Consider the following 227,333-nt stretch of genomic DNA (forward strand, 5'->3'; position numbering starts at 1 on the left):
GATGTTCCAGCAGCTTCCGACCAACGGGCTGCCGTACCACATGAACGACTGGGCCCAGCTTGAGCGGTTCGCCTCGCAACTGGAGGGGGTGGGGCTGATCCAGAACCCGTCCGAGATCCGCTGGGACGTGCGTCCGTCGTCGTGGGGCACCGTCGAGAACCGCACGATGGACTCGGTGCCGACCTCGTTCGAGGTGGGCGCGCTCGCGGCTTTCAGCCAGTGCATCGTCGAGTGGATGTCGCGGGTGCTCGCCCGCGGGGACGAGATCGACGCGCTCCCACACTGGTTCCTCAGGGAGAACAAGTGGCGCGCCGCCCGCTACGGGCTTGCCGCCGACGTCATCACCCCGCGCAAGGAGGAGTACCTCATCCACGTCGACGACGGGATCCGGATGTGGGCTGACATCGTCGCGCCGATCGCCGATGAACTGGGCTGCGCCGAGGAGCTCGGCCACGTCCTGGAGCTTGTCGATCGGGGCCCGAGCTACCGTCGGCAGCGCCGCATCGTCTCGGCGGGCGGCAGTACCCACGACGTCGCCCGTGCGTTGGTCGACGAACTGCGTTCCGGCGTTCCGCGGTTCCAGGAGGCAAGGAAGTGAAGCCGTTCCTGCTGCTCAGCACCCGCCCCGAGGACGAGGCCGTCGTGGGAGAGCGCGAGGCCATCCTGCGGTTCTCCCGGCTGGCGGAGGAGGACCTGGTGCAGTACCGGGTCGAGAGGGAGCCGCTGCCGCCGATCGATCTGGAGGACTACAGCGGGATCCTGCTGGGCGGGGGCCCGTTCAACTCCAGCGACCGGGCCAAGTCCGACCTGCAGCTGCGCGTCGAGGCCGACCTCGCCCGGGTGGTCGCCGACGTCGTGGCGCGCGACTTCCCGTTCCTCGGGCTCTGTTACGGCATCGGCGCGCTGACGGCCAACCTCGGTGGCCAGGTTGACCGCACCTTCGGCGAGGCCGTCGGAGTCGTGGACGTGACGCTGACCGACGAGGGGCGCGCCGACGCCCTGTTCGACGGCGTGCCGGGTGTGGTGCGCGCCTTCGTCGGGCACAAGGAGGCCTGCACCGTGCTGCCGCCGGGCGCGGTGCTACTCGCCAGGGGGGACGACTGTCCGGTGCAGGCCTTCAGGGTCGGGCGCAACATCTACGCGACGCAGTTCCACCCCGACCTCGACGGACCGGGGCTGGCCCGACGCATCGACATCTACCAGGAGGCCGGCTACTTCCCGCCCGCGGAGACCGACGAGCTGATGCGGATGGCCCTGGCGGCCCCGCTCAGCCCCGAGGTCCACCTCCTGGTGCGCAACTTCGTCGAGCGCGCCGCGAGCTGACGGGTCAGCCGACCGTCTCCGGCAGGTATGGATCGGCGTCGAACTGCGAGCGGCCCAGCCAGTTGCGGGTGGTCTCCCCGAGGTCCGCGGGGTGGAGTTCGACGCCGGTCCGCGGGAGCTGGCCCGCCGCCTCCGCCGCGGTGGAGGCCCCCTGGCCGGAGGCCACCATGTCAACGACCAGGGCGAGCGAGAGCAGCGCCCCGACCAGCATGGAGATGAGTGTCGTTGCCCGTCGCATCGGTGCGTCCTTATCGTCGGAAACACACGCGGCCACCCCGGTCCGGGGTGGCCGCGGCGATGCCCTCAGGCTCAGTCGAGGTAGTCGCGCAGGACCTGCGAGCGCGATGGGTGGCGCAGCTTCGACATCGTCTTGGACTCGATCTGGCGGATGCGCTCGCGCGTGACGCCGTAGACCTTCCCGATCTCGTCGAGCGTCTTCGGCTGCCCGTCGGTCAGGCCGAAGCGCATCGACACGACGCCGGCCTCGCGCTCGCTGAGTGTGTCGAGCACGTCGTTCAGCTGCTCCTGCAGGAGCGTGAAGTTGACGGCATCCGCCGGGACCACGGCCTCGGAGTCTTCGATCAGGTCGCCGAACTCGGAGTCGCCGTCCTCGCCGAGCGGGGTGTGCAGCGAGATGGGCTCGCGACCGTACTTCTGGACCTCCACGACCTTCTCGGGAGTCATGTCCAGCTCGACGGCCAGCTCCTCCGGCGTGGGTTCCCGGCCGAGGTCCTGCAGCATCTGGCGCTGGACGCGGGCGAGCTTGTTGATGACCTCGACCATGTGGACGGGGATGCGGATGGTGCGCGCCTGATCGGCCATGGCGCGGGTGATGGCCTGCTTGATCCACCAGGTGGCATAGGTCGAGAACTTGTAGCCCTTGGTGTAGTCGAACTTCTCCACGGCGCGGATGAGGCCGAGGTTGCCCTCCTGAATCAGATCGAGGAAGAGCATGCCGCGGCCGGTGTAGCGCTTGGCGAGCGAGACGACGAGGCGCAGGTTCGCCTCGAGGAGGTGGTTCTTGGCGCGTCGGCCGTCCTCGGAGATCCACTCGAGGTCGTCCAGGTCCTCGGCCGCGACGGGCCTGTCGGTGTCCGTCAGCCGCTCCTCGGCGAACAGGCCGGCCTCGATGCGCTTGGCGAGCTCGACCTCCTCGACGGCGTTCAGCAGCGCGACCTTGCCGATCTGCTTCAGATAGTCCTTGACGGGGTCCGCGGTGGCCCCCGCAGAGACGACCTGTTGCTCCGGCTCATCGGCGTCGTCGGAGTCCGAGAGTGCGAAGCCCTCCTCCTCGCTGGTCAGCTCCTTGGCCAGCGGCGTCTCGGCGGCCTCGTTGAACTGCGACTCGTCCACCTCGTCGAGAGAGCGCTTCTTCTCCTCGACGGACTTCTTCTTGCCGCCGACGGTGAGAACCACGTCGTCGCCCTCACGCTTGAACTCCACCTCGACCTCGCCCGTGGCGGCGTGCGCGATGGTTGGCTCGGCCTTCGGCTTGCGGGCCCGCGTCGCCCTCGGCGCGGCCTTGCTCGCTGTGCTCCTGGCTCGGGTGGCGGGCTTCTTCGGCTGCTCGTCGGTGGAGGTCGCGCTGGCGGTCCGGCGGGTGCGGGGGGCCTTACCGGTTCCTTCGGCGTTCTCAGTCACTGTCGTCCTCTCGAGGCCTACTTATTTTTGCGCGCGCAGTGTCCCGTGGTAGTCAAGAGCGACGCGCCGTCCATTCTGGCACGGGGTGTGCGAGGACTCAAACGCCGACCTAAGGGAGAACCCTGACTCTGGGTCGATGCGCACGCCGCCGGGTACAACCCAGGGATGATTTCGCCGAGAGAGTGCGTCTCGTCGGAACCTCTTGGCCTGCCCGTGCGTTGTGCTTGGTGACGACTGCGAAAGGTTCTGCATCATGAACAGTACTGCGCGTGCTCGGAGCACCGAAGGAATCAACGGCAAGGACGCGGTGGGGCTCTACCTCGACGCGATCGCCAAGACGCCACTGCTCACCGCCGTCGAGGAAGTGGAGCTCGCCCGCCGCATCGAGGCTGGCCTGTACGCATCGAGGATCATTTCCGGCGAGGAGTCCACTGCGCTGGACGCCACCGACGAGGAACTTGCCGAGGTCGCGGCGGACGGGGAGCGGGCCATGCAGCGCTTCATCCAGGCAAACCTGCGGCTGGTCGTCTCCGTGGCCCGCAAGTACGGCCGCGCGCAGATGCCGCTGCTCGACCTGGTTCAGGAGGGCAACACGGGCCTCATCCGCGCCGTGGAGAAGTTCGACTACGCCAAGGGCTTCAAGTTCTCGACCTACGCCACCTGGTGGGTCCGTCAGGCCATCTCGCGCGGCATCGCGCAGCAGGGTCGCATCGTGCGCCTCCCGGTGCACGTCGCCGAGCAGGTCAACCAGGTCTCGGCGGTGCGGCGCAACCTGGAGCGCCAGCTGGGCCGCGAACCCGAGCTGATCGAGATCGCGGACGAGCTGGGCCTCGAGGAGAGCAGGGTCGTCGACCTGCTCCGTTACGCACGCGAGCATGTCTCCCTCGACGCCCCCGTCGAGGCGGACGGCGACACCGCGCTGGGTGATCTGATCGCCCGCGAGACGGCTCCCGGCCCGGACGAGATGGTACTGGACGCCGAGGAGCGCGGCCGCCTCGAGGAGATGCTCTCCAACCTGGACGAGCGGTCCCAGGACGTCGTGCGCCGCCGATACGGCCTGCTCGACGGTCGCCAGGCCAAGCTCGCCGACATCGGAACGCACTGGGGCATCACCGCAGAGCGCGTCCGGCAGATCGAGCGGCAGGCGCTCGCGACGATGCGCGCAGCGCAGGGGGTCGCCGCCTGAGCCAAGGCGATTCCACCAGGGACTCCGGGTCCCGCCCCAGGTGCGAGGGGGCGGGGCCCGGTTCTGGTTCTCAGGCGGGCGTCGTCGGGAGCACGCGGATCAGGCCCTCCTGCGCACAGGAGGCCACGGCGTGGCCACCCTGGAACAGCCGGCCCATGGCGAACCCGCGGGCGCTGGAGGCCGACGGCGAGATCATGTCGTAGAGCAGCCACTCGTCGACGCGGACCGGACGGTGGAACCACATCGCGTGGTCGATGGAGGCCATCTGCATCGACGGCGACAGGAACTCCACCTCGTGCGGGATCGTCGTGACGCTCAGCAGCGTCATGTCGCTCAGGTAGGCCAGCACGGCAGCGTGCCGCACCGGGTCGTCCGGCATCGGCTCACGCGTGCGCACCCAGGCGCGCATGTTGCCGCCGTTGCGTCCCGCATCCGGAGGCGAGGCCAACCGGACGTCGAGCGACTCCCACTCCTGCAGCAGCGTTAGCCGGGCGCCGAAGCGCCCCTCGAGGATCTCCCGCAGCGACGGGCATTCCTCGGGCGGGGAGACCCCGTCGGTCGGCGGCACCGCCGAGTGGTCGAGGCCGGGTTCGGGTGCCTGGAACGAGGCGGTCATGTGGAAGATCTCGCGCCCGCCCTGGCAGGTGACCACGCGGCGCGCGCTGAACGTGTTGCCGTCGCGCAGCTCCTCGACCTCGAAGTCGAGGGGAAGGTCGTTGTGGCCGGGCCGCAGGAAGTAGGCGTTGAGCGAATGGATGTGTCTGGCCCTCGGAACGGTGTGGGCCGCCGCGACCAGCGTCTGGCCGAGCACCTGCCCGCCGAAGAGCCGCTGCAGCAGCGTGCGGGGCTGCGGGCCGCGGAAGCTCAGGTCCCCCGTCTGCGTGAGATCGAACAGAGCGAGCAGTTCAACGACGTCCTTGGGCACCCGGCCATCCTGCCACGGCCCCGCCGCACGAGCCATCAGGATGCGGCGCGGACCGCCTGCCTGATGCGCTTGGCCGAGACGGGCACCGAGGTGCGGAGCTGCTGCGCGAACAGCGAGACGCGGAACTCCTCGATCAGGAATGCGATCTCCTCGACCGCTGGGGAGAGAGGGCCGGGAGGCTGGGCGTCGGTCAAAGCCGCGTACAGGTCCTCCATCTCGTCGACCTGGGCCTGCAGCTGCGCGTCGCGGGCGGGGTTCGACGCGGCCGCCTCCAGGCGGGCGACCGCCGCGGCCGCGTAGCGTGGCAGGTGCTCGAACCACGGGTCGGGTGTGGCGGTGATGAACCGGGCGAAGAACAGGTTGTCCAGCTGGCCCGCGACGTCCCTGGACGCGGCGGCCTGCGGCCGGTCGGCGATGAGCAGCCGGGCGCGGGTGACGTCGGCCAGCGCGTGCGCGGCCGTGTTCACGACGTCCAGCGTCCGGCCGGGGCACTCCTGGCGTACGGCGAGCGCCACCTTCGCGTAGGCCGCCTCGCCGCGGACCGTGACGGGGTCCCCCTCCGCGGCGGCGAGCTGCTCGCCCGCCTTGAGCCAGGCGTCGGCCAGGAGGTCCGGCACCGACGGGTAGGCCGAGTCGGCCAACGAGAGCTTCTCCATGCGGCCGAGGTGGGACACGACCCACCTCGTCGGATCGGGGTTGGTGCAGGTCAGGAGCCGGCGCAGGCCGGCGACGTGCGAGCGGTCGGCCTTGTCCCGGGTGTCGAAGACGCGCACCCCGACGGTCGTCCCCTCGTCGACGAGCGCCGGGTACCCGACGACTCCCCTGCCCAGCCTGGTCTCGGTCGGGACGTCGCCGAAGGTCCACGACGTGGCGCCGGTCGAGGTGATGTTGGACGCGGACCTGGTCAGCTTCGCCGCGACCTTGGGCGCAAGCCGCTGCTGCAGCTCGGCGAGGTCGGCTCCGCGCGCGACCTCGCGGCCGCGGTCGACGACGACGAAGGTGGGCCGCAGATGCGGGTCGAGGGTCTCGGGGCGCCACTGGCCGGGTTCCACGATGGTGCCGGTCAGGGCCGTGAGCGCCCGGCCGAGGGCCTCCGGGAAGCTCCCCTCGCCGGTCTCGCCGCGCTCGTCGAGCCAGTCGAGCGCGCGGGAGGCGAAGTCGGGGGCGGGCACGAAGCTGGTGCGCACGGCCTTGGGCAGGGAGCGGATGAGCTCGGTGGCCAGCTCGCGGCGCAGTCCTGGCACCTGCCAGGTGAAAGGGTCCCCGTCGAGCTGGGCGAGGGCCTCGAGCCGGACGGTGAGGGTCACGCCGTCGCCGCCGGCCCCGGGGTCGAAGACGTAGCTGACGGGCAGCCGCTGCCCGGAGACCTCCCAGCGGTCGGGGAAGTCGGAGGCGCGCAGCTGCCGGGGGTCCGTGACGGCGTCGTCGAACGTGAGTGCAGGCCACCGCTCCTTCGGCAGGCCGCGCAGCCACTTCTCGAACGTCGAGCCGGACACCACCGTCGCCGGGACGCGCCCGTCGTAGAACGAGTAGAGCTCGTCGTCGGAGATGAGCAGGTCGGGCCGGCGCATCCGGTCGGTGAGCTTCTCCGCCTCCTCGAGCACGGCGCGGTTGGCGGAGACGAGCTTGCCGCGCGTCTCCCACTGGCCCTCCACCAGGCCGCTGCGGAGGAAGATCTCGCGTGCCTCGGCGGGGTGATCGGCCGCATAGTTGGTGCGCCTGCCCGCGACGATCGGCACGCCGAACAGCGTGAGCCGCTCGCTGGCGCTGACGGTGGCCGTGCGCGGCGAGAATGACGGCTCGGACAGGGTCCGGGTGAGAACGTGGCCGGCCACCTGCTCGACCCACTCGGGGCGCACCTGCGCGACGGTGCGGGCCCACAGCCGGGACGTCTCCACCAGCTCGAAGGCCATCACCAGGGAGGGCGTGGACTTCGCGAGCGAGGAGCCGGGCTGGATGGCGAACCGGGTGCCGCGGGCGCCCAGGTACTCGGTCAGGGGCCGCCGCTTCCCGGCCTCGCGCCGGCCGGGCTCCTGCACCAGGCCGACGTTCGACAGCAGGCCGGTGAGGATGCTGGTCAGCGCGTCGGGCATGGTGCCCTTCGGGCGGGTGTCCAGGTGGAGCTCCTTCGCCACCTCGCGGAGCTGGCTGACGAGGTCCTCCCACTCCCGGAAACGGACGAAGTGCAGGTACTCCTCGCGGCACATGCGGCGGAAGGCGTTACCGCTGAGCTCGCGACGCCGCCTCCTCAGGTAGTGCCAGATGTTCAGCAGCACCTCGAAGTCGCCGCCCTCGAGCGACTGCTTCGGTGCGTCCTGGTTGCGGGTGCCGGTGTGGGCCGTGTGCCGCTTCGGCTCGCCGGACTCCTTCGGCTCCGCCGGCGCCGGCCGCGACGGGTCCCCGCCCCAGAACCTGCGGTGCAGCTCCTCCGCGCGGGCCTGGGCCTCGCTCGGGCGCTCCCGCACGTCGGGGACGGTGAGCCCGGCGACCAGCACGAGCACGGTGCCGAGGCAGTCGCGCTTCGACGCCTCGATCATCATGCGCCCGAGCCGTGGGTCCACCGGCATCCGGGCGAGCGTGCGGCCCGTGGCGGTCAGCCGCAGCTCCTCATGCCGGCCGCGCGGGTGGATGGCGCCGAGCTCCTGCAGCACGCGGACGCCGTCGTTGATCTGCGAGATGACGGGCGCTTCGACGAACGGGAAGCGTTCGACGTCGCCGAGCCCCGCCTGCGCCATCAGCAGGATGACGGTGGCCAGGTTGGTGCGCAGGATCTCGGGATCGGAGAACTCGGGGCGGGACCCGAAGTCCTCCTCGGAGTAGAGCCGGATGGCGACGCCGGGGCCGACGCGGCCGCAGCGGCCGGCCCGCTGGTTGGCAGAGGCCTGCGAGACGGGCTCGATGGGCAGCCGCTGCACCTTGGTGCGCGCGGAGTAGCGGGAGATGCGGGCCGTGCCTGTGTCGACGACGTAGCGGATCCGCGGGACGGTGATGGAGGTCTCCGCGACGTTGGTGGCCAGCACGACGCGGCGCCTGGCGCCCGGCTGGAACACCTTCTGCTGATCCGCGGCGGACAGCCGGGCGAACAGCGGGAGCACCTCGAGGCCGGTGTCGAGGGCCTCGACGGCCTCGGCGGCGTCACGGATCTCCCGCTCGCCGCTTAGGAAGACGAGGATGTCGCCGGAGCCGGACTCGGTGACGATCTCCTCGACGGCGCCGGCCACCCCGTCGATCTCGTCCTGACCCTCCTCCAGCGGCTGGTAGCGCGTCTCGACGGGGAACGTGCGGCCCGAGACCTCGACGACGGGGGCGTTGTCGAAGTGGGCCGAGAAGCGGGCGGTGTCGATGGTCGCGGAGGTGACGATGACGCGCAGCTCGGGGCGCTGCGGGAGCAGCTGCTTGAGATAGCCGAGCAGGAAGTCGATGTTGAGGCTGCGCTCGTGCGCCTCGTCGATGATGATCGTGTCGTACTTCCGCAGCATCTCGTCGTGCGTCAGCTCGGCGAGCAGGATGCCGTCGGTCATGACCTTGATGCGCGTGGCGGCGCTGGTCTGGCGCGTGAAGCGGACCTGGTAGCCGACGAAGTCGCCGAGCTCGACGCCACACTCCACGGCGATGCGCTGCGCGACGGTGCGGGCGGCGATGCGGCGGGGCTGCGTGTGGGCGATGCGCTGCCTGCCTGCGAGCAGGCAGATCTTGGGCAGCTGCGTGGTCTTGCCGGATCCGGTCTCGCCGGCGACGACCACAACCTGGTTTTCGCGCACCAGGTGCGCGATGCGCCCGGCCTCCGCCGCGATGGGGAGGCCGGGCTCTACGGTGATGTCGGGTGGTGAGTCGCCTGGGGTCATCCGCGGCTGATGTACAGCGGGCACAGCGCGTGGGCCATCAGGCCGCGCATGAGCCCGCCGAGGCTGATGCCGGGGATCGACGACTCGCCGACGCCCAGCACGAGCATGTCGTAGTTGGCGCTGCGGCTGACGAGGTAGTTGATCGGGCTGTCGATCGCGACGTGAACGCTGTACTCGACGCCGGGGTGGCGCTCGGCGACGCCGGCCGCGAGGGCCTCGATGCCGCCCTGGGCGAAGCGGACCTGCTCGTCGAGCTGGGCCGGGGTCAGCTTGCGCGCGAAGATCCCGACCGGGGGCTGTACCGCGTGCACGATCTCCAGCTTGTCCGTGAAACGCTCGCACTGCTCGAACGCGGCCTCGAGGGTCGCCTCGGAGCCGGGGTCGGTCTGCAGGCCGACCCCGATAATGCCCTTCTGGCCGACGGGGTCAGGGTGCGCGGCCGCGGAGATGACGACGACGGGGCACGAGGCGTTGGCGACGACCGCGACCGACGTGGAGCCGACGAACATGCGCTCGAGGCCGGAGGCGGCGCGGCGACCCACGATGATGAGGTCGGCGACCTCGGACAGGCGTGCCATGACGCCGCCCGGAGAACCCATCACCACCTCGGTGCGGATGCGGTCGGCGGGCAGGCCTGCCTCCAGAGCGATGCCCTTGGCCTGCTCGTTGGCGGTGACGCCGGCGGCCTGCAGCACCTCCGGGTCGTACACGACGCCCCAGGCGCCGGCCATCAGCGTGTCGTCCACCGCGTTGACGAGCAGCAGCTCGCCGTCGCGGCGCAGCGCCGCCCCGGTGCCGAACCTGACGGCACGCAGGCCGTCGTCGCTGCCGTCGACGCCGACGACGATCAGAGGTTGGGTCTTCTCAGTCATGGTGGGGCTCCTCACTCCTCACGGTCCCGGACAGGACACGTCCATCGATGCTGGTCGCCGTCACGGCGATCCCGACGGTGCGGTCGTCGGCCAGCCAGCTCACGCTGTCCGCCTCGACCGGCCCCGTGGTGCCGCGCACGAGCACCGACCAGCCCACAGCCGTCTCCTCGTCGATCTGATCGACCTGGAACGCCACGTCCGTCGGCTGCGTCAACGACGCGAGCACGGTGCCGGGTGCGGTGTGGAAGACGATCTGTCGCCCATCGGAGAGGAAGTTGACGGGAACCACGGTGAGGCCGTCCACCGCCGCCCAAGCGAGCCGCCCGACGCGCACGTCGGCCAGCAGCGACCAGCACTCGTCGCCATCGAGCCGGGAGAAGTACGTCACAGGTTCCTGCATGCCTCAACCCTAGCGCTACCGGTCCGCTTGTCAGGAGACCTGGAACGTGGTGCGTCCGCCCAGCTTGCTGGCCAGCGCGTCGTCGATGCCGTCGGCGATGCGGCTGAGCACCCGCAACGCCTGCTGCAGGTGGGCCGGGACGAAGGGCTGGGTCGGCACGGACAGCTGGACGAACACGCGGTCGCGGTGCAGGGCGAAGCGGCCGTAGCGCGACTCGACATTCAGGTCGTTGAGGACCTCGCACGCCCGGGATCTCCCGACGACGTCGTGCACGATCGCGGAGAAGAGCAGCAGTTCCTGCGCGTCGGGGGTCGTCCGGAGGAAGACCATGGTCGAGCCGACGCGGATCGCGATGTCCCCCTGCTCGTTGCGCAGCGGCGGATGCTTGAACAGGCGGCGCAGCTCGACCTCGACGAACTGGTCGAGCTCCGCCTTGCTGCCCGGCTTGAGCGGCTTCTCGGCCTTGGTCAGAGAGCGGGGCTCCAGCGGCGTCCAGTGCGTCTGCACCTGCAGGATCTCGGCGAGCTGGTCGGGCTCGAGGAAGACGGGGTGAAGCACGTCGAACACGTCGGCGAGCGTCGCGCGGGCCAGCTCCGCCAGCGCCGCGGAGTCCGCCTGGTCCGCCTCAGTGTGGAACGAGGGGATCTCGGCGGTCGGCGCCGCCCAGCCGAGGGCCTCGAGCTTGGCGGCCTGGGCCGGGCCCGCGCCGGAGGCGTCGACGGGGCGCGTCACGAAGGCGCTCACCACGCCGGGCCGCCGCACGGAGAACCGGATGCCCGGCCTGAGGCCGGGCACCGTCGAGGCGACGGAGATCGTGAGGTCGGCCGTGGAGTCCATCACGGAGAGGACCTCGTCCAGGCGGCGCGCGAACTCGTCCCACGCCTCCCGCTGCGTGTCGTCGAAGTCGAAGTCGAAGTCCATGTTGTCTGTCACCCGCCACCTCCACACTCAACCTAACGCACCCGGGGCGGCTTCACCGGCGTCGTCTGCCCGCGGCAGCACCGGCCCGGCTCCCGGCCGGGGAACGACACGACGTAGTATCCAACGCATGGACAGCTCCGCAGTCGAGACCCCCGCCGCGCCCGGATACCCCTTCGGCCACCCCGGCGGGCACCCCGGCGGGCACCCGGGCGGGCACCCCCACACCGCCCGCAAGGGCGTCGTCCGGACGCTGCACCACGATCCGGGCGAGCGCCCGCACGTGCTGGTCTGGGAGGTCACCCGGGCCTGCCAGCTCGCCTGCCGCCACTGTCGCGCCGACGCGTTCACCAAGGCGGACCCGCGTCAGCTCACCACCGCGGAGGGCAAGGCACTGCTCGACGACTTCGCCTCCTACGGGACGCCGCGGCCCATCGTGATCCTGTCCGGCGGCGACGCGTTCGAACGCGACGACCTGGAGGAGCTCATCTCCTACGGCACCTCGATCGGCCTGCCGATGGCGCTGTCGCCGTCGGTCACCCCCCTGCTGACCGACGAGCGCCTCGCCTCGGTCCGCGAGGCCGGCGTCAAGGCATTCTCCATCTCGCTCGACGGCGCGACCGCCGAGACCCACGACTCCTTCCGCGGCATCGACGGCACCTTCGCCGACTCGCTCGAGGCCGCGAAGCTCGTCGTCAAGCACGGCTTCCGATTCCAGGTGAACACCACGATCTGCCGCAACAACGTCCACGAGCTCCCGCAGATCCTGAAGACGGTCATGGAGATGGGCGCCCACATGTGGTACCTGCTCTTCCTCGTCCCGATGGGCCGCGGATCGAACCTCGAGCCGCTGAGCCCCGAGGAGATGGAGGACGTGCTGCACTGGCTGCACGACGTCTCCGACCGCATCGCCGTGAAGGTGACCGAGGCCCCCAACTACCGCCGCGTCGCCATCCAGCGCGACGACGCGCGCGCCGCCGGGAAGCCGATGCCACCCACGGGCGAGCTCCACGCACGACTGGAGGCCGAGACCGAGGCGCTGCTGGGCGAGGTGCTGGAGCGCCGTCCCCCGCGCCCGCCGATCGGCGTGAACTCGGGCCGCGGCTTCGCATTCGTCGACCACATCGGCGACGTTTACCCGTCGGGGTTCCTGTCCTACAACTGCGGCTCCGTGAAGGAGCGCCCGTTCCACGAGATCTACGCCACCGCGCCGATGATGAAGGCGCTGCGCGACCCGTCCGGGTACTCCGGCAAGTGCGGCGTGTGCGAGTTCAACTGGATCTGCGGCGGGTCCCGCGCCCGCGCCAACGCCATGCTCGGGGACCCGCTGGCCAGCGACCCGACCTGCATCTGGCAGCCGGAGGCCTGGCGCCCGCAGACTCAGGAGGCCTGAGCCAACCTCGCGTCGCACAGCAGGCCGGCCGCGGCCTCCAGGCCCTCGACGGCCTCGTCGGGAGACACGCGCGTGAGGGCGAAGGCCGAGACCACCAGCCCCGTGACGGCGTCGGACAGACGACCGCGCCGGGCCGGGGGCAGCCCCGGGAGATACGCGTCGACCCCGCGGCCGAGCGCGCCGCGCAGCTCGGCGCGGTACGCGGTCACGACCCGGGCGACGGACGCGTCGTCGCCGAGCGACCCCGTCGCGGAGTTGATCAGGAGACAGCCGCTCGCCGAGACGGGTGACCGGCGCAGCGCGTCGGCGAGCCCCGAGAGGTAGTCCAGGATCGCGTCGGGCGCGACCCTCTCCCTCGTCAGCGGCACCAGCCGGGGCCGGACGATCTCGTCGAGGTAGCTCTCGACCGCCGCGTCGTAGAGGCCGCGCTTGGAGCCGAAGGCGTGGTAGAGGCTGGACCTGGCCAGCCCGGTGGCCTCCTCGAGCTCCGGCAGCGACGCGCCCTCGTAGCCCGTGCGCCAGAACACGCCGCGTGCCGCGCGGACCACCTCGCCCCGGTCGTATGTCGGCGTCCTGCCCATGGCCGCCTCCTCGCTACTTTTTGTGGATCGACCGGTTCAGTATATATAGTGGATCGAGCAGTCCACAATCGTGTCCACGCAAGGAGAGCCATCGTGATCGTCCTCGGCCTCGTGCTCGCCGCCCTGGCGGCGGCCCTGCACGTCTTCATCTTCTATCTCGAGTCTCTCGCCTGGACCACCGGCCGGGCCCGCGCCGTGTTCGGCACCTCCGAGGAGGAGGCCACCGCGACGCGCGAGCTCGCCTTCAATCAGGGCTTCTACAACCTCTTCCTCGCGGTGGTGGCCGGCATCGGCATCGTCGCCTGGGCGGCGGGCAGCGCCGTCGTCGGAGCCTCCCTCACGCTCGCCGGCGTGGGCTCCATGGCGGCCGCCGCGCTCGTCCTGTTCCTCTCCAGCCCCGACAAGCGGCCCGCCGCGGTGAAGCAGGGCACGCTGCCCCTGCTCGCGGTGGTCGTGCTGGTCCTCGCATTCGCCCTCTGACCCCAGGAGTTCCTTTCATGAGCACCGCACCAAGCACCCAGATCCATCTCGTCTCCCGTCCCGAGGGGTGGCCGACGCCGGAGAACTTCCAGACCGTCCGCGTGACCCTGCCGGAGCTGGCCCCCGGCCAGGTCCGCGTCGCCAACGCCTTCGTCTCCGTCGACCCGTACATGCGCGGCCGCATGAACGAGGGCCGCAGCTACGTCGCGCCGTATGCGCTGGGCGCCACCATCACCGGCGGCGCGGTCGGCCGCGTCATCGAGTCCGCCGCCGACGGTGTCGACGTCGGCGCCGTCGTGCTGCACCAGCACGGCTGGTCCGACGTCGTGCAGGACGACGCCGCCACGTTCCAGGTCATCCCGGAGCTGCCGGGCGTGCCGCTGTCGCTGCGGCTGCACATCCTCGGCATGACCGGACTGACCGCCTACGTCGGCCTGACCCGGATCGCCTCGCTGCAGCCCGGCGAGACCGTCTTCGTCTCGGGCGCCGCGGGCGCGGTCGGCTCCGCCGTCGGGCAGCTCGCCCGCCTGCTGGGCGCCTCCCGGGTGATCGGCTCGGCCGGGTCCGCCGCCAAGGTCGCCCTGCTGCACGAGAAGTACGGCTTCGACGCGGCCTTCAACTACCACGACGGCGAAGTGCGGGAACTGCTCGCCCAGGCGGCCCCCGACGGCATCGACGTCTACTTCGACAACGTCGGCGGGGACCACCTCACCGCAGCCCTCGACGCCTTCAACGACGGCGGCCGCGCCGCGCTGTGCGGCGCTATCTCCACCTACAACGCCGATGGTCCCGTCCCCGGCCCGGACAACATGTCCAACATCGTCACGCGCGGCCTGACGCTGCGCGGATTCACGCTCGGCAACCACCTCGACCTGGCGGGCGAGTTCCAGCAGCGGATGGCCGGCTGGTTCTCCGAGGGCCGGATCGCCTACGACGAGACCATCGTCGACGGCATCGACAACACGGTCGAGGCGTTCCTCGCCATGATGCGCGGCGCGAACGTCGGCAAGATGCTGGTGCGCGTCGGCTGACGCGGCAGGATGGGGTCCATGATCCTGATCCTCGGCGGCACGGTCGAGGGGCGGCTCCTCGCCGAGGCCCTCGCCGGCCTCGGCGCACCCCACCTGCTGTCGCTGGCCGGCCGGACAGCCTCGACCCCGGCCGCCGGCCCGGTCCGGGTCGGCGGCTTCGGCGGGGTCGACGGGCTGACGGACTTCCTCCGGGGGAACGCCGTCGCCGTGGTGGTGGATGCCACCCACCCGTTCGCCACGACCATGAGCCGGAACGCGGCCGACGCCTGCCGGGCCGCGGGCGTCCCGCTGATCCGCGTCGAGCGCCCCGGCTGGGGGACCCACGAGTCGGCCGGGGCCTGGGCCTGGGTGGACGACCACCCCGCGGCCGCGGCCGCCGTGCTGGACCTGGGCGCGAGGCGCCCGCTGCTGACGGTCGGCCGGCTGCACACGCTCGACTACTCCCCGGCCCTCGATGCCCTGCCCGTGCTGGCCCGCGTCACCGAGCCCCCCGACCGCGACCTGCCCCAGGCCTGGCGCCTGCTCGTGTCCCGCGGCCCGTTCACTGCGGCAGACGAGTCCCTCCTTTTCACCCGCGAGGGCATCGACTGCCTTGTCACGAAGGACTCGGGCGGCGGCTCGACGGCCCCGAAGCTCGACGCGGCCGCCCGGGCCGGGGCCCGGGTCGTGATCGTGCGCCGCTCCCCCGGGCCCGCCGGGGTGGAGACTGTCGGCTCCGTCGCGGATTGTCTGCGGACGCTGGAAAGATTCACGAGCGCGTAACACGAGCGACGCCGTCGGCTTTGTAGTGTTCGACGCATGCTCGAAGCCGTCGACCCCTTCATCGGCACCGCGGGCGTCTCGCTGCCCGCGCCGACCGGCCTGGCCGCCTCCTGGTGGTGGCCGAAGCCCCAGGTCGGCAACACCCACCCCGGCGCCACCTACCCGTTCGGCATGGTGTCCGCCTGCTCCTACTCCGGCGGGTACCCGACCGGCTACGGCCCATACGAGCTCGGCACCGAGGGGCGGCCCGTCCCGATGATGGCCGACCTGCGCGCCTCGGGGTTCACGCACTTCCAGCAGTCCGGCACCGGGGCGATCCGCAAGTACTACAACTACTTCCGCGTGACGCCCATGGTGCTGAGCCTCGACGAGCTCGGCCGCTCCTGGGAGATCGTCGAGGAGGAGGCATCCCCCGGCTACTACCGCGCCGTCCTGTCGTCGGGCATCACGGCGGAGATCACCGTCGGCCCGAAGTCCGCCGTGCACCGCTACACGTTCCCGCGCGCGCAGGACGCCCGCGTCGTCGTCGACCTGTCGCACGGCGGGCTGGCCATCCCCTACGGCTCCACGGTGCCGCTGCGCGCGTCGCTGGAGCTGCTCGCCCCGGGGGTCGCGTGCGGGGAGATCGTCGTCGAGGGCGCGCCCCTGGCGGTGTATCTGGAGATCGACAATCCGGCGATGCGGCAGCTGCTCTGGTACGACCGGCGCCTGATGCCCGGAGGCTCGCGGATCGACTTCTCCGACATCAGGCCGACGACGCTGCGGCCGTTCGGGCTGCTGTTCACCGGGCCGGCGGATGCCGGCCAGACCGTGGAGCTCAGGATGGGCTTCTCGCTGCGCGGCACCCAGCGGGCCCGGGAGAACCTGCTCGCCGACTGCGGGGACCACGCACCGTCGTTCGAACGCCGCCACTCGACGACGTCGGCCGAGTGGGCCCGCCACGTCGACGCGGTGCGGGTCGACACGCCGTCCGACGAGCGGCGTACCGTGATGGCCACCGCCGTCTACCACTCCCTGATCAAGCCGTGCTCGGCCCCGGACGAGTCGCCGTTCTGGCCCAACGACGGCCCCTTCATGTACGACATCTCGACGATGTGGGACATGTACCGCACGCAGTTCCCGCTCGTGACGACGCTGCGCCCCGACATCTCGGTCGGCCTGGCCAACGCGCTGCTGCGGGTCTGCGAGGAGGAGGGCAACTTCCCCGTCGGCTACCGCATGGCCCGCGGCGCCGACCGCTTCTCCCGGCAGGCCAGCGCGCTCGCCCACACGCTGCTCGCCGACCTGTGCGCGCTGGGCGCCACCGGCATCGACTGGAACTGGGCGCTGGTGCACATGGTCGCCGACCTGCGCCGCACCTACGGCGAGGAGTACATCCTGGGAGGCATCACGCACCCGATCACGCACGTGCTCGACCTGGCCTTCGGGTACTGGTGCACCGCGCTGGTGGCCCGGCGCCAGCGCGACGGGAAGCTGGCCGACGAGCTGGCGGCCCTGTCGAACGGGTGGCCCGCCGCTTTCGATCCCGCGACCGGGCTGCTGCGCTCCTCCACGTTCTACGAGGGGACGACGTGGAACTACTCGTTCAGGCTGCTGCACGACATGGAGAAGCGGATCGCCGACGTCGGCGGGGACGACGCCTTCGTCGCGCTGCTCGACCGGTTCTTCGGCTTCGGCGCCGACCCCGTGACCCAGCCCGGGCAGCGGCCGGGCAGGGCCGAGCTGGAGGCCGGCTACGCGCTGGGCCGCTTCGAGGGCCTCAACAACGAGCCCGACATGGACGCCCCCTGGGCCTACACCTACGCGGGGCGGCCGGACCGGACCGCGGAGGTCGTGCACGCCGGCGTGCACCAGATGTTCGGCACCGGGCGCGGCGGGCTGCCCGGCAACGACGACTCGGGCGGCCTGTCGTCCTGGTACGTGTGGGCCTCGCTCGGCCTGTTCCCCGTCGCCGGCCAGAACCTCGTCCTGCTCAACGCGCCGTCCTGGCGCGACGCGGAGATCGACGTGCCGGGCGGGACGTTCGCGATCCACACCCGCGACTTCCGGGAGCCGACGCCCGACGGGCCCGTACAGTACGTGCAGTCCATGACGCTGGACGGCAGGCCGCTGGACCGCGCGTGGCTCACCATGGATCGGCTCCACCGGGGCGGCGAGCTCGTCGTCACCCTGGGCGACCGGCCCGGCGCATGGGCGACCGGGTCGCGTCCTCCGTCCAGACCCCTGCCCGTGCCGCCGGCCTCCGTGCTCGGCGCCCCCTCCACCGCCCCCCTCGACGCCCCGGGAGAACCCACATGGCCGAAGTGAACCTCTACCGCTACCGCCGCCTCGTGATCGTGGTGCGCGCCGACCCGGTCATCTGCGGACACTCCGTCGAGGCCCGGAACCTGGCGGAGGCCGCGCTCCTGCGCGGCTTCGAGGACGTGCGCATCGTCACGTGGCCCATCGACCGGCTGGAGGCCTCCGGTCTGCCCCTGAAGCCGCTCGAGCACCTCCTGCCGTACAGCCCCGGCATCACCGTGGAGCGGCCCGGGCCCGTCGGCGACTACCGCGTCGTCGACGGCCGCTACACCGGCGGCGTCGTGGGCCGGCTCGTCGAGCTGTTCACCGACGGGGTCCCCACCGTGTGCCTGTCGCTGTACCTCACGCCCCACACCATCGCGGTGCAGGAGGCCGTCACGGCGGCGCGTCGGACTGGGCTGCCGGTCGACGTGCTGACCATCGCGGAGGCCGTCGGCTCCGACATCACCAACGTCGTGCGGACGGCCGTGACCGAGCACCGCTACGGCGCCGCGGCCCATGTGCTGGCCACCTACCTGGCCAGCGACTGCTGCCTCGCAGTGTCGCACTACACCAAGGAGGTCATCGTCGCCGCGGCCGAGGAGGTCGACGCCGGGCTGGGGACCTCGTTCGCCGCGCAGTGCGCCGAGCGGGTCGGCATCTCCTACCCTGCCCTCGACGTCGCCAGCTACCTGGGCCACGACCCGCTGGAGGGCCGCGAGGTCCTGACCAGGCGGGGGCTGCCCGGCGGGCCGTACGTGCTGTTCCTGTCCCGCCTGACCGACGCGAAGGGGGTGCCGGACCTCGTCGCGGGCTACGAGCGAAGCGGCATCGCGGGCAGGGCCCGCCTCGTGATAGCCGGGCGCGGCCCCCAGGAGGAGCGGATCAAGGAGCTGGCGGCCGCGTCGCCGCTGGCCGACCACATCTCGGTGCTCACCGACGTCGACGACGAGGAGAAGCCGTTCCTGATGGCGGGGGCGCTCGCGTTCTGCCTTCCGACGCTGCCGCGGCCGGAGTTCATCGAGACGTTCGGCATCGCGCTCGTGGAGAAGATGCTCGCCGGCGGCGGCCCGGTGATCACGACGACGACCGGCGGAGTGCCCGAGGCCGTCGGCGACACGGCCATGATCGTGCCCGTGCAGGACCCCGACGCCATCGCGGAGGCGCTGCGGCGGGCGGTCGACATGAGCGACGATGAGCGCTCGGCCTGGGAGGACCGGGCGCGGGGCTATGCGCTGCAGTTCGACCGCGCCGTCGTGCTCGACCGGATGCTGGAGCAGGCGCTCAGTCCAGCCCCAGCTTCGCCACGTCGCCGATGATGGCGATGGCCGGCGGCTGGACGTCGTTGGCCCGCGCCACGTCGCCGATCGAGGCAAGCGTGCTGACCCACGCGGCCTGACGCTCGGTCGAGCCCTCCTGCACGATGGCCGCCGGCGTGTCGGCGGGCATGCCCGCATCCTGCAGGCGGGTCGCGATGGCTCCGAGGTTCTTGACGGCCATCAGCAGCACGAGCGTCGTGCGGCCCTTCGCCAGCGCGTCCCACGCGATGGTGGAGCGCGGGTCGTCGGGCGGCACGTGGCCGCTGACGACGGTGAATCCCTGCGACAGCGAGCGGTGCGTGACCGGGATGCCCGCGAGCGCGGGAACCGACACCGCGGAGGTGACGCCGGGGATGACCCGCACGGGCACGCCGGCCTCGACGCAGGCCTGCCACTCCTCGCCGCCGCGGCCGAACACGAAGGAGTCGCCGCCCTTGAGGCGGACCACCTTCAGGCCCTTGCGGGCCCGCTCGATGAGGATCTCGTTGATCCGCTCCTGGGGCGTGAACGCGCCGCGTGGGATCTTGCCCACGTTGACCCGCTCCGCGCCGTCGGGGGCCTGGTCGAGGACCTCGAGCGGCCCGAGGCGGTCGTGCACGAGGACGTCGGCCTGCTGTACGGCCCGCAGTCCGGCGACCGTGAGCAGGTCGGGGTCGCCGGGACCGCCGCCGACCAGTACGACCTCGCCGGGGATCAGTTCTCGTTGCATGCGTCTTCCTTGATGTCGAGCAGGGCGGCAATCAGCCCCGCGTGGGTGTGTGGGTCCCGTGCGGCCAACCGTAGCCAGGTCGGCCCGAGCCCGGGGAAGGTCTCCCCGCGCCTGACTGCGAAGCCGCGGCTCGCCAGCGGCTCCCGCAGCGATCCGGCAGCTATCGCGGCCGTGTCGACGAGCACGAAGGGCGCCTGGCCGGGCACGGGGTGCAGGCCGACCTCCGTCAGGCGGGCGACCAGGTCGGCGCGGGCGGCGGCCCCCTCGCGGGCCAGGCGGTCAGCGTCGAGCCGGCGTCCGTCGGCCAGGCAGGCGACGGTCGCGGCGACCGCGGGGGTGGAGACGGACCAGGGGGCCTGCTGGGCCGCGAGCCGGGCGATGAGCGTCGGGTCGCCGACGACGTAGCCGACGCGCAGCCCCGCGAGCGCCCAGGTCTTGGTGAGCGAGCGGAGCACGAGGCGTCCGGCCATGTGGGGCGCGATGAGCGTCTCGGGCTCTCCGGGGATCGTGTCGCCGAAGGCCTCGTCGACGACGAGGATGCCGGAGTCGAGCGCGAGCAGGTCCTCGGCGCGGTGCAGCACGCCGGTCGGGTTGGTGGGGTTGCCGACGACGATCAGGTCGGCGGCGGGCACGCGGGCGGGGTCGAGGCGGAACCCGTCGGCCGCGGCCAGCACGTGGCGGGTGGGGGTCCGCCCGGCGGCGAGCAGCGCGGCCTCCGGCTCGGTGAACTGGGGGTGCACGACGAGGGAGGTGCCCTCCAGCGCGCGGGCGACGAGCGTGAACGCCTCGGCGGCCCCCGCGACGGGCAGCACCATGGCCTCGTCGACGCCGTGGTGCCGGGCGATCGCGGCCCGGGCCGGGGCGGGGTCGGGGTAGGCGGCCCAGTCGGCGTCGCGGACGATGGCCTCGACGAGCCAGGCGGGAGTGGCGGGCTGGCGGACGTTGACGGCGAGGTCCACCAGGCCCGGGGCGATGTCGCGGTCGCCGTGGTGAAGCAGGTCGGGCGCCGCCGGACGGACGGCGAAGGCGTGCACTGCGTCGGCGAAGCGCTGCGCGAGCTGCGGGTGCCCCGCCCAGTGCACGTGCAGGTAGGAGGCGTGCAGCGTCGTCGACGCGACCCCGTCGGGGCGGCCGTCGAGCAGCCAGGCCGGCGGGTCGCCCGCTTCGCAGTGGGTGCGGTGGAACTCGTGGCCCGTCACCGTCTCGCCGACCCGCCCGAGCAGCGTGTCGCGCCCGGTCGTGGCCGAGCGGTAGCCCATGGTCAGCCGTGCGGTCATGGCGGAGGTGTGCGGGAGCGCCCCGACCATCGGGTGGCCGTCGAGCTGCCGGCAGAGGTACAGCAGGCCGGCGCACTCGGCGACGGTCGGCATCCCGTCGGCGACAGCTTCGCGCACCGCCTCGCGCAGCGAGGCGTTGCCGGCCAGGTCGGTGGCGTGCATCTCGGGGAATCCGCCGCCGATCCACAGGCCGGCGGTGCCCTCGGGCAGCGCGGTGTCGGTCATGGGGTCGAAGGTGACGGGGAGGCAGCCGGCGGCCCGGAGGAGTTCGTCGGTCTCGGGATAGCGGAACGTGAAGGCGCGACCACCGGCGACGGCCACGACCGGGCGGAGGTCGGAGGGAGGGGTCACGACGGCGGCGGGATCCCAGGGCGTCGCCGCCAGCGGGCCGGCCATCCCGGCGATCCGTCGCAGTTCGTCGAGGTCGAGGTGCTCGGCGACGACGGCCCCCATCGCCTGGATGCCTGCATCGTCGCGCTCGGCGGCGGGCACGAGGCCGAGGTGGCGCGAGGGTGCCTCGATGTCGAGGTTGCGGGGCAGGACCCCGAGGACGGGGACGCCGAGCGGGACCAGCGAGTCGCGGATCTCGGCCTCATGGCGCGGGCTGCCGACCTGGTTCAGCACCACGCCGGCGATGCGGATCGCGGGGTCGAAGGAAGCCATGCCGAGGACGAGTGCCCCGACGCTGCGGGACGTGTGACGGGCGTCGACCACCAGCAGGACGGGCGCGTCGATGAGGCGGGCGACGTGGGCGGTGCTGGCGAACCCGCCGGTCCCGAGCTGCCCGTCGAACAGCCCCATCACGCCCTCGACGATCGCGATGTCGGCGTCCGCGGAGCCGTGTTCGAACAGGGGCGCGATGAGCTCCTCGCCGCAGAGGAACGGGTCGAGGTTGCGGCCGGGGCGGCCGGCGGCGAGCGTGTGGTAGCCGGGGTCGATGTAGTCGGGCCCGACCTTGAATGGTGCGACGCGGGTGCCGCGCGACGCGAGCGCTGCCATCACGCCGGTCGCGACGGTGGTCTTGCCGTGGCCGGAGGCCGGCGCGGCGATGACGACGCGGGGGATGCTCACCATTCGATCCCCGCCTGCCCGCGCTGCCCGTTGTCGAAGGGGTGCCTGATCTTGCGCATCTCGGTGACGAGGTCGGCGACGTCGACGATGGCCTGCGGGCAGCGCCTGCCGGTGAGCACGACGTGCTGCGTGCCCGGCCTGGCCCGGAGCGCCTCGGCCACCTCGCCGGCGTCGATCCAGCCCCAGTCCATCGGGTACGTGAACTCGTCGAGGATCCAGAGGCGGTGGCGCTGCTCCGCGAGACCGGCGCGGATGTGCTCCCAGCCCTCGACCGCGGCCTCGCGCGCCTCCAGTTGCTGCCCCTCGCCCCGACGGGTCCAGGACCAGCCGGTGCCCATCTGCTCCCATGTGACGGCGCCGGAGAGCTCGCCGAGCCGGGTCAGCGCGTCGCGCTCCCCCGTGCGCCAGCTGGCGGACTTCACGAACTGGTAGACGCCCACGTCCCAGCCCTGGGCCCAGCCGCGGAGTGCCACGCCCATGGCGGCCGAGGTCTTGCCCTTGCCGTCGCCGGTGTTGACGAGCACGACGGGTCGGCGGCGGCGCTCGGCGGTCGTGAGCCCGTCGTCGGGCGCGACGGGGGTCGCTCCTCTGGTCATCGGTCCTCCCTGGTTAGGATCGCGTCGTGATCATCGACCGCGACCAGGCCCTGTTCGGCTCCGCCCCCGGGCTGCCCGACGCCGCTTTCGCCCACGACGGGCTCATCACCAAGCGCGTGGTGCGCGCCAGCGCCCTCGCCCACCTGCGCCCCCTGCCGGGCCAGCTGCTGTGGGACGTCGGCACCGGCGCCGGTTCGATCAGCGTCGAATGGTGCCGGGGTGCCGACGGCGCGCGAGCGATCGGGATCGAGCGACGCGCCGAGCGGGCCGAACGCGCGCTGGCCAATGCCGACCGCCTGACCGTGCCCGGCGCGTTCACGCTGGCCGAGGGGGACGCCGAGGAGATGCTGCGCGAGCTGCCCGCCCCGCACGCGGTTTTCGTCGGCGGGGGCGGCTCCATGACGGTGCTGGAGATCGCGCACGCCGCCCTCCCCGAGGGCGGTCGCCTGGTGCTGCACGGCGTGACGATCGAGGCGGAGATGCTGGCCGTGGCCGCGCAGGAGCGTTGGGGCGGCGAGCTCTGCCGCATCCAGGTCGAGACCGCGGCGCCGCTCGGCGGCCTCCGTGGCTGGACCCCGGCCCGCACCGTCATCCAGTGGGCGCTGGTCAAGGAGTAGCACCCCTCACCTCCCTCACGGACGCGACGATGTCGTCCACCGTGCGGGGCAGCGGCGACGTCGGTAGCCCGAGGCGCCGGCACAGCTCGAGTTGCCACGGGCTGCGCAGGCGCGCGGCGGCGAGCAGCTTTTCGTCGCCGAGCAGGAGCGGCGGCCCCTGGCGGACGGTGTGGTCGTGCACGACCGCGACCTCGTCGGCCCAGCTGAGGGCGAGGTCGACGTCGTGCGTCGCCAGCACCACCGTGGCGCTGAGCCCGGCGAGGGTCGCCATCAGCTCCTCCACGCCCGCCGGGTCGAGGCCGGCGGTCGGCTCGTCGAGCAGCAGCACGCGGGGCCGCATCGCGACCGCCCCCGCGATCGCGACCCGCTTGCGTTCGCCGTAGCTGAGCTGGTGGGTGGGACGCTCGGCCAGGTGCGTGACCGACAGCAGATCCAGCGCCTCCTCGACGCGGGCAGCTGCCTCGTTATCGCTGAGCCCGAGGTTGAGCGGCCCGAAGGAGACGTCCTGGCGCACATCGGCGGAGAACAGCTGATCGTCGGGGTCCTGCAGCACCAGCTGGCAGAAGCGCCGGTGCAGGCGCAGGTCCTCGCGTCGCTGGCCGACGGGGCGGCCGTCGGCGCAGATCTCGCCCGCTCGCGGCTTGAGAGCCCCCGACAGGGACCTGAGCAGGGTGGTCTTCCCGGACCCGTTGGCGCCGAGCAGCGCGACACGGCGCCCCTCGTGGATCTCGACGGTCGCGCCGTCGAGCACCGGGGGTCGGCCGTGGAAGCCGGCGACGAGTGCCGTGGCGCTGAGCAGGGCTGTCATGGCGCCACCCACGTGGCGACCCACACGACCGAGACCGCGGCCAGAGTCATGACGATGAAGGGCCAGGAGCGCTCACGACGCGGACTGAGCGTGACGAGCGCGTCCTCGAAGCCACGACCCTCGAGCCCCTCCTGCAGACGGACCGCCCGCTGCCAGCTCCGCAGCATGATGCTGCCCGTCGTGCCGGCCGCCGTGTGCATGCGGCGCCCCCAGGAGGCGTCGTCGCCCAGCCTGGCCCGCTGGGCCTGGTGGACTGCCCAGGTGGTGCCGAGCAGCACGAACAGCATGCGGTAGGTCAGCGAGGCGATCTCCAGCAGGGTGTCCGGCACGTGGAGCGTGCGCATCCAGGTGAGCAGGTCGACCATGGGCGTGGTCGTGGCCAGCACCATGACCGCGAGCGTGCCGGCGATGCCGTGCGCCAGCAGGCCCAGCGCCGTCGCCAGGCCGGTGGCGCTGACCCTGAGCGGCCCGATCCCCCAGCCGTCGGCCCCGATGTGCACGGCGACCGGCAGCGCCCCGACGAGCAGAAATGCGACCGGCGCGGCCATCACGGTGACGAGCAGCGTCGGGCGGATCCGGGCGGAGCCGAGGATGAGGATCAGGGAGATGACAGCGACCAGTGCGCATCCCGGCCACGGGTCGGTCAGAAGTGCGGTCAGGATGAGCGCGACGCTGAGGGTGACCTTCTCGCCGACGCGACGACGCCGCCACGGGCTGGCCCAGGCGGCATCGTCGATCGCTGACTCGTGATTGCTACTCATCACCCGCGGGGGCAGCCTCGGGCTGGGGTGCCTCCTCCAGCTCCTTCGCCTTGACGGCGCGGCCGCGGAAGTTGCCCAGCACGAAGCCGACGATGCCGGCGCCGAGGGCGGCCTGGATGGCGAAGAGGCCGGACTCGATCTCACCGGAGCCGGGCTCCCAGATCGGGTTGAACCACGGCTCGACGCCGTGCTCCTCCAGCACCTCGGTGACGATGGAGTCGGTTCCTACGAAGCTCTCGTCCCCCTCGGACGGCTGGGGAGCCATCGCGAAGCTGAAGATGAAGATGACGACGATCACGGCCAGCAGGGCCAGGCCGACGAACCAGTCCTTGCGCTTAAACATGTGCGGCCGCCTTCTCGGTCTGGGGCATGACGCCCAGGCGGATCATCTGGTCGGGCGCGACGCGCGCGAAGAACCCGAACAGCAGGATGCCGAGGACACCCTCGGCGATGGCCAGCGGGATCTGCGTGACGGCGAAGATGCCGAGGAACTTGGCTGCGGCGCCCAGCAGGCCGGTGACCTCATCCGGGTACGCGATGGCCAGCTGGAAGCTGGTCACGACGTACGTCACCAGGTCGGCGAAGAAGAAGGCGAGGAAGACGCCGAGCCACATGGGACCGCCGAACTTCTTCACGAGCTTCCAGCACGCGTAGCCCGCCCACGGGCCGGCGATCGCCATGGAGAACACGTTGGCGCCCAGCGTGGTGATGCCGCCGTGCGCCAGCAGCAGCGCCTGGAAGAGCAGGACGATGGTGCCGAGGAAGGCCATCACAGGCGGTCCGAAGAGCACGGCTCCGGCGCCGGTGCCCGTCGGGTGCGACGACGAGCCGGTCACGGACGGCAGCTTGATGGCGGACAGGACGAAGGTGAAGGCGCCGGCGGCCGCGAGCAGCAGCTTGTTCTCCGGCGATTCCTTGGCCTTGCGGATCACGGCGCGGGCGCCGTGGATGACGAAGGGTGCACTGGCGGCATACCACACGGCACACTCGAGGGGAGGGAGAAATCCCTCAGCGATATGCATCGCCGAACTCCTTTGTCCGGGATTGCGCGTCCCGGGGTCAAGGCTCGGATGAGACCAGTTCCTGACTTCCGCCCCGCAGGGCGGCTCACAGTGGCGCGACCGTCCCGGATGAGTCCCCGGGTTCCTGGCAGCTCGTCCGAGCATTTCTATGATTGTGAAACCAACTACAGCACGTCGTAATCCGGCCCGTAAGGCGGGGTGGGTTAAGGGTGATCTAGGGTGACGAGCGTGTCGAACCCCTACCTGCGCACCGGCTCCGAGATCTACGAGGAGTCCTTCCGGATCATCCGCGCCGAGACCGATCTGACCCGTTTCCCCGCGGACGTGAGCCGCGCCGTCGTCCGCATGGTGCACGCCGCGGGCGACCCGTCCATCGCCGACGACGTCGCCTTCACCCCCGGTGTCGTCGCGGCGGCCAACGCCGCCCTGCGTGCCGGGGCCCCGATCCTGTGCGACTCGTCGATGGTGGCCACCGGCATCATCTCGTCGCGGCTGCCCGCCCGCAACGACGTCGTGTGTCACATCAAGGACGAGGCCATCGCGCGCGACGCCGCCTATCGCGGCATCACCAAGACCATGGCCGCCGTCGACGCGTGGGCCCCGCGGCTCGACGGCGCGGTCGTGGCCATCGGCAACGCCCCGACGGCACTGTTCCGGCTGCTCGAGGTCGTCGCCGAGACGGGCGCCCGGCCGGCCGCGGTGATCGGCATCCCCGTCGGCTTCGTGGGCGCCGCCGAGTCGAAGGAGGCCCTGATCGAGTCTCCGCTGGGCCTGGAGTACCTCGTGGTGCGCGGCCGCCGGGGCGGCAGCGCCATGACGGTGGCGGCCGTCAACGCCATCGCCAGCACCGACGAGCTGACCAACACCTCCCGACAGGACTGAGAGGCGGCGCGGGCCCGGGTACGCGAAGTACCCGGGCCCGCGTGTCTCGTCAGTTGCGCCGGAACGGCTCCGCGATCGCCTGACGCACGTCTTCGGAGCCGACGATGGCCTCCAGCACGTGGCGGGAACGCCGCGGGTTGCGGTCGCCGACGACCGCCACCGTCAGGTGCCCGACACCCCGCGACGCGGCCGTGTACGCGGTGCCCTGTACGGCGTCGTCGGCGCGCACGCAGAAGGTGTGGCGGCGCTCGGCCTCTGCCACCACACGGGCGTTGACGCCGGGGTCGTCGGTGTCGGCCAGCACGTACCAGGCGCCCTCGAGGTCGCCCTCCGCGAACTCCCGGCGCTCCCATGCCACATCCCCGGCTGCCGCGAGGGCCTGCAGCGCCCCGGTGGCCGTCGGGGAGACGAGCGTGACGCGGGCACCCGCCGCTATCAGCTTCGGCACGCGGCGGGTGGAGACGACTCCCCCGCCGACCACGACGACGCGGCGGCCGGTCAGCAGCAGCCCGGCCACGTAGGCGGGTGACCCCTCAGCGGCGGCCTCGGGCATCGCCTCGCGGTACCGGTCGATCACGACGGCCGCGAGCTCGTCGCAGTCGCCGATGACCTCGGCGACGCGGACCCGCGCGTCGGGGTGCGCCGCGGCCCAGGCCTCGGCCTGCTGGAACGTCCACGAACGGAGCCGGCCGGGGAAGATCCAGTGGCCCATTACCACGAGCTGGCGGTGGCCGGCGGCGTAGGCGCGGTCGAGGCCCTCGGGAAGGCTGGGTCGGGTGACCTGGATGAAGCACTCCTGCACGTCGGCCCAGCCGCCCGCCTCGTAGTGCATGCGGGCCAGCCGCACGTGATCGGCGTTCGCGTCCGCCACGACGGCGCCGCGTCCGACGAAGACCAGGCACGTCTCGTCGCGCCGCCAGTCCCCCATGGCGGCGTCGATGCGCTGGTTGACGGCGTCCACAAGGCGGGGGTCCGCGCCGAGGTGTGGCGCGTAGTCGATGCGGGCGCCGGGAACCTCCTCGAGCGCCTCGGCGATGAAGCCGGGGATGTCGCGGCGGACGTGGGCGCCGGTACCCAGCATCAGCGGGACGACGACCGCCCGGCGGGTCTCCTCGCCGTCGACGATGTCGGTGAGCGCCTGGGGGATGCCGGGCTGGTTCAGTTCGACGAAGCCGAGGCCGACCTTCACATCGGGCAGCGCGCGCGCGACGCGCTCGACGAACCGGCGGCAGGTCTGCTCTCCGTCGGCGTCGCGGGTGCCGTGGGCGGCGATGATCAGGGGGGTGCTCATCTGGTCTTCTCCTCGGAGTCGGTCTGGGCGGTGTGCGGCATCCACTGGTAGTCGCGGGGCGTCACCATGCGCTGCTCGCCGCCGCCGGAGGTGACGTACCGGGTGGTGCTGGAGCCGACGATGACGATGGAGTTCATGTCGACCCATTCGGGGCGGAACTCGCCCAGCGTGCTCATGATGACCTTCTGGCGGGGCCGGCAGGCCTGTTGCACGACGGCGATCGGCGTCGACGGCTGCCGGTGGGAGCCGAGGATCTCCAGCGCCCGCGGCAGGTGCGCGGTCCGCTTCTTGCTGCGCGGGTTGTAGAGCGCGACGACGAAGTCGCCGACCGCCGCGCCGTGCAGGCGGCGCTCGATGCTGTCCCAGGGGGTGTGCAGGTCGGACAGCGAGATGGTCGCGTTGTCGTGGCCGAGCGCCGCGCCGAGGATGGCGGAGGCCGCCAGGCTCGCGGTGACGCCCGGCACGATGTCGACGTCGATGCCGTCGGTGCCCTGCTCCAGGACCGGGCTGGCCATCGCGTAGATGGCCGGGTCCCCGCCGCAGACCAGCGACACGTTCTCGCCGGCGCGGGCCGCGTCGATCGCCCTGGCCGTCCGTTCCTCCTCTGTGCCCATCTTGGACGCGAAGACCGTGGTGCCGGGGCGTGCGAGGTCGCGGATCTGCTTGACGTAGGGGCCGTAGCCGACGATCAGAGTGGAGGAGCGCAGCGCCTCGACGGCGCGGGGCGTCAGCAGGTCGCGGGCGCCGGGGCCGAGACCCACGACGCTCAGCTTCCCGCGAGCCGGGATGCGCCCGACGGCGCAGGTGGCGTCCGCGTTCTTCTGCTTGGTGACGATCAGGTCGGCTCCGCGGGCCAGCACGGAGGCCTCCGCGACCGACGGCGTGCCGACGGCCTTCAGCGGGGCGTCGCTGGGCGTGGGCACCTCGAAGGTCGCGAGCTCGGCCGCGTCGTAGTCCTTGAGCGGCACGCCGAGCCGGTTGGCGAGCTGGATCAGGCCGATCTCCCCGGCCTTCGCGTCGACGGTCGTGATCGCCGCGACCGACTCGACCGCGAGATCGTTCGCCTCGAGGGTCTCGGTGAGCAGCGCGTGCAGCACGTCCACGCCGGTGCCGCGGTTGCAGCCCATGCCCACCACGAGGCTCTTCGGGTGCAGCACGACGGTCGGCAGCGGCGAGCCCGGCACCGAGACGGTGTCCGTCACGACGATGCGGGCCATCGGGTTCTCGGCGCCGACCGCCACATTGGCGGGTAGCGGGGGCAGCGGCCAGCCATGGGCCTTCTCGACCGCGACGGGTTCGCCGTCGATCAGGGCGCGGGTCACGCCGGCCACGTCCCCCGAGTAGGCCCAGCCGAGCGTGTCGAGAGCCGGCAGGTTCAGCGCGTCGGTCGCGGTGGTCAGGACCGGGGTGGCGCCGAGGCCGTCGGCGATGCGGCGGGCCAGGTCGTTGGCGCCGCCGGCGTGGCCGCCGACCAGCGGAACCGCGAAGCGGCCGGCCTCGTCGACCACGACGACGCCCGGGTCTGTCTTCTTGTGCTTCAGCAGCGGCGCGACGAGCCGGGTGGTGGCGCCGAGCGCGAGGTGGCTGACGATCAGGTCGCAGTCCTGCCACGCCCTCGGCAGCGAGACCTTCGCAGGACCGTCGTAGCGGCGGGACGTCACGCCGAGCGCCTTGTCGATCGCGTCCGCGTGCCGCCGGGCGGCCGGCGAGTTGGTGAGCTGCCCGACCACGGGCGTGTGTGGGCCCTCCCCCGTCGCCTCGCCCGAGATGAGCGCGGTGTCGTCCGGGGTGCCGTCGAGGATGAGGACCACGTTAGGCTCCTCGACGTCCGCGACGGCCTTGGCCTCCTGCTCGGTGAAGACGCGGACCCGCTGGTCGGCCTCGCCGAGGCGCTCGGCCAGCACGTAGTGCCTGCCCAGCCCGGCCAGCGCGGCGGCGAGCTCGCGGATCCCGGCGTGCGGGGAGGTCAGGACGCCGACCTTCGGGTGCTGCGAGGCGGCCTCGACCGCCGCGTCGAGGGGCTTGCCGTGCGCGGAGACGACGATGGCGTCGTCCCAGGGCAGCGCGACGGCGGCGAAGGCCGCGGAGACCGAGCTGACGGCGGGCGCCACGGTGACCGGCAGCCCGGCCAGCCGCAGCCGACGCAGGATGCCGTGGAAGCCGGGGTCGCCGCTGGCGATGACGAGGGCGTCCTCATCCGCGCCGAGGGCCGCGAGGCGCTCGATGGCCGGGGTCAGCGCCCCGAGCACGACCTGCCGTTCGGGCTCGACGCCGAGGTCGGCGAGGTGGCGGCGGCCACCGACGACCAGCGCCGAGCTGGCGGCCAGCGCGCGCGTCTCGGCGCTGAGGCCGCCGAGGTAGCCGTGGACGTGGATCATCAGTTCTCCTTGGAGAGATCGACGGCGCCGGCGCCGTGCGCGCGGAGCTCCTGCTGGGCCTCGGGCTCGGCGGCGCGGTACTCGTGCCGGAAGCCGGGGTGGTACAGGTGTGAGCGGGTACCGCTGTGGCCCTCGGCCAGCGCGGGGCCGACCATCACGATGGTGTGCTTCCACAGCTTGTGCTCGCGCATCCGCTCGGACAGCTCGTCTAGGCGGCAGCGGATCATCATCTCGTCGGGCCAGCTGACCCGGTAGCCGATGATGCAGGGCGTCGCCGGGTCGTAACCGCCGGCCAACAGTTCCTCCTGCAGCACCTTGTTGCGGGCCGCGGACAGGTACAGGGCCATGGTGGCGCCGTGGGCGGCGAACGACCTCACGGTCTCCTTCGGCGGCATGGGCGTGCGGCCGCCCTCCAACCGGGTGAGGATGAACGACTGGGAGACCTCGGGAATGGTGATCTCGGCGTTCATCCGGGCGGCTGTGGCGGAGTAGGCGGAGACGCCGGGGATGGTCTCGTAGTCCAGGCCGAGCTGGCGGCACATCTCGTACTGCTCGCCGGTGGCGCCGTAGATGGACGGGTCGCCGGTGTGCACCCGGGCGACGGTCAGGCCCTCCTCGGCTGCGCGCCGGTAGTGGATGGCGGTGTCCTCCAGCGCCTCGCTGGCGGAGTCGACGACCAGCGCGTCGGGCCGGGCACCGGCGACGATGCCGGGGTGGACGAGGCTGGACGCCCAGATCACGATGTCCGCCTCGGCGATGGCCCGTGACCCGCGCATCGTGATGAGGTCGTCGGCGCCGGGGCCGGCTCCCACGAAGATGACCTTGCCGCGCTTCACAGCCTGCCTCCTGTCTCCTGACCGTCCCGCCTCGCGGGGATGATCACCGTGCTGAAATATCCGACCTTGCGGTCGGCCTCGAGCCTGTCGAGGCCGAACAGCTCCTGCCGTTCGAGGCCGACGTTGACGCCGACGACGGCGTCGCGGCCTCGCTCCCTGAGCTGTCCAGCGACCTCCGGCATCCGACGGCCCCCCTTGTAGGCGACGACGGTGTCGACGGTGTCGAGGACGCGGCCCAGCACGTCGAGGCCTGCGGTCACCGGAACCAGCGCCAGCGTCTCGGTGCCCTCGACCAGCGGCGTGCGCGACTCGGCGGCCAGCGCCTGCATGGCGGTGATGCCGGGCACGACCTCGATCTCGAGGTCCGCAACCCGGTCGGCGACGTAGGCGGCCAGGTACGAGAAGGTCGAGTAGACGCTCGGGTCGCCGACGGTGGCGAACGCGACGGTCCGCGCGCCGCGGGCGTAGGCGGCGAGCGCCGCGTCGGCGGAGGTCTGCCAGGCCTCCCGACGGCGGTCGGTGACCCCGCTGCGGTCGGCCATGGAGAAGGGGACGCGCACGATGGCGTGCGCCACCTCCGGGGCCGCGGCCACCACGATCTGCTCCGCGCGGCCGGGGCCGTCTCCCGAGGCCTCCGTGGCGGGCACGAGGATGGCGTCGGCGGCGCACAGCGCGGAGAGCGCCTTGACTGTGATGAGGTCGGGGTCGCCGGGGCCGACGCCGATGCCGATGAGGCGCGGGCGCATGTGAGTGAGCGGCATGTATGCCAGCCTTCCTGGGTCTCTCGCCCTCAGTGATGGCGCATGCGGGCGAGTTCCTGACTCCCGCGCTCACGCGCGGTCACAGTGGCGGGACCGTCCCGGACTGACACCGGGTTCCTCGGCACCTCATGCTGGTGTGTAACCAGTCTGGCACTGGCCCGGGCGTCGTGCCCAGCCGGGGTCCGTCAACGCGCCAGCCCCAGGAGTGCGTCCACGTCGATGCGGTGCTCGATGGCGTCGGCGGTTGTGTCGATCATCCTCTCGCGCAGCGCGGCGAAGCCGACGCTCTTCCCACTCGGCTCCCAGTCCCGACCCGCCTCGCGAGCGGCGTCGACCAGCCAGGCGCGGCGGAAGTCGTCGCACTCGAACGCGCCGTGCCACATGGTTCCCCAGACGACACCCTCGTGCACCCCGCCGAGGAAGTCCTCGTGGCCGGGGTCGATCACGGGCCGCCCGTGGTGGATGGTGTACCCGTCGACCGGGATGCCTCGCCAGGCGCCACGCGGGGTACCGAGCACCTTGTCAGCGTGGAAGACCACGTCGACGGGCAGCGCTCCCAGGCCGTCAGCGATGCCGTCGCCCTCAACGGGATCGTCGATGGTGCGGGCGAGCATCTGGAATCCCCCGCAGATACCCAGCACCGGCCGCCCGGTTGCGACGCGGGCCGCGATGACGTCGGCGATGCCGGTGGACCGCAGCCAGGCGAGGTCGCCCAGCGTGGAGCGGGAGCCCGGCAGCACCACGATGTCGGCGCGCTCGACCTCGCGAGGGTCGACGGTGACGACCACGTCGACGCCCGGCTCCTGCGCCAGGGCGTCGACGTCGGTGGCGTTGGAGATGCGCGGCAGCCGGACGGCGGCCACGCTCAGGTCGTCCGGGGACGTCGACGCGGCGTCGTGGCGCCAGCGGCCGACCTCGAGGGCGTCCTCGCCGTCGATCCAGACCCCCTCCAGCCAGGGCAGCGTGCCGAAGTCGGCCAGCCCCGTGCGGCGGGTGATCTCCTCGAGGCCGGGCGCGAGAATGGACTCGTCGCCGCGGAACTTGTTGATGATGAAGCCGGCGAGCAGCGCGCGGTCATCATCGTCGAGGAGACCCCAGGTGCCGAAGATGGAGGCCAGCACTCCCCCGCGGTCGATGTCGCCGATGAGCGCGACGGGAAGGTCGAACTGCCTGGCCAGGCCCATGTTGGTGTAGTCGCCGACCCTGAGGTTGATCTCCGCGGGCGACCCGGCGCCTTCGCAGATGACCAGCTCGTGCTCGCGGGCCAGTTCCTCGTACGCCGCGAACGCGGCCTCGGCCAGGTGTCGACGGCCGGTGGTGTACTCCCCGGCCTCGAGCATCCCGTGCGGCTGGCCGCGGAGCACGACGAAGGATCTCCGGTCGGTGCCCGGCTTCAGCAGCACCGGGTTGAGGATGGAGGTCGGCGTGACGCCGGCGGCCAGCGCCTGCAGGTACTGCGCCCGGCCGATCTCGGAACCGTCGGGGCAGACCATCGAGTTGTTGCTCATGTTCTGCGCCTTGAACGGCGCGACGTCGATGCCGCGGCGGCGGGCGACGCGGCAAAGGCCGGTCACGAACAGCGACTTGCCGGCGTCCGAGGACGTGCCGGCGATGAGCAGACCGGTCATCTGCGGGCCTTTCCGATGGCGATGAGTGAGGTGGCGACGGCGGCGGTCACGGCGCCCGTGACGAGGGTGACGAGCCGGGATGCCTTCCTCAGCTCGGCCGACCGGGGGCGCGGTCCGTCGCCGAGCAGGGGGCGGCTCTCCTCGCGGCTGAAGTAGACGTTGACGCCGCCGAGCTGCACGCCCAGCGCGCCGGCCCACGCCGACTCGCACCAGCCGCCGTTGGGCGAGGGGTGCCGGTGGGCGTCGCGGCGCATGACGCGCCACGCCTCCCGCGTCGACCCGCCGACAACCGGCGCCAGCAGGCAGGCCGTGGCTCCCGTGACGCGGGCGGGGACGAGGTCGGCGGCGTCGTCGAGGCGGGCCGCAACGGTGCCGAAGTGCCGGTACCGGTCGTTGCGGTAGCCGATCATCGCGTCGAGGGTGTTGAGGCAGCGGTGCACGACCATGCCCGGGATGCCGGCGACGGCCCCCCAGAGCAGCGAGGCGACGGCCGCGTCGGCGGTGTTCTCCGCCATCGACTCGCAGGCAGCGCGGGCGACGCCCTCCTCGTCGAGCTTGGAGGGGTCGCGCGAGCAGAGGTTGTTCACCCGCGCCCGGGCCCCGTCGAGGTCGCCCGCGTCGAGGCTGTCGGCCATCGCCTCGCCCTCGCGGGCCAGGCTGGTGGCGCCGATCACCGCCCAGGTGACCAGCGCGGTCGAGGCCGCGTGCGCGACCGGGTGCCGGCGGGTGGCCCGTTCCAGGACGACGGCCACCGCGGCGACCGGAGCGACGACGGCGGCGACGTGCACCGCGCCCGCAGCCGTCGAGTCGCGGTAGGTGCGCTCCTCGACCTTCGCCGCCCAGGTGCCGAACCAGGCGACGGGGTGATGCCGCTTCGGGTCGCCGAGGATCCGGTCCGCCAGCACGCCGAGTGCGATGCCCAGGCCCCGCGAGATCAGCATGGCCGCGACGCTAGCACAGCGCTGCGCGGCGCCCACGCCAGCCCCTGCTGCCCCACCCCGGGGCGTAGCGTCGCCCCATCACCTGTCTATCCGGGGGGCGGACATCTCTCCCTAGGCGACACCATGCATGGGACGGGGTACTCCGTGCAGGTGGTCAGCGTCAAGGCGAACCGGCACTCGGGCACCGCCATCCCGGCCGTGAACTTCGGCGCCGGCACCTGCCGGAATGAGACCGGCTGGTCTCAATAGACCTGCCACCCATTAGGTTTCTATCAGGGGGGCCATGGGGGACCCCTGTTCTCTGGGGGGATTTCTCGACATGCACACCGCTCCGCGCCCGAAACGCCGCCTCGCGACCGGCCTGATCGTCGCCCTGATCGTCGGCCTGCTGCCGATGCTCGCGCCGACCACCGCCGCCGCTGCCACCGTCTCCGAGACGGAACCGAACGCCACCCGCGCCACGGCCGACGCGTTCGCCCTGACCGACACCATGAGTGCCTCGTCGCTGAGCACCTCGTCACAGGACATCGACTATTTCGCCGTCGACCTGCCGTCGGCGGGCCGCGTTGCGCTTGACCTCCGGTTTCCGTCCGGCCTCGGCGGCGACGCCTACGAGGTCCAGGTCGCCACCTCCGACGGCCACATCCTCTACGACTTCCCCGTGTCCGGGTTGCGCAACGACGGCAGCTGGCTACGCTCGAAGGCCACCTACGCTCCCGCGGGCCGCCTCTACGTCCGCGTGAACGGAAAGAACACCTGGGAGACGTGGGGCAGGCCGTACACGCTGGCGGTGGGCTTCACCGCCGGCAACGTCGAGACCGAGCCCAACGCCACCAGGAACACCCCCGACGTCCTGGCCCTCGGCCAGGCGACCGCCGGGTCCTCGCTGTCGAGATACAACTACGACGACGACTACTACGCCGTCGACGTGCCGTCTCCGTCTCGCGTGACGCTCGACCTCAGATTCCCGGCGGGTCTCGGCGGGGACGCGTACGAGGTCACGGTCTACAACTCGTCCGGCAGCTACCTCTACGCGTTCAACGTGACGGCCCTGCGGAGCGACGGCAGCTGGCTGCGCGCCAAGGCGACCTACGCCCCGGCCGGGCGACTCTTCCTGCGCATCCGCGGGAACGAATCCTGGGAGACCTGGGGCCAGCGCTACACCATCCGGGCCGACGTCACGCCCGGCAACGTCGAGACCGAGTCCAACGCCAACTTCTCCACGCCCGACGTCCTGACGCTCGGCAAGCCGACCTCCGCGTCGTCGCTGTCCATCTACAACTACGACTACGACTACTTCGCCGTCGATCTGGACACCGCCGCGCGCGTGTCGCTGAAGCTCACGTTCCCGTCCGGGCTCGGTGCGGGAGATGTGTACGAGGTCGACGTGTACGGCCCGTCGAAGGCCCGGATCCACTCGTTCGCCCTGACCGGAAGCAGATCCAGCGGCACCTGGCTGGCCAGCCAGAGCGTCTCGCTGCCCGCGGGCCGCTCCTACGTGCGCGTGTACGGGTCGGAGTCCTGGCCGAGCTGGGGTCGCTCCTACCAGCTGAGCGTCACCCGCGCTCTGACGAAGACGCCCACCCCGTCGATCAGCGGGACCGCGCGGATCGGGAAGACGTTGAAGGCCAAGCCCGGCACCTGGGGACCCGGCACCGTTACGCTGAAGTACCAGTGGCTCCGCGGAGGCAAGGCCATCTCCGGCGCCACGAAGTCCAGCTACAAGCTCACGTCGAAGGACAAGGGCGCCAAGATCAGCGTCAAGGTCACCGGATCCCGCAGCGGCTACGCGACCGTGTCGAAGACCAGCACGTCGGTCACCGCGCTCTACTCCTTCACCAGGACCCCGAAGCCCACCATCAGCGGCACCGCGAAGGTCGGGAAGAAGGTCACGGCCAAGGCAGGAATCTGGAGCCCGAAAGCGACGCTCACCTACCGCTGGCTCCGCAACGGGACGGCGATCTCCGGCGCCACCAAGAAGACCTACACCCTCACCTCCAAGGACAAGGGAAAGAAGATCTCCGTCAAGGTCACGGCCAAGAAGAAGTACTACGCCACCGTCGCCAAGACCAGCGCAACCAAGAAGATCAGCTGAGCTTGAACGTCTCGACGTGGCCGTTCGGCCACGTCGGGTACGCCTCGAAGTCGACGTCGCGGTGGGATCCGCCGCGGAGCACGGCCGCGAGGACGCGCAGGGCGTCGCCGTGGCTGACGAGCGCGAGCTGTGCCTCGGGAGGATAGACGGCGCTCAGCAGGGTGACCAGGTCGCGCATCCGCACGGCCACGTCGGCCAGCGACTCCCCGTGGCCCCACCGCACCTCGGAGATGTGCGTCCCCTCGGGGATGGCCTGGGGCTCGAGCTCGTCGTAGTGGCGCCCCTCGAGGTCGCCGAGGGCCTGCTCGCGCAGCAGCGGCGTCGGCAGAGGGACCAGGCGGTGCGGCTGCGCGACGATGTCGGCGGTCTGCGCGGCGCGGGTCTGGTCGCTGGTCAGGACGGCCATGAGCGGGACGCTCCGCAGCGTCTCCCGCGCCAGGTCGGCCTGCTCACGGCCAAGTTCGGTCAGCGGCGGGTGCATGGTCTGCCCCTGGACGCGGTGTTCGACGTTCCAGGTGGACTGGCCGTGTCTCACGAGGTGCAGGATCACGGCAACGATCCTAGTGGCCCGGGTATTCCGCGTTCTGCCGGTTGAGATCGGCCTTGGGCCGGCGGGGTCGGGCCCCCTACGGTGACCCTCATGGACACCACCGGACTGATCGTCGTCGCCGTCGTGCTGCTCGTCGCCGCGGCCCTCGGGCTGTGGCGTCGCGCGACCGACGGGCGCGTCCGCGCCGTCAGCGGTGGCCCCGCCGGCACGGAGATCCCCGGGGATGTCGCCGGCGACCTGCCGCTCGTCGTCCAGTTCTCCTCCGAGGTGTGCGCACCGTGTCGCGGAGTCCGGCGCGTCGTAGCCGAGGTGGTCGATGCCCGCGACGACATCCGCGCCGTCGACCTCGACGTGGCCGAGCATCCCGGCCTCGCCGAGCGGTTCAACGTGATGCGCACCCCGACGGTGCTCGTGCTCGACGCCGACCGCACCCCACGCTTCCGGGCCTCCGGCCCGCTGACCCGCGCCGACCTCTCCGATGCCGTCGCCCGGGTCTCACTCATCCCACAGGAGCAGAAGTGACCGACCAGCCCCGCCTCATCGACCCGCGCGGCCCCCGCTTCGGGGCCGTCATCACCACAGTCCTCCTGGCGCTGGCCATCGCGCTCGGCCCCCGCTGGGGAGCGCTGCCCTTGGTCATCACGCTCGCCGCCTTCGCGATGGGCGCCTTCGGCGGGCTCGCACTCCAACCCTGGGGCATCATCTTCCGCGCCTGGGTCCGGCCCCGGCTCGGCGCGCCGGCGGAACTGGAGGACGAGCGCCCGCCACGGTTCGCGCAGCTCGTGGGCTTCCTGTTCGCCGTCGTCGCACTGCTGGGCGTGCTGCTGCACGTCGCTCCGCTGTTCTACGCCGCGGCCGGCCTGGCGCTGCTGGCCGCTGCGCTGAACGCGGTCTTCGACTTCTGCCTCGGCTGCGAGATCTGGACGCTGTGGCAGCGGGCGCGCCACCGCGTGACGACCGGCTGAGCACGTCCCACTAAGCTCTACGGCATGCCCAACATGCCCCTGTGGACCGTATCCATCGCGCTCATCCTGATCGTGATCCTCTCGTGGCTGCTGGGTCGGTTCGCCCGCTTCCTCCTGAAGCGCAGGGCCAAGCTCTCCGCCGCGGCCTCCCAGGTCATGTCGATCGTCGGGTCCGCTGCCGGGTTCCTGGTGGCCTGGCTGATCCATCCGACGGCCAGCGTCTGGCAGCCCCTGTCGCTGCTGCTGGCGCTCGCCGGGTCGGTCGTGGCCGTCGCCACCTACGCGGCGGTCGCAGCCCACTTCCAGACACCCGTGCGGAAGGGGATCGCCGAGCTGGTCGCGGGCGGCGAGTCCGACCGGGTCGAGTTCAAGTCGACGGCCCGCGTCAACACTCACACGGGCGCGAAGGATGACCGGATGGAGCTGGTGATCGCCAAGACCATCTCCGCCTTCCTCAACGCCGACGGCGGCACGCTGATCGTCGGCGTGGACGACGAGGGGACCCCGCTGGGCCTCGACCGCGACCTCGGCACCATGAAGGCGCCGGATCACGACCGCTTCGAACTGTGGCTGCGTGACCTGCTGAGCACCACCCTCGGCCCCAACGCGGCGGCCTCCGTCCGGGTGGCGTTCCACGAGCTGCCCGACGGCGAGGGCGTGCCGCGGGCAGTGTGCCAGATCACCGCCGAGGCGTCGCCGCGGCCGGTCTACCTGAAGCCGAACAAGAACTCCGCTCCCGAGCTGTGGGTCCGCATCGGCAACTCCACCCGACAGCTCGCCGTCGACTCGGCGACCGAGTACGTGATGCACCGCTGGCCGCTCTCGGTGGGCTCCGGGTTGGCCGCCCAGTTCCGCGCGGCGGTGCGCTTCCCCGAGGCGAGCTGAGCCTGACTCCCGGGGCCCGGGCTTGCTAAAGTTAGCCTGACCTAATCGAGGAGCGCGAAGTGTTCGACCCCACCACCTGGGAGGCGCCGTATGCCGTCGTCCTCGCGGCGCTCTTCGTGATCGTCTTCTGCCGCACGAACGCCACCTACTGGGTCGGCAGGGCCATGGCCTCCGGGGCCGAGCACACCCGCGCGCGGCGCATCCTGTCGTCGCCGGCCTACCGCCGGGGCGCGGGCTGGCTGAACCGCTGGGGGGCACCCGCGATCTCGGTGTCGTTCCTCACCGTCGGCTTCCAGACCATGATCAACCTGGCGGCCGGGGTCACCCGCATGCCGCTGCGCCGCTACATCCCCGCGACGATCGTCGGGTCGATCATGTGGGCCTTCGTCTACGGCACCGTCGGCTTCGTCAGCTTCGTCGCGCTGCAGCGGCTGTGGAGCCTCTCTCCCGTCGCGGTCGTCGCGATCGGTCTCGTCGTCGTGGCGGGCGCCGCCTGGCTGCTGCTCAGTCGGGACGCCGCCGCCCTCCCCGCCGAGGCGGAGGCGGGCGTCGAGGCCTGATTCAGATCCCCTCGGGGAGCTTGCGCGCGGCGCCCTTGTCGGCGGACTGCGCAAGCATGCCGAAGATCCTCAGCGCCGGCGAGACCGCGCGCTCGCGCTGCTTCGGGGCCCACCCCTGGGCGTCGCGCGCGGCGCGACGGGCGGCCAGGGTCTCGTCATCCACGTCCAGCTGGATGAGCCGCTGCGGGATGGAGATGGTGATCTGGTCGCCGTCCTCGACGAGCCCGATCGTTCCGCCGGAGGCCGCCTCGGGAGAGACGTGCCCGATCGACAGGCCGGACGAGCCGCCGGAGAAGCGGCCGTCGGTGATCAGCGCGCACTTCGGGCCGAGCCCGACGCCCTTCAGGTAGCTGGTCGGGTACAGCATCTCCTGCATGCCGGGGCCGCCCTTGGGGCCCTCGTAGCGGACGATCACGACGTCGCCGGGCTGCACCAACTTGCCCAGGATGGCGTCAACGGCCTCCTCCTGGGACTCGGTCACGATGGCCCGGCCGGTGAACTCCCACTGGTCCTCCGGAACGCCGGCGGTCTTGACGATGGCGCCGTCGGGAGACAGGTTGCCCTTCAGCACGGCGAGGCCGCCGTCCTGCGTGTAGGGGTGCTCGGTCGAGCGGATGCAGCCGTCCTCGGCGTCCGTGTCGAGGCTGGCCCAGCGGTTGGTGGAGCTGAAGGCCTCGGTCGTGCGGACGCCGCCGGGGGCCGCGTGGAACAGCTCGATGGCCTCGGGGATGGTGGAGCCGCTGCGGATGTCCCAGTCGGCCAGCCACTGCGCCAGCGAGTCCGAGTGCACCGAGTGGACGGTCTCGTCGAGCTTGCCGCCGCGGGCCAGCTCGCCCAGGATGGCGGGGATGCCGCCGGCCCGGTGCACGTCCTCCATGTAGTAGCGGTGGGAGTTCGGCGCGACCTTTGCCAGGCACGGCGTGACGCGGCTGATCGCGTCGATGTCGTCGAGGCCGAAGTCGACGCCACCCTCCTGCGCCGCGGCCAGCAGGTGCAGCACGGTGTTGGTGGACCCGCCCATCGCCACGTCGAGGCGCATGGCGTTGGAGAACGCCTCCCTTGTGGCGATCGACCTCGGCAGCACCGAGTCGTCGTCCCCGTCGTAGTAGCGGCGGCACAGCTCGACGACGAGCCGGCCGGCCTCCTCGAACAGGCCCTTGCGCGCGGCGGCGGTGGCCAGCGTCGATCCGTTACCGGGCAGCGCGAGGCCGATGGCCTCCATGAGGCAGTTCATCGAGTTCGCGGTGAACATGCCGGAGCACGAGCCGCAGGTGGGGCACGCGTTGGCCTCGATGCGACCGAGTTCCTCGTCGCTGACGGACTCGTCGACGGACTTCACCATGGCGTCGATCAGGTCGAGCGACGTCTCCGCCTCCCCGTCCTTGATGATGGCCTTGCCGGCCTCCATCGGGCCGCCGGAGACGAAGACGGTCGGGATGTTGAGGCGCAGCGCGGCGAGGAACATGCCCGGCGTGATCTTGTCGCAGTTGGAGATGCACACCAGCGCGTCGGCGCAGTGCGCGTTGACCATGTACTCCACCGAGTCGGCGATCACCTCGCGGCTTGGCAGCGAGTAGAGCATGCCGCCGTGGCCCATGGCGATGCCGTCGTCGACCGCGATGGTGTTGAACTCGCGGCCGATGCCGCCGGCCTCCTTGATCGCATCCGAGACCAGCGCGCCCATGTTGCGCAGGTGCACGTGGCCCGGCACGAACTGCGTGAAGGAGTTCGCCACGGCGACGATCGGCTTGCCGAAATCTGAGTCCGTTACCCCGGTGGCGCGCCAGAGGGCGCGCGCGCCCGCCATGTTGCGACCGTGGGTGGTGGTGCGGGACCGAAGCGCCGGCATGGATGGCTCCTCTGCAGTGGTGCGGATAACCCTGCAAGCCTACGCCGCAGCCCCAGGAAGTCCTCCTCGAATACGCTGTCGGCCGAGGAGTGGACGGATCAGTCGCCCGTCGCGGCCGGCCGGTCGGTTGCCGCGTACTGCGACCAGCTGCCCGGGAACAGCCGCTTCGCGCCGAGACCGGCGTACTCCATCGCGATGAGGTTGTGGCAGGCGGTGACCCCGGAGCCGCAGTAGGAGATGACGTCGGTGTCCGCGTCGATCTCGGCGAACCGGTCGCGCAGCTCGTCGGGGCTGAGGAACCGCCCGTCGGTGCCGAGGTTCCCGCCGAGCGGGAAGCTGCGGGCGCCGGGGATGTGCCCGGCGCGCGGGTCCATGGGCTCGCTGTCCCCACGGAAGCGCTCGGGGGCGCGGGCGTCGATCACGAAGCTGCCGGTGGCGGCCTCGTCGATGGTCGCCAGCGCCTCGTCCGGCCAGGGGCCCGGGGTGAACGTCGCGGGCTCCGGCGTGGGGGTCGCGGAGCTCAGCTCGCCCTCCCAGGTCCGCAGGCCGCCGTCGAGAAGCGCGGCGTCGTGGCCGAGCATGCGCAGCAGCCACACGACGCGGCCGGCCATCGCTCCCCCGGCGTCGTCGTAGGCCACGACGGTCGCATCGTCGCCGACGCCGAGCGCGGACATCCCGGCGGCGAATCGCCCGGGGTCCGGGAGCGGATGGCGGCCACGCTCGGGGCTTCCAGGGTCCGCGAGCACCTCGTCCATGTCGACCCGGACCGCGCCGGGCAGGTGGCCCTGCGCGTAGGCGTCGGCCGCCGAGCGTCCGTCGAGGTAGTAGCGGGCGTCCAGGATCACGACGTCCGGGTGGGCGGCGAGCCAGTCGGCATCGATAACGGGAGGGATCATGTGCCAAGACTAGGCGCCCGGACGGGCGACGGCGCCCGACCTCGGGAGGTCGGGCGCCGTCCGGGTCGGGCCAGGATCAGCTGCAGCCGGAGGTCGAGCCGCAGCCTTCGCAGACATAGCAGGAGCCGGAGGGGCGCATCTTGGTGCCGCAGGTCATGCACAGCGGGGCGTCGACCTCGGCCACGCCCATGGCCTCCATCAGCTCGGCCGTGGTGTGCGCGTCGAGCAGGGAGGGCTGGCGGGCGCCGTCGACGTTGAAGTCGTCGCCGGCGTCGTTGCGGAGCTGCTCCGCCTCGGGCAGCTCGGCCTCGTCCTCCTCCGAGAGGTAGGACCCGGTCTCGACGTAGCGGGCGCGCTCGGCGGCCGTGTAGATGCCGAGCTCGGCCCGGTCATCGAAGCTCAGGTAGTCGAGGGCCAGGCGACGGAAGATGTAGTCCATGAAGGACTGCGCGATGCGGATGTCGGGATCGTCGGTCATGCCGGCGGGCTCGAACTTCAGGTTCGTGAACTTCTGCACGAAGGACTCGAGCGGCACGCCGTACTGCAGGCCGATCGACACCGCGATGGAGAAGGCGTCCATAACGCCGGCGAGCGTGGAGCCCTGCTTGCCGAGCTTGAGGAACACCTCGCCGAGGCGGCCGTCGGCGTACGCGCCCGACGTCATGTAACCCTCGGCCCCGCTGACGGAGAAGCTGGTCGTGCGGCCGGAGCGGGACTTCGGGAGACGCTCACGCTTGGGGCGGTAAACGATCTTCTCGACGATCTTCTCCACGACCTCGGCCTCGCCCTTGCCGTCGGTCTTCTTCTTGCCGTCGGACAGCGGCTGGCCGACCTTGCAGTTGTCGCGGTAGACGGCAAGCGCCTTGAGGCCGAGCTTCCAGCCCTCGAGGTAGACGTTCTCGATGTCCTCGACGGTGGCGTTCTCCGGCAGGTTGACCGTCTTCGAGATGGCGCCGGAGAGGAACGGCTGCACGGCGGCCATCATGCGCACGTGGCCCATCGGGCGGATGGCCCGCTGGCCCATGGCGGTGTCGAAGACCTCGTAGTGCTCCGCGGCCAGGCCGGGAGCACCGACGACGTGCCCGTGCTCCGAGATGAACTCGACGATGGCGTCGACGTCCTCGGACTTGTAGCCGAGGCGCTTGAGCGCCCGCGGGATGGTCTGGTTGACGATCTGCATCGACCCGCCGCCGACGAGCTTCTTGAACTTGACCAGCGAGAAGTCCGGCTCGATGCCGGTGGTGTCGCAGTCCATCATGAATCCGATGGTGCCGGTGGGGGCGAGCACGGATGCCTGGGCGTTGCGGAAGCCGCTCTTCGCCCCGAGGGTGACCACCTTGTCCCACTCGCGGGTGGCGACCGCGTGCAGGGTGCGGTCGTCGGCCAGGACGCGCAGGTCGTCGTTGGCGGCCTGATGCTTGCGCATCACGCGCTGGTGCCCCTCCGCGTTGGCGGCGTAGCCGTTGTAGGGGCCCACGACGTCGGCGAGCTCGGCGCTGCGGCGGTACGAGGCGCCGGTCATGATCGAGGTGATCGCGGCGGCCGTCGAACGGCCCCCCTCGGAGTCGTATCCCTTGCCCATCGCCATCAGCAGGGCGCCGAGGTTGGCGTAGCCGATGCCGAGCTGGCGGAAGTTACGCGTGGTCTCGCCGATCGACTCGGTCGGGAAGTCCGCGAAGCAGATCGAGATGTCCATCGCGGTGATGATGAGCTCGACGGCCTTGACGAACAGCTCGGCGTCGAACGCGCCGTCGTCGCCCAGGAACTTCAGCAGGTTCAGGGACGCGAGGTTGCACGACGAGTTATCGAGGCTCATGTACTCGGAGCAGGGGTTCGATGCCGTGATCCGGCCGGTGGCGGGGTTGGTGTGCCACGCGTTGATGGTGTCGTCGTACTGGATGCCGGGGTCGGCGCACTCCCAGGCGGCCTTAGCGATCTTGTGGAAGAGGTTGCGCGCGTCCACCTCCTCGATGACGGAGCCGTCCATGCGGGAGCGCAGGCCGAACCCGGCGCCGTCGACGACTGCGTTCATGAACTCGTCGCTGACCCGCACCGAGTTGTTGGCGTTCTGGTACTGGACGCTCGTGATGTCGCGGCCGCCGAGATCCATGTCGAAGCCGGCGTCACGCAGCGCGCGGATCTTGTCCTCCTCGCGCGCCTTGGTCTCGACGAACTCCTCGATGTCGGGGTGGTCGACGTCCAGGACGACCATCTTCGCGGCGCGGCGCGTGGCGCCGCCGGACTTGATGGTGCCGGCCGAGGCGTCGGCGCCCCGCATGAAGGAGACGGGCCCGGACGCGTTGCCGCCCGAGCTCAGCAGCTCCTTGGACGAGCGGATCCGCGACAGGTTCAGGCCGGCGCCGGAGCCGCCCTTGAAGATGAAGCCCTCCTCCTTGTACCAGTTGAGGATGGAGTCCATTGAGTCGTCGACCGACAGGATGAAGCAGGCGCTCACCTGCTGCGGGGCGGGCGTGCCGACGTTGAACCAGACCGGGGAGTTGAACGAGAAGTACTGGTTGAGCAGCATCCACGTGAGCTCGTGCTCGAAGATCTCCGCGTCTGCGTCGGTGCCGAAGTACCCGTACTCGACGCCCGCCTTCGTGTAGGTCTGCACGACGCGGTCGATCAGCGTCTTCAGCGAGTCCTCGCGCTGCTCGGTGCCCAGCGCACCGCGGAAGTACTTGGTCGTGACTATCGTGGAGGCGTTGACGCTCCAGAAGGACGGGAACTCCACGCCCTTCTGCTCGAAGACCGTCTCACCGGTCTTCCAGTTCGTCTGCACCACGTCGCGGCGCTCCCACTCCACCTCGTCGTAGGGGTGCACCCCCTTCGTGGTGAAGACGCGCGAGATCGTGAGCCCCGTGGACCCGTTGTCGGACTTGCGGCGGTTGGAGCGCGCTGCGGTCGCGGTCATGATGTACCCCTTGGTGTCGAAACTCGTTGATCTGTTGCTGGTTGGGCAGGCGCTCAGCTGATGAGCGGGTCCTGCGCGAGCGCGGGAGGCGTGGCCTCCCGCCGCGGCTGGGCCTCGTCCTGGCCGAGCCGGATGGCGTCGATCTCGCGCTGGAAGTCGTCGACCGACTCGTAGTTGCGGTAGACGCTGGCGAAGCGGAGATAGGCGACGGCATCGAGTTCCTCGAGCGGACCGAGGATGGCCACCCCGATGCTCTCGGCCGGGATCTCGGCCTGCCCGGAGGCCCTCAGCGACTCCTCCACCCGCTGCGCGAGAGAGGCGAGCTGGGCCGCCGACACCGGCCTGCCCTTGCACGCCTTCGACACGCCGCCGATGACCTTGTCCCTGCTGAACGGCTCGACGACCCCCGACCGCTTGACGACCGTCAGCACGATCTGCTCGACCGTGGTGAACTTACGCTCGCACGCGGGGCACATCCGCCGCCGACGGATGGCCGAGCCATCCTCGGTGGCACGGGAGTCCGACACCTTGGTGTCGGCGTGCCGGCAGAACGGGCAGTGCATGTGCGGTCCAGTCGTCGTAGGTCACGGGCGAGCACACTTGACGAAATAACACAAGTTATGGTGTCAAAGCGCGTCACAGCCACTAGATGTTGTGATCCTACGCCGACGCGGGCGCCGGGACAACCGCCGACACGCCGCGCGCACCCTCGGTCAAGGCTGCGTGACGTGCGCCCAGGCGGGGTCTCCGGCGACGTACCCGGTGACCGGATCAGACTGGGCCATGGCGATGAACGAGGACGCCGAGGCGGCCACGCCGGCAATGGCCAGCACGCCGACGGCGGCCACCTTGATCTTCAGCCACAGGGTCGACGGGACGGGCACCTCGACACGGGCCGCAACACAGGAGGACACGGAGCCGACGCGACCGGGGGCGATGGGGCGCGGCGCGTGGGCGCGGGGCAGGCGGAGGTCGGGCCGGCCGGCAGGGGTGACGACGCGGCGACGGTCACCGGTGCCGACAACCGTGAACGAGGTGGTGGTCGAAGCGGTCATGGGACCTCTCCCTTCGTGAAGCCTAGAACGTTTGTTCGAATCACACTATAGCCCGCCGAAGGCCACATTGGAACAGTCGTTCGAAGTTTCTTCTCCGGCGTGTCGCGGGTGCGACACGGATCACTCAAACAGGGCCGACCGACAGTTTCTGATCCGACGACACGGCGCGTCTTATCGAACACCTGTTCCGAGCGGCGCTAGCATCTGTACATGGCTGACACGAACCCCCGCCGAGGACGCCCGACCAACGCCCAGCTGAGGACGCAGCTCGGAGACATCTCCGAGCTCCCAGACGGCCCGGAGAACCGACACGGGCTGACCATGCGCCAGGTCGCGATCCTGCGCGTCATCCGCGAATCCATCGAGGCCGTCGGCTACCCGCCGAGCATCCGCGAGATCGCCAAGCGCGCGGGCATGGCGTCGACCTCGTCCGTCAGCCACCAGCTGAAGGTCCTCGAGGACAAGGGCTTCCTGCGTCGCGACCCCAACCGCCCCCGCGCGATGGTGGTGAAGCTGCCCGACGACGAGGCAGGCGTCGAGGCGCCCGGCCCGGGGCTGGGAGCGGCCCTGACGCCGGAGCAGTCCTACGACTCGACGGCCCCGTCGGTCCCCACGCCGCTGGTCGGCCGCATCGCCGCCGGCGGGCCGATCCTCGCCGAGCAGGAGATCGAGGATGTCTTCGCGCTGCCGAAGCAGCTGGTCGGTGAGGGCACGATCTTCATGCTCGAGGTGCGGGGCGACTCGATGATCGACGCCGCGATCTGCGACGGGGACTGGGTCGTGGTGCGCCAGCAGAGCGATGCGGTCAACGGCGACATCGTCGCGGCCCTTCTCGACGACGAGGCCACCGTCAAGACGTTCCAGCGCAAAGACGGGCACGTGTGGCTGCTGCCGCACAACCCCGACTACTCCCCCATCGACGGCACGCACGCCAGCATCATGGGCAAGGTCGTCGCCGTCATGCGCCGACTCTGAGCGCTACTCCTCGCCGCGGAGCCTGCGCAGAGCCTGGACGGCGACGTCGCCGTCGGTGGTCAGCCAGAAGTCGGGCAGGGACGACTTCAGAAACGACCCGTAGCGCTTGGTGACCAGCCGCGGATCCAACACCGCGACGACGCCCCGGTCTGTCGAGCGTCGGATCAGGCGGCCTGCGCCCTGCGCGAGCAGCAGGGCGGCGTGCGTCGCGGCGACCGACATGAAGCCGTTGCCGCCCGCGTCGTCGACCGCCCTCTTCCTGGCCTGCATCAGCGGGTCGTCGGGGCGAGGGAACGGGATCTTGTCGATGATGACGAGCTGGCAGGTCTCCCCCGGCACGTCGACCCCCTGCCACAGGGACATGGTGCCGAACAGGCTCGTGTCCTGCTCCGCCGCGAAGCGCGCGGTCAGCTCCGAGAGCTGCGCGTCGCCCTGGCACAGGATCGTCAGGTCCGGCAGCTCAAGGCGGCACCACTCGGCGGCCTGCTCGGCCGCACGCCGCGACGCGAACAGCCCGAGCGTGCGCCCGCCGGCGGCCCACATGAGCTGGGCGATCTCCCGCAGCGTCTCCTCCCGCAGCCCGTCGCGGCCGGGCTCGGGGCCCTTCTTCGCGACGTACAGGATGCCCTGGCGCCGGTAGTCGAACGGCGAGCCGACGTCCAGACCCCGCCAGGCGAGCGGGTCGGGCGCCTCGGCCCCGGCCGCCACGCGGTCCGCGGCCCTCAGTCCGACGCTCGCGGCAGCGGGCTCGAAGGACCCGCCCAGCGACAGGGTGGCGGACGTCAGCACCGTCGGCGTCTCGGCGAACACCTGCTCACGCAGGAGCCCGGCGACGTTCAGCGGCGCGACATACGCGGCGGCCCCCACGATCTCGGAGTGGGAGACCCACACGACGTCCACGTCGGCCAGCTTGGCGATGCGTTCGGCGACGTCGAAGACCTCCTGGGCTGCGGAGGCGGCCTGCTGCCGGTCGGGGTCGGGGGCACTCTTGTCGCCGTCGCCCTTCCCGAGCGCGCTGACAACCCTGCGGGCGACGTCGCGCAGCGCCTCGGCGGCGCGCACAAGCGGCGCGGACGTGGCCGTCACCCGGCCGGCCTCCGACTCGTCGAGGGCCTCGCGGACGTCGTCGGCCTGGGTCAGGAAGTCGGCGCCGAGGTCGTCGTCGAGCCAGGTCAGGCAGCGGCGCGCCGTCCGCTCGACCAGGCCGGGCGTCAGCTCGTCGGTGGCGGCCGTGGTGATGCGGCTGACGAGCTCGTGCGCCTCGTCGACGATCAGCGCGGCGTGCTCGGGCAGCACGGTGCCGCCGTGCATGGCGTTGATCGCGAGCAGCGCGTGGTTGGTGATGACGAGGCTGGCGTCCCGGGCCTGCTCGCGGGAACGTTCGACGAAGCACTCGTTGCCGAAGGGGCAGCTGGCCACTCCCAGACATTCGCGGGTCGGGATCGAGACCTGTGCCCAGCCCCTGGCCGTGTGGGACGGGGCGTCGTCGCGGTCGGCGAGCCCCTCTCGCTGGGCCTCCTCCTCGACCCATTCGCGCAGGGCGAGCACCTCGGCGCCGAACCGTCCGACGTCGTCGCCCTTGCCGGCGGCCGCGGCCTCGACCAGGGACTCGGCACCGAGCAGCGAGTCCTGCTCGAGCGGGCCACCGCCGCGCACCTTGTAGAGGCACGCGTAGTTGGTGCGGCCCTTGAGGATGGCGGCCTTCGGCCTCTTCCCCGTGACGGCCTCGGCGGCGTCGAGAGCCGTGGGGATGTCCTTGGTGGCGAGCTGCGCCTGCAGCGCCAGCGTCGCGGTGGCGACCACGACGCGGTCACGGTCGCCCGAGTCGATGATCCGGGCGAGCGCCGGGGCGAGGTAGCCCAGCGACTTGCCCGTGCCCGTGCCCGCCTGCACAAGGAGGTGGGTGCCGTCCCCGATGGCCTCGGCCACCGCGTCGGCCATCAGCTGCTGCCCGGGGCGTGCCTGTCCCCCGATGGTGCCGACGGCGGCCGCGAGGATCGCGCCGGGGTCAGTCACGTCGGTAGGGGGCAAGCTCGTCGGCGAGGTCGGGGCGGACTCGGGCGTGGATCTCGGTGCCCTCGCCGGTGTGCTCTAGGGAGATGATCCGCGCCGTCCTGTGGATGCGGTCCACCAGGTCGCCACGGTCGTAGGGGAGCAGGACGCGCAGCTCGACCTCCGGGCGGGGCAGCCGCTCGTCGATCTCCGCGGACAGCGCGTCGATGCCCTCGCCCGTCTGCGCCGACACGATCAGCGCGCCCGGGAAGGCGCCACGCAGCGCGAGCAGTGTCCCCTCGTCGGCCAGGTCCGCCTTGTTGAGTACGAGCAACTCGGGGACGCTGGAGGCGCCGATCTCCGTCAGGACGGTCCGGACGGCCGCGATCTGGCCGGCCGGGTCGGGGTCGGAGGCGTCGACCACGTGCACCAGCAGGTCGGCCATGGCCGACTCCTCCAGCGTCGAGCGGAACGCCTCGACCAGGTCGTGCGGCAGGTGGCGGACGAAGCCGACGGTGTCGGTCAGCGTGTAGATGCGGCCGTCCGCGGTCTCCGTGCGCCGGGTCGTCGGGTCCAGGGTCGCGAAGAGCGCGTTCTCCACCAGCACCCCGGCTCCGGTGAGCCGGTTCAGCAGCGACGACTTGCCCGCGTTGGTGTACCCCACGATCGCGACCGACGGCACCTGATTGCGGTGGCGCTCGGCACGCTTGCCCTCGCGGGTCGCGTCCATGGCGCGCAGGCGCCGCCGCAGGATCGCGATGCGCGACCCGATGCGTCGACGGTCCGTCTCGATCTTCGTCTCGCCGGGCCCACGGCCGCCGATGCCCGCGCCGCCGGCGGCTCGGCCGCCCGCCTGCCTGGACAGGTTGCCGCCCCAGCCGCGGAGCCGCTGCTTGAGGTACTGCAGCTGCGCCAGCTCGACCTGGGCCTTGCCCTCGGCGCTCTTGGCGTGCTGGGCGAAGATGTCGAGGATCAGCGCGGTGCGGTCGACCACCTTGACCTTGATCCGGTCCTCGAGGTTCCTCAGCTGGGCGGGCTCGAGCTCGCCGTCGCAGATCACCGTGTCGGCTCCCGTGGCGTGCACGACCTCGGCGACCTCCTCGACCTTGCCGCGGCCGACGTAGGTGGCGGGGTCGGGGTGGCTGCGGCGCTGGACGAGGGCGTCGAGCACCTCGGAGCCCGCGGTCTCGGCGAGCAGCTTCAGCTCCGCCATCGCGTTGTCGGCGTCCTCCTGCGTCCCGCTGGTCCACACGCTGACCAGCACGACGCGTTCCAGGCGCAGCTGGCGGTACTCGACCTCGGTGACGTCCTCGAGCTCGGTCCGCAGGCCGTCCACGCGCTTCAGCGAGTGACGGGCCTCGAGATCGAGCTGCTCTTCTTCAACGTCTGTGTCGACGTGCACATCGGGGTCATGAGTCATGATCCGCCCATTCTCCCAGGCAGCACCGACCTGTCAAAGCTCAGAGCCAGAGTTCTCCACGGCCGATGATCACGGCGGGGCCGGTGAGGGTGGCCTCGTCACCGTCGAAGGTGACCTCGAGGTCGCCCCCGGGAACGTGCACCCGGACGGTGCCGTCGTGCCCGCTGGCGGCCCGGTAGGCGGCGGCCGACGCCACGACCCCGGTGCCGCAGCTCCTGGTCTCGCCGACACCGCGCTCGAAGACCCGCATGTCGAGCCGGCCCGGCCCGTCGACGTGCACGAACTCGACGTTGACGCCGTCGGGGAAGGCCGAGGCCGGCCCCCAGGTGGGCGCCGTGTACAGCGGGAGATCGTCGAGGACGTCGTCGTCGACGAAGGCGACCGCGTGCGGGTTCCCCACGTCGACCTTCCGGGCGTCCCAGGTGCGACCGTCCACGGACACCCGGACGGGGTCGTCGAGGAGCGTCACGCGGCCGAGGCCGACGCTGATCAGGCCCTGGTGACCGATCTCGACGTGCTTGACCCCTGCGCGGGTCGCGACGTCGAAGGACCCGCTGGTCACGAGTTGCTCGTTGATCAGGTGCCGCGCGAAGACCCTCAGCCCGTTGCCGCACATCTCGGCGATCGAGCCGTCGGCGTTGTAGTAGTCCATGAACCACAGCTGCGGATCGCCGTCCCAGCAGCCGATCTGGCCGGCGCGGATGACGCGCAGGACGCCGTCGGCCCCGACGCCCGCGTGCCGGTCGCACAGGTGCGAGATGAGCTCCGGCTGCATGTCATGCAGCCCGTAGGAGTCGTCGAGGATGATGAAGTCGTTCTCGGTGCCGTGACCCTTGTGGAAGCTGTATCTGCGCATGGAAGTCACCTCGTCTCGGTTTCCGAGTCTACGACGGCGGCCACCACCTCGACGTTGCCGGGATCGCCGGCGTCCAGCCACTGGATGCGGGGATCCCGGCGGTACCAGCCAAGCTGTTTGCGGAAGAAGCGCCGGGTCAGCGCCTGGATCCGCACGACGGCCTCCTGGTGGGTCAGCTCGCCGTCGAGCAGGTCGACGACCTGGCGGTAGCCGATGGCGCGCACGGCGGTGGTGCCGTCGCGCAGGCCGCGCTCCAGCAGGCCTCGCACCTCGTCGACGAGGCCGTCGGCGAACATCTGCTCGACGCGCGCCTCGATCCTGCGGTCCAGCTCGGCCCGTTCAAGGGCCAGGCCGAAGGTATGCACGTCGTCCAGCTCGTAGGTCCAGTCGGGGACGGTGGGTCGGTGGCCGCCGGTCAGCTCGAGCACCTCCAGGGCCCGCACTGTTCGGCGTCCGTTCCCGGGCTCGATCTGGGCTGCGGAGTCCGGCGCCAGCTCGGCGAGTCGCGCGTGCAGCGCGGGGGCCCCGACGCGGTCCAACTCATCCTCGAGGCGGGAGCGCACCTCGGGGTCCGAACCCGGGAAATCGAAGTGGTCCGTGATCGCGCGCGTGTAGAGCGCTGACCCGCCGACGAGGATCGGCACCACGTCGTCGGCGCGCAGGGCGGAGATCGTGTCGCGGGCGAGCGTCTGGAAGTCCGCCACCGACGCGAGCTGCGTCACGTCCAGGATGTCGATCAGGTGATGCGGCACTCCCCGACGCTCCTCGAGGGTCGGCTTGGCCGTGCCGATGTCCATGCCCCGGTAGACGAGCATCGAATCGGCGTTGACGACCTCCGCCCGCCGGCCACGGCGTCCGAGTTCGAGGGCCACGTCGACGGCCAGCGCGGACTTGCCGGTCGCCGTGGGCCCGACGAGGACGATCAGGGGAGTTCTCACGGGTCCCAGTCTGCCAGCGACGACTCCCTGGCCCGGCATGATGGTGCCCCTCACCAGCAGATGCGAAGGAGCGAGAGCACCATGGGGATCTTCGACAAGATCGGCGACCTGGCCAAGCAGCACGAGGACAAGATCGAGGAGGGCATCGAGAAGACGGGCGATTTCGTCGACGAGAAGACCGGCGGCAAGTACGCCGAACGGGTCGACCAGGCCCAACAGGCCGCCAAAGACCAGCTGGACAAGCTGACGGGCGACAAGCCCTGAGCTAGCGGGGCTGGCCGACGCCCGGCATGCCGAGGCCGACGCCCGTGGGCGCGGCAGGCGCGGACGTCGCGGCCTCCCACGCGTCCCCGCCGCGGGTGCGGTGCAGGTCCCGGAACCCGGAGTCGGAGTTCAGGTGGTGCGGCGCGGCGTGGGTCACCGTGACCGTCGCGATGTCGCCGGGCCGGGGCCTGAGCTCCGGCTCGGCGGGCACCGCGACATGCACGAGACGGTTGTCGCGGGCGCGGCCGCTCATGCGTCGGGTCTCCGAGTCCTTGCGCCCCTCGCCGGTCGCGAACATCACCTCGACGTCGCGGCCCTCGAGCCTCCGGTTCTCCTCGTACGACAGCTCCCCCACGAGGTCGATCAGGCGGTCGTAGCGCTCCTGGACGACCTGCTTCGGCACCTGATCGGGCATGGTCGCGGCCGGGGTGCCAGGCCGGATGGAGTACTGGAACGTGAAGGCGGCCGAGAAGCGGGACTCGCGTACGACGTCCAGGGTCGCCTGGAAGTCCTCCTCGGTCTCGCCGGGGAAGCCGACGATGATGTCGGTGGTGATGGCCGCGTCGGGCATGGCGGTGCGGACGCGCTCGAGGATCCCGAGGAACTTCTGCGACCGGTACGAGCGGCGCATGTTCTTCAGCACCTGGTCGGAGCCGGACTGCAGCGGCATGTGCAGCTGCGGCATGACGTTGGGCGTCTCGGCCATGGCCGCGATGACGTCGTCGGTGAAGTCCTTGGGATGCGGAGAGGTGAACCGCACCCGCTCGAGGCCGTCGATCCTCCCGCAGGCGCGCAGCAGCTTCGCGAACGCCTGTCGGTCGCCAAACTCCACGCCGTAGGCGTTGACGTTCTGGCCGAGCAGCGTGATCTCCTGCACGCCCTGGTCGACCAGCATCCCGATCTCCTGCAGGATGTCGCCGGGCCGTCGGTCCGTCTCCTTGCCGCGCAGCGCGGGCACGATGCAGAAGGTGCACGTGTTGTTGCAGCCGACGCTGACGCTGACCCAGGCGGAGTAGGGCGACTCGCGGCGGCTCGGCAGGTTACTGGGGAAGGTCTCGAGCGCCTCGGCGATCTCGACCTGCGCCTCGCGCTCGATCCGCGCGCGCTCCAGCAGCCGCGGCAGCGCGCCGACGTTGTGCGTGCCGAACACCACGTCGACCCACGGCGCCTTGCCGATGATGGTGTCGCGGTCCTTCTGGGCCATGCAGCCGCCGACGGCGATCTGGAGGCCCGGATGGGTCGCCTTGATGCTGGCCATGTGGCCGAGGTTGCCGTAGAGGCGGTTGTCGGCGTTCTCCCGCACAGCGCACGTGTTGAAGACCACGACGTCCGCGCCGGCGCCCAGCGCGTCGTTGCCGGGTGCGACGCGCTCGAGGCCGGCCTCCTCGAGGAGGCCGCTGATGCGTTCGGAGTCGTGGACGTTCATCTGGCACCCGTAGGTGATGACGTGGTACGTGCGGGGATTCGTCATAGCCCGACCATGCTAATCGGCTCCGATCCCCCCTCCAAGCGCGCCCCTGACCGGCCGTTAGGATCGGCTGCATGACGACTCTCCCCACCGGGCTCCAGTACTCCATCGCCGCAGGCCGTTTCGGCGCCGTGGTCACCGAGGTGGGCGCCACGCTGCGCAGCCTCACCATCGACGGCGACGAGGTGCTCTCCACCTTCGCCGAGGACCAGGCACCGTTCGGGTCGCGGGGCCGTCAGCTCGTCCCGTGGCCGAACCGCATCCGCGACGGCCGCTACAGCTTCGACGGCGTGGACTACCAGCTGCCCATCACCGAGGTGCCGCGCAACACGGCGCTGCACGGCCTCGGCGACGGGGTCGGCTGGCGGCTCGTGAAGCGCTCGGACGACGAGGTGGTGCTCGCCGGAGTGATCTTCGCCCAGGCCGGGTGGAACGCGGTACTGGAGGTCGAGATCGGGCATCGGCTCGACCGCGAGGACGGCCTCATCGTGACGGTCACAACGACCAACATCGGAGGCACCCGCGCCCCCTACGGCTACGGCGCCCACCCCTACGTCAAGGCCGATCTCGCGACGGCGAAGCTGACGCACACGTTCTCCAGGGAACTGATCGTCGACCCCGTGCGGCTGCTCCCCATCGAGCTGGCCCCCGTCAGCGAGAGGTGCGACTTCCGCGGCGGGCGCGTGATCGGCGACACCGAGCTGGACACCGCCTTCGCCGGCGTCGAGGGCGCCTGGTCCGTCAAGCTGGAGACCGCCGACCGGACGGTGGAGTTCTGGGCCGACGGAACGCAGGACTGGGGGCAGATCTACACCGATCCGTCGCGCCAGGCCATCGCGATCGAGCCGATGACCTGCGGGCCGGACGCCTTCAACGAGGGCCCGACGCATGACGGGGTCATCGTGCTGGAGCCGGGCGAGACGACGTCCTGCTCCTGGGGCATCATCGTCGGCTGACCGCGACGCGACGCGGGCGGTCAGTGGGCCGTCTGCGTCGCCCTTGACTCCCGCACCACCGTGATGCGGATCTGTCCGGGATAGCTGAGGTTCTCCTCCACCTCGCGCGCAATGTCACGGGCGAGCGCCTGTGCCCCGAGGTCGTCCACGGCCTCGGGGTTCACCATCACCCGCACCTCGCGCCCCGCCTGCATGGCGTAGGCGCGCTGCACACCGTCGTGCGCGGTCGCGAGGTGCTCCAGCGTCTCCATCCGCTCCACGTACGCCTCCAGCGACTCCCGCCGGGCGCCGGGGCGGGACCCCGAGATGGCGTCGGCCGCCTGCGTGAGGACCGCCTCTACCGTGTGGGGCTCCACTTCGTTGTGGTGCGCCTCGACGGCGTGCACCACGTCCTCGCTCTCGCCGTGGCGTCGCAGCAGTTCCGCGCCGATCAGGGCATGCGGGCCCTCGACCTCGTGTGTGAGGGCCTTGCCGATGTCGTGCAGGAAGGCGGCGCGCTTGCAGATGGCCACGTCCAGGCCCAGCTCGGCGGCCATCACGCCGGCCAGGTGGGCGGACTCCACGAGGTGGCGCAGCACGTTCTGTCCGTAGGAGGTCCGGTAGGCCAGCGACCCCAGGATGGGGATCAGGTCCGGGTCGAGGTCCGTGATGCCCACCTCGATGAGCGCGTCCTCCGCCGCCCTGTCGATCCGCTCGTTGATCCGGCGCTCGCTGCGCTCGTAGACCTCCTCGATGCGCACCGGGTGGATGCGCCCGTCGGCGACGAGGTCGACCAGGGTGAGGCGCGCGATCTCGCGGCGGACAGGGTCGAAGCTGCTCAGCAGGACAGACTCGGGCGTGTCGTCGATGAGGATGTTGACGCCCGTGATCTGTTCGAAGGCGCGGATGTTACGGCCCTCGCGGCCGATGATGCGGCCCTTCATCTCGTCGCTCGGCAGCTGCACCGTGCTGACGACCGACTCGTTGGTCTGCTCGGAGGCGACGCGCTGGATGGCCGTGACGACGATGTTGCGGGCCTTCTTGTCGGCGTCGCGCTTCGCGCCGGACTCGATGTCGCGGGCGATCTGCGCTGCGGACAGCCTGGCCTGGCGTTCGGCCTCACCGATCACCTCGGCGCGGGCGTCCTCGTGGCTGAGCCCCGCGACCCGTTCCAGCTCACGGTAGGTTTCTTCGCGGGTCGCCGCGGAGCGGGCCTCCTGCTCGCGGACCTCGGCGCGCCTCTCATCGAGCCTCTGGACGCGTACATCGAGACCCTCAAGGTCGGCGGCGAGCCGGTCCTCACGCTCGTGCAGCCGCGCCTCTCGGCGCTCCTGGCTGGCTCGCTCCTCGCGCAGCTCTGCGCGCTGGGTCGAGATCGACGAGTCCAGTTCCGCGCGTCGCCGGGTCAGGTCCTCCCGTTCCTCCTGCAGCCGCTCTCGGGACTGGTTCAGCACGCGCTCCGCGTCCTCCCGCAGCGTCTCCGCCGCCGCCCTGGCGGACTCCTTCACCGATGCGAGGTCGGCCGTGGAGCGACGCTCCCAGCTCTCGCGCTCCGCCGCGGCCTGCGCGGCGCGCCGCCACAGCAGCACGGCGAGGACGACGACCACGATCGTCAGGATCGCAGCGGTCAACCATCCAAGCCAGGGCACCATGAAAGCCTATTGTCCTCCCGTGTCCAACTCAATCGACATCCGAACCCAGTACCTCGCCGAGGACCCGGGTCACGACATCTGACGGGAAACCGCGTCGGGCCAGGACGCCGGCCAGGCGGCGGCGGGCCACATGGGGCTCCAGCCCTGCCAGTGACCTGGCGCGCTTGGCCGCCACGGCCCGCGCGGACTCCAGCTCCTCGCCCGGGTCCAACGATTCCAGGGCGTCGGCCGCGATGTCGCGGTCCACCCCCTTGGCCTGCAGCTCCTGACGGATCCGGGCGCGGCCGCGCTGGCTGTAGCGCGACCGCGAGGCCACCAGCGAGGCGGCGAAGGCGGAGTCGTCGACCAGCCCGACCTCGCCGAACCGCTCGAGGACCTCGTCGGCCACATCGGCGGGGACGTTGCGCTTGGCCATGGCGTCACGCAGCTCCTTGATCGAACGCTGCCGGGCCGTCAGCAGGTCGAGCGCGATCGTGCGCGCGACCTCGAGCTGACGCTCCCGCGGCTCCTGATCCTCAGAAGTCAACTTCGCCGGTCTCCGGGTTCACACCCTCGGGGACGTCCTCCTTGTCGACGCCCAGGTGCAGGCGGATGCGCTTCTCGAGCTCCTCGGCGACGTCGGGGTTGTTGCGGAGGAAGTTGCGTGCGTTCTCCTTGCCCTGGCCGAGCTGGTCGGTGCCGTACGTGAACCAGGCACCCGCCTTGCGGACGAGGCCGGCATCCACGCCCATGTCGATCAGGCTGCCCTCGCGGGAGATGCCCTCGCCGTAGATGATGTCGAACTCCGCCTGCTTGAAGGGCGGGGCGACCTTGTTCTTGACGACCTTGACGCGGGTGCGGTTACCCACCATCTCGGAGCCGTCCTTCAGGGTCTCGATGCGGCGCACGTCGAGGCGCACGGACGAGTAGAACTTCAGCGCGCGCCCGCCCGAGGTGGTCTCGGGGTTGCCGAACATGACGCCGATCTTCTCGCGCAGCTGGTTGATGAAGATGGCGGTGGTGTTGGCGTTCTTGAGGCCGCCGGTCATCTTGCGCAGGGCCTGGCTCATCAGGCGGGCCTGCAGGCCGACGTGGCTGTCGCCCATCTCGCCCTCGATCTCGGCGCGGGGCGTGAGCGCGGCGACCGAGTCGATCACGATCAGGGCAAGGGCGCCGGAGCGCACCAGCGTGTCGGCGATCTCGAGGGCCTGCTCGCCGTTGTCCGGCTGCGAGACGAGCAGCTCGTCGGTGTTGACGCCCAGCTTCTGCGCGTAGTCGGGGTCCAGCGCATGCTCGGCGTCGATGAACGCGCAGATGCCTCCCCCGGCCTGGGCGTTGGCGATCGCGTGCAGCGCCACCGTCGTCTTGCCGCTGGACTCGGGTCCGTAGATCTCCACGATGCGGCCACGGGGCAACCCGCCGATCCCCAGGGCCACGTCCAGCGCGACGGAGCCGGTGGGAATGACGTCAATGGGCTGGCGGTTGTCCTCTCCCAGCCTCATGATGGAGCCCTTGCCATGGGCCTTCTCGATCTGGGCAAGCGCTGCCTCGAGCGCCTTGTTCCGGTCCGCAACGGCCATCGGATTTCCTCTCCTCGACTGGCACTGGCGCCAGGTGGTCTCGGTCAGTGTTCACTGTAGGAAGCCCCACCGACAGTTTTGTCGGCGCGCCGACACCTGTGGAGAACTACCCCTAAACCGTAGCGAACATCCGTTCGAATGACGAACGACACGCTGGGCGTCAGCGCAGCGAATCCGGCAGTTCCAGCTGCTTCCACACGGCCCGCCAGATCCGCTTGCAGGCGACTCCCGCACGCAGCGCGTCGTGGACCGTTCGGCTGCCCAGTTCCTCGAGCACGACGTGCTCTGCCCAGGTGGCCGCGTACCCAGCGGGCAGCACCTGGTCCATCCGCTGCCACAGCTCAACCTCACGCACCCGGCCAACCGTACCCCGTCCGACCACCCGCATCCCGACGCTGCGCGCCGCACGGCTAGATTGTCCATATGGTCAACCCGGCTGTGTCCACCCAGAAGCGAAGTGAGCGAATGGTCGCTCTGCTGAGCGTGCTCCGCGAGCGGGGCCAGGTGCCGCTGTCTGACCTGGCCGCCGAGTTCGGCGCCTCCGCCGCGACGATCCGACGCGATGTCGCCCTCCTCGCGGCACAGGGGCTGCTCGAGCGCACGCACGGGGGGGCACGGCCCGGCAAGCGCGGAGGAGAACTGCCGGTCCATCTGCGCGACGGGCACAACCAGCTGGCCAAGCAGTACATCGCACGCGGGGTGGCCGCCATGATCCCCGCCGGGAGACATGCGATCGGCCTGACCGGCGGCACGACCGCCGCCGAGGTCATGCGTCAGCTGAGGAACCGGGGGGATCTGACGATCATCACGAACTCACTGACGATCGGGCTGGAGGCGGCCGACCTCGGCATGGCGCGCGTGCTGATGGTGGGCGGGGTGCTGCGCCGCAGTTCGCTGGAACTGGTCGGCTCGCTCGCGGAGCAGACGCTGAAACTGGTCAACATCGGCACGGCCATCGTCGGCGCCGACGGGCTGTCGGTCGATGCCGGGCTCACCACTCACGACGAGGTGGAGGCCCGCACGAACCTTGCGCTCATCGAGCGGGCGCAGCGGGTGATCGTGGCCTGCGACTCGTCGAAGATCGGACACGCCATGCTGGCCAAGATGGCCGATCTCTCGCAGGTGCAGGTTCTCGTGACGGACTCGGGCGCAAGTGACGCGCAACTGGATCAGTTGCGCGTCACAGGGCTCGAGGTGCGGGTCGTGCAGCTACCCGCGGAGGACTGACTGGCTCAGGCTGCCACGACCATGCGGCCGCGGGGCGCGCGCTCGGCCTCGAGGACCGCGAGCTTGGTGCTGATGGCGCTCATCAGGTCGGACAGCGACAGGCCGAGGGCGGTCGCGATGGAGAAGAGGACCTCGCTGGAGGCCTCCTTGTGGCCGCGCTCGATCTCGGAGAGGTAACCGAGCGAGACCATGCTGGCCAGGGAGACCTCGCGCAGGGTCATGCCCGCGGCCATCCGGTGCTCCCGGAGCGTCTCACCCATCACCTTGCGAATCAGAATCGTCTTCACGGTCCTACCACCTGTTCTCGGCACGCGATCTGCGCGCCTCACACGGTGTAACCATAAGGGTTGCGGGTTTGTTCCCGGAAAGCGAAAAAGAATATCAGGCCTTCCCTGGACACCCTGGGCGGGGTCAGTCAAGGATGCGCAGCAGCATCTCGAGCGCGTGCTCGATCGCCTGCCCGCGGATCTCGTTGCGGTCCCCCTCGAAGTGCTTGACCTCGGTGAACTGCGGCCCCTGCGACATGCCCATCTTCGGCCCGACGACGGCGAACCACACCGTGCCGACCTCGACCCCGTCCTGGAGCGTCGGCCCGGCGACGCCCGTGGTGGCGACAGCCCAGTCGGCGTCACACCGGGTCTGCGCGCCGATCGCCATCTGGATGGCGGTCAACTCGTTGACGACGCCCTCGTGATCGATGAGGTCCTGGTCCACGCCGGCCAGGGTGTTCTTCAGCTCGCGGGCGTAGGTGACCAGCGCCCCCATGAACACGGCGGACGCGCCGGGCACCGACGTCAGTTCGGCGCCGAGCCCGCCCCCCGTGATGGACTCGCACGTCGCCAGCGTCACCGAGCGACCCTTCATCTTCGCGATCACATCTTCGGCCAGCGACATGATTCCTCTTCTCAGCTCGGTAGGGATGGGGCGGTTCAGGCGGCGCTGTGGGCGTCGCGGCGAACCTTCCGGGCGGCGCGCAGGTAGTCGATGCCCGTGACAACCGTGAGGATCAGCGCAGCCAGCATCAGGATCCAGGCGATCACCTGGACCGGGCCGGGCAGGAACACCAGGCCGATGTTGAACAGGATCAGCGCGATGGTCTGCGTGACGGTCTTGGCCTTGCCGCCCTTGTTGGCCGCCATCACCACGCCGTACTTCTTGATGGCGGCCCGCACCCAGGTGATGCCCCACTCGCGCACGAGGATGATGATCGTGATCCACCAGGGAAGCTCCTGCAGGATGCTCAGGCAGATGAACGCGGCCCCGGTCAGGGCCTTGTCCGCGAACGGGTCCCAGAGCTTGCCGAAGTCCGTGACCAGGTTGTACTTGCGGGCGATGTGGCCGTCGGCCAGGTCCGTCAGCATCGCGACCGTGAAGACCGCGGTCGCGGCGAGCCGCCACGAGAGCTCATGCGGACCCATGAACAGCACCACGATGTAGACCGGGACCAGGATGATCCGGATCACCGTGAGGACGTTGGGAACATTCCAGTTGCTGACGGGCATGTCCTGGTTCTGAGTCACTGCGCCTCCGCGATGAGATCGATTCCTGCCGCGTCGACGACGACGGCGCGGACCAACTCCCCCACCCTACCGGCGACCCCGGAGAGGGTCGTGGATCCGTCGGTCTCCGGGGCCTGGTGGGCACCTCGGCCGACCGATTCGCCGTCCTCGTCCGACTCGACCAGCACGACGATCTCCTCGCCGATGCGGTCGGCCGCGCGCGCCTCGCAGACCTCGATGGCCAGATCGGCCAGCATCGCGCGGCGCTCCTCCACCTCGGCAGGCTCGAGGTGGCCAGGCAGCCTGACGCCCTCGGTGCCCTCCTCGTCTGAGTAGCCGAACACGCCCATCACGTCGAGGTTCGCCTCGACGATGAAGTCGCGCAGGATCTCGACGTCGCGCGCGGTCTCCCCGGGGAACCCTGCGATGACATTGCTCCGGATGCCGGCGGCGGGCGCTGCGTCGCGGATGGTCGAGATCAGCGAGAGGAAGCTGTCCGCGTCGCCGAACCGACGCATGGAGCGCAGCACGGTCGGGGACGCGTGCTGGAAGCTGAGGTCGAAGTACGGCACGACCTTCTCGGTGCCCAGCATGGCGTCCAGCATGGAGGGGCGGATCTCTGCGGGCTGCAGGTAGCTGACGCGGATCCAGTCGATCCCGTCGACCAGCGACAGCTCAGGCAGCAGCGCCTCGAGCCGGATGTCCGGCCCCAGGTCCTTGCCGTAGGACGACGTGTTCTCGGAGACGAGGAACAGCTCCCTGACGCCCTGCTCCGCGAGCCACTGGGCCTCGGCGACGAGCTCGTCGATCGGGCGGGAGAGGTAGGAGCCGCGAAACGCGGGGATGGCGCAGAAGGCGCAGCGGCGGTCACAGCCCGAGGCGATCTTGAGGTTGGCCGATGGTCCGCCGGACAGCCGACGGCGCAGCGCGCGGGGTCCGGTTGCCGGGGCCAGACCGGCGGGCAGCGGCTCGTGGCGGTGGCCGGGGGTCGCGAGGCGCTCGGCGGCCGCCTGTCGGGCCATGGGGGTCAGCGGCAGGAGCGTGCGGCGGTCGCGCGGCACGTGCGAGATGTGGCGGTCCCCGTCGAGGATCCCCTTGAGGCGGTCGGCGATGTCGGCGTAGTCGTCGAAGCCGAGCACGGCGTCGGCCTCCGGCAGCTCTTCGGCCAGCTGCACGCCGTACCGCTCCGCCATGCAGCCCACCGCGACGACCGAGCGGACGGTGCCGCCGTCCTTGAGGTCGGCGGCGGCGAGCAGAGTGTCGATGGAGTCCTTCTTGGCCTGCTCGACGAACCCGCACGTGTTGACGACGACGGTCTCGGCGGTGGCCGGGTCGTCGGTGAGGGTGAACCCGCCGAGTTCGAGACGGGCGGCGAGTTCCTCGGAGTCGACGTCGTTGCGGGCGCAGCCGAGGGAGGCGATGTGGACGAGGTGCTGAGTCATATCCCGTCCATTATCCGCCCCGCCGGTCGTCAGCCCGCAGCCAGGCTTGCCAGGACGTCGTCGAGGTCCTCGGGCTTGACCAGGACGTCGCGGGCCTTCGAGCCCTCGGACGGTCCGACCACTCCCCTGGATTCGAGGATGTCCATGAGCCTGCCGGCCTTCGCGAAGCCGACGCGCAGCTTGCGCTGCAGCATGGAGGTCGATCCCAGCTGGAGCTCGACGACGAGCCGGCAGGCGTCCAGCACGAGTTCGAGGTCGTCGCCGATGTCGTCGACGACCTTCTTCTCGGCTCCCGCCCCCGCAGTGACGTCCTCCCGGTAGTTGGGCTGCAGCTGGCCGGTGATGAACTCGACGACGTCGCGGATCTCGTGTTCGTTGACCCAGGCTCCCTGAACGCGGACCGGCTTGGAGGCGCCCATCGGGAGGAAGAGGCCGTCGCCCTTGCCCACGAGCTTCTCGGCACCCGGCTGGTCGAGGATGACCCGGGAGTCGGTCATCGACGAGGTGGCGAAGGCCAGCCGGGAGGGCACGTTGGCCTTGATCAGGCCGGTCACGACATCGGTGGAAGGTCGCTGCGTCGCGAGCACGAGGTGGATGCCTGCGGCGCGCGCCAGCTGCGTGATGCGGACGATGGACTCCTCCACGTCGCGCGGCGCGACCATCATGAGGTCGGCAAGCTCATCGACGACCACCAGCAGGTAGGGGTACGGCGAGAGCACCCGCTCGGACCCCTCCGGCGCCTTGACCTGGCCCGCGCGCACGGCCTTGTTGAAGTCGTCGACGTGCCGGAAGCCGTAGAACGCCAGGTCGTCGTAGCGCATGTCCATCTCGCGCACGACCCAGGCGAGCGCCTCGGCCGCCTTCTTCGGGTTCGTGATGATGGGCGTGACCAGGTGCGGGATGCCCTCGTACTGGTTGAGCTCGACCCGCTTGGGGTCGACCAGCAGCATGCGCACCTCATCGGGCGTGGCGCGCATCATGATCGACGTGATGAGCGAGTTCACGAAGCTCGACTTACCGGAGCCGGTAGCGCCCGCCACGAGAAGGTGCGGCATCTTCGCCATGTTCGCGAGCACGAAGCCGCCCTCGACGTCCTTGCCCAGCCCCATGGTCATGGGGTGGTGGTCGTTCTTCGCCGCCGCCGAGCGCAGCACGTCGCCCAGTGAGACGACCTCCTTGTCGAGGTTCGGGATCTCGATGCCGATGGCGGACTTGCCGGGGATCGGGGTCAGGATGCGGATCTCGTTGGAGCCGACGGCATAGGCGATGTTGTCCGCAAGCCCGGTGACCTTGGAGACCTTGATGGCCGAGCCGAGCTCGACCTCGTAGCGCGTGACCGTCGGGCCGCGCGTGTAGCCGGTGACCCTCGCGTCGATCTCGAACTCCGTCAGGACGGAGGCCAGCTGGCGCACGACCTTGTCGGAGGCCTCGGTGCGCGTCTTGGGCTTCGTGCCCGGGGAGAGTGTCTGGTCGTCGGGCAGCAGGTAGGCGATGTCTCCGCTGAGCTGCAGCTGCTGGGCCCCGGCGGGGGCGGGCGTGTGCTGCGGCGGGTCGAGCGGCTTCGGCGCGACGGGCTCCGTCTTCGGCGCAGGCTCCACCTTGGCGGTGGGCTTCGGGGCGGGCCGCAGCGTGCGGTCGTCCTCCTCGTCGATGTTGAAGAAGTGGTCTGCCTCGTCGTCGAGGAAGGTGCTCACCGGCCCGAGCTCCGGTTCGGGCTTCTTCTCCTCGATCAGCGGGGTGTCGTAGGGGACGTCGACGCCGTACTTCAGCTTCTCGCCGTCCTCCTTGCCGTCCTTGTCGGACTCGACGAGGGCCCCGAAGACCCGCCCGAGGCCGGCGACGATCTCGTGCAGGGGGCGGCCGATGACGACCAGGATGCCGAACAGCGTCACGATGACGAGAATCGGGACGCTGACCCAGACGGTCAGGAGGTCGGTCAGGATGCTGGAGGCGACGTAGCCGATCACGCCTCCGGCCTGCCGCACTGCGTCCATGTCGGCGGGCAGTGGCAGGCCGCGGGAGATGTGCACGAGGCCGAGGACACCGAAGGTGATCAGCAGCCAGCCGAGCCCTGTACGGGGGGCGGCCTCAACGTCGCGCGGGTGCCGCAGCACGCGCCATGCACCGTAGAGCAGCACGGCGGGCACGACGGGAGACAGCGACCCGAAGACGGTGCTGATGGTCAGGTCGAGGAACTCGCCGACCGGCCCGGGCAGCGCGAACCAGAAGCGTGCCGCCATCACGATGCCGATGCTCAGCAGTAGGAGACCCCAGCCGTCGCGGCGGAGCTTGGGGTCGACGTCCTTCGCCGCGCCGCCGAAGCTGCGCGCGATCCAGCCGACGCCCGCCGCGAGGCCGGAGAAGGCCTTGCCGATGCCACGCAGGATGCTCATGCCGAAGCCGGAGCCCTGGGATGACTTCGCCGCGGGCTGGCGCTTCGTCTTCGCGGTCGACGAGGCCCTGGTGGACGACGAGGACCTGGAGGTCGTTTTCTTGGTCGTGGAACGAGCAGCTCCGGACGCGCCCGATGAGCGGGTCTTGGTGCTGGTGTTCCGCGCTGGGGAGGAAGTACCGCGGGACGCCATGGTCCACAGCGTAAACCAGAGCGGCCGCGCGCCCCAGTAGGCAGAGCCGTCAGGCGAAGTGATCCCAGCCGGCCGCGCCGTCCCACGGGTGTCCGTCGACGCTGACCGCGTCGCCGCTGACGACGACGCCGACTCTGCGCCATCCCTCGGGCAGCACCTCGGTCGGGAAGGTGGCGGCCAGCGCGTGGTCCTCGCCTCCGGCCAGCACGAAGGCCAGTGCGTTCCTGCCCGTGGCGGCCGCCACGCGGGCCACGGGATCGGGGATCTCGATGAGCGAGGTGTCGATGTCGATGCCGACGCCGCTGCGCTCGCAGATGTGCCCGAGGTCGCCCAGCAGCCCGTCGGAGATGTCGAGCATCGAGGTGGCGCCGCGGTCGGACGCGATAACGCCCTGGCCGTACGGCACGCTCGGGGTGAGCTGCTCCGCGACCGGTTCCTTCGGCGACGCGAAGCCCCGCTGCAGGGTCACGAGGCCGGCTCCGGCCCAGCCGAGGTTGCCCGTCACGGCGACGACATGCCCGACGCGGGCGCCGGAGCGGGTCACGGGGAGGCGTCCTTCGAGGTCGCCGATGGCGGTGACGCAGACGGTGACCGTCGGCGAGCTGCTCAGGTCGCCGCCGACGAGGCTCACACCTGCGCGGGCGCACTCCTCCTTGACGCCCGCCTCGAACTCGGCGACCCATGCCTGGTCAAGGCCCTTCGGGAAGGCGAGCGCCACGACGATGGCGCTGGGCCTGGCGCCCATGGCCTCGATGTCGGAGACGTTGACCGCGACGGCCTTCCGGCCGACCGAGCGGGCGGGCGACCACTGGCGCTTGAAGTGCACGCCCTCCACGAGGATGTCGGTCGTCACGACCGTGTCCCCCGTCAGGCGCAGCGCGGCTGCGTCGTCGCCGATGCCGAGCGTCACGTCGTCGCCGACAATCACATCGGAGGTGATGGAGGAGATCAGCTCGAACTCGTGCATCAGCGCAGGCCGACGGGGCGGTCGAGCGCGAGCTGCACCAGGCGCCCGACGAGCTCCGGGTACGTGTGGCCGGAGACCTGCCACAGCGTCGGCCACATGGAGATCTGCGTGAAGCCCGGCATGGTGTTGACCTCGTTGATGAACGCGTCGCCCTCGGGGGTCACGAAGAAGTCGGCGCGCACGAGGCCCTCGGCGTCGACTGCGAGGAAGGACCGCTTCGCCAGCTCCTGCAGCGTGGCGGTGAGTTCCGGCGTGATGTCGGCGGGCGCGTCGAGCGCGGCGCCGTCATCGTCGAAGTACTTGGCCTCGTAATCGTAGAAGCCGTCGTCGGCCTTCACCCGGATCTCGCCGATGACCGAGGCGTGGCACCCGTCGAGCGAGTCGGGGTCGCCGAGCACGGCGCACTCCAGTTCGCGGGCGCCGGTGAAGCCCTGCTCGATGACGACCTTCGGGTCGAACTTCTGCGCCTCGACGATGGCCTGGTCGAGCTCGCCCGGGTCGGTGACGCGGCTGATGCCGATGGACGAGCCGCCGCGGGCGGGCTTGACGAACAGCGGGTAGGTCAGCCTTTCGGCGACCTCGGCGTGCACCTGGTCGCGGTGGTGCCGCAGCCGGTGCGCGGTGGCGACGACGTACGGCCACACCGGCAGTCCAGCCGCCTCGAAGGCGACCTTCATGAAGTGCTTGTCCATCCCGATGGCCGACGAGGTGACGCCACTGCCGACGTAGCGGATGCCCATCATCTCGAACATGCCCTGGATGGTGCCGTCCTCCCCGAAGGGCCCGTGCAGCAGCGCGAAGGCGACGTCCACGTCGTGGATGTCGGCGAGGTGCTCGCTGGTGTCGCGGGTCGCGACCTGGCAGCCGTCCTCCCCCACCATCCACACGGCGACGTGTTCGGGCTCGGCGACCTCGGGAGCGACGCCGTCCACGATGCGGTAGCTGCGGATGGTCTCCAGCGGGACCTGGGTCCACTTGCCGGTCCTGGAGATGCCCACGCCGACGACGTCGAAGCGTTCCGGGTCCAGCGCGCCGAGCACCGAGGCTGCGGTCAGGCAGGAGATGCCGTGCTCCGACGACTGCCCTCCGAAGATCAGCGCTACGTGGGTCCGGTCCGTCACGGGTCCTCCTAGGTTCAGTGCGCCGCTTACTCTACTGCGCCGCCACCCGGGCCCCGACACGCATGTCCCACCGGCCGTCGGGCGGCGTGAGGCCGGTCAGTTCGGCCCGCATCGCGGTCAGAGTCTCGAGGAAAAGGTCGGTGACCTCGTCGGCGAGTTCCTTGGTCAGCTCTCTTCCCTCGTACCCGCCCAAGTCGATGGCCGGGCCGGCCTTGAGGTACACGTCGTGGCGGCCCGAGAAGAGGCGACGCAGCTCGATCCGGTGACCGCCGAGGATCTTGTCCGATCCGACCTGGACCACGGGAACCACAGGGGCGCCCGTCATGAGGGCGAGCTGCGCGGCGCCCCGGCGGCCCGTCATGGGCCAGCCCTCGGGGTCGCGGGTGATGGTGCCCTCTGGATAGATCGCGACGAGCTGCCCCTTCACGAGCGCCTCGCGGGCGTGCACGAGCGACTCCGAGGCCCGATCGGTGTTCCGGTAGACGGGGATCTGCTCGCATGCGCTGCCGAGCCAACCCAGCACGGGCACCTTCCAGATGTCCGACTTGCCGAGGAAGTGGACCCAGCGGCCGGACCAGATGAGGTACTCGCCGAGGAGGACGGGATCGGCGTTGGAGATGTGCGTCGCGACAACGATCACCGGGCCGGTCTGCGGGATGTGCTCCTGGCCCTCCCAGTGGCGCCTGGCCACGAGCGGCACGACGGCGTTGACGAACCGGGCCAACCCGCGGAACGTGCGACTGGCGGGTTCGGTGATGACCTGCGACAGCGGACGCTTCCAGGGACGGGTCGCCAGGTCGCGGCTCATGCGCCAGCCCCCGCCCGGCGGGGAGCGAGCTCCAGAGCAGCGAGGCCGAGGATCGACGGGGAAAGCCAGCGGTGGTGCATGGGAACAAGCGTAGTTGCCGGTCCCCTGCTCGGGCGGTGCGAGCCGGGATACCCGGCACGCACAGGTGGTGTGTCGGCCGGACGGCACGTACGGTCCCCAACTCAGCGGGGCTGCGTGACCTCCACCTCTACCGCAGCGTCGGAGGCGACCATGACGAAGGTGCCCGCGACAACGTTCCCCGCTGTCAGGTCCGGGGCCTGATCGATAGAGACCGCAGCTGTGAGCGGGAATCCCGCGTCGGCGTCGATGTACCAGAAGTCCTGCCCCGTGAGCCGGTTCGATCGACGCTCCAGCTCCCGACACACGGCGCCGAACATGGCCGCCCCGTTTGCCTCCTCCGCCGTCGCATCTCCTGCGTACAGCGCAAACATCCACGGGGAGATGACGTGCGGTCCGAATCGACCATTCCTCCCCGGTACGTCCTGTGATGCCAGGTATGCCTCGAGGTCGCTGAAGACCAACCTCAGTGCCCAGAGCCCCGATGGTGACGTCCAGGTGTCGGGTCTCGCCGACGGCCTTGAGTGGGTACCAGGGGTACATGACGGGGTCGTCGACGTAGGCGAGGATCCGGGTGGACAGTTCGCCGTCGCGGTCCATGAGATCCACATGCGCCAGGGAGTCCGTGACCCGGAAGACTTCAGCAGGCGAGGCGTGCCGCCCGACGAGACCGGCATCGACATAGGACCCACGCTCGCTTCGCCCCACAGCAACCTTGGCACCAGAAGGATCCACATAGAGAGCGGTCAACTCGAATCCCCCGGTGTCGCTGTAGCCCCTCATCCGGCAGCGGAAGATCTCTCGAACAGGGTCTGGCATGGGATCAAGGTCGATCCCGATGGCGTGTAGCTCTGCCTCCGCAGGACGCTCCTCCGCGACTCCGTCTTCATTGACCTCGGTCAGCCTCTCACATGCTCCGCAGTCGCGGGCAGTTCAGCAAGGACGGGGCAGACTTATCCACAGATTAGAACGGTCGACCGATTCTGTCGGTGGCTCCAGGTAGCGTGAGGTCATGGACATCACGCGTGTGAAGAGGGCGGCCGACCGGCTCGTCGGTTTCGATCGCGCGCGCCGCCGGGACGAGGCCGGGGTCCTGCTGACCCTCATCGAACTCGCTGAGGAGTACCGCTTCGACGACGTGGAGATGATCGAGGCGCTGGCCGACCGACAGCGCATCGTGAAGGGCACCGTCGAGGAAATCGGCGTGTCGCAGTACCTCGCACTGGAGGTCGCCGGGCTGCTTGGCATCTCCGCCCACGCGGCCGCGGCGAAGGTCATCGACGCGGTCCGCCTCAAGTACCGCCACCCGTCGGTGCTGGCCGCTGTCGTCGCCGACGAGATCGAGGTGCACAGGGCGGTCGCGGCCGCCCACCGCTGCGCGGCTCTGGACGCGACGGTTGCCGAGCAGGTGGCCGAGCGGTGGCTGCCGCGGCAGCGGAGGCTCTCGTACGCGGGCGCGATGAAGCTGCTGGACCGGCTCATCATCGAGGCCGAGCCCGTCGCCGCGTACGAGCGCGAGCGGGAGCGTCGCACCGCCCGCGGCGTGTACGTGTGGGGATTCTTCGAGGGCGCCGTCAACCTGTCAGCCGTCATGGGCGTCCTCGACGCGAAGTACCTCCTGGCCACGGTCAACCGGCTGGCGGAGATCCTGCTCCCGGCCAACCCCGAGCTGACCGTCGCCGAACTGCGGTCGAAGGCGCTCGGCATCCTGGCTCATCCGGCCATGGCGCTGGCCCTGCTGCAGCGCGCCAGCGGCCAGGCGCCGTTGGTGGAGGTGACCTCCACGCTCGGTGGGGAGACGGCCAGCGAGCTGCTTGCCGGCATAGCGGGCGTTGACGTTTCGACAAGCTCAACGCCCTTCGACAAGCTCAGGGAACCGGGATGCGAGCTCAGGGAACCGGGAGCAGAGGTGAGCGAGGCCGACCTCCGGCTGGCCGCGCCTTGCATCGGTCTGGCTGTGCACATCAGCGGCGATTCACTCGGCGCTCTGGACCCCGCGGCGCGCGTCGAGGCGGCCGGGCACATCACCACGCGCCTGCTGGCGGAGCTGCTCGGCGAGGGCATCAACGGGTCCGGCACCAGGATCACGGTGCAGCCGGTGCTCGATCCCGTGGCGATGGCCCCGGAGGACCGTCACGACCCTACGCCCCGCATGCGGCGGGCCCTGCAGGTGACGTTCCCCGTGGAGCCGTTCCCCTTCTCCAACCGGGACAGCGCCGGGCTCGACGTGGACCACAACGTCGCCTACATCGACGGGCGGCGCGGGCAGACGCGGCTGGGCAATCTCGCCCCGTTCGGCAGGACGCTCCACAGGGCCAAGAGCGCCGACCTGTGGCAGGTGACGCAGCGCTGGGAGCCGACCAACGGCGGGTCGTGGGAGGTCCGGTGGACCAGCCCGCTCGGCTACCGCTACCGCGTCACGCGAGAGGGCACCAGCCGCGACGGGCCGCCCGACGGCCTCAGCCCGCCAGGTGCCGCCAGAGGAACGTGAGGTACAGGGCGTCCATCCGGGCGGCCTGGCTGTTGTCGGCCGCCCCGCCGTGCCCGCCCTCGATGTTCTCGTAGTACCGCACGTCCTTGCCCGCCTCGAGCATCTTCGCCATGAACTTGCGCGCGTGCCCGGGGTGGACGCGGTCGTCGCGCGTCGAGGTCATGATGAGGGTCGGCGGGTACTCCCGTCCGGCGTCGAACAGGTGGTACGGCGAGAAGCCCTGGATGAACTCCCAGTCCGCGGGGTCGTCCGGGTCGCCGTACTCAGCCATCCAGGACGCCCCGGCGAGCAGGGTGTGGTACCTCTGCATGTCGAGCAGCGGCACCCGGATCACGATGGCGCCGAACATCTCCGGGTACTGCGTGAGCATGTTGCCGGCCAGCAGCCCGCCGTTGCTGCCGCCCATCATGCCGAGGTGGGCCGGTGAGGTGAGTCCCGACGTCACCAGGTCCCGCGCGACCGCGGCGAAGTCCTCGTAGGCGCGGTGCCGGTTCTGACGCAGCGCCGCCTGGTGCCACCGCGGCCCGTACTCGCTGCCACCCCGGATGTTGGCGACGACGTAGGCGCCGCCCTTCTCCAGCCACCCCTTGCCGATGCCGCCGGAGTAGCCGGGCAGCAGCGGGATCTCGAACCCTCCGTAGCCATACAGCAGTGTGGGCGTGGAGCCGTCGAAGGGAGCATCCTTCGGCCGCACGAGGAAGTAGGGCACGCGGGTGCCGTCGAGGGAGACGACGAAGTGCTGCTCCGCCACGTGTCGCGACGCGTCGAACATGGCCGGCTGCGACTTCAGGACCTCCGGCGCGGGAGCCACCGCGTCTGCGCTGCCGAGCAGGAGCGACGGCGGCGTCAGATAGTCGTTGACGCTGAGCCACAGCCCGTCGCTCTCGTCCCCGTCGACGGCGCTGACCGCGATGGTGCCGAACTCCGGTACGCCCTCCAGCGGGCGCCTCGACCAGCCGCCGCCGCCGTGGGTGAGGACGACGAGCGCGTTCTTCACGTCGTCCAGCACGTTGAGCACCAGGTGGCTACGGGTGTAGGTCACCCCCACCAGCGAGGTGGTCTCCGTCGGCTCGAACACCATCTCCAGGGTGCGCCGATCCCCCGACAGCCACTCGTCGAACCGCGCGACCAGCAGCGCCCCCGCCGGGTACGTGACTGCGCCGACGGTCCATGGCTCGCGCAGCTCGATCGTGAGCCACTGCCCGTGGACGTCCTTGGAGGCGCTGTCCGGGGCCTCTACCTTCGTGAACCCCAGCTCGCCGATGGCCCGCACGTACAGCGCGGTGTCGCGGCTGTCGAGGTAGTGAACGAGCAGGTCCCGCTCGAAGCCCTCGGCATGGTCGCGGCCCGGGTAGATGCCGTAGCCGTTGTTGTCGGCAGGGCCCTCGAAGACCACCTCCGCCGACTCGATGGGCGTGCCGCGACGCCACTGGCGGACGCGTCGCCCGTAGCCCGCGAGGTTCACTGCCTCCGGCCCGTCGGCGGCCACGAGGAACACCGTGTCGTCGTCGATCCAGGACAGGCCGCCCTTCGACTCCGGGCGGAAGAACCCGTCGTCGACGAACGAGAGCGTCTCCAGGTCGAACTCGCGGGTCACGTCGGCGTCGGCGCCGCCCCTCGACAGGGAGATCAGAGCCCGCCGGTGATCCGGCCGCAGCACGTCGGCGCCGTGCCAGACCCAGTTCTCGCCCTCCGCCTCACACAGGGCGTCGAGGTCGAGGACCGTCTCCCACAGTGGGGAGGATTTGCGGTACTCGTCGAGCGTCGTGCGGCGCCAGAGCCCGCGGGGATGCTCCCCGTCGCGCCAGAAGTTGTAGAGCCTCTCGCCCCGCGCCCTGACCACGGGGATCCGGTCGTCGGCGTCGTAGATCGCGAGCAGGTCGTCGCGCAGAGAGACGAAGTCGTCGCTCGAGCCGTACTCGACCACGGTCAGCGCGTTGCGCTCCCTCACCCAGTCGAGCGCGTCGTCGCCCGCCACGTCCTCGAGCCACTGATGCGGATCCATCTTGCCTCCCGGAGTCAATCCCGGCCCACGGTATCGGCCCGCGCAATGTCGCGCGAGAGACGGCCCCACATCCCGTGACGGGATCTGGGGCCGTCAGGTGCCGGTGACGCGTCAGCCTGCTGTGCGCGCCGGGATCGTCTTCGGCTTCCAGCTCGGGCGACGCGCCTCGTACGCGGCGATGTCCTCCTCATGCTGCAGCGTCATGGAGACGTCGTCGAGGCCGTTCAGGAGGCGGTGCTTCGTGTAATCGTCGATGGTGAAGCTCAGCGTCAGGTTCCCGCGCGTGATGGTCTGGCTCGGCAGGTCGACGGTGGTCTCGACGTCCGGGTCGGCATCGATGGCCGCCCACAGCTCCCGGACCTGCTCCTCGGTCACGAGCGCGACCAGGAGGCCGGCCTTGCCCGAGTTGGAGCGGAAGATGTCGCCGAAGCGGGACCCGATGACGACCTTGAAGCCGTAGTTCTGCAGCGCCCAGACGGCGTGCTCGCGCGACGACCCGGTCCCGAAGTCGGGGCCCGGCACCAGGATGGTGCCGGTGGTGAACGGCTCCCTGTTGAGGACGAACTCCGGGTCGTTGCGCCAGGCTGCGAACAGCCCGTCCTCGAAGCCTGTGCGCGTGATGCGCTTCAGGTAGACGGCGGGGATGATCTGGTCGGTGTCGACGTTGCTGCGCTGCAGCGGGACCGCGATGCCGGTGTGGTTGATGAACGGTTCCATGTTCTCTTCCTGGATCAGAGGTCGGCGGGGGCGGCCAGGCGGCCGGCGACGGCGGTGGCGGCTGCGACGGCGGGAGACACCAGGTGCGTGCGTCCGCCCTTGCCCTGGCGGCCCTCGAAGTTGCGGTTCGAGGTGGAGGCCGAACGCTCTCCAGGGGCGAGCTGGTCGGGGTTCATGCCGAGGCACATCGAGCAGCCGGCCGCGCGCCACTCGGCGCCGAACTCCTTGAAGACCTCGTCGAGGCCTTCCGTCTCGGCCTGCAGGCGGACCCGGGCGGAGCCGGGGACCACGAGCATGCGGATGCTGTCGGCCTTCCTGCGCCCCTTCAGCACCGAGGCCGCGAGCCTCAGGTCCTCGATGCGGCCGTTGGTGCAGGAGCCGAGGAAGACGGTGTCGACCGCGATGTCGCGCATCGGGGTGCCGGGAGTCAGCGCCATGTACTCCAGCGCGCGGGCTGCGGTGGCCTGCTCGACCTCGGAGTCGAAGTCCTCCGGGCTGGGCACGACGCCGCCGAGCGGCACGCCGTGGCCGGGGTTGGTGCCCCAGGTGACGAAGGGGGTCAGCGCGGCGGCGTCGATGTCGACCTCGACGTCGAAGGTGGCGTCGTCGTCGGTCTTCAGAGTCCGCCAGTACTCGACGGCGGCGTCCCAGTCCTCGCCCTCGGGCGCATGCGGGCGGCCCTTCAGGTAGGCGAACGTCGTGTCGTCGGGCGCGATCATGCCCGCCTTGGCGCCCCACTCGATCGACATGTTGCAGATCGTCATGCGGCCCTCCATCGAGAGGTTCTCGATGGTCGTGCCGCGGTACTCGACGATGTAGCCCTGGCCGCCGCCGGTGCCGACCTTGGCGATCAGCGCCAGCACGACGTCCTTGGCGGTGACGCCGTCGGCCAGCTCCCCGTTGATGTTGACGGCCATGGTCTTCGGCTTCGCCTGCGGGAGGGTCTGCGTGGCGAGCACGTGCTCGACCTCGGAGGTGCCGATGCCGTAGGCCAGCGCGCCGAACGCGCCGTGCGTGGACGTGTGCGAGTCGCCGCACACGATCGTCATGCCCGGTTGGGTGACGCCGAGCTGCGGGCCGATGATGTGCACGACGCCCTGGTCCTTGTCGCCCAGCGAATGGATGCGCACGCCGAACTCGGCGGCATTGGCGCGCAGAGTGTCGACCTGCTTGCGCGACACCGGGTCGGCGATGGGGGCGAGGATGTTGAGCGTCGGGGTGTTGTGGTCCTCCGTCGCCAGCGTCAGCTCGGTGCGGCGCACCTTCCGCCCCGCCATCCGCAGGCCCTCGAAGGCCTGGGGGCTGGTGACCTCATGCACGAGCTGGAGGTCGATGTAGAGGAGATCAGGCTCTCCTTCGGCCGACCGGACGACGTGATCGTCCCACACCTTCTCGCTCAGGGTTCTGCCCATGGCTCCTCGCTCATCTGTTGGCTGATTGACGGGGTCCAGTATGCGTCGGGCGGCTGCTGCTCCGAGGTTGCGTGTCCACAATGCGGATCGATATTCTCGTTATATGGACGATTCTTCTGGCGTCGGAGTACTCGACAAGGCGGCCGCAGTGCTGTCTGCACTCGAACACAATCCCCTGACCCTCGCCGGCCTCGTGACGGCCACCGGACTGGCCCGGCCGACGGCCCACCGCCTGGCCGTCGCGCTCGAGCACCACCGCTTCGTCGGGCGCGACCTCCAGGGCCGCTTCGTGCTCGGCCCCCGCCTGATCGAGCTGGCGGAGTCTGCTGGCGAGGATCCGCTGCTGGCCACCGCCGGCCCGATCCTCGGCAGGCTGCGCGACATCACCGGCGAGTCGGTGCAGCTGTTCCGCCGCCAGGGCGACCAGCGCATCTGCGTCGCCGCCGTCGAGCGCCCCCACGGCCTGCGCGATACCGTCCCGATCGGCGCCCAGCTGCCCATGAATGCCGGTTCCGCCGCCCAGGTGCTGCTGGCCTGGGAGGAGCCGGACAAGATCGAGAAGCTGCTCGACCACGCCTCGTTCTCCCTGGCGACGCTGCAGGCCGTCCGCCGTCGAGGCTGGGCCCAGTCGGTGGCCGAGCGCGAGACCGGCGTGGCGTCGGTGTCCGCACCGGTGCTGGCGCCGTCGGGCAAGCTCATAGCCGCCGTCTCCGTCTCCGGCCCGATCGAGCGCCTCACCCGCTCCCCCGGCCGACTGCACGCGCCCGCTGTCCTCGCGGCCGCCGAGCGACTCAGCGAGGTTCTGCGCCGCAGCGGCGCCCCCGAGTAGAGCCCACAGCGAGTCCGAGTGGTACATCGCCCTCGGGCATCACATGCTCGAGGCTCAGACGGACCCCACCGACGTGCCCGTTGCGGTCGGGCGCGCCCTGGCCCTGATCGACGGCCGGCTGTTACAGGCCTCCGGCGAGGTGGCCGCGGAGCCACCCCTCGGCGCGTCGGAGGTAGGCCGTAGAGACGGCGGCCCCGCCCCTGATTGACTCGCAGGCGTGGGGGGCGCCCTGGACGACGTCGAGGACGATCGGGACGCCGGCTGCGGCGAGAGCCTCCGCGTTGCGACGGTCCTCACCGTGGAACAGCTCGATGTCTCCGCACCCGATCCAGGTGGGCGGCAGCCCGGCGAGGTTCTCGCGGCGGGCCGGCGCCGCGTAGCGCGGAACGTCGGGGGCTCCCGGCTCGACGCCAAGGTAGGAGCGCCAGCCGACGCGGTTCGAGCGGTTGTTCCACAGGTAGTGCCTGACCGGGTCGAGGGACCGGTCCGCCGCAGTGCGGTCGTCGAGCATCGGGCAGAACAGCCACTGGGCGACCGGCTGTGCCCCGGGGACGTCGTGGACGCGCTGCACCAGGGCCGCGGCGAGGCCGCCGCCGGCGCTCTGACCGCCGACCGCCAACCGGCCAGGATCGACGCCCAGCTCGTCGGCGTACTCGACGAGCCACGTCCAGGCCGCGTGCACGTCATCGAGGGCGGCCGGGAAGGGGTTTCCGGGGGCGGTGCGGTACTCGGCCGACACCACCACCACGTCCAGGTCCCTGGCCAGGCGCACGCAGCGGGCATGGTCCTGCGATGCGCTCCCGACGACGAACCCGCCGCCGTGGATCCACAGCACGGCCGCGCGCCGCTGCCGACCCCGGGGAGCGAAGACGTGTGCCCCGGCCCCGTCGCCGAGCGGCACGAACCGGTGGGTCATCGAGGCGGGCAGCTTCGGACGGCTCACCCTGGTCGAGCCGGCCTGCATGAGCCGCAGGAGCCAGGGTCGGGTGATCGGCGGGTTAGGCACAAACCGGAAGAAGCTCCGCAGCTGGGAGTGGAGCGCCGACGGGCGCAGCCGGACGGTCGTCATCGGCCCAACGTACTCCCGTGGATGGGCGGGAGCACCGATGCGGGGAATGACAGATGGCCTGGTCAGACTCAGTCTGACCAGGCCATCTGCTCCTGGTAGCCCCGACGGGATTCGAACCCGCGCTACCGCCTTGAGAGGGCGGCGTGCTAGGCCGCTACACAACGGGGCCAAGAGCGCTTGGAGAGCGTAACACCTTCCGCAGGGGTACCAGGACTCGAACCTGAACTAACGGAACCAGAAACCGTCGGGCTGCCAATTACCCCATACCCCTAGGGATCAATGTCTTGATCTCTAGCGTGTCCCGGATTCCCGGGGCACGAGAAAGAACCCTACACCACCTCTCGCGGGCGTGCCAAATCGGCCCTCAGGGTGTGGTGACGGCCACCTGGAGCCGGCGCCCGAGCCACCACGCGACAACCGCGAAGATGGCGAAGCCGGCGATGTCGAAGGCCGCGTCGGTCCACGTGATGGCGGTGGTGGACTTGAGTTCTGCGATGGAACTGGTGAACAGAGCGTAGGCGTAGGCGCCGAGGTTGTTGACCACGTGTGCGGCGATGCCCGCCTCCAGTCCCCCGGTGACGACCACCAGGGCACCCATGATGAGCCCGAAAGACAGGCGGTGCGCGAACAGCGCCGGGTTCTGCGTCCCGTGCAGCATCGCGAAGACCGCCGCGGATCCGACGACTCCCGCCCAGGTTCCCCAGGCGCCATGCCCGACGGCGGTGCCGATGCCCTGCAGCAGGTAGCCGCGGAAGAAGACCTCCTCCGCGACGGCCTGCAGCGGCGACGTGATACTCAGCGCGACGAGGTACACGAGCCAGCCGGCGTCGCCGCCGTGGAACTCCGGCACCCCCTTGACCGCATACCCGACCCACAGGACGGCGTTCAGAATCACCACCGCGACCACGAGGCACATCAGCAGGTAGCGCCAGCGCGGCCCCGGCTGGACGGAGAAGAGCCACCTGGGCCTGATCCCGTTGACGTAGCGCACCAGGAGCATGCAGATCGGGGTGAGAAGAGCGAGCGCGAGCAGCCCTGAGACGGGGCCCTCCACCACGAGGTACGAGTTGGCCGCCTCGAGGTAGTCCGCCCACTCGCCGCCACGAAACAGGTGCCCGACCCGCAGGATCAACTGCGCGAAGAGCGGGGTGATGAGCGCGAACGCCGAGAAGGCGAGCAGCAGCCCGAAGACCGGCTGCGCCGGCGACTGTCCGGGGCGCGTCAGCGCCTCCGGGTAGCTGAGCCCCGCAGGCGGATCGCTCGGCTCCCCCGGGACGAACAGCTGCATCGGCGCCGGAGGCTGGCTCATGCCTCGGCGACCGGGTTCGACAGGGTGCCGAGACCGTCGATGGAGACGTGCACCTCGTCGCCGGGAACCATCGGCCCGACGCCCGCGGGGGTGCCGGTGAGGATGATGTCGCCGGGCAGCAGGGTGATGGACGCGCTGATGTAGGAGACGAGCTCGGCGATGCCGTGCACCATCTGCGACGTGCTGCCGGACTGCTTCACCTCGTCGCCGACGCGGGTCTCGATCGTCAGCGAGGCGGCCTCCTCCAGCGGGACGTGCGTGTTGATCCACGGGCCGAGCGGCAGGAAGGTGTCGGAACCCTTCGCGCGGGCCCACTGGTCGTCGGCGGCCTGCCAGTCGCGGGCGGTGACGTCATTGGCGATGGTGTAGCCGAAGATCCATTCGGCGGCCTGCTCGACGGGGACCTGCTTGCAGTACACGTCGCGGCCGCTGCTGGTGCGCCTCGACCCGATGACGACGGCCAGTTCGCCCTCGAAGTGCAGGTCCGTGCAGCCCTCCGGCCGGAGAATGGTCTCGTCGGGCCCGATGACGGCCGTGTTCGGCTTGAAGAACAGCAGCGGCGCGGAGGGCAACTCATTGCCCATCTCTGCGGCGTGCTCGGCGTAGTTGCGGCCGACGCCCACCACCTTGGAGCGTGGGATCACCGGCGCGAGCAGGCGCACCGCGGCCAGGTCGTGCCGCTCGCCGGTGTAGTTGACCGGCACACCGGCGAGAGGGTCCCCGGTCAGCGTCGAGATGGTGTCGGGGTGGTCTCCCCCGTCGACGGCGAGTTCGATGATCCCGTAGGCGGGGTCCTGTCCTGCGGTGGCGAAACGTGCAATGCGCATGGCCCCAAGGGTAGTGCTCAGGCCAGGTGCGTGATGATCCCGTAGGCCAGGGCGTCGGACAGCGCCTCCCATGAGGCCTCGACGACGTTGGTGCCGACGCCGACCGTCGTCCAGCTGTTGCCCTCATACGCGGTGTCGATCAACGTGCGGACCGTGGCGTCGGTGCCGTGCCCCTCGTCGAGGATGCGGACGCGGTAGTCGCGCAGGTCGAAGTCCGCGACCTCGGGGAACGCGGGGATCAGCGCGGCACGCAGGGCCGCGTCGAGCGCATTGACGGGGCCGTTGCCCTCGCCGACGACCATCTGACGGCGGCCCTTGGCCGTCAGCTTCACGGTCGCCTCCGACGTGTTGAGGCCATCGCGCTCCTCGGTGAACACGCGCCAGGACTGCACCTCGAACGGCAGCCTGAGCAGGCCGAGCTCGTCACGGAGAAGCATCTCGAAGCTGGCGTCGGCGGACTCGTAGGAGTAGCCCTGCGCCTCGCGGTCCTTCACCACCGCGGTGACGCGCGCGGCGAGCTCGCGGTCGTCCAGATCGAAGCCCAGCTGGGAGCCCTTGATCTGGATGTTGGCGCGGCCGGCCATGTCGGAGATGAGCATACGCATGCTGTTGCCGACCAGCTCCGGGTCGATGTGCTGGTACAGGTTGGCGTCGACCTTGATCGCGGAGGCGTGCAGCCCCGCCTTGTGCGCAAAGCTCGAGGCCCCGACGTAGGGCTGGCGGCCGATCAGCGGCTGGTTCGCCACCTGCGCGATGGCATGGGCGACGCGGCTGAGCTCAGGCAGCCGACCCTCGGGCAGCACCGACCAGCCGTACTTGAGCTCCAGGTTCGGGATCACGGCGCTCAGGTCGGCGTTCCCGGTGCGCTCGCCGTAGCCGTTGAACGTGCCCTGCACGTGCATGACGCCGGCCTCGACGGCCGCCATGGTGTTGGCCACCGCGCATCCGGTGTCGTTGTGGCAGTGGATGCCCAGCTTCGCGCCGGTGGCTGCAGCCGCCTCGACGACCTCGCCCATCCAGCTCGGCAGCATGCCGCCGTTGGTGTCGCACAGCACGACGACCTCGGCGCCGGCCTCGTGCGCCGTCGCGACCACCTTGAGCGCGTACTCGGGGTTGGCCCGGTAGCCGTCGAAGAAGTGCTCGCAGTCGACGAAGACCCGCCTTCCCTCGGAGATGAGGTACTGCACGGTGTCGGTGATCATCTCGAGGTTCTCCTCGAGCGAGCAGCGCAGCGCCCTGGCGACGTGCTCGTCGTGGGACTTGGCGACGATGCACACGACGTCGGTCCCGGCCTCGACGAGCGCCCGCGTCAGCGGGTCGTCCGCGGCCTTCGCCCCCGCCTTGCGCGTGGCCCCGAAAGCGACCAGCGTCGACGTGCCCAACTCCAGGTCGCGGGCCAGCCGGAAGAACTCGGTGTCGCTGGGGTTGGCTCCCGGCCAGCCACCCTCGATGTAGCCGACGCCCAGCTCGTCGAGGTATCCGGCGATCTTCAGCTTGTCCGCGACGGACAGGCGCAGGCCCTCCTGCTGCGCGCCGTCGCGCAGGGAGGTGTCGAAGACGTGGAACTCGGCGGGACGTTGGGGAAGAAGCGGCATCTGATCACTCCATCGGTTCGAGGGCCTCGGACAGAGTACGCCGAAGAGCCCACCCGGGGATGTCTCACCCAGTGGACGGACACTCTGAGACCGGCGCGGGCCCGAGGCGCGCTCGCGTAGGGTTCCCGCCATGACTTCAGCGAAGATTGCCGTCATCGGCGGCGACGGCATCGGCCCCGAGGTGACTGCAGAGGCCATCAAGGTCCTCACCGCGGTCGCGCCCGACACCTTTGAGTTCGTCGACTACGACCTGGGAGCCGAGCGCTGGCTGCGCACCGGCGAGGTCCTGCCGGACTCGGTGCTCGAGGAGCTGAAGCACGTCGACGCCATCGCGCTGGGCGCCGTCGGCGCGGCCCCCGGCTCGAAGGCGATCCCCAGCGGCCTCCTCGAGCGCGGCCTGCTGCTGAAGCTGCGCTTCGCCTTCGACCACGCCATCAACCTGCGCCCGTCGATCCTGTACCCGGGCGTGCCCACCCCGCTGGCGCCCGGCCTGGTCGAGGGTCGCACGGTGGACTTCGTCGTCGTCCGCGAGGGCACCGAGGGACTGTACTGCGGCAACGGCGGCGCCGTCCGCGTGGGCACCGCCCAGGAGCTCGCGACCGAGGTCTCCGTCAACACATACTTCGGCGTCGAGCGCGTCGTCCGCGACGCCTTCCGCCGTGCGCAGGCCCGCCGCGGGAAGCTCACCCTGCTCCACAAGCACAACGTGCTGGTCAACGCCGGTCGCCTGTGGAACCGCGCGTTCACCGAGATCGCCGCCGAGTTCCCGGACGTCACGACCAACTACCTGCACATCGACGCAGCGATGATCGCCATGGTCGTCGACCCGTCGCAGTTCGACGTCATCGTGACCGACAACCTGTTCGGCGACATCGTCACCGACCTGGCGGCGGCCGTCACCGGCGGCATCGGGCTCGCGGCCTCGGCCAACATCAACCCGACGGGCGAGTACCCGTCGATGTTCGAGCCCGTGCACGGCTCCGCCCCCGACATCGCGGGCAAGGGCATCGCCGACCCGACGGCCGCCATCTCGTCCATGGCGCTGCTGCTCGACCACCTCGGCCGGCCGGAGCTCGCGCGCCGGATCGACGAGGCCGTCTCGGCTGACATCGCGGAACGCGGGGGCGAGAAGCTCGGCACCACGCAGATCGGTGACCGGATCGCCGCCCGCGTGGCCTGAGGCTCAGATGCCGACTCGCTTGGCGATCAGCGGCATCGCTCCCCCGATGGTGGCGGCCCACGCGCAGATCAGCACGAGGCTGGCCGCGACGACGCTAGCTACCTCCCAGCCGACGAACAGCGACCCGACGACCAGCCCCAGCAGTGCAAGCATGCAGCCCAGCAGCAGTCCGACGCGCAGCTCGCGCCACACGACGCGCCAGATGTCGCCGAAGCGCACCTCGCCGACGGCCTGCGCGCGTACCGAGCCCCCCCCGGTTCCGCCGAGAAGTGCACTGAGCGGTCCCAAGGCGACGCCCGAGCCATGCGTTGACTAGCGTGGTCCCAGTCGCGACGATGGACAAGAGCGCTCTCAGGAGGTCAGATGGTCGCCAACACGGTGCAGGGAACAGGCGTCGTCGAAGGGTTCGCCTACGGGCCGGTGGCGTGGACGCGCCCCGCCCCCGTCGCTCCCCCGGCCGGGGGCATCGTCCCCGAGGACGGCAGAGGTGCGGAGGAGACCCGGTTCCAGGCGGCCGTCGAGGTCGTCGCCGCGAGGTTCGCCGCCCGCGCGGAGGCCGCGGACGGGGCCGCTTCGGAGGTGATGGAGGCCTCGGCCGCGCTGGCGAGGGACCGCGGCTGGGTCCGGTCGGCCACGAGGAGCATCAGACAGGGAGCCACCGCCGAGACGGCGACCACCGTCGCCATCGGCGGCTTCATCGAGCAGCTCGCACAGCTCGGCGGACGGATGGCCGAACGGACGACCGACCTCGCCGACATCCGGGCCCGCATCGTCGCAGAGCTGATGGGGCTCCCCGAGCCGGGCGTCCCCCGGCCGACGCACCCCGTCGTGCTGCTGGCCGACGACCTCGCACCCGCGGACACCGCGGGGCTCGACCCGTCCGTGGTTCTGGCGATCGTCACCCGACGCGGGGGCCCCACCAGCCACACGGCGATCATCGCCCGCCAACTCGGGATCCCCTGCATCGTCGCCGCCGGTTCACTGGCTGACATCGGCGAGCATGAGCAGGTACTCGTCGACGGTGCCCACGGCGTCGTCACCCGCTCCCCCGACCCTGACGCGTCGGCGGAGCTGGTCGCACGCGACAACGCGCTGAGAGCCGAGATCCGCGCCTGGCGCGGCCCGGCGACCACGCGCGACGGGGCAGCGATCCGCCTGCTGGCCAACGTGCAGGACGGTGCTGGCGCCCGCACCGCGGCCGCCGAGTCCGCAGCGGAGGGGGTCGGGCTGTTCCGCACTGAGCTCTGCTTCCTCACCGCACAGAACCAGCCGACCGTCGAGGAGCAGGCCGGCCTGTATGCCGAGGTCTTCGCCGCCTTCGCCGACGGCAGGGTCGTCGTGCGCACGCTCGACGCCGGGTCCGACAAGCCCGTGCCCTTCGTGCACCACGCGCAGGAGGACAACCCCGCCCTCGGCGTGCGGGGCATCCGGCTCGGGCGGAGCAACCCGGACCTGATGGTGGGCCAGCTCGACGCGATCGCGCGGGCCGCGCGGGACTCCGGCGCAGTGGATCCGCACGTGATGGCGCCCATGGTCTCCACCGTCGACGAGGCCGCGGAGTTCGCGTCGCAGTGCAGGGAACGTGGCCTGGTACCCGGGATCATGGTCGAGGTGCCGGCCGTCGCGCTCATGGCCGAGGAGTTCCTCCAGGTGGTCGACTTCTTCTCGATCGGCACCAACGACCTGACGCAGTACACCATGGCCGCCGACCGCACCTCAGGGGACCTGGCGGCGCTCACCACCGCCTGGCAGCCAGCCGTGCTCCGGCTGATCGCCCGCACCTCGGCCGCAGGCATGAGGGCAGGGAAGCCTGTCGGGGTCTGCGGCGAAGCCGCGGCCGACCCCCTGCTCGCCTGCGTCCTGACCGGCATGGGGATCACGTCCCTGTCCATGGCCTACTCGGCGATCCCCGCGGTCGGGGTGCGCCTCGGCAAGGTCACGCTCGAGCAGTGCCGCAGCGCCGCCGCCCGCGTCGTCGAGGCCCGCACCGACGTGGAGGCCCGTGAGGTGGCCGAGGGACTGCTGCGCTGATCCCCTCCCCGCGCACGAGACGGCCGGGCCGACCCCTCAGGGACCGGCCCGGCCGTCGTCGGGTTGCTTCGGTCAGCGACCGACGGAGCCCTCGGTGTAGTCGGCGTCCCTGGTCTCGACCCAGCTCATCAGCTTGCGGAGCTCGCGGCCGGTGGCCTCGATCGGGTGGGCCTCGCCCTCGGCGCGCAGCCGCTTGAACTCGGGCGCGCCGGCGTCCTGGTCCTCGATGAAGCGCGTCGCGAAGGCGCCGGTCTGGATGTCGGTGAGGACGTCCTTCATGTGGGCCTTGACCTGGGCGTCGATGACGCGCGGGCCGGAGACGTAGTCGCCGAACTCTGCGGTGTCGGAGATCGACCAGCGCTGCTTGGCGATGCCGCCCTCGTACATCAGGTCGACGATGAGCTTGAGCTCGTGGAGGCACTCGAAGTAGGCGACCTCCGGCTGGTAGCCGGCCTCGGTCAGGGTCTCGAAGCCCGACTGGATCAGTGCGGAGACGCCGCCGCAGAGCACGGCCTGCTCGCCGAACAGGTCGGTCTCGGTCTCCTCGGTGAAGGTGGACTTGATACCTCCGGCGCGCAGGGCGCCGATGGCCTTGGCGTAGGACAGCACCAACGGCCAGGCGTTGCCGGTGGCATCGACCTCGACGGCGACGATCGCGGGGACTCCGCGGCCGTTCTCGTACTCTCGGCGGACGAGGTGGCCGGGACCCTTGGGTGCGACCATGCAGACGTCGACGCCCTCGGGCGGGGTGATGTAGCCGAAGCGGATGTTGAAGCCGTGCGCGAAGAACAGGGCGTCGCCGGGGGCGAGGTGGGGCTCGATCTCCTCCTTGTAGAGGGTCCGCTGCACCTGGTCGGGGGCGAGGATCATGATGAGGTCGGCCTCTTCGACGGCTTCGGCGACCGGCAGGACGCGCAGGCCCTCGGCCTCGGCCTTCGCGACCGACTTCGAGCCAGGGCGCAGGCCGACGCGGACGTCGACGCCCGAGTCGCGCAGGCTCAGAGCGTGCGCGTGACCCTGCGACCCGTAGCCGATGACGGCGACGGAGCGGCCCTGGATGATCGAGAGGTCTGCGTCGTTGTCGTAGAACATTTCTGCCATGGGTGTGGTCTTCCTTGGTTGGGTTACTTGGCTTTTTCGGTGAGGGTCTTGGTGCCGCGGCCCAGTGCGACCTGGCCGGACTGGACGAGTTCGATGATCCCGTGGGGGCGGAGCATCTCCAGCAACGCCGCCAGCTTGTCGTCGCTGCCCGTCGCCTCGATGGTGATGGTCTCCGAGGACACATCCACGGCCTTGCCGCGGAACAGGCTCACGACGTCGATCACCTGGGACCGGGTGTGCACGTCTGCATGGACCTTGACGAGCACCATCTCGCGGTGCACGGCCTGGGTGCCGAGCTCAAGCACCTTGCGGACCTCGATCAGCTTGTTCAGCTGCTTGACGATCTGCTCGAGGGCCGCGTCGTCGGCCACCTGGGCGACCACAGTCATGCGGGAGACCCCCTCCCGCTCGGTCGGTCCGACGGCCAGCGACTGGATGTTGAACCCGCGACGCGAGAACAGCGCTGCGATGCGGGTCAGGACTCCAGGATGGTCCGCGACCAGGATGGACAGGGTATGGGTAGCCGTCACAGGTCCTCCTCCTCCCACTGCGGGGCCATGTCCCTGGCCACGCGGATCTCGTCGTTGCTGACGCCGGCGGCCACCATCGGCCACACCATCGCGTCCTTGTGGACGACGAACTCGATGACGACCGGACGGTCGTCGATCTCGAGCGCTCGGGCGATCGCTTCGTCCATCTCCTCCTCGTTGGTGGCGCGGAGGCCGACACAGCCCATCGCCTCGGCCAGCATCGGGAAGTTGGGGAGGTTCTCGGTCATCAGGTCGGTGTTCGAATAGCGGCCCTCATAGAAGAGGGACTGCCACTGCCGGACCATGCCGAGCGCATTGTTGTTGATCACGGCGATCTTGATCGGGATGTTGTTGAGCGCGCAGGTGACGAGCTCCTGGTTCGTCATCTGGAAGCAGCCGTCACCGTCGATCCCCCACACCGTGGAGTCAGGGTTGGCCACCTTCGCACCCATCGCGGCCGGGACGCAGAACCCCATGGTCCCCGCGCCGCCGGAGTTGAGCCAGCGACCCGGCCTCTCGTGGGGCAGGAAGTGAGCTGCCCACATCTGGTGCTGGCCGACACCCGCCGCGTAGATGGTGTCGGCGGGGCTGAGCTGCCCAATCCGCTGGATGACCTCCTGCGGGGAGAGCCTGCCGTCCGGGATCTCCTCCCAACGCGGCTGGTAGCGATCCTTCATCCCGGTCAGCAGGCGGCGCCACGCGTCGCAGTCGGGGGCGTCGTAGGCCTCGATTGCGACGATGAGCTGCCGCAGCGTCTCCTTGATGTCGCCCACGATGGGGATGTCGACGGCGACGTTCTTGCCGATCTCGGCCGGGTCGACGTCAGCGTGGATGATCTTGGCCAGCGGCGCGAAGCTGTCGAGCCTGCCGGTGACCCGGTCGTCGAAGCGCGTCGCCAGGGCGATGATCAGGTCCGCCTTCTGGAGAGCACCCACTGCGGCGACCGTGCCGTGCATGCCCGGCATCCCCAGGTTCAGCTCGTGGCTGTCGGGGAAGACGCCGCGCGCCATCAGCGTGGTGACGACGGGGATGCGCGTCTTCTCGACGAACTCGGCCAGCTCGTCCTGTGAGCGCGAGGAGGCGACTCCGCCTCCGACGTACAGCACGGGGCGCTCGGCTTGAGCGATCATCCGCGCAGCGGCGCGGATCTGGCGCGTATGGGGTCTGAAGGTCGGCTTGTAGCCGGGCAGGTCGAGTTCGGTGGGCCAGACGAAGGGCGCCTTGGCCACCAGAGCGTCCTTGGCGATGTCGACGAGCACCGGTCCGGGCCGTCCTGTGGCGGCGATGTGGAACGCCTCCTTGACGGCCAGCGGGATGTCCGCGGTCTCCTTGATCAGGAAGCTGTGCTTGGTGATCGGCATCGTGATGCCGCGGATGTCGGCCTCCTGGAAGGCGTCCGTGCCGATGGAGGTGCTGTTCACCTGGCCGGTGATCGCCACGAGCGGGGTCGAGTCCATGTAGGCGTTCGCCAGCGGGGTGACGAGATTGGTCGCACCGGGACCGGAGGTCGCTATGCAGACGCCGACCCGCCCGGAGCTCATCGCGTACCCCTCGGCCGCGTGCCCGGCGCCCTGCTCGTGCCGCACGAGGATGTGCCGGATGCTGGAGTCGAAGAGCGGGTCGTAGGCCGGCAGGATCGCGCCCCCCGGGATCCCGAATGCTACGTCGACGCCCATCTTCTCGAGCGATGCGACGAGTGCCTGGGCCCCCGTCAAGAGTTGACCACTGTCCTGCGCCATTGCCTCTCCCTTCTCCTGGCTGCGACCCATTGTGCTTGTCAAGAAAAAACCCTCGTTGCCTTCAAGGCAGACGAGGGTGCGCTTCGTGATGTGCTTCGCGAAGCGCTACCTGATGACTACGAGTCGTCCGGTGAACATGGGTCCACCTTCCCTTGGCAGGAACCGGGTGTCAAGCACTTGCGAGGCCTCATCCGAAATGTAAGACGGCGCCCGGGCGGGGGAACCCGGGCGCCGTCTCAGATGCGAGGAGTCACGAACGGTCGACGACCACGTCACGCTCGACGACGGCCGCAACGGGGGCACCGACGCGGGTCAGGGCCCAGCCGATGAGGCCGAACAGGATGCCGAGGCCCATGACGAGCGCCGCGACGCCGAAGGCGACCACGGAGGTGAACAGCGACGCACGGAGGAAGGAGGCATTCATGACCGTGGTACGGGTGGCGGTGTACTGGTCCGCCAGCTCGGTGTCACCGGCTTCCTTGGCCGCGGTGGCCAGGGCCCCGAGCTCCGAGTAGGTCTTGCCTTCGGAGGCAGCCATGGCGTGGTGGTTGATGATGTCAGCCTGCGCGTACGCCGACAGCGGCCCGGAGACCGGCTTGCCGGCGAAGGCGCCGCCCATGAATGTGGCGTCGGCGGGGACGGTGATCTTCTCTGCGGCCAGCTGGGAGCTGACCATGCCGTACGTCAGGGCGCCGGCGATAAGCAGAACGATGCCGGCGACGATCGAGATGATGCCGACGGTCTTGGTGGCCTTCATGGTGAGGGTCCCTTTCTTCGGTGAGGCTGTCCTACCTCTTGTAGGAGACAATGTAGACGGTCTCGGGCCCCTGGGAACCAGAACGCGGCACTAATTTCGGTGAGCCTCGAAATACGTCACCCGACGATGCGACCCCAGACCTCGTCGAGAGGTTCTGCCACCTCGGTCTTCATGTTCGCCACGCCGGGGTTGTCCGCCCAGCGAGGCAGGACGTGCACGTGGGCGTGGAACACCTCCTGCCCGGAGGCGGCGCCGGCGTTGGACACGATGTTGACTGCATCGGCACCCAGCCTGTCCTTCAACAGACGGCCGACGCGCGCCACGGACGGGCCCATTTCGACGAGCGCCTCATCATCGGCCAGCACGTCGGGGACGTGCCGCCTGGGGATGACGAGCGTGTGCCCGACCTGCCAGGGGTTGATGTCGAGGAAGGCGATGCATGCCTCGTCCTCGTAGACGCGCTTCGAGCCGATGTCTCCGGCGATGATGGCGCAGAACAGGCAGTCCATGGGTTCTCCTTCTGTCAGCGGACGGTGAAACCGGCGTCGCGCAGCCCGGCCTTGACCTGGTCGATCGTGAGTGTGCCGTAGTGGAAGACGCTGGCTGCGAGCACCGCGTCGGCGCCGGCGGCGGCCGCCGCCACGAAGTGCTCGACGGTGCCGGCACCCCCTGACGCGATCAGCGGCACGTCGGCGATGGCACGCACGGCGGTGATCATCTCGATGTCGAACCCGCCGGTGGTGCCGTCGGCATCCATGGAGTTCAGCAGGATCTCCCCCACGCCGCGGTCACAGGCCTCCCGAACCCACGCCAGCGCGTCGACTCCGGCCGAGCGGCGCCCGCCGTGAGTCGTGACCCCGAAGCCTGACGGCATGCCCGGTTCGCGGCGCGCGTCGACCGAGAGGACGAGCACCTGGTCGCCGAAGGCGTGCGCGATCTCGTCGATGGCCGAGGGTCGCGCCAGCGCGCCGGTGTTGATGCCCACCTTGTCCGCGCCGGAGCGCAGCAACAGGTCGACATCGGCCACGGACCGGACACCTCCGCCGACCGTCAGCGGGATGAAGACGGTCTCGGCGCAGCGGGCGACCATCTCGCGCGTGGTGGCCCTGCCGTCCGAGGACGCAGAGATGTCGAGGAACGTCAGCTCGTCGGCCCCCTCGGCCGAGTAGCGGGCGGCCAGCTCGACGGGGTCGCCGGCATCGCGCAGGTTCGTGAAGTTGACCCCCTTGACGACGCGGCCGTCGTGGACGTCGAGGCAGGGGATGATACGCAGCGCAACACTCACATGCTCAGGCTAGCGCCCCTCAGTCCTCCTCCAGCTCCACCGCGACGACGCCGCGGCGCATGGCGTCCTGCACCGCGTGGGCCGTGCGCCGCAGGTCGCCCGGACCGGCGGCGCTGGCGAGCTGGCCGGCCAGATCGATGACCTGCCGCACCCAGCGGACGAAGTCGCCGGCGGACAAGTCGGTGGTGGCGAGCACCTTGGCCAGCTCCTGCCCGCTGGCCCAGCGCCACGCGGCCTCCGCGAAGCCGATGTCAGGCTCGCGGCCGCGGTCGCGGCGGTGCCTCCGTTCGACCTGGCCCACCTCACGCCAGGTCGCCCGTAGTGCGGACTGGGCCTGCTCGCTGGCGCGGTTCGGCATCCTCGGCGGGACGGAGTCGCGGCTGGGCCGCGACTCGTAGAGCAGGGTGGACAGAACCGCCGCGAGTTCGGGCGCGTCCAGCCCGGCGAAGACGTCGCGGCGGACGCACTCCGCGGCGACGAGGTCGAGCTCGTTGTAGATGCGCCGGAGCATGCGGCCGGCGTCGGTGAGGTCGTCGCCGTCGAGGTAGCCGAGCTCGTCGAGCACGGCGCACACGCGGTCGAACTGCACGGCCAGCGAGTTGGCGCGCCCGGTGGTCTCACGCTCGACGCGCTCGGCCTCCCGCTCGAGCCGGATGATCCGGGCCGCGTGCACCGCGTGCGTCTCGCGGTCCGGGCACTCGTGGCACGGGTGGCGCTTCAGCTCGCGACGGAACTCGGCGATCCTGCGCGCGACGGACTCGTCCGACGGGGACGCGACGTCCGGGACCTGCGGGTCCTTCTCCTCGATCCGCTCCGACATGGACTGGAGCAGGGACCGGCGCGACTTCCGATCCCGCACTGAGAAGTCGCGGGGCACGCGCACGCGGCCGACGGGCGTCAGCGGGCCGCGCAGGTCGTGCGGCTGCAGCTTGAGAACCGTGTGGTCGGCCGAGATGGTCTGGACCCACGGCTCGGCACCCCGCTGCGCCTTCTGGCCGACGCGCAGGACGACGGACCAGCCCTGCCGGTCCAGGTGCACGATGTCGCCGGGGAGCAGCTTCGTCATCGAGTCGGAGACCTGTTCGGCCTGCTCCCGGCGCCGGTCCTTCGACGCGGCTGCCTCCAGCCGGGAGATCTCGTCACGGAGGCGGGCGTACTCCATGAAATCGCCGAGGTGACACTCGACCGCCGCGTACTCACCGGCCAGATCCACCCTGAGGCCGCGTCCCGCGCGGGATGCCTGCACGACGGACTTGTCCGTCTGGAACTGCGCGAAGGACTGGTTGAGGAGCTCGCGCGCCCTGTCCCGACCGAGCGTGGCCATGAGGTTGACGGCCATGTTGTAGCTGGGCGCGAAGCTGGAGCGCAGCGGGTAGGTGCGCCGTGAGGCCAGGCCGGCGACGGCGCGGGGGTCCATGCCGGAGCGCCACAGGACGACGGCGTGGCCCTCGACGTCGATGCCCCGGCGGCCGGCCCGGCCGGTCAGCTGCGTGTACTCCCCCGGCGTGATGTCGACATGGGCCTCGCCGTTGAACTTCACGAGCTTCTCCAGCACGACGGTGCGTGCCGGCATGTTGATGCCCAGCGCGAGGGTCTCGGTGGCGAACACGAGCTTGAGGGCCCCTGTGGCGAAGCCCTCCTCGATGATGGCCTTGAAGGCGGGCAGCTGCCCGGCGTGGTGGGCTGCGACGCCCGCCATCAGGGCGTCGCGGAACCGCTCGTAGTCCAGGGCGCGGAGGTCCGCCTCGCCGAGCCCGGCGACGTGCCGGTCGGCGATGTCGCCCAGCAGCGCCGCCTCCGCCCGGTTCGTCAGGACCGTCCCGGAGTCGGCCACCTGGCGCACCGCGGCGTCGCAGCCGACGCGGGAGAAGATGAAGTAGATCGCGGGGAGCAGGCGCGCCCGCTCGAGCACGATGGCGACCTCGCCGCGGCCGGGCTGGCGAGCGGCGAACCGTTGAGCTGGCTGGTCCCCGTAGCTGGACCGCTGCCCCGGCCTTCCCCTGCCGGAGCGCCCCCGGGCGCGGCGCGAGTCGTCGCGCACCCGGCCGGACTCCTCCCGCGAGACCTTCAGCAGCTCCCGGTTCACGCGGGCCGCGCGCTCCGCGGGCAGCTCGCTCGCGGTGGGGGCCACGCCGTCGAACAGGTCGACGAGCCGCCGACCGACGAGCACGTGCTGGAACAGCGGTACGGGGCGACGCTCCGAGACGACGACGGCGAAGTCGCCCCTGACCGTGCGCAGCCACTCGCCGAAGTCCTCGACGTTGCTCACGGTCGCAGACAGCGCGACGATCGCCACGGACTCCGCGAGGCCGAGGATGACCTCCTCCCACACCGGGCCGCGGAAGCGGTCGGCGAGGTAGTGCACCTCGTCCATCACGACGAAGCCCAGATTGTTCAGGGTCGGCGACTGCGCGTAGATCATGTTGCGCAGGACCTCTGTGGTCATGACGACGATCTGGGCCTCAGAGTTGACCGAACTGTCGCCCGTCAGGAGGCCGACGCGGTCGGGGCCGTAGCGCTCGACGAGGTCGTGGTACTTCTGGTTCGACAGTGCCTTGATGGGCGTGGTGTAGAAGCACTTGCGCGAGTCCTGCACCGCCAAGTGGACCGCGAACTCGCCCACCACGGTCTTTCCGGCCCCGGTGGGCGCCGCAACGAGCACGCCCCTGCCCTCGTCGAGTTCCCGGCAGGCCGCCAGCTGGTAGTCGTCCAGGTGGTAGGGGTACAGCGCAGCGAACTCACGCACCCCTTCAGGCAGCTCAGTCACACCTTCAACGTAGCAGTGCCCCGTCACGCAACGATCGTGATGTCGCGCGAGACCCGCCGACAAGCAGCTTGCCAGGCAAGCTACCCGCCGGCGGGTTCACCCTGAGGCGAGTGACGAGGTGGGGCGGGGGCGGATCAGGCGACGATGACGCGCAGCGCCCCGGGCGCGATCTCGACGGTCGCGGGCACGCTGCCCATCTCCTCGCCGTCTCCCATGACGAACAGGCCGTCGCCGTCGACCTCGACCCGACGTGCGCGGAGCCTCTCGACGACGGGGTCGGTGACGAACTTCCCGGAGTACATGGTGGGGAGCAGGCGCAGCAGCTTGGCCCGAGACGCCGCATGAATGATCGTGACGTCGAGCAGGCCGTCCTCCGCGTCGAAGTCGGGCGCGACCCGCATCCCCCCGCCGAACAGTCCGAGGTTCGCCACCGCCACCAGCATCGCCTCGAACTCGCGGGGTTCGCCGTCGATGGTGACGCGGTAGGACAGGGGCGAGAAGGCAGCGAGCTCACGCAGCGCGATGTAGCCGTAGCTCAGCGCGCCGAGCCGCAGCCGGATGTCGTTGGTGGCCCGGTTGACGCGGGCGTCGTAGCCGCTGGAGACCACCGCCCCGATGTAGCGTTCCCCCTCGGCGTTGGTCAGGTGGGAGAGGTCGATCACGCGCGTGCGGCCTCGAACCAGCGCCTCGACCGCCTCCCGGATCGAGCCGGGGATCCCGGCGCCGCGGGCGAAGTCGTTGCCGGTGCCCGCGGGGATGACGGCCAGCGTCGCGTCGGTGCGGGCACAGGCGTTCAACCCGAGGTGGGCCATGCCGTCGCCGCCCATCACGGCGACGACGTCGCCGGGCTGCGCGGTCAGCGCGGCGGCCCGTGTCAGGTCGCGGGCCTCCTCGTAGGTGCTGGAGGCCACGACGTGCAGTTCGGCGTCGGTGATGCCCTCGTGCAGCCGGGCGACGACCTTCGGCAGCACGCGCCCGGCGCGGCCACCACCGGACTGCCTGTTGCAGACGACCGTGATCAGCCGTCGCCTGGCGACGGTTCCGCTCACCTGCCGTCCTCAAGGTCGACCGAGAACTCCGTGGCGGTCTCCTCGGTGATGCCGCGCTTCCTGTCCCAAACGCGACAGATGGCCTCGGCGATCAGGAACATGACCGTGACGGGCACCGCCAGCGCCAGCATCGAGAACGGGTCGGTCGTCGGCGTGGCGACGGCGGCCAGAACGACAGAGCCGAAAACCACCATCTTGCGCGCCTTCTTGAGCATGTAGCCGCGCACGACACCGGCGAGGTTCAGCCCGACGACCACGACGGGAAGCAGGAAGGCCGCGCCGAACACGAGCATGACCTTGATCTCCATGGCGAGGAAGTTCGCCATGTCGAGCAAGTTCGTGATGCCCTGGTTCTCGGGAGTGAAGCCGAGCAGGACCTGGATGCCGGTTGGCCAGATGTAGTAGCCGAGAGCGGCCCCCGCGAAAAACAGCGGAAGCGACACCCCTACGAAGGCAAGGGCGTACTTCTTCTCCTTGGCAACCAGACCGGGGGCGACGAAGGCCCAGATCTGCCACAGCCAGATGGGCGAGGAGATGGCCACGCCGCCGAGGACGCAGACGAGGACGGCGAGCGTGAACGGCTGCGTGACGCCGGTGTTCACGATCTCGGTGGTCGCTCCGTTCGCCTCGAGCACCGCGCGGGCCTTGTTCCAGGGCGCGAGGAAGAAGTCGATGAGCGCCTCGTAGAAAAAGATGCAGAGCAGAGAGCCGATCACGATCCCGCCGATCGAGATCGTCACGCGGTAGCGGAGCTCGCGGAGGTGGTCGTAGAGCGACATTCTCCCCTCGGGGCCGCCGTCCGGCGGGCGCAGCCACCCGAGTCGACGGGACCCGCCCGCCTCCTCAGAGGTCGTCGCCTGCGTCCCAGCCATGGATCAGTTCTGATCCTTGCGCTGCTCGTCCCTGTCGTCGATCTCCGGCTGCACGATCTCCGCGTCGACGACCTCGGGCTTCTGCTCCGCGTCGGAGGACTTGACCTCTTCCTTGAACTCCCGGATCGAGCGACCGACCCCCTTGCCGAGGCCCGCCAGCCGCGAGCCGCCGAACAGCAGCAGCGCCACCACCAGGATGATGATCCATTCCCAACCGCCGGGCATCAGCGTTCCCCTGTCTTCGTCGTTGCGCGCATGTGCGGGCGTCCCTTCTCGTCCGACGGCCGATACCGTCGCGTTCGGTGGCGGGCCAAGTCTAGTCGCGGCGCAGAGAGGCGATCTCGACGGAGCCGAGCAGCCCCGCGATCTCGCGGACCCGGCCCGAGGTGACGTCGATCTCCGCCTTCAGGCCCTCGGCGCGGTGCCGGAGCCCCAGCGCGTACCCGACGAGCACGACGGCCCCGGCCACTGCCAGCAGAGCGACGATCACGATCCACACCACGGCGTCACCCTACCCCAGCACCGTGCGGTAGGCGTCGAGCGCAAGACGCGCCCGGTCCGCAGCGGCGGCCCTGGCGTCGGGGTCAGACACGTCGACCACGTCATCGCCCAGCCGCAACAGCAGCGCCGAGGCCCAGGCGGGCGAGGCGACAGGGAAGGTGATGCTGAGAAGCCCACCCTCGAGTGCCTCCACGCGCGTCGTGGGGTAGTACTCCGCGATCCAGGCGGCGGCCGGAGTGACGGTGAGCGTCAACTCGCGGGCGCCGTCGAACCACGCGGGCCGGGGATCCTCACGCGGCGTGTAGCTCTCGTCCGTGAGCGTGACGCTGACCAGCCGGTCGAGCCGGAAGCTCCGCCACGCCCCGCGCAGGCGGCTCCACGCCTCCAGGTACGGGTAGCCGTCGACCAGGCGCAGCTCGACGGGTTCGACCAGGGCGACGCTCGTGCCCGGCCTGCCGGACGTGAGGTACTCCACCTGGACGACGCGCCGTGCGTCGATGGCGGCGGCCAGGGCCGCGCGCTGCGCGGGGTCCGTCGGCGCGACGGTCACGCTCACCCGCTCGGCCCCATGCCCGACGGCGGCGCGTAGCTTCGCGAGCGCGCTGCTCGCCGCGTCCGATGTGCCGGCCACGTCGACCACGAGCTGCATCGCCGCCAGCAGGCTGGCAGCCTCGTCGGGCCGCAGCCGCAACGGCCGGGAGAGCACGTCGGCGTTGCGGAACTCGATGTGCCCCTCGTCGCGGACGGTCTCGATGTCGACGTCGAAGAGGTCATCCCAGTAGCCTCCCGGCAGGCCGCAGAACTGCAGCACCTCGAGGTCGTTGATGATCTGCTTCTCGGTCGTGTCGAATGCCAGGGCGACGGCCGTAACCTCGATGCCCTGATGCGCGGCCAGGTACGGCACCAGTCTGAGCAGCCGCGACAGCTGCGCCTGGGCCCTCATGCGGCGGCCCTCTTCAGCGCCGCGATGACCTGATCCCTGAGCTCCGGCGGGTCGAGGACCAGCACGTCGGGAGCGGCGGCGAGGATCTCCCCCACCAGCGCCCGCCCGTCGATGCCACGCATCCGCCACGCGGAGTACCCCTCGGGCGCGGCGCCGTCCGCCGGCTCGGCCCCCGGCGGGGCGGCCGCACCGTCGCGCACGGCGACCAGCGCGGCCGCCGCATCGACGGGAGTGAGTCGGGCGGAGCGCTCCCGGGCGTCCGTGGGCACGTCGAAGGCTCCGACCTTGCCGACGGCCACGGCCGGGCCCGTGAAGCGGGCGAGCTTGAAGAACCGGTCCGCCTCCTTGTCGAGGTCGTAGCCGAAGACGTACCAGCGCCCGCGGCGCTGCAGCAGCATCCAGGGCTGCAGCCTGCGGTCCCGCCCCCCGTAGCCGAACGTGACCTCCCTGCGGTCGAGCGCGGCGCCGTAGACGACCTCGAAGTCTCGCTCGCGGACGTCGAGGTGCGGGCGGACCGACGGCACGAGCGAGGGGTCGGGGTCGGCTCCCCCGGCCCGCAGTGCCTCGAAGGCGCGTGCGGTGTGGTCGGCAGCGAGCGTGTCCTGCCACACCTGGCCGGCGAGCGCCAGCGCTGCCAGTTCCTCGGGCGTGAAGGAGATCTCGGGGAGCTCGAACGTCGCCCGGTTGATGCGGTAACCGTGCTCCTCGTCCTCGAAGAAGACCTCGTTGGAGCCGGTCTCGATCTCGATGCCCAGTCCGCGCAACTCCTGCTTGTCCCTCTCGAACTGGCGCTCGAAGGCCTGATCGGTGCTGTCCCGGTACGCCTCGACCATGCTGCGCAGCTCCGCGCGTGTGAGGTAGCGGCGGGTGCTGAGCAGCGCGATGAGCAGATTGACCAGCCGCTCCGACTTCCTAGCTGACATGGGGCTCAGGGTAGCGGGTGCGGTGTGACGGCATGATGGGGACCATGCATGTGGACCGCTACGCGCCGAGCCCGACCTCCGATCTGCACCTCGGCAACCTCCGCACGGCGCTCGCGGGCTGGCTGCTGGCGAAGGCGGCCGGCGGGCAGTGGCTCATGCGGGTCGAGGACCTCGACACTGCTCGCGTCCGCGCCGCCGAGGGGGTCGAGGGGCGGCAGCTGGCCGACCTCCACTCCCTGGGGCTCGACTGGGATGGCGGAATCGTGCGCCAGTCGGAGCGCCTGGCGGCCTACCGCGACGCCGTGGCACGGCTGCCGACCTACGAATGCTACTGCACGCGCCGGGAGATCGCGGAGGCGGCCTCCGCCCCGCATGGCGACGGGTACCGCCCCTATCCCGGGACGTGCCGGGACCTGACCGAGGCACAACGGGCGGCGAAGCGCGCAACCCGGCCCGCTGCGCTGCGCGTCGACGCCGGCGGAGCCTCCTGCACCGTGCTGGACGCGCACGCCGGGGAGGTGACGGGCAACGTCGACGACTTCGTGCTGGTGCGCGGCGACGGGCAGTACGCCTACAACCTGGCGGTCGTGGTCGACGACATCGCGATGGGCGTAACGCACGTCACCCGCGGGGCCGACCTGCTCAGCTCGGCCCTGCGCCAGGCCTGGCTGACGCGGGCGCTGGGCGGCGCGCCGGCCGCCTATGCGCACATCGGGCTCGTGACCAACTCCCGCGGCGAGCGGCTGGCTAAGCGCGACGGGTCGGTCACGCTCGCGGACCTCTCGCCCCGAGCCCCTGAGGACGTGCTCGCGATGCTCACCGCCTCGCTCGGGCTGGGCTCCTGCCGTACGACGGAAGAAGCGCTGGCCGCCATGCCTGGCGATCAGCGCTTCTTCTCGGGAGCGGTGTGGGACGGGGGTCAGCTCGTCGCAGTCTCGGCGACATCCAGGATGTCGATGACGTAGACCAGCGTCTGGCCGGCCGCGAGCGACGGGGTAGCGCTCGGCAGGCCGTCGGGGTAGGCCTGCGCCGGCGGCACGACGAGCAGGACGCGGGAGCCGGCGGTCTTGCCCACCAGGCCCTCCTTCCAGCCGTCGATCAGGTTCGCGAGCTCACCGGTCTGCGAGGTCCACGCGTCCTCGAAGATCGTGTCGGGGTCGGCGTAGTTCCACGAGCGGTACTTGACCGTGACGGTGGAGTCCTCCTTCACCTTGGCGCCGGGGCCCTTGATGAGGATCTGGGAGACGAGCTTGGAGGGCGCCTTGTCGCCGTCGGCGATGGCGATCGTCGGGCCGTCGTCGGTCATGGTGACCGTCGGGAGGCCGTCGACCGGGTCGACGGCGGTGCCGGTGGCCTCGTCGAAGCTGGAGCTCAGGATGTCGACGACGAACAGCAGCGAGTCGCCGGCCTCGATGGTGCCGGTCGAGGTGCCGTCCGGGTAGCCGTCCTCGCTGGGGATGCCGATCAGGACGCGGGATCCGACGGCCTGGCCGGCCAGGCCGGTCTTGAAGCCGGTGATGACCTGGTCGAGCGGGAACGAGGTGCTCTCGCCCCGCTCGTAGGAGCTGTCGAAGATCTCGCCGGTGCGGCCGTTGACGCCGACGTAGTTGACGGTGACGGTCGCCGTGTCGCCGACGACCTGCGAGCCACCCTCGCGCAGCACCTTCGTCTGCGTGGAGCTGATGGCCCACGGAGCGTCGAACGTGATGACGGGCGTGTCCTCGTCGCTGACGGTGATGGCGCTCAGGTCCGCGGACGGGCTGATGGAGACCGTGGGGCTGGCCGACTCGCTGGGGCTGGCGCTCGCGCTCGCGCTCTCCGAGACGCTGGGCGAGGCGGCCGACCTCGAGTCCGTGGTCGTCGTCGAGCAGGCGGACAGGGCGATCATGGAGGCCGCGGTGACGCCCAGCAGGGCGCGACGCAGCGTGGCGGGGGAAACAGTCACGCGGGGAATGGTAGCCCAGCCACCTGTGGGGCCTCTCACAGGCCCACCAGGTCCAGCAGCGCGCCGAGTTCCTCGCGGGTCAGGTCGCGGACCTCCCCGACGGGCAGGTTGCCCAGGCGGACGGGACCGATGCCGGTGCGTCCGAGCCGGTCGACGGGGTGGCCGACGGTGTCCATCATGCGGCGCACCACGCGGTTGCGGCCGGAGTGGATCGTGATCTCCAACAGGGTGGCGTCCTTGCCTCGGCTGATGAGCTTGACCTTGTCGGGCTTCACGGGTCCGTCGTCGAGGCGGACGCCCTTGGCGAGGCGCTTGACGGCGTGGTTGTCCATCACGCCGGCGGCCTGCACGAAGTAGGTCTTCGGCACCTCGTAGCTGGGGTGGGCGAGCCGGTGCGCAAACTCGCCGTCGTTGGTGAGGATGATGATGCCCTCGGTGTCGGTGTCGAGCCGGCCGACGTGGAAGAGCCGCTGGGCGGTGCGCGGCAGGTACTCCGACAGGGTGGGGCGGCCCTCAGGGTCGTCCATGGTCGACACGACGCCGCGGGGCTTGTTCAGCACCAGGTACTGGTGGCGGCGCGGCGGCGGGATGCGGGACCCGTCGACGCGGATCTGGTCGCGGTCCGGGTTCACGCGGCGCCCCTGCTCGGTGACGACCTGGCCGTTGACCTCGACCCGACCCTCCTCGATCAGGATCTCGCTGGCGCGTCGGGACGCGACGCCGGCGGCGGCGAGCACCTTCTGCAGGCGCACGCCCTCTGTCTCTTCACTCACGGGTGTCCTCCTCGGCCGGGGTTCCCGGCGCCCTCTCGGCGGCGAGCTGGCCCAGCTCAGCCTCCAAGGCTACGGCGTCGGGTAGCAGTGGCGCCAGATCGGGCAGGTCGGACAGCGAGTCGAGGCCGAGCTTCTGCAGGAACAGGGGGGTGGTGACGAACGTCATGGCCCCGGTGACGGGGTCCTCCCCCTGCTCGCTGATGAGGCCGCGGAGCAGCAGCGTCCGGACCACGCCGTCGACGTTGACGCCACGCACGCCGGCGACGCGGCCGCGGGAGACGGGCTGCAGGTAGGCGATGACCGCCAGGGTCTCGAGGGCGGCCTGGCTCAGGCAGCTGCGCTGGTCGGCCACGAGCCAGCTCTCGAGGACGGGCGCCAGCTCCGGGTCGGTGGCGAAGCGCCAGCCGCCGGCGACCCGCAGCAGCCGGATGCCCCTGCCGTGCTCCTGGTAGAAGGCCGCGCTGTCCTCCAGCGCCGCGGTGACCTCCGCCTCGGGGACGCCGAGTGCGGCGGCGAGGTCGGCGACGGTGACGGAGTCCGTGGCCATGAGCAGCATGGCCTCCAGCGCTGGGGTGATGCTCATGGGTCCTCGCTCGGGGCTGCGTCGTAGTCGTCTGTCACGTCGGCGGTGTCGGCGTCGCCGGCCGTCCACGCGACGGTGAGGTCGGCAAGCGGCTCGACCTGGTCCAGCGAGATCTGCTGGGCGCGGAACAGCTCCAGGATCGCCAGGAACCTGACGACGCTCGTGAGCCGGTCGCAACCGGCGATCAGCGCGCGGAAGGTGCTGGTGCCGTCGCGTCGGAGCCGCTCGGCGACGAGGCCGACCTGCTCGCTCAGGGAAACCGTGCTGCCGTGCAGGTGCGTCAGCTCCACGGCGGGCGGCGGGGCCATCGCGGCGGCGGCGAGGCGCGCGAGGTCGGCGGCCGTGATGCGTAACTCCACCTCGGGCATGACTGAGGCGAACTGTTCCTCGAGGCCGCCAGGGCGCCAGTGGGTCGAGGAAGCGACCTCGATCGTCGCCTGCAGCCAGGCGGCGACCTCCTTAAAGGCGCGGTACTGCAGCAGCCGGGCGAACAGCAGGTCGCGGGCCTCGAGGGCCGCCACGTCCTCCGCGTCGTCGACCTCTCCCCCCGGCAGCAGCCTGGCGGCCTTCAGGTCGAGCAGGGTGGCTGCGACGACGAGGAAGGAGCTGGTCTTCTCCAGGTCCCACACCTCACCGCCAGCGCGGACATAGGCGATGAATTCGTCGGTGACCTGGCTGAGCGCGACCTCGGTCACGTCGAGTTCCCGGCGCGAGATCAGGGTGAGCAGCAGGTCGAAGGGGCCCTCGAAGTTGCTCAGCCGGACCGCGAACTCGCTCACTGCTCGTCGAGCTCGCTCACGAGGAAGGCGGCGGCGCCGTTGGCCTGCAGATCGGCGAGCGCCTGCGCCACGGCCACCCGCACGATCCGGCCCCTGTCGACGCGGATGCCGTGCGTGCGCCGCAGCTCGAGGTTGGCGTCCTCCAGCGCGAGAAGCTCTTCCTCGCTGAAGTACACGGTGATCTTGTGGTCGTGCCTGACCCGGCCGGACGCCGGACCGCTGCCGGCCGCGCCGCGCCCGGCGGGGGACGCAGCAGCGTTGTCGGGCTCCGGCTCGACGGCCGGCTCCGGGATGGGAGCGGGGTTCTTCGTCGGCCGGAACAGCTCGTTGGCTCCGGGCAGGGAAGCGCGTCGGTTCACTGGTCGCCGACCCGCAGGAGCACCTCGCGGGCGAGCTGACGGTAGGCGTCGGCGCCCGGGGAGGAGGTGGCGTAGGTGGTGATCGGCTCCCCCGCGACGGTGGTCTCGGGGAACTTGATCGTGCGGCGGATGACGGTGTGGAACACGTCGTCGCCGAAGGCCTGCACGACACGCTCGAGAACCTCGCGCGTGTGCAGCGTCCGCGCGTCGTACATGGTGCCGAGGATGCCGAGGGTCAACAGGTCGGGGTTGAGCCGGTCCTGGACCTTGGAGATGGTGTCGGTCAGCAGGGCGATGCCGCGCAGGGCGAAGAACTCGCATTCGAGCGGCATGATCACGTAGTCGCTGGCAGTCAGCGCGTTGATGGTCAGCAGGCCGAGGCTCGGCGCGCAGTCGACGAGGATGTAGTCGTAGTCGCCGCGCAGCTTCTTCAGCACGCGGGTCAGGGTCTGCTCGCGGGCCACCTCGCTGACGAGCTGCACCTCGGCGGCGGACAGGTCGATGTTGCTCGGGAGGATGTCGAGGCCGTCGACGTTGGAGTGCCGGATGACCTCCTGCGGCGTGTAGTCACGGCTCAGCAGCAGGTTGTAGATGGACTTCTCGAGCGTGTGGGGGTTGACGCCGAGGCCGACGGACAGCGAGCCCTGGGGGTCGAAGTCCACCAGCAGAACCCGGCGCCCCGTCTCGGCGATCGCTGCACCCAGGTTGATCGTGGTGGTCGTCTTGCCGACGCCGCCCTTCTGGTTGCACATCGAGATGATGACGGCGTGCTTCGGCCCCGGGGCGGGCGGGCCGGGTTGGGGGAACGTGGGCAGGGGACGTCCGGTGGGCCCGAGATCGCCGGTCTCCACCAGCGTCGCCGATCCGTTCTCGGGTACCTCGAACCTCGGGGTCTCGAACAATGAGTCCTCCGCCACAGCCATGCCTCCTCGTGCCTCAGCAACACACCGACCTTAGTATGCCGTGCTGCGAGGCTGTGCGGGCCGCCGGTAACCTGAGCAGCATGACGAGCCTCCTCAACGAGCCCTACCGCCTCGAATCGCTGCCCCTGGACACCCCGGACGACGACCGACGCTGGGCGCAGTTCCTGGATGCGATCCGCTCGCCCCTGCTCGCGCCGCGCGCCGGCGAGGCCGGCCTGCAGGTGTTCCGCGACCACCGCAGGGCCGGCAGCGCGCGGCTGCGGATGGTGACGGCCGAGGGGCCCGGCCTGGAGGGGCGCGTGCCCGTCGCGGGGTTCAACTCCTCCGACCGCGTGGTGAACACCGGCGCGGCCGAGATGGGCGTGCTGGCGATCGAGACCATCGGCGTGCGTGTCAGCCACCGTCGCCGCGGCCTCCTGACGGTCCTGATGGTCGAGGCGCTCGGAGAGGCCCGGGAGCGCGGGCTGCCGCTGGCGGCGCTCAGCGCCTCCGAGGCCGGCATCTACGGGCGCTTCGGCTTCGCCCCCGCCGACTCCTGGCGCCACGTGGACGTCGAGACGCGCCGCGTGGAATTCCGGCCGGACGCCGATGTCGCCTCCGGAACCCTGGAGATCGTGGATCCGGCCTCGGTCAAGGACGAGATCGTGAAGCTCTTCGCCGCCCACAGGTCCCGACACCGCGGTTCGGTGTCGCCGGGGCATGGCGACGTGATGGTCATCTCGGGCCAGTGGGACGCATCTGCCCAGAGCCCGTCCACCACGCTGCGGCACCTGGCGCACTTCGACGCCGCCGGCACCCTGGACGGGCTGGCCACGTTCACGCCGCGTCAGCTGGACGATCCGCCGGTGACGGCCGAGGTCGGGACGGTGCTCGCCGCCGACCCCGCGGTGGAGCGGGCACTGTGGCGCGGGCTGGCCGGCATCGACCTGATCGACGTCCTGAGCTACGACCAGCCCAACGCGGACGACTCGCTCGACTGGTCGCTGGTCGACCGACGCGCGGTCAAGGTGACCCGCTCCCACGACCACATGTGGCTGCGGATCCTGGACCTCCCGACGGCCGCGGCCGGACGCTCCTTCGCGGGCGCCGGAGCGATCACCCTGACGGTGGACGACAAACTGGGGTTCTGCGCGGGCAGCTGGCTGCTGGAGGTCGCCGACGGCCGCGCGGTCTGCACACGGGCGGAGCCCGACGATCCGGCGGCCCCCGAGGTGAGGGTCGGCGTCGAAACGCTGGCCGGCCTCTGGCTGGGCGGCACGGCACCGTCGACTCTGATCGATGCGGGGCGCGTGAGCGGGGACGACGAGGCGCTTGGCGTGTTCTCGACGCTCTTCGCCACCACCGGGCAGCCGAGGAACCTGTCCTGGTTCTGAGGCGTCAGCGCGCCCGCGGGTGGGCGGCGGCGTGGACCTCGCGCAGGTGCTCGATCGTGACCAGCGTGTAGATCTGCGTCGTGGCGACCGACGAGTGCCCGAGCAGCTCCTGCACCACGCGCAGGTCGGCCCCCCCGTCGAGCAGGTGCGTCGCGAACGAGTGCCTGAGCGAGTGCGGCGACACGTCCTGCGTGACCCCCGCGCCGGCCGCTGCCCGCTGGATGACGGCCCAGGCGCTCTGCCTGCTGAGCCTGCGCCCCAGGCTGTTGAGCAGCAGCGCGGGCGACGGTCGCGCGGCGTGCGCGGCGAGCTGCGGTCGTGCGCGCACGAGGTACGCCTGCACGGCGGCGGCCGCGTAGCTGCCGAGTGGCACGGCGCGTTCCTTGCCGCCCTTGCCGAGCAGCCTGAGACCGGATTCGCGGCCGTCGAGCGCGTCGGTGAGGTCGTCGACGTCGAGTCCGCAGACCTCGGAGACGCGTGCGCCGGTGCCGTAGAGGAGCTCGAGCAGGGCGGCGTCGCGGAGACCCTCGACGGTGTCCGTGTCCGGGGCCTCGAGGATCGCCGCCACCACGTCGACGGGTAGCGCCTTCGGGAGGCGTCTCTCCAGGCGGGGCGGCGACACGTCGGCGGCCGGGTCGGTCGGCGTGAGCCCCTCGTCCGCGGCGAACTGGTGGAGGTTGCGGACGCTGACGACGTGCCGGGCGACCGAGGCCGGGGCCTGCTCGTGCGCGAGCTCGCGCACGAACTCGGTCACCTCGACAGGCGTGACCTCGGCGAGGTTCCCGATGCCTCGGGAGGCGAGGAAGTCGCGGTAGAGGCCGAGGTCGCGTCGGTAGGCCGCGACGGTGTTGGCAGAAAGGCCCCGCTCAGCCCGGGCATGGTTGAGGTAGTCGGCGATCGACTCGCCGATCCCCTGGCTCATGCCCGGCGGGCCGGCCAGTCGGCGTCGCCGGGGCGGAGCGTCTCGAGCCTGCCGCCGAGGCGGGCCGCCTCCAGCGACAGCAGCCCGGCGGCGAGGCTGGGCGATCCGCAGCGTCCCTCGAAGATGGCGTCGAGAAGCTCGGCGCGCGGGACGAAGGTGTGCAGCATATGCGCCTCCTCGCCCTCGAGCTCGAACCCGTCCGGCCGCTCGGCCGGCCGCAGGCCGCGCGCGAGGTAGACGCGCAGGTTCTCCGCCAGGCCGCCCGGGCTCGTGCACACGTCGACCAGCACGTTCCAGGTGTCGGCGGCCAGCTCTGCCTCCTCCGCCAGCTCGCGCGCCGCGGCGGCCAGGTAGTCCTCGCCGTCGACGTCGAGCAGGCCTGCGGGGATCTCCACCATCTCCATGCGGACCGGGTGGCGGTACTGGCGTACCACGGCGACCTCGTCGGACTTCTCGTCCCACGCGACGATCGCGACCGCGCCGGGGTGGGTGAGGTACTGGCGGCGCATCGACTCGCCCGAGGGGGTGGTCACCTCGTCCTCGACGAAGCTGGACACGGCGCCGGCGGCGAGCACCTCGTGCGAGGTGACGGGCCAGGAGACGAGGTCGTCGCCGTGCACGTCAGTTGCCCTCTCGGCGCTGCAGCGCGGCGCCGATCAGGCCGGCGAACAGCGGGTGCGGGCGCGTCGGGCGCGACTTCAGCTCGGGGTGCGCCTGCGTCGCGACGTAGTACGGGTGGACGTCGGCGGGCAGCTCGACGAACTCGACAAGCGACGAGTCGGGCGATGTGCCGGAGATGACCAGCCCGGCCTCCTCGAGGCGGCCACGGTAGGCGTTGTTGACCTCGTAGCGGTGACGGTGGCGTTCTTCGACGGTCGTCGCACCGTAGGCGCGGGCGACCTGGGAGCCGGGCACGAGCTCGGCCGGGTAGGACCCGAGACGCATCGAGCCGCCGAGGTCTCCCCCGCCGGAGACGATCTCGACCTGCTCGGCCATGGTCGCGATGACGGGGTCGGGGGTCGCGGGGTCGAACTCGCTGGACGCGGCGCCCTCGATGCCCGCGAGGTTGCGGGCGGCCTCGATCACCATGCACTGCAGGCCGAGGCACAGGCCGAGCGTGGGGATCTTGTGCTCGCGAGCGAAGCGCAGCGCGCCGAGCTTGCCCTCGACGCCGCGGATGCCGAAGCCGCCGGGCACGCAGACGGCGTCGGCCTCGCTCAGCTCGCGCGCCGCACCCTCGGGTGTGTCGCAGTCGTCGGAGCGGACCCACTTGATGGTGACGCGGGCGCGGTGCGCGAAACCGCCGGCGCGGAGCGCCTCGGAGACGGACAGGTAGGCGTCGGGCAGGTCGATGTACTTGCCCACCAGCGCGACGGTGACCTGCGCGCGCGGGTAGTCGACGCGCTCGAGCAGGTCGTCCCACGAATCCCAGTTGACGTCGCGGAACGGGACACCGAGGCGTCGCACGACGTAGGCGTCGAGCCCCTCGGCGTGCAGGACCTTGGGGATGGCGTAGATGCTGGGCGCGTCGGCGCAGGAGACGACAGCCTCGACGTCGACGTCGCACATCAGCGCGATCTTCTTTTTCAGCGAGGCGCTGACCTCGAACGCGGAGCGGCAGACGAGCGCGTCGGGCTGGATGCCGACCTGGCGCAGGGCGGCCACCGAGTGCTGCGTGGGCTTGGTCTTCATCTCGCCGGAAGGCTTGATGAACGGCACGAGGGAAACGTGCAGGAAGAAGACGTTCTCGCGGCCGATTTCGTGGCGTACCTGGCGGGCGGCCTCGAGGAAGGGCAGGGATTCGATGTCGCCGACGGTGCCGCCGATCTCGTGGATCACGATGTCCACGTCGTCGGTGCCCATCGCGAGCATCCGGTCGCGGATCTCGCCCGTGATGTGCGGGATGACCTGGACGGTGTCGCCGAGGAACTCGCCGCGGCGCTCCTTCGCGATGACGGTCGAGTACACCTGCCCGGTGGTGACGTTGGCGTTGGCGGAGAGGTTCACGTCGAGGAACCGCTCGTAGTGGCCGATGTCGAGGTCGGTCTCGGCGCCGTCCTCCGTCACGAACACCTCGCCGTGCTGGAAGGGGTTCATGGTGCCGGGATCCACGTTGAGGTACGGGTCCAGCTTCTGCATCGTGACCCTCAGGCCTCGAGCAATGAGCAGGCTGCCGAGGCTTGAGGCTGTGAGTCCCTTACCCAGGGAGCTGACGACGCCGCCGGTGACGAAGATGTGCTTGGTGACCTTGGAGCTATCCACGGAACTTCAGCGTACCGCCTGCGGGCCCATCTCGTGAAAACCCCGCGCGTCACCCTCGTCCGGCACGGGCCAGGAGGTCGCGCGCGTGGCTGAGTCCGGAGTCGGAATCGGACTCCCCGCCCATCATCCGGGCGAGTTCCGCGGCCCGCTCATCGTGGGTCAGCGACCGCACGCCGGAGGTGGTGACCTGGCCGTCGCTGGCCTTCGCGACGACGAAGTGTGCGTCGGCGAAGGCCGCGACCTGCGCGAGGTGCGTCACGACGATCACCTGGCTCTTCTCGGCCAGCCGCTGCAGCCTGCGCCCGATCTCCAGGCCGACGGCGCCGCCGACGCCGGCGTCGACCTCGTCGAAGACGAACGTGTGTCCCTCGCCCCCCGTGGCGAGCACGACCTCGAGCGCCAGCCTGACGCGCGACAGCTCGCCGCCGGAGGCGACCTTGCCGAGGGGGGCGGGCTCGGAGCCGGGGTTGGCGGAGAACAGCAGCTCGATGCGGTCCGCGCCGTGCGGGCCGAGTTGCGCGTCCGACACGTCGAAGCGCAGCTCCGCGTGCGGCATCGCGAGCGCCGCGAGCTCCGTCTTCACCGCTGCCGCCAGTTCGCCGGCCGCCCGGTGGCGGGCCGCGCTGATCGCGGCGGCGTCGGCGGCGAGCGACGAGTCGAGCCCTGCGATGCGGTCGCGCAGCTCGAAGATGCGGCTGTCGGACCCGTCGAGCTCGGCCAGGCGCGCGGCCCCGGACGCGGCCCAGGCGAGCACCTCGTCGACGGTCGCGCCGTACTTGCGGGTGAGGGTGGCCAGCGCCGCGCGGCGCCCGGATACGGCCTCGAGGCGCAGCGGGTCGGCCACCAGGTCGTCAATGTAGCCGGCCACATCGGCCGCAAGGTCGGCCGCGAGCATCGCGAGCTCGGTCGCGCGGGCCGTCAGTGGGGCGGCCGCCTCGTCCCGGTCGGAGAGCCGGGTCATCGACTTGCGGGCCGTCCCGGTGAGGCCGACGACGCCCATGGCGTCGTAGTCGTTCTCGTTGCCGGACAGGGCCTCGTGCGCAGCGGCGGCCAGCTCGCGGAGCTCGTCGAGGTCCATGAGCTTCGCCTGCTCGGCCGCCAGCGCGTCGTCCTCGCCCGGCAGGGGGTCGACCGCGGCGATCTCGTCGAGGCCGAACCGCAGCATGTCGGCCTCGCGGGCCCGGGCCATGGCCTCGGACTCCAGCTCGGCCAGCTCGTGGGCGGCGGCGCGCCGCTCGGCGAAGTCGGCGCGATACCGCGCGAGCTCGGCTGGCCGGGCGTGCTCGTCGAGCAGCTCGCGCTGCCGGTCGGGGTTCGACAGTCGGATCTGCCCCGACTGCCCGTGGATGGTGGCGAACTCCCCGACAAGGTCAGCCAGCGTGGACACCGGTACCCCGGCCCCGCCGACCACCGCCCGGGAGCGGCCCTGGGCAGACACCTGCCGCAGCGTGACGAGCTCGCCGTCGTCGACGTCCCCGCCGAACTCGCGCACGCGCCCGGCGATGCCGTCGCCGACCTCCCAGCGGCCCTCGACCACGGCGCGCGGGGCCCCGCGGCGGACGATGCCCGCGTCCGCCCTCGCGCCGAGGAGGTGCCCGAGGCCGGAGACGATCATCGTCTTGCCGGCGCCCGTCTCACCCGTGAGTGCGGTCAGGCCCGGGCCGAGTTCCAGGGTCGACTCGTCGACCACCCCGAAGGCGGTCAGCTTCAGTGCGGTGAGCATCAGGCGTTCTTCCTCCGCCAGCCGTCCACCGGCAGGGCGAACTTCTTGACGAGCCGCGTCGTGAAGGGCTGCTCCCCCAGCCGCGCGATGCGCAGCGGCTCGGCGTCGGCCGTCACACGGACCCGCTCGCCGGGTCCGAGGTCGTGGCTCCGTCGCCCGTCGCACCACAGGATGCCGGCAGTGGTGGCGTCTGCGGGCACGTCGAGACTCACCTGGGACGAGGGGCTGAGCACCATGGGCCGGTTGAAGAGCGCGTGGGCGGCGAGCGGCACGACGACGATCGCCTGCACGTCGGGCCACACGATGGGGCCGCCGGCCGAGAAGCCGTAGGCGGTGGAGCCGGTCGGGGTCGCGACGAGCACCCCGTCGCAGCCCCACAGGGACAGGGGGCGTTCATCGATGCTGACCATCACGCTCAGCATGCGCTCGCGGGCGACCTTCTCGAGCGAGACCTCGTTGACGGCGGTCGAGCGCCAGGCCTCGACGCCACCGGCGTCGAGCACGCTGACCTGGAGCGTGAGCCGCTCCTCCACGTGGTAGCGGCGCTCCGCGACGACCGACGGCAACTCGTCGATGTCGGAGGGCTCGAGTTCCGCGAGGAATCCGACGTGACCGAGGTTCACCCCCAGCAGCGGAACCCCGAGCGGCTTGGCCCACTCGGCAGCGCGCAGGATGGTGCCGTCGCCGCCGAACACGACACAGATCTCGGCAGGGTCGCCGTTCAGCTGCCGGATGTCCGCGCCTGGAACGGCCTGGCGGATGGCGTCGATGTGCTGATCCTGGATCAGGAAGTCGAAGCCCATGTCGTGAAGTGCTGCGATGAACGAGACCGCCTTGCCGACGGCGTCCTCGCGTGTCGAGTGGATGAGGACCGCCACCGTTCGCTGCTTCACGGGCACAGCCTAACGAAGAACTCGACATTGCCAGACGTCCCCGGCAACCTCGACTCCCCCCGCCACCTCTCGCGCCAGCCGAGCTCCGCCGCGGCGGCGACGACGCCGTCGACGGCCTTCCTGCGCAGCCGCGGGTCGTGGACGATGCCCCCACGGGCGAGCCGCTCACGGCCGACCTCGAACTGCGGCTTGACGAGCAGCAACGCCTCCCCGTCAGAGTTCAGGGCACCCAGCAGACGCGGCAGCAGGATCGTCAGGGAGATGAACGACACGTCGCCGACGATGAGGTCGACGGGCTCGCCGTCGAGGTGCTCCAGCGTCAGGTCGCGCAGGTTGAGCCCCTCGTGGACCCGAACGCGCGGGTCGTCGCGGATGAGGTCGGCGAGCTGGCCGTGGCCGACGTCGACCGCGTACACGGCCTCCGCGCCACGCTCCAGGCATACCTGCGTGAAGCCTCCGGTGGACGCGCCGGCGTCCAGCACCCGACGCGGCACCTGCACGCCGCTGTCGTCGAGTGCGCCGATCAGCTTGTGCGCCGCACGGGAAACCCACTTCTCCGCCTCTGCGGCGATGGTCTGCTCGTCGGCCACAGGCCACGACGGCTTGGCGATCGTGCGACCGTCCACCGTGACGTGACCGGCCCGGATCAGGGCGGCGGCCTGCGTCCGGGACCTGGCGAGCCCCCGGTCCACGAGGGCGACGTCGAGCCTCATCGCGGCACCCCCGGGATGCCGGGTTGGGCGACGGAGGGGTCGTTGCTGAGCACCGCGGCCAGCGTGCGCTGGGCGGCGTCGAGGCGGGCCGCCTGCTCCGCCAGCGGGAGCTGGTCGACGCCCGCGAGCCCGTCCATGGTCTCCGCGACCAGCTCGACACGCCGCACGTCGGCCGGAGCGGCGCTGCGCGGCGTGGGCTGGGTCATCGCAGGAGATCCAGCGAGTTCAGGACCGCGGAGATGTCGATGCCGAAGCGCCACCGGGCCTGCAGCGCGGCCCACAGCGCGTCGAGTTGCTCGTCGCGCGTGACGGGGCGGGTCGACAGCCAGCCGAGGCCGTCGGTGAAGTCGACCTCCTGGTAGCCGCAGGTGTAGCGCTGACCCTCGAGGAACGCCTCCCGCGGCGGCTCCAGCAGGGCTGCGGCGTCGAAGCCGATCCAGGTGGGCCGGAACTCCGGGGCCGCGTCGGCGAGGTCGGCCTTGCCGTGCGCCCCTGTGAAGACGAAGAGCGAGTCCATGCCGACGTTGTTCGCGCCGAGGATGTCCGTGTCGGTCCGGTCGCCGACGAAGATGGGGTGCTCCGCGCCGATCCGCAGGACGGTCTCGTCGAGCAGTGGCCGGAACGGCTTGCCGGCGATCAACGGGTCGACGTCGACGCAGACCCGCACGATCGCGATCTGCGAGCCGAGGCCGGGGACGATGCCCCGGTCGGTGGGCCGGGTCAGGTCGGGGTTCGTCGCGTACCAGGCGGCGCCGCGCTGCACGGCGAGCGCCGCCTGTTCGATCTGCGACCACACCAGCTGCGGGTGGTAGCCCTGCACAACGGCGACGGGGTCGTCGTCGAGCGAGTCGACGACGACGAAGCCCGCTCCGGTGAGCTGCTGCCGCAGCGCGTCGGTGCCGACGGCCAGCAGGCGGGAGCCCGCGGGCAGGTCCGCCGACAGCATGCGCAGCGTGGCCTGCGTCGAGTTCACGACGTCGTCCTGCGAGGCCCTGATCCCGAGGCTCGTGAGGTGCTCGGCAACGGTGGCGGGGGTGCGGGCCGCGTTGTTCGTCACGAACCCGAGGTGGGTTCCGCGCGAGCGCAGCTCCTCCAGCGCCTCGGGGACCCCGTCGACCGCCTTCGGGCCGAGATAGATGACACCATCGAGGTCGAACAGGGCGGCGTCGTACGACTCGGCCAGCGCGCGCACCGTCACTTCTCGTCCTCCTCGGGTTCCTCATCAGCCTCGGCCTCCTCGAGCGCGGACTCGTCCGCGTCGAGGTCGAGATCCTCCAATTCCCCGTCGACGGCTTCGGACTCGTCGACGAGCTCCTCCGCGGCGTCGTCCTCGGTCTCCTCCTCGAGGGAGAAGTCGTCGGGCAGCACGACCCCGTCGAGGACCGCGATGCGGTCGGAGGTGTCGAGCTCGCTGTTGTAGTCGAGCTGGGCGGCCGCGGTGAACCACTGGCGGGCCCCGTCCTTGTCGCCAGACTCCTCGAGCAGGTTCGCGTAGGCGTAGCGCAGGCGGGCCTGGTGGTAGGGGCTGCCGATCTTCCGACCGATCGCCGCCTTCAGCAGGCGGAGCGCCTCGGCGCGCTGCCCGAGCTGATCGCGGATGCCCGACTCGACGAGCAGCGCCTCGATCCGCAGCGCGATGTCGCGGGTCTGCGGGTCGAGCTCGGCGAGGACCTCGAGGGCGTCACGCGGTCGGCCGAGGGCGCGCTCGCAGTCGGCGATGACGGGCAGCAGCTCGTCGCCGCCGTTCATCCGCCGCAGGGCCCTGAACTCGCGCAGCGCGACGGCGTACTCGCCCGCCGCGTAGGCGGTCAGCGCCGCAGCCTCACGGACGACCGGGAGCCGCCCGGCGCGGCGACGGGCTGCCTCCGCGTGACGGAATGCCTGCTCCGGGTCCTCGTCGATGAGCCTGCCTGCTGCCCAGATGTGGGCGCCGACGGTCTCTGCCAGGTCCTTCGGCAGGCCCTTGAGCTCGGCGCGCACGCCCATCGGCAGCTCGTTGGCGTCGAAGCCATCTGGCGTGCCCGGCTCGTCGGCGCGTGCCGTGGTGCCGGGGTGGGCCTGGTACTCCTCGCGGTCCTGCGGCGCGCGGTGCCACGGCTTGCGCGTGTCCTGCCTGTCGTCGTCCCGGTTGTTGTTCCACTGGCGACGCTCCCCGTCGCCCTCACGACGCGGGCCACGGTCGTCGCGGTTGTAGCCGCCGCCTGAGCGGTTGCCCTGGTACCCACCACGGTTGTCGTCACGGTTCCCGCGGTACCCGCCGCCACGGTTGTCATCGCGGTTGTTGTTCCACTGGCGACGCTCCCCGTCGCCCTCACGACGCGGACCACGGTCATCACGGTTATAGCCACCGCCGGAACGGTTGCCCTGATACCCGCCACGGTTGTCGTCACGGTTCCCGCGGTACCCGCCAGAGCGGTTGTCATCGCGGTTGTACCCGCCGGAGCGGTTGCCCTGGTAACCACCTGAACGGTTGTCGTCGCGGTTGCCGCGGTACCCGCCGCCACGGTTGTCATCGCGGTTGTTGTTCCACTGGCGACGCTCCCCGTTGCCCTCACGGCGCGGGCCACGGTCGTCACGGTTGTAGCCACCGCCGGAGCGGTTGCCCTGGTACCCGCCCGAGCGGTTGTCGTCGCGGTTGTTGTTCCACTGGCGACGCTCCCCGTTGCCCTCACGGCGCGGGCCACGGTCGTCACGGTTGTAGCCACCGCCGGAGCGGTTGCCCTGGTACCCGCCGGAGCGGTTGTCGTCGCGGTTGCCGCGGTACCCGCCGCCACGGTTGTCATCGCGGTTGTTGTTCCACTGGCGACGCTCCCCGTCGCCCTCACGGCGCGGGCCACGGTCATCACGGTTATAGCCACCGCCGGAACGGTTGCCCTGATACCCGCCACGGTTGTCGTCACGGTTCCCGCGGTACCCGCCGCCACGGTTGTCATCGCGGTTGTTGTTCCACTGGCGACGCTCCCCGTCGCCCTCACGACGCGGACCACGGTCATCACGGTTATAGCCACCGCCGGAACGGTTGCCCTGATACCCGCCACGGTTGTCGTCACGGTTCCCGCGGTACCCGCCGCCACGGTTGTCATCGCGGTTGTTGTTCCACTGGCGACGCTCCCCGTCGCCCTCACGACGCGGACCACGGTCATCACGGTTATAGCCACCGCCGGAACGGTTGCCCTGATACCCGCCACGGTTGTCGTCACGGTTCCCGCGGTACCCGCCGCCACGGTTGTCATCGCGGTTGTTGTTCCACTGGCGACGCTCGCCGTCGCCCTCACGACGTGGACGACGATCGCCTCCGGAGGATCCGTGTCCCGAGTTGTGGGGACGCTGCTCGCCGTCCGGCGTGGGCTTATCAGTCGACATAACCTCTATCATCCCAGCTTCGGCGCGCAACCCCTAACCGACGGGAAGTTGTGGCTGTCGGGCCAACCCGGGATCTGTGGGCGCTGGAGCAAGCGGGATCGTCGGTTCCGCGACAGGGTTTTCATGACAGGCGAGAGCATGCCCCAGCAGGTACCCGACCGAGTATCGGGCCGGGGACGCTCGGTCGGAGATCGACACTCGACGGCCGATAGCTCACCTAAGCCGGTACGGTCTCCCTGCGGGTGCCGGGGCCCCTGCCGGGCAGAGACCTCGTCGAACGGGCGTTGACGATGGCGGAGATCCTCCGGCGCGGGGTCGGGCAGTGGTGAGTACCATGGCGTGTCTCGACCTGTGGATGGCCGACTCGTCCCGGTCCATGCCGAAGTCAGGTGCACTCCCCCAGGCAAACCGGCTGACCGGGAGGAGGCCCGACCACCCCGCCATTGACCTGGGCTCAGCAGGGAACAGGGTGCCGCACCGCCGCAGCCGTCGAGTCGAATCCGGACCATCGATCAGCCCGATCATGCGAGCCGGCCAGTTCAACGCGACAGCGCCACGTCGGGCACGATCGTCGCGTGGTGGTAGCGCAGCTGCAGGCCCGCCTTGCCTCGTATCCAGATGGAGACGTGCCTCGACACGCGCAGCCCCTGTCGCGCCTGATAGGTGACCATGACCACCTTGTGACTGAGTTCCTGGACGTTCCAGTCCTCGGTGGCGACCTTCGGCCACTCATCCTCGCTGAGGAGGCCCGCGATGATTTGCTTGCGTGACCAGAGGCGTCCGGAGCGGCCGACCTCGGTGAACTCCGGGTGGAACAGCAACTCCAGCCGGGCCGCATTCGCCCGGGTAGGCGAGGTCAGCAGTTCCTTCTCAAGCCGAACGACGTCCTGACCCGATGCCTTGTCCATCCTCCAAACTTACGCACCCCTCGTATCACCCGCCAATCGAGTGCACTCCCACAAGCAGCTGAGCAGATCCCGGCCCGACGCCGAACCCCGGCCGTTTCTCGGCCAGTGACGCTCGCCGCGCGTCGACCTCCTGAGGCCCAGGCCAGAGCACGGAGATCCTTGCCGAAGTAGCCGTCCGCGCGTCCGCCGCGAGCTGACCGTCACACGACCCCGTGAGGCACAATGCCCGTCGCGCTCAGCCCCTGCACCCGTTGTCGGGCGGGGTCTGCCCGCGCCCGGGAGGCCCGCCCTGTCGCAGAGGCCGGAGGTGGCGGCACTCTCAGACAACTGGCCCAGCCGCGCCGTACTGCTCCGAGGAGTCCTGCCTCGACGAGTCGCCGGCCTGAGAGAACCGATGCAGCACGTCGCCCGGAGTGCACACCAGCGCGGTCTCGAAAGGCCGCCCCGCCATCTGCAGCCGGAAGACCTACCCTGACCGGGGCAAGCACAGCAGGCCTCGGGCTGTCCGCCGGCCCGTTCGACGCCCGACGCGCCTACTACAGCTGACTTCCCCCGCTTCAGTTGGCCTGTCGCGACGCGGAGACCCTTGCCACCCGCTCCACCGACGTGCGGTGAACCGCGACGTGCGCTCTGATCCCGTTGCTCGGCGATCACACCCTCGAAAGGCCCTCCCTTGGGAGTGCGCACGGCCCTTCGCATCAGAAGGTCAGCGTCGCGCCGGGGGTCAGCGTCGCATCGGGGTCAGCGTCGCGATGGAGGCCGCTGGTCAAGTCATCCGGGTCACGTTGACCTAAGCGCACCACTGGCCATCGCCAGAGGCGGAAGGCTGCAGGGGTGGCGCTTGAGGTCAGCTAGGTCACCTTGGAGGTTCCCGGCCCACTCGTGACGAGTGGGCCGGGAACCCCTATCCCCCTGAGCGCCAGCTGTGTCCCACCAGTCACAGGCACCGCTCACGTCCGGGATCCAGGTGCCCACCTGGAGCACCCTTCCCCTGCCCGAAAGGGTTCGAAGCGTGGCGTACTCGGCCACGGCACTCACTATGACGCACCCCGCCGACAAAAAGAGCACGTTTCACCGGAACGCCCACATCTTTCCCTGCGGGGGCGCTCCCAGAGCCACTCACGCACGCCGTCCACGCACCCTCGTCCCGTCTGGCGGCCCCCTCGGCAGCGATGAGCACGACACACTTGTCGTTGAGCGAATCTGGGGTGTGAACGTTGCTATCGTCGGTGGGCGGGAGGATTTGCTCATCACAAGGTCACGGCGTCCTCTGGTAGGCGAATGAGGACCGGCCTCCTGCCTCGCGGAGGTCGGGACGCGACCGGGTCGAGGGGTTGCAGGTGGTGTGCGGTTCTCGGATCCAAACCAGGGAAACTCGGGCACTGGACGATTCTCCGGGTCGACAGTTGCGTCTGTGCCACCGCGGCGGTCTAGCGGTCAAGGCTCGCGGCGGATCTACGCCGGCAATGTCCAGCGCGACGGTGCCGGCGATCGCCCCGATGACGGCGTGGGCGCCGGTCCTCCTCGTGGCGATGTGTGCTCGTGAGTACTCGGCCGGGAAAACCCGGTCCCTCCCTCCCCCGCGGCCGCCGCCACCGTCGGGGGTGTGATGAGCACGACACACTTGTCGTGGAGGGATTGTGGGTGTGTGAACGTTGACGTCGTCGGCGGGTGGGAGGATGTGCTCATCCTCTCCGGTCAGGATGTTCCGCCAGGGCCGCTGTGCGTTTTTCGTGGCCGGATCGGGGAGAAACGGGCACTGCACGATTCTCGGGTGGCGAGGCCAGTGTTTGTGGGGTGGGGTGGTGTGCGTTTCTCGTGCTGGGACCGACCAGAATCGGGCACTGAACGGTTTTCGGGCGACGATGCCGAGGGGCGTGCGGGGGCTGGGTCGCAGTGTGTGGGGGGTGTCGGGGCATGAAAAAAGAGAGAGCACCCGGCCCCGGGTGGGGGGTGGGTGCTCTCTCTTGTAAGTGTTGGTCCGGCGGCGTCCTAGTCTCCCACAGCGTCCCCGCTGCAGTACCATCGGCGCTGAGAAGCTTAACTTCCGGGTTCGGGATGGGACCGGGTGTTTCCTTCTCGCTATGACCACCGAAACAGTTATTGAACTGTACCACGAACAACCCTCACCCTCACAACCCGGAAGGATTGCGTGCGGGGGTTGTCTCGATCGTTGTTCGAGACATTACACAGTGGACGCGTAGCATCTTTGTAGAAGACAAGCCCTCGGCCTATTAGTATCGGTCAGCTCCACACATTACTGTGCTTCCACGTCCGACCTATCAACCCTGTGGTCTACAGGGGGCCTTACCAGATTATTCTGTGGGAGCCCTCATCTTGAAGCGTGCTTCCCGCTTAGATGCTTTCAGCGGTTATCACTTCCCAACGTAGCCAACCAGCCGTGCTCCTGGTGGAACAACTGGCACACCAGAGGTTAGTCCGTCCCGGTCCTCTCGTACTAAGGACAGCTCTTCTCAAGACTCCTACGCGCGCAGCGGATAGGGACCGAACTGTCTCACGACGTTCTAAACCCAGCTCGCGTGCCGCTTTAATGGGCGAACAGCCCAACCCTTGGGACCGACTCCAGCCCCAGGATGCGACGAGCCGACATCGAGGTGCCAAACCATGCCGTCGCTATGGACGCTCGGGCAAGATCAGCCTGTTATCCCCGGGGTACCTTTTATCCGTTGAGTCCTGGCGCTTCCATGTGCCACCAGAAGATCACTAGTCCCGACTTTCGTCCCTGCTCGAGATGTCTCTCTCGCAGTCAAGCTCCCTTGTGCACTTACACTCGAAACCTGATTGCCAACCAGGCTGAGGGAACCTTTGGGCGCCTCCGTTACCTTTTAGGAGGCGACCGCCCCAGTCAAACTACCCATCAGGCACTGTCCCTGATCCAGATAATGGACCTAGGTTAGATAACCAGAGTGACCAGAGTGGTATTTCAACGATGACTCCACCCGAACTGGCGTCCGGGCTTCACAGTCTCCCACCTATCCTACACAAGTCACACCGATCACCAATACCAAACTATAGTAAAGGTCCCGGGGTCTTTCCGTCCTGCTGCGCGTAACGAGCATCTTTACTCGTAATGCAATTTCGCCGAGTTCGTGGTGGAGACAGCGCCCAAATCGTTACTCCATTCGTGCAGGTCGGAACTTACCCGACAAGGAATTTCGCTACCTTAGGATGGTTATAGTTACCACCGCCGTTTACTGGGGCTTAAGTTCAAGGCTTCACACCGAAGTGTTGACCCTTCCCCTTAACCTTCCAGCACCGGGCAGGAGTCAGTCCGTATACATCGTCTTTCGACTTGGCACGGACCTGTGTTTTTAGTAAACAGTCGCTTGGGCCTGGTCTCTGCGACCCTCAACGCTTTCGAAGCAAGTTCTACTACGTATCAGGTCCCCCTTATCCCGAAGTTACGGGGGTATTTTGCCGAGTTCCTTCACCACGATTATCTCGATCGCCTTGGTATTCTCTACCTATCCACCTGTGTCGGTTTAGGGTACGGGCGGCTCATATCTCGCTCACGAAGCTTTTCTAGGCAGCATAGGATCACTCTAACCACACCACAAAGGTGTGGACACATCATGTCTCAGGCTCAATGAGACGCGGATTTGCCTACGTCTCACCCTACACACTTGACCCGGTATAGCCATACCCGGGAAGAGCTACCTTCCTGCGTCCCTCCGCAGCTTGCCTACTATAAGATCGGATCACAGACTCAACACAACCCCGACGACCCGAAGGCCACCAGAAGAAATGTCTCGCATGCTTAGCATCACTCACCTCGGCAGGGGCGATATTTCGCCGGTCACGGGAATATCAACCCGTTGTCCATCGACTACGCCTGTCGGCCTCGCCTTAGGTCCCGACTAACCCAGGGCAGATTAGCTTGACCCTGGAACCCTTGGATATTCGGCGGACGGGTTTCTCACCCGTCATTCGCTACTCATGCCTGCATTCTCACTCGTGTGCTCTCCACGACTGGGTCACCCCGCCGCTTCAACGCGCACACGACGCTCCCCTACCCATCCAAACAACCTTACGGTCAAAATATTTGAATGCCATAGCTTCGGCGGATAACTTGAGCCCCGCTAAATTGTCGGCGCAGAATCACTTGACCAGTGAGCTATTACGCACTCTTTCAAGGGTGGCTGCTTCCAAGCCAACCTCCTGGTTGTCTCCGCAACTCCACATCCTTTTCCACTTAGTTACCGCTTAGGGGCCTTAGCTGATGATCTGGGCTGTTTCCCTCTCGACAATGAAGCTTATCCCCCACTGTCTCACTGCCGCACTCTCACTTACCGGCATTCGGAGTTTGACTGATTTCGGTAAGCTGTTGGGCCCCCTAGACCATTCAGTGCTCTACCTCCGGTAAGAAACATGCGACGCTGCACCTAAATGCATTTCGGGGAGAACCAGCTATCACGGAGTTTGATTGGCCTTTCACCCCTATCCACAGCTCATCTCCTCGGTTTTCAACCCAAGTGAGTTCGGTCCTCCACGACGTCTTACCGTCGCTTCAACCTGGCCATGGATAGATCACTCCGCTTCGGGTCTAGAGCACGCGACTCAAACGCCCTATTAGGACTCGCTTTCGCTACGGCTACCCCACACGGGTTAACCTCGCCACGTACCACTAACTCGCAGGCTCATTCTTCAAAAGGCACGCCGTCACCCCGAAGGGCTCCGACGGATTGTATGCGATCGGTTTCAGGTACTATTTCACTCCCCTCCCGGGGTACTTTTCACCTTTCCCTCACGGTACTTGTCCGCTATCGGTCACCAAGGAGTATTTAGGCTTAGCAGATGGTCCTGCCAGATTCAAGCGGAATTTCAGGGGTTCCGCCCTACTTGGGGACACTCTCAAGAGTGGAAAGCTTACGTCTACAGGAGTATTACCTTCTCTGCTGTGGCCTTCGCAGCACACTTCAACTTCACTAACCATTTCTAACTCTTCGACCGTTCAACAGCACGGTCCGAGAGACCCCACAACCCCCCAGCTGCAACGCCTGTCAGCTATCACACAACTGAGGTTTGGCCTCTTCCGCTTTCGCTCGCCACTACTCACGGAATCACTATTGTTTTCTCTTCCTGAGGGTACTGAGATGTTTCACTTCCCCCCGTTCCCTCCAACTGCCCTATACATTCAGGCAGAGGTCGCCGGACATGACTCCGGTATTTCAAGGTTTCCCTATTCGGACATCCTCGGATCAAAGCTTGTTTACCAACTCCCCGAGGCTTATCGCAGGTTACAACGTCCTTCATCGGCTCTTGGTGCCAAGGCATCCACCGATCGCACTTAGTAGCTTGTCAATAATCTACAAAGATGCTCGCGTCCACTGTGAAATTCTCAAAAAACGAGCGAGCCCACCACCAACACCAGCCACCAACAGATGACCAGGCCCGGCAAATGGTCCGCAAGAAGGCGCCACCAACTAGGTAACCGACCCTTCAGGACCCAACAACGTGCAAACAAGCCACCCCACCACTTCCCACTCCCGGAAAACCGGGTTGTACTCACGGGGGATGACTCTCAGTCAATGTTCCACCAACCAGAACCCTCCAGCCGGGAACACATGCCCCGGAACTGAAGTGAATTGAACAAACCAACCACACGGGCCGGCCTGCCAAAAGCTCCTTAGAAAGGAGGTGATCCAGCCGCACCTTCCGGTACGGCTACCTTGTTACGACTTAGTCCTAATTACCGGTCCCACCTTCGACAGCTCCCTCCCAAAAAGGGTTAGGCCACCGGCTTCGGGTGTTACCGACTTTCATGACTTGACGGGCGGTGTGTACAAGCCCCGGGAACGTATTCACCGCAGCGTTGCTGATCTGCGATTACTAGCGACTCCGACTTCATGGGGTCGAGTTGCAGACCCCAATCCGAACTGAGACCGGCTTTTTGAGATTCGCTCACCCTCACAGGCTCGCAGCTCTTTGTACCGGCCATTGTAGCATGCGTGAAGCCCTGGACATAAGGGGCATGATGACTTGACGTCATCCCCACCTTCCTCCGAGTTGACCCCGGCGGTCTCCTATGAGTCCCCGGCATTACCCGCTGGCAACATAGGACGAGGGTTGCGCTCGTTGCGGGACTTAACCCAACATCTCACGACACGAGCTGACGACAGCCATGCACCACCTGTATACCGACCAAAAAGGGGCACCTATCTCTAGATGTTTCCGGCATATGTCAAACCCAGGTAAGGTTCTTCGCGTTGCATCGAATTAATCCGCATGCTCCGCCGCTTGTGCGGGGCCCCGTCAATTCCTTTGAGTTTTAGCCTTGCGGCCGTACTCCCCAGGCGGGGTACTTAATGCGTTAGCTGCGGCACGGAGAACGTGGAATGTCCCCCACACCTAGTACCCACCGTTTACGGCGTGGACTACCAGGGTATCTAAGCCTGTTTGCTCCCCACGCTTTCGCTTCTCAGCGTCAGGAAAGGTCCAGAGAACCGCCTTCGCCACTGGTGTTCCTCCTGATATCTACGCATTCCACCGCTTCACCAGGAATTCCATTCTCCCCTACCTTCCTCAAGTCTGCCCGTATCGAAAGCAGGCTCAGGGTTAAGCCCTGAGTTTTCACTCCCGACGCAACAAACCGCCTACAAGCTCTTTACGCCCAATAAATCCGGACAACGCTCGCACCCTACGTATCACCGCGGCTGCTGGCACGTAGTTAGCCGGTGCTTCTTCTCCCACTACCGTCACTCTCGCTTCGTCATGGATGAAAGCGGTTTACAACCCGAAGGCCGTCATCCCGCACGCGGCGTTGCTGCATCAGACTTCCGTCCATTGTGCAATATTCCCCACTGCTGCCTCCCGTAGGAGTTTGGGCCGTATCTCAGTCCCAATGTGGCCGGTCAACCTCTCAGTCCGGCTACCCGTCGAAGCCTTGGTGAGCCACTACCTCACCAACAAGCTGATAGGCCGCGAGTCCATCCCTGACCGCCGGAACTTTCCAACAACACCCATGCAGGCATCGCAGAATATCCAGTATTAGCACCTGTTTCCAGATGTTATCCCAGAGTCAAGGGCAGGTTACTCACGTGTTACTCACCCGTTCGCCACTCGTGTACCCCCGAAAGGGCCTTACCGTTCGACTTGCATGTGTTAAGCACGCCGCCAGCGTTCGTCCTGAGCCAGGATCAAACTCTCCGTTGAAAACATTTCAGCACCCACCAACCACCAGGCCGGCAGGAAAACACTGTCAACAAAAAGAAGACACTGACAAACAGAAACAACCAAAACTGGCTGAATCAATCAATCAATCTCAAAGAAAAACCGCGACACAACCACAAGGGCCATGCCGACGGGGTAAAAACGCGACAAACAACACAACCCCCAAAGAGGCCACATTGCTTGATGCATCAAAAAATTGGCATTGACTTAAAGCACGCTGTTGAGTTCTCAAGTTTCGGGTACACACCGCGCCAACCCAGACAAAAACCTGTCCAGACCAGCCGCGGGGCAACTCCACCAACCCTACTCCCCAAATCTCCACACTGTCAAAACAGCACTTCGAACCAGATCGTATCGAGTTGTTCGGCCGCCGAAGCGACCTGACCGACTTTACTCTTTCGTATTCACCCCGTCAAATCCATCGGATTTGATTCGGCGGGAATCAGAAGGAGTTGATCAACCGTTTCCGGAAATCCATTCGACCACGTCGCGTTTGCGACCTGTTGAACTCTACTCCCCATTTTCCTCGGCCGTCAAATTGGCCTTTCGGGGCAATTACGCTGTTGATTTGTCAGTCTGTCCGCCGAGGCGGACCACCACCTCCCTGAGGGGACCAGGCTCTGTCGACGGACCAAGTGGGTTCCATGCGAACGCACACTCGCCCGGTCAACGTTGAGTCTGGGATGGTGGCCCCGGGTCCGTCCTGTCTCCAGTCCGGTGCACCAACGGGGCTTAGTGAACTATACGGGGTCGATGGCCCGTTCGCAACTCACTGGTGATGCACGCGCGGCCGGCTCCCCGGAGGGGTGCCGGCCGCGCCAGCCGGGGTGCCTGGTCAGCCTCGGACCACGGCTCCCACCGTCTTGCGTCCCCGCCGCAGGATCGCGTAGCGACCGTGCAGGAGGAGCTCCCCCGTCAGCAGGAGTTCGGGGTCGGTCACCTTCTCGTTGTTCAGGTAGGCGCCTCCCTCGGCGACTGCGCGGCGCGCCGCCCCCTTGGAGTCCACGAGGCCGGCGGCGACGAGCGCGTCGACGATTGTCACGTCGCCGGCGACCTCGGCACCCTTGACCTCACGCACCACACCGTCGAGCGTGTGCGCGGACAGCTCCTGGAGCTCTCCCCTGCCGAACAGGGCCTGGGCGGCCGCGGCGGCGGCCTCCCGCTCCGCCCTGCCGTGCACCAGATCGGTCACGTCGTCGGCCAGGGCGCGTTGGGCTTCCCGCTTGTACGGGGCGTCGATCGTGGCCTGCTCGAGCGCCTCGATCTCCTCCCTGCTACGGAAGGAGAAGACCTTCAGGTAGTCGATGACCTTCGCATCCTCCGCGTTCAGGAAGAACTGGTAGAAGGCGTACACAGACGTCAGGTTCTCGTCGAGCCACACGGTCCCGGACTCCGTCTTGCCGAACTTGGTGCCGTCGGCCTTCGTGAGTAGAGGCGTGGCCATCGCGTGCACCTTGCCCTGGTCGCTCCTGCGGATGAGCTCGACTCCCGCCGTGAGGTTGCCCCACTGGTCGGAGCCGCCCGTCTGCAGCGTCACGCCGTGGCGCCTGTTGAGCTCGCGGTAGTCCATCGACTGCAACAGAACGTACGAGAACTCCGTGTAGGAGATGCCGGACTCGAGGCGTCGGGCCACGACGTCGCGCGCCAGCATGCGGTTGACCGGGAAGTGCTTGCCGACGTCGCGTAGGAAGTCCAGCACGGACATCTGGCTCGTCCAGTCGTAGTTGTTGACCATCGTGGCGGCGTTGTCCCCTTCGAAGGAGACGAACCGTTCGACCTGGGCGCGGATCTTGTCGACCCACCCGTGCACGACGTCAACAGAGTTCATCACCCGCTCCCCCGCCTCCTTGGGGTCGCCGATCAGGCCGGTGGCGCCGCCGACGAGCATGAAGGGCCTGTGGCCTGCCTGCTGGAGGCGGCGGGCGAGGAGGAGCTGGACGAGGTTTCCGGTGTGGACGCTCTGCGCCGTGGGGTCGAAGCCCACATAGAACTTGACGGGGCCCTCATCCAGGTGCGCCGCCAGGGCGTCGCGGTCGGTCGAGTGGGCGATGAGCCCACGCCAGGCAAGGTCGTCAAGAGTTGCGTTCACGAGGCCCAAGCCTAGGACATGACGCAGCCGGGGTCCTGTCCGAACCCCGGCTGTCCGTGACCTCAGGCGGTCGCCGCCCAGGCGCCCAACTCGGAGCGCGCGGCGTCCAGTTCGCCGAGCTGGTCTTGGACGCGGTCCGGGGCGGTGCCGCCGCGGCCGTTGCGCGAGGCGACGGAGCCCTCGACCGTGAGCACATCGAGGACGCCCTCGTCCAGGTGTTCGGAGATCTTCGGCAGATCCTCCCTGGACAGGTCCTGCAGCGTGGTGCCACCGGCCTCGCAGTACCGGACGGTCTCGCCAGCCACCTCGTGCGCGACGGCGAAGGGGACGCCGGAGCGGACCAGGTGGTCCGCCACATCGGTCGCCAGCGAGAAGCCCCTGGGCGCGACCTCCGCCATCCGCTCCGGGTGGAACGTCAGCGTCCCGACCATCCCTGCGACGGCGGGCACCAGCACGTGCAGCTGGTCAAGGCCGTCGAAGATGGGCTCCTTGTCCTCCTGCAGGTCGCGGTTGTACGCGAGCGGCAGCCCCTTGAACGTCGCCAGCAGCCCGGCCAGGTTCCCAATGAGTCGACCGGCTTTGCCACGCGCCAGCTCGGCGACGTCCGGGTTCTTCTTCTGGGGCATGATCGACGACCCCGTCGACCAGGCGTCGTCCAGCGTCGCGAACCCGAACTCCGCCGTGCACCAGAGGATCACGTCCTCGCTCAGCCGCGACAGGTCGACGCCGATCTGCGCGAGGACGTAGGCCGCCTCTGCAGTCAGGTCGCGCGCAGCGGTGCCGTCGATGGAGTTGGGGACCGACGAGTCGAAGCCCAGCTCCCGCGCGACGAGCTCGGGGTCCAGCCCCAGCGACGTGCCGGCCAGCGCTGCGGAGCCGTACGGGCTGACCGCGAGCCTGCGGTCGAGGTCGCGGAGCCGGTCGATGTCGCGCACGAGCGGCCAGGCGTGCGCGAGGAGGTGGTGGCTGAGCAGGATGGGTTGCGCCGACTGCAGGTGCGTGCGCCCGGGCATCACGGCGCCGAGGTACGTCGTCGCCTGCGCCGCCAGCGCCGCGATGACGCCGTCGACGTCCTGCGCGATGAGGCGGATCTCGTGGCGGAGGTAGCTGCGGATGAGCGTCGCGATCTGGTCGTTGCGGGACCGGCCTGCGCGGATGCGGCCACCCAGCTCCGGTCCGACGATCTCCTTGAGCCCGCGCTCCAGTGCCCCGTGCACGTCCTCGTCGGAGTCTGCCGCGACGAACTCGCCCGCCTCGACCCGTCGGGCCAGCTCTGCCAGGCCCGCGTCCATGGCATCGGCCTGCCCCTCGTCCAGCAGGCCCGCCGCCCGCAGGGCCTTCGCGTGCGCGCGCGAGCCGGCGATGTCGTGCAGCGCCAGCCGCCAGTCGAACTGCGTCGACTTCGACAGCGCGAACATCGCGTCGCTCGGCCCGCCGGCGAACCGACCGCCCCAGAGGCGTCCCTGATCTGTGCTCACAACTGCTCCCTCTCCGCCGGCCTTCCGGTCCGGGTCATCTCCGAGATCTGTCCGACCGTCGACTCTGCGGCCTCTTCGTCCGTGGCGATCACCAGGAGGGTGTCGTCGCCTGCGATCGTACCGAGGACGCCGTGGAGGCAGGCCTGGTCGAGGTACGACGCGAAGTACTGCGCCGCCCCGGGCGGCGTCTTGATGAGGATCTGGGTTCCGGCGTGCCGGATGGACTGCAGCAGCTCGGCACACAGCCGGGCCAGCTTCTCGAGGACGGCGTCCTCCCCCTCCTCCAGTGCCGCTGCGTACACGAGGGCGCCGCCCACGGCCCGTTGCCTGACGGCGCCCAACTCGAGGAGGTCCTTGGACAGCGTCGGCTGGCTGACGACGATGCCGTGCTCCCCCAGCGCGTCGATGAGTTCCCCCTGCGACGTGAAGCGCGCCTCCTGCAGGAGTTGCCGCAGCACCGCGAGGCGCCCGGTGCGGGTCGGGTTAGCCATGGGCGTCCAGCAGCCCGGGCAGCACGGCGACGAAGCCCTCGAGGTCCTCGCGCGTCGAGATAAGGGGCGGGGCGACGCGAAGCACCCCGGGGCGCGGCGCGTTGATGATCCAGCCCGCCTCCAGCGCGGCATCCGCCACCCGGGGGGCGATGTCCTCGGTCAGGACGACGCCGAGCAGCAGCCCGCGGCCCCGGACCTCGGCGATCTTCGGGTGGCCCAGTTCCCGGATCGCGTCGGCCAGCCAGGCGCCGACGGCGCGCGCGTTCTCCAGCACGCCTCCCTCGAGCTGGTCGAGGACGGCGTTGCCCGCGGCTGCGGCGACGGGGTTGCCGCCGAAGGTGGTGCCGTGGAGGCCGGGGGTGATCAGCCCTGCGGCGGGTCCGGAGGCGAGGCACGCTCCGATGGGGAAGCCGTTGCCGAGCCCCTTGGCCAGCGTCACGAGATCCGCGACGATGCCGTCGGCCCGGTGGGCGAGATACTCACCGCTGCGCCCCATGCCGGTCTGGACCTCGTCGATCCAGAGCAGCGCGCCCGCCTCGCGGGTGATCCGCCGCGCCTCCGCGAGGAATCCGGCGGGCACGGGCACGACGCCGTTCTCCCCCTGCACCGTCTCCAGGATGACGGCGGCCACGGTCTCATCGACCGCGGCGGCCAGCGCCGGGGCGTCGCCGAACGGCACGAAGGTCACGTCTCCGGGCAGCGGCTCGAACGGCGCGCGGTACTTCTCGGAGGAGGTCAGCGCCAGCGCCCCCATGGTACGTCCGTGGAAGGAGCCCTCCATCGCGATGATCCGGGTGCGTCTGGTCAGCCTCGTGATCTTGAAGGCCGCCTCGTTCGCCTCGGTTCCGGAGTTCGCGAAGAACACGCGCGTCTCGGCGGCCCCGGTCAGCGCGGCGAGGCGCTCGGCGAGGCGGATCTGCGGCTCGCTGGCGAAAAAGTTCGAGACGTGCCCCAGCTGGTGGAGCTGGTCCGTGATCGCCCGCGTCACCGCAGGGTTGGCGTGGCCGAGCGCCAGGACCGCGATGCCCGACAGCAGGTCGGTGTAGCGCCGGCCGTCGGCGTCCCAGACGTGGACTCCCTCGCCGCGGGCGAAGACCCGCTTGGGTGCACCGAAGGCGTTCATCATGACTGCGTCGTAGCGGTGGATCAGCTGATCCTGTGTCATGCTCCCGGCTCCTCGTTCGTGACCATGGTGCCCACGCCCTCGTTCGTGAAGATCTCGAGCAGCAGGCAGTGCTTAACGCGTCCGTCGATGACCGTCGCGGACGTGACGCCGCCCTCAACCGCACGCAGGCAGGCCTCCATCTTGGGGATCATGCCCGCATCGAGCGACGGCAGCATCGCCCGGACCTCGTCGGTGCCGATCTGCGTGATGATCGACTCCTCGTCGGGCCAGTTCGCGTAGACCCCCGCGACGTTGGTCAGCATCACGAGCCGCTTCGCCCCGAGCGCCACGGCGAGGGCCGCCGCCGAGGTATCGCCGTTGATGTTGAGCGCGTTGCCCTGCTTGTCGGGCGCGACCGTCGCGACGACGGGGATGCGCCCTGCGTCGATCAGGTCGATCAGCGAGCTCGGGTCCACCGCGTCGACGTCGCCGACCAGCCCGAGGTCGATCTCCTCGTCGCCGACCTGCAGCCCGCGCCGGGTCGCGCTGAACAGCCCGCCGTCCTCCCCAGACATGCCGACGGCGAAGTTGCCGTGCTGGTTGATCAGGTTGACGAGCTCCCGGCCGACCTGGCCGACGAGCACCATCCGTACGACGTCCATCGCCTCCGGGGTCGTGACGCGCAGCCCGCCTCGGAACTCCGACACGATCCCCAGCCTGTCGAGCATCTCGGTGATCTGCGGCCCGCCGCCATGCACGACCACCGGCTTCACGCCGACGCGCTTGAGGAACACGATGTCCTCGGCGAACGCCCGCTTGAGGTCGTCGTCGATCATCGCGTTGCCGCCGTACTTGATGACGACCGTCTCCCCCGCGTACTGCGCGAGCCAGGGCAGCGCCTCGATGAGCGTGGATGCCTTGGTGAGGAGCTCAGGGTGCCGCTGCACCAGGGTCTTCGGGCTCATGTCGAGTACTCCGCGTTCTCCTTGACGTAGTCATAGGTGAGGTCGTTGGTGAGGATGGTGGCGCTCCGGTCGCCTGCGTGCAGGTCGACGGTGACGCGGACGTGGCGGCCGCTGAGGTCGACCAGGTCGCGCGGTTCGCCGATCTGCCCGGCGCGGCAGACCATGACGCCGTTGAAGGAGACGTCGAGGTCGTCGGCGTCGAAGGCGGCGTCGGTGACACCGATGGCGGACAGCACGCGACCCCAGTTGGGGTCGCCGCCGAAGATCGCGCACTTGAACAGGTTCGACCGCGCGATCTCGCGGCCGACGACCTCTGCGTCGCGTTCGCTCGCAGCCCCGGTCACCTCGATGGCGATCTCGTGCGCGGCGCCCTCGGCATCGGCGATCAGCTGAGCGGCGAGATCCTGGCACAGCGCGGTGAGGGCCGCCGTGAACTCTGCGGCCCCGGGGGCGACGCCCGAGGCACCCGACGACATCAGGATGACCGTGTCATTGGTGGACATGCACCCGTCGGAGTCGGCCCGGTCGAAGCTCAGCCGGGTGGCCTCCCGCAGCGCCCCCTGCAGAGCGTCCGCGGGCAGCTCGGCGTCGGTCGTCAGCACGACGAGCATCGTTGCGAGTCCGGGGGCCAGCATGCCGGCGCCCTTGGCCATCCCGCCGATGCTCCAGCCGGCGCCCTCGACAACGGCCTCCTTCGGGACGGTGTCGGTCGTCATGATGGCCCTGGCGGCGTCGGGGCCGCCGTCGGAAGCCAGGTTAGCGGCCGCGTCGTCGACGCCGGCGAGCAGCAGGTCCATGGGCAGGCGTACGCCGATCAGGCCGGTGGAGCACACCGCGACGTTGTCCGTGATGAGGCCGAGCCGGTCCGCGACGCGCGAGGCCGTGGCCGCCGAGTCGGCGAAGCCCTCCGGCCCCGTGCAGGCGTTGGCGCCGCCGGAGTTGAGGATGACGGCCTGCAGCTGGCCGTCCGCCACTGCCTGCCGCGACCACTTCACGGGTGCGGCGAAGACGCGGTTGCTGGTGAAGACCGCGGCGGCGGACATGGACGGGCCGAGGTTGCGGACCAGCGCGACGTCGGCGCGGCCGCTCGGCTTGAGGCCGGCCGTGACGCCGGCCGCGACGAATCCCTGGGGTGCGGTGATGCTCACGGGGCCACTCCTACCGTGCTGAGGCCGGAGCCCTCGGGCAGGCCGAGGGCAAGGTTCATGGACTGCACCGCGCCGCCGGCGGTGCCCTTCGTCAGGTTGTCGATCGCGCTGATGGCGATGAGCCGTCCGGCCGTCTCGTCGACGACGACCTGGACGATGACGCGGTTCGAGCCGACGATCGATGCGGTCTGCGGCCAGACGCCCTCGGGGAGCAGGTCGACGAAGGGCTCGTCCGCGTAGAAGGCCTCGAAGGTGGCGCGCGCCGTCTCGGTCGTGACGCCGGGCGCGACGGGCGCGGAGCAGGTCGCGAGGATGCCACGCGGCATGGGCGCCAGGGTCGGGGTGAAGGAGACGACGACCTGCTCGTCGGTGACACCCGAGAGATTCTGGGTGATCTCGGGCGTGTGCCGGTGGATGCCGCCGACGCCGTAGGGGCTCATGGAGCCCATCACCTCGGAGCCGAGCAGGTTCGCCTTCAGGGACTTGCCGGCGCCGGAGGTGCCGCTGGCGGCGACGATGACGATCTGCGACGGGTCGACGAGCGAGCCGGCGACCGCGGGCAGCAGTGCGAGCGTGCACGCCGTCGGATAGCAGCCGGGGACGGCCACGCGGCGGCTGCCGGCCAGCGCCTCGCGCGCCCCGGGGAGCTCGGGCAGCCCGTACGGCCAGGTGCCCGCATGGGGCGTTCCGTAGAACTTCTCCCACTGCGTGGCGTCGTTCAGCCTGAAGTCCGCGCCCGCGTCGATGACGACGACATCGTCGCCCAGCTGCTCGGCGATCGCCGCAGAGGTGCCGTGCGGCAGCGCGAGGAACACGACGTCGTGGCCGGCGAGCACCTCGGCGCTCGTCTCCTGCACGACGCGGTCGGCGAGCGGTGCGAGGTGCGGCTGATGCTGGCCGAGGAGATCGCCGACGCTGGAGTTCCCGGTCAGCGCCCCGATGCTCACGTCGGGATGGGCAAGGAGGAGCCGGAGGAGCTCGCCCCCCGCGTAGCCGGTGCAGCCTGCCACTGCGACTGAGTAGGTCATGGGCGTGAGTATTCCACGCAATCGATAGATATTCAACAGGCGGGCCGGTACGATTCCATCAGACTTCTACTCCGAGGAGGCGCCGTGGCCGTCCTGCGATCGATCCTGACGTTCCTGCTGCTCGTGGCGGCCGGGTTGTCCGTGCTGACCGGGTCGGTCGCCCAGTGGGCCGACAACGCCGCGAGGACCTCCGGCCCCCTGCAGGAGATCGTCGGCCCGGTGTCCCGGGACGCGGGGGTGCAGGCCGCCCTCTCGTCGACGCTGACCCGCGTCGCGACCGACAAGATCCCCACCATCAGCGCCGCCGTGCCCGGAATCGCAGCGCACCTCGAGACCCTGATCGGCCAGGCGGTCGAGGCGACGCTGGCCGACGAGGGCATCGACCAGGCGTGGGTGACGTCGATCGACAGGACGCGGGCCGGCATCGTGTCGGAACTCGACGCCTACGCCGACGACCCCAGCCAGACCCCGACCCTGTGGTTCGACCTCACGCCCTTCGTCGACGTGCTGGCCGCCAAGCTCGGGGCGCTGACGAACGACCAGCGCGTGGAGGTCTTCATCACGGAGATGGACTGGACCGACAAGGTGCGCGTACCGCTGGGCCGCCCCGACACCACTCAGCTCGACACGGCGACGCAGGCGCTCGAGGTCAGCGCGCAGTGGCGCTGGTTCTACGCGGCGGGCGCGGTACTCGCGCTGGTCGGGCTGGCGATCGGCACCCGCAGGGCCCGCTGGGTCTGCCTCCTGCTCGCGGCGCTGCTCACGGCGGCCGCGACGACCCTGGCCTCCGTGGCCCTCGAGTTCCTGTCGCTGCCCTCGGGCTCGACGCTGACCCCCGCTCTGGTCGCGGCGCTGGCCGACGGGGCGCTCACGTCCTTGTCGGCGTGGCTGTCGCCGCTGACCGCCGTCTGCCTGGGGGTCGCGGCGTTCGCGCTGGTTGCCCTGATCGTGATGTCCGTCATCGGGCGATGGGCGCCCGCGAGCTGACCCCGTCGACGAAGATGCCGACGCCGCAGGCGAAGTCCTGCTCCGCACGTCGGACATCGAAGCTCGTCAGAACCCCGAGGGCGTGCATCTGCGACTGCGTCTGCTCCGTGACCGCCTGCCCCAGGACGAGGTGCAGCAGCGCCCGGGCTGTCGGCCCCGGCATCGCCACGCCGGCCTCAGCCAGCCTGTCGACGGCCGGCACCGTCGGGTCGATGCCGCCCAGCCCCAGCGCGAGCGAGGAGGCGACCAGCTCCGCGCCGTCGCGACGGGCCAGCAGCGCAGCTCTCAGCGCCGAGGCCCACGCGAAGAGCCACTCCCCGAGGGGCAGCCCCGCCTCGGGGACGTCCACGGCGTTGAGCACCTCGTCCGCGAGGGCCGCGAGCAGGCTCTGCTTGTTGGGGACGTGGTAGTACAGCGCCCCGGCCTGCACGCCGAGCGTGTCCGCGACGCGCCGCATGCTCAGGTCGCCGAGGCCGTAGGTGTCGAGGATCTCGAGCCCCGCCCCGGTGATCGCCGCCCTACTGAGCGCCATCGGTCGACTCCCGCCGCTCGAACCAGCCGGAGGTCGCCACGGGAACGAACCCGAGTCGCGTGTTGATGGCGAGCATGTGGGCGTTCTCCGACGCGTTACCCGTGACGACCCGGCGGGCCGCAGGCCGGGCGTCGCCGAGCTCGATGAGGTTGCGGCACTTCATCCACAGCCCGAGGCCGTGGCCGCGGTGCGGCCCCACCACGAGCGTGTCCCACTGGTCGCCGACCTCGGGGCGCGCCGGGTCGTGGATCAGCCGCGTGAAGCCGACCAGGGCTCCGGTGCGACGGTGCCGGGCGGCGGTGATGATCTGGGTGGCACCGGCGAGGTCGAGTCGGGCGTCGGCGAGGCGCACGCGGGCCGCGTCGAAGGCCTCGGCCTCCAGCTCCGCTTCCCCCGTCGGAACGTCGGTGCTCATGGTCTCCATGAGGCGGGCGACGTCGTCCAGGTGGCCGGGCGGAGTCGCTCCGACCCAGCTCACCAGCTCGTAGTCGTCGCCGGCCGCGTCCGCCGCCTCGCCCAGCATGCCGAGCAGCCGGTTGCGGTCGGGCAGCATGAGCCGGGACATCGTCTCGACCTGGGCGAGGCGGAATCCGTGGGCGAGGAGGAAGCCGGCGCGCGGGGAGGCCGGGTCGATGACGCCGTCCCCGTCGCGCGCGCTGAGGCCCCCCTCGGCCGGGTCCCGACGTGTCTCCCAGGTCCAGGCCTGGACGATCGTGCGCCCGTCGGCCCGCGCCGTCTCCAGCGCGGCCTCCAGCAGCGCGCCGCCGATGCCGCGCCCCCTGCTGTCGCGCTCGACGGCCACCGACACGTACGCGATGCACCGGTTGTCCTGCTGCGGCAGATCCAGCGTCGCGACCCCGACCATGCGTGAGTCGACCGACGCGCCGAACCAGTGGGTGCTGGTGTGCGGGTTGGGATCGCACTCGGCCCACCGCCGCAGCGCTGACTGGCCGAGGTCGGCGTCACCGGCCGTCTCAACGAGGACCTCGTCCCACAGCCGGGCGTCCAGCTCGAAGGGCGCGAAACCGGGGCCAGCGGGGTCCGTCGGGCGAGGCAGGCGCGTGATCTCCACGGGCCCCACCCTACTTCGCGACCCTCGGCATAGGATCGGAGCATGGGCAGCTACCACAAGCCAGTCAGGCGTCCCGGCGACGTGATCGAGGTTCTCAGTGGGTCCGGCGACCCGGCCGACGTGACGGCCCTCGCACATGACACTGCGCACGCGTTACTGAGTCGGGTGCGCGGATCCTCCGATCCTCAGCTGGTCGAGGCCGTGATCGCGTACGCCGACGAGCACGGGATCGACGACGTGGCGGAACTGTGGTCAGGAGCGGAGGCCGACACCCTCCCCGGCGCGCTGTGGCGCCTCTATCTGCTGCGCTTCACGGTCGCCGACAACCCCGCCGGGGCCGGGTACCGCTTCCGCAGCGGCCTGATGCTCGACACTGTCGGCCAGGCGCTGGCCGGCGCCGGCAACATGCCCACCCCCGAGGAGGTCGTCGATCTGGCCACCGAGATCCTGCGCGGCGCCTTCAGCGGCGACTTCGACGTCGCCCTCGACAGGGCCTCGGGCTTCGCCCGTGTGTTGGCGGTCGGCTCGAACGAGCTGGCCGGCTCCGATTCAGCCGACTCCGAGGCTGAGACGCGGCTGGCGACCGGGCTGGCGAAGATGTCTCAGGAGCTGGCCGAGGCCGCCCGCCTGTGGCGCGCGGATCGGCTGGATTGACCCACGCGTTTGGCAGCAACGGTAGAGTGGGCATCGCCGGGCCGCGGTAACCCCGGGCTCCACTATTTGCCGCCTCGAGCGGCCACACGCCGAGAGGCGTTCCGCGGTCCGGCCTTCAGTTCAGTTCGGCCGCGGTACACAGGCGCACCTGCGGCGGGAACAGCCCCATCACCTGCAGAGCGGCCGTCTGGTTCTCCGGCGTCGAGCCCGCGCAGCCGTCTGTGACCACCGTGATGCGCGCTCCCGCGTCGGCCGCCGGGAGAACCGTCGAGATCACGCAGCAGTCGGTCGACACCCCGACGACCACCAGATCCGGGGCCTCACCGACCAGCGGGGCCAGCGCCTCCCACTTGCCGAACGTCGGGGCGTCCACAACCGCCGCGTCGACGGCGGCGAGCTCGTCGACCAGCGCGAGGTAGGGGTCGTCTGAGGCACGGTCGGCGAACGGCCAGGCCGCCATGTAGTCGCGCCACGAACCGACCCTCTTCTCCGGTGCGGGCGGCACCCAGCGGGTCAGCAGGGTGCGACCGGCGAACCGCGGCAGCAGCGTGGAGATCACCTCGAGTGCCCCGGGCCACAGGGGCGAACCCCACTCGCTCGCAGGGTCCGCGAAGATCCGCTGTCCGTCGATCACCACGAGCCAAGCGTTGTCAGTCATGCGTCGAGTGTTGCAGCAGGGCGGCGTCGAAGGCGTCGATCTCGGCGCGCGTCGGGCAGGTGGCCGGCCCCAGCCGCGTCACGGTGATCGCCCCGGCGATGTTCGCGCGTCGGCAGGCCTCGGCCCAGCCTGTGCCCGCTGCGCGCTCCGCGAGGAGCACACCCGTGTGGGCGTCGCCGGCGCCGTTCGTGTCGACGGGGCGCCGCGGGTAGCCGGGCACGCTGGTGACCACGCCGTCGGCCTGCACTGCGCAGCCGGCCGGCCCGTCGCGCACGATGCTGATCGCCCCGTCCGGGAGGAGCCCGGACATCGCTGACGCCGCGGCCGCCATGTCGAGGTCGCCGACCAGAGCCCGCGCCTCCTCGAGGTTCGACGTCCACACGCTGGTCGCCGACAGCATCTCGTCGCGGATCTGCGCCGGGAGGCCGGCGAACGCGGCCCCCGGGTCGAGCACGACCGGAGCCCCAGTCGGCAGCGACGGGAGCCAGGTGAGCAGCGGGTCGCGCGTCGAGTCGACCGCGAGCGTGTACCCCGTGACGCACACCAGGTCACCGGGACGAGGGCGCGCAGACGACAGAGCCTCGACGGTGAGCCTCCGCTCCGCGCCCTGCAGCGTGACGAACGTCCGCTCCCCCGTCGGCTCGACCAGCACGACGCACAGGGCGGTATCGAGCTCCTCCACGGGATCTGCGGACCAGACGACGCCCTCCGCCGCCAGAGCGGCGCGCACGAGGTCGCCGTTCGGACCCGTCCCGATCGCCCCGGCGTGCACGCACGCCGCTCCCGATCGGGCGGCCGCCGCGAGGATGTTGACGGCCCCGCCCGCGGACTGGCTCCACCGCTCGCCCATCACGTTCTGGCCGCGCGCCGGCAGCGCGGGGACAGTGGCGGTGGCATCGACGAGGGCCTGACCGGTGTGGATGACGCGGGGCATGAGGTGCACCCTAGGCGATGCGCGGACTTGCGCCTCTCTGGCACGCTAGAGAGGTGAGTCCTTACGCGACAGAAGACACCTGGTTCCGCATCGGCCGACTGCAGGTCACCTCGACGATCGCGGTGGTGCTGCTCGGCGCCGTCGGCATGCTGGCCTGGGTGTTCAACACCAGCCTGCCGAACTACCTGCTGTACGCGCCGCAGCTGCTGTCCTCCGGCCAGGTCTGGCGGGTCTTCACCTGGCCGCTGGCCGACGGGATCTCGCTGTGGAGCATCCTGAACCTCGTCCTGCTGTGGTACTTCGGCCGCGACCTCGAGTCCCGCCTCGGCAAGGTCAAGATGGCCTGGCTGTACGGGGGGATCTGGCTGGCGCTCACGCTCGCCACGTCCGTGACTGGCTTCCTGCTGACCGGCGCCTACGCGGCTGGCCTGCAGATGGTCGAGTTCGTCATCCTCCTGGTCTGGATCGCGGAGTACCCGACGCGCCGCTTCTTCTTCAACATCCCGGCCTGGGTCTTCGGCGCCGTGATCGTCGGCCTGCAGGTGCTGCAGTACATCGGCTACCGCATGTGGCCCATGCTGGTGAACCTGCTGCTGTCGCTGATCCTGGTGGCGATGGTCGCGCGGGCGCTCGGCCTGCTGGAGTCCTACCCCTGGATCCCCGGGGCGGGTTCCTCGAGGCCCAGGCAGGCGAAGGCGCACCGCCCGTCGCGGGCACAGCAGAGGGCCCACAACCGGCGGCTGAGCGACGACGAGCGGATGGACGAGCTGCTGGACAAGATCAATGCGCAGGGCATCCACGCCCTGACCAAGTCCGAGCGCGCCGAACTGATGAAGCTGCGCGAGCGTCGCCACTGACACCCATCCGACAGCACGAGGCCCCGGCCTGCTTGGCCGGAGTCTCGCGCTGTATGGGCCTGGTCAGGCCCGCTGGACGGCAGCGAACCTCTCGACGGCGACCGCAACCGCGCGCTGGCGGGCCTCTGCGGCGTCCTTGTCGGTCAGCGTCCTGTCCCCGCGGAAACGCAGGGCGAACGCGAGGGACTTGCGGCCCTCGCCGACCTGGTCGCCGGTGTAGACGTCGAACAGCGACACGGACTCCAGCAGCTCGCCGGCACCCTCGGTGAGGGCGGCCGCGACATCGGCCGAAGCCACGGACTCGTCGACGATCAGCGCGACATCCTCCTTGGCCAGCGGGAAGCTGTGCAGCGTGCCGATTTTCCCTCCGTGGCGGGCCGCGGCGAGCAGCGCGTCGAGGTCGAGTTCGACGGCGCAGGTGCGCTCCGGCAGCCGGTAGGCCTTGACGACGGCGGGATGCAGCTCGCCGGCGTACCCGAGGACGACACCGTCGACGCTGAGCTCCGCGCACCGGCCGGGGTGCCACGGGGCCTCCTCGGCGTTGCGGCGTGCCACGGTGACGCCGACCGCCGCGGCTGCCCGCTCGGCGAACGCGACAACGTGCGTCCAGTCCGCGGGAACTGCCGGGCCCTGCCAGCCGGCGGCCCGCCACTGGCCGGTCACGACGGCGGCAAGGTGGTGGGGCTGCGCGGGCAGCGCCGCGTCGAGCGCGGCGAGCTCCTCGTCAGTGGGCCGGTGGGTCACGCCGGGGCGCGGGGCCGCGGGCTCGGAGCCGTCGACGAACACCCGCCCCTGCTCGAACAGGGCCAGGTCGGTCAGCGATCTGGACGTGTTGCGCGCCACGGCGGCGAACAGGCCCGGCAGCAGGGTGCTGCGCAGGTACCCGTGGGTCTCGGAGAGCGGGTTGGCGAGCTTGACCAGGGCGCGGCGACCGTCCTCGGCGCCGAGTCCGAGCTGGTCCAGCTCGGCCGTGGACGCGAAGGGCAGCGTCAGCACCTCGGTGAAGCCGAGGTCTGCGACGGCCCGGAGCGCGGCGCGTCGGTCGCGGATCACCGGGTCGAGCCCTGCGGACTCGGCGGGCACGGGGAGGCGGCGGCCGATGGCGTCGTACCCGACGTGCCGGCCGACCTCCTCGACGACGTCGTACGGATCGACGAGGTCGCCGCGCCAGCTGGGCGCGGTCACGGTCAGGGAGTCGCCCAGCGCGGTGGCTTCGACGCCGGAGGCGCGCAGGATCTTGAGCACGCGCTCCTGCTCGACGGGGGCGCCGAGGATGGCGGGGATGAGCCCCGAGCGCAGCTTGATGTGGTGCGGCTCGGGGGCGCCGCCGACGACCGTCTCGGCGGTGACGCGGCCGCCGCCGTGAGCGACGAGCAGCTTCGCCGCGCGCTTCGCGGCCGCGTAGGGCAGCTGCGGGTCGACGCCGCGCTCGAAGCGCTTGGATGCCTCGGACGGCAGGCCATGGCGGCGGAACGTCCGCGAGACCGAGGAGGACGCGAAGCTGGCGGCCTCGAGGACGATGGTCGTGGTGGAGTCCGACACCTCGGTGGTCTCTCCGCCCATCACGCCGGCCAGCCCGATCGGGCCGGTGTCGTCGGTGATGAGGAGGTCGTCCGCGTCGAGGTCGCGGTCCTGGCCGTCGAGTGTGCGCAGCTTCTCCCCCGCCTCGGCGAGGCGGACCCGGATCGGGCCGGCCAGCTTCGCGGCGTCGTACGCGTGCAGCGGTTGCCCGGACTCGAGCATCACGTAGTTGGTGACGTCGACGGCGAGCGAGATGGAGCGGACGCCGGAGGCCCGCAGCCGGGCCACCATCCAGTCCGGGGAAGGCTGGGACGGGTCGATCTCGTCGATGGTCAGCGCGACGAAGCAGGAGCAGCGGTCGGAGTCCAGCACGATCGGGTGCCCGCCCTCGACGGGCTCGGGCAGCCGCGTGCGGTAGCGGTCCTCGTAGCTGACCTGGTTCGCGATGGCTGCCTCGCGGGCCAGGCCGCGCATGGAGAGGCAGTAGGCCAGGTCGGGGGTCACGTCGATGTCGAGGACCTCGTCAGCCGTCCACAGCAGGTCGATCGCGTCGGCGCCGGGCTCTGCGGAGTCGGCGGGCAGCACGATGATGCCGCTGTGGTCCTCCCCCAGGCCCAGCTCGTCGACGGCGCACATCATGCCGTCGGAGACGTGGCCGTAGGTCTTGCGGGCGGCGATGGCGAAGTCGCCGGGCAGCACGGTGCCCGGCAGCGCGACGACCACGAGGTCGCCGACCTCGAAATTGCTGGCGCCGCACACGATGCCGCGGCTGGCCGGGAACTCATCGGTTGCCTCGTCGTTCAGGTGGCCGACGTCGACGCGGCAGTAGCGGATGACCTTGCCGTTCTTCTGAGGCTCGTCGACGAAGCTGAGCATGCGGCCGACGGTCAGCGGACCGGTGACCGGGGAGCCGACCTGCTCGATGTGTTCGACGGTGAGGCCGACCTTGATGAACTGCTCGGCCAGGCGCGCGGTCGTGACGTCTGAGGGCAGCGCGACGAGGTCACGCAGCCAGGAGATCGGGGCCTTCATCGGGCTCCCCCCAGGATGGAACGGCTGAATCGGATGTCGCCCTCGACGAAGTCGCGCAGGTCGGGGGCGCCGGTGCGGAACATGACGGTGCGGTCGACGCCCATGCCGAAGGCGAAGCCGGAGTACACGTCGGGGTCGATGCCGCAGGCGGCGAGCACGCGGGGGTTGACGATGCCGCAGCCGCCCCACTCGATCCAGCCCTCGGAACGGCAGGTGCGGCAGGGTCGGTCGGGGTTGCCGACGGAGTCTCCGTGGCACACGAAGCAGCGCAGGTCGACCTCGCCGGACGGCTCGGTGAACGGGAAGTAGTGCGGGCGCATGCGCGTGATCACGTCGTCGCCGAACATCGCCTGCGCGAGGTGGTCGAGAGTGCCGCGCAGGTCCGCCATGGAGATGCCCTTGTCGACGACGAGGCCCTCCAGCTGGTGGAACACGGGCAGGTGCGTCGCGTCGTACTCGTCGGCGCGGAACACCTTGCCGGGGCTGATGACGTACAGCGGGACGCCACGCGTCAGCAGCGCGCGGGCCTGCACCGGCGACGTCTGCGTGCGCAGCAGCCGACCGGCCGATGGCGGATCGACCCAGAGGGTGTCCTGCAGGGCGCGGGCCGGGTGGTCGGGGGCGAGGTTGAGGGCGTCGAAGTTGTACCACTCGGCCTCGACCTGGGGGCCGTCTGCGACCTGGTAGCCCATCGCGACGAACACGTCGATCATCTCGTCGATGAGGGTGGTGACGGGGTGTAGCGCCCCATGGGGCGCGACGTCGACGGGCAGCGTCATGTCGATTCGCTCGGCGACCAGCGCCGCGGCCTCCTCGGCCGCGCTCAGCTCCGCCTGGCGGGCAGCGACGGCGCGGGAGACCTCGCCGCGGGCCTTGCCGACGCGCTGGCCGGCCTCCTTGCGGGCCTGCGGAGGCAGCGCGCCGATCTCCCGGTTCGCCAGGGCGAGCGGGGATGCGTCGCCCGCGTGGTCGAGACGCGCCTGCTTCAGCTGGGCGGAGTCTGTCGCGGCCTCGATCGCGTCGAGTGCTGCTGCCACGTAGCCGTCGATCGCCGTCGGGTCGAGTGCGGCGACCTGCTTGGGATCGAAGTTGTCGTTAGGCCCTGACATGGGACCCTCCTTCGCGTCGTTGCGCCGAGGCGGTGGCGTACAGGCACACCGCTGCGGCGCTGGAAAGGTTCAGGCTCTCGGCCTGCCCCCACATCGGGACGGCCACGACCTCGTCGGCCAGGCGCGCGTCCTCTTCGGGCAGGCCCCAGGCCTCGTTGCCCATGATCCAGGCGATCGGGCCGCTCAGCTCGCCCGCGGCCGCCTTGAGGTCAAGGGCGTCGCCCTCGCCGTCGGCGGCGAGCACGGTCATGCCCTGGGCCTTGACTTTGGCGACGGCGTCGGTGAGCGGCACGCCTGTGAGGATCGGCATGTGGAAGAGGCTTCCGACCGTGGAGCGGACGGTCTTGGGGTTGTAGATCTCGACGGAGCCGGTCGTGAGGATCACACCGTCGGCCCCGAATGCGTCGGCGCACCGGATCACCGTGCCGGCGTTGCCCGGGTCCCGCACCTGCGCGCAGATCACGACAAGCCGGGCGTCGGCGATGTCCTCCCAGCCGAACTCCAGCTGCCGACACACGGCGATGATGCCCTGCGGCGTGACGGTGTCGCTGAGCTGCCGCATCTGGGCGACGGTGGCATGCCAGATCGGCACGTCGGTCCCCACGATGAGGTCCGCGTGCTTGTCCACGTCGTCGACGATCAGCTCCTGAACGAGGCCCTTGGCGGCAAGCGCCTCGCGCACTGCCTGACGGCCCTCCGCCAGGAAGGTGCCGGTGAGGTCCCGGCCTCTGCGCTGGGTCAGACGACGAACCGAACGCAGCACCGAGGCGGGCAGGCCTGGCGCGGCGTTCGGTTCGTGAGTCACTGGACCGCCCCTCAGGCGGCCGCGACGCTCTGGTTGTCCTTGGCGACAGCAACCAGGGCGTTGAAGGCAGCGGTGTCGTTGACGGCCAGATCGGCGAGGATCTTGCGATCGACCTCGACGCCCGCGTTCTTCAGACCGGAGATCAGACGGTTGTAGGTCATGCCCTCGGCGCGGGCGGCAGCGTTGATGCGCTGGATCCACAGCCCACGGAAGTCGCCCTTCTTGGCGCGACGGTCGCGGTAGCTGTAGGTGGCCGAGTGGAGCATCTGCTCCTTGGCCTTGCGGTACAGGCGGGAACGCTGGCCGCGGTAGCCGGAGGCCAGCTCGAGAACTTCGCGACGCTTCTTCTTCGCATTCACAGAACGCTTCACGCGTGCCATGGGATCACTCCTTGGGGATTGGTCGGCCTAGCCGACGGTGGGTTCGTTGACGAGAGGGGGGTTAGGCTCAGCGGCCCTTGTGCTTGCCAAGGAGCTTGCGGATCTTCTTGGCGTCGGGAGCCGAGACGGACTCCGCGGCCTGCAGACGGCGGATGCGCGTCGAGGCCTTGTGCTCGTTGAGGTGACCCAGGTTGGCCTGACGGCGCACCAGCTTGCCGGTGCCGGTGGTCTTGAACCGCTTCTTCGCGCCGGAGTGCGACTTCATCTTGGGCATGTCCATGCCTCGCTTTCTTCTTCGTGGCCGATCTCGTCAGAGATCGATGTCTGGGTCCATGTTGTCGGCGGGACCGCGCCTCTTCTTCGTCGAGGTGGTGCCACCGGCCGCCGCGCGGAGCTCGGCCTCAGCGACCTTGTCCTGCTCGGCGTTCTCGCGTCGCTCCGCCATCCGACGGTCCCGGTCCGCTGCCTGGTCGGCGCGGGCCTCGGTCTTCTTCTTGGTCGGGCCGAGGACCATCAGCATGTTGCGGCCGTCCTGCTTGGGCGCGGACTCGACGTAACCGAACTCGGTCACATCCTCAGCCAGGCGACGCAGCAGGTCCATGCCGAGCTCGGGGCGCGACTGCTCGCGGCCTCGGAACATGATGGTGATCTTGACCTTGTCGCCGGCCTTCAGGAACCGGACGACGTGGCCCTTCTTCGTCTCGTAATCGTGCTTGTCGATCTTGAGGCGGAGCTTCATCTCCTTGGTGTCGACGTTCGACTGGTTGCGACGGGCGTCGCGCACCTTCTGCGCGGCCTCGTACTTGAACTTGCCGTAGTCCATGAGCTTGGCGACCGGGGGCCGCGCCATCGGCGCCACTTCGACAAGATCCAGATCGTTCTCCGCGGCGAGACGCAAGGCGTCCTCGACGCGCACGATGCCTACCTGCTCGCCGTTAGGGCCGACGAGCCGGACTTCGGGTACTCGGATGCGATCATTGATCCGCGGTTCAGTGCTGATGGGTCCTCCAAGGTTGAGTCGTGTGTCGCCGGGCAAGCAAAAAGGCCCCCGCACGTGCGGAGGCCACTGACATCGAACCCGGACGCACGTGGGCGTCCCGGTTACCGATGACCCGGCCGCCGGGGCAGCCAAGGTGGGAGGTGACTCCACTTGAGCGGGCAGCATCATGCTGCCGGTAACTCACGGAAGTCTACGCGGCGCAGGAACGAAACGCTAATCGGGTCCCGGTCACCCCTGCGACGACTCTTCCTCCGCCCGGTCGTCGGCGTAGCGGACCCAGCCGAACTCCCCGTCATCGAACTCCACGACCGCCATGCCGGAGGCAAGGAACTCCAGCGCCTCGCCGGAGATGACGAGCGGGTGGGGGCCGGCCACGTCGATGAGCAACGCGCCCGCCCCTGCGGGCCCGACCGTCGCGCAGAGTTCGTCGAGCAGGCAGGGCACCGGACGGGCGCCGACCTGCCAGGCGCGCAGCGAGTCGACGCCGGTGAAGGCGAGCAGGTGGCTGCCCGACTCGTCGGTCAGCGTGACGGCAGCCATCTCGGCATGCCTGTCAGGGTCAGGTTCGGTTCCCCCGTCGTCGCCGCTCGCCACGATGGGGAGCAGCAGCCGGCTGGAACAGAGCGCCACCAGCGCACGGATGTAGCTTGTCGGGTCCTCGACGCGGGCGAGCGCCTCGCGCGTGAGGGGGTCGGCCTCGCCGTGGTCGCCGGCGAAGCGGGAGCTGGGCTGGGCGAGGGTTCGCAGATCCATGTCAGCGAGGGTAGCCGTACCGGAGGGACTGTTGGCCTGTGACAGACTGGACACATGATGTCTCTGGCGTTCCTGATCACCCTCGGGCTGGCCGTCGTCATCCTCGCGGTCGCCGCGGGGATGACCGCCCGGACACGCGCCGCGCGCCCCGCCGTCATCGGCGCCGGCCTTGCCGCGCTGGTGGTCGGCTACTGGCTGACCGGGTGGACGCAGCTGACGATCAACGGCATCGCCTCGCTCGTCGACTGGTTCCACCGCACGGCGCTGACGACGCCTGTCGCCTGGGGTACCGGCCTGCTGGTCGGTGGCCTGATCGTCACCGTCGTCGGAGCTCTGCTCCCGAAGGGCTCCGCCCAGCCGTCGAAGGGCGCCTCGCCCACGGCCGGATCGGGTCCGCGGGCCGCGGCAGGGGGTCCGGGCGCGGCCACGAAGGCGGGGCCGGGTGCTGGCGCGGGGCCCGTACCGACGCGCCAGAAGTCGACGCCCCAGGTTCAGAAGGGCGCCCAGCCGACGGGCCTTGACCCCGAGGACGCCGAGATCGAGGAGCTGCTGCGCAAGCGCGGCATCATGTGACGCCACCCTGACCGACGGACGCCACCCTTACCAACGGACGCCACCCTTACCGACCGACGCCACCCTTCGTGACCGATGCCACCGCCATGGCGGTGGCATGTGCTGAAACGGGTGGCGTCTGTCGGTAAGGGTGGCGCCTGCGTGGAGGAGCGACGGCGCGTCACGCAACATCGGGCTGTGGATGGACGGAGCGGACTTCTCCACAGGTGGGCGCGCGCGACGGCGAAGTGACCCACGCCGGACTGGACTCGTCGCATGACACGAGACGACGTCTTCACACACGCCCAGCTGCTCTCGACGGGACTCACCGACCGCGAAGTCCGTCAGCGACTCCGCGCCGGGCAGCTGACCAGGCCCAGGCGCGGGATCTACCACGCGTCGGGCCCGCAGAACGCCGTCGACGAGCACCGGCTGCTCATCCTGAGCGCGCTCTCGTTCGTGCACGACTCCAACGTGATCAGCCACCAGTCCGCCGGCGTCATCCACGGACTTCCCGTCCCGTCCGACGGGCTGTCCCTGGTGACGATGACCCGGCTGACCGCCGGCCACGGCAAGGGTAGCCCGCTGTTGCGCGTCCGCCAGACGGCCATCGACCCGGACGAGTACGAGGATCGCGCCGGACTTCGGATCACCACCCTGGCCCGCACGGCCGCCGACCTCGCCAGAACAATGCCCTTCGAGTGGGCAGTGGCCGCCCTCGATGCCGCGCTCGCTGCAGGGCTGGAGCGCGCGGAGTTGGTCTCTGCCCTGAACCGGCACCCGCGGCTGGCGGGGCTGGGGATCGCCCGTCGCGCCCTGTCCTTCGCGGATGGGCGGGCCGAGTCACCAGCCGAGTCGATCAGCCGGGTCCAGTTCGCCCGCTTCGGGGTGCCGGCACCCGTGGTGCAGTTCGAGGTGGTCGACGCCGACGGTAGCGTCGTGGCCCGCGCCGACTCCGGCTGGCCGGAACTCGGGCTCGTCGGCGAGGTGGACGGGAAGTGGAAGTACGGCGAGCTGCTGAAGCCTGGGCAGTCGCCGGAGGAGGCCATCATGCGCGAGAAGCGACGGGAGGAGGCCATCCGGCAGGCCGGGTTCTGGATCGTCCGGTGGGACTGGGCGACCGCAGTACAGGGCGCCGCTCTCGCACGGCTCATTCGCAGCGCGATGGTCACGCCCGCCCGAAGGTCCCACCCTTAGCGACAGACGCCACCCGTTTCAGCACATGCCACCGCCATGGCGGTGGCATCGGTCACGAAGGGTGGCGTCCGTTGGTAAGGGTGGCGTCTGTTGGTATGGGTGGCGTCAGGCGACGGGGTCGCGGCCGGCGCCCTGGGCGACGAGCCAACGGCGCAGGTCGACAACCTTGCGGCGACCGGCCTCGCCCTCGAGGAACTGGATCGCCAGCACGGGCTGACGCTTCAGCTCCTCACCGTCGGTCTTGATCAGCAGCGACGTCCAGGCGTCGCCTGGACGCAGCCGCACACCCGCGATCTGGGCGATGCTGAACCGACGGATGAAGGGCCCGTTGCGGACGATGACGCCGCGCTCGTCGGCCCACAGCCGCGAATAGCCGATGCTGAGCATCATCCCGATCATCAGGAACACGAAGAACAGGAGCGTGCCCGCCTGTGGCCAGGTGATCTTGTCGCGGATCTCCTCGCCGATCGCCCACCATCCGAACATCGAGGCGCTCAGCAGGACGATGGACAGCACGACAGCTGTCATCAGGGCCGGCGGGCTCGTGTAGGACAGACGCTCGGGACCCGCCGCGGTCTCGGGCGCCGCGTCGCTCACAGGCGGCACGCCGTGAGCTCGGTGAGGAGGATGCCGCGGGCGCCGGCCTCGTAGAGCTGGTCCATCAGGAGGTGCGCGCCCTTGCGGGGCACGAGCACGCGGACGGCGAACCAGCCCTCCTTGGCCAGCGTGGAGACGGTCGGCCCCTCGACGCCGGGCGCCAGGGCGAGCGTCGCGTCGAAGCTCGACTGCTCGACGTTGTAGTCCATCATCAGGTAGTTCTGGGCGACGAGGACGGACGTGAGGCGGGTGCGGAGCGCGTCGGCGCTGGCCGGCAGCTCGTCGGCTCCGTTGCGCTGGATCAGCACGGCCTCGGAGCTGCAGATCGAGTCGCCGAACAGCTCAAGGCCGGCGCGGCGGAGCGTGGTGCCCGTGTCGACGACGTCCGCGACGACGTCCGCGACGCCGAGTCGGATGGCCGACTCCACGGCCCCGTCGAGCTTCACCAGCTCGGCGGAGATGCCCTGCTCGTCGAGGAAGGCGCGCAGCAGGCCGGGGTACGACGTGGCGATGCGCTTGCCCGCGACGTCAGCGACGGTCATCGTCGAGCCCCCGAACGCGGCGAACCGGAAGCGTGACCCGGCGAAGCCGAGCTGCATGATCTCGGTGGCGTCGGCGGCGGAGTCGATCAGCATGTCGCGGCCGGTGATGCCGAGGTCGAGGTCGCCGCGGCCGATGTAGACGGCGATGTCGCGGGGACGCAGGTAGTAGAACTCGACGTTGTGGTCGGAGTCGATCAGCGTCAGGTCCTTGGCGTCGGTGCGCTGACGGTAGCCCGCCGCCCGCAGCATGGCGGCGGCTGGCTCGGCCAGCGCGCCCTTGTTCGGGACGGCGATGCGGAGAAGTCGGTCGTTGCTCACGTGAAAGCCCTTGTCAGAGGTAGCGGTTGATGTCGTTGATGTCGAGGCCGAGCTTGATCATCATGACCTGGGTCCAGTAGATGAGCTGGCTCATCTCCTCGGCCGCCTCTTCCTTCGACTGGTACTCGGAGGCCATCCAGACCTCGGAGGCCTCCTCGACGATCTTCTTGCCGATGGCATGGACGCCTTCGTCGAGCTTCCTCACGGTGCCGGACCCCTCGGGTCGCGCGCTGGCGGTCTCGGTCAACTGCTCGAAGAGCTGCTCAAAGGACTTCACGGGGGGCAGCCTACCCTCTAGAGCCGGATGCCGAGCAGCGCATCGAGCGCGTCGCGCGTGACGTCCGCCGCGGCCTGGTTCCCGACCCCGCGCTCCGCCGAGGCCTCGACCCAGGCGTCGACGGCGGCCAGCGCCGCCGGGGCGTCGAGGTCCGTGCGGAGCGCCGAGCGGAGGGCGGCGAGCAGCTCGTCGACTGGGGCGACGACCCCGGATTCGACGGCGGCGCGCCAGCGGGTCAGGCGGGCGGTGGCCACCTCGAGCTGGTCCGGGGTCCACTCCCAGTCGCTGCGGTAGTGGTGCGCGAGCAGCACCAGCCGGATGGCCATCGGGTCGGCCCCCTGGTGACGCAGCCGGCTGACGAGCTCCAGGTTCCCCTTGGACTTGCTCATCTTCTCGCCGTGGAGCGCGACCATGCCGGAGTGGACGAAGGCGCCGGCCAGTGGCCGCCCCGTCGCGACGACGCCCTCGGCGGCGCACATCTCGTGGTGCGGGAAGACGAGGTCGGAGCCGCCGCCCTGCACGTCGAAGTCGGGGCCGAGCCAGCGCAGCGCGATGGCGGTGCACTCGATGTGCCAGCCGGGCCGCCCCGCGCCGAGGTCGGAGGCCCAACTCGGCTCGCCAGGGCGGGAGAAGCGCCACACGAGACAGTCGAGCGGGTGCCGCTTGCCGGGGCGGTCGGGGTCGCCGCCGTTGGCCGCGAACCGCTCGGTCATCGCCTTCTCATCCAGGTGGCTGACCGACCCGAAGCCCGGCGCGCCGACTGTGTTGAAGTACCAGTCCGGGTACTCGTCGTCGTCGACCTGGTAGACCAGCCCGGAGTCCTTGAGCACCTCGATGAGGTCGAGCACATAGGAGATGGACTCGACGGCACCGATGTAGTGGTCCGGAGGAATGACGCGCAGGTCGGTCATGTCGGAGCGGAACAGCTCGATCTGCCCCTCCGCGAGCTCCTCCCAGTCCTGGCCGGTCTCGGCGGCCCGCTCCAGCAGCGGGTCATCGACGTCGGTCACGTTCTGGGTATAGGTGACGCTCAGCCCGAGGTCGCGCCACACGCGGCCGACGAGGTCGAACGTGACGTAGGTGTTGGCGTGGCCGAGGTGCGTCGCGTCGTAGGGGGTGATGCCGCACACGTACAGCCGAGCGACGTCGCCGACCGGCGTGACGGGGGCGACCGCGCCGGTTGCAGTGTCGAAGAGGCTGAGCGCCTCGGGCACCTGGTCCGACGGGGGAAGACTGGGAATGGCGACGGGAGCCCACGCAAACATGGCCCCAAATCTAGCGGCTACAGCGGGGGCCACGGGATCGCCGGACGTCCCCGGCCGGGACGGGGCATCTCGCCCGCCGCGAACAGGGCCGCTGCCCGGTCGGCCAGCGCCTCCCATTCCTCGTCGGCCAGGCCGGGCGCGAGCGGGGCGTCGAGCGCCATCAGGCTTTCCAGCAGCCGCAGCTCCGGCTCGGTGAACGGGTCGTCGACCCATCCCCACAGGACGGTTCGCAGCTTCGGGTCGACGTGCAGGCTCACCCCGTGGTCGACGCCGCGGACGGCATCCCCATCGGCGATCAGGTGGCTGGCCTTGCGGTCCGCGTTGTTGAGGAGCGCGTCGAAGATCGCGACGCTCCGCAGCCGGGCGTCGTCGCGGTGGGCCAGCAGCAGGGGGCTGCCGTCCTCGGTCTCGACGGCGAGAATCGGCAGCCATTCCTCGGTGAGGTCCTCGGGCGGCAGCAGGCCGATCAGGTCGGTCGGCTCCCCCTCGATCCAGGCCTGGGCCGATCCCTCGCCCAGCGGCCCGTCACACCACACCGTGGTGGGCACGATGCCCAGCCCGAGTGCCTCGGAGAGGGCGAACGCTGCGACCTCGCGACGGCTCAGCGTCGCCTCGGGGAAGTCCCACAGGGGCGCCTCCCCCGCCACGGGCTTGTAGACCCAGCGGTCCCCCGCCTCGTCGGAGGCGAGGAAGGTGGCGTTCGAGGCGTCGGTGAGTCGCCCCACCAGCCTCAGCGCGCCACGCGGCCCGGTCACGGGAACAACGGGCCCCGGTACCCGTTCGCCCGCGGGCAGATGTGACCGCCCGGGTCGAGGGGCTGACCGCAGGCCGGACAGGCGGGCCTGCCGGACGCGACGAAGACCTGTGCCCTGGCCGCGAACTCGCGCGCCATCGCGGGGGTCATGCGGATCTGGAGGAGGGAGTTGTCGCCGGAGTCCTCGTCGAGCTCGACGGAGATGAGCTCGAGGACGAGGCGCTCGGTCTCCTGGTCCCAGGCCAGCCCGATGGCCGACGCCCGGAAGTTGACCTCGAGGGGCGCGTCCAGGGGGCCCATGTCGAAGGGCTGATGCGCGGGCGGCACGTCGTGCCCCAGTTCGCTCAGCTGGTCGAGGACCTCGGTGACGCGCATGCTGAGCAGCAGAGTCTGCTGCTTCTCCAGCGCCACGGCTGCCAGTTCGTTGCCCTGCGCGACCTGGATGAGGAACAGCCTGCTCCCCGGCTGGCCCACGGTGCCGACCACGCAGCGGTCGGGTCGCTTGAACTCCCAGAACATGGCGCCCACCCTACTTGGCCCGTGCAACGTCGCCGCCGCCGACGACGTGCCCGGGACGTGAGCCGATCAGGTCTGACAGGTCGCCGCCGGCGTTGACGCACAGCACCATGGTGCGGTCGCCGCGCATCTCGATGACGCTCACCCCGGCGGGGTTGACGTGCACACGCTGGAACCGGTCGATCCCGATGCCGAAGGCGTGCGCCAACACCGCCTTGATGGGGTCGCCGTGCGAGAAGACCACGATGGTCTCGTCGTCGGCGTGCCGCGCCGCCAGATCGCCGACGACGCCGGTGACCCGGTCGAACATGTCGCGCATCGACTCGCCGTCGGGGAAGGTGACGCTCCCCGGATCGGCCTGGATCGTGTCCCAGACGGCCTCGGAGCGCAACTCGTCGAGCCGGAGCCCGGTCCACCGTCCGTAGTCGCATTCGGTCAGCCCCTCGACGACCAACGGGTCCGGGAATCCCGCGAGCTGGGCGGTCTCCAGGCAGCGCTCGATCGGCGAGCTGTAGGCCGCCGCGACCGGCGCGGAGGCCAGCGCCTCGCGGAGCCGCGTCGCCTGGTCGCGCCCGGCCTCGTCGAGGCGGATCCCGGCAGCCCTTCCCGCGAGCACCCCGTCCGCGTTCGCGGTGGAGCGTCCGTGGCGGATGAGCACGACCCTGGTCATGCCGCCAGCCTATGCGCTGGCCGGGAGGGGTAGAGTGACGCTGTTTTGTCTTCTCCCGAGGGGAATCGTCCATGGACTGGTTGCAGGCCATCGTGCTCGGCCTCGTGCAGGGTCTCACCGAGTTCCTGCCCGTCAGCTCAAGCGCCCACGTCTCGATCGTCGGCCAGCTGTTCTTCGGCGGCGACGACCCGGGCGCGGCCTTCACGGCCGTGACCCAGCTGGGCACCGAGACCGCAGTGCTGGTCTACTTCCGGCGGGACATCGCCCGCATCATCACGCAGTGGATCGGCAGCCTCCGAGGCACCGTCGACCGGAAGGACCCCGACGCCCGGATGGGCTGGCTGGTGATCATCGGCTCCGTCCCGATCGTGCTGCTCGGTGTGATCTTCGAGAACGCCATCGACGCGACGCTGCGCAACCTGTGGATCACGGTGGCGATGCTGGCCGGCGTGGCGATCATCCTGGCCATCGCCGACCGCTTCGGCGCGAACAACACGCGCACCATGAAGGAGCTCACCTGGCCGCACGGCATCCTGTTCGGCCTGTTCCAGGCGTGCGCCCTGATTCCCGGCGTGTCCCGCTCGGGCGCGACGATCTCCGGTGGCCTCTTCCTCGGCTACTCCCGCGAGGCCGCGGCCCGCTACGCGTTCCTGCTCGCCGTCCCCGCCGTGTTCGGTTCCGGCCTGTACAAGCTGAAGGACATCCCCGGCGACCCGCACGTGTCGTGGGGTCCGACGATCGTCGCGACGCTGATCGCGTTCTTCGTCGGCTACGCCGTCATCGCCTGGCTGCTGCGCTACATCTCGACGCACAACTTCACGATCTTCGTCGTCTACCGCCTCGCGGTCGCCGCGGTCGTCGCGGGCCTCATCTGGTCCGGCGTACTCGTCGCCTGAGACCCGGGTTATAGGGTCGGGGAATGCTGACACGACCGCTGGGATCATCCGGGCTGCAGGTGTCCGCCCTCGGGCTTGGCACCATGGCCTGGGGCCGCGACGTCGAGTGGCCCGTGGCCCGCGACATGCTCACCGAGTTCGTGGCCGCCGGCGGCAACCTCGTCGACACTGCGCCCGCCTACGGGGCCGGTGTCGCGGAGAAGATGATCGGAAAGGCCATCGCCGCCGGCCTGCCGCGCGAGTCGCTCGTCATCGCCTCCAAGGCGGGGTTCGTCGTGCGCGGCGGTCACCGCGTGATCGACACCTCTCGCGGTGCGCTGCTCGACGACCTGACGGCATCCCTGGCGCGACTACGGACCGACCACGTGGACCTGTGGCAGGTGCACGCCTGGGGCGACGCCCCGATCGAGGAGACGCTCTCGGCGCTCGACACCGCCGTCGCCCGGGGGATGGCCCGCTACGTCGGCGTGTCGAACTTCGTCGGCTGGCAGAGCGCCACCGCCGCCGCCTGGCAGGAGGCGGACCGCTCCCGCACGAAGCTCAGCAGCGTGCAGGTCGAGTACTCGCTCCTGGCCCGCCGGGCGGAGGTCGAGGTCATCGGCTCGGCCCGCCACCACGGGATGGGCGTGCTCGCCTGGTCGTCGCTGGGCCGCGGCGTGCTGACCGGCAAGTACCGGGGGAACCGCCTCCCGGGAGGCTCCCGCGGCGCGTCCGAACACTTCGGCTGGTTCGTCGAGCCGTACCTGCAGCCCCGCTCCGCCGCCATCGTCGACGCCGTCGCGCACGCCGCGCAGGGCCTGGGCCTGACACCGTCGCAGGTGGCGATGCTGTGGGTGCGCGACGCGCCGCAGGTCGCCTCAGCCCTCATCGGTCCGCGCACCGTCGACCAGCTCGCGGAGCTGCTCGAGACCGACGGCAAGGAACTCGTCGCGCCGATCGTCTCGGCGCTCGACGACATCTCCGGCGGCCCCAACGCCTACCGCTGACGAGGCCAGCATCCGCTGAGCCACAATTGTCCGTAAAGCAGCGGCGTCAATCGAGCGCACGGAACCGGGGAGAGAACGTATGGCGGATCAGAGCTTCGACGCGGCAGACATTCGGAAGTTCCTTGACCACCTCCGCGCGAGCGCGATGTCGGTTCGGCCCGGTGATTCGTTCGCCATGGGAGGCCTGGACGACCTCTGGCGCCGTCCCGAGCCGCAGCTCCTCCCCGTCCCCGCAACGGTGCGGGGTTTCCGCATCCGTATCGACCTGCAGCGCACGAAGCCGCCGGTGTGGCGACGGGTCGAGGTCCCCGGCGACATCCTCCTCCCCCGGTTGCACGAGCTGATCCAGGCGACGATGGGATGGACCGACAGCCACCTGCACCGCTTCCGCACGAGCAACGACCGAAGCCCTCCCGAGTTCCTCACCCAGTTCGACCTCGACGAGGGTCACGAGGGGATGCTCGAGGACGACGTGCGTCTCGATCAGCTCCTCTCTGCCGAGGGCGATCGGCTCTGGTACGACTACGACTCCGGCGATGACTGGAACCATGTGCTCCGCGTCGAGAAGGTGCTCGACGGCCCTCCTCCGGCTCCGACGTGCGTCGGCGGAAAGCTCGCCTGCCCGCCGGAGGACTGCGGCGGCGTCTGGGGCTACGCCGAACTCGCTGACTGGGTGCGCAGCGACTACGACGACGCGCTCCGCCCCGAGGTGTTCGACAGCACTGAGGAAGGTCGCGCATGGCTGCCCGCCGGCTGGCATCCCGACGCCTTCGACATGGATGAGACGAACGAATCGATCACCGCCGTGACCGCCGAGCCGATCCCGGACGTCGAGGAACTCGCGTCGCTGCTCGAGCTGTCTCGCAACCGCGGCGCACGAGGCCTGCGCACCGCTCTCGCGCATCCCTCCGCTTCCGGTACCACTGATATCGACGCAGACGATGCCGCCGAGCTCACCGAGCCGTTCCGTGTGCTGCTCGACGTTGTCGGGGACGGCGCGGCGCTCACCGGCGCCGGCTATCTGAAACCCGTCGTCGTCGAACAGATCGCACATCGCACGGGCATCACCGGATGGTGGATCGGCAAGGCCAACCGCGAGGACCTCACCTGGCCCGTCTGGGAGCTTCGCGCCACGGCACGGGCACTGGGACTCGTCTCGGTGCGAAAAGGCCGCATCGCTCCGACCCGGGCGATAGCGGCACGCCGGGATGATCCGCAGGCGATCCTGCGCCACATCACCGGCCGACTCCCACTCGGAACAACTCCCGCCGAGCGACATGCCGGATGGATAGCTCTCGCCGTCGTCGCGAATGAGACACCCGCTGAGCTGTGGGAGGAGAGCATCAGCGAACTCCTGTTCGGCCTCGGCTGGCGCGACCGTCAGGGTCCCTACCGCGCGCCCTCATCCGACAGCCCAACGCTCGACGCGCTCCGCCTCCTTGCCGGCGCGACGCGCGCGAACTGGAGACCCACGGGGGTGAACACGGCTGTCGCAGCGATCGCCCGGACCGTCATCCGGGCTAGAGCTGACGTCTAGACGACGTCACGCACCTTCGGGAAGTGGCAGGCCACGATGTGGCCGGGTTCGATCTCGACGGGCAGCGGCACCTCGACGGCGCACCTCTCGCTCGCCATGGGGCACCGCGTGCGGAACACGCAGCCCGACGGCGGATTCTGGGGGCTGGGCAGGTCACCCTGGAGCAGGATCCGCTCCCGGTCGCGGCGCGGCTCCGGCACCGGAACCGCGGACAGCAGCGCCTGTGTGTAGGGGTGCATGGGCCGCTCGTACAGCGCGTCGCGGTCGGCGATCTCCATCGTCTTACCGAGGTACATCACCATGACCCGGTCGGAGATGTGGCGCACCACGGACAGGTCGTGCGCGATGAAGACGTAGGCCAGGTCGCGCTCCTCCTGCAGGTCTTCGAGCAGGTTGATGACCTGCGCCTGGATGGACACGTCGAGCGCGGAGACCGGCTCGTCGCAGACGATGAGCTTGGGCTTCAGGGCGATGGCCCGCGCGACGCCGATGCGCTGGCGCTGGCCGCCGGAGAACTCGTGCGGGTAGCGGTTGTAGTGCTCGGGGTTGAGGCCGACGCGCTCCATCAGTTCCTGCACGGTGCGGCGGACGCCTCCCTCGGGTCTGATGCCCTGGATCAGGAACGGTGCGGCGATGATGGCGCCGATCGGGTGGCGGGGGTTCAGCGAGCCGAACGGGTCCTGGAAGACCATCTGCATCTCGCGGCGCAGGTGGCGCAACTCCTCGCCCTTGACGCCGGTGACGTCCCTGCCCTGGAACTCGATCCGCCCGCCGGTGGGCTCCAGGAGACGCAAGATCGTGCGGCCGGCGGTCGACTTGCCGCAGCCGGACTCCCCCACGACGCCGAGCGTCTCGCCGGAGTCGAGGGTGAAGCTCAGTCCGTCGACGGCCTTGACCGGATCACCCTCCCTGCGGATCAGCTTCTGCTGATAGGTCGGGAAGTGCTTCTTCAGGTCGTGCACTGCAAGCAGGCTCATGGTGTCTCCTACAGCCTCGGGGCGATCTGCTCGGCGAAGAGCTCGGCGCGCAGGGGCACCGGGATGTGGCAGCGCGAGTCGTGCTTCGGGTATGACTCGGCCAGCTCGGGCACGGCCACGTCGCAGGGTCGCGAGCCGAACTCGGTGAATGCACAGCGCGGGTTGAAGGCGCAGCCCGGCGGCACGTTGATCAGCGACGGCGGGTTGCCGACGACCGGCAGCAGCCGCTCCGACTTTGCCCGGTCGAGCCTCGGCATGGAGGTCAGCAGCCCCCAGGTGTAGGGGTGGTCGGGCTGGTGGAAAAGGTCGTCGACCTCGGCGTACTCCACGGCCTTCCCGCCGTACATGACCATGACGTCGTCGGCGATCTCGGCGACGACTCCGAGATCGTGCGTGATCATGATGATGGCCGAGCCGAACTCCCGCTGGAGGTCGCGCATCAGGTCGAGGATCTGGGCCTGGACGGTGACGTCGAGCGCGGTGGTCGGCTCGTCGGCGATCAGCAGCTCGGGGTTGTTGATCAGCGCCATGGCGATCATCGCCCGCTGCCTCATGCCGCCGGAGAACTCGTGCGGGTACTGGTCGAAGCGGCGCGACGGGTTCGGGATGCCGACGCGGCCGAGCATGTCGACGACGGTGGCGCGGGCGGCCTGCCGCGACACCTTCTCGTGGACGCGGATGGCCTCGGTGAGCTGCTTTCCGACCGTGTAGTACGGGTGCATCGCCGAGAGCGGATCCTGGAAGATCATCGCGAGCTTGCGGCCGCGGAGTCGGCGGAGTTCCTCGTCGCCGATGGCCAGCAGGTCGGTGCCGTCGAGCATCACGGAGCCGCTGACCTTGGCGCGGGTGCCGCGGTGCAGACCCATGATCGCGAGCGAGGTGACGGACTTGCCGGACCCGGACTCGCCGACGATGCCCAGCGTCTCGCCCTTGCGCAGCGTGAAGCTGAGACCGTCGACGGCGCGGACGACGCCGTCATCGGTCGGGAAGTGGACGGCCAGATCGTTGGCCTGCAGGAACGGTTCGCTCATCAGGCAACCTTCACTCTCGGGTCGATGAAGCCGTACAGGACGTCGACGATCATGTTGGCGATGACGACGAAGGCGGAGACGATCATCACCATCGCGACGATGGTCGGCAGGTCCATGTTGGTGACGGAGCGGACGGCCAGGAAGCCGAGGCCGTGCATCGAGAACACCGACTCGGTGATGATGGCGCCGCCGAGCAGTCCGCCGAGGTCGAGGCCGGCCGCTGTGACCAGCGGCGTCGTCGTGGCCCTCAGCCCGTGGCGGAACACGACGCGGGATCTCCGCACGCCCTTCGCCTTGGCCGTGCGGATGTAGTCCTCGCTGAGGGTCTCGATCATGTAGGCCCTCGTCAGGCGCACGTAGCTGGCGGCGTAGAAGAAGGCGAGCGTGATCCAGGGCAGGACCAGGTTCTGGGCCCAGGCGATCGGACTCTCGTGGAATGGCACGTAGTCAGGGATGGGGACCCAGCCCCACTTGATGGCCGGGAAGGTCAGCAGGATGAGGCCGACGAAGAAGGTGGGCAGCGAGAAGCCCGTGAGCGCCGCGCCGACGATGGCGCGGTCGGGCCATCGGCCCTTGGTGAGCGCCGCGATGATGCCGCCGCCGACGCCGACGAGGATCCACAGGATGAAGGCGCCCACTGCGATGGAGACGGACACGGGCCAGGCCTCGCCGACCATCTCGTTGATGGTGCGGTGCTGGCTCGGCGAGTAGCCGAGGCAGGGGGCGGCGCAGTGCACGACCTGCTCGGGGTTGGCCTCGCGGAGGGCCTCGTTGTCGGGGAAGTCGCGGCCCACGACGAGGCCGGCGACGAACTTGCCGTACTGGACGGCGACCGGCTGGTCGTAGCCGAGGGCGACGCGGTTGCCCTCGAGGATGGTGGGCGTGCAGTTCTTGCCGCAGGTGTATCTGGCCGGGTCGATCGGCGATGCGTAGAACAGCATGAAGGTGGTTGCCGTGATGAGAAACAGCATCACGACGACGGAGATCATCCGCCTGAGAATGTAGTAGAACACGCCCGCTCCTTGGCAGATGGGGGCGCGCCCGAAGGCGCACCCCCACCCGGTTTGTCTGTCAGATCAGCTCTTGACCGAGACGGTCGCGATGTCGTAGTAGCCGGTGAAGGTGCCGTTGACGTAGGCACCCTGCACGTTGCTGCCACGCACGAAGACGAACTGGTCGACGATCATCGGGATCACTGCGTAGTACTTCGTGACGGCGTCGGTGTCGAGCGCGGCCCAGGCAGCCTCACGCTCCGTGGCGTCGGCGATGGCGTAGGCCTTGTCGATGCCGGCGTTGAACTCGTCGTTGTCGAAGTAGCCGTAGTCCTGGCCGGGGCCACCCTCGCTGATCTGCGAGCGGCTGTCGAGGAGCTGCGGGATGACGGTGGATGCCGACGGGTAGTCCGCGCCCCAGCCGGCCCAGTAGACGTCGTACTTGTCGGCCGAGTCCGGGGACTGCAGCGTGCCGTAGTACTGCTCGGCGGGAATCCCGATCAGGTTCGTCTCGAAGCCGGCGGCGTCCCAGCCCTCCTTGAGGCCCGCGAAGATCTTGTCCATCGTGTCGTTCTTGCGGTACGCCACGTTGATCGACACCGGCAGGGTGTAGCCGGCGTCCTCGAGGAGCTTCTTCGCGGCGGCCGGATCGCCGGACTCACCGGCGAGCAGCGGGGTGTCCGGGAAGGCCGGGAGAGCGGGGTTGATCAGCGAGTTGGTCGGGCTGGCGACCTCCTCACCGCCACTCGCCGTGACGTAGGCCGAGCGGTCGGCGGAGAGCGCGAGGGCCTCGCGGGCCACCTCGTCGCTCATGACCTTCGACTTGAAGTTCGGCACGAGGTAGCGCGTGTAGGGCGAGGCGACGATGTCGGTGCGGTCCGAGGCCGACGTGGTGTTCGCGAGCGCGGTGACGGGGGCCGCGTCGAACGAGATGGCGTTCTTGTCGTCGCCCTGGTCGGCGATCAGGCGCTCGTAGACGACCTCCTGGGTCAGAGACTCGTCCCAGACGATCTGGTCGGGGTAGGCCTTGCGGACCTCATCGGTGGAGGCGTCCCAGTACTCGTTGCGCACGAAGGTGCCGCCGCTGTTCGGCGACCAGGTGCCCTCGAGCTTGTAGGGGCCGTTGGAGAAGATCTGGTAGTTCGACTTGTCGCCCTGGTCCTTGTCCTCTCGGAAGGCGCCGAAGGCCGTCATCGTGATGGTGCTGTTGAAGTCCATGACGGGCTGGTTCAGCTTGAACGTGATGACGTTGCCGTCGCAGCTGACGGCCTTGTCGTAGAGGTCCTGGCCCTCACCGCTGTAGGGGCCGGCGTACTGCGACGAGCCGTCGTCGTTCTTGGGGATGTCCAGGAACTGGATGGCGTAGTTGGGGCCGCCCGTGATGACGTCGACGGCATAGGTGCGGGAGATGCCGTACTTGTAGTCCTCGCAGGTGACGTCCTTGCCGTCCTCCCACTTGATGCCGTCCTTGAGCGTGAACGTCCAGGTCTTGCCGTCGTCACTCACGGTGCCGGTGTCGGTCGCGGCGTCGGCGACCAGCGTGGCCTGCTCCGTGTTGGAGTCGACGGCGGACCAGGTGGTCAGCGTGCGTGCGAAGGCGCGGTTGCCGAACTCGATGGCGGTGCCCACGTAGGTGCGCTGAGGGTCCCAGTGTTCGGTGGCGGTGCCGATGAGCAGGTTCAGGGTGCCGCCCGCTGTGGGTTCCGCCTCGGCTGCCGCCGCACCGGAGGGGCTTTCCGAAGACGTGGTGGACCCGCAGGCCGAGACCAGGCCTACGGCCATCAGTGCCGCGACCGCGGCGATCTTGCTACGCCTCATGGGCGCTCTCCTTCACTAGTGGTTGGGGATGGGAAGTAACAGGTGGGCGGCGTCACTGACGATCCGCCTTGGGGTCGAGCGCGTCGCGCAACCCGTCGCCGAGGAGGTTGAACGCGAGGACGACCAGGAACAGGGTGAGGCCGGGGAAGATGAAGTACGCGGGGTCGGACGTCGCGTAGTGCACCGAGTCGTTGAGGATCGACCCGAAAGACGGCGTCGGCGCCTGGATTCCGACGCCCAGGAACCCGAGCGCGGCCTCGGTCGCGATGTTCTGCGGCATCACGAGCGTCATGTACACGAGGATCGGGGCCCAGAGGTGCGGGAGCAGTTCCTTGAAGTAGATGCGTCCTCGGCCGGCGCCCAATGAGCGGGCCGCCTCGACGAACTCGCGCTCCTTGAGCGAGAGGACCTGGCCGCGGATGATGCGGGCGAAGTAGGGCCACCCGAAGAATCCCATCACCGCGATCATGAACAGCATGGACGCTGGCGTGCGCCCCACGCCGAGGGCCGACTGGAGGAGGTCGATCGTGATGGTGGACAGGGCGATGAGCATCAGGGTCTGCGGGAAGCTCAGCACGAAGTCGATGAGTCGGGAGAAGAACCAGTCGACCTTGCCGCCCGCCGTGCCAGAGACGATGCCGATGATCGTGCCGAGCACCACGGAGATCGCGACGGCGGAGGTCGCGACCACGAGCGAGACGGTGAGCCCGGACAGCACGCGCGAGAGCAGGTCGCGGCCGGTGCCAGGCTCCACCCCCATCGGGTGCTCCCAGGAGACGCCGCCGAAATCCCCGATCGGCAGCGACCCGAGCCCGCCGACGAGGTCGCTGTTGTTCAGGTAGGGGTTGATGATCCCGAAGCGAGTCATCAGGGGTGCGGTGAGCGCAAGCAGGACGAACAGCACCGCCACGCCGAAGGCCACCATGGTGACCTTGTCCCGGACCAGTCTGGTCCGCACGATCTGCCACGGCGTACGGCCTGCGATGGCCACCGCTCCGTCGCGGGCATCCGCAACGGGATCGGACGCCTCGGCGGCGCGCGCTGTGTCGGCTGACATGTGTTCTCCTCACTGCCCTGCTCCTCGAAGCAGGGCGGCGAGCACAAGTTAGCGAACCAGAGGTGACCGGTAGGGAACGTGCGTGTAACAGTCACGTTGCGATGTGTTCAACGAATCGCGAAATCGGGCTGCGGGAGCCGAGCGCCGTAGGTGCCAGCCCGGGCCGGGAGAACCGATGCACGCCCCAGTTCGGCGTCGCGTCAGGAGAGGTCGAACGTCACGTGATGCAGGCCGTCGTCGTCGATCTCCAGGCGGAGCACTCCCCCGACCTCGGCCAGTTCGCCGGTGCCGGAACCGGGCACGATCTCGTAGCGCAGGTCCTGCACCCCGCCCCGCATGGATCCGAACTGGTGGAAGGACACTGTCCCCCGACGCCCCGCGAGCACGCCGTCGAAAACCTCGAGGGCGACGTAGCCGGCCGTGCCGTCGACGGGGGTGCCGGCCGACATCATCAGCCCGCTGCTGACACCCTCGACGTCGCCGGACCATCGCTTGGTGAAGTCGAAGCGCCCGGTACCGGGCAGCAGTCCCTCTGCGGGCGTGATCTCGATCTCGAATGTTGCGACGACAGCCATCGGTCCTCCTCGACCAGGGTCCTGCCCCCAGCGTAGGCCGCCAAGCCCCGCCGCGGGAGCCTCGATTGTGCATCGCGTCCCCAGACCTGCTAGTGTTTCGTGTCGCGCCCCGAAAGGGAACGCACCACTCGTCCGGGTGGCGGAATAGGTAGACGCGCTAGCTTGAGGTGCTAGTGCCCGTTAAGGGCATGGAGGTTCAAGTCCTCTCTCGGACACCAGCGAAACCCCCAGTTGACAAGGCAGATCGCCGAGTCGGCTGGGGTCTTTTCATGCCCAGATCCGCCAGCCGCTTCGCACGAAGGGCACGGCAGGGGCACGTCGACGCCAGCCCTCGCTCCGGCAGGGCGCACATCACGGGACCGTGCACTCCTCCGGTTCTGAATCCACCGGCCTGCCCGAAGGATCTGTTCAATTTCAAGGCTTGTTCAGATATATTGAACGCATGGATCTTTTGAACGCCAGTGGGGACCAGCTGGCACGCGATGTCCAGCGAGGTCTGGTCCGCGCTGGGCTCAGGGATGTCACCGCGCTGTCGGTGGACCCCAAGGCGGGGCGGCGACTCATCCTGCGCCGCGGACCCCATCTGTATCGGATGGAGGTCCGACCGGCAGTCGGGCTCACCGAGGTCCCCTCCGCAGAACCGGGCTGGATCACGCTCGTCGTGGACAACCGGTTCGACGACACCAGAGCCCGACAGCTCACGGACATGGGCGTGAGCTTCCTGGACGACCGAGGCAACGTCCATCTGGCCCTCGATGGAGCGACGGTCGCCCTCACGGCCGGCCGCACCGAGGCGCCAGTTGCTGCCCCCGCCGGCCCCGCAGGCCAACGGGGAGCAGACACACTTGCCCTGAACCGCGCCAGCCACCGGGTGGCCTTCGCACTGCTGTGCAGACCGACGTTGGCCGGGGGCCCGATCCGGGAGCTCGCCGCCGCCGCGAAGGTGTCCGTCGGCACCGTGCACAACACCCTGGCGCAACTTGCCTCCGCCGGATTCCTGCTTGACGGAGACCTGCATGACACGGGCCGCCTGCTCGATACGTGGGCCGAGGCTTACCAACGGCTGACCGTTCGCTCCCTGAGCGACCGCGCCCTCTACGCGCCTGATGGGAACTGGCCAGGGGCCCTGGCCCAGGAGCCGCAGGACATGCTTCTCGGCGGCGCCGCGGCTGCGGCCCTTCTCGACGATCACTTCCGGGCCACGGACGGGCTCGTCTACACCGCCGAGCTCGGGCCGGCGGTGACCCGCCTGCGTCTGACAACCGCGGTGACCGCCTTCCCTGTCGAGGTCCGGCAGCGCTTCTGGGGCGACGGCCTGCCATCACCCCGGGCCGACCTGACGCCGTCGATCCTGATCTACGGTGATCTGCTCCGCGACAACGATGCCCGCTCCGTGGAGATGGCCGCCCGATTGAGGAGCAGCGATGCGCACCTTCGCACCCTTGACCGGTAGCGACCTGCCGGTCCCCGGCGATCTTCTCGACGCGCTGGTCGACGCCCTGGGCGCCCCCGGGAACTGGGTACTCATCGGCGCGACCGCTCGTGATCTCGCTCTGGTTCTCGGCCAGGTCTCGCTCCCCCGACGCGCCACCAACGACGTCGACGTCGCCGTGGCCGCACTGGACGCGGTCGATTTCGACACGACGCTCGAGACCATCGGCGAGTCCACTCGCGCCTGGCAGCGCCGACGCTTGCTGGGGCACCAGGTCGACATCGTGCCGTTCGGACCTCTGGAGAGCGATGGCGAGGTCATCATCCACGAGGCGAGCCTCACGGTCATCGGCTGCGCGGAAGCTGCGGCATTCGCAGACCATGTGCGCCTGCCCTCGGGGAGACTGCTTCCCGTCGCCCCACTGGAGCTCATCTCCGTGCTGAAGCTCATCGCATTCGCAGAGCGCCAGCCGGCCCAGACCAAGGATGCCGACGATCTCCTGACCGTACTTCGAGCCGCGTCGGAGGGCAGCTACGGCGATGAGACCTGGGTCGATGCGGCATCCCTGGCCGCGACCGACTTCGATCACGAGCTCGCCAGCGCTCACCGGCTCGGCCGCCGGGCCATCTCATGCTTTTCCTCAGACCGCGCGGCCACATTGCTGATGGTGGCCAATCGCATCCAACCAGCCTTGCGACTCGCGTGGCGAGGGAAACACGACGCTCTCCTCGAGGCCTGGCTCGCGGGCATGAACACCCACGACCACACCCGCTGACCGCCGGTTGCCCCCGGTGTGAGCGGCGCCACCGAGAGGGCGCTCGGCTCAGGCGTCCCAGACGCCCGTGGCCGCTGTCCGGCGCGCAAAGACCGAGAAGCCCAGCGGGTCGCGGCGCCTGTCGCGTCGCGCGCCCCGGCGGCGAGCTTCTCCTCCGCGGTTGCCCGAGCCACGGCCATCCACTCGGCATCCTCGGGACAGATCTGCTCGGCGATGAGTTGCGCCTCGACGGACTTGCTCGGGCCGACCTTCCAGAACATGCCGACTGGTGGGCCGAAATCGGGGCCAGGTGTCTGGAGGACTCCGGGTTCAGCGGCGACCCCAGCGGAGCCTGCCGGGTCACTCAGCCGCGTCCAGGCATCTCCCGCATCAACCCAGTCGGCGTCCAGTCGATCGGGATTCCAACGAGCGGGGGCGGAGCAAGGATCTCCAATGGCCGAACCGGAAGACCCCTTTCCTCCGATCCCGCATCGACGGAACGGAACTCATCCCACCACGGAATCGAAGGTAGTTCAGATAGCTGGACATCCACACGCATTGAGTGACCAGCTTGTGCACAACGCCGGGGGTCAGCGGGTCCGGGACAGGCTTTCCCCATCGTGAGACCGGGACGAGTCCGGGATTGATCACCTGACTGGCCACAGGGTACGGCTTGGACCGCCGCGAACAGTGGAATCAGCCGAGCCCCGGAGCAGCGCCGGGCAATCTTCACGAAGATCGAGTTGCGCTTCGCGCAGTTCCGCTGACGGTGCTACCCACACCATTCCGGCGGGGAGGGTTTCTCGCGACCGCGTACTGTTGTGCCCTGACAGCGACGAGGGAGTACGCACATGGGACTGTTCAGCAAGCTCTTCGGCGGCGAGGAGGCGGCCGAACCATCGACGACCGCATTCAGCCGCGACGCGGTGCGTGAGCCGGTCGAGCGGCTCATCGCCGCGCTCGACGCCCTGACCGCCGAGATGAAGACCGACGCGTCGAAGCTGCACAACCCGGGCTGGCAGGGCCGCATCAAGGACCTCCGCGGTTCCTCGGGCTCGCTGTCCCTGCTGGTCCGCAACCCCGGCTTCGAGAAGGACGACCTCTTCGAGGTCCTCTCCACCGTCCGCCCCCTCTACCGGGGCGAGCCGACCGAGCATGTCGAGCACCTGCACCATCTGAACCAGGAGGTTGTGGACGCGATCGAGGGCGTGCACGCCGCCTCAAGGGCGTCCGTCTAGGACACACGTCAGGCCGGCAACTGGTCTGACCGAACGACGGGCACCCCTGGTCTGCGCTTCTCCTACGCGCCATAGTGGAGCATGGCGAATTTCGCGGACACCGCTGCTATCAACCTCCGCCTCGGGCTCCTCGGCATCCCCCTGCCTGACGAGGGGCTGGCCGGGCAGGCCGCCGATCTGGTGCGGCCCATCCTTGCCCGACAGCGTGAGCTCAGTCGTCGGCTGCAGAACCGGCTGCCCGCCGTGGATGCCCGGATCCAGACCTTCCTCGACGCTTATCTGGAGGGCACCGGCACCGCGCCGGCTCTGCCGCGCCAGACACTCGTGCTCGACCAGGCCGGACTTGCCCGGCAGATGAGCCTCCCCGTCGACGGGGACACCTTCACCTCGGAGACCCTGTCGAGCTACCGGCTGGTCAACGGCATCCTGCACAACCCCGCCAACGACCGCCGCACCACCAAGGGCGTCTTCCACATTGCCGAGGGTGGCCTGCCCATCCAGGACGACAAGCTCGCCGTCCCCCGCGCCGTGTTCGGCAGGCTGCTGGAGCACGCCTTCAACCCGCCCGCGGACTCCATGGTCCTGCCCTACACGTCCGCGCAGGAACCCCAGCCTCGCTGCTGGGTCTCGCTGCTGCTGCGCCCCGTCGTCGTGCCCAACGTGCCGGGCTACACCGACGAGGTGTCGATGGAGACGCGCTTCTTCGCGCCCGCGACTCTGATGGCCAACCTCGACTTCGTCGAGGGGATCTTCCGCAACGGCGGGGACCCGTACCTGCCCGAGAACGACGCCTCCCTGAACCCCGAGTCGTGGACGGGCCACTCGGGCCTGGTCGTGCTGGCGCCGCACCTCACGAAGCTCACGAAGAAGGAGCTCGGGCTCCCCCACGTCGACGACGCCACCGAGCGCCAGAAGCGCGACGGCATGTGCTGGAGCGACCCCGAGGAGCGCTACAACGGCGGCTCCGCGTTCAAGGCGTGCGCGCGCGACGAGCGCGGCGTGATCGTCACGGTGATCGCCGACAACTACTTCGGCTACTGCAAGAAGGAGGTCAAGGCCCAGATCAGCTACTCGGCCAACCTCCTCGGCCGCGTCGAGGAGGAGCACTCGGGCGGCGCCATCGCCTTCCCCCGCTACAACCTCGGCCAGACGTTCACCGACAAGTACGCCGACCCGAGCTACACCATCGACGAGGTCATCGCCCGCGACGCCGACCGGTTCGAGCAGCAGGCCGAGGGCCACGCCATCGACCTCGAGCACCCCGACGTCGTGCTCGTGCCCGAGCGCTCCACCTTCTCGCTGCGCGACCTCTCGGTCACCTGGGAGCGGGGCGGCGAGCAGTTCAGCATCCCGCTGCGCGCCGCGACCCACTACATCGGCCCCGACGGATACATCGTCGAGCTGACACACCTGGCGGCCGACGGTGAGCAGTGGACCCTGGTGGGCACCTCCCCCGTCGCCACCTCCTGCCACAAGCCCGCCACGGTCTCGGGCGGCGGCAAGTCGGAGATCTCCAAGTCCATCACCGACGCGTTCGTGCAGGGCAACGCGTACATCGCGGACTTCGCCGACGACATGGCCAAGGTCGCCGACATCATCGACCGCGACTACTCCACCAGGTTCATCCAGCCGCCTGACAAGGACAGCCGGCCGCTGCTGTCGGACGCCCGCAGCGTCGGGTCCGTCATCAAGCTGTTGACCCCGTCGGACGAGTACACGCAGGAGTACAACGCGTGGCTCGAGAGCATCGAGCATCACATCAAGGAACTGGTCTTCGTCGTCAAGCGGTTCTACCGCCCCGAGTGGGGCGGCGACTGGGCCAGCCACTTCTCCGTCGGCCGCATCAACGGCCGCGCCGGGCACGCCCTCCGCCTCGACGGCGACAAGATCGTCGTGAACATGCTGCGCGTCGGCTTCGCCCCCGACGGCTCCTGGCGCCTGTTCGGCCTGCGGCACGACTTCCACCCCGCGGCCAAGGTACAGACCGAGGACGACATTACCGCCAGCATCGTGGTGCCGGGAGCCGTGGCCGGGCGCGAGGACGGGCTCTCGCGCAAGTACGTCACCAACTGCGAGCAGTTGCTGTTCCAGCGCCCCGACGACGCCATCCACCGCGGCTACGACAAGCAGGCGGAGGCGGACATCGCCGGCGGCCCATTCCTGAGCAACTTCGAGCCGCTGACCACCAAGGACGCCCGTGCCCTCGTGGAAGACGCCATCGCGTTCTCGCAGTTCACGCGTCCGATGCAGGACCTCATCCGCCAGGTCGCCGACGGCCACGCGAAGGCCCCGTTCTTCGTCAGCTCCGCGAACCCGCGCATCGTGAACGGCGCCAGGTCCAAGAACCCCCGCTACCTGCAGGTGCGCCCCGACCACTCCCGCCCCGACGAGACCGCGCTGGCGGACCTCGCGGCCCACATGTTCCGCAGGCTGCCCGTGTCGGCGGATCTTCGGCTCCCCGTCGACGTGGTGGCGGCGGGCCGCCGCAACAACGCCGCGGAGGAGGGCGTGCCGCCGCTGTGCTGCTACGCGCCGCTGCACTACCTGGAGCTGCCGGAGCTCTTCATGGAGTTCATCTCGTCGATGACCGGCAAGTCGCCGTCGACGACCGGGGCCGGCTCCGAGGGCGCCATGACGAAGGGGCCTTTCAACGCGCTTCCATCGGTCGTCGACCTCAACGCGGCCTTCCTGTCCTTCGCGCTGACCGGCTACGACGGCTGGCTGTCGTCCGCCGGCGTGATCGGTCCCAGCGTCCGCGTCGACCACGACATCTCGCTGCTGATCCCGGAGCTGTTCTCGCGCATGTCCCCCGCAGAGCGCAGCGCGGCCCACCTGATCGAGGAGGGCGCCCTGGAGCGCATCGGCGACTTCCGCGCCGGCGACGAGCTGATCGAGGCGAGCCGGCTCGGGTACCGCATCACGGAGCGGTTCCAGACGAAGTACTTCGGCCGCATCTTCATGCACCCGCACGTGGTGTTCACGGAGAACATGCTGCGCCCGGAGCTGCAGGACGAGGCCGCCTACGCCGAGTCCGTCCGCACGATCGTCACGACGCATCAGCGGGTGGCGCAGTCGTACTTCGACGACGGCACCATCGCCCTGGCCGTCCCGCCGCTGAAGGCGCTGCTGGAGATCATGGCCCACGGCGCCTCATCGGAGGGGTGGACGCTGGCGGACCCGGAGTTCCGGGCGCTGTTCGACCGCGAGACCGTGCTGGCGTCCGCCTGGTACGCCGAGCGGCTGCTGACGCAGGCGAACCAGATGGCCCTGCACGCGGAGCGGGCCGTGGGTGCGATGAAGCGGTTCGTGGAGGAGCCGACCAACGCGGCCGCGGCCGCGCGGCTCGGGATCGTGGAGAAGATCTCCGCGATGCAGTCCGCCCTGGCGGACGCCAGTTCCCCGGAGGCGCCGGAGCGCCTGAAGGGAACGCTGGGGAGGCAGGTCAGCTGGCGGCTCGGCTGAGCGCCTCCGCCACGACGTCGAGCGTGAGCTGGTCGAGGCTCTCCACCACGGTGGCCTCGGCCAGCAGTTCGGCGCTCGGCGGGTGGAAGTGCGGGGGGACGGCGACGACCGCCATGCCTGCGGCCAGCGCCGAGCGGATGCCATTGGGGGCGTCCTCGACGGCGACGGCCTCGCCGGGCGCGACGCCCAGCAGCTCACACGCCCGCAGGTAGCCGTCCGGCGCGGGCTTCCCGCGCTCGACCTCCTCTGTGGAGACGGTGGCCTGCAGCAGGTCTCCGATGCCGAGCGCCTCGACGGCCGCGTCGATCAGGACCCGCGGCGACGAGCTGGCGATCGCCACCGGGTAGCGGTCCGCCATCCGCCGCACCGCCTCGACGGCGCCGGGGAGGACATCGACGCCGGCGCGGTGGTGCGCGGCCATCGCCTCGATGGTCAGCCGGGCCGCCTCATCGGGCGTCACGGGGAGGCCCACAGCGTCGACGAGGTAGGCGCTCCATTCCTGCGTGCTCATGCCCATCATCGCCTGCGTGGCCCCGTCCGGCCAGGCCAGCCCCGCGTCGCGGGCGAGGCCGCGCCGGACGATGTCCCAGCTCTCCTCCGTGTCGATCAGGGTGCCGTCGAGGTCGAAGATGATCGCTGCCATGCGCCTCAGCCTAGCCTCCGGGACGGGAGGGAGAACTCCCCGTCCCCGCTGAGCTGCAGCCATCCGCTCTCGATCAGCTGCTGGGCCCCGTCCAGCACGTCGATGATGCGCTGGCCCGTCCGCGCCGACAGCTGCGCAGCCGTCACCCGCTCCCCGCTGCCGACTGCCTCCCGCAGCTCGCGCAGCGGTCCGGGCAGCCGGTCGATCGGCACGGACTCTCCCCTCGAGGACTCCTCAGGCACGGAGCCCGGAGGGGCGAGCAGCGCCCGGATCTCGTCGGCGCTTGTCACGAGAGTGGCCTCCGCGTCGCGGATCAGCCGGTGCGGGGTGACCGACAGCGACGACGTGACTGGGCCGGGCACGGCCGCGACAGGCCGGCCGAGTGCGGCGGCCCAGGAGGCCGTGTTTTTCGCCCCCGACCGCGCGGCGGCCTCCACCACCACGACGATGCCCGACAGCGCGGCGATGATCCGGTTCCTCGCGAGGAAGGCGTGCCTGCTCGGCCGTTCCCCCGGCGGTAGCTCGCTGATCAGGGTCCCGGAGGCCGCCACCGACTTGGCGAGGCGCGCGTGGGCGCTGGGGTAGGGCTCGTCGAGGCCTCCGGCCAGCACCGCGTGCGTGATCCCGCCAGCGCCGAGCGCGCCGCGGTGAGCGGCGGCGTCGATCCCGAAGGCCAGCCCCGATACGACCGGGTGCCCCGCCGCGGCGAGGTCGGCGGCCAGCCCGACTGCAGTGTGCTCTCCGTAGCTCGTGCAGGCCCTGGCGCCGACCAACGCGACGGCGCGGTCCACGGCGCCCAGGTATTCGCCCCGCAGCCAGAGCCCCGCCGGCGTCCCTCCCATGCCCGCCACCTCTACGTGTTCCAGGTCGGCCAGCGGCGCGGGCCACTCCTCGTCACCCGGCATGATGAACCGGGCCCCACACGCCTGGCCCGCCGCGGCGACGGCCGCCGGATCGACCACCGCCGCCCGGCGCCCGAACGTCGACGACTCGCCCTCCGCGACGAGCGCCTCCCAGAGCTCGGCCGCTCCGAAGTCCTGCCAGGCCCTGGCCAGCGCCGGGGAACTCCAGGCCTTCAGGGCACAGAGCCCCATCCGGGCCATCCGTTCGCGGTTCACGCCGCGCTCCGCGCGCTGCCCAGCCGTAGCTGGAGCGCCGCCCGCACCTCGCGCCCGCCGGGCACGTCGCGGCCTGACATGTCGGTCAGGGTCCAGGCGACCTTCAGGACCTTGTCGACGCCGCGCATGCTCAGCCGGCCGCGCTCGAGGGCGTTATTGAGGGCGCCGAGATCCTGCGGCAGCGGGAGGTGTCTGCGCAGGTACGGCCCGGGGATCTCGCCGTTGGTGCTCCACGGGGTGCCGCGGAGTCGCCGCGCCTGCCGGTCCCTGGCCTCCAGAACCCGCTGCAGCACCGTGGAGCTGGGCTCGGGAGCGGACTCCCCCAGGTCGGCCAACACCCGGTTGACCCCGGTCATGTGGTGCCGCAGATCGATCCGGTCCATGATGGGGCCGCTCAGGCGGTCCTGGTATCTGCGCACCTTGACGGCGTCGCAGCGGCACTCCGCCCCGGCCACGCCGTGCATGCCGCAGGGACAGGGGTTGGCGGCGAGCACGAGCAGGAACCGTGCGGGAAAGCGCGCGGACGCCCGCGCCCTATTGACGGTGATCCAGCCACCCTCGAGCGGCGTGCGCAGCGCGTCCAGCTTCGGGCCGAAGTCGGGCGCCTCGTCCAGGAACAGGACCCCGCGGTGGGCCAGCGAGATCTCGCCGGGGCGCAGTTCGCCCGATCCCCCGCCCACCAGCGCGACCGGCGTCACCGTGTGGTGCGGGTCCGCGAACGGTGGCCGGGTCACGAGCCCGTCCAGCCTCCGCCCCGCCAGCGAGTGCACCGCGGACACCTCGACCGACTCGTCGAGGGTGAGGTCGGGCAGGATGGATGGGAGACGCGACGCCAGCATCGTCTTTCCGACGCCCGGCGCGCCGTGCAGGAACAGGTGGTGCCTGCCCGACGCGGCGACCTCCAGCGCGAAGCGCCCGTCCGCGTGGCCGATGACGTCGGACAGGTCCGCGTGCCCGTCGGCGCGGTCCTCGGCAGGCAGCCAGGACGGATCCGCCGACTCCGTCGGGTTGTCCACCGGCTTCCCGTTGAGGATCAGCGCCACCTCCTGCAGCCGTCCGGCTGCCCACACGGTCAGGCCAGGCACCAGCGAGGCCTCGTCCTGCTGCCCCGTCGGCACGATGGCGTGGTCGAACCCCGCCCTGGCCGCCGCGAGCAGCGCGGGCAGCACCCCGCGCACGCGGCGCACGCGCCCGTCGAGGCTGAGCTCCCCCAGCAGCACCGTCCGCGACAGCAGCCCGGGCCGGACGCCGCCCTCCGCGGCCATGGCCGCCACGGCGATGGCCACGTCGTAATGCGAGCCCATCTTCGGCAGGCTGGCCGGCGACAGGTTGATGGTGACCAGCTGGGGCGGGTACGGCAACCCCTCGGCTGCGACGGCGGCCTTGACCCGATCCTTGGCCTCCGACAGCGCCTTGTCCGGCAGCCCGACCAGCAGCGTCCGGGGTAGCCCGCCGCCCTTGGCCGCCTCCACCTCGACGGGCACGCCGTCGATGCCGGACAGCGCGACCGACCATGCCGATGGCCTCACCGCTCCTCGATCCCGCGGGCGTGGATCAGCTCCGGATCTTTGCCCGGCGGCCACAGGACGCCGATCGCGTCGACCCGCAGCAGGCGCACGTGGGCCCGGGCGCCCTTCGCGTAGATCGCCGCGAGTCGCCGCAGCCGCCTGGCCTTCTCGAAGGTGATGGCGTCGAGGGGATGACCGTAGCCCAGGCCCGAGCGTGACTTCACCTCCACGATCACCAGCGCCCCGGCCTCGTGGTCGAGCGCGACGATGTCCGCCTCGCCCTCCGGGCAGCGCCAGTTACGGGTCAGAATCGTCCACCCGAGCCCCGCCACATACGCTGCGGCGAGGTCCTCCCCCCTACGGCCGAACTCGGCCCGCGCGTTGCACATCGCATCCACCTCCATCTCAGTGATGGCGGATCCGGGCGCGCAAATGCCAGCCGGCTACGCGGCTGTGGACAGATCCAGGGTCAGGAGGCCGGGGAGTCCTGGTCGGGCACCTGCAGGTCCGAGTGGACGATCTCCTCGATGGAGACGTCTCGGAACGTCAGGACCTTGGCGGACTTCACGAAGCGCGCCGGTCGGTACATGTCCCACACCCAGGCGTCCCCCATGGACACCTCGTAGTACACGTCACCGCCCTCGGTCCGGACCTTCAGGTCGACGGCGTTGCACAGGTAGAACCGGCGTTCGGTCTCCACCGCGTAGGTGAAGATGCCGACGACATCCTTGTACTCGCGGTACAGGTCAAGCTCCAGCTTGCTCTCGTACTGCTCCAGGTCTTCGGCGCTCATGATTGGACCACTCTAGCGCTCCGCACGACGTTGTCGAAGCACCACCGGTGGATAGCGGATGGCCCGTGCTCGTCGAGGGCGCGTTGGTGCACAGCCGTGCAGTAGCCCTTGTGCACCGCGAAGCCGTACTCCGGGTACAGGGCGTCGTAGTCGACCATGATGCGGTCCCGGGTGACCTTCGCGATGATCGAGGCGGCGCTGACGCAGGCGGCGACCTTGTCACCCTTCCACATCGACACGGCGGGCACGCCGAGGCCATCGACGGCAAAGCCGTCGGTGATGACGAAGCTCGGAGCCACGTCCAGGCGCAGGACGGCGCGTCGCAGGCCGTGCAGGTCGGCCTGGTGCATGCCCAGTTCGTCGCACTCCCCCGGCTCGACGATGGCGACGGCGACGGCGACGGCCTCCCGACGGATGACGTCGTAGAGCCGGTCGCGCGCCCTGGCGGTGATGGCCTTGGAGTCGTCGAGCCCCTCGATGGGCCGACGCGGGTCAAGGATGGCCGCGGCAGCGACCAGTGGCCCGGCGCAGGCGCCGCGGCCTGCCTCGTCCGCTCCGGCGACGGGGCCGAGGCCGGCGCGGTCCAGCGCCCGCTCGTAGCTGTAGGCGCCACGCCCGAGGCGGATCATCAGCAGCCGGACTCCACGTGGATGAGCTCGGGATCCTCCGGGGCGGGTTCGGTCGCGTCGGGTACCGTCTCGTAGGTCGAGGGCAGCTGGAAGGTCGCCAGGCGGTCGAGCGGCGCGACGATCGCCACCGAAGCGCCGACGACGTTCTCGATCGGCACGAAGGCGCTCTCACCGGGGTTCTGGGACACGTCCGCCAGGCGGCAGCGCGAGTCGTTGGACGCGTTGCGGTGGTCGCCCATCACGAAGATGTGGTCGGACGGCACGACGATGTCGAACGGCACGGTGCTCGGGGCCACCTGCACGCCGTCCTGCGCGTACAGGTACGAGGTCTCGTCGAGGACCTGACCGTTGACCTCGATGCTGCCGTCGTCGGTGGTACGGACGTGGTCGCCCGGCATCCCGATGACGCGCTTGATGAGGTGCTCGGTCCCGGAGTTCGGCAGCACGCCGACGAACTCGAGGGCCTGCTTGATCGCGTTGGGCTCCTCGGTCACGGGAGTCAGCCAGTTGCCGGGGTCCTCGAACACGACGACATCGCCGCGCTGGAAGCCGCCGAACTTCGCGACCAGAACACGGTCGTTGACCTGCAGCGTGTTCTCCATCGACCCGGACGGGATCACGAACATCTGCCCCACGAACGTGCGGATCAGCGTCGCGATCACGATGGCACCGACGACAACGAGCACGCCCTCCAGCAGCCAGCCGAGCAGCCGACGCCCGACGGACGGGGCCTTCGGCTCGGGCGCGTCAGTCTCGCCGGAGGTTGTGCCTGATTCCACGGATCGTCCTTCTTCGGGTGTCGGGTCTGAGCATACCGCCGCGACCCGGAGTCACGACGACACGAGCCGCCGGGTCGGATTCGACCCGGCGGCTCGTGGAAGATGAAGGTTCAGCGTCGGTGACGCTGGACGATCAGCGCTTCTCCTTGATCTTGGCGGCCTTGCCGCGCAGCCCACGCAGGTAGTAGAGCTTGGCGCGACGGACGTCACCGCGACGCTCGACCTCGATCTTCTCGATGATCGGGGAGTTCACCGGGAAGGTGCGCTCGACTCCGACACCGAAGGACACCTTGCGGACCGTGAAGGCCTCCTGCACGCCGGCAGCGTTGCGCGCGATGACGACGCCCGCGAACACCTGCACACGCGACCGAGTGCCCTCGACAACACGCACGTGCACCTTGACGGAGTCGCCGGCGCGGAACTCCGGGACGTCGTCGCGGAGCGCGGCCTTGTTGATCTCCTGGATCAGGGGATTGGTCATGGTTCTCACCTTTTCCGTCAGTGCCATAGGTCACCGCGGCCATTAGTTTCGATGCGACTCGTCCGGGACGGACCCCCCATGGCAGGAGCCCGGGCGCGCCGCTGTCACCCCCTGGCAGGGAGCAACGACTCTCCATTATGGCAGAGGGGCACCAGAGGGGAAAATCCTCAGGGGACACGTCAGGGGCGGCACCGAAGTGCCGCCCCTGCGATGTGGCTCAGTCTCTGATGACTACTGCTTGCCGTCGCCCTTGAACAGCGACTTGATGAGGTCGCGGTTGAGGTGGGCGATGGACTCGAGCGGGATGCCCTTGGGGCAGACCGCGGCGCACTCACCGATGTTGGTGCAGTTGCCGAAGCCCTCCTCGTCGTGCTGCGCGACCATGGCCTTGACGCGACGGTAGCGCTCGGGCTGGCCCTGGGGCAGCATCGCGAGGTGCGTGATCTTCGCCGACGTGAACAGCATGGCGGAGCTGTTCGGGCAGGCGGCGACACACGCACCACAGCCGATGCACGTCGCGTTGTCGAACGCGACGTCCGACTCCCGCTTCGGCGCCGGGGTGGCGTGAGCGTCGGGGGCCGAACCGGTGTTGCTCGAGATGAAGCCGCCGGCCTGGATGATGTGATCCAGGGCAGTGCGGTCCACGACGAGGTCCTTGATCACCGGGAACGCGCCCGCGTGCCACGGCTCGATGTCGATGGTCGCGCCATCGGCGAACGAGCGCATGTGCAGCTGGCAGGTGGTGGTGGCGGAACCGCCGTGCGCGACGCCGTTGATGACGACGCCACACATGCCGCAGATGCCCTCGCGGCAGTCGTGGTCGAAGGCCACCGGCTCCTGGTTCGCGTTCGTGAGCTGCTCGTTGAGAAGGTCAAGCATCTCCAGGAACGACATGTCCTCGGACACGCCATCCAGGTCGTACTCGACCATCTTGCCGGCGGCGTTGGCGCCGGCCTGACGCCAGATACGTAGCTTGAGCTTCACTTGTAACTCCGTTGCTTCAGTTCGATTGCCTTGTAGACGAGCGGCTCGCGGTGCAGCACGGGCTTGGCGTTGTCGCCTGCCCACTCCCACGCGGCGACGTAGCAGAACTCGTCGTCGTGGCGGAGGGCCTCGCCGTCCTCGGTCTGCGACTCGGCGCGGAAGTGACCGCCGCAGGACTCGCGGCGGTGCAGCGCGTCGACGCACATGAGCTCACCGAGCTCGAAGAAGTCGACGAGACGGCCGGCGCGCTCCAGGGCCTGGTTGAAGTCCTCGTTGACGCCCGTGACGCGGACGTTCTTCCAGAACTCCTCCTTCAGCTCGCGGATGAGACCGATGGCCTTCTTGAGGCCCTCCTCGGTCCGGTTCATGCCGCAGTACTCCCACATGATGTGGCCGAGTTCCTTGTGGAAGGAGTCGACCGAGCGGGTGCCCTGCACGGCGAGCAGCGCGTCGATACGGGCCTGGGCGGCATCGCGGGCCTCGACGACGGCCGGGTGGTCGTCGGCAAGCTTGTCGAACGGGGCATCAGCGAGGTAGTCGTTGATGGTGTTCGGCAGAACGAAGTAGCCGTCGGCGAGACCCTGCATCAGCGCGGAGGCGCCGAGGCGGTTCGCACCGTGGTCGGAGAAGTTCGCCTCACCGGTCACGTACAGGCCGGGGATGGTGGACTGCAGGTCGTAGTCGACCCAGAGGCCGCCCATGGTGTAGTGCACCGCCGGGTAGATGCGCATCGGCACCTCGTAGGGGTTCTCACCGGTGATCTGCTGGTACATGTCGAAGAGGTTGCCGTACTTATTCTCGACAGCCTTCTGACCGAGGCGGTTGATGGCGTCGGAGAAATCGAGGTAGACGCCACGGCGCATCATGCGCTCCTCGCCACCCTCGGTGACCTCCTTCACGGCGGGGCCGACACCGCGGCCCTCGTCGCACATGTTCTTCGCCTGACGCGACGCGATGTCGCGGGGAACCAGGTTGCCGAATGCCGGGTAGATGCGCTCCAGGTAGTAGTCGCGATCCTCCTCGGCAATCTCGCGCGGATCCTTGGCGCAGTCCTCGGCCTTCTTGGGCACCCAGATGCGGCCGTCGTTACGCAGCGACTCCGACATCAGGGTCAGCTTCGACTGGGTCTCGCCGTGCACCGGGATGCAGGTCGGGTGGATCTGCGTGTAGCAGGGGTTCCCGAAGTAGGCTCCCTTGCGGTGGGCGCGCCAGTTGGCGGTGACGTTGCAGCCCATCGCGTTGGTGGACAGGAAGAACACGTTGCCGTAGCCACCCGTGGCGAGCACGACGGCGTCAGCGGTGTAGGTCTCGACCTTGCCGTTGATCATGTTGCGGGTCACGATGCCGCGGGCCTTGCCGTCGACGACGATCAGCTCGACCATCTCGTGGCGGGTGTACATCTTGACGGTGCCGGCGGCGACCTGACGCTCGAGCTGCTGGTAGCAGCCGATCAGCAGCTGCTGACCCGTCTGGCCACGCGCGTAGAAGGTGCGCTGCACCTGGACGCCACCGAACGAACGGGTATCCAGCAGGCCGCCGTACTCGCGGGCGAACGGGACGCCCTGCGCGACGCACTGGTCGATGATGTTCGCGGAGACCTCGGCGAGGCGGTAGACGTTCGTCTCGCGGGCGCGGTAGTCGCCGCCCTTGACCGTGTCGTAGAACAGACGGTGCGTCGAGTCGTTGTCGTTGCGGTAGTTCTTCGCAGCGTTGATGCCGCCCTGGGCGGCGATCGAGTGGGCGCGTCGCGGGCTGTCCTGGTAGCAGAAGTTGAGGACGTTGTAGCCGGCCTCACCCAGGGTCGCGGCGGCGGCGCCACCGGCAAGGCCGGTGCCGACGATGATGACGCTCAGCTTGCGGCGGTTGGCCGGGTTGACCAGGCGGGCCTGGAACTGGCGGGTCTGCCACACCTTGTCGATGGCAACCTGCGGCGCCTTGGTGTCACAGATGTCCTCGCCCTCGGTCCAGAACTGGCCGGTCAGCGGTGCGGTGGTGATGGCGTCGGTCATCAGATCACTCCGATCAGAATTGCGATGGGCATGCTCATGAAGCCGACGAACAGGGCGACAGCGACGATGATGCCGAGGACGTTGAGGACCTTGCGCGCGTTCGGGCTGGTGTTGCCACCGAGCGTGTTGAACGCGCTGAAGAACCCGTGCCGCACGTGCATGCAGATCAGCACCATGCAGATCGCGTAGATCAGCACCATCCACCACTGCTCGAACGCGTAGTGGACCATGACGCTCGGCTTGGCCGGGTCGGTCTCGCCGAACTGCGCCGGGATGATCGTGAACTGGAGCAGGTGGAAGATGATGAAGGCCAGCACGATGACGCCGCCCCAGCGCATGGTGCGCACGGAGTAGGTCGAGGCCTGACGCTTGTAGTTGACGTACTTGTCACCACGGTTCGCGATGGTCTGGCGCGACAGCGTCGCCGCGGCCCAGACGTGCGCACCGACCGCGACGAGCATCACTGCGCGGAAGACGATGATGAACTGACCGGCAGGCATGAGCGGGTACATGATGCCGCCCTCATGGTCGATGCCGTTCTCCGCGAGGCCCTTGAGCCAGTGCGCGTAGTGATCGTAAGCCTCGGGGCTGACGAACATCTTCAGGTTGCCGTACATGTGCACGAGGAGGAACACGATCATGATCAAGCCGGACACCGCCATGATGACCTTCTTGACGACCGTGCTTCTCAACGCTCGTTGATGAATAGTGAGAGTTGTTGCCACGCGCCTCACTCTAGCCAACGTGTTACGCGCTGTCCCTAAGAGGGGGACTTTAACTTTCCCGTCGCCTAAATGCTCAATTTAGGCGTGAATGTAGTTTCGTAAATCAGGCACGCCCGTCCGGCGTCAGCAGATCCGGGCGACGCCTGCGCGTGCGCTCCACGGCCTGCTCCCGGCGCCACTTCGCGACGAGGCCATGGTTGCCGCTCAGCAGCACCTGGGGCACCTCGCGCCCCCTCCACACCGGCGGCTTGGTGTAGTTCGGGTACTCGAGCAGGGACTCATTCCCGGCCGAGTGCGACTCCTCCGCCAGCGACTCCGGGTTCCCGATCACGCCGGGTAGGAGGCGCACGACGGCCTCGATGACAGCCAGCGAGGCCACCTCTCCCCCGTTGAGGACGTAGTCGCCCAGGGACACCTCGAAGACCTCGTAGTGCTCGACGCAGTGGTCGATGACGCGCTGGTCGATGCCCTCGTAGCGGCCGCACGCGAACACGAGCCGCTGCTTCGCGGCCAGTTCGTAGGCGAGCTCCTGTGTGAAGGGGCGGCCGGCCGGCGTGGGCACCACGATCGTCATGGGCGCGAGGTCGAGCTCCTCGAGGGCGTCGAGCGCCTCGCCCCACGGCTCGGGCTTCATGACCATGCCGGCTCCACCGCCGTAGGGGGTGTCGTCGGTGGTGTTGTGCCGGTCGTGCGTCCAGCCTCGCAGGTCGTGGACCCCCAGCTCGACTATCCCCGAGGAGATGGCCTTGCCGACGAGGCTCAGGTGCAGCGGGGCGAAGTAGTCGGGGAAGATGCTGACGACGTCGATCCTCATTCGACGTCCTCCAGCAGGCCGGGGACGTCGGCCAGCTGCACGTGTCCCGAGGCGAGGTCGACGACGGGGACCAGCGCGCTGACGAACGGCACGAGCCGCTCCTCGCCTGTGACGTCGACCTGGAGCACCTCCTGAGCCGGCATGTGCAGCACCTCGGTGACCGTGCCCACCTGGGCACCGCGGTGGTCGAGGACCTTCAGCCCGACGAGTTGCCGGTCGAAGTACTCCTCCGGCTCGCTCGGGCGTTCGTCCGACGGCACCAGGGCGTGGAGCAGGAGACCGGTCAGCGCCTCGACGGCGGTGCGGTCGGGGTAGCCCACCAGCGTGACCGCCAGCCGACCGCGGTTCCAGCGCACCTGATCGATCTCGACGCTGCGACCCGTGTCGCCGAGGCGCAGCGAGACGCCCGGCCGGAACCGGCGCGCGGGCTCGTCGGTGCGCAGCTCGACGGCGATCTCACCGCGGATGCCTACGGCGCGCCCGAACCGGCCCACCGTCACCTCAACCTGCTCTGACACGTGCTTGCTCCTGGAAAGTCGGGGGGAATGCGGCGACGCCGACCGGATCAGGCTCGAAAGCCCCTCCGGTCGGCGTCGACGTATGGTGTGCTCAGCGGCGGCGGGGACGGTCCACGTCGACGAAGTCCACGCGGACGCTCTCCTTGCCGGCCAGCGCGCCGATGACCGTGCGCAGCGCCTGGGCGGTGCGGCCCTGGCGGCCGATCACCTTGCCGACATCGTCGGGGTGCACGCGCACCTCGAGCAGCCGGCCGCGACGCAGGTCCTTGTCCTTGACGTTCACGTCGTCGGGGTTCGACACGATCCCCGCGACGAGGTGCTCAAGGGCGTCGGCAAGCATGGTCACTCGCCCTCGGCGGGAGCCTCAGCGGAGGCGTCCTCGGCAACGGCCTCGGTGGCCTTCTTGGCGGCGTCCTCGTCGGCCTTCTTCTTGGCCTTGGAGATGGCCGGGGCGGTGGCGCCGGCGTCCTCGGCCAGGGCCTTGGCGAACTCGGCCTCGCGGTCGCGACGCTCGGGCTGCGGGTCAACGCCCGACGGCGTGGTGTCGCCGGAGAACTTCTGCCAGTCGCCGGTCCGCTTGAGGATGGCGACGACGGCCTCGGTCGGCTGGGCGCCGACGGACAGCCAGTACTGGGCGCGCTCGGAGTCGACGCGGATCACGCTGGGATCGTTCTTCGGGTGGTACAGGCCGATCTCCTCGATGGCCTGACCGTCGCGCTTGGCGCGGGAGTCGATGACGATGATGCGGTAGTGGGGCGAGCGAATCTTGCCGAGACGCTTCAGACGAATCTTGGTAGCCACGAGTGTGGTTTCTCCTGTTTACTCAAAGTGCCTGCCGGGCAGGCGAGCCGGATGGACGCGCTTCGCGTGTGGGGCACACTCCGCGCAAACCTGTGGGGCCTTGAGTCCACGTGAGAGGGCGCGGACAAAAAGCTGCATCCGACATTGTGCCAGATTCCGCCCCGCTCCCCCAAACGCCGTGGTCAGCACCTCAGCCCCAGCCCAGGTCGTGCAACGCATGCTCCTCGATGCCGTGGTAGTGCCCGAGCTCGTGGAGCAGGGTGACCCAGATCTCGTCGTAGAGGTGGTCCTCGTCGGAACACATGCGGGTGAGCGGCCCGCGGAACAGCACGACTCTGTCGGGCAGCTGCCCGAACCCGTACTGGTCACGTTCGGTCAGCGCGGTGCCCTCGTACCAGCCGAGCGTGTCCGAGCCGTCCTCCGGCTCGTCCTCGATGACGAAGATGAGGTTGTCGAGGCCGTCGGTGAGTCGCTCGGGCAGCTGGCCCAGCGCCTCCTCGACGAGGGCCTCGAAGGCGTCGGCGGTGATGTCCATCCGGCAAGGGTACCCAGGCGTCCGCGTGGTCAGGCGACGCGCCTGCCGCGCAGGATCAGCGCGACGGGCCGGCGCAGCGTGGTGAGGTCCTCGCGGGGGTCGGCGTCCAGCACGAGGAGGTCCGCGCTCGCACCGTCGGTGAGGATGTCGGCGCCGAGCCAGGGGCGCGCGTTCCAGCTGGCCGCGCCCAGCGCGTACTCGTTGCCGGCGATCTTCGCGAGCTCGTCGATCTCGTCGCGGACCCTGCCGTGCCGCACGACGGTGCCCGCGTCCGTGCCGGAGAAGACGGTGATGCCCGCGTCGACGGCCTTGCCGATCGTCTCGTGGCGGCGGTCGTAGAGGTGGTGCATGTGCGCGAAATACGTCGGGAACCGCTCCTCGGCGGGAGCGGCGTAGTTGGGGAAGCGGTCCAGGTTGATCATGGTGGGCACCAGCGCGGTGCCGCGCCCGGCCATCTGCGCGATGACCTCGTCCGACATGCCGGTGCCGTGCTCGATGCAGTCGATTCCCGCGGCGACGAGTTCAGCGACGGACTGCTCGGCGAAGCAGTGCGCCGTGACGCGCGCGCCCTCTTCATGCGCGGCGGCGATGGCCTGTTCGGCGACGTCTGCGGGCCACAGGGGTGTCAGGTCGCCGACCGAACGGTCGATCCAGTCGCCGACGAGCTTGACCCAGCCGTCGCCGGCGCGCGCCTGGCTGCGGACCTCGGCGACCAGTTCGGCGGGCTCCACCTCCGCGGCCAGGTTGCGGATGTAGCGCTTCGGCCTTGCGATGTGGCGGCCTGCTCGGATGAGGCGCGGCTGTTCCGCGCGGCCCTGCAGCCACCGGGTGTCGGAGGCGGATCCCGCGTCGCGGATCAGCATGGTGCCGGACATCAGGTCGTCCTGCGCCTGCTGCGCCGCGACCTCGTCGGTCACGGCGCCGTCGGGTCCGAGGCCGACGTGGCAGTGCGCGTCGACGAGGCCCGGCATGACCCAGCAGCCCGTCGCGACGGTCTCGGCGCCGGCGACCGGCTCCGGGGAGATGACGCCGTCGGCGATCCAGAGATCGCGTCGTTCGCCGTCGGGAAGGACAACTCCGTCGATGTGCAGCGCGTTGCTCATGGGTGCCACCCTAGCGCCGCCCAGCGGCGCGCCGTCTCCGGCTAGAACTTGGGCTTGTTCTGCTCGAACATCTTCGCCAGATCCGGTGGCAGCTGGAAGTCGTCCATGCTCTGCGGCGCCTCGGGGGCCGCCGCCTGCGGGCGCTGCTGAGGCAGCTGGCGGCCCTTGACGGGACGGGCCTTCTTGCCCTTGCGGGCCTTGCCGGGGGCCTTCTTCGTGGCGCTCGCGCCACGGGCCCTGCCCATGCCGGGCATGCCCGGCATGGGCATGCCACCGCCGGCCATGGACTCCATCATCTTGCGGGCCTCGACGAAGCGCGTGACGAGCTTGTTGACGTCCGAGACCTGCACGCCGGCGCCCTTGGCGATGCGGGCGCGGCGCGAGCCGTTGAGGATCGATACGTCGTCGCGCTCCTTGGGCGTCATCGAGTAGATGATCGCCTCGACGCGGTCGATCTCCTTCTCGTCGATCTCGTTGATGGCGTCCTTGAACTGCCCGGCGCCCGGCAGCATGCCGAGGATCTTGCTCATCGGGCCCATCTTGCGCAGCTGCTGCATCTGCGAGAGGAAGTCCTGCAGGCCGAACTTGCCCCGGCCCATCAGCTTCTCGGCAGCGGCGCGCGACTGCTCAGCGTCGAAGGTCTTCTCCGCCTGCTCGATCAGGGTGAGGACGTCGCCCATCCCGAGGATGCGCGAGGCCATCCGGTCGGGGTGGAACATATCGAAGTCGGCCAGCGCCTCGCCGTTGCTCGCGAACATGATCGGCTTGCCGAGCACGCGGGCGATCGACAGGGCCGCGCCGCCGCGGGCGTCGCCGTCGAGCTTGGTCAGCACGACGCCGTCGATGCCGACGCCCTCGTCGAAGGCCTTGGCGGTGTTGACGGCGTCCTGGCCGATCATGGCGTCGACGACGAATAGGGTCTCGTCGGGGTTGACGGCGGCCTTGATGTCGGCGGCCTGCTGCATCAGCTCGGCGTCGACGCCCAGCCGACCTGCGGTGTCGACGATCACGACGTCGTGCAGCTTGGTGCGGGCGTGCTCGATGGCTCGGCGGGCCACGTCGACGGGGTCGCCTACGCCGTTGCCGGGCTCGGGCGCGAAGACCTGCACGCCGGCGCGCTGGCCGACGATCTGCAGCTGGTTGACGGCGTTGGGCCGCTGCAGGTCGGCGGCCACCAGCAGCGGGGAGTGCTGCGAGCCGGCCAACCACTTGGCGAGCTTGCCGGCCAGCGTCGTCTTACCCGCGCCCTGCAGGCCGGCGAGCATGATGACCGTCGGGGGCCGCTTCGCGAAGCGGATGGTGCGGGCCTCGCCGCCAAGGATGGAGACGAGCTCCTCGTTGACGATCTTGATGATCTGCTGCGACGGGTTGAGCGCCTTGGAGAGCTCAGCGCCGAGCGAGCGTTCCTTGACCGCCGCGACGAACTCCTTGACCACGCCGAGGTTGACGTCTGCCTCGAGGAGCGCGATGCGGATCTCGCGCATCGTGGCGTCGAGGTCGGCCTCGGTCAGCCGCCCCTTGGAGCGGAGCCCCTTGAACACCGTCGAGAGCCGGTCCTGCAGAGTGTCGAACACGTGGGGAGTCCTTCGTGGATGGGAGGTGCTACGCGGAAAGGATAGTTGAGGGGGCGGCGGAAGGCTCCGCCGACCTCACTCGCCGAGGATGCCTGCGACGAATCCCTCGGCGTCGAAGGGCGCGAGGTCGTCGACGCCCTCGCCGAGCCCGACGAGCTTGACGGGGACGCCGAGCTCGCGCTGCACCTGCACGACGATGCCGCCCTTGGCGGAGCCGTCGAGCTTGGTCAGCACGATGCCGGTGACGTCGACCACCTCGGCGAAGATGCGGGCCTGCGTCATGCCGTTCTGGCCGGTGGTCGCGTCGAGGACGAGCAGCACCTCGGTGACGGGTGCCTTCTTCTCGATGACGCGCTTGACTTTGCCGAGCTCGTCCATCAGGCCCGTCTTGGTGTGCAGGCGGCCGGCGGTGTCGACCAGGACGACATCGGTGCCGTCGGCGGCGCCCTTCGCGACCGCGTCGAAGGCGACGGAGGCGGGGTCGGCCCCGTCGACGTCGCTGCGGACGGTCTCGACGCCGACGCGATCGCCCCAGGTGGCGAGCTGCTCAGCGGCGGCTGCGCGGAAGGTGTCGGCAGCGCCGAGCACGACGGTCTTCCCCTCCGCGACGAGCACGCGGGCAAGCTTGCCGACCGTGGTGGTCTTGCCGGTGCCGTTGACGCCGACGACCATCACGACGGCGGGGTCGCCCTCGACCGCCGGGGTCAGGTTGAGGGAACGGTCGAGCGTGGGGTCGACGAGCTTGATCAGTTCGGCGCGCAGGATCTCGCGGGCGCGCTCCGGGTCGGCGATGCCGTCGATCGCCAGCTGCGAGCGGAGCGCCTCGGTGAGCTCGGTGGCGGGTCCGACGCCCAGGTCGGAGGTGATGAGCGTGGACTCGAAGTCGTCCCACACGTCCGCGTCGAGGCGGTCGACGCTCAGCAGCTCGGACAGGGCCCTGGCCAGCGCGTTGTTGCTGCCGGCCAGCCGACGACGCAGGCGCGCCCAGCGGCTGACGGGCGCCTCCGGGGTCTCGAGGGCGGGAGTCTCAGGCTCGGCATCGACCTCGGGCTCGACGACCACGTCGGGGGAGGTCGGGGTTACCGGCTCCGCGGGCGCGACGGGCGTGGGCGCCGGGACGGCGGGCGTCTCGACGGTGGGAGCCACGACCACAGGCTCGTCCTCCGTGGTCGGCGTCAGCTCACCGCGGGATGAGCCCTCGAGTTCCTGCCTGCGCTGCTCGCGGTAGACGACGATGCCGCCCACGATCAGCGCGACTCCGATGACGGCGAGCATTACCCAGAAGATCCACACGCCGCCATCCTAGTGTCTGTGGAGCTGGGCCCCGATTCTCAGCCCACGCGGGGTCGGGAGTTCTGGTCGCCGATGTCGTCGAGGCGCTCGAGGAACCGCGGCATATCGCCCTGACCCTCGAGGACCTCCTCGGTGCGCTCGGCAAACTGCTGCAGCCGGGGGCGGTTGGTCTGGAGCTTGCCGGAGGCAATGGCCACGACGGCCACGACGGCTCCGGCCAGCAGCACGGCAGCGAAAATCGCGAGGACGTAGGGAAACGGCATGACCGTCGCCTTTCAGGAGGAGCGGAAGCACCTCCAGTGTGCCAGCCGGGTGCCGATCGGCCGTGGTCACTGCGCGCGGCGCTCCGCTTTCGAGACCGTCGTCGCACATTTCGTCACTCGGAGTGCAACCGCTGGCTGACGACGGTGGAGATGCCGTCTCCTCGCATGGTGACGCCGTAGAGGGAGTCCGCGATCTCCATGGTGCGCTTCTGATGCGTGATGATCAGCAGCTGGGAGTTCGCGCGGAGCTCCTCGTAGATGCCGAGCAGGCGGCCGAGGTTGGCGTCGTCGAGGGCCGCCTCCACCTCGTCGAGGATGTAGAACGGGCTGGGCCGGGCGATGAACAGCGCGACGAGGAAAGCCACGGCCACCAGCGAGCGCTCGCCCCCCGACAGCAGGGAGAGCCGCTTGACCTGCTTGCCGGCGGGCCGGGCCTCGACGTCGACGCCGGTGTTGAGCCAGTCCCCCGGCTCGGTGAGCACCAGCTTTCCCTCGCCGCCGGGAAAGAGCCGCGAGAAGACGTCGACGAAGCTGGCTTCGACGTCGCGGTAGGCGGCCTCGAACACCTCCTGCACCCGACGGTCCACCTCCTCGACGATGCCGAGCAGGTCGCTGCGGGTCTGCTTCAGATCGTCGAGCTGTTCCGCGAGGAAGCGGTGGCGGGCCGTCATCGCGTCGAACTCCTCCAGCGCGAGCGGGTTGACCCGGCCGAGGGCCGCGAGGCTGCGTTCTGCGGAACGCAGGCGGGTGCTCTGGGCCGCCCGGTCATAGGGCACGGGGGCCGGGACCTCGTCGTCGTCGGTCAACGCCGAGCCATCGGGCCTCGTCAGGACGGGGACGGGCTCGGTAGGGCCGTACTGGGCGACGAGCTCGTCGGGCTCGAGGCCGAGGTCGCCCAACGCCTTCTCGGAGAGTTGCTCGACGCGCATGCGCAGTTCGATGCGGACCATCTCGTCGCGGTGCGCGCCGCGGACGATCTCCTCGAGTCGGGCGGCGGCTGCCTTCGCGCGGTGCCGCGCGGCCGTGGTGCCCGCCTCGGCCTCGCGGCGGGCGGTGTCCGCGGCGTCCCGCTCGGCGGTGGCCCGGTGTCGGGCGGCGTCGACGTGCTCGGCCAGCTGGGCGGCTGCGGCGTTGACGACGGCGGCGACCTCGGCCTCGCGGCGCAGCTGTTCGGCCCTGGCCTGGGCCTTTGCCCGCGACTGGCGCTCGTGCTGCGCCGCTCGGAGCAGGCCGTCGGCTCGGCCCGCGACGGCCTTGAGCTGTTCCTCCAGCGACCGGACGGCCAGCCGAGCGTCCATCTCGGCCTGCCGGGCGGCCCGGGCCTGGGCGGCCTTCGCGTCTCGGTCTGCGGGGTCGGGTTCGACGGCCTCGTCCTCGGCCCCGGCCGCTGCGAGCCGCGCGGCCAACTCGTCGCGCTGGGCCTCGTCGGCGGCCCGGGTGGCGACGGCGGCCTCGATGGCCTCGGCCAGCCGCTCCGCCTCGCGGATGGCGGCGGCCTGCGCCTGCCTGGCCGCGCCCAGCCGGTCCGTGATGGCCGCCAGCCGCGCGTCGGACTCGTTGAGCGCGGCCAGGGCCGCGTCGTGCTCCGCCCGAGCCTCGGCGACGCTGTCCCGGGCCTGCTCTGCGGCGAATCGCAGCCGCTCGCCCTCGGCGACGGCCTCGGCGAGTTCGTGCCGCGCGTCGGCCAGCTGCGCCTGCACTTCCAGGAGGGAGGGCGCCGAGGAGGCGCCGCCCGTGACGAGCCAGGCGGACACCCACTCGCCCGCTCGGGTGACGGCGCTGAGCATCGGGTCGCCGGCGACGACGTCCGCGGCCTCCGCAAGGGTCTCCACGGCGACGCAGGCGCCGAGCAGCGCGTCGAGGGCGCCGTCGAGCGAGGCCGGGCCGTCGACGAGGGTGCGGGCGGACCTGGCGCCCGCGCCGGGCCGGGTGAGCGGCGCATCGGCGATGACGAGCGGCCCGGGATCGGCGTCGGCGAGGTGCGCGGTGGCGGCGAGCGCCCCGTCGAGCCCCGCGACGACGACGGCCTCCGTCGCCCCGCGCAGGGCGGCGTCGACGGCCGACTCCCAGCCCGGCTCGACCGTCAGCAGGTCGCTGAGCCGGCCGACCACCTCCGGCCGCCCGGAGCCGAGCAGGTCCGCCGAGCCGTCCCTGCGCTCGGCCATCAGGGTCAGCGCGTCGACGCGCGCGCCGAGCGCGGCGCAGGTCCGCGAGTTGTCGGCCGCGCGCTGCGCTACCGACGACGCCTCGGCCTCGGCCGCGTCCACGGCGGCGGCGGAGCTCTCGAAGACGGCGTCCAGGTCCGTCTCGGAGGCGCCGAGCCCGGCGAGCTCCGCCTCCCCCGCGTGATAATGAGCCGCCGCCGCGGCGGCGCGGGCGAGCGCCTCCTCGCGCCGGGCGACGAGCCGGGCGACCTCCTCCTCGGAGGCCCCGATGCGGGAGGTGACGCTGGCGAGCCTGCCGTTCAGGCGTGCGAGCCCCTCGCGCCGGTCGGCGATGGCCCGCAGTGCGGCGCCGTAGGCCTGCTCGGCGACCGCGTGCACGCGTTCGGCCTCGTTGCGGGCCGACGTGGCGGCGGCGAGCGCCTCCTCGGCCTCGGCACCGCGCTCGCGGAGCTCCTCCTCGCGGCGTCGGAACTCCGCCGCCTCGCGTTCGAGGGCCTCCGGGTCGCGGCCACCCACGTCGAGGGTCGGCTGGTTGTCGCGGGCGCGCATGCGCTCGGCGGAGATCGACACCGTCGTCGCGACCCGCTCACGCAGCGCGGCCAGCGCGTACCACTGCTCCTGGGCGGCGTCGAAGTCCTGGGCGGCGGCGCGCAGCCTCCGCTCGGCTGCCTCCTCATCGGCCTGCGCAGCGGTCACCGCGCTCTCGACGGCGGCGCGGGCTTCGGCGGCGGCCGCCTCGTCGGCGAGTTCGGCGGCCAGCTCCCGGCGGGCGGCGGCGAGGTCGTCGGCCAGTAGCCGCGCCTTCGCGTCGCGGAGCTCGGCCTGGATGACGGCAGCGCGACGGGCCGTCTGCGCCTGCCTCCCGAGCGGCCCCAGCTGGCGCTGGAGTTCCGCGACCAGGTCCTGAAGGCGGTCGAGGTTCTGGCGGGTCGCCTCCAGCTTCCGCAGCGCCTTCTCCTTGCGCTTGCGGTGCTTGAGGACGCCCGCGGCCTCCTCGATGAACCCGCGGCGCGACTCCGGGGTCGCCTGCAGGATCGCGTCGAGCTGGCCCTGGCCGACGATCACGTGCATCTCGCGGCCGATGCCGGAGTCGCTGAGCAGCTCCTGCACGTCGAGGAGTCGGGCTGAGGCGCCGTTGATGGCGTACTCGGATCCCCCGCTGCGGAACATCGTGCGGGTGATGGTGACCTCGGTGTACTCGATGGGCAGCGCCCCGTCCGAGTTGTCGATGGTCAGCTCCACCTCGGCGCGGCCGAGCGGCGCCCGTCTGGCGGTCCCTGCGAAGATGACGTCCTCCATCTTGCCGCCGCGCAGGCTCTTGGCACCCTGCTCGCCCATGACCCAGCTCAGCGCGTCGACCACGTTGGACTTGCCCGACCCGTTCGGGCCGACGACGCACGTGATCCCAGGCTCGAAGACGAGAGTCGTCGCGGAGGCGAACGACTTGAACCCGCGCAGTGTGAGCTTCTTCAGATACATGGCGCGTTCAGCCTAGTGGCGTCCGGTTCGAGGGTCAGGCGCGGCGCACGGAGCGGAAGGTCCAGAGCTTGTTCACGACGAAGTTGATGGGCATGGTGATGACGATGGCGATCAGCTGCGACCAGTACTCGCGGGAGTGGATGCCCGCCTCCTCGTGGAACCACGGCTCGGGCAGGTAGACGGGGCTGCTCGGGTTGGTCAGCGCGATCTTGATCACCAGACCGACGGCTGCGGCGGCGCTGCCGACGGCGAGGAAGGGCCAGAACTCCTTCCACCACCCCGCTGCGGCTGCGGACCTGAAGGTCCACCAGCGGTTGAGCTGGAAGTTGTAGAGGTTGGCGACCAGGAACCCGCCGATCCAGACAAGGGCCGTGAAGCGGATGTTGAACGGGGTGCCGGGGATGGCCCAGACGATGTTCTGCGCGTTGGCGGAGCCGCCGTTGAGGCGGTTCATCACGACCGCCACCAGCATGTTGACCAGCACCCCGGTTCCACCGACGACGGCGAACTTCACGAACTGCCGCATCGAGTGGCGGTAGCGCTGGTAAAGCTCGGTCATCTGGTTCCCTTCGGAGCACGCTGGCATCTCGGGCAGAGGTACGAGCTGCGGTTCATGAAGCTGCGGCGCACGATCGGCGTCCCGCAGCGGCGGCATGGCTGCCCCTCCCGGCCGTACGCCTCCAGCGACCGGGAGAAGTACCCGGACTCGCCGTTGACGTTGACGTAGAGGGAGTCGAAGGAGGTGCCGCCCTCGGCGAGCGCGTCGGCCATGACGTCGCGGGCGGTGGACAGCAGCGTCACTGCGCGGCGTGGCCCGAGCTCGCCGGTCGGCAGCTCGAAGTGCGTGGCCGTGCGCCAGAGTGTCTCGTCGGCGTAGATGTTGCCGATGCCGCTGACCAGTCCCTGGTCGAGCAGGGCGCGCTTGACCGTCGTGCGCCGGCTGCGCATCCGCGCGGCCACGGCCGCGGCGTCGAAGCCGGGATCGAAGGGGTCCGCGGCGATGTGCGGGACCGGGGAGGAGGCCAGGCCGGGGCGCCACTCGAGGCCGCCGAACATGCGCTGGTCGACGAAGCGGAGCTCGGAGCCGTCGTCGAGGAGGAAGGTGACGCGGGTGTTGCGTTGCCGCGGGTCCGACGGCGCGTTGACGCGCAACTGGCCGCTCATGCCGAGATGGATGACCAGCGCGTCGTCGGCCAGGGAGAGCCACAGGTACTTGCCGCGGCGGTGGACGGCGTCGACCGTGCGGCCGCCCAGGTCTGCGGCGAAGCCGTCGGCGCCGAAGGGGTGGCTGCGGACGGGCCGCGGATGGAGGACCGTCACGCGCTCGAGGGTGCGCCCCTGCACGTGCGCTGTCAGCCCCCGCCTGACGACCTCCACCTCAGGCAGTTCAGGCAACGCCCAGATCCTTCACGGCGATCCGTGCAGCGATCTGTTCGGCGCGCTTCTTGCTCCCGGCCGTGCCGGTGCCCATCTCGCGGGCGTCGACGACTACCACCGCGGTGAAGGTGCGTTCGTGGTCGGGGCCCTCGCCCACGACGTCGTAGCGGGGCAGGTCCCAGCCGCGGGCGGCGCACATCTCCTGCAGGACCGTCTTGTAGTCGGCGTAGTCGCCGGCCGCCTCGGAGGCGGCGATGAGGTCGTCGAAGGTCGCGTGGATGAACCGTGACGCCGCCGCGGAGCCGGCCGAGATGTGGATGGCGCCGATGACGGCCTCCATCGTGTCGGCCAGGATCGAGGTCTTCGTGTCGCCGTGCGTGGCGATCTCGCCCTTGCCGAGCAGGATGTGGCCGCCCAGGTCGAGCGACCTGGCCACCTCGGCGAGCGCGACAGAGCTCACGACGCTTGCCCTGAGCTTGGCCAGGTGTCCCTCGGGGAGCTCTGGGTAAGTGCGGAAGATGTGCTCGGTGACGACGATCTCCAGCACGGCGTCGCCGAGGAACTCCAGTCGCTCGTTGGACGCGAGTCCGGGGTGCTCGTAGGCGTAGCTCCGGTGCGTGAAGGACAGCTCAAAGAGCTGGGCATCGACCTCGATGCCCAGCTCCTGCAGCCTGTCAAGCAGTCGACTCACCCGCGTGACTCGCGGGACTCGACTCAGGCCTCGAGGACCTGACGACGCGCGCCACGCGGACCGTACTGGCCGCAGCTCGGGCACGCGGTGTGCTGAAGGTGGGGCTCACGGCACGCCGGGTTGGCGCACACGACGGTGGGAACCACGGTCGTCTTCCACTGGGCCCGACGCGAACGGGTGTTGCTGCGCGACATCTTCCGCTTCGGAACGGCCACGATCTTCTCCTTGGTCTACAGACAAAAAGTCAGTTGGGGGTGTCCCCGGTCAGCCCGGTGAGCTTCGACCACCGAGGGTCGATGCGGTCACCATGCGTGTGCGTGGGGTCGAGGTTGCGGTTGAAGCCGCAGTCCGGGCACAGGCCCAGACAATCATCCTCGCACAGGGGGGTGAACGGCAACTCGAGCACCACGGTGTCCCGCAGGACCTCCTCGAGGTCGATCGTCTCGTCGACGACGAGACTCTCCTCCTCGTCCACCTCGTTGCCGGGGTAGAAATAGAGCTCCTGGATGTCGAAGGAATCCGTTCCTTCGATACCCGTCAGGCAGCGGGAGCACTGGCCGCGCAGCTGCGCGGTCGCTGTCCCCGTCACCAGGACACCTTCGGTGACCGACTGGAGCGTGAGTTCAAGCTCGATGTCGGAACCCTCCGGCACTCCGATCACTCCGACGACAAGTTCGGCAGGAGCGGGAACCGTCGCGTCGATCCTCTTCATGGCCCCAGCCCGGCGTCCCAGCTCGTGCACCTCGAAAACGAGGGGCGAGCGGCGATCCGGTTGGGCATGCGTGGGCGACACGGCTGTTCCCCTTCCTTGACCGTCCATGACATCGTCATGACCGACGACCTACCTTACCCCGGGGCCCGACGGGGACCAAATCCGGGGGCTCGGGTCAGGAGCGCGGGAACTTCACCGCCAGGGCCTCGGCAACGTTTCGCGGCACGTAGCGCGACACGTCGCCGCCCAGCCGGATGACCTGCCGGATGATGGTGGAGCTGAGGGTCGCGTGGTCACGCGCCGCGGGCAGCAGCACGGTCTCGATGTCCCCCATCTCGGCGTTCATGTGGGCCATCTGCAGCTCGAAGTCGAAGTCGGCACCGAAGCGCAGCCCCTTCACCACGGCGGGGATGCCCCGATCGCGACAGAAGTCGACGAGCAGGCCGTCCATCGCCTCGACCGTGATGCCGGGCAGGTCCGAAGTGGCGCCGTTCACCAACTCGACACGCTCCTCGAACGTGAACATGTAGTCCTTCGTGGAGTTGTTGCCGATCGCCACGAGGACCTCTCCGAACAGCGCGTGCGCGCGCCTCACGATGTCGAGGTGTCCGACGGTGATGGGATCGAAAGAGCCCGGGACCAGTACCTTCACGTCTCTCCTTGCGTTGGCCGTGTGTGCGACAAACTAGTCGACCGAGCCGAATAACAGGCAGGTCTCCCCGTAGTCGCGGCGCCAGGTCTCGGTGAAGGCCGGCGGCCAGGCGGGCTCGCGGTCGCGCACCGACCGCTCGACGACCACCAGCCCGCGGGGGGCCACGGCGCCGTCGACCAGCTGGGCGAGCAGCGCCTCGACCTGCTCGGTGGGCACCGCGTAGGGAGGGTCGATGAAGATCAGGTCGAAGGAGCGTCCGGGGGCGGCGGCGAACGTCTCGGCCTTCCCTGCCCGGACGTCGGCCTGCAGCCCGGCCGACGCGGCGTTGGCGGAGATGAGCTTCGCGGTGGATCGGTCGGCCTCGACGAGCACCACGGGCGACGCGCCGCGGCTGGCGGCCTCGAGACCGACGGCGCCGGTGCCCGCGAACAGGTCGAGCATCGAGTAGCCGGCGAGCTGCTCCTCGGCGGTGGCGTCGGCGGCGTCGAACCAGCTGGCGAGGGCCGAGAACAGGGCCTCGCGGGTGCGGTCGGTGGTGGGACGGGTGTTGGCCCCCTTGGGCGCGGCCAGGCGGCGGCCCTTCGCCCGGCCGGCGATGATGCGGCTCACGACTTCTCCATCCACTCTCCGGCGGCCATCAGCTCCGCCTTGGTCATCAGGTCCGTGAGCAGCGGGTCGGTGGCCGCCCGCTCGTCGGAGATCACGCGTTCGGCGAGCACCTTGGCCTCGCCGATGACATCGGCGTTCTCCAGTGCCCGCAGCAGCTTCAACGTCCCTGCCCCGCTCTGCGCCTCCCCCAGCACGTTGCCCTCGCGGCGCAGCGTCAGGTCGAGGTCGGCCAGCTCGAAGCCGTCGGTGGTGTTCGCCATGGCCTCCAGCCTGGCGAGCGCGTGCTCGTTGTCGGCGACGGGGGCCAGCAGCAGGCAGAGCCCCGGGTGCTCTCCGCGGCCGACGCGGCCGCGGAGCTGGTGCAGCTGGCTCAGGCCGAACCGGTCGGCATCGAGCACGACCATCATGGAGGCGTTCGGCACGTCGACGCCGACCTCGATCACGGTGGTGGCCACGAGCACGTCGACCTCGCCCCCCACGAAGGCAGCCATGGTCTCGTCCCGCTCCGCGACTGCCTGCTTCCCGTGCACCACGCCGATCCTCAGCCCGCGGAGCGGCCCGGAGGCCAGCTGCGGGGCGAGTTCCTCGACGGCGGCCAGGGCGCGCTGGTCGTCGGCCTTCCCGCCGCCCTCCAGCTGCGTGCCGGTGATGGCCGGGCAGACGATGAATGCCTGCCGCCCTGCGGCGACCTCCTCGCGGATCCGTTCCCAGGCCCGCGACACCCACGCGGGGTGCGTCAGCATGTTGACGAAGACCGTCTGGATCGGCTTGCGCCCGCGCGGCAGCTCGCGCAGCTCGGAGACCTCGAGGTCACCGAAAACTGTCATGGCGATCGACCTGGGGATGGGGGTGGCCGTCATGATCAGCGTGTGCGGGCGCTGCCTGGCCTTGGCCGCCAGTGCGGCCCGCTGCTCCACGCCGAAGCGGTGCTGCTCGTCGACGACCACCAGGCCGAGGTCGTCGAACTCGACGGGGTCGCTGAGCAGCGCATGCGTTCCCACGATGATCCCGGCCTCGCCGCTCGCGATCGAGGCGAGCGTCTCTCGCTTGATGGCGCTCGACCGGGACCCAGTGAGCAGGACCACGCCGGTGGCAGCCTCGGGCGCGCCGAGCTGCCCGCCCTCGGCCAGGTCCCCCATCAGCGCCGAGATGGAGCGGTGGTGCTGCTTGGCGAGCACCTCCGTCGGGGCCAGCAGGACGGCCTGACCTCCGTTGTCCACGACGTCGAGCATGGCGCGCAGCGCCACGACGGTCTTGCCGGAGCCCACCTCTCCCTGCAGCAGCCGGTTCATCGGCACGGGCCGCGCCAGCTCGCCGAAGATGGTCTCCCCGATCTCCTGCTGCCCGGCGGTGAGCACGAAGGGCAGTGCCGCGTCGAAGGCGTCGAGCAGGCCGCCGGCGCGGCGCGGCCGGGGTGTCGCCGGGTCCTTGGCGAGCTCCCGGCGGCGCGCTGCCATGGCGAGCTGGATGCCGAAGGCCTCGTCGAAGCGGAGCCGGTCGACGCCGACGGCGGCCTGCGCCTCCGAGGTGGGCTCGTGCACGGCGGTGAGCGCCTCCTCGAACGGCAGCACGCCGGCCGCGTCCACGACCCACCCTGGCAGCGTGTCGCCCTCGAGCATGGGCAGCACGAGCTCGATGGACTCGGCGATGCTCCAGGTGGGCAGCGCCTTCGTCGCGGGATAGAGGCCGATCATCGTTGCGCGCTGGACGGCCCGCGACATCGCCTCCCGTGACTCACGGCCGAGGCGCTGCTTCTCGGTCTCGCCCCTGCGCTTCCCGCCCCCGGTGCGGACGCCGTCGAGCATGACGAAGTCGGGGTTGGTCAGCTGGAGCTCGCCGTTGAACTCGCCGACCTTCCCGACGAAGATGCCGCGCCGGCCGGGTTCGAGCAGCAGCTTCCAGTGGTTGAGGTGGTGGACATTCTTGGCGAAGAAGGTGAGCGACAGGGTCCGGCCGGATCCGTCACCGATGGACGCCGCAAGTCGGCCGGGGCCCACCGCGGACCGCCGGACCTCCGCGATGACGGCGGCCTCGTCGCCTGGGCGGAGACTGGCGAAGTCGCTCATGCCGGTGCCGGAGACGTAACGACGCGGGACGTGCCGGACCAGGTCGTCGACCGTGACGATGCCGAGCTTGGCGAACGCGGTCGCTGTCCTGCCCCCCAGCACGTCGGTGAGCCTGCGCGACAGCTCGCGGTAGATCGGGGTGCGCCAGTTCGCCATGCCACGACCTTACCGACCCCCGCCGACGGACGGACAGCGAAGGCCCCGGGGCGCGGCCACCTGACAAGGGCACACGACACAGAACTGGCGGCCCGCAGAAGCGGACCGCCAGTTCCTCAGAACCTGGTGCTCAGCGAGAGACCTTGCCGGCCTTCAGGCAGGAGGTGCACACGTTGAGGCGCTGTGGCGCACCGTTCACGACGGCGCGCACGCGCTGAATGTTCGGGTTCCAGCGGCGGTTGGTCTTCTTCTTCGACCAAGGCACGTTGTGACCGAAGCCGGGTCCCTTGGCGCAAACGTCACACTTGGCAGCCACTGGATTCTCCTTGATTTGCTCGTGCCCAGGCCACGGCCTGGAATGGATTCGGCGCCCTCCGGAGAAGGCAACCTGACGATTCTATCGCGCCCGGCCGGTCTGGACCAAACCGGGCGCGACCCTCACTTCCTGCGGCGGCGGGGCTTCCGCTCGCCACCGTCTGCGGGGGCCTGCGAGTCGACGGGCTCGTCGAAGCGCAGGTAGCCGGCCCCGTGGCAGTGCTCGCACGGCTCGGTGAAGGCCTCCGCCAGCCCCGTGCCGATCTTCTTGCGGGTCAGCTGCACGAGGCCGAGGCTCGTGACCTCGGCGACCTGATGGCGTGTCCGGTCGCGGCCGAGGCACTCGACGAGACGACGCAGCAGCAGGTCCCGGTTGCTCGGGAGCACCATGTCGATGAAGTCGATCACGATGATGCCGCCGATGTCGCGGAGCCTCAGCTGGCGGACGATCTCCTCGGCCGCCTCCAGGTTGTTGGAGGTGACGGTCGCCTCGAGGTTGCCCGCCGAGCCGGTGAAGCGGCCGGTGTTGACGTCGATGACGGTCATGGCCTCGGTACGGTCGATGACGAGCGATCCGCCGGACGGGAGGTAGACCTTCCGGTCGAGCGCCTTCGCGATCTGATCGTCGACCTTGTACTGCGCGAACAGGTCGTGGCCGTCGTCGCCGACCTCGAACTTCTCGAGGCGGTCCTTCAGGTGCGGGGCGACGTGGTCCACGTAGGCGGCGATGGCCTCGTAGGAGTCCTCCTGAGAGCCGTTGCCCTGGACGATCAGGTGGCCGAAGTCCTCGGTGAAGAGGTCACGGACGATGCGCAGGGTCAGGTCGGGCTCCGAGTAGAGGGCCTGCGGGGCGCCGCCCTGCTTCGACTTCTTCTCGATGACCTCCCACTGCGCCTTCAGCCGGTTGACGTCGCGCACCAGCTCGTCCTCGCTGACGCCCTCGGCGGCCGTCCGCACGATCACGGACTCCTCGTCGGAGATCAGGTGGCCGAGCACGGTGCGCAGGCGGTGACGCTCGGTGTCGGGCAGCTTGCGGGAGATGCCGGACAGGTGGCCGCCCGGCGAGTAGACGATGTAGCGGCCGGGCAGCGAGATGTGCGCCGTCAGGCGGGCACCCTTCGCGCCGACGGGGTCCTTCGTGACCTGCACGAGGACGCTCTGGCCGGACTTGAGCACCTTCTCGACCTTGCGGTCCTCGCCGGTGACGTTGAAGGAGGCCCAGTCGACCTCTCCCGCGTAGAGCACGGCGTTGCGGCCACGGCCGATGTCGATGAAGGCGGCCTCCATGCTCGGCAGCACGTTCTGCACCTTGCCGAGGTAGATGTTGCCGATCAGCGACGTGGCCGAGGCCTTGTCGACGTAGTGCTCGACCAGGATGTCGTCCTCGATGACCGCCAGCTGGGTGTACTCCTCCTTCTGGCGGATCAGGAGGCGTCGGTCGACGGACTCGCGGCGGGCCAGGAACTCGGCCTCGCTGAGGATCGGGGCCCGGCGGCGTCCCGCGGCGCGGGACTCCTTGCGGCGCTGCCGCTTGGCCTCCATACGGGTCGATCCCTCGATGCCGGTGATCTCGTCGTCGCCGGTGCCGTGGGACTCGCCCTCGCCACGACGGCGGCGGCGGCGACGACGACGGGTGGTTGTGCCGCCCTCGTCCGACGACTCGGACTCGCCGTCGGGCTCGCCCTCGGCGTCGGTATCGGTGCCCTGCTCGTCGGGGGACTCGTCGGACTCGTCCGTGTCGTCGCCCTGCTCGCCCTCGCCGTCGTCGCGGGAGTCGGAGCGGCGGCGGCGGCGGCCGCCCCGGCGGCGACGGCGGCGCGACGGGCGCGCGTCGGACTCCTCCGCGTCGGCATCCTCGTCCTCGTTCTCCTCGGAGTCCTCGGATTCCTCGGCGTCGGCATCGGCGTCCGCGGACTCCTCGTCGGAGTCGGCCTCGGCGGTCTCCTCGTCCTCGTCCTCATCGTCGCCACCGGCGATGGCGCCGGCGAGCGCGGCCAGCTCGGCCGCGCGGGCCTCTGCAGTCATGAAGGGGTCGGCGAGCACGGCCTTGCGGGCCTCGGCGAGCTTTTCGGCCTCGCGCAGCGCGGCGCCGATGGGATCTGACTCGTCCGCCTCGGCGGCGGGCTCGGGCGCTGCAGCGGGTCGTGCGGCCCGGCGACGGCGGGCGCGGGGCGCCTCGCGGGCGGGTTCGGCCTCGGTCACCGGCTCGGGAACGGCCTCGGGCTCCGGGGTGGCGGCGGGCTCAGGTGCGACGACCTCGTCGGCGGGAGCCGCGACAGGCTCCGGAGCCGCGGCGGGCCGGGAGGCGGCACGACGGCGGCGGGCAGGCTTCGTCTCGGCGGGCTCGGCGACGACCGCGGGGGTCTCCTCGACGACGGGCTCGGCCACGGCCTCGGGGGCCGGCGCCTCGACCGCGGCGGGCGCCTCGGGTGCCGGGGCCTTCTCGGCGGGGGCGCTCTGGCGGGTGGCGCGACGGCGCGCGGGCTTCTTCACGGGCTCGGCGGGGGCGTCGTCGGCCGCGGCCTCGGGCGCCGTGTCCGCGGGGGCCTCGGCCTGATCGGCGGGGGTCTCGTCGGCGACCTGCACGCGACGTCGGCGGCCGGCGGGCTCAGCGACCCTGGTGCTGGCGCGGCGGCGCCTCGGGGTGAGGTCCTCCTCGGGGGCCGCGTCGGGCGCCTCGACCGCGGGGGCCTCGGGCTGCACGGTGACCTCGGGCTGGGCGGGGGTCTCGACCTTGACGGGGGCCCCGGCCGGTCGGGCGGCTGCCCTGCGGCGACGGGTGGGGGTGGTCGGTGCTGTGATTTCCGGACCGTTTTCCGTGTCGAGCATGCGGCTCCTTAACGCGCGAACGCGCGGACCTGGCACAGCGAGCTGTGCGCTAAGACTGACGGTCGACCGGAGCGGGTGAAGAGTCGCGGCACGCTTGCCGCGGTGCGGTTCCCGCCGCCCCTGGTGGCACCGGGAGGTGCCCTGACCTACGGGTCATTCTCTCACAAGTCACCAAAAAGGCGCCATCTGTGACCGGCGGGTCCCGCCGATTTCACCCCTCAGCTGAGTGGGTCGCCGATCTCGCCGTCGCGGAGCGGACCCTGCACGAGGCGGGTCAGCAGCGCCTGCTGCGGCACGCGGTCGTCGATCATCCGCAGGGCCGTCATGACGTCGTCGGGCCGCACCAGTGGCGTCTGGTGGATCGACCGGAGCCGGAGCGTCTCGTCGTCAGCGGCCTCCAGCGAGATGATCGCCGACCGCACGTCGAAGCTGCGCAGCCCGTTCTTCGTCATGCGCTCGACGGGGAACTCGTCCCGCGCCAGGAGTCCGGCCACCGCCCCGGCGAGCACGCCCGGCTCCGCGTCGGCGACCTTCAGCACCCAGTCGGAGGCCTGGAGGAGGTCGCCGAGGGAAGCTTTGACTGCGTCGGCCGCGGCCAGCACGACGAACCCCGTGGGGAGCACCTCGTTGAGGGCCGCGACGATCTTGGCCGGGTCGCAGACCTCCCTCAGCCCCAGCTCGACGTACTCGGCCTCCGACGCGGCGGACGTGGGCGCCGCGTTGGCGTAGGAGATGCGGGGATGCGGGTTGAAGCCGGACGAGTAGGCCATCGGGATCTCGGCGCGCCGGAGGGCACGCTCGAGGGCGCGCCCGAAGTCGCGGTGCGACGTGAACCGGCCGGGCCCGCGCTTGGCGTAGCGGAGGCGGAGCTTCTGCGCAGGCGGGGCCTGCTGGACCGGCGGCTGTCGATTTCCCACGGCGTGAAGTGTAACTGGGCGCTGCCCGACGACGGGGATAGGGTGACGTGGTTCCGTCCCCCAACGAGAAGAGACCCACGACGATGACCTGGCTCAGACGGTGGTGGCCCCTCGTGGCGATCCTGGCGTTGGCCTTCAACCTGCGCCCGGTCGCCTCGTCGATCGGCCCGGTGCTGACCGAGATCACCGTCGACCTCGGCCTCAGCGGCGCCACCGCCGGGCTGCTCACGTCCCTGCCGACCATCTGCTTCGCCGTCTTCGGCGCCGCGGCTCCCTGGATCTCGCAGCGGCTCGGCCTGTCGTGGACGATCGCGCTCGCGCTGGGGGCCCTCGTCGTGGGCCAGACGGGGCGCGTGCTGGCACCCTCGGGGACCCTCTTCCTCGGCTGGTCGATGCTGGCGCTGGCGGGCATGGCGCTGGCCAACGTGCTGATGCCGACCCTGGTGCGTCTCCACTACCCGGACCGGATCGCGCTGGCGACGTCGCTCTACTCCCTCACCCTGTCGCTGGGCCTGACCGCCGCGAGCAGCGTGACCGTGCCGCTGGCGAACGCGCTGGGAGGATGGCGCGCCGCCCTGTCGGCGGGCATCGTCGCCGCCGCCCTCGCCCTGCTGTGCTGGCTGCCGCTGCTGCTGCGCGGGCGCTCCGCGACCGGGTCCACGGGAAAGCCGGTGTCGCTGGCACGCGTGGCCCGCACGCCGCTCGGCTGGGCCATGGCGGTGTTCTTCGGCATCCAGTCGGCGCAGGCCTACTCGATCTTCGGCTGGCTGCCGTCGGTCTACCGCGGCGCCGGCCTGAGTGAGGTGGAGGCCGGGCTGATGCTGGGCATCGCGACGGGCGTCGGCGTGATCCCCGCGTTCCTGATCCCGGCCTATGTGGCGCGCGCGCGGAACCCCGGGCGGCTCTTCCTGGTCATCATGTGCTTCCTGGTGATGGGCTACGTGGGGCTGCTGAGCGCGCCGACGACCGTCCCCTGGCTGTGGGCGGTGTTCCTGGCGCTCGGCACCACGTCGTTCCCGCTGATCCTGGCACTGTTCGGCACCCGCGCCACCACGCCGGCCGCGACAGCCGCGCTGAGCGGCTTCGCGCAGGCCGTCGGCTACGCCATCGCGACGGTCGGGCCGCTGTCCTTCGGCATCCTGCACCAGGTCACCGGCGGCTGGGTCGCGCCGATCGGCCTGCAGCTGGCGCTCTGCATCCCCATGGTGATCGCCGGCCTCTACGCCTGCCGGCCGATCGTCATCGAGGACCAGCTACGTTGGGGCGCATGAGCGAACTCACCGTCCACACGTACGGCCGCGACGACGCGCCGACTATGGTCCTGGTGCACGGCCTCTCCGACGACGGCACGGCCTGGCCCGACGCCGTCGAACGCTGGGGCGACGACTGGCGGCTGCTGGCCGTCGACCAGCGGGGACACGGCGCCTCGCCGCGCTTCCGGCCCGACGAGCTGGCCCACACCGCGGAGATCCTGGAGGACGACCTCGTCGCCGTGCTGGAGGAGCAGGACTCCCCCGTCGTGCTGGTCGGGCACTCGCTCGGCGGCCTGATGGCCGCCCGCGCCGCCCTCCGGGTCCCGGAGAAGGTCCGGGCGCTCGTGCTGGAGGATCCCGCCAAGCCTCGCCCGGGCGAGGACACCGAGTTCCTGCCGTTCGTGGAGTCGGTCGTCGCCAACCCGGGCGCGGCGATCGCGCGGCAGGCCGCGGAGTCGACGTGGAGCGGCCAGGAGCTGCTGGCCTGGGCCAAGTCCAAGGAGCGCGTCGACCTCGGCTACCTCGCGGGTGGGCTGACGCTCGGCCGGATGGGCTGGGAGACGGGCCTGTTCGACCGGCTGGCCACGCCCACCCTCGTCCTGGTGCCCGTCGACGGCCCGATGGCCCCGGACCCCGAGCTGATCCCCGGCGATCTCGTCCGGGTCGCCGAGGTGCCGGGCGCGGGCCACTGCGTGCGCCGCGACCGGCCCGAGGCGTTCTACGGCGCCGTCGAGGAGTTCCTCGCCGGGTTGTGAGCCGTCAGGCCGACAGGTCCGGCTTCACCACGGTCAGCGGCAGCAGCGTGCGGCCGGTGGGGCCGATCTGGATCTCGGTGTCCATCTGCGGGCACACACCGCAGTCGTAGCAGGGGGTCCAGCGGCAGTCCTCGACCTCGCGGCCGTCGAGGGCGTCCTGCCAGTCCTCCCACATCCAGTCGCGGTCGAGGCCCGCGTCGAGGTGGTCCCAGGGGAGGACCTCCTCGTAGCCGCGCTCGCGGGTGGTGTACCAGGCGAGGTCGACGCCGAAGGGGGCGAGCTCCTCGGCCGCGGCGGTGGTCCAGCGTTCGAAGCTGAAGTGCTCGCTCCAGCCGTCGAACTTGCCGCCCTCGCGCCACACGCGTTCGATGACGCGGCCGATGCGGCGGTCGCCGCGGGACAGCAGGCCCTCGATGACGCCGGGCTTGCCGTCGTGGTAGCGCATGCCGATGGCCTTGCCGTAGTTGCGGTCCTCGCGGATGGCCTCGCGGAGGATCTGCAGACGGTGGTCGATGGTCTCGGCGCTTGCCTGGCCCGCCCACTGGAAGGGGGTGTGGGCCTTCGGCACGAACCCGCCGATGGAGATGGTACAGCGGACGTCGCGCGTGCCGGCGGCCTTGCGGCCGGTGTCGATCACGCGGGTGGCCATCTTCGCGATGGCCAGCACGTCCTCGTCGGTCTCGGTCGGCAGCCCGCACATGAAATAGAGCTTGACCTGGCGCCAGCCGGACGAGAAGGCTGCGGCGACCGTGTCGATCAGGTCGTCCTCGGTCACCATCTTGTTGATGACCTTGCGCATGCGCTCGGAGCCGCCCTCGGGCGCGAACGTCAGGCCGGAGCGGCGACCGTTGCGGCTCAGCTCGTTGGCCAGATCGATGTTGAATGCGTCGACGCGGGTGGACGGCAGCGAGAGGGACACGTTGGTGCCCTCGTAGCGGTCGGCCAGTTCCTTCGTGACCTCGGCGATCTCGGAGTGGTCGGCCGAGCTGAGCGACAGTAAGCCGATCTCCTCCAGCCCGGTGGCCTTCAGGCCGCTGGCGACCATGGCGCCGATGGTCTCGATGTTGCGCTCGCGCACCGGGCGGGTGATCATGCCGGCCTGGCAGAAGCGGCAGCCGCGCGTGCAGCCGCGGAAGATCTCGACCGAGTAGCGCTCGTGCACGGTCTCGGCCATGGGGACGATGGGCTTCTTCGGGTACGGCCACAGATCGAGGTCCATCAGCGTGTGCTTGCGGACCTGGAATGGCACGCCGGGCCGGTTCGGCGCGACCCGCTGGATGCGGCCGTCGTCGAGGTAGTCCACGTCGTAGAACCGGGGGACGTAGAAGGAGCCGGTCAGGGCGAGGCGCATCAGCAGCCCGTCGCGGCCGTCCTCGCAGCCGTCGTCCTTCCACTCCCGGACGATGTCGGAGATCAGCAGCGAGGCCTCCTCGCCGTCGCCGAGCACGGCCACGTCGATGAAATCGGAGATGGGCTCCGGGTTGAAGGCCGCGTGCCCGCCGGCCACCACGATCGGGTGCCCGTCGCCGCGGTCCTCGGAGTGCAGCGGGATCCCCGACAGGTCGAGGATGCTCAGCAGGTTGGTGTAGCCGAGCTCGGTGGAGAATGACACGCCCAGCACGTCGAAGATCCCGACGGGGCGGTGCGCGTCGAGTGTGAACTGGCTGACGCGCGCCTCGCGCAGCTCCTTCTCCATGTCCGGCCACACCGCGTAGGTGCGCTCGGCGAGGATCCAGTCGCGCTCGTTGAGCACCTCGTAGAGGATCGCGACGCCCTGGTTGGGCTGGCCGACCTCGTAGGCGTCGGGGTACGCGAGGCACCAGCGGACCTGGGTGGCGTCCCAGTCCTTGACGACGCAGTTGTGCTCGCCTCCGACGTACTGGATCGGCTTGCTGACACGCGCGAGCAGAGGCTCCAGCGCGTCGAAGGTGGAGTGCGTGGGGCGGGTGGGGGTGTCAGTCATAGCGCGGACAAGGATAACCCGCGCGTACCGTCAGTTCCTCACTGACGAGGGCCGGCGGCCTCGATCCCGCGCCTGCGGGCCATGAGTTCGACCACGACGACGATCGCCGCGACGAAGACCAGCTGGATCAGCACGGCCGGGCTGCCGGCGCCCTCGCCCCGGTCGAAGAGCGCGTCGATGTCCTGGAACGGGACGAAGGCCATGCCGATCATGTTGTTCGCCACGTGCACCGCCACGGCGGCCTCCAGCCCTCCGGTGCGCCAGGTCAGCCAGGCGAGCAGCATGCCCATGGTGAAGTAGAAGACGTTGAGCCACGGGTCGCTCGCGGCATGCAGCGACATGAACACGCCGGAGCTGACGACCGCCGCGACGACGAAGGCGACGCGGTCGGACGGGATCCAGGAGCCGACGGTCCGGAGCAGGACGCCGCGCAGCAGGTACTCCTCAGCGGCGGCCTGGAACGGGGTGACGAGCATCAGGCCGAGGAACAGCCACCAGGAGTAGGGGAAGACCTGCAGGCCGAGCGAGTCGACGCCGTCGATGAGCACGGAGATCCCCGTGTAGAGGGCGATGCCGACGAGCGCCACGCCGACCGCCGGCCAGAACCAGCGCCAGCGGAAGTGGCCGACGACGCTGCTCAGGTAGCCGGGCCGCTGGCCCGCGATCCGGCCGAGCAGGAAAGCGACGGGGACGAGCAGGGCAAGGCCCAGGCTGTTGGCGAAGACGATGCCGGGCGTGAAGGACCCCCCGGCCATCGACTCGATGAGTTCGATGAGGTCGGTGCCGGTCATGTAGGCCTCGACGAAGACTGCGACCAGCGTCACGACCGTGCTGACCAGGAGGAACATGGCCGCGCCGACCAGCGCCGCGACGATCGGGCGCCAGGCGGGCAGGCCGGGGGCGCGCCAGAACTGCGGGTAACGCGTCGGCGTGACAGGCAGCACGGGGGCAGGAGGCAGGGGCGGAGGGGCGGGCGCGGCCACCACGGGCGGCGGCCACGCGGGCGGCGCCCACTGCGGGGGCGGGCCGTACGAAGGGGGAGTCTGCGGGTCCGTCACGTCAGAGGCCCGGGAACCAGAGCGCGATCTCGGCGTCCGCGGAGCCCTGGGAATCGGAGGCGTGCACCGCGTTGTGACGCGTGGAGGTGGCGAACTGGGCCCGGATGGTGCCGGGTGCCGCCTTCGCCGGGTCGGTGGCGCCGTGCAGCACCCGGACGCGGGCGACCGCGTCGTCGCCGCTGACCACGGCGGCCACCAGCGGGCCTGAGGTCATGAAGTCGCGCAGCGGCGCGTAGTACTCGCGCCCGACGTGCTCGTGGTAATGGCGGTCGGCGAAGTCGTCGTCGATCGTGCGCAGGCTCAGCGCCTCGATGACGAGCCCCTCGCGCTCGTAGCGCGCGAGGATGTCGCCGACGTTGCCCGCCGACACCGCGTCGGGCTTGATGATGATGAAGGTCCGCTGCGTCACTGGGCAGCCTCCTGTCGGGTCTCGAGGCGCCGTCCGAGCACGACGCACGACGCCCAGATGAGGGCGAAGATGATGCCCATGGCGTACATCCACGGGGTCAGGAGGCCAAGTCCGATCGTCACGACCTGGGCGGCCCAGCCGACCAGGTAACCCCACCGCCTCCTCAGGCCGACGACGCCGACGAGGCAGAGGACCGTCGCCACGGCACACCAGGCCGCTCCCGTCCCCATGGAGACGCCGGAGACCTGGATCATGCCGATGTAGCCGAGCCAGATGACGATCACCTGGCAGATGAGCGTGCCCATGGCAGGCATGTGCATCGGGCTCTTCGGGTCCAGCGTCACGAGTCCTCCCCGGTGGCGAGCAGCTCGAGTGCCTCCCCGGCCGCGATGACGGACCCGGCGACGAGCACGCCCGCCTGGCCGTCGGCCGTGTCGGCGAGCATCACGGCGAGGTCGATCGCCTCCGCGATCGTGCCCGCCCGGTGGACCTGCTCGGTGCGCCACACCGTCTCGGCCACGGCGGCCAGGTCGTCGACGCTGCGCGCCCGCGGCGTGGAGGACACCTTCGTGATGACCACCTGGTCCATCCGTTCGGCGAAGATCTCCAGCACCCCGGTGGCGTCCTTGTCGCTCATCATGGCGACGACACCGATGACGGGCGCGAAGTCGAAGCTCTCGGTCAGCGCGTCGATGGTGACGCGCGCGGCCTGCGGGTTGTGGGCCGTGTCGACGACGATGGGCGGCGAGGTGCGGGCCAGCTGCAGGCGGGCGGGAGCCTCGACGGCTCCGAGTCCCTCGACGATGATCTCGGGGTTGAGCGGCTGCGACCCGAGGAAGGCCTCCACCGCCGCGACGGCGAGCGCCGCGTTGCGGGCCATGTGCTCGCCGTAGAGGGGGAGGAACACGTCGGCGACGGGGCCGCCGGTGGTCTCGAGCCGCAGGAGCTGGCCGCCGACCGCGAGCTGCCTCGAGAGGAGCCCGAAGTCGGGGCCCTCCGCCTTGATGGGGGCGCCGACCTCGACGGCGCGGTTGAGCAGCACCCGCGCGGCCTCTGGATCCTGGCCGGCGAGGACGGCGGTGCCGCCCTCCTTGATGACGCCGGCCTTCTCCCCCGCGATCTCCGCGATGGTGTTGCCGAGGATGTGCGTGTGGTCCAACCCGATGGGGGCGACGACGGCGATGGTGGCGTCCGCGACGCTCGTGGCGTCCCAGCGTCCGCCGAGGCCGACCTCCATGACCGCGACGTCGACGGGTGCGTCGGCGAAGGCGGCGTAGGCCATGCCCGTGATGACCTCGAAAAAGGTCATGGCGACCCCGTCGATCTGCTGCTCGTCGACCATGGCGACGTAGGGCTCGATGTCGTGCCAGACCTCGTCGAAGCGCTCGACGGAGATGGGCTCGCCGTCGATGACGATGCGCTCGCGCACGTCGGTCAGGTGCGGGCTCGCGAAGCGGCCGGTGCGCAGCCCCGCGGCGCGCAGCAGCGTCTCGATCATGATGGCCGTGCTGCCCTTGCCGTTGGTGCCCGCGACCTGGATCACGGGGGTGGCCCGCTGCGGGTCGCCGAGGAGTTCCATCAGCGCGGAGATGCGGCCGAGGCCGGGGGCGACCCGGTGCTCGGGCCAGCGGCTGGTCAGCTCTGCAACGAGCTCTGCGTGCGTCGATTGGGTCATGGTGGGGCCAAGACTAGCCGCCCGGCAGAACCGGCCGGCACGGAACTGAACCACGACATCGCATTGTCGTCGACAGCAGATGGAGGTCTCCGACGCGGACGACCACCGCACCAACTAGTTGAACTTTCCATCTTTATGGACGCCACCTAAGATGGCCCCGACCGCCGAACTTTCAGGAGCTACGCCCATGGCCAACAACTCGTCGCTGAGCAAGCGCGCCGCGCTGCGGCAGCAGCAGGAACTCGAGGAGCGCAACAAGCGCAACCGGCGCATCCTCGGCGCGGGCATCGGGCTGGCGGTGGTGACCGTGGTTGTCGTGCTGGCCATCGTCATCGTGCAGGCGCTCACCTCGCGCGTCGAGGTGACCGCCGAGCAGCAGACGCCGCCCAACGCCACGGCCAACCACGGCATCCTGTACAACGGCGTGGAGCCCTCCGACGACGTCCCGCACCTCGTGGTCTGGGAGGACTTCCAGTGCCCCTGGTGCAAGGTCTACGAGGACACCTACGGCTCGACGTTCCACCAGCTTGCCGCCGACGGGAAGATCACGATCGAGGTCCGCACCGCGACGTTCCTGGACGGCACGAGCGGTGACGACTCGCACCGCGCGGCACTGGCCGCCGCCGCCGCCGACGCCGTCGGGAAGTTCGCCGAGTACCACGACGTCGTCTACGCCAACCAGCCCGAGGAGGGCGTCGGGTTCACCGACGAGCAGCTGCGGGTCGACTTCGCGGAGCAGGCCGGCATCACGGGCGACGACCTGACGAAGTTCCAGGAGCTCTTCGACACCCGCGCTTTCGAGACCTGGGTGACCGAGGCCGCCGAGAGGTTCACGACCGACCAGATCGGCTCGACGCCGACCTATCTCGTGGCCGGCACCAAGCTCGAGTTCACCGACGACGCGGGCAACGCCCTGATCCAGCCCACCGAGGAGTCGTTCATGGCTGCCGTCAACGAGGCCTGGGAGGCCGGCGACCGCAACAACGACTTCTGATCCTCCAGCACCGACGAGGGCCCCGCGACCGGCGGGGCCCTCGTCGCCTGTTCATCCGTCCCGGGCGGTTTCAGTGCCGCGCGGCCGCTCACTAAGATTGGCACCATGACCGACACCCCCGCGCCCAGCCGCGCCCTGCCCGCAAAGCCCGTCCTCGAAGGCCTCGAAGCCAAGTGGGGACAGGTATGGGCGGAGGAGGGCACCTACGCCTTCCGGCGCCCCGCCAGCCGCGAGCAGGTGTTCTCCATCGACACGCCGCCGCCGACCGTCTCCGGCTCGCTGCACGTCGGTCACGTCTTCAGCTACACACACACCGACACCGTCGCACGCTACCAGCGTATGACCGGCAAGGAGGTGTTCTACCCGATGGGCTGGGACGACAACGGCCTGCCCACCGAGCGTCGCGTGCAGAACTTCTACGGCGTCCGCTGCGACCCATCGATCCCGTACGACCCCGACTTCCAACCCCCCGCCAAGCCCGACCCGAAGCGCCAGGTGGCCATCAGCCGCCGCAACTTCATCGAGCTGTGTCACGAGCTGACCAAGGTCGACGAGCAGGCGTTCGAGGACCTGTGGCGCCAGCTCGGCCTCTCGGTCGACTGGGACACTCTCTACACGACGATCTCGGCCGAGTCCCAGGCCGTGGCGCAGAAGGCGTTCCTGAGGAACTACTCCCGCGGCGAGGCCTACCTCAGCTACGCCCCGACGCTGTGGGACGTCACGTTCCACACCGCGGTGGCTCAGGCGGAGCTGGAGGCCCGCGAGTACCCCGGCGCCTACCACCGCGTCGCGTTCCGCAAGGCCGACGGCACGCCCGTCCACATCGAGACCACACGCCCCGAGCTGCTGGTCAGCGTCTGCGCGCTCATCGCCCACCCGGACGACGAGCGGTACAAGGACCTGTTCGGCACCACGGTCATCTCCCCGCTCTTCGGCGTGGAGATTCCGGTGCTTGCGCACCCGGCCGCCGAGCCCGACAAGGGCGCCGGCATCGCGATGTGCTGCACCTTCGGCGACCTGACCGACGTCACCTGGTGGCGCGAGCTCAACCTCCCGACCCGCACGGTGATCGGCCGCGACGGCCGCCTGCAGCGCGAGACCCCCGACTGGGTCGTCAACGCCGAGGCCTACGAGGCCATCGCCGGCAAGACGACGTTCTCGGCCCGCGAGGCCACCGTGGCGGCGCTGCGCGAGGCGGGCGACCTGGACGGCGAGCCGAAGCCCACGTCCCGCATGGCGAACTTCTACGAGAAGGGCGACAAGCCGCTCGAGATCGTCGCCACCCGCCAGTGGTACATCACCAACGGCGGCCGCTCCGAGGAACTCAAGAGGACGTTCCTCGCCCGCGGCGAGGAGCTCGCCTGGACGCCCGAGCACATGCGCCACCGCTACGAGAACTGGGTCTCGGGACTCAACGGCGACTGGCTGATCTCGCGTCAGCGCTTCTTCGGCGTGCCGTTCCCGATCTGGTACCGCCTGGATGCCGAGGGCGAGCCGGACTACGACAGCCCGATCGTGCCAGAAGAGTCGTCGCTGCCCGTCGACCCCATGTCGGACGTCCCCGCGGGGTTCACTGCGGAGCAGCGCAACCAGCCGGGCGGCTTCGCGGCCGACCCCGACGTCATGGACACCTGGGCCACCAGCTCCCTGACGCCGCAGATCGCCACCGCCTGGGAGCGCGACGAGGAGCTGTTCAACCTCACGTTCCCGATGGACATCGCCCCACAGGCGCACGACATCATCCGCACCTGGCTGTTCTCCCGTGTCGTCAGGGCGCACTTCGAGAACGGCTCGCTGCCGTGGAAGCGCGCCACGATCTCGGGCTTCGTGGTCGACCCCGACCGCAAGAAGATGAGCAAGTCCAAGGGCAATGTCGTCGTGCCGACGCACATCCTCGACAAGTTCGGCTCCGACGCCGTGCGCTGGCGCGCCGCGATGGCCCGCCCGGGACTGGACTCGCCGTTCGACGAGTCGCAGATGAAGGTCGGCCGCCGCCTCGCGATGAAGGTCCTGAACGCCGGCAGGTTCGTGCTGTCGCTGGCCGAGGCCCCCGGTGGCGTGGCCGCCGTGACGAACCCCGTCGACAAGGCGCTGCTGGCGGCGCTACGGGGAATCGTCGAGCAGGCGACCGCCTCCTTCGAGGACTTTGACTACACCGGCGCCCTCGAGGCGACCGAGTCGTTCTTCTGGTCCTTCTGCGATGACTACCTCGAGCTCGTCAAGGAGCGCGCCTACACGGGCGACGACGCGGAGAAGGCGTCCGCCCAGGCCGCCCTGGCACTGGCCCTCGACGTGCAGCTGCGCCTGTTCGCGCCGTTCCTGCCCTTCGTCACCGAGGAGGTGTGGCGGTGGACCAACGACTCGTCCATCCATCGCTCCGCCTGGCCGAAGGCCGACGAGCTGGCCGTCGACGGTGACCCCTCGCTGCTGGCCGACGTCGCCTCGGCGCTGATCGCGATCCGCGGCGCGAAGTCCACCGCGAAGGTGTCGATGAAGACCGAGGCGTCCCGCGCCGCGTTCTCCGGCCCGGCCGACGTCCTGGCGCGGCTGGAGGCGATCGAGCCCGACCTGCGCGCCGTCGGCCGCCTGGTCGGCGAGGTCACCTGGACCACGTCGGAGCAGCCGCTGACGGTCGACGTCGAGCTCGTCGCCCCCGAGGCCTGATCCCCGCGCGCACCACCACCGGCCACAGGATCCGCTGACGATGTTCAGGCAGATCCTGTGGCCGGTCCTCATTCCGTCGCTGCTGTTCGCCGTCTCGATGGGGGCGCTGACCCCTGTGCTGGTGCTGGCGGCGCTGGGAGTCGGCGCGAGCGAGTCCTTCGCCGCGATCCTCGTCGGCCTGATGGGCGCGGTGTCGCTGTGCCTGGCCGTCCCGGCGGGCATCATGATCGACCGCCTCGGCGACACGCGCGCGATGTACGCCGCGACGATCGCCTCGGTGTTCTTGTTCGGCGCCATCGTCGTCGCCCTGGCCTGGCATTCGGCGGCCTCGCTTGCGCTCTACACCGCCGGCCTGATGCTGCTCGCACCCATCTCTGACGTGTGGAACCTCGCCCGCCAGGCGGTCGTCGCGGAGACGGTCGCGCCGGCGGACCTGGGGCGGGCCATGACGTCGCTCGGCGGGTGCATGCGCGTCGGCACGCTCGTCGGGCCGATCGCGAGCGCCGGGCTGCTCTACCTCTTCCCGATGTGGTCGGTCTTCGTGTTCTCCGCCTGTTGCGGCATCGCGGCGATCGTCGTGCTCTCGCTGCCCGTCGCCCGGACCCTGGAGGAGCGCACACCGCGTCCCCGGCCGGCCGCCGACGGGCACCGGCCGCGGCTCGAGGTCGCGTGGACCCCGGTCGTCCTGGCGGGCGTGTCGATCTCGACGCTAGCGGTGGCCCGCGCGATCCAGCCGGTCTCCGTGCAGCTGTGGGGCGTGCAGATCGGGCTGCACGAGTCGGCGATCTCGCTGCTGATCGCGCTGGGCGCGGCGCTGGAGCTGATCCTGATGTTCCCCGGCGGTTACCTGAAGGACCGGCTGGGCCGCTCCGCGGTGCTGCTCGCCTGCCTCGGCGCGTTCGCCGTCGGGTTCACGGTGATGGTGCTCGCCCCGAGCCTCACGGGCCTGATCGCCGCCATCGTTGTGATGGCCGTGGGCAACGGGCTGGGCGCCGGCGTCAACATGACCATCGGAGCCGACCTGAGCCCCGCCGTCGGCCGGGCGAGGTTCCTCGGTATCTGGGCGCTGTTCACCAACACCGGCAAGCTGGGCGGCCCATCGCTGTTCTCCCTGGCGATCCTGCTGTCGTCCCTGTCCGCCGGCATCCTGACCAGCGCGGCGCTGGCCGCCTTCGGAGCCGTGTGGATCCTGGCCTGGAGCCGGCGGATCGGGCTGCCGAAGGGGCTGCGGCGCGGCTGATCAGAAACGGGGAGCGTCGAACGACGGCGGGGCTACCGCGGGCGAGGCCTCCAGCAGCCGCAGCGCCTCCGCGATGGCCGCGTCGAGCTGCACGTCGCTGTCGGACTCCCACTCCGCGGGGCCGACCTCGACGGGGATGTCGGGGTCGACGCCGTGGTTCTCGAGACCGAAGCCCTGGCCGTCGAAGTAGGTCCAGTAGCGCGGCTGCGTGACCTCGGTGCCGTCGACCAGTGCGAACCGGCCGTCGATGCCGACCACGCCGCCCCAGCTGCGCTCCCCCACGACGGGCCCCAGCCCGAGGTTCTGCGCGGCCGCGGTGACGATGTCGCCGTCGGAGCCCGCGAACGGGTTGGTGATGAACACCACCGGGCCGCGACGCGCCTGGCTCGGGTATGTGATGGGCACGTCGTGGTGGCGCGCCCCCATCCAGCCGACGGCCCGGCGGGCGAGCCGCTCGATGACCAGCTCGGACGTGTGGCCGCCGCCGTTGAAGCGGACATCCACGATCAGTCCCTCGCAGCGCATGGCCGCGTCCACCAGGCGGGTGAACTCGGCCCAGCCGTTGGCAACCATGTCGGGCACGTGGATGTAGCCGAGTCGGCCGGCGGTGTGTTCCGTGACATAGTCGACGCGGCCGGAGACCCAGGCGTGGTAGCGCAGGGAGGCCTCGTGGGCGATGGGCACGACCGCGACGCGGCGCTTCTGCCTGCCGTGGGCCATGGTCAGTTCGACGACCTTGTCCGCGGCGCCGAGCAGCAGTTGCCCGATGTGGGGCACGTCGGCGGTGCTGTGGCCGTCGACGGCGATGATCACGTCGCCGGGCTGAGCGGCGACGCCGGCGGCGCGCAGCGGCGAGCGGGCGCTCGGGTCGGAGGTCTCGCCGGGCAGCACCCGCTCGATCACGACCTCCCCCTTGGCGTTGCGCGAGTACTCGGCCCCGAGGAAGGCGGCCCGCGGGGCGGGGTCCTGGGGAGCGGGCGGGTCGACGTAGGCGTGCGAGGTGTTGAGCTCCCCGACGCACTCCCACAGGACGTCCACCAGGTCGTCGTGCGTGGTGATCTCGTCGAGCAGCGGGCGGTAGCGGCTGACGGCCGCGGCCCAGTCGACGCCGTCGAAGTCCTCGCGCCAGAAGTGGTCGCGCATCAGGCGCGCATTCTCCTCGAACATCTGCCGCCACTCGGCGCGCGGGTCGAGTTCGCGACGGAGCCGGCTGAGGTCGACGTGGATGCGGCCATCCTCGTCGTCTCCTGGAGCCTGTTCCGCGGACTGGACCCAGACCTCTTCGCCGTTGCGGACCACGAGGCGCTCGCCGTCGCCCGTGACGGCGGCGGAGTCGCAGGCGTCCACGAGCGTGGCACCCTTGCGGGTCTTGAACGAGAACCGCTCGATGGTGTCCTTGACCTCTCCCTCGACGCCGGCGCGGACCGCGCCCAGCTCTCCGACGGAGCGGAGGTTCTGCCAGACGAGGGCGTCCTTGGTGGCCTGGAGGTCCGTGTACCGGCCGGACGGCACGGGGAGCGGGATCATCCGGTCCTCGAAGCCGTCCACATCGAAGACCACCGCGGGCTCCTGGTCGTCCGCCTTGTTCTCCTTGCCACCCTTTTCGTCGCCCGACTTCTCGTCTGCTTCCTGGGGCTCGGAGATGGGCCAGCCGTCGGCGGCGGGCCCGAAGGGGGCGGGCTCGGTGGCGCTCAGCGGCGCGACCCAGGGCCGGATGGTGTGTGTGAAGGACAGGTCGAAGCCCAGCTCGTCGTAGGTAGGGTCGATGGTCCGGCTGGACAGGAAGCAGAGGTAGCGGCCGTCGTGGCTGAATGTGGGCGAGAAGTCGTTGAACTGGCCCCTGGTCAGGGTGAACGCCTTGTCGTCCGTCACGTCGTAGCCGACGAGCCTACCCAGCGTGCCCTCGCGGCCGATGGCGGACCGCCAGACGAGGTAGCGGGCGTCCGGGGACCAGGTGAAGCCGGTCGGCTCCCCCTCGGTGGAGCGGCCGATCCGCTTCACGGAGCCGCGGCCGGTGTCGACGAGGTAGACGGTTCCGTCGTGGCTGCCCACGGCGACCTTGGGGCCGACGGGCGCGGGCTCCATGGCCAGCACGCGGCCCAGCCTGCCGCCGGCCAGCCTTCGGACCTTCTCGCTGCCGTCGACGTGGCGGACCTCGAGGCAGTCCTCGCCGTCTGCGTCGCTGACCCAGATGCCCCGGCCACTCTGGCCGAGGAAGCGGGGCTCGCGGATTCGCACGCCGGGTACGTCGGCGAGCGCCCGGGCGGGGCCGCCGCGGTGCGTCAGGAGGTAGGCGGCGCCGCGCCACTCCACGAGCGAGGAGTCGCCGCCGTGGTCAGGGACGATGACCTCGAGCCTGTCGCTGGGGGCGACCGACACCGGGGCTGGGCGGCCGACAGGTACGGTCAGCTCGAGCGGCTGGGGCTCGGCCTTCAGGCTCGCCAGGTGGTAGAGCCGTCCGCGGGCGTGGTACACGATCCCCTGCCCGTCGCCGACGGCGTCGCGGACGTAGCCGGTCGCGGCGGTGTGGCTGGTGTGCTGTCGCAGATCGCGTCCTTGGGCGTTGACGGACCAGACCTGGGCCTGCACGTCGGGGGCGTCGCCGAGGTCGGAGGTGAAGACCAGCCGCTCGCCGATCCAGGTGGGCCCGAACAGGCCGGCAGTGGCGTCGGGCAGGATCCGGCGCCAGTCGCCCTTCCCGTCCGCCGAGACGTAGAGGCGCGCCGCCATGCCGCCGCGGTACCGCTTCCAGCCGGAGGGATCGCGGAAGTTCGCCGACGCGACGGCCACCTTGCCCGACGGGCTGACCGCGGCCGCGGTGCCGATGCCCCAGGGCAGGCGGCGGAGCTTGCCGTCGAGGGACAGCGAGTAGAGCGAGGCATCGACGCGGTGGATGCCCTCGTGGTCGGAGCAGAGCAGGATGTGCTCGGCGTCGAGCCAGCCGGAGACCTTCATGCGGCGGGCGCTCAGCCAGGTGAGGCGGCGGGTGCCGCCGTCGGGGTCGACGACGTAGCAGTCCCAGCCTCCGTTGGTGGTTGCCGTAAACGCGATCCTGGTGCCGTCGCCGGAGAATCGCGGGTTGACCGGCGTGGACTCCCCCATCGTGATCCGCGCCGCCCGTCCGCCGCCCAGGTCTCCCATCCACAGGTCCTCGTCGGCAACGAAGACGACCTTGTCGCGGTGGAGATGGGGGTAGCGGGAGTAAGCCATGCGGACGAGCCTACAACGCGCCTGCGACAGGCTCGCGGGGCCGCTCGCCCCTCAGCGCATCAGGCCGAGAGGTCGCGGCGCCGGGCGAGCTTGGCCCGCGGAACCAGCGTCGGGGGCTGGGTACCCTCAACCGACTCGCGCGTGACGACCACCTGGGCGATGTCCTCCTCGGAGGGCACGTCGAACATGGTGTCGAGCAGCAGCTCCTCGAGGATGGCGCGCAGGCCGCGCGCGCCGGTACCGCGTTCGAGGGCCTTCTCCGCGATGGCGGAGACGGCTTCGTCGGTGAACTTGAGTGCGACGCTGTCGAGGTCGAAGAGCTTCTCGAACTGGCGCGTCAGCGCGTTGCGGGGCTCCACGAGGATCCTCTCGAGGGCGTCGTGGTCGAGCGGCGAGACGCTCGTCATCATCGGCAGTCGGCCGATGAACTCGGGGATGAGCCCGAAGGTGTGGAGGTCCTCCGGGGTCACCTTGGCGAAGGGATCGGCCTCGGGGGTCCGGCTCTGCGAGGACGTGTTGAAGCCGAGCGGCCGCTTGCCGACGCGGGCGTTGATGATGTCCTCGAGCCCGGAGAAGGCGCCGCCGACGATGAACAGTACCTTGGTGGTGTCGATCTGCAGGAAGTCCTGGTGCGGGTGCTTGCGGCCACCCTGCGGGGGCACGGACGCGACGGTGCCCTCGAGGATCTTCAGCAGCGCCTGCTGCACGCCCTCACCCGACACGTCACGCGTGATCGACGGGTTCTCCGACTTGCGCGCCACCTTGTCGATCTCGTCGATGTAGATGATGCCCGTCTCGGCCTTCGCGATGTCGAAGTCGGCTGCCTGGATGAGCTTCAGCAGGATGTTCTCGACGTCCTCGCCGACGTAGCCGGCCTCGGTCAGCGCCGTGGCGTCGGCCATGGCGAAGGGGACGTTCAGCATCCGGGCCAGCGTCTGGGCGAGGTACGTCTTGCCGCAGCCGGTCGGGCCGATCATCAGGATGTTGGACTTGCCGATCTCGACGTCGTCCGCCTCTGCCCGGCGGCCGTGCGGTTCCTGCAGCGCCTGGACGCGCTTGTAATGGTTGTAGACGGCGACCGACAGCGTCTTCTTGGCCCGTTCCTGGCCGATGACGTAGGAGTCGAGGAAGTCGCGGATCTCGCGCGGCTTGGGGAGTTCGGTGGCAAGGACCGATTCGGTCTGCTCCGGGAACTCCTCCTCGATGATCTCGTTGCACAACCCGATGCACTCGTCACAGATGTAGACGCCAGGCCCCGCGATCAGTTTCTTGACCTGCTTCTGGCTCTTGCCACAGAAGTTGCACTTGAACAGGTCGCTCGATTCGCCGATGTGCGGCACTGCGGTCCACCTCCTCCACGGAATCGGGTTGCTTACCGGTCAGCCTACCTGCCCGGGTGCCAGGGCGAGGCGGCGACACAATCTGGTGACGGAAGCCGCGTCGGCCGCCCAGAGGCGACCCGACGCGGCTCCGACTGGTGACTCAGAGATCCTTCAGCGAGGGAAGGATGTCGTCGATGATGCCGTACTCGACTGCCTCGGCAGCGGTCAGGTACTTGTCGCGCTCGATGTCGCGGCTGATCTTCTCCACCTCCTGGCCGGTATCGGAGGCCAGCATCGACTCCATGAGGGAGCGGATGCGCAGGATCTCGTTTGCCTGGATCTCCAGGTCGGAGGACTGGCCGTAGCCACCCTCCGTGGCGGGCTGGTGGATCAGGATGCGCGAGTTCGGCAGCGCGAGGCGCTTGCCCTTCGTGCCGGCAGCCAGCACGACCGCGGCGGCCGAGGCAGCCTGGCCGAGGCAGACCGTCTGGATGTCGGGCTTGATGTAGCGCATCGTGTCGTAGATGGCCGTCAGCGCGGTGAAGGAGCCGCCGGGCGAGTTGATGTAGATGGAGATCGGACGCTCCGGGTCCATCGACTGCAGGCAGAGCAGCTGCGCCATCACGGCGTTGGCGACGTCGTCGCTGATCGGGGTGCCCAGGAAGATGATCCGGTCCTCGAAGAGCTTCGTGTAGGGGTCGACGCGACGCATGCCGTAGCTGGTGCGCTCCTCCCACTGCGGGATGTAGTAGTTCATGTCCGCTCCTGCGGGAGCAACACCCTGGGGGTGGAAGTTCGTCATCATCACTGGTTCGGGGCCTCCGACTTGATCTGGGAAGCGCGCTCGTAAACGTGGTCGATGAACCCGTACTCGAGCGCCTGCTCTGCGGTGAACCACCGGTCGCGGTCCGAGTCCGCCTCGATCTGCTCGAGCGTCTGGCCGGTGTGCTTGGCGATCAGGCCCGCCATCGTCTTCTTGATGTGGAGGGACTGCTCAGCCTGGATGCGGATGTCGGAGGCCGTTCCCCCGAGGCCGCCGGAGGGCTGGTGCATCATGATGCGGCTGTGCGGCAGCGCGAAGCGCTTGCCGGGCGTACCGGCCGACAGCAGGAACTGGCCCATCGAGGCCGCCAGCCCCATCGCGACGGTGGCGACGTCGTTGCTGATCCACTGCATGGTGTCGAAGATCGCCATGCCGGAGTCGACGGAGCCGCCCGGGGAATTGATGTAGAGGTAGATGTCCTTGTGCGGATCCTCGGCGTTGAGCAGCAGCATCTGCGCGCAGATCGCGTTGGCGTTCTCGTCGCGCACCTCGGAGCCGAGGAAGATAATGCGGTTCGCCAGGAGCGCCGAGTACACGTTGTCGGCCATGCCAAGTGCCGCGGCACCCGGCCCCGCCATGCGGATGTCGTCGTCGATTCGGGGCTTATTCACACCCCTAACCTACCGGCATCTGCAAGGGACCCAAGGTTGTGCCTCGAAGTTCGCCGCAGGCGTGAGCCGTCAACCCTCGGAGGGCTTCGGCGCGATGGCCTCCGGCTCGTTGCTGATGAACGCGTTGACCCAGCGCAGCCGCGGATCGGAGTCGATCAGCAGCGCCTTGACGGCCAGCGTCGCCGGCAGCGCGATCAGGGCGCCCAGCGCGCCGAAGACCCATGCCCACAGCAGGAGAGAGATGAAGGAGACGGTCGGCGTGATGCCGACGGCGTCGCCGGTGAACTTCGGCTGGATCAGCGACTGGATGAGGAAGTTCAGGACGCAGTACGCGATGACGACGATCAGGGCCGTGACGGGCCCCTTCTCGAAGAGCGCGAGCAGCGCGGGAGGCACAAGGCCGATCACGAAACCGACGTTCGGGATGTAGTTGGTGATGAAGGCCAGCACGATCCAGACCAGCGGCAGGGAGACGCCGAGGATGAGGAGCACGACACCGTCGAGCAGAGCGACGATCAGGCCGAAGACCGTGGTCACGAGCCAGTATCTGCGGATGCCGGTCACGAAGGCGGTGATCGAGTTGGTGAACCGTGGGTGCAGATGCTGCGTCACGCGGAGCCGCTCGCCGACGGACGGAAGATCCATCACCATGAACACGATCATGACGATGATCACCACGATCATGGCGCTGGCGGCCGACGTGCCGGAGACCAGACCTCCGGCGAAGTCGAGGACGCTCGACGGCGAGATGGACTTCAGAGAGTTGAGCAGCGACGACTCGTCGAAGCCGAACTGCCCGAGCCAGGCGATGGACTGCTCGTACATGGCGACGAACTGGTCGGTGTAGCCCGACAGGGTCTGGACCATCTTCGTCACGGACCAGACGATGGCCGCCAGCCCGAGGATGAGCACGACGAACACCGCGAGTCCCGTGACCAGGGATGCGACGAGCCGGGGGCAGCGCTTGGCCACGAGCCAGGTGTAGATGGGGAAGGCGGCGATCAGCAGGTTCAGCGTCAGGAAGATCGGGGCGATGATGCTGCTCAGGTCCTGCAGCAGGCCGAGCGTCAACGCGATGGCCGCGACGACGATGACCGCCGTCACGAGCGCAGGGATCGACGGACGCACCGCGACCGCTTCGGTGTGGTCGATCGTGTCGACCACGTCCCCGTCGTCCAGGTCGACGTCCTGCGGCGCCTCGACGGCCTCGTCGGTGGGCTTGTCAGACATGCGGGCTCCCTCTCTCGGGTTCGCAGTCTAGCCATGGGGACGCCACGGGCAGGAAAGGCGGATCGCCGCCGCCCCGGTGGGGCGACGGCGATCCGTTCAGCTGGTCAGTGCCGCTGGGTCACTTGTCCTCGGACTCGACGACCTCGACGACGGGGGCCTCCTCGGCCTCCTCCTCGACAGCCTCGGCCTCGGGTGCCTCGGTCTCGATGACGTTGCCGTCGGCGTCCGTGATGGTCGCGGCGGCGACGATGGCGGCCAGCGCCTTGCCCCGACGGATCTCCTGCATCCACTCGGGCATGTGGCCATGCTCCATCATGTGGTTGATCTCGTCCTGCGGGGAGCTGTTGTTCTGCTGCGCCTTGCGGAAGATCAGCTCGGTCAGCTCCTGCTGCGAGACGTCGATCTTGTTCTCGTCGGCGAACACGTCGAGGACGACCTGCGCCTTGAGGGCCTGCTCGGAGCGCTCGTTGATGGTGGCCCAGAAGGCCTCCTCGTCCTCGGCGTCCTCGTCCTCGGCGTTCTCGAGGTACTGCTCGACGGTCATGCCGCCGGCGGCGAGCTGGCGCTCGACCTCGGTGCGGCGGGCCTCCTGCTCGCGGGTGAGGACACCCTCGGGCAGCTCGAAGTCGATCTTCTCGAGGACGGCCTCGAGGACCTTGTCGCGGGCGTCGGCCAGCTGGTCGGCCTTCACCTGCTGCTCGGCACCCTTGCGCAGGTCCTCCATCATCTCCTCGACCGTGTCGTACTCGGAGATGAGCTGGGCGAACTCGTCGTCGACGGCCGGGAGCTCCTGCTCCGAGACGGTCTTGACGGTCACGGTGATGTCGGCCTCCTGGCCGCGGAACTGGCCACCCATGAGGGTGGAGGTGAAGGTGGCGGTCTCGCCGGCCTTCAGCCCGGTGACGGCCTCGTCGAGGCCCTCGAGCATGTTGGTGTCCTGACCGATCTTGAAGGACACGCCCTCGGCGGTAGCCTCGGGAAGCTCGGTGCCGTCCTGCGACGCGACCAGGTCGATGTTGACGACGTCGCCCTCGGCGGCGGCGCGCTCGACCTCGGTGGTCGTCGCGAAGCGCTGGCGCAGGATCTCGATGCGCTCTCCCACGAGCTCCTCGACATCGGCGGCGTTCTCGACGGAGGTGGTGACCTCGGCGAAGTCGGGGAGGGTGACCTCGGGGCGGACGTCCACCTCGGCGGTGAACTCGACCAGGTCGTTGTCCTCCAGCTTGGTGACCTCGACCTCGGGCTGGGCCATCGGGGTGACCTCGGCCTCTTCGATGGCCGCGTTGTACGCCGACGGGATGGCCTCGTTGATGGCCTCCTGGAGCACCGCGCCACGGCCGAACCGCTGATCGATGACGGCTGCGGGGACCTTGCCCTTGCGGAAGCCGGGGATGGTGACCTGGTCGGCGATCCCCTTGTAGGCCTTGTCAAGGTGGGGCTTGAGATCGGTGAACGGGATCTCGACGGTGAGCTTGACCCGCGTCGGGCTCAGCTTCTCAACAGTGCTAGGCACGAATGGACTCCTGGGAGTGTGAGTGATTACCGCCCGCCAGTCTATCGGCTCGCGCCACCTCCACCAATTGGCCCTCATCGTCGCCAGCGGCGGGGCCCGTAGGATGCACGATGTGCCCACCGCGACCGACCTGATCCCCACCGCCCCCGACACGGCCCTGATCTTCGAGGGAGGCGGCATGCGGGGCAGCTTCTCGACGGGCATCCTGACCGCGCTGCTGGAGGCCGAGGTGTTCTGCGGCTGGGTCGGCGGCATCTCCGCGGGGTCGAGCTGCCTGGTCAACTACGCCTCCCGCGACGCGGAACGCGGGCGCCGGTCATTCGTCGACATCGCGGCGGACCCCCGCTTCGGCGACCTGCGGACCTGGGTGCGCGGCAAGGGCATGTTCCACTCCGAGTGGATCTACGAGCAGACCTCCGGGCCGGATGAGCCGCTGCCGCTCGACTATGCGACGTTCACGGCCAACCCCGCCCAGCTGCGCGTCGGCGGCTTCCGCTGCTTCGACGGCGAGATGGTCTACTGGGGCAACGAGGACCTCCAGCCCGTCGGGGCTCTCATGAAGCGGGTCCGGGCCTCGTCGACCATGCCGCTGCTGATGCCCATCACCACGGTCGACGGGGTGGACTTCGTCGACGGGGCGCTCGGGCCGACCGGGGGGATCGCCCTGGACGCGGCCGAGGACGACGGGTTCTCGAAGTTCCTCGTCGTGCTCACCCGGGAGCGCGGCTACCGGAAGGGCGCCGTGCGGACGCCCCGGACCTTCCGGGCGCTGTTCCGCCGCTACCCGGCCGTGGCGCGGGCGCTGCTCGCGCGACCGGGGAACTACAACGCCACGCTGGACCGGCTGCTGGAGCTGGAACGGCAGGGCCGCGCGTACCTCGTGTTCCCCGACGCGATGCCCATCGAGAACTCGGAGCGCAACGTCACCCGCCTCGCCTCGGTCTACGACGCCGCGCTTGCCCAGGGCCGGCGCGAGGCCCCGGCGATCCGGGAGTTCCTGGGACTGCCTGGGCGCACCAGCCACATCGTGTCTCCAGCCTGACCGCAAAGGGACTCGGGAGCCACACGCAGACGCTCTCATCACAAATCGCCTCCGGCGGCGCTCTCACTGCGAAGATGTACTGATGAGTATGGAAGTCGAACTTGGTCCGCTCATCGGGGGCGACTGGATCGTCGCTGGGCTATGCGGCGGGTTGATCCTGCTACTCCTCCTCGTCGGGGCCTTCCTGCTGGGGCGCTTCACCAAACGCTGACCCGTGGTTACGCCGGGCAGCTGCCCGGGTCTGCTCGTCCAGGGCGCAGCGTCACGTCGAGGCCACCCTGCGCACCAGTCCCGACGTGACGACCTGGCACTCCGCCTCCGGGCGTCGTTTCTGCCGCGTGCTCGATCAACTGACATCGCTGCGGTTGGTCGGGGCAACGACCAGGATGACGAGGACGGCCCCGATCAGCACCAGGCCGACCCAGCCCATGAGCGGGAGTCGCTCCCCCACGATCCAGACGGCCATCAGCGCCGCGACGGCCGGCTCGGCGAGCGTCACGGTCGTTGCGGTGCTGGCCTGCACCCGAGTCAGGCCGAAGCCGAACAGGACGTAGCCGAGGAACATGGGCACGAGCGCCATGTAGGCGGCAACGGCCAGGTTCTGGCCGCTCGCGAGCAGCGGGGCGCCGGTGATCGCGAGCACGGGCATCAGCAGCAGGCCGCCGACCCCGAACACCGCACCCATCGAGGCTGAGCGGGTCACGCCGTCGCGCATCAGCGTGCGCGCCACCCACGAGTACGTGGCATAGGTGAGGCCCGCGAGCATCCCGAGGCCGACGCCGAGCGCCGTCTCGAGGGCGGCCTGCCGCGACTCGCCCACCTCGGCGAGGCTCAGCAGCGCGCTGCCGACCACACCCAGCGCGGCCGCCAGCCCCCACCAGCGGGTGAGCCGCGCGCGGTCCACGGCGACCTCGAGTAGACCGGCGAACAGCGGCGCGGACGCCAGCGCGACGGCGCAGCCGACGGCCACGCCGGCCAGGTGCATGGCGGAGTAGAAGGCGAGCGGGTAGACGGCCACCGAGACGCCGCCCATCGCCAGCAGCCGCCAACGACGCCCGAGCGCCCGGCGCTCAGCGCGTAGCTGCGGCACCGCCACGGCGGCCTGCAGCAGCCCGCCGATGCCCAGAGACGCCGCTCCGATGGCCAGCGGGCCGGCCGTCGAGAACGTCGCTGCGGTGCCGGTCGTGCCCCACAGGATCGACGTGACAAGCAGCGCGAGCACACCCAGGGTGGCGCCCGGGTGCGATCGCGTTGTCATGAGCTCAGCCTACGGGCGCCGCGGAAGGCTCCCTTCGACGGCCGTCAAATGTGAACACCGTGCCCGGGTCCGCGCTGTGCTGAGCCACGGCGACGGTGTGGGCGCCCGCCAAGGGCAGCCTCCGGCCGGCGGCGGCGTCCCAGCGGAGCGGCGGATCGATGGTCACGCTGCCGGCCGCGGTGGCGCCGATGTCGAGCGGGATCCGCACGACGCCCGCGAGCTCACGGGCCCCGACGCCGTCCGCCGAGACGTAGACCTGCGCGACGTGACAGGTCGGCCGCCCGCCCAGATTCGTGGCGGTCACCGTGACGGTGAGCGAGTCGCCGTCGGCCCGGGCCGAGGCGGTGGCCTCCGTGCCCGAGTAGCCGAGCCCGAAGCCGAACGGGAAGGCGGCCCCCTCGGCCAGCACTGCGGGCGACCGGTAGCCGATGCCGCCGTCCGCCGTGTAGTAGAGGGTCTTTGGCACTTCGCCGGCCGACCGGCTGCCCGGCAGCTGGCCGCGGGTGAACGGGATCGTCAGGGGCAGGCGCCCGCCGGGCTCCCGGTCGCCCGAGAGGATGTCCGCCAGGGCGGGGCCGAACTGCTCGCCCGGGTACCAGACCTGCACGATCGCGGCCACGTCCTCCGCCCAGGGCATGAGGACGGCGCCGGGGGCGTTGACCACCACGACCGTGCGTGGGTTGGCAGCGGCGACGCGGGCGACGAGCTCGTCCTGGTCCCCCGGCAGCGCGAGACCGTCACGGTCCATGCCCTCGCCCGCGGCGGCGTTGACGACGACGACCGCCACGTCCGAGCCCGACGCGAGCGCGACGGCCTCGTCGATCAGGCCGTCCGGCGGCTGCCAGCCAAGGCGCAAGGTCGGCGTGATGCCCATGGGCGGGATCTCGATGGCGGGGCCGTTGTCGTAGTCGATCTCGACGTCCACCGGCACGCCCGCCGTCAGGCGCACCACGGCCTGCGCGGGGTACAACGGCCCGTGGATGAAGCGCTCCGCCTCGCGGCAGGCGTCGATGACGATCTCGGATCCGATCCGCAGGCGGGCCTGGCCGCCGAACGAGAGGCTGATCCGGTGCGCGCCGTCGACCGGCGGGAGGAGGCGGGCCCGCCAGAGGCGCGGCCAGCGCGTCGCGCCCGGCGGCAGCTGGTGGTCGATGCGGTCGACGAGCTCGTGCTCGACGGTGTCGCCGTCGGCGAACTCGACGAGCACGCCGGGGCCGGAGCCGTCGGGCAGCTGCCACGCGGAGGCGGGGACGACGGGCAGCGCCCCGTCGCCGAGCGATCCCTGCGCGGTGACCACCTCGGCGTCGAGGCGGGCCGCCAGCGCGTCGACAGGGGTGACGAGCCGCTCCGGGGTCAGGGTCACGGAGGCCGCTCCCCCACCGACGTACAGGGCGTCGTCGGCGGCGGGGCCGATGACGGCGACGCGGCGCAGCCCCGCCCCGAGGGGCAGGACGCCGTCGTTGCGGAGCAGGACGCTGCCGGCTACGGCCACCTCGCGGGCCAGCGCCAGGTGGTCCGGCGACGAGGGCGGGCCCGGGGTGGGCAGCGGGTCGTCGACCAGGCCGGAGGAGACCAGCGCGTGGACGAGGTGCCGCACCAGGGCGCGCAGGGTCTCCTCGGGGGCCTCGGCCACGAGGTCGGCCGTCCGCCCGCCGGCGCCGCCGAGGGCCCCGAGGTCGAGGCCGGCAGCCAGTGCCCGTGCGGGGTCGCGGACGGCGAAGATGAAGTCGGGGCAGTAGAACCCCTCCCAGCCCCACAGCCGGCGCGGGATGTCGAGCAGGTCGGCGTCCTCACACACGTAGGCGCCGCCGACGCGGTTGTAGGAGCCCATCATGGACAGCGCGCCGGCGCGGACTGCGGCCTCGAAGGGCCGCAGATACACGTCATGGAGCGTCGCGTCGTCGACCGCGACGTCCATGGAGTCGCCGCGCTCCGCGTCGCGGCCGAAGCCGGTGCGGCGGGCCTCGCCGTTGTAGGCCACGTAGTGCTTGACCTGTGCGATGACGTGCGCGGACTGGAGCCCGACGACGTGCGCCGCGCCGATGAGGCCCGACAGGAACGGGTCCTCGCCGAAGGCCTCGCCTACACGGCCGCCGACGGGGTCGCGCGCAAGGTCCACCGTCGGGCCGAGGACCACGGGGAACCCGGCGCGGCGCGCCTCGACGCCCACGGCCCGGCCGTAGCGCTCCGCCAGCCCCTCGTCGAAGGTCGCGGCGAGCGCGGTGCCGCACGGGAAGGCGGTGGCGCCGTCGACGCCGCGCAGCCCCGTGCCGGAGTCGACGTAGTCCGGCGCGGGCAGCCCGCGCGCCTCCAGCGGCGCGAAGTCGCCGAGCGCGATGGCCTCCAGGTCGGCGCGCGACAGGTCCTTCAGCAGCGTCTCGACGCGTGGGTCAGGCGTGTGCATCGACGACCTCCGCGAGGCCGCGACGCTCGTTCAGACGCACCAGCTCGTCGGCCACGGCACCGGCCACGGTGGGCGAGATGAGCGCGAACGCAGAGCGCAATGACTGGTTGGCCTGCCACCGGGTGCGCAGCCGGAAGTCCTCGGCCACGACGGGATCGATGCCCTCGAAGGCCCCGATCACGGCCGCGTAGGCCTCCGGATCGTCCTGGATCTCGGCGAGCGAGGTGTCGATGTCGACCGCTGCCGGCACCGTCTCGTCAAGCGGCCAGGCGACGCGCCACTCATGGCTGCCAGAGGCGACCTCGAACGGGTCCCGGCCCGGCAGCACGACGTCCGCGGTCGTGTTGGGCGGCACCTGGGCGGTCACCAGCAGGTCGTCGCCCTCGCGCCGCCACGCGACGCTGACGAGGCCGTACGGGCCGTCGAACGTGGACGACGCCGAGTCGAGGCCCGGCACTGGGGTCGGCTGGAGGCGCACCCGACGGAAGCCGGGCTCCGCGGGCGCGAGCCCGCCGACGACGCGGTGCAGCCAATCGGCGATGGAGCCCAGCGCATAGTGGTTGAACGACGTCATCTCGCCGGGGTTGATGGAGCCGTCCGGCAGCATCGAGTCCCAGCGCTCCCAGATGGTGGTCGCGCCCATCTCCACAGAGTAGAGCCACGATGGGCACTCGGTCTGCAGGAGCATGCGGCCGGCCTGCGCGATGTGGCCCGTGCCGCTCAGCGCGTCGGCGATGATCGGTGTGCCGACGAAGCCGGTGCCGATGTGGTAGCCGTCGCGGCGGACGAGGTCGGCAAGGCGGTCCCCCATCTGGGCGCGGAGCTCCCCGTCGACGAGCCCGAACTCGATGGCGAGTGCGTAGGCGGTCTGCGCGTCCGAGAGCAGCCGGCCGGCCGGCGTCACGTACTCCCGCTGCCAGGCCGCGCGCACCTCCTCGGCGACCGCCGCGTAGTGGGCGGCTTCGGCGTCCTTCCCCAGAAGCGCCGCGGCCCTGGCCAGCAGCGTCGTCGAGCGGTAGAGGTACCCGCTGGCCACCAGGTCGGGGTCGGCTTTGGCCTTGGCCGGGTCCTCCGGCGGGGCGTCGGGGTCCACCCAGTCGCCGAACTGGAAGCCGCCCTCCCACAGGCGCCGCTCCCCCGCGATGGCCAGCAGCTGCTCGACCCAGGCCTGCATGGACGGGTACTGCCGCTCCACGACGACGCGGTCCGCGAAGCGCTCGTACAGGACGCTCGGCACCACGGTCGCGGCGTCACCCCACGCCGCGGCCGGGACGGTGCCCGAGCCCAGCACGTCGGGGACGATGAACGGTACGCCGCCCGCGGCTCGCTGCTCGAGCGCGAGGTCCTCCAGCCAGGAGGCCAGGAACGCGTCGCAGTCGAAGAGGAAACTGGCGGTGGGGGCGAACACCTGGATGTCGCCGGTCCACCCGAGGCGCTCGTCGCGCTGCGGGCAGTCGGTGGGCAGGTAGAGGAAGTTGCTGCGCATCCCCCAGACCACGTTCTCGTGCAGTCTGTTGACCCGGGAGTCGGAGCACTCGAACCAGCCGGTGCGGCGCAGGTCGGAGCCGACGACCTCCGCCACGACGTCGGCCGGGTCGAACTCGCCGGGCCAGCCGCTGACCTCCGCGTAGCGGAAGCCGTGGAACGTGAACGTCGGCGCGTAGCTCTCCTCCCCGTCCCCGACCAGCGTGTAGCGGTCGGTCGAGGTGGCGCGGCGCAGCGGCCTGACGCCGAGCTCCCCGTCCTCCAGGACCTCGGCGTGACGCAGCGTCACCACGTCGCCGGCCTCGCCACGGACCGTGATCCGCAGCCGGCCGACGAGGTTCTGGCCGAAGTCGAGGATCGTCCGGCCGCTCGGCGAGGTGATGACCTCCTGCACAGGCACGGTCCCGGTGACCCGCACCGCGGGCGACGTCCTCGGGCCCGGCTTCACACCGGCGTCCCGGACGGCCGCGGGCCCCCAGTCGGTGGCCGTGCGGCGCGCGTCGTAGGTCTCCCCGACGTAGAGGCCTGCGGAAACGAGCGGGCCCGATCCGCTGGCATGCCACGACCCGTCGGTGACGATCCACTCCGTGCTGCCGTCCGCATATTCGAGCCTCAGCTGTCCGGCGACGCTCGGCTGGTCGCCGTAGAACGGCGCCGACTGCCCCTGGAACCCGAACTCCTCGCAGTACCAGCCGCCGGTCAGGGAGATGTCGAGGGAGTTCTCCCCCGTCTGGAGCAGGCTGGTGACGTCGGTCGTCTCGTGGACGAGGCGGAACTGGTACGGGGTCCAGCCCGGCTTGAGGATCTGGTCGTCCACCTCCGTCCCGTTCACGCGCGCCTGGTAGGCGCCGTGGGCGGTGGCGTACCAGATGGCGTTGGTCAGGCCCTCCCGGACGGTGAAGCCCCGACGCAGCACGGCGGGCTGCGCCTGGCGCACCGGGTCAGGCAGCCCGACGAACGACGCCTGCCACTCGTCGGCGCCCAGGAACGTCGCCCAGACGGGGGCGGGTGCGCTCCACGGCGACCAGCCCTCCTCTCCCCGGACCCGAACCTTCAACTCCCCGCGCTGCCGGGGCGCCAGGGGCGCGAAGGGCCAGGCGACGAGGACCTGGTCGGGACCCTCCAGGGTCACGGTCACTGTGCGGTCATCGGTGGCGAACGAGACCTCGGCGGCCAGCTGGCGCCAGCCGTCGGGGGCCGTGGTCGTGACCCACGAGATGCGCGGAGTCGGGTTCGCGGCGACGGCGGGACCGTGCTCGAGGCGGGGGGAGGCGACTTCGATGTGTGGCATGGATGTCCTTCCGGGCTCAGCCCTTGACGGCGCCGGCGGTCATGCCGGAGACGATCTGGCGCTGGAAGATGAGGTACATCACGAGCATCGGGATCGTGATGACGAGGATGTTGGTGAACAGGAGGTTGTAGGACGTGACGAACTGGCTCTGGAAGTTGAACAGCGTCAGCTGCACGGTGGCGTTCGCGTCCCCGGGGAGGAAGTAGAGAGGGTTCTGGAAGTCGTTGAAGACGAAGATCGACTGCACGACCACGATGGTGACGATCGTCGGCTTGAGCAGCGGGAGGATCACCCGGAAGAACAGCCTGAGCGGGCCGGCGCCGTCGACGATGGCCGCCTCGTCGATCTCCCTCGGGATGGTCGCGATGAACGCGCGCATCACCAGGATGGTGAACGACAGCCCGAATGCGACCTCGATCAGGATGAGCCCGAAGAGCGTCTTGAAGATGCCGAGCGACTGCATGACCCAGATGGTGGGCACGACGGCGGGCGGCACGATGAGGCCGGCGAGGATGGCGGCGTTGATGAGGCCGTTCAGCTTGCTCTTCCGGCGGTCGAGGACGTAGGCGACCATGGCGCCGAACACGACCATGAGCGCGACGGAGAACACCGTCAGCGTGAACGAATTGATGAAGGCCACGATGAGCATGTAGTTGCGGGCCTGGAAGACGGCGACGATGTTCTCCCACAGGACGAACTCGGTCGGCCAGCTGAACTGCAGCCGTGCCGCCTCGGGTCCGGTCTTGGCGGACATCGTGAAGATGAACGCGAACGGCACGAGGAAGAACACCGTGGTGAAGAGGATGCCGCCGATGCCGATGCCCCAGCGGGCGGACTTGCGCATGGTGTTCACAGCGAGGTCTCCTTCGAGTTGAGCCAGCGGGACAACGGGTAGACGATCGCCGTGACGACGAGGAACAGGATGACGTTGCCCGCCGTGCTGAGCCCGTAGAAGCCGGCCTGGTACTGCTTGTAGATCACCGAGGCGATGACGTCGGAGCTGAAGCCTGGGCCGCCCTGCGTCGTGGACCAGATGAGGTCGAAGGACCGGAGCCCCCCGATGAGCGACAGCAGGATGACGGTGGAGGTCGCCGGGAAGGACAGCGGCAGGATGATGCTGCGGAACTGCTGCCACGCGCCCGCACCGTCGACGCGGGCGGCCTCGAAATACTCGTTCGGGATGGCGGCGATGCCCGCGATGTAGATCAGCGTCGCCAGGCCGACGCCCTTCCAGACGTCGATGGCGGCGACCGAGAGGAGCGCGAGGTCGGGGTTGGTCAGCCAGCCGGGGCCGTCCGCCCCGGTTATGGCGGTCCAGACCTGGTTGACGACGCCGTTGAACGGGTCGAGCAAGACCTGGAAGGTGAGGCCGACGCCGACCGCGCTGACGAGCACGGGGAAGAAGGTCACGGAGCGCAGGTAGCCCCGCGCGATGATCGGGCCGGACAGGAGGACCGCCAGCAGCATCCCGAGGACGACCTTGGATGCCGAGGTGACCACGCCGTAGACGAGCGTGTTCTTGAGGGAACCGATGAGTCCCGGCTCGGCGAAGAACTGGATGAAGTTGTCGAAGCCGACGAAGGTGGAGTCGAACAGCGTCCAGCGGGTGAACGCGAAGTAGAACGAGAGCAGTGTCGGGACGATGAAGAGGACGACGTAGACCAGGCCGCCGGGAATGTAGAACCACAGCGGGTAGGAGCGCTCGACGTGGCGGGCCACTGCCCTCGGTGCGGCTGTTTTCGGGCGCGCGGTTGCTTCGGAATGCATGGGGGACAACTCTCTGCGGAGGTGGGACGGCGGGCGGGGCCGAGGGGGGCCGCGGTGCGGCGGCCCCCCTCGGTCGCATCACCAGCCTTCGAGACCCAGCTGCTGGGCCTGCTTCTTGACGTCCTCGTCGTAGCGGGCGGCGCCGTCGGCGGCCGTCGTGATGCCGGAGCCGACCTCGACGGTGATCTTCTCCAGGTTCGGGCCCTTGACCGCGGACAGGAACTCGAGCGCTGGGCTCACGTTGCCGTTGTCGTAGTAGGCCTGCATGTCGGTCACCGCGGCCGGGAGTCCGTCGGGCAGGGCGCAGCCCTTGACGGCGTAGGGACCGGTCGGATCCATGGCGGCGGTCAGCGCGTCACAGGCCTCGGGCGTGGCCACCCAGGCGAGGAACTTCTTCGCCGCGTCGAGCTTGTCACCCGTCGTTGTGCTCGGGATGTACAGCGCGGCAGGGCTCCAGGACGTGAGCCCGTTGGTTGCGGCGTCGTCGCCCGGCTGCGCGAAGAAGCCGATGTTCTCCGCAGCATCGTCGGCCAGCTCAAGGTACGACGTGATGGTGAAGGTGAGGCTCGGGTACTGGGCGCCCGTGCCGTCGACGAGCTGCTGCAGGCCCTGGGTCAGCTTCGCGGAGGCGAAGTCCTTGTTCAGGTAGCCGGCGTCGTAGACGTCCTGAAGGCGCTCGAAGCCCTTGATGGCGGGCTCGTCGACGTACTTCGCCTGGTTGGCGGTGTACTTCTCCGCCCAGTCGGGCTGCTCCGACAGCACGTTGTGGAAGTCAGCCAGCACGAACAACTGCGACGTCCACGTGTCACCGTAGGTCTGGATGACGGGGTCGATGCCCGCCTCCTTGATCTTGGCGTTGTTGGCCATGAACTCGTCCCAGGTCTTGGGAACGCTCAGCCCGAGGTCAGCGTAGACCTTCTTGTTGTAGTAGATGCCGCCGGCCATCAGCTGCCCGAAGGGCACACCGTAGACCTGCTCGTCCGCGGTGACGGAGGTGACGAAGGACTCGTCAAGGTTGGCGATGAAATCCTGGTCCGTCAGGGAGACCATGTTCGTCGCCGGATCGAGGGCCTGCATCAGGGAGCCGGAGTTGTACTGGAAGAGATCGGTCATCTCGCCCGTTGCGAGGCGGGTCTTGACGACATTGTCTCCGTCGGTCCCCTCCGGGCGCGTCTCGATCTTGACCTCGATCTCGTCCTGCGAGGCGTTGAACCCGTCGGCGATGGCCTTGCCCTGGGTCGTGGTCTGGGTCGAGCTGTCCATGAGGATCGTGAGGGTGGTCTTGCCCGCCGAGGACGACTCCGTGGGGTTGACCAGGGAGCCCGCGGAGCAGGCGCCGAGTGCAAGCGCTGAGACGGACGCCACTGCGATGACCGCAGCCCGCCGAATGGGGTGATGGGACACTTGGGGATTCCTTTGGGATAATGGCGCCACCGCTGTGTGGTCGCCGTGTTTCTGTGGAAGGGATGCTGGTGATTCAGCGGTGCTTGGGGGCCGTGGTGGAGCCGCGGCCCTCAAGTTTCGGCACGATCACTTCGTGGACCGCGTCGCGGCGGCCCTCGATGCGTTCGAGCAGCAGTCGGGCAACCCGTTCGCCGAACTTGGCGGCGGACTGGTTGACGGTGGTCAGGGAGATCAGGGGATGCGAGCTGATGTCCGCATCGTCGTAGCCGACGACGGACAGGTCCGTCGAGTTGAGGCCACGTTCGGCAGCGGCCTGCAGCACGAACAGTGCGAGTTCGTCATGGCCGGCGAAGATGGCGGTCGGTGGGTTGTCGCTGTCGAGGAGCGCCCAGGTCGCGGCCCGGACCGCCTCGACGTCCTGGCGGGCGTGCACGACGCGCGCCCTGTCCCCCAGCCCGGCGGCCGCCATGGCGTCCAGGAATCCCTGGGCACGCACGGCGTGTGGAGCCTCGGCCAGGTAGCCCTGGTCCTCCCGCGGGATGGTCAGGTGCGCGATGTCGCGGTGCCCCAGCGCCACCAGGTGCTCCACGACGAGCCGCGCGCCGAGCGCGTCGTCGTTGACCACCGTGTCGTAGTTGAGCGAGGCGTCGTG

At 70.1% G+C, this 227,333-nt stretch carries 210 protein-coding genes, 3 tRNA genes, 3 rRNA genes and 2 riboswitches (2 of these 218 only partly in view); of the genes, 48 read left to right on the forward strand and 168 right to left on the reverse strand.

The features are described 5' to 3' along the window. Both QH948_RS08195 and QH948_RS08200 read left to right on the forward strand, forming a co-directional pair. On the forward strand, nt 1-598 hold the 3' portion of the coding sequence (locus QH948_RS08195; protein ID WP_281143962.1) for a carboxylate-amine ligase. 545 nt of this gene lie to the left of the window's left edge; the window shows 598 of its 1,143 coding nt (coding positions 546-1,143); its start codon lies beyond the left edge, outside the window; the stop codon is at nt 596-598. Further along, a complete protein-coding gene (locus QH948_RS08200) occupies nt 595-1,323 on the forward strand; it encodes a glutamine amidotransferase (RefSeq protein WP_281143963.1) in 729 nt (242 codons plus the stop codon). Before QH948_RS08195 ends, QH948_RS08200 begins: the two co-directional genes overlap by 4 nt. A gap of 4 nt (nt 1,324-1,327) precedes the next feature. Here QH948_RS08200 and QH948_RS08205 read toward each other — a convergent pair whose 3' ends face one another. Together QH948_RS08205 and QH948_RS08210 are read right to left on the reverse strand one after the other, a co-directional pair. Continuing rightward, a complete protein-coding gene (locus QH948_RS08205; protein WP_281143964.1) occupies nt 1,328-1,561 on the reverse strand; it encodes a hypothetical protein in 234 nt (77 codons plus the stop codon). Nucleotides 1,562-1,632: 71 nt separating this feature from the next. Further along, entirely contained in the window at nt 1,633-2,964 is a 1,332-nt protein-coding gene (locus QH948_RS08210) for an RNA polymerase sigma factor (RefSeq protein WP_438874085.1), read from the reverse strand. A 253-nt stretch (nt 2,965-3,217) separates the two neighbouring features. Here QH948_RS08210 and QH948_RS08215 point away from each other — a divergent pair, with 253 nt between their 5' ends. Beyond that, entirely contained in the window at nt 3,218-4,150 is a 933-nt protein-coding gene (locus QH948_RS08215) for a sigma-70 family RNA polymerase sigma factor (RefSeq protein ID WP_281143965.1), read from the forward strand. A 70-nt stretch (nt 4,151-4,220) separates the two neighbouring features. Here QH948_RS08215 and QH948_RS08220 read toward each other — a convergent pair whose 3' ends face one another. From QH948_RS08220 to QH948_RS08240, 5 genes are read right to left on the reverse strand one after another with little or no spacing between them, the layout of a single operon-like run. Then, a complete protein-coding gene (locus QH948_RS08220; protein WP_219083916.1) occupies nt 4,221-5,075 on the reverse strand; it encodes an acyl-CoA thioesterase in 855 nt (284 codons plus the stop codon). Between the two features lie 35 nt (nt 5,076-5,110). Then, a complete protein-coding gene (gene hrpA, locus QH948_RS08225; protein ID WP_281143966.1) occupies nt 5,111-8,920 on the reverse strand; it encodes an ATP-dependent RNA helicase HrpA in 3,810 nt (1,269 codons plus the stop codon). Next, nucleotides 8,917-9,792, reverse strand: a complete 876-nt coding sequence (locus tag QH948_RS08230; RefSeq protein ID WP_219083914.1) for a universal stress protein — start codon at nt 9,790-9,792, stop codon at nt 8,917-8,919. Before QH948_RS08230 ends, hrpA begins: the two co-directional genes overlap by 4 nt. Next, the gene (locus QH948_RS08235; RefSeq protein ID WP_219083913.1) at nt 9,785-10,192 is read right to left on the reverse strand and encodes a pyridoxamine 5'-phosphate oxidase family protein; all 408 of its coding nucleotides are present in this window, start codon (nt 10,190-10,192) and stop codon (nt 9,785-9,787) included. Before QH948_RS08235 ends, QH948_RS08230 begins: the two co-directional genes overlap by 8 nt. Before the next feature lie 30 nt (nt 10,193-10,222). Then, nucleotides 10,223-11,125 carry a T3SS (YopN, CesT) and YbjN peptide-binding chaperone 1 gene (locus tag QH948_RS08240; RefSeq protein ID WP_281143967.1) on the reverse strand — a complete coding sequence of 301 codons (903 nt, stop codon included), beginning with the start codon at nt 11,123-11,125 and terminating at the stop codon, nt 10,223-10,225. A gap of 115 nt (nt 11,126-11,240) precedes the next feature. Here QH948_RS08240 and QH948_RS08245 point away from each other — a divergent pair, with 115 nt between their 5' ends. Further along, entirely contained in the window at nt 11,241-12,503 is a 1,263-nt protein-coding gene (locus QH948_RS08245) for a TIGR04053 family radical SAM/SPASM domain-containing protein (RefSeq protein WP_281143968.1), read from the forward strand. Here the strand turns inward: QH948_RS08245 and QH948_RS08250 are convergent. Beyond that, nucleotides 12,491-13,084, reverse strand: coding sequence for a TetR/AcrR family transcriptional regulator (locus QH948_RS08250; RefSeq protein ID WP_281143969.1), 594 nt, complete (start codon nt 13,082-13,084; stop codon nt 12,491-12,493). The genes QH948_RS08245 and QH948_RS08250 overlap by 13 nt on opposite strands. 93 nt (nt 13,085-13,177) lie before the next feature. Between QH948_RS08250 and QH948_RS08255 the strand changes: the two genes are divergently transcribed. From QH948_RS08255 to QH948_RS08275, 5 genes are read left to right on the forward strand one after another with little or no spacing between them, the layout of a single operon-like run. Then, entirely contained in the window at nt 13,178-13,564 is a 387-nt protein-coding gene (locus QH948_RS08255) for a DUF1304 domain-containing protein (protein ID WP_281143970.1), read from the forward strand. Nucleotides 13,565-13,581: 17 nt separating this feature from the next. Continuing rightward, nucleotides 13,582-14,595: an NADP-dependent oxidoreductase gene (locus tag QH948_RS08260; protein WP_281143971.1), complete on the forward strand. Its 1,014-nt coding sequence runs from the start codon at nt 13,582-13,584 to the stop codon at nt 14,593-14,595. Nucleotides 14,596-14,613: 18 nt separating this feature from the next. Continuing rightward, on the forward strand, nt 14,614-15,357 hold the full coding sequence (locus tag QH948_RS08265; RefSeq protein WP_281143972.1) for a cobalt-precorrin-6A reductase: 744 nt from the start codon (nt 14,614-14,616) through the stop codon (nt 15,355-15,357). 36 nt (nt 15,358-15,393) lie between these two features. After that, nucleotides 15,394-17,664 (forward strand): glycoside hydrolase domain-containing protein, encoded by a 2,271-nt coding sequence (locus QH948_RS08270; RefSeq protein ID WP_281143973.1) that lies wholly within the window; start codon nt 15,394-15,396, stop codon nt 17,662-17,664. Then, nucleotides 17,652-18,956, forward strand: coding sequence for a glycosyltransferase (locus tag QH948_RS08275; protein WP_281143974.1), 1,305 nt, complete (start codon nt 17,652-17,654; stop codon nt 18,954-18,956). Before QH948_RS08270 ends, QH948_RS08275 begins: the two co-directional genes overlap by 13 nt. On the opposite strand, the gene cobA is transcribed toward QH948_RS08275, so the two are convergent. Genes cobA through cobO form a run of 3 tightly spaced genes read right to left on the reverse strand, consistent with a single transcriptional unit; the run spans nt 18,922 to nt 22,609 of the window. Next, complete coding sequence (gene cobA / locus QH948_RS08280; protein ID WP_281143975.1) at nt 18,922-19,665, reverse strand: uroporphyrinogen-III C-methyltransferase; 744 nt, start codon at nt 19,663-19,665, stop codon at nt 18,922-18,924. The two genes, QH948_RS08275 and cobA, sit on opposite strands and share 35 nt — an antisense overlap. Then, on the reverse strand, nt 19,650-22,016 hold the full coding sequence (gene cobBC, locus QH948_RS08285) for a bifunctional hydrogenobyrinic acid a,c-diamide synthase/histidinol phosphate aminotransferase CobBC (RefSeq protein ID WP_281143976.1): 2,367 nt from the start codon (nt 22,014-22,016) through the stop codon (nt 19,650-19,652). Before cobBC ends, cobA begins: the two co-directional genes overlap by 16 nt. Next, nucleotides 22,010-22,609 carry a cob(I)yrinic acid a,c-diamide adenosyltransferase gene (gene cobO, locus QH948_RS08290; RefSeq protein ID WP_281143977.1) on the reverse strand — a complete coding sequence of 200 codons (600 nt, stop codon included), beginning with the start codon at nt 22,607-22,609 and terminating at the stop codon, nt 22,010-22,012. The genes cobBC and cobO overlap by 7 nt, the downstream gene beginning before the upstream one ends. Before the next feature lie 26 nt (nt 22,610-22,635). On the opposite strand from cobO, the gene cbiT reads away from it, so the two are divergent. Beyond that, nucleotides 22,636-23,226 (forward strand): precorrin-6Y C5,15-methyltransferase (decarboxylating) subunit CbiT, encoded by a 591-nt coding sequence (cbiT, locus tag QH948_RS08295; protein ID WP_281143978.1) that lies wholly within the window; start codon nt 22,636-22,638, stop codon nt 23,224-23,226. Here the strand turns inward: cbiT and QH948_RS08300 are convergent. From QH948_RS08300 to QH948_RS08315, 4 genes are read right to left on the reverse strand one after another with little or no spacing between them, the layout of a single operon-like run. Beyond that, nucleotides 23,216-24,034 (reverse strand): energy-coupling factor ABC transporter ATP-binding protein, encoded by an 819-nt coding sequence (locus tag QH948_RS08300; protein ID WP_281143979.1) that lies wholly within the window; start codon nt 24,032-24,034, stop codon nt 23,216-23,218. The genes cbiT and QH948_RS08300 overlap by 11 nt on opposite strands. Then, nucleotides 24,031-24,795 (reverse strand): cobalt ECF transporter T component CbiQ, encoded by a 765-nt coding sequence (gene cbiQ, locus QH948_RS08305; protein WP_281143980.1) that lies wholly within the window; start codon nt 24,793-24,795, stop codon nt 24,031-24,033. Before cbiQ ends, QH948_RS08300 begins: the two co-directional genes overlap by 4 nt. Then, the gene (locus QH948_RS08310; RefSeq protein ID WP_281143981.1) at nt 24,788-25,138 is read right to left on the reverse strand and encodes an energy-coupling factor ABC transporter substrate-binding protein; all 351 of its coding nucleotides are present in this window, start codon (nt 25,136-25,138) and stop codon (nt 24,788-24,790) included. The genes cbiQ and QH948_RS08310 overlap by 8 nt, the downstream gene beginning before the upstream one ends. Next, nucleotides 25,131-25,817, reverse strand: a complete 687-nt coding sequence (locus QH948_RS08315; protein WP_281143982.1) for an energy-coupling factor ABC transporter permease — start codon at nt 25,815-25,817, stop codon at nt 25,131-25,133. The genes QH948_RS08310 and QH948_RS08315 overlap by 8 nt, the downstream gene beginning before the upstream one ends. Before the next feature lie 35 nt (nt 25,818-25,852). Beyond that, nucleotides 25,853-25,967, reverse strand: a riboswitch (cobalamin riboswitch). 78 nt (nt 25,968-26,045) lie between these two features. Here QH948_RS08315 and QH948_RS08320 point away from each other — a divergent pair. Further along, nucleotides 26,046-26,699 carry a precorrin-8X methylmutase gene (locus tag QH948_RS08320; RefSeq protein WP_281143983.1) on the forward strand — a complete coding sequence of 218 codons (654 nt, stop codon included), beginning with the start codon at nt 26,046-26,048 and terminating at the stop codon, nt 26,697-26,699. A 49-nt stretch (nt 26,700-26,748) separates the two neighbouring features. Here QH948_RS08320 and QH948_RS08325 read toward each other — a convergent pair whose 3' ends face one another. The 6 genes from QH948_RS08325 to QH948_RS08350 all read right to left on the reverse strand — a co-directional run bounded on the left by QH948_RS08325 (nt 26,749) and on the right by QH948_RS08350 (nt 34,534). Next, entirely contained in the window at nt 26,749-27,990 is a 1,242-nt protein-coding gene (locus tag QH948_RS08325; protein ID WP_281143984.1) for a CbiX/SirB N-terminal domain-containing protein, read from the reverse strand. Further along, nucleotides 27,987-30,368, reverse strand: coding sequence for a precorrin-3B C(17)-methyltransferase (cobJ, locus tag QH948_RS08330; RefSeq protein WP_281143985.1), 2,382 nt, complete (start codon nt 30,366-30,368; stop codon nt 27,987-27,989). The genes QH948_RS08325 and cobJ overlap by 4 nt, the downstream gene beginning before the upstream one ends. After that, nucleotides 30,368-31,204, reverse strand: a complete 837-nt coding sequence (gene cobM / locus QH948_RS08335; protein ID WP_281143986.1) for a precorrin-4 C(11)-methyltransferase — start codon at nt 31,202-31,204, stop codon at nt 30,368-30,370. Before cobM ends, cobJ begins: the two co-directional genes overlap by 1 nt. Beyond that, nucleotides 31,201-31,965 carry a precorrin-2 C(20)-methyltransferase gene (cobI, locus tag QH948_RS08340; protein WP_281143987.1) on the reverse strand — a complete coding sequence of 255 codons (765 nt, stop codon included), beginning with the start codon at nt 31,963-31,965 and terminating at the stop codon, nt 31,201-31,203. Before cobI ends, cobM begins: the two co-directional genes overlap by 4 nt. Nucleotides 31,966-31,995: 30 nt before the next feature. Further along, nucleotides 31,996-32,127, reverse strand: a riboswitch (cobalamin riboswitch). Between the two features lie 23 nt (nt 32,128-32,150). Continuing rightward, nucleotides 32,151-33,593 (reverse strand): cobyric acid synthase, encoded by a 1,443-nt coding sequence (locus QH948_RS08345; protein ID WP_281143988.1) that lies wholly within the window; start codon nt 33,591-33,593, stop codon nt 32,151-32,153. Then, nucleotides 33,590-34,534: a cobalamin biosynthesis protein gene (locus tag QH948_RS08350; protein WP_281143989.1), complete on the reverse strand. Its 945-nt coding sequence runs from the start codon at nt 34,532-34,534 to the stop codon at nt 33,590-33,592. Before QH948_RS08350 ends, QH948_RS08345 begins: the two co-directional genes overlap by 4 nt. A 123-nt stretch (nt 34,535-34,657) precedes the next feature. On the opposite strand from QH948_RS08350, the gene QH948_RS08355 reads away from it, so the two are divergent. Both QH948_RS08355 and QH948_RS08360 read left to right on the forward strand, forming a co-directional pair. Next, nucleotides 34,658-34,783, forward strand: coding sequence for a hypothetical protein (locus tag QH948_RS08355; RefSeq protein WP_281143990.1), 126 nt, complete (start codon nt 34,658-34,660; stop codon nt 34,781-34,783). Nucleotides 34,784-34,853: 70 nt separating this feature from the next. Then, entirely contained in the window at nt 34,854-36,629 is a 1,776-nt protein-coding gene (locus QH948_RS08360) for a hypothetical protein (RefSeq protein ID WP_281143991.1), read from the forward strand. On the opposite strand, the gene QH948_RS08365 is transcribed toward QH948_RS08360, so the two are convergent. Continuing rightward, nucleotides 36,622-37,179: a histidine phosphatase family protein gene (locus tag QH948_RS08365; protein ID WP_281143992.1), complete on the reverse strand. Its 558-nt coding sequence runs from the start codon at nt 37,177-37,179 to the stop codon at nt 36,622-36,624. The two genes, QH948_RS08360 and QH948_RS08365, sit on opposite strands and share 8 nt — an antisense overlap. A 90-nt stretch (nt 37,180-37,269) precedes the next feature. Here QH948_RS08365 and QH948_RS08370 point away from each other — a divergent pair, with 90 nt between their 5' ends. Genes QH948_RS08370 through QH948_RS08385 form a run of 4 tightly spaced genes read left to right on the forward strand, consistent with a single transcriptional unit; the run spans nt 37,270 to nt 39,589 of the window. Continuing rightward, nucleotides 37,270-37,701, forward strand: coding sequence for a thioredoxin family protein (locus QH948_RS08370; RefSeq protein ID WP_281143993.1), 432 nt, complete (start codon nt 37,270-37,272; stop codon nt 37,699-37,701). Next, nucleotides 37,698-38,144: a DUF4395 domain-containing protein gene (locus QH948_RS08375; protein WP_281143994.1), complete on the forward strand. Its 447-nt coding sequence runs from the start codon at nt 37,698-37,700 to the stop codon at nt 38,142-38,144. The genes QH948_RS08370 and QH948_RS08375 overlap by 4 nt, the downstream gene beginning before the upstream one ends. A 24-nt stretch (nt 38,145-38,168) precedes the next feature. Beyond that, nucleotides 38,169-39,029 (forward strand): AlbA family DNA-binding domain-containing protein, encoded by an 861-nt coding sequence (locus QH948_RS08380; RefSeq protein WP_281143995.1) that lies wholly within the window; start codon nt 38,169-38,171, stop codon nt 39,027-39,029. Nucleotides 39,030-39,088: 59 nt separating this feature from the next. Next, a complete protein-coding gene (locus QH948_RS08385) occupies nt 39,089-39,589 on the forward strand; it encodes a DedA family protein (protein ID WP_281143996.1) in 501 nt (166 codons plus the stop codon). Nucleotide 39,590: 1 nt separating this feature from the next. Here QH948_RS08385 and ilvD read toward each other — a convergent pair whose 3' ends face one another. The 5 genes from ilvD to QH948_RS08410 all read right to left on the reverse strand — a co-directional run bounded on the left by ilvD (nt 39,591) and on the right by QH948_RS08410 (nt 46,303). After that, nucleotides 39,591-41,438 (reverse strand): dihydroxy-acid dehydratase, encoded by a 1,848-nt coding sequence (ilvD, locus tag QH948_RS08390; RefSeq protein ID WP_281143997.1) that lies wholly within the window; start codon nt 41,436-41,438, stop codon nt 39,591-39,593. A gap of 98 nt (nt 41,439-41,536) precedes the next feature. Further along, nucleotides 41,537-42,334: a sulfurtransferase gene (locus tag QH948_RS08395; RefSeq protein ID WP_281143998.1), complete on the reverse strand. Its 798-nt coding sequence runs from the start codon at nt 42,332-42,334 to the stop codon at nt 41,537-41,539. Between the two features lie 76 nt (nt 42,335-42,410). Further along, a complete protein-coding gene (locus QH948_RS08400; RefSeq protein WP_281143999.1) occupies nt 42,411-45,248 on the reverse strand; it encodes a vitamin B12-dependent ribonucleotide reductase in 2,838 nt (945 codons plus the stop codon). A gap of 53 nt (nt 45,249-45,301) precedes the next feature. Then, nucleotides 45,302-45,811, reverse strand: coding sequence for a transcriptional regulator NrdR (nrdR, locus tag QH948_RS08405; protein ID WP_281144000.1), 510 nt, complete (start codon nt 45,809-45,811; stop codon nt 45,302-45,304). 150 nt (nt 45,812-45,961) lie between these two features. Then, on the reverse strand, nt 45,962-46,303 hold the full coding sequence (locus QH948_RS08410) for a hypothetical protein (RefSeq protein ID WP_281144001.1): 342 nt from the start codon (nt 46,301-46,303) through the stop codon (nt 45,962-45,964). 210 nt (nt 46,304-46,513) lie between these two features. On the opposite strand from QH948_RS08410, the gene lexA reads away from it, so the two are divergent. Then, nucleotides 46,514-47,278, forward strand: a complete 765-nt coding sequence (gene lexA / locus QH948_RS08415) for a transcriptional repressor LexA (RefSeq protein ID WP_281144002.1) — start codon at nt 46,514-46,516, stop codon at nt 47,276-47,278. Nucleotides 47,279-47,281: 3 nt separating this feature from the next. Here the strand turns inward: lexA and QH948_RS08420 are convergent, their stop codons facing one another. From QH948_RS08420 to miaA, 4 genes are all read right to left on the reverse strand, one after another. Next, nucleotides 47,282-49,219, reverse strand: a complete 1,938-nt coding sequence (locus QH948_RS08420; RefSeq protein ID WP_281146168.1) for an ATP-dependent DNA helicase — start codon at nt 49,217-49,219, stop codon at nt 47,282-47,284. A gap of 67 nt (nt 49,220-49,286) precedes the next feature. Continuing rightward, the gene (hflX, locus tag QH948_RS08425; RefSeq protein ID WP_281144003.1) at nt 49,287-50,690 is read right to left on the reverse strand and encodes a GTPase HflX; all 1,404 of its coding nucleotides are present in this window, start codon (nt 50,688-50,690) and stop codon (nt 49,287-49,289) included. Nucleotides 50,691-50,730: 40 nt separating this feature from the next. Continuing rightward, nucleotides 50,731-51,546 carry a diaminopimelate epimerase gene (dapF, locus tag QH948_RS08430; RefSeq protein ID WP_281144004.1) on the reverse strand — a complete coding sequence of 272 codons (816 nt, stop codon included), beginning with the start codon at nt 51,544-51,546 and terminating at the stop codon, nt 50,731-50,733. 5 nt (nt 51,547-51,551) lie between these two features. Beyond that, nucleotides 51,552-52,484, reverse strand: coding sequence for a tRNA (adenosine(37)-N6)-dimethylallyltransferase MiaA (miaA, locus tag QH948_RS08435; protein ID WP_281144005.1), 933 nt, complete (start codon nt 52,482-52,484; stop codon nt 51,552-51,554). Between the two features lie 81 nt (nt 52,485-52,565). Between miaA and QH948_RS08440 the strand changes: the two genes are divergently transcribed. Further along, on the forward strand, nt 52,566-52,748 hold the full coding sequence (locus QH948_RS08440; protein WP_281144006.1) for an antitoxin: 183 nt from the start codon (nt 52,566-52,568) through the stop codon (nt 52,746-52,748). 1 nt (nt 52,749) lies between these two features. Here the strand turns inward: QH948_RS08440 and miaB are convergent, their stop codons facing one another. After that, nucleotides 52,750-54,219, reverse strand: coding sequence for a tRNA (N6-isopentenyl adenosine(37)-C2)-methylthiotransferase MiaB (miaB, locus tag QH948_RS08445; RefSeq protein WP_281144007.1), 1,470 nt, complete (start codon nt 54,217-54,219; stop codon nt 52,750-52,752). A 71-nt stretch (nt 54,220-54,290) separates the two neighbouring features. Here miaB and QH948_RS08450 point away from each other — a divergent pair, with 71 nt between their 5' ends. Continuing rightward, the gene (locus QH948_RS08450) at nt 54,291-55,172 is read left to right on the forward strand and encodes an aldose 1-epimerase family protein (protein ID WP_281144008.1); all 882 of its coding nucleotides are present in this window, start codon (nt 54,291-54,293) and stop codon (nt 55,170-55,172) included. Nucleotides 55,173-55,192: 20 nt separating this feature from the next. Here the strand turns inward: QH948_RS08450 and rny are convergent, their stop codons facing one another. The 4 genes from rny to QH948_RS08470 form a co-directional block, all read right to left on the reverse strand. Further along, nucleotides 55,193-56,803 carry a ribonuclease Y gene (gene rny, locus QH948_RS08455; protein ID WP_281144009.1) on the reverse strand — a complete coding sequence of 537 codons (1,611 nt, stop codon included), beginning with the start codon at nt 56,801-56,803 and terminating at the stop codon, nt 55,193-55,195. 28 nt (nt 56,804-56,831) lie between these two features. Further along, entirely contained in the window at nt 56,832-57,329 is a 498-nt protein-coding gene (locus tag QH948_RS08460) for a regulatory protein RecX (protein ID WP_281144010.1), read from the reverse strand. Next, complete coding sequence (recA, locus tag QH948_RS08465) at nt 57,319-58,362, reverse strand: recombinase RecA (RefSeq protein ID WP_281144011.1); 1,044 nt, start codon at nt 58,360-58,362, stop codon at nt 57,319-57,321. The genes QH948_RS08460 and recA overlap by 11 nt, the downstream gene beginning before the upstream one ends. A 160-nt stretch (nt 58,363-58,522) precedes the next feature. Then, entirely contained in the window at nt 58,523-58,717 is a 195-nt protein-coding gene (locus QH948_RS08470; RefSeq protein WP_281144012.1) for a DUF3046 domain-containing protein, read from the reverse strand. Between the two features lie 110 nt (nt 58,718-58,827). Between QH948_RS08470 and QH948_RS08475 the strand changes: the two genes are divergently transcribed. Continuing rightward, nucleotides 58,828-59,589, forward strand: coding sequence for a DeoR/GlpR family DNA-binding transcription regulator (locus tag QH948_RS08475; protein ID WP_281146169.1), 762 nt, complete (start codon nt 58,828-58,830; stop codon nt 59,587-59,589). Nucleotides 59,590-59,594: 5 nt separating this feature from the next. Here the strand turns inward: QH948_RS08475 and QH948_RS08480 are convergent, their stop codons facing one another. The 5 genes from QH948_RS08480 to QH948_RS08500 all read right to left on the reverse strand — a co-directional run bounded on the left by QH948_RS08480 (nt 59,595) and on the right by QH948_RS08500 (nt 64,923). Further along, nucleotides 59,595-59,876 carry a helix-turn-helix domain-containing protein gene (locus QH948_RS08480; RefSeq protein ID WP_281144013.1) on the reverse strand — a complete coding sequence of 94 codons (282 nt, stop codon included), beginning with the start codon at nt 59,874-59,876 and terminating at the stop codon, nt 59,595-59,597. 124 nt (nt 59,877-60,000) lie between these two features. Then, nucleotides 60,001-60,483 carry a CinA family protein gene (locus tag QH948_RS08485; protein ID WP_281144014.1) on the reverse strand — a complete coding sequence of 161 codons (483 nt, stop codon included), beginning with the start codon at nt 60,481-60,483 and terminating at the stop codon, nt 60,001-60,003. A 35-nt stretch (nt 60,484-60,518) separates the two neighbouring features. Continuing rightward, a complete protein-coding gene (pgsA, locus tag QH948_RS08490; RefSeq protein ID WP_281144015.1) occupies nt 60,519-61,109 on the reverse strand; it encodes a CDP-diacylglycerol--glycerol-3-phosphate 3-phosphatidyltransferase in 591 nt (196 codons plus the stop codon). Further along, nucleotides 61,106-62,530 (reverse strand): 30S ribosomal protein S12 methylthiotransferase RimO, encoded by a 1,425-nt coding sequence (gene rimO, locus QH948_RS08495; RefSeq protein ID WP_281144016.1) that lies wholly within the window; start codon nt 62,528-62,530, stop codon nt 61,106-61,108. Before rimO ends, pgsA begins: the two co-directional genes overlap by 4 nt. A gap of 29 nt (nt 62,531-62,559) precedes the next feature. Beyond that, entirely contained in the window at nt 62,560-64,923 is a 2,364-nt protein-coding gene (locus tag QH948_RS08500) for an FtsK/SpoIIIE family DNA translocase (RefSeq protein WP_281144017.1), read from the reverse strand. On the opposite strand from QH948_RS08500, the gene QH948_RS08505 reads away from it, so the two are divergent. Further along, the gene (locus QH948_RS08505) at nt 64,922-65,155 is read left to right on the forward strand and encodes a hypothetical protein (RefSeq protein ID WP_281144018.1); all 234 of its coding nucleotides are present in this window, start codon (nt 64,922-64,924) and stop codon (nt 65,153-65,155) included. The two genes, QH948_RS08500 and QH948_RS08505, sit on opposite strands and share 2 nt — an antisense overlap. A 9-nt stretch (nt 65,156-65,164) precedes the next feature. Here QH948_RS08505 and QH948_RS08510 read toward each other — a convergent pair whose 3' ends face one another. From QH948_RS08510 to QH948_RS08525, 4 genes are all read right to left on the reverse strand, one after another. Then, nucleotides 65,165-66,082 carry a thiamine-phosphate kinase gene (locus QH948_RS08510; RefSeq protein WP_281144019.1) on the reverse strand — a complete coding sequence of 306 codons (918 nt, stop codon included), beginning with the start codon at nt 66,080-66,082 and terminating at the stop codon, nt 65,165-65,167. Beyond that, the gene (locus QH948_RS08515; protein ID WP_281144020.1) at nt 66,082-67,203 is read right to left on the reverse strand and encodes a D-alanine--D-alanine ligase family protein; all 1,122 of its coding nucleotides are present in this window, start codon (nt 67,201-67,203) and stop codon (nt 66,082-66,084) included. The genes QH948_RS08510 and QH948_RS08515 overlap by 1 nt, the downstream gene beginning before the upstream one ends. Before the next feature lie 31 nt (nt 67,204-67,234). Beyond that, nucleotides 67,235-68,011 (reverse strand): lysophospholipid acyltransferase family protein, encoded by a 777-nt coding sequence (locus QH948_RS08520; RefSeq protein WP_281144021.1) that lies wholly within the window; start codon nt 68,009-68,011, stop codon nt 67,235-67,237. A gap of 182 nt (nt 68,012-68,193) precedes the next feature. Beyond that, nucleotides 68,194-68,463, reverse strand: a complete 270-nt coding sequence (locus tag QH948_RS08525) for a hypothetical protein (RefSeq protein WP_281144022.1) — start codon at nt 68,461-68,463, stop codon at nt 68,194-68,196. 638 nt (nt 68,464-69,101) lie between these two features. On the opposite strand from QH948_RS08525, the gene QH948_RS08530 reads away from it, so the two are divergent. After that, nucleotides 69,102-70,580, forward strand: a complete 1,479-nt coding sequence (locus tag QH948_RS08530; RefSeq protein WP_281144023.1) for a hypothetical protein — start codon at nt 69,102-69,104, stop codon at nt 70,578-70,580. Here QH948_RS08530 and QH948_RS08535 read toward each other — a convergent pair. From QH948_RS08535 to leuC, 3 genes are all read right to left on the reverse strand, one after another. After that, a complete protein-coding gene (locus QH948_RS08535) occupies nt 70,549-72,585 on the reverse strand; it encodes a prolyl oligopeptidase family serine peptidase (protein ID WP_281144024.1) in 2,037 nt (678 codons plus the stop codon). The genes QH948_RS08530 and QH948_RS08535 overlap by 32 nt on opposite strands. Before the next feature lie 111 nt (nt 72,586-72,696). Further along, entirely contained in the window at nt 72,697-73,302 is a 606-nt protein-coding gene (gene leuD / locus QH948_RS08540) for a 3-isopropylmalate dehydratase small subunit (RefSeq protein WP_281144025.1), read from the reverse strand. A gap of 14 nt (nt 73,303-73,316) precedes the next feature. Continuing rightward, a complete protein-coding gene (leuC, locus tag QH948_RS08545; protein ID WP_281144026.1) occupies nt 73,317-74,714 on the reverse strand; it encodes a 3-isopropylmalate dehydratase large subunit in 1,398 nt (465 codons plus the stop codon). Between the two features lie 103 nt (nt 74,715-74,817). Between leuC and QH948_RS08550 the strand changes: the two genes are divergently transcribed. Further along, nucleotides 74,818-75,543 (forward strand): IclR family transcriptional regulator, encoded by a 726-nt coding sequence (locus QH948_RS08550; RefSeq protein ID WP_219083855.1) that lies wholly within the window; start codon nt 74,818-74,820, stop codon nt 75,541-75,543. Nucleotides 75,544-75,664: 121 nt separating this feature from the next. On the opposite strand, the gene QH948_RS08555 is transcribed toward QH948_RS08550, so the two are convergent. The 6 genes from QH948_RS08555 to cimA all read right to left on the reverse strand — a co-directional run bounded on the left by QH948_RS08555 (nt 75,665) and on the right by cimA (nt 80,343). Continuing rightward, nucleotides 75,665-76,612, reverse strand: coding sequence for an alpha/beta hydrolase (locus QH948_RS08555; protein ID WP_281144027.1), 948 nt, complete (start codon nt 76,610-76,612; stop codon nt 75,665-75,667). Nucleotides 76,613-76,705: 93 nt separating this feature from the next. Next, nucleotides 76,706-76,781, reverse strand: a tRNA-Glu gene (locus QH948_RS08560). Between the two features lie 30 nt (nt 76,782-76,811). Then, a tRNA-Gln gene (locus QH948_RS08565) sits at nt 76,812-76,883 on the reverse strand. Between the two features lie 93 nt (nt 76,884-76,976). Next, the gene (locus QH948_RS08570) at nt 76,977-77,900 is read right to left on the reverse strand and encodes a CPBP family intramembrane glutamic endopeptidase (protein ID WP_281144028.1); all 924 of its coding nucleotides are present in this window, start codon (nt 77,898-77,900) and stop codon (nt 76,977-76,979) included. 17 nt (nt 77,901-77,917) lie between these two features. Beyond that, nucleotides 77,918-78,748: a fumarylacetoacetate hydrolase family protein gene (locus tag QH948_RS08575; protein WP_281144029.1), complete on the reverse strand. Its 831-nt coding sequence runs from the start codon at nt 78,746-78,748 to the stop codon at nt 77,918-77,920. Between the two features lie 17 nt (nt 78,749-78,765). Then, nucleotides 78,766-80,343 carry a citramalate synthase gene (gene cimA, locus QH948_RS08580; RefSeq protein ID WP_281144030.1) on the reverse strand — a complete coding sequence of 526 codons (1,578 nt, stop codon included), beginning with the start codon at nt 80,341-80,343 and terminating at the stop codon, nt 78,766-78,768. Between the two features lie 130 nt (nt 80,344-80,473). Here cimA and QH948_RS08585 point away from each other — a divergent pair, with 130 nt between their 5' ends. Further along, nucleotides 80,474-81,523 (forward strand): 3-isopropylmalate dehydrogenase, encoded by a 1,050-nt coding sequence (locus QH948_RS08585; protein WP_281144031.1) that lies wholly within the window; start codon nt 80,474-80,476, stop codon nt 81,521-81,523. 3 nt (nt 81,524-81,526) lie between these two features. Here QH948_RS08585 and QH948_RS08590 read toward each other — a convergent pair whose 3' ends face one another. Then, nucleotides 81,527-81,811: a magnesium transporter gene (locus QH948_RS08590; protein WP_281144032.1), complete on the reverse strand. Its 285-nt coding sequence runs from the start codon at nt 81,809-81,811 to the stop codon at nt 81,527-81,529. A 75-nt stretch (nt 81,812-81,886) separates the two neighbouring features. Between QH948_RS08590 and QH948_RS08595 the strand changes: the two genes are divergently transcribed. Then, nucleotides 81,887-83,554, forward strand: coding sequence for a phosphoenolpyruvate--protein phosphotransferase (locus tag QH948_RS08595; protein ID WP_281144033.1), 1,668 nt, complete (start codon nt 81,887-81,889; stop codon nt 83,552-83,554). A gap of 72 nt (nt 83,555-83,626) precedes the next feature. Here QH948_RS08595 and ilvC read toward each other — a convergent pair whose 3' ends face one another. From ilvC to QH948_RS08660, 13 genes are all read right to left on the reverse strand, one after another. Further along, on the reverse strand, nt 83,627-84,655 hold the full coding sequence (gene ilvC / locus QH948_RS08600; RefSeq protein WP_281144034.1) for a ketol-acid reductoisomerase: 1,029 nt from the start codon (nt 84,653-84,655) through the stop codon (nt 83,627-83,629). 23 nt (nt 84,656-84,678) lie between these two features. Beyond that, on the reverse strand, nt 84,679-85,185 hold the full coding sequence (gene ilvN, locus QH948_RS08605) for an acetolactate synthase small subunit (protein ID WP_219083843.1): 507 nt from the start codon (nt 85,183-85,185) through the stop codon (nt 84,679-84,681). Then, entirely contained in the window at nt 85,182-86,924 is a 1,743-nt protein-coding gene (locus QH948_RS08610; RefSeq protein WP_281144035.1) for an acetolactate synthase large subunit, read from the reverse strand. Before QH948_RS08610 ends, ilvN begins: the two co-directional genes overlap by 4 nt. Before the next feature lie 250 nt (nt 86,925-87,174). Beyond that, nucleotides 87,175-87,681, reverse strand: a complete 507-nt coding sequence (locus tag QH948_RS08615; RefSeq protein WP_219083842.1) for an aromatic ring-opening dioxygenase LigA — start codon at nt 87,679-87,681, stop codon at nt 87,175-87,177. A 116-nt stretch (nt 87,682-87,797) separates the two neighbouring features. Further along, nucleotides 87,798-88,190, reverse strand: a complete 393-nt coding sequence (locus tag QH948_RS08620) for an HIT family protein (protein WP_281144036.1) — start codon at nt 88,188-88,190, stop codon at nt 87,798-87,800. A gap of 14 nt (nt 88,191-88,204) precedes the next feature. Next, nucleotides 88,205-88,966 carry an imidazole glycerol phosphate synthase subunit HisF gene (gene hisF / locus QH948_RS08625; protein ID WP_281144037.1) on the reverse strand — a complete coding sequence of 254 codons (762 nt, stop codon included), beginning with the start codon at nt 88,964-88,966 and terminating at the stop codon, nt 88,205-88,207. A gap of 19 nt (nt 88,967-88,985) precedes the next feature. Beyond that, nucleotides 88,986-91,724, reverse strand: a complete 2,739-nt coding sequence (locus QH948_RS08630) for a DEAD/DEAH box helicase (RefSeq protein ID WP_281146170.1) — start codon at nt 91,722-91,724, stop codon at nt 88,986-88,988. A gap of 143 nt (nt 91,725-91,867) precedes the next feature. Then, nucleotides 91,868-92,782, reverse strand: a complete 915-nt coding sequence (locus QH948_RS08635) for a diacylglycerol/lipid kinase family protein (protein WP_281144038.1) — start codon at nt 92,780-92,782, stop codon at nt 91,868-91,870. Then, entirely contained in the window at nt 92,779-93,654 is an 876-nt protein-coding gene (gene tatC / locus QH948_RS08640) for a twin-arginine translocase subunit TatC (RefSeq protein ID WP_281144039.1), read from the reverse strand. The genes QH948_RS08635 and tatC overlap by 4 nt, the downstream gene beginning before the upstream one ends. 3 nt (nt 93,655-93,657) lie before the next feature. Next, nucleotides 93,658-93,879, reverse strand: a complete 222-nt coding sequence (locus QH948_RS08645) for a Sec-independent protein translocase subunit TatA/TatB (protein WP_281144040.1) — start codon at nt 93,877-93,879, stop codon at nt 93,658-93,660. 91 nt (nt 93,880-93,970) lie between these two features. After that, on the reverse strand, nt 93,971-94,156 hold the full coding sequence (locus tag QH948_RS08650; protein WP_281144041.1) for a hypothetical protein: 186 nt from the start codon (nt 94,154-94,156) through the stop codon (nt 93,971-93,973). A 9-nt stretch (nt 94,157-94,165) separates the two neighbouring features. Next, nucleotides 94,166-95,098, reverse strand: a complete 933-nt coding sequence (locus QH948_RS08655; RefSeq protein ID WP_281144042.1) for a helix-turn-helix transcriptional regulator — start codon at nt 95,096-95,098, stop codon at nt 94,166-94,168. Then, on the reverse strand, nt 95,095-96,021 hold the full coding sequence (locus QH948_RS08660; RefSeq protein WP_281144043.1) for a helix-turn-helix transcriptional regulator: 927 nt from the start codon (nt 96,019-96,021) through the stop codon (nt 95,095-95,097). The genes QH948_RS08655 and QH948_RS08660 overlap by 4 nt, the downstream gene beginning before the upstream one ends. A 44-nt stretch (nt 96,022-96,065) precedes the next feature. Between QH948_RS08660 and gluQRS the strand changes: the two genes are divergently transcribed. Further along, nucleotides 96,066-96,986 (forward strand): tRNA glutamyl-Q(34) synthetase GluQRS, encoded by a 921-nt coding sequence (gene gluQRS / locus QH948_RS08665; protein WP_281144044.1) that lies wholly within the window; start codon nt 96,066-96,068, stop codon nt 96,984-96,986. Here gluQRS and QH948_RS08670 read toward each other — a convergent pair. The 6 genes from QH948_RS08670 to QH948_RS08695 are packed head-to-tail and all read right to left on the reverse strand — an operon-like array spanning nt 96,941 to nt 101,383. Continuing rightward, on the reverse strand, nt 96,941-97,966 hold the full coding sequence (locus QH948_RS08670) for an FKBP-type peptidyl-prolyl cis-trans isomerase (RefSeq protein ID WP_281144045.1): 1,026 nt from the start codon (nt 97,964-97,966) through the stop codon (nt 96,941-96,943). The two genes, gluQRS and QH948_RS08670, sit on opposite strands and share 46 nt — an antisense overlap. A gap of 35 nt (nt 97,967-98,001) precedes the next feature. Continuing rightward, on the reverse strand, nt 98,002-98,739 hold the full coding sequence (locus QH948_RS08675; protein ID WP_281144046.1) for a pseudouridine synthase: 738 nt from the start codon (nt 98,737-98,739) through the stop codon (nt 98,002-98,004). Next, a complete protein-coding gene (scpB, locus tag QH948_RS08680; RefSeq protein ID WP_281144047.1) occupies nt 98,732-99,322 on the reverse strand; it encodes an SMC-Scp complex subunit ScpB in 591 nt (196 codons plus the stop codon). The genes QH948_RS08675 and scpB overlap by 8 nt, the downstream gene beginning before the upstream one ends. Then, nucleotides 99,319-100,101, reverse strand: a complete 783-nt coding sequence (locus QH948_RS08685) for a segregation and condensation protein A (protein ID WP_281144048.1) — start codon at nt 100,099-100,101, stop codon at nt 99,319-99,321. Before QH948_RS08685 ends, scpB begins: the two co-directional genes overlap by 4 nt. Continuing rightward, nucleotides 100,098-100,460: a hypothetical protein gene (locus tag QH948_RS08690; protein WP_281144049.1), complete on the reverse strand. Its 363-nt coding sequence runs from the start codon at nt 100,458-100,460 to the stop codon at nt 100,098-100,100. The genes QH948_RS08685 and QH948_RS08690 overlap by 4 nt, the downstream gene beginning before the upstream one ends. Then, on the reverse strand, nt 100,457-101,383 hold the full coding sequence (locus tag QH948_RS08695; protein WP_281144050.1) for a ParA family protein: 927 nt from the start codon (nt 101,381-101,383) through the stop codon (nt 100,457-100,459). The genes QH948_RS08690 and QH948_RS08695 overlap by 4 nt, the downstream gene beginning before the upstream one ends. A gap of 80 nt (nt 101,384-101,463) precedes the next feature. On the opposite strand from QH948_RS08695, the gene QH948_RS08700 reads away from it, so the two are divergent. Next, entirely contained in the window at nt 101,464-102,756 is a 1,293-nt protein-coding gene (locus tag QH948_RS08700; RefSeq protein WP_281144051.1) for a GNAT family N-acetyltransferase, read from the forward strand. A gap of 4 nt (nt 102,757-102,760) precedes the next feature. Here the strand turns inward: QH948_RS08700 and xerD are convergent, their stop codons facing one another. The 20 genes from xerD to argC all read right to left on the reverse strand — a co-directional run bounded on the left by xerD (nt 102,761) and on the right by argC (nt 129,035). Then, nucleotides 102,761-103,678, reverse strand: coding sequence for a site-specific tyrosine recombinase XerD (gene xerD / locus QH948_RS08705; protein WP_281144052.1), 918 nt, complete (start codon nt 103,676-103,678; stop codon nt 102,761-102,763). Further along, complete coding sequence (locus tag QH948_RS08710; protein WP_281144053.1) at nt 103,675-104,298, reverse strand: NUDIX domain-containing protein; 624 nt, start codon at nt 104,296-104,298, stop codon at nt 103,675-103,677. The genes xerD and QH948_RS08710 overlap by 4 nt, the downstream gene beginning before the upstream one ends. Nucleotide 104,299: 1 nt before the next feature. Beyond that, a complete protein-coding gene (gene pyrG, locus QH948_RS08715; protein ID WP_281144054.1) occupies nt 104,300-105,940 on the reverse strand; it encodes a CTP synthase in 1,641 nt (546 codons plus the stop codon). Between the two features lie 49 nt (nt 105,941-105,989). After that, entirely contained in the window at nt 105,990-107,663 is a 1,674-nt protein-coding gene (gene recN / locus QH948_RS08720; RefSeq protein WP_281144055.1) for a DNA repair protein RecN, read from the reverse strand. Continuing rightward, nucleotides 107,663-108,562 carry an NAD kinase gene (locus tag QH948_RS08725; RefSeq protein WP_281144056.1) on the reverse strand — a complete coding sequence of 300 codons (900 nt, stop codon included), beginning with the start codon at nt 108,560-108,562 and terminating at the stop codon, nt 107,663-107,665. Before QH948_RS08725 ends, recN begins: the two co-directional genes overlap by 1 nt. Then, nucleotides 108,553-109,269: a TlyA family RNA methyltransferase gene (locus tag QH948_RS08730; protein WP_281144057.1), complete on the reverse strand. Its 717-nt coding sequence runs from the start codon at nt 109,267-109,269 to the stop codon at nt 108,553-108,555. Before QH948_RS08730 ends, QH948_RS08725 begins: the two co-directional genes overlap by 10 nt. Next, on the reverse strand, nt 109,266-109,475 hold the full coding sequence (locus tag QH948_RS08735) for a hypothetical protein (RefSeq protein WP_281144058.1): 210 nt from the start codon (nt 109,473-109,475) through the stop codon (nt 109,266-109,268). Before QH948_RS08735 ends, QH948_RS08730 begins: the two co-directional genes overlap by 4 nt. Next, a complete protein-coding gene (locus QH948_RS08740; RefSeq protein ID WP_281144059.1) occupies nt 109,472-110,467 on the reverse strand; it encodes an HAD-IIA family hydrolase in 996 nt (331 codons plus the stop codon). The genes QH948_RS08735 and QH948_RS08740 overlap by 4 nt, the downstream gene beginning before the upstream one ends. Beyond that, nucleotides 110,464-112,632, reverse strand: a complete 2,169-nt coding sequence (locus QH948_RS08745) for a hypothetical protein (RefSeq protein WP_281144060.1) — start codon at nt 112,630-112,632, stop codon at nt 110,464-110,466. The genes QH948_RS08740 and QH948_RS08745 overlap by 4 nt, the downstream gene beginning before the upstream one ends. A 539-nt stretch (nt 112,633-113,171) precedes the next feature. After that, nucleotides 113,172-113,540 (reverse strand): nuclear transport factor 2 family protein, encoded by a 369-nt coding sequence (locus QH948_RS08750; RefSeq protein WP_281144061.1) that lies wholly within the window; start codon nt 113,538-113,540, stop codon nt 113,172-113,174. Between the two features lie 1,979 nt (nt 113,541-115,519). Then, a 5S ribosomal RNA gene (gene rrf, locus QH948_RS08755) occupies nt 115,520-115,636 on the reverse strand. 118 nt (nt 115,637-115,754) lie between these two features. Beyond that, nucleotides 115,755-118,862: ribosomal RNA gene (locus QH948_RS08760) — 23S ribosomal RNA — on the reverse strand. A gap of 329 nt (nt 118,863-119,191) precedes the next feature. Next, nucleotides 119,192-120,713 (reverse strand): 16S ribosomal RNA (locus QH948_RS08765). The 16S, 23S and 5S rRNA genes sit together here, the layout of an rRNA operon. 853 nt (nt 120,714-121,566) lie before the next feature. Continuing rightward, nucleotides 121,567-122,820: a tyrosine--tRNA ligase gene (gene tyrS, locus QH948_RS08770; protein WP_281144062.1), complete on the reverse strand. Its 1,254-nt coding sequence runs from the start codon at nt 122,818-122,820 to the stop codon at nt 121,567-121,569. A gap of 62 nt (nt 122,821-122,882) precedes the next feature. Further along, nucleotides 122,883-124,238: an argininosuccinate lyase gene (gene argH / locus QH948_RS08775; protein WP_281146171.1), complete on the reverse strand. Its 1,356-nt coding sequence runs from the start codon at nt 124,236-124,238 to the stop codon at nt 122,883-122,885. Between the two features lie 56 nt (nt 124,239-124,294). Next, nucleotides 124,295-124,789 (reverse strand): arginine repressor, encoded by a 495-nt coding sequence (locus QH948_RS08780; protein ID WP_281144063.1) that lies wholly within the window; start codon nt 124,787-124,789, stop codon nt 124,295-124,297. Next, entirely contained in the window at nt 124,782-125,954 is a 1,173-nt protein-coding gene (locus QH948_RS08785) for an acetylornithine transaminase (protein ID WP_281144064.1), read from the reverse strand. Before QH948_RS08785 ends, QH948_RS08780 begins: the two co-directional genes overlap by 8 nt. Beyond that, entirely contained in the window at nt 125,951-126,859 is a 909-nt protein-coding gene (argB, locus tag QH948_RS08790; protein ID WP_219083814.1) for an acetylglutamate kinase, read from the reverse strand. The genes QH948_RS08785 and argB overlap by 4 nt, the downstream gene beginning before the upstream one ends. Beyond that, the gene (gene argJ / locus QH948_RS08795) at nt 126,856-128,007 is read right to left on the reverse strand and encodes a bifunctional glutamate N-acetyltransferase/amino-acid acetyltransferase ArgJ (protein ID WP_281144065.1); all 1,152 of its coding nucleotides are present in this window, start codon (nt 128,005-128,007) and stop codon (nt 126,856-126,858) included. The genes argB and argJ overlap by 4 nt, the downstream gene beginning before the upstream one ends. After that, nucleotides 128,004-129,035, reverse strand: coding sequence for an N-acetyl-gamma-glutamyl-phosphate reductase (argC, locus tag QH948_RS08800; protein WP_281144066.1), 1,032 nt, complete (start codon nt 129,033-129,035; stop codon nt 128,004-128,006). Before argC ends, argJ begins: the two co-directional genes overlap by 4 nt. Before the next feature lie 84 nt (nt 129,036-129,119). On the opposite strand from argC, the gene QH948_RS08805 reads away from it, so the two are divergent. After that, complete coding sequence (locus QH948_RS08805; protein ID WP_281144067.1) at nt 129,120-130,022, forward strand: hypothetical protein; 903 nt, start codon at nt 129,120-129,122, stop codon at nt 130,020-130,022. Here the strand turns inward: QH948_RS08805 and QH948_RS08810 are convergent. Together QH948_RS08810 and QH948_RS08815 are read right to left on the reverse strand one after the other, a co-directional pair. Continuing rightward, nucleotides 129,994-130,554, reverse strand: coding sequence for a TetR/AcrR family transcriptional regulator (locus tag QH948_RS08810; RefSeq protein WP_281144068.1), 561 nt, complete (start codon nt 130,552-130,554; stop codon nt 129,994-129,996). The two genes, QH948_RS08805 and QH948_RS08810, sit on opposite strands and share 29 nt — an antisense overlap. After that, complete coding sequence (locus QH948_RS08815) at nt 130,541-131,626, reverse strand: GNAT family N-acetyltransferase (RefSeq protein WP_281144069.1); 1,086 nt, start codon at nt 131,624-131,626, stop codon at nt 130,541-130,543. The genes QH948_RS08810 and QH948_RS08815 overlap by 14 nt, the downstream gene beginning before the upstream one ends. Nucleotides 131,627-131,668: 42 nt before the next feature. Between QH948_RS08815 and QH948_RS08820 the strand changes: the two genes are divergently transcribed. Further along, complete coding sequence (locus QH948_RS08820; RefSeq protein WP_281144070.1) at nt 131,669-132,280, forward strand: hypothetical protein; 612 nt, start codon at nt 131,669-131,671, stop codon at nt 132,278-132,280. Between the two features lie 115 nt (nt 132,281-132,395). On the opposite strand, the gene QH948_RS08825 is transcribed toward QH948_RS08820, so the two are convergent. After that, nucleotides 132,396-132,938, reverse strand: a complete 543-nt coding sequence (locus QH948_RS08825; protein ID WP_281144071.1) for a cysteine hydrolase family protein — start codon at nt 132,936-132,938, stop codon at nt 132,396-132,398. Beyond that, complete coding sequence (locus QH948_RS08830; RefSeq protein ID WP_281144072.1) at nt 132,931-133,872, reverse strand: PfkB family carbohydrate kinase; 942 nt, start codon at nt 133,870-133,872, stop codon at nt 132,931-132,933. Before QH948_RS08830 ends, QH948_RS08825 begins: the two co-directional genes overlap by 8 nt. Nucleotides 133,873-133,925: 53 nt before the next feature. Here QH948_RS08830 and QH948_RS08835 point away from each other — a divergent pair, with 53 nt between their 5' ends. Beyond that, on the forward strand, nt 133,926-134,729 hold the full coding sequence (locus tag QH948_RS08835; protein ID WP_281144073.1) for a rhomboid family intramembrane serine protease: 804 nt from the start codon (nt 133,926-133,928) through the stop codon (nt 134,727-134,729). A gap of 63 nt (nt 134,730-134,792) precedes the next feature. On the opposite strand, the gene pheT is transcribed toward QH948_RS08835, so the two are convergent. The 7 genes from pheT to QH948_RS08870 all read right to left on the reverse strand — a co-directional run bounded on the left by pheT (nt 134,793) and on the right by QH948_RS08870 (nt 141,329). Next, complete coding sequence (gene pheT / locus QH948_RS08840) at nt 134,793-137,282, reverse strand: phenylalanine--tRNA ligase subunit beta (protein ID WP_281144074.1); 2,490 nt, start codon at nt 137,280-137,282, stop codon at nt 134,793-134,795. After that, on the reverse strand, nt 137,279-138,391 hold the full coding sequence (gene pheS, locus QH948_RS08845; protein ID WP_281144075.1) for a phenylalanine--tRNA ligase subunit alpha: 1,113 nt from the start codon (nt 138,389-138,391) through the stop codon (nt 137,279-137,281). The genes pheT and pheS overlap by 4 nt, the downstream gene beginning before the upstream one ends. Beyond that, nucleotides 138,378-139,196 (reverse strand): TrmH family RNA methyltransferase, encoded by an 819-nt coding sequence (locus tag QH948_RS08850; RefSeq protein ID WP_281144076.1) that lies wholly within the window; start codon nt 139,194-139,196, stop codon nt 138,378-138,380. The genes pheS and QH948_RS08850 overlap by 14 nt, the downstream gene beginning before the upstream one ends. 11 nt (nt 139,197-139,207) lie before the next feature. Beyond that, nucleotides 139,208-139,576, reverse strand: a complete 369-nt coding sequence (gene rplT / locus QH948_RS08855) for a 50S ribosomal protein L20 (protein ID WP_219083802.1) — start codon at nt 139,574-139,576, stop codon at nt 139,208-139,210. Between the two features lie 67 nt (nt 139,577-139,643). Beyond that, nucleotides 139,644-139,850: a 50S ribosomal protein L35 gene (gene rpmI, locus QH948_RS08860; RefSeq protein WP_219083801.1), complete on the reverse strand. Its 207-nt coding sequence runs from the start codon at nt 139,848-139,850 to the stop codon at nt 139,644-139,646. A 36-nt stretch (nt 139,851-139,886) separates the two neighbouring features. Continuing rightward, the gene (gene infC, locus QH948_RS08865) at nt 139,887-140,612 is read right to left on the reverse strand and encodes a translation initiation factor IF-3 (RefSeq protein WP_219083800.1); all 726 of its coding nucleotides are present in this window, start codon (nt 140,610-140,612) and stop codon (nt 139,887-139,889) included. A gap of 192 nt (nt 140,613-140,804) precedes the next feature. Further along, the gene (locus tag QH948_RS08870) at nt 140,805-141,329 is read right to left on the reverse strand and encodes an SseB family protein (protein ID WP_281144077.1); all 525 of its coding nucleotides are present in this window, start codon (nt 141,327-141,329) and stop codon (nt 140,805-140,807) included. A 54-nt stretch (nt 141,330-141,383) separates the two neighbouring features. On the opposite strand from QH948_RS08870, the gene QH948_RS08875 reads away from it, so the two are divergent. Next, complete coding sequence (locus tag QH948_RS08875; protein ID WP_281144078.1) at nt 141,384-141,902, forward strand: hypothetical protein; 519 nt, start codon at nt 141,384-141,386, stop codon at nt 141,900-141,902. Nucleotides 141,903-142,157: 255 nt separating this feature from the next. Beyond that, nucleotides 142,158-143,078: a type IV toxin-antitoxin system AbiEi family antitoxin domain-containing protein gene (locus tag QH948_RS08880; protein ID WP_281144079.1), complete on the forward strand. Its 921-nt coding sequence runs from the start codon at nt 142,158-142,160 to the stop codon at nt 143,076-143,078. A 105-nt stretch (nt 143,079-143,183) separates the two neighbouring features. Here the strand turns inward: QH948_RS08880 and QH948_RS08885 are convergent, their stop codons facing one another. The 7 genes from QH948_RS08885 to QH948_RS08915 form a co-directional block, all read right to left on the reverse strand. Further along, nucleotides 143,184-143,675 carry a hypothetical protein gene (locus tag QH948_RS08885; RefSeq protein WP_281144080.1) on the reverse strand — a complete coding sequence of 164 codons (492 nt, stop codon included), beginning with the start codon at nt 143,673-143,675 and terminating at the stop codon, nt 143,184-143,186. Then, on the reverse strand, nt 143,672-144,466 hold the full coding sequence (gene hisG, locus QH948_RS08890; protein ID WP_281146172.1) for an ATP phosphoribosyltransferase: 795 nt from the start codon (nt 144,464-144,466) through the stop codon (nt 143,672-143,674). Before hisG ends, QH948_RS08885 begins: the two co-directional genes overlap by 4 nt. A gap of 82 nt (nt 144,467-144,548) precedes the next feature. Next, entirely contained in the window at nt 144,549-144,812 is a 264-nt protein-coding gene (locus QH948_RS08895) for a phosphoribosyl-ATP diphosphatase (protein ID WP_281144081.1), read from the reverse strand. A gap of 17 nt (nt 144,813-144,829) precedes the next feature. Next, nucleotides 144,830-146,077 (reverse strand): cysteine--1-D-myo-inosityl 2-amino-2-deoxy-alpha-D-glucopyranoside ligase, encoded by a 1,248-nt coding sequence (gene mshC, locus QH948_RS08900; protein WP_281144082.1) that lies wholly within the window; start codon nt 146,075-146,077, stop codon nt 144,830-144,832. Between the two features lie 17 nt (nt 146,078-146,094). After that, the gene (locus tag QH948_RS08905; RefSeq protein WP_281144083.1) at nt 146,095-146,832 is read right to left on the reverse strand and encodes an SCO1664 family protein; all 738 of its coding nucleotides are present in this window, start codon (nt 146,830-146,832) and stop codon (nt 146,095-146,097) included. Continuing rightward, nucleotides 146,829-147,350 carry a DUF3090 family protein gene (locus QH948_RS08910; RefSeq protein ID WP_281144084.1) on the reverse strand — a complete coding sequence of 174 codons (522 nt, stop codon included), beginning with the start codon at nt 147,348-147,350 and terminating at the stop codon, nt 146,829-146,831. Before QH948_RS08910 ends, QH948_RS08905 begins: the two co-directional genes overlap by 4 nt. A 10-nt stretch (nt 147,351-147,360) precedes the next feature. After that, the gene (locus QH948_RS08915) at nt 147,361-148,017 is read right to left on the reverse strand and encodes a histidine phosphatase family protein (RefSeq protein ID WP_281144085.1); all 657 of its coding nucleotides are present in this window, start codon (nt 148,015-148,017) and stop codon (nt 147,361-147,363) included. Between the two features lie 71 nt (nt 148,018-148,088). Between QH948_RS08915 and QH948_RS08920 the strand changes: the two genes are divergently transcribed. The 3 genes from QH948_RS08920 (at nt 148,089) to QH948_RS08930 (ending at nt 151,436) form a co-directional block, all read left to right on the forward strand. Then, nucleotides 148,089-148,913, forward strand: a complete 825-nt coding sequence (locus tag QH948_RS08920; protein WP_281144086.1) for an undecaprenyl-diphosphate phosphatase — start codon at nt 148,089-148,091, stop codon at nt 148,911-148,913. Nucleotides 148,914-148,936: 23 nt separating this feature from the next. Beyond that, nucleotides 148,937-149,899, forward strand: a complete 963-nt coding sequence (locus tag QH948_RS08925) for an aldo/keto reductase (protein ID WP_281144087.1) — start codon at nt 148,937-148,939, stop codon at nt 149,897-149,899. Between the two features lie 175 nt (nt 149,900-150,074). Then, a complete protein-coding gene (locus QH948_RS08930) occupies nt 150,075-151,436 on the forward strand; it encodes a plasmid pRiA4b ORF-3 family protein (RefSeq protein ID WP_281144088.1) in 1,362 nt (453 codons plus the stop codon). Here QH948_RS08930 and QH948_RS08935 read toward each other — a convergent pair. From QH948_RS08935 to QH948_RS08960, 6 genes are all read right to left on the reverse strand, one after another. Then, the gene (locus tag QH948_RS08935; protein ID WP_281144089.1) at nt 151,433-152,413 is read right to left on the reverse strand and encodes an ABC transporter ATP-binding protein; all 981 of its coding nucleotides are present in this window, start codon (nt 152,411-152,413) and stop codon (nt 151,433-151,435) included. The genes QH948_RS08930 and QH948_RS08935 overlap by 4 nt on opposite strands. Before the next feature lie 8 nt (nt 152,414-152,421). Continuing rightward, nucleotides 152,422-153,444 carry an ABC transporter ATP-binding protein gene (locus tag QH948_RS08940; protein WP_281144090.1) on the reverse strand — a complete coding sequence of 341 codons (1,023 nt, stop codon included), beginning with the start codon at nt 153,442-153,444 and terminating at the stop codon, nt 152,422-152,424. After that, nucleotides 153,444-154,457, reverse strand: a complete 1,014-nt coding sequence (locus QH948_RS08945; protein ID WP_281144091.1) for an ABC transporter permease — start codon at nt 154,455-154,457, stop codon at nt 153,444-153,446. The genes QH948_RS08940 and QH948_RS08945 overlap by 1 nt, the downstream gene beginning before the upstream one ends. A gap of 63 nt (nt 154,458-154,520) precedes the next feature. Beyond that, a complete protein-coding gene (locus QH948_RS08950; RefSeq protein WP_281144092.1) occupies nt 154,521-156,254 on the reverse strand; it encodes an ABC transporter substrate-binding protein in 1,734 nt (577 codons plus the stop codon). A gap of 52 nt (nt 156,255-156,306) precedes the next feature. Beyond that, entirely contained in the window at nt 156,307-157,311 is a 1,005-nt protein-coding gene (locus tag QH948_RS08955; RefSeq protein WP_281144093.1) for an ABC transporter permease, read from the reverse strand. Nucleotides 157,312-157,511: 200 nt separating this feature from the next. Then, nucleotides 157,512-157,886 (reverse strand): DUF3224 domain-containing protein, encoded by a 375-nt coding sequence (locus QH948_RS08960; RefSeq protein ID WP_281144094.1) that lies wholly within the window; start codon nt 157,884-157,886, stop codon nt 157,512-157,514. Nucleotides 157,887-158,016: 130 nt separating this feature from the next. Here QH948_RS08960 and QH948_RS08965 point away from each other — a divergent pair. The 5 genes from QH948_RS08965 (at nt 158,017) to QH948_RS08985 (ending at nt 164,772) form a co-directional block, all read left to right on the forward strand. Then, nucleotides 158,017-158,104 (forward strand) — tRNA-Leu (locus QH948_RS08965). A 224-nt stretch (nt 158,105-158,328) separates the two neighbouring features. Further along, nucleotides 158,329-159,339 carry a type IV toxin-antitoxin system AbiEi family antitoxin gene (locus QH948_RS08970; RefSeq protein ID WP_281144095.1) on the forward strand — a complete coding sequence of 337 codons (1,011 nt, stop codon included), beginning with the start codon at nt 158,329-158,331 and terminating at the stop codon, nt 159,337-159,339. Beyond that, nucleotides 159,311-160,093, forward strand: a complete 783-nt coding sequence (locus QH948_RS08975; protein ID WP_281144096.1) for a hypothetical protein — start codon at nt 159,311-159,313, stop codon at nt 160,091-160,093. Before QH948_RS08970 ends, QH948_RS08975 begins: the two co-directional genes overlap by 29 nt. Nucleotides 160,094-160,923: 830 nt before the next feature. Beyond that, on the forward strand, nt 160,924-161,310 hold the full coding sequence (locus QH948_RS08980) for a hypothetical protein (RefSeq protein ID WP_281144097.1): 387 nt from the start codon (nt 160,924-160,926) through the stop codon (nt 161,308-161,310). An 81-nt stretch (nt 161,311-161,391) separates the two neighbouring features. After that, nucleotides 161,392-164,772, forward strand: a complete 3,381-nt coding sequence (locus tag QH948_RS08985) for a PPi-type phosphoenolpyruvate carboxykinase family protein (protein WP_281144098.1) — start codon at nt 161,392-161,394, stop codon at nt 164,770-164,772. On the opposite strand, the gene QH948_RS08990 is transcribed toward QH948_RS08985, so the two are convergent. The 32 genes from QH948_RS08990 to QH948_RS09145 form a co-directional block, all read right to left on the reverse strand. Further along, entirely contained in the window at nt 164,753-165,415 is a 663-nt protein-coding gene (locus QH948_RS08990; protein WP_281144099.1) for an HAD family hydrolase, read from the reverse strand. The genes QH948_RS08985 and QH948_RS08990 overlap by 20 nt on opposite strands. 5 nt (nt 165,416-165,420) lie before the next feature. Continuing rightward, nucleotides 165,421-166,533, reverse strand: a complete 1,113-nt coding sequence (dprA, locus tag QH948_RS08995) for a DNA-processing protein DprA (protein ID WP_281144100.1) — start codon at nt 166,531-166,533, stop codon at nt 165,421-165,423. Further along, nucleotides 166,530-168,062 (reverse strand): YifB family Mg chelatase-like AAA ATPase, encoded by a 1,533-nt coding sequence (locus QH948_RS09000; RefSeq protein ID WP_498371057.1) that lies wholly within the window; start codon nt 168,060-168,062, stop codon nt 166,530-166,532. Before QH948_RS09000 ends, dprA begins: the two co-directional genes overlap by 4 nt. Then, nucleotides 168,059-168,430 (reverse strand): YraN family protein, encoded by a 372-nt coding sequence (locus QH948_RS09005; RefSeq protein ID WP_281144101.1) that lies wholly within the window; start codon nt 168,428-168,430, stop codon nt 168,059-168,061. Before QH948_RS09005 ends, QH948_RS09000 begins: the two co-directional genes overlap by 4 nt. Nucleotides 168,431-168,510: 80 nt before the next feature. After that, nucleotides 168,511-168,834 carry a DUF2469 domain-containing protein gene (locus tag QH948_RS09010; protein ID WP_219083773.1) on the reverse strand — a complete coding sequence of 108 codons (324 nt, stop codon included), beginning with the start codon at nt 168,832-168,834 and terminating at the stop codon, nt 168,511-168,513. Then, a complete protein-coding gene (locus QH948_RS09015; RefSeq protein ID WP_281144102.1) occupies nt 168,831-169,463 on the reverse strand; it encodes a ribonuclease HII in 633 nt (210 codons plus the stop codon). Before QH948_RS09015 ends, QH948_RS09010 begins: the two co-directional genes overlap by 4 nt. Further along, nucleotides 169,463-170,242, reverse strand: coding sequence for a signal peptidase I (gene lepB, locus QH948_RS09020; RefSeq protein WP_281144103.1), 780 nt, complete (start codon nt 170,240-170,242; stop codon nt 169,463-169,465). Before lepB ends, QH948_RS09015 begins: the two co-directional genes overlap by 1 nt. A 133-nt stretch (nt 170,243-170,375) precedes the next feature. Beyond that, nucleotides 170,376-170,723 (reverse strand): 50S ribosomal protein L19, encoded by a 348-nt coding sequence (rplS, locus tag QH948_RS09025; protein WP_219083771.1) that lies wholly within the window; start codon nt 170,721-170,723, stop codon nt 170,376-170,378. Nucleotides 170,724-170,954: 231 nt separating this feature from the next. Beyond that, nucleotides 170,955-171,707 carry a succinate dehydrogenase/fumarate reductase iron-sulfur subunit gene (locus tag QH948_RS09030; RefSeq protein WP_219083770.1) on the reverse strand — a complete coding sequence of 251 codons (753 nt, stop codon included), beginning with the start codon at nt 171,705-171,707 and terminating at the stop codon, nt 170,955-170,957. Further along, complete coding sequence (locus tag QH948_RS09035) at nt 171,704-173,716, reverse strand: fumarate reductase/succinate dehydrogenase flavoprotein subunit (RefSeq protein ID WP_281144104.1); 2,013 nt, start codon at nt 173,714-173,716, stop codon at nt 171,704-171,706. The genes QH948_RS09030 and QH948_RS09035 overlap by 4 nt, the downstream gene beginning before the upstream one ends. Continuing rightward, nucleotides 173,716-174,441: a succinate dehydrogenase cytochrome b subunit gene (locus tag QH948_RS09040; protein WP_281144105.1), complete on the reverse strand. Its 726-nt coding sequence runs from the start codon at nt 174,439-174,441 to the stop codon at nt 173,716-173,718. The genes QH948_RS09035 and QH948_RS09040 overlap by 1 nt, the downstream gene beginning before the upstream one ends. 103 nt (nt 174,442-174,544) lie before the next feature. Next, the gene (gene trmD, locus QH948_RS09045; protein ID WP_281144106.1) at nt 174,545-175,255 is read right to left on the reverse strand and encodes a tRNA (guanosine(37)-N1)-methyltransferase TrmD; all 711 of its coding nucleotides are present in this window, start codon (nt 175,253-175,255) and stop codon (nt 174,545-174,547) included. Next, a complete protein-coding gene (gene rimM, locus QH948_RS09050) occupies nt 175,252-175,773 on the reverse strand; it encodes a ribosome maturation factor RimM (protein WP_281144107.1) in 522 nt (173 codons plus the stop codon). The genes trmD and rimM overlap by 4 nt, the downstream gene beginning before the upstream one ends. 91 nt (nt 175,774-175,864) lie before the next feature. Continuing rightward, on the reverse strand, nt 175,865-176,113 hold the full coding sequence (locus tag QH948_RS09055; protein ID WP_219083765.1) for an RNA-binding protein: 249 nt from the start codon (nt 176,111-176,113) through the stop codon (nt 175,865-175,867). Nucleotides 176,114-176,115: 2 nt separating this feature from the next. Beyond that, nucleotides 176,116-176,574: a 30S ribosomal protein S16 gene (gene rpsP / locus QH948_RS09060; protein ID WP_281144108.1), complete on the reverse strand. Its 459-nt coding sequence runs from the start codon at nt 176,572-176,574 to the stop codon at nt 176,116-176,118. Between the two features lie 190 nt (nt 176,575-176,764). Next, the gene (locus tag QH948_RS09065; protein WP_281144109.1) at nt 176,765-177,109 is read right to left on the reverse strand and encodes a metallopeptidase family protein; all 345 of its coding nucleotides are present in this window, start codon (nt 177,107-177,109) and stop codon (nt 176,765-176,767) included. Between the two features lie 29 nt (nt 177,110-177,138). Then, nucleotides 177,139-178,212 (reverse strand): amidohydrolase family protein, encoded by a 1,074-nt coding sequence (locus tag QH948_RS09070; protein ID WP_281144110.1) that lies wholly within the window; start codon nt 178,210-178,212, stop codon nt 177,139-177,141. 41 nt (nt 178,213-178,253) lie between these two features. Further along, on the reverse strand, nt 178,254-179,786 hold the full coding sequence (gene ffh, locus QH948_RS09075) for a signal recognition particle protein (RefSeq protein WP_281144111.1): 1,533 nt from the start codon (nt 179,784-179,786) through the stop codon (nt 178,254-178,256). Nucleotides 179,787-179,861: 75 nt separating this feature from the next. Further along, a complete protein-coding gene (gene ftsY, locus QH948_RS09080; protein ID WP_281146174.1) occupies nt 179,862-181,061 on the reverse strand; it encodes a signal recognition particle-docking protein FtsY in 1,200 nt (399 codons plus the stop codon). A gap of 56 nt (nt 181,062-181,117) precedes the next feature. Beyond that, nucleotides 181,118-181,342, reverse strand: a complete 225-nt coding sequence (locus tag QH948_RS09085; protein WP_281144112.1) for a hypothetical protein — start codon at nt 181,340-181,342, stop codon at nt 181,118-181,120. A 113-nt stretch (nt 181,343-181,455) separates the two neighbouring features. After that, a complete protein-coding gene (gene smc / locus QH948_RS09090; protein WP_281144113.1) occupies nt 181,456-184,986 on the reverse strand; it encodes a chromosome segregation protein SMC in 3,531 nt (1,176 codons plus the stop codon). Between the two features lie 34 nt (nt 184,987-185,020). Continuing rightward, nucleotides 185,021-185,545: a GtrA family protein gene (locus QH948_RS09095; RefSeq protein WP_281144114.1), complete on the reverse strand. Its 525-nt coding sequence runs from the start codon at nt 185,543-185,545 to the stop codon at nt 185,021-185,023. After that, the gene (mutM, locus tag QH948_RS09100; protein ID WP_281144115.1) at nt 185,542-186,381 is read right to left on the reverse strand and encodes a bifunctional DNA-formamidopyrimidine glycosylase/DNA-(apurinic or apyrimidinic site) lyase; all 840 of its coding nucleotides are present in this window, start codon (nt 186,379-186,381) and stop codon (nt 185,542-185,544) included. Before mutM ends, QH948_RS09095 begins: the two co-directional genes overlap by 4 nt. Further along, nucleotides 186,374-187,054: a ribonuclease III gene (rnc, locus tag QH948_RS09105; RefSeq protein ID WP_281144116.1), complete on the reverse strand. Its 681-nt coding sequence runs from the start codon at nt 187,052-187,054 to the stop codon at nt 186,374-186,376. Before rnc ends, mutM begins: the two co-directional genes overlap by 8 nt. 23 nt (nt 187,055-187,077) lie before the next feature. Then, the gene (rpmF, locus tag QH948_RS09110) at nt 187,078-187,269 is read right to left on the reverse strand and encodes a 50S ribosomal protein L32 (protein ID WP_219083756.1); all 192 of its coding nucleotides are present in this window, start codon (nt 187,267-187,269) and stop codon (nt 187,078-187,080) included. Nucleotides 187,270-187,298: 29 nt separating this feature from the next. After that, nucleotides 187,299-187,847 (reverse strand): YceD family protein, encoded by a 549-nt coding sequence (locus QH948_RS09115; RefSeq protein ID WP_438874086.1) that lies wholly within the window; start codon nt 187,845-187,847, stop codon nt 187,299-187,301. Nucleotides 187,848-187,941: 94 nt separating this feature from the next. Continuing rightward, entirely contained in the window at nt 187,942-188,418 is a 477-nt protein-coding gene (coaD, locus tag QH948_RS09120; RefSeq protein ID WP_281144118.1) for a pantetheine-phosphate adenylyltransferase, read from the reverse strand. Nucleotides 188,419-188,451: 33 nt separating this feature from the next. Beyond that, the gene (gene rsmD / locus QH948_RS09125; protein ID WP_281144119.1) at nt 188,452-189,027 is read right to left on the reverse strand and encodes a 16S rRNA (guanine(966)-N(2))-methyltransferase RsmD; all 576 of its coding nucleotides are present in this window, start codon (nt 189,025-189,027) and stop codon (nt 188,452-188,454) included. Then, nucleotides 189,024-191,249: an ATP-dependent DNA helicase RecG gene (locus QH948_RS09130; protein ID WP_281144120.1), complete on the reverse strand. Its 2,226-nt coding sequence runs from the start codon at nt 191,247-191,249 to the stop codon at nt 189,024-189,026. Before QH948_RS09130 ends, rsmD begins: the two co-directional genes overlap by 4 nt. A 130-nt stretch (nt 191,250-191,379) precedes the next feature. Next, nucleotides 191,380-191,565: a 50S ribosomal protein L28 gene (gene rpmB, locus QH948_RS09135; protein WP_219083751.1), complete on the reverse strand. Its 186-nt coding sequence runs from the start codon at nt 191,563-191,565 to the stop codon at nt 191,380-191,382. Nucleotides 191,566-191,687: 122 nt separating this feature from the next. Further along, a complete protein-coding gene (locus tag QH948_RS09140) occupies nt 191,688-194,393 on the reverse strand; it encodes an Rne/Rng family ribonuclease (protein WP_281144121.1) in 2,706 nt (901 codons plus the stop codon). Between the two features lie 218 nt (nt 194,394-194,611). Then, the gene (locus QH948_RS09145; RefSeq protein WP_281144122.1) at nt 194,612-195,310 is read right to left on the reverse strand and encodes a TIGR03936 family radical SAM-associated protein; all 699 of its coding nucleotides are present in this window, start codon (nt 195,308-195,310) and stop codon (nt 194,612-194,614) included. 83 nt (nt 195,311-195,393) lie between these two features. Between QH948_RS09145 and QH948_RS09150 the strand changes: the two genes are divergently transcribed. Both QH948_RS09150 and QH948_RS09155 read left to right on the forward strand, forming a co-directional pair. After that, nucleotides 195,394-196,581: an MFS transporter gene (locus tag QH948_RS09150; RefSeq protein WP_281144123.1), complete on the forward strand. Its 1,188-nt coding sequence runs from the start codon at nt 195,394-195,396 to the stop codon at nt 196,579-196,581. Further along, nucleotides 196,578-197,318: an alpha/beta fold hydrolase gene (locus QH948_RS09155; RefSeq protein WP_281144124.1), complete on the forward strand. Its 741-nt coding sequence runs from the start codon at nt 196,578-196,580 to the stop codon at nt 197,316-197,318. Before QH948_RS09150 ends, QH948_RS09155 begins: the two co-directional genes overlap by 4 nt. 4 nt (nt 197,319-197,322) lie before the next feature. Here QH948_RS09155 and QH948_RS09160 read toward each other — a convergent pair whose 3' ends face one another. The 5 genes from QH948_RS09160 to QH948_RS09180 all read right to left on the reverse strand — a co-directional run bounded on the left by QH948_RS09160 (nt 197,323) and on the right by QH948_RS09180 (nt 202,423). Then, a complete protein-coding gene (locus QH948_RS09160) occupies nt 197,323-199,281 on the reverse strand; it encodes a TIGR03960 family B12-binding radical SAM protein (protein ID WP_281144125.1) in 1,959 nt (652 codons plus the stop codon). Nucleotides 199,282-199,319: 38 nt separating this feature from the next. After that, nucleotides 199,320-200,225 carry a CPBP family intramembrane glutamic endopeptidase gene (locus tag QH948_RS09165; RefSeq protein ID WP_281144126.1) on the reverse strand — a complete coding sequence of 302 codons (906 nt, stop codon included), beginning with the start codon at nt 200,223-200,225 and terminating at the stop codon, nt 199,320-199,322. Between the two features lie 115 nt (nt 200,226-200,340). Next, the gene (gene ndk, locus QH948_RS09170) at nt 200,341-200,748 is read right to left on the reverse strand and encodes a nucleoside-diphosphate kinase (protein WP_281144127.1); all 408 of its coding nucleotides are present in this window, start codon (nt 200,746-200,748) and stop codon (nt 200,341-200,343) included. Next, the gene (locus tag QH948_RS09175; protein ID WP_281144128.1) at nt 200,745-201,092 is read right to left on the reverse strand and encodes a DUF4233 domain-containing protein; all 348 of its coding nucleotides are present in this window, start codon (nt 201,090-201,092) and stop codon (nt 200,745-200,747) included. Before QH948_RS09175 ends, ndk begins: the two co-directional genes overlap by 4 nt. Continuing rightward, the gene (locus tag QH948_RS09180; RefSeq protein WP_281144129.1) at nt 201,089-202,423 is read right to left on the reverse strand and encodes a bifunctional folylpolyglutamate synthase/dihydrofolate synthase; all 1,335 of its coding nucleotides are present in this window, start codon (nt 202,421-202,423) and stop codon (nt 201,089-201,091) included. The genes QH948_RS09175 and QH948_RS09180 overlap by 4 nt, the downstream gene beginning before the upstream one ends. A 187-nt stretch (nt 202,424-202,610) precedes the next feature. Here QH948_RS09180 and QH948_RS09185 point away from each other — a divergent pair, with 187 nt between their 5' ends. The 3 genes from QH948_RS09185 to QH948_RS09195 all read left to right on the forward strand — a co-directional run bounded on the left by QH948_RS09185 (nt 202,611) and on the right by QH948_RS09195 (nt 207,321). Continuing rightward, nucleotides 202,611-203,417 carry a DsbA family protein gene (locus QH948_RS09185; protein ID WP_281144130.1) on the forward strand — a complete coding sequence of 269 codons (807 nt, stop codon included), beginning with the start codon at nt 202,611-202,613 and terminating at the stop codon, nt 203,415-203,417. Nucleotides 203,418-203,522: 105 nt separating this feature from the next. After that, a complete protein-coding gene (gene valS, locus QH948_RS09190) occupies nt 203,523-206,081 on the forward strand; it encodes a valine--tRNA ligase (RefSeq protein ID WP_281144131.1) in 2,559 nt (852 codons plus the stop codon). Nucleotides 206,082-206,121: 40 nt separating this feature from the next. After that, a complete protein-coding gene (locus QH948_RS09195; RefSeq protein WP_281144132.1) occupies nt 206,122-207,321 on the forward strand; it encodes an MFS transporter in 1,200 nt (399 codons plus the stop codon). On the opposite strand, the gene QH948_RS09200 is transcribed toward QH948_RS09195, so the two are convergent. The 6 genes from QH948_RS09200 to tig form a co-directional block, all read right to left on the reverse strand. Next, entirely contained in the window at nt 207,322-210,531 is a 3,210-nt protein-coding gene (locus QH948_RS09200; RefSeq protein ID WP_281144133.1) for a S41 family peptidase, read from the reverse strand. A 59-nt stretch (nt 210,532-210,590) separates the two neighbouring features. Continuing rightward, complete coding sequence (gene clpX, locus QH948_RS09205) at nt 210,591-211,871, reverse strand: ATP-dependent Clp protease ATP-binding subunit ClpX (RefSeq protein ID WP_281144134.1); 1,281 nt, start codon at nt 211,869-211,871, stop codon at nt 210,591-210,593. Nucleotides 211,872-212,013: 142 nt separating this feature from the next. Continuing rightward, nucleotides 212,014-212,610, reverse strand: coding sequence for an ATP-dependent Clp protease proteolytic subunit (locus tag QH948_RS09210; RefSeq protein WP_281144135.1), 597 nt, complete (start codon nt 212,608-212,610; stop codon nt 212,014-212,016). Nucleotides 212,611-212,657: 47 nt separating this feature from the next. Then, a complete protein-coding gene (locus tag QH948_RS09215; protein WP_219084204.1) occupies nt 212,658-213,254 on the reverse strand; it encodes an ATP-dependent Clp protease proteolytic subunit in 597 nt (198 codons plus the stop codon). Between the two features lie 102 nt (nt 213,255-213,356). Further along, complete coding sequence (locus QH948_RS09220; RefSeq protein WP_281144136.1) at nt 213,357-214,517, reverse strand: AI-2E family transporter; 1,161 nt, start codon at nt 214,515-214,517, stop codon at nt 213,357-213,359. A 118-nt stretch (nt 214,518-214,635) separates the two neighbouring features. After that, nucleotides 214,636-216,030 carry a trigger factor gene (gene tig / locus QH948_RS09225; protein ID WP_281144137.1) on the reverse strand — a complete coding sequence of 465 codons (1,395 nt, stop codon included), beginning with the start codon at nt 216,028-216,030 and terminating at the stop codon, nt 214,636-214,638. A gap of 112 nt (nt 216,031-216,142) precedes the next feature. Here tig and QH948_RS09230 point away from each other — a divergent pair, with 112 nt between their 5' ends. Continuing rightward, nucleotides 216,143-217,072: a patatin-like phospholipase family protein gene (locus tag QH948_RS09230; RefSeq protein ID WP_281144138.1), complete on the forward strand. Its 930-nt coding sequence runs from the start codon at nt 216,143-216,145 to the stop codon at nt 217,070-217,072. An 82-nt stretch (nt 217,073-217,154) separates the two neighbouring features. Continuing rightward, entirely contained in the window at nt 217,155-217,283 is a 129-nt protein-coding gene (locus QH948_RS09235; RefSeq protein ID WP_281144139.1) for a hypothetical protein, read from the forward strand. A gap of 135 nt (nt 217,284-217,418) precedes the next feature. Here the strand turns inward: QH948_RS09235 and QH948_RS09240 are convergent, their stop codons facing one another. The 7 genes from QH948_RS09240 to QH948_RS09270 all read right to left on the reverse strand — a co-directional run. Then, nucleotides 217,419-218,330: a DMT family transporter gene (locus QH948_RS09240; protein ID WP_281144140.1), complete on the reverse strand. Its 912-nt coding sequence runs from the start codon at nt 218,328-218,330 to the stop codon at nt 217,419-217,421. 4 nt (nt 218,331-218,334) lie between these two features. Next, on the reverse strand, nt 218,335-220,734 hold the full coding sequence (locus QH948_RS09245; protein ID WP_281144141.1) for a glycoside hydrolase family 3 C-terminal domain-containing protein: 2,400 nt from the start codon (nt 220,732-220,734) through the stop codon (nt 218,335-218,337). After that, nucleotides 220,721-223,510: an alpha-L-rhamnosidase gene (locus QH948_RS09250; RefSeq protein ID WP_281144142.1), complete on the reverse strand. Its 2,790-nt coding sequence runs from the start codon at nt 223,508-223,510 to the stop codon at nt 220,721-220,723. Before QH948_RS09250 ends, QH948_RS09245 begins: the two co-directional genes overlap by 14 nt. Before the next feature lie 16 nt (nt 223,511-223,526). After that, nucleotides 223,527-224,354 (reverse strand): carbohydrate ABC transporter permease, encoded by an 828-nt coding sequence (locus QH948_RS09255; RefSeq protein WP_281146175.1) that lies wholly within the window; start codon nt 224,352-224,354, stop codon nt 223,527-223,529. A gap of 5 nt (nt 224,355-224,359) precedes the next feature. Beyond that, nucleotides 224,360-225,277 (reverse strand): carbohydrate ABC transporter permease, encoded by a 918-nt coding sequence (locus QH948_RS09260; RefSeq protein WP_219083731.1) that lies wholly within the window; start codon nt 225,275-225,277, stop codon nt 224,360-224,362. 78 nt (nt 225,278-225,355) lie between these two features. Next, the gene (locus QH948_RS09265) at nt 225,356-226,681 is read right to left on the reverse strand and encodes an ABC transporter substrate-binding protein (RefSeq protein WP_281144143.1); all 1,326 of its coding nucleotides are present in this window, start codon (nt 226,679-226,681) and stop codon (nt 225,356-225,358) included. Nucleotides 226,682-226,754: 73 nt separating this feature from the next. After that, nucleotides 226,755-227,333, reverse strand: partial view of a LacI family DNA-binding transcriptional regulator gene (locus QH948_RS09270; protein ID WP_281144144.1) — the 3' portion only. Its footprint extends 450 nt past the window's final position; the window shows 579 of its 1,029 coding nt (coding positions 451-1,029); its start codon lies beyond the right edge, outside the window — the gene reads right to left on this strand; its stop codon occupies nt 226,755-226,757.

Origin of the sequence: Tessaracoccus lacteus (assembly GCF_029917005.1) — a bacterium.
GTDB classification, from domain to species: domain Bacteria; phylum Actinomycetota; class Actinomycetes; order Propionibacteriales; family Propionibacteriaceae; genus Arachnia; species Arachnia lactea.

Excerpts from the sequence above, each read along its gene's own strand:
- QH948_RS08400 (WP_281143999.1), bottom strand. The coding sequence starts at position 45,248 with ATGACCGCGACCGCAGCGCGCTCCAACCGCCGCAAGTCCGACAACGGG.
- lexA (WP_281144002.1), top strand. The coding sequence starts at position 46,514 with ATGGCTGACACGAACCCCCGCCGAGGACGCCCGACCAACGCCCAGCTG.
- QH948_RS08985 (WP_281144098.1), top strand. The coding sequence starts at position 161,392 with ATGGCGAATTTCGCGGACACCGCTGCTATCAACCTCCGCCTCGGGCTC.
- QH948_RS09150 (WP_281144123.1), top strand. The coding sequence starts at position 195,394 with ATGACCTGGCTCAGACGGTGGTGGCCCCTCGTGGCGATCCTGGCGTTG.
- QH948_RS08530 (WP_281144023.1), top strand. The coding sequence starts at position 69,102 with ATGGACATCACGCGTGTGAAGAGGGCGGCCGACCGGCTCGTCGGTTTC.
- QH948_RS08880 (WP_281144079.1), top strand. The coding sequence starts at position 142,158 with ATGACACGAGACGACGTCTTCACACACGCCCAGCTGCTCTCGACGGGA.
- QH948_RS08925 (WP_281144087.1), top strand. The coding sequence starts at position 148,937 with ATGCTGACACGACCGCTGGGATCATCCGGGCTGCAGGTGTCCGCCCTC.
- argH (WP_281146171.1), bottom strand. The coding sequence starts at position 124,238 with ATGTTCGCGCTGTCGAAGTCGACGCAGTTCGACTGGCGGCTGGCGCTG.
- QH948_RS08960 (WP_281144094.1), bottom strand. The coding sequence starts at position 157,886 with ATGGCTGTCGTCGCAACATTCGAGATCGAGATCACGCCCGCAGAGGGA.
- QH948_RS08275 (WP_281143974.1), top strand. The coding sequence starts at position 17,652 with ATGGCCGAAGTGAACCTCTACCGCTACCGCCGCCTCGTGATCGTGGTG.
- rplS (WP_219083771.1), bottom strand. The coding sequence starts at position 170,723 with ATGACCAATCCCCTGATCCAGGAGATCAACAAGGCCGCGCTCCGCGAC.
- QH948_RS08660 (WP_281144043.1), bottom strand. The coding sequence starts at position 96,021 with ATGTCAGCTAGGAAGTCGGAGCGGCTGGTCAATCTGCTCATCGCGCTG.
- QH948_RS08750 (WP_281144061.1), bottom strand. The coding sequence starts at position 113,540 with ATGGACAAGGCATCGGGTCAGGACGTCGTTCGGCTTGAGAAGGAACTG.
- QH948_RS09185 (WP_281144130.1), top strand. The coding sequence starts at position 202,611 with ATGGCCAACAACTCGTCGCTGAGCAAGCGCGCCGCGCTGCGGCAGCAG.
- QH948_RS08205 (WP_281143964.1), bottom strand. The coding sequence starts at position 1,561 with ATGCGACGGGCAACGACACTCATCTCCATGCTGGTCGGGGCGCTGCTC.
- ilvD (WP_281143997.1), bottom strand. The coding sequence starts at position 41,438 with ATGCCGGCGCTTCGGTCCCGCACCACCACCCACGGTCGCAACATGGCG.
- cobJ (WP_281143985.1), bottom strand. The coding sequence starts at position 30,368 with ATGATCCACGTCCACGGCTACCTCGGCGGCCTCAGCGCCGAGACGCGC.
- QH948_RS08990 (WP_281144099.1), bottom strand. The coding sequence starts at position 165,415 with ATGGCAGCGATCATCTTCGACCTCGACGGCACCCTGATCGACACGGAG.
- QH948_RS08510 (WP_281144019.1), bottom strand. The coding sequence starts at position 66,082 with ATGCACGAGTTCGAGCTGATCTCCTCCATCACCTCCGATGTGATTGTC.
- pheS (WP_281144075.1), bottom strand. The coding sequence starts at position 138,391 with ATGTCAGGGCCTAACGACAACTTCGATCCCAAGCAGGTCGCCGCACTC.
- QH948_RS09085 (WP_281144112.1), bottom strand. The coding sequence starts at position 181,342 with ATGCCGTTTCCCTACGTCCTCGCGATTTTCGCTGCCGTGCTGCTGGCC.
- QH948_RS09220 (WP_281144136.1), bottom strand. The coding sequence starts at position 214,517 with ATGTCTGACAAGCCCACCGACGAGGCCGTCGAGGCGCCGCAGGACGTC.
- QH948_RS08410 (WP_281144001.1), bottom strand. The coding sequence starts at position 46,303 with ATGACCGCTTCGACCACCACCTCGTTCACGGTTGTCGGCACCGGTGAC.
- cobI (WP_281143987.1), bottom strand. The coding sequence starts at position 31,965 with ATGCCGCTCACTCACATGCGCCCGCGCCTCATCGGCATCGGCGTCGGC.
- gluQRS (WP_281144044.1), top strand. The coding sequence starts at position 96,066 with ATGCATGTGGACCGCTACGCGCCGAGCCCGACCTCCGATCTGCACCTC.
- leuD (WP_281144025.1), bottom strand. The coding sequence starts at position 73,302 with ATGGAACCGTTCATCAACCACACCGGCATCGCGGTCCCGCTGCAGCGC.
- valS (WP_281144131.1), top strand. The coding sequence starts at position 203,523 with ATGACCGACACCCCCGCGCCCAGCCGCGCCCTGCCCGCAAAGCCCGTC.
- QH948_RS08830 (WP_281144072.1), bottom strand. The coding sequence starts at position 133,872 with ATGCCCCGCGTCATCCACACCGGTCAGGCCCTCGTCGATGCCACCGCC.
- QH948_RS08440 (WP_281144006.1), top strand. The coding sequence starts at position 52,566 with ATGGGGATCTTCGACAAGATCGGCGACCTGGCCAAGCAGCACGAGGAC.
- QH948_RS08485 (WP_281144014.1), bottom strand. The coding sequence starts at position 60,483 with ATGTCGCTGGCCGAAGATGTGATCGCGAAGATGAAGGGTCGCTCGGTG.
- ilvC (WP_281144034.1), bottom strand. The coding sequence starts at position 84,655 with ATGGCAGAAATGTTCTACGACAACGACGCAGACCTCTCGATCATCCAG.
- cbiQ (WP_281143980.1), bottom strand. The coding sequence starts at position 24,795 with ATGAGTAGCAATCACGAGTCAGCGATCGACGATGCCGCCTGGGCCAGC.
- QH948_RS09200 (WP_281144133.1), bottom strand. The coding sequence starts at position 210,531 with ATGGCTTACTCCCGCTACCCCCATCTCCACCGCGACAAGGTCGTCTTC.
- QH948_RS09155 (WP_281144124.1), top strand. The coding sequence starts at position 196,578 with ATGAGCGAACTCACCGTCCACACGTACGGCCGCGACGACGCGCCGACT.
- rimO (WP_281144016.1), bottom strand. The coding sequence starts at position 62,530 with ATGACTCAGCACCTCGTCCACATCGCCTCCCTCGGCTGCGCCCGCAAC.
- QH948_RS08555 (WP_281144027.1), bottom strand. The coding sequence starts at position 76,612 with ATGACGACCGTCCGGCTGCGCCCGTCGGCGCTCCACTCCCAGCTGCGG.
- QH948_RS08935 (WP_281144089.1), bottom strand. The coding sequence starts at position 152,413 with ATGAGCCTGCTTGCAGTGCACGACCTGAAGAAGCACTTCCCGACCTAT.
- QH948_RS08620 (WP_281144036.1), bottom strand. The coding sequence starts at position 88,190 with ATGGACTGCCTGTTCTGCGCCATCATCGCCGGAGACATCGGCTCGAAG.
- cobO (WP_281143977.1), bottom strand. The coding sequence starts at position 22,609 with ATGACCAGAGGAGCGACCCCCGTCGCGCCCGACGACGGGCTCACGACC.
- QH948_RS08810 (WP_281144068.1), bottom strand. The coding sequence starts at position 130,554 with ATGGCGCTCAGTAGGGCGGCGATCACCGGGGCGGGGCTCGAGATCCTC.
- QH948_RS08870 (WP_281144077.1), bottom strand. The coding sequence starts at position 141,329 with ATGGATCTGCGAACCCTCGCCCAGCCCAGCTCCCGCTTCGCCGGCGAC.
- mshC (WP_281144082.1), bottom strand. The coding sequence starts at position 146,077 with ATGTTTGCGTGGGCTCCCGTCGCCATTCCCAGTCTTCCCCCGTCGGAC.
- QH948_RS09195 (WP_281144132.1), top strand. The coding sequence starts at position 206,122 with ATGTTCAGGCAGATCCTGTGGCCGGTCCTCATTCCGTCGCTGCTGTTC.
- QH948_RS09010 (WP_219083773.1), bottom strand. The coding sequence starts at position 168,834 with ATGAGCGCCGAAGACCTGGAGCAGTACGAGAGCAAGCTGGAGCTTGAC.
- QH948_RS08655 (WP_281144042.1), bottom strand. The coding sequence starts at position 95,098 with ATGAGGGCCCAGGCGCAGCTGTCGCGGCTGCTCAGACTGGTGCCGTAC.
- QH948_RS08645 (WP_281144040.1), bottom strand. The coding sequence starts at position 93,879 with ATGCCCGGCGGTTGGGAATGGATCATCATCCTGGTGGTGGCGCTGCTG.
- cobBC (WP_281143976.1), bottom strand. The coding sequence starts at position 22,016 with ATGGTGAGCATCCCCCGCGTCGTCATCGCCGCGCCGGCCTCCGGCCAC.
- QH948_RS08940 (WP_281144090.1), bottom strand. The coding sequence starts at position 153,444 with ATGAGCGAACCGTTCCTGCAGGCCAACGATCTGGCCGTCCACTTCCCG.
- QH948_RS08970 (WP_281144095.1), top strand. The coding sequence starts at position 158,329 with ATGGATCTTTTGAACGCCAGTGGGGACCAGCTGGCACGCGATGTCCAG.
- QH948_RS08700 (WP_281144051.1), top strand. The coding sequence starts at position 101,464 with ATGACGAGCCTCCTCAACGAGCCCTACCGCCTCGAATCGCTGCCCCTG.
- QH948_RS08265 (WP_281143972.1), top strand. The coding sequence starts at position 14,614 with ATGATCCTGATCCTCGGCGGCACGGTCGAGGGGCGGCTCCTCGCCGAG.
- QH948_RS09250 (WP_281144142.1), bottom strand. The coding sequence starts at position 223,510 with ATGCCACACATCGAAGTCGCCTCCCCCCGCCTCGAGCACGGTCCCGCC.
- QH948_RS08875 (WP_281144078.1), top strand. The coding sequence starts at position 141,384 with ATGATGTCTCTGGCGTTCCTGATCACCCTCGGGCTGGCCGTCGTCATC.
- QH948_RS08395 (WP_281143998.1), bottom strand. The coding sequence starts at position 42,334 with ATGATCCCTCCCGTTATCGATGCCGACTGGCTCGCCGCCCACCCGGAC.
- QH948_RS08345 (WP_281143988.1), bottom strand. The coding sequence starts at position 33,593 with ATGACCGGTCTGCTCATCGCCGGCACGTCCTCGGACGCCGGCAAGTCG.
- QH948_RS09245 (WP_281144141.1), bottom strand. The coding sequence starts at position 220,734 with ATGCACACGCCTGACCCACGCGTCGAGACGCTGCTGAAGGACCTGTCG.
- recA (WP_281144011.1), bottom strand. The coding sequence starts at position 58,362 with ATGGCCGTTGCGGACCGGAACAAGGCGCTCGAGGCAGCGCTTGCCCAG.
- smc (WP_281144113.1), bottom strand. The coding sequence starts at position 184,986 with ATGTATCTGAAGAAGCTCACACTGCGCGGGTTCAAGTCGTTCGCCTCC.
- argC (WP_281144066.1), bottom strand. The coding sequence starts at position 129,035 with ATGACCTACTCAGTCGCAGTGGCAGGCTGCACCGGCTACGCGGGGGGC.
- QH948_RS08570 (WP_281144028.1), bottom strand. The coding sequence starts at position 77,900 with ATGCAGCTGTTCGTCCCGGGGGAGCCGAGCGATCCGCCTGCGGGGCTC.
- trmD (WP_281144106.1), bottom strand. The coding sequence starts at position 175,255 with ATGAGGATCGACGTCGTCAGCATCTTCCCCGACTACTTCGCCCCGCTG.
- QH948_RS08915 (WP_281144085.1), bottom strand. The coding sequence starts at position 148,017 with ATGACCAGGGTCGTGCTCATCCGCCACGGACGCTCCACCGCGAACGCG.
- rplT (WP_219083802.1), bottom strand. The coding sequence starts at position 139,576 with ATGGCACGCGTGAAGCGTTCTGTGAATGCGAAGAAGAAGCGTCGCGAA.
- QH948_RS08975 (WP_281144096.1), top strand. The coding sequence starts at position 159,311 with ATGCGCACCTTCGCACCCTTGACCGGTAGCGACCTGCCGGTCCCCGGC.
- QH948_RS08505 (WP_281144018.1), top strand. The coding sequence starts at position 64,922 with ATGCCGAAGCCGGAGCCCTGGGATGACTTCGCCGCGGGCTGGCGCTTC.
- QH948_RS08820 (WP_281144070.1), top strand. The coding sequence starts at position 131,669 with ATGGGCAGCTACCACAAGCCAGTCAGGCGTCCCGGCGACGTGATCGAG.
- hisG (WP_281146172.1), bottom strand. The coding sequence starts at position 144,466 with ATGCTGCGGGCGGCGGGCTACCGTCAGCGCACCGACGCCAAGGACCTG.
- QH948_RS08360 (WP_281143991.1), top strand. The coding sequence starts at position 34,854 with ATGCACACCGCTCCGCGCCCGAAACGCCGCCTCGCGACCGGCCTGATC.
- argB (WP_219083814.1), bottom strand. The coding sequence starts at position 126,859 with ATGAGCCCGAAGACCCTGGTGCAGCGGCACCCTGAGCTCCTCACCAAG.
- leuC (WP_281144026.1), bottom strand. The coding sequence starts at position 74,714 with ATGGGCAGAACCCTGAGCGAGAAGGTGTGGGACGATCACGTCGTCCGG.
- QH948_RS08785 (WP_281144064.1), bottom strand. The coding sequence starts at position 125,954 with ATGACACAGGATCAGCTGATCCACCGCTACGACGCAGTCATGATGAAC.
- QH948_RS08370 (WP_281143993.1), top strand. The coding sequence starts at position 37,270 with ATGGACACCACCGGACTGATCGTCGTCGCCGTCGTGCTGCTCGTCGCC.
- QH948_RS08475 (WP_281146169.1), top strand. The coding sequence starts at position 58,828 with ATGGTCGCTCTGCTGAGCGTGCTCCGCGAGCGGGGCCAGGTGCCGCTG.
- QH948_RS08730 (WP_281144057.1), bottom strand. The coding sequence starts at position 109,269 with ATGAGGCTCGACGTCGCCCTCGTGGACCGGGGGCTCGCCAGGTCCCGG.
- QH948_RS08780 (WP_281144063.1), bottom strand. The coding sequence starts at position 124,789 with ATGGCTAACCCGACCCGCACCGGGCGCCTCGCGGTGCTGCGGCAACTC.
- QH948_RS08215 (WP_281143965.1), top strand. The coding sequence starts at position 3,218 with ATGAACAGTACTGCGCGTGCTCGGAGCACCGAAGGAATCAACGGCAAG.
- QH948_RS08980 (WP_281144097.1), top strand. The coding sequence starts at position 160,924 with ATGGGACTGTTCAGCAAGCTCTTCGGCGGCGAGGAGGCGGCCGAACCA.
- QH948_RS09210 (WP_281144135.1), bottom strand. The coding sequence starts at position 212,610 with ATGAACTACTACATCCCGCAGTGGGAGGAGCGCACCAGCTACGGCATG.
- QH948_RS08315 (WP_281143982.1), bottom strand. The coding sequence starts at position 25,817 with ATGCATATCGCTGAGGGATTTCTCCCTCCCCTCGAGTGTGCCGTGTGG.
- QH948_RS08235 (WP_219083913.1), bottom strand. The coding sequence starts at position 10,192 with ATGCAGGAACCTGTGACGTACTTCTCCCGGCTCGATGGCGACGAGTGC.
- scpB (WP_281144047.1), bottom strand. The coding sequence starts at position 99,322 with ATGAGCATCACCCCAGCGCTGGAGGCCATGCTGCTCATGGCCACGGAC.
- QH948_RS08910 (WP_281144084.1), bottom strand. The coding sequence starts at position 147,350 with ATGTTCTGGGAGTTCAAGCGACCCGACCGCTGCGTGGTCGGCACCGTG.
- QH948_RS09055 (WP_219083765.1), bottom strand. The coding sequence starts at position 176,113 with ATGCTTGCCGACGCCCTTGAGCACCTCGTCGCGGGGATCGTGTCGAAC.
- QH948_RS09095 (WP_281144114.1), bottom strand. The coding sequence starts at position 185,545 with ATGACCGAGCTTTACCAGCGCTACCGCCACTCGATGCGGCAGTTCGTG.
- hrpA (WP_281143966.1), bottom strand. The coding sequence starts at position 8,920 with ATGACCCCAGGCGACTCACCACCCGACATCACCGTAGAGCCCGGCCTC.
- dapF (WP_281144004.1), bottom strand. The coding sequence starts at position 51,546 with ATGCGCAGATACAGCTTCCACAAGGGTCACGGCACCGAGAACGACTTC.
- cimA (WP_281144030.1), bottom strand. The coding sequence starts at position 80,343 with ATGCCGCTTCTTCCCCAACGTCCCGCCGAGTTCCACGTCTTCGACACC.
- QH948_RS09070 (WP_281144110.1), bottom strand. The coding sequence starts at position 178,212 with ATGAGCAACGCGCTGCACATCGACGGAGTTGTCCTTCCCGACGGCGAA.
- QH948_RS08310 (WP_281143981.1), bottom strand. The coding sequence starts at position 25,138 with ATGTTTAAGCGCAAGGACTGGTTCGTCGGCCTGGCCCTGCTGGCCGTG.
- QH948_RS09130 (WP_281144120.1), bottom strand. The coding sequence starts at position 191,249 with ATGGCGAACTGGCGCACCCCGATCTACCGCGAGCTGTCGCGCAGGCTC.
- ftsY (WP_281146174.1), bottom strand. The coding sequence starts at position 181,061 with ATGCTCGCCGTCATCGGAGTCGCGCTGATCGTGGGCGGCATCGTCGTC.
- QH948_RS08550 (WP_219083855.1), top strand. The coding sequence starts at position 74,818 with ATGGACGATTCTTCTGGCGTCGGAGTACTCGACAAGGCGGCCGCAGTG.
- QH948_RS08745 (WP_281144060.1), bottom strand. The coding sequence starts at position 112,632 with ATGTCGACTGATAAGCCCACGCCGGACGGCGAGCAGCGTCCCCACAAC.
- QH948_RS08595 (WP_281144033.1), top strand. The coding sequence starts at position 81,887 with ATGGTCGCCAACACGGTGCAGGGAACAGGCGTCGTCGAAGGGTTCGCC.
- QH948_RS09260 (WP_219083731.1), bottom strand. The coding sequence starts at position 225,277 with ATGCATTCCGAAGCAACCGCGCGCCCGAAAACAGCCGCACCGAGGGCA.
- QH948_RS08230 (WP_219083914.1), bottom strand. The coding sequence starts at position 9,792 with ATGACTGAGAAGACCCAACCTCTGATCGTCGTCGGCGTCGACGGCAGC.
- QH948_RS08520 (WP_281144021.1), bottom strand. The coding sequence starts at position 68,011 with ATGAGCCGCGACCTGGCGACCCGTCCCTGGAAGCGTCCGCTGTCGCAG.
- QH948_RS09015 (WP_281144102.1), bottom strand. The coding sequence starts at position 169,463 with ATGATCCGCCTCGGGCGTGGCGCCTACAGCTACGAGCGGGCGCTGGAC.
- QH948_RS09035 (WP_281144104.1), bottom strand. The coding sequence starts at position 173,716 with ATGACCGACGCCATCACCACCGCACCGCTGACCGGCCAGTTCTGGACC.
- QH948_RS08585 (WP_281144031.1), top strand. The coding sequence starts at position 80,474 with ATGACTTCAGCGAAGATTGCCGTCATCGGCGGCGACGGCATCGGCCCC.
- QH948_RS08450 (WP_281144008.1), top strand. The coding sequence starts at position 54,291 with ATGACGACTCTCCCCACCGGGCTCCAGTACTCCATCGCCGCAGGCCGT.
- rpmI (WP_219083801.1), bottom strand. The coding sequence starts at position 139,850 with ATGCCCAAGATGAAGTCGCACTCCGGCGCGAAGAAGCGGTTCAAGACC.
- QH948_RS09180 (WP_281144129.1), bottom strand. The coding sequence starts at position 202,423 with ATGACCCAATCGACGCACGCAGAGCTCGTTGCAGAGCTGACCAGCCGC.
- QH948_RS08525 (WP_281144022.1), bottom strand. The coding sequence starts at position 68,463 with ATGTTTGCGCTGTACGCAGGAGATGCGACGGCGGAGGAGGCAAACGGG.
- QH948_RS08355 (WP_281143990.1), top strand. The coding sequence starts at position 34,658 with ATGCATGGGACGGGGTACTCCGTGCAGGTGGTCAGCGTCAAGGCGAAC.
- QH948_RS08920 (WP_281144086.1), top strand. The coding sequence starts at position 148,089 with ATGGACTGGTTGCAGGCCATCGTGCTCGGCCTCGTGCAGGGTCTCACC.
- tatC (WP_281144039.1), bottom strand. The coding sequence starts at position 93,654 with ATGGCTGGGACGCAGGCGACGACCTCTGAGGAGGCGGGCGGGTCCCGT.
- QH948_RS08930 (WP_281144088.1), top strand. The coding sequence starts at position 150,075 with ATGGGAGGCCTGGACGACCTCTGGCGCCGTCCCGAGCCGCAGCTCCTC.
- QH948_RS09235 (WP_281144139.1), top strand. The coding sequence starts at position 217,155 with ATGAGTATGGAAGTCGAACTTGGTCCGCTCATCGGGGGCGACTGGATC.
- QH948_RS08325 (WP_281143984.1), bottom strand. The coding sequence starts at position 27,990 with ATGAGCACCCCCCTGATCATCGCCGCCCACGGCACCCGCGACGCCGAC.
- QH948_RS08735 (WP_281144058.1), bottom strand. The coding sequence starts at position 109,475 with ATGACCCAGCCCACGCCGCGCAGCGCCGCTCCGGCCGACGTGCGGCGT.
- QH948_RS08575 (WP_281144029.1), bottom strand. The coding sequence starts at position 78,748 with ATGCGCATTGCACGTTTCGCCACCGCAGGACAGGACCCCGCCTACGGG.
- QH948_RS08350 (WP_281143989.1), bottom strand. The coding sequence starts at position 34,534 with ATGCTGATCTCGCGGGGCCTGGGCATCGCACTCGGCGTGCTGGCGGAC.
- QH948_RS08955 (WP_281144093.1), bottom strand. The coding sequence starts at position 157,311 with ATGTCAGCCGACACAGCGCGCGCCGCCGAGGCGTCCGATCCCGTTGCG.
- QH948_RS09005 (WP_281144101.1), bottom strand. The coding sequence starts at position 168,430 with ATGTGCAACGCGCGGGCCGAGTTCGGCCGTAGGGGGGAGGACCTCGCC.
- recN (WP_281144055.1), bottom strand. The coding sequence starts at position 107,663 with ATGCTCACCGCACTGAAGCTGACCGCCTTCGGGGTGGTCGACGAGTCG.
- QH948_RS08420 (WP_281146168.1), bottom strand. The coding sequence starts at position 49,219 with ATGGCCGACGCGGTGGCCGAGGCCATCGGGGACGGCACCCACCTCCTT.
- rny (WP_281144009.1), bottom strand. The coding sequence starts at position 56,803 with ATGGTGCCCTGGCTTGGATGGTTGACCGCTGCGATCCTGACGATCGTG.
- QH948_RS08500 (WP_281144017.1), bottom strand. The coding sequence starts at position 64,923 with ATGAGCATCCTGCGTGGCATCGGCAAGGCCTTCTCCGGCCTCGCGGCG.
- QH948_RS08380 (WP_281143995.1), top strand. The coding sequence starts at position 38,169 with ATGCCCAACATGCCCCTGTGGACCGTATCCATCGCGCTCATCCTGATC.
- miaB (WP_281144007.1), bottom strand. The coding sequence starts at position 54,219 with ATGACGAATCCCCGCACGTACCACGTCATCACCTACGGGTGCCAGATG.
- QH948_RS08615 (WP_219083842.1), bottom strand. The coding sequence starts at position 87,681 with ATGAAGGCCACCAAGACCGTCGGCATCATCTCGATCGTCGCCGGCATC.
- QH948_RS08950 (WP_281144092.1), bottom strand. The coding sequence starts at position 156,254 with ATGAGGCGTAGCAAGATCGCCGCGGTCGCGGCACTGATGGCCGTAGGC.
- QH948_RS08270 (WP_281143973.1), top strand. The coding sequence starts at position 15,394 with ATGCTCGAAGCCGTCGACCCCTTCATCGGCACCGCGGGCGTCTCGCTG.
- QH948_RS08250 (WP_281143969.1), bottom strand. The coding sequence starts at position 13,084 with ATGGGCAGGACGCCGACATACGACCGGGGCGAGGTGGTCCGCGCGGCA.
- hflX (WP_281144003.1), bottom strand. The coding sequence starts at position 50,690 with ATGACTCATGACCCCGATGTGCACGTCGACACAGACGTTGAAGAAGAG.
- QH948_RS09160 (WP_281144125.1), bottom strand. The coding sequence starts at position 199,281 with ATGACTGACACCCCCACCCGCCCCACGCACTCCACCTTCGACGCGCTG.
- QH948_RS09065 (WP_281144109.1), bottom strand. The coding sequence starts at position 177,109 with ATGGACATCACCGCCGACGCCTTCGAGGCCCTCGTCGAGGAGGCGCTG.
- QH948_RS08300 (WP_281143979.1), bottom strand. The coding sequence starts at position 24,034 with ATGACAGCCCTGCTCAGCGCCACGGCACTCGTCGCCGGCTTCCACGGC.
- QH948_RS09215 (WP_219084204.1), bottom strand. The coding sequence starts at position 213,254 with ATGGCGGGGCCGGGTGCCGCGGCACTTGGCATGGCCGACAACGTGTAC.
- QH948_RS08245 (WP_281143968.1), top strand. The coding sequence starts at position 11,241 with ATGGACAGCTCCGCAGTCGAGACCCCCGCCGCGCCCGGATACCCCTTC.
- QH948_RS08695 (WP_281144050.1), bottom strand. The coding sequence starts at position 101,383 with ATGGCTGTGGCGGAGGACTCATTGTTCGAGACCCCGAGGTTCGAGGTA.
- xerD (WP_281144052.1), bottom strand. The coding sequence starts at position 103,678 with ATGAGCCAGGGGATCGGCGAGTCGATCGCCGACTACCTCAACCATGCC.
- QH948_RS08610 (WP_281144035.1), bottom strand. The coding sequence starts at position 86,924 with ATGGCGCAGGACAGTGGTCAACTCTTGACGGGGGCCCAGGCACTCGTC.
- QH948_RS09255 (WP_281146175.1), bottom strand. The coding sequence starts at position 224,354 with ATGCGCAAGTCCGCCCGCTGGGGCATCGGCATCGGCGGCATCCTCTTC.
- nrdR (WP_281144000.1), bottom strand. The coding sequence starts at position 45,811 with ATGCACTGCCCGTTCTGCCGGCACGCCGACACCAAGGTGTCGGACTCC.
- QH948_RS08535 (WP_281144024.1), bottom strand. The coding sequence starts at position 72,585 with ATGGATCCGCATCAGTGGCTCGAGGACGTGGCGGGCGACGACGCGCTC.
- QH948_RS09140 (WP_281144121.1), bottom strand. The coding sequence starts at position 194,393 with ATGCTCGACACGGAAAACGGTCCGGAAATCACAGCACCGACCACCCCC.
- cobA (WP_281143975.1), bottom strand. The coding sequence starts at position 19,665 with ATGCAACGAGAACTGATCCCCGGCGAGGTCGTACTGGTCGGCGGCGGT.
- QH948_RS08825 (WP_281144071.1), bottom strand. The coding sequence starts at position 132,938 with ATGACTGACAACGCTTGGCTCGTGGTGATCGACGGACAGCGGATCTTC.
- pheT (WP_281144074.1), bottom strand. The coding sequence starts at position 137,282 with ATGAAGGCCCCGATCTCCTGGCTGCGTGACCTCGTCGCGCTGCCCTCA.
- QH948_RS08260 (WP_281143971.1), top strand. The coding sequence starts at position 13,582 with ATGAGCACCGCACCAAGCACCCAGATCCATCTCGTCTCCCGTCCCGAG.
- QH948_RS09240 (WP_281144140.1), bottom strand. The coding sequence starts at position 218,330 with ATGACAACGCGATCGCACCCGGGCGCCACCCTGGGTGTGCTCGCGCTG.